Raw genomic sequence first — 229,249 nt, 5'->3', positions numbered from 1 at the left:
GCCGTCGTGAAACGTCAAACCGTCGCGCAGGGTGAAGGTATAGACGAGATTGTCGTCGGAGATGGTCCAGTCGGCCATCTGCGGCTGCGGCTCGAAGTTCTCGTCGACGGCCACCAGAACGTCGTAGATCATGTAGCCGTGGTTGCGGGTGATGTGCGCGGTGGTGATGATCGGATCGAGCACGCGCAGGCCCGAATGCATCACGGCGGTGACGGTTTTGCCCTCGGCCCCGGCCGGTGTCGTGGCCAGGCTACTGCCGGTCATGAGCGCAGCGCCCGCCAGAAGGCCAAGTGCCATCCCCCTGCCAAGACTCGTGCAGCGGAAAAGTCTCTCCTGAATACGCAACATTGTGTTCCCTCTTGTTGTTGGATGTGAATGCTCTGCGTTCGGTGGCATGATGTCTGGCGCGGTTCTCCTGCCGCGTTGGATGCGTTCAGGCCTCCTTCTTTTCGCGTCCGTCGACGCGGCGGAAGATCGGCCCCTTGGGCGAAAGGCGCATACCGTCGGCCAACCTGGTCCATGGCAGGTCGGCCGGATCGAGCGGCATCGGGCCGGGCGCCGCGCAGACCAGTACCGTCTCGGCGATAGGCTCGAAATCGGCGCGGAAATGGACCGAGCTCTTGTTGACGAGGATGGCCATCTCCGTGGGCTCGATGCCGACAAAGCGGTACATCGCAAGGTCCGCCATCTGCGCCTTGTGCGAGGCGACCACCACCTTCACTCCGTCGATGGAAAGGCACGCGGATGGGCCGACATTCATGCGCGTGCCGCCGTAATACGGCCCAGTGGCGTGCAGATCGCCGTTCGACAGTTTCTCGACGCGGAACGTCGCCTCCAACGGCGCATCGCCTGGAACGCCCGATCGCCCGCCGAGCGCAATGGATATCGTGGCCCCCTCCCCCGCCGCGTGCGCTGCGCGGGCTGCATCCGGATCCACCATCATGCCGAGCGCCGCTTTTCTTGCGCCATTTCTCAGCAGCGCGCGCAGCATTCCGGTCGTATCGGAATCGCCGCCGGCGCCGGGATTGTCCTGCGTGTCGGCGATCACCACGGGTCGGCCTGCGCCTGCGGCGATGCGCATGGCCTCGCGTACGCCTTCGTCCGGCTCGTAGGCCCGGCCGGCGAAGGCATGTTCGCTTGCCAGAATACGCTCATAGAGGTGATCGGCGGCGCGATCCGCCGCGTCCTGCGTCTCCCCGTGGGCAAGTACCGTCTGACCGCATTCTTCGATGTCGGCGGCGGGGAAACCCATCCAGTAGGAGACGCTGGCGACACCATCCCTCTCCAGCGCCGCCACCTCGGCATAGAGGCTCCTTGCCGGCTCTATAAGCGTGCACTGCCAAGGAATGGAGGTCAGATAGGGGAGCCGCCGGAATGCCTTGGCGAAAGGCCGGCCGCGCGCCATCAGTTTGTCGAGCCCTTCGGCGGCACGACGGCCGGTCTGCGCCATATCCACATGCGGATAGGTGCGGAACGCGACCAGGAGATCGGCCTCCTCGACCATCCGCCTCGTCGTGTTGCCGTGCAGATCGAGGCTGACGGCGATCGGCACGCCAGGCCCTACGACCCTGCGTATGCGGGCGATCAATTCGCCCTCCCCATCGTCCAGATGCTCGGCCACCATCGCGCCGTGCAGGTCAAGGCACACGCCATCGAGGCGCCCTGCCCTTGCAATGCCGTCGACAATCTCCGCGGCAATCCTTTCATAGGCATCGCGCGTCACATGGGCGGAGGGAATGGCCCCTGTCCACAATACCGGGACCAATTCCCAGCCTGCTTCTTCGGCATGCGCAACGGCACCGGAAATGCCCAGATTCACGCCGCGGCAGCGTTCGGGAATCTCCGCTCCCCGCGACATCGGCAGATAGCCGCCACCTTGCTCGAAATGCGCATAGGTCGCTCTGGACGGAGCGAAGGTGTTCGTCTCATGCAGGAAACCGGCCAGCGCCACCCGCTTGCTCATGATGCACCCCCAACCGGACGGACGCTGACAGACATGCGCTGTGGCACTCGAACCGCTTCCGCTTCTTTGCGAACACCTTTTCGGGTCGACGCCCCGAAAGCCGCGTGATAGGGACAGACATGAAGTATCGCTGTGCAATACTTTCGTATTATGTTTACGATAAATGTGCGGCGGACAGGAAGTCAAACGAATTTTGGGAGGTCATGCTTGCGCTATGTCCAAAGGGCCGAATACGGCGTGCGCCCCACCACCCGTGTCGAAAAGGATGATCCGCTTTTTGTCCAGGCGATCGCCCGCGCCTTGCAGGTGCTCTCGGTTTTCCATGAATCGGGAAAACCGCTGACGCTGAATGAGATCGGCGCCGCCGCCGGCGTGGGCAAGAGCGCGGCGCAACGTGTCGTCCATACGCTGAAGCAACTCGGCTATATAGAGCGCGATGCAGACGACCGAGGCTATGTGCCCGGCATACGCATCCTCGATCACGCACGCGATTACCTGCGCCTCAATCCGTTGGTTGCGCGGGCCTCGCCCGTGTTGCTGGAACTGAGGCGCAATGCCCGCGAGCGTGTGGATTTGAGCCTGCGCGACGATCTGCGCCTCGTTTATGCCGCCCGCCTGCAAAGCAAACGCGAGACCTTCTTCGCAACCCTGGTTGGGCAAAGCGTGCCGATTTACTGTACCTCCGGTGGCCGTGCCGTCATGGCGCATATGAGCGACGCCGAAGTGGACGACATCATCACGCGTTCCGATCGCCGCGAGATCACGCCGAGAACGATCACCGACCCCGATCAGATTCGCGCCAAAGTGCGCGAGGCGCGCGAAAACGGCTACGCGCTCGCGCTGGAAGAAATTCTGCAGGGAGAGATTGCCATCGCCACGGCAATCCTTTCGCCCGACGGCACGCCGCTTGGTGCAATCCACATCGCCGGCTCCCTCAGCGAATGGGATGAAGAGACCTTCTGCCGACGCTTCGCGCCGCTTGCGGGGGAAGCGGCCGGCGCCATCAATCGATTCTAGGCTGCCGGGATCGGTCGTCCTACGCAGCCTCGAACAGATGCGCCCGCGCGGGATCGAAGCCGAGCGCAATCTGCGAGCCGAGATCCAGCGGGCGATCCTCCGAGAGGGCGGCGACGATGCGGCCGCCGCGCGTCAGTTCGACATTGACCACGGTTTCCGTGCCGAGCCGCTCCACCAGCGCCACTGTGCCGTGCAGTGCGCCGGCGGTGCCGTTCTTCGAAACGGAGAGATATTGCGGCCGGATGCCAAGCTTCCCCTTCGCCATCGAGGCGTAATCCCGGCCGGCGGCGGGCAGGGTCACCGGGTCGAGGGCGGGAGCTTTCACCGTGATCCCCTCCGCCGAGCGCTCCACCACCTCGACATCCATGAAGTTCATCGAGGGCGAGCCGATGAAGCCGGCGACGAAGAGGTTCGCCGGGTTGTGGTAAAGCTCCATCGGCGCGCCGATCTGCTGCACCACGCCGTCACGAAGAACGACGATCTTGTCCGCCAGCGTCATCGCCTCGACCTGGTCATGGGTGACGTAGACCATCGTCGCGTCAAGCTGCTTGTGCAGCTTGCCGATCTCCATGCGCATGTCCATGCGCAACGCCGCGTCGAGGTTCGACAGCGGCTCGTCGAACAGGAAGACGGCGGGATCGCGCACGATGGCGCGGCCGATGGCGACGCGCTGGCGCTGGCCGCCCGAAAGCTGCGAGGGGCGCCGGTCGAGCAGGTGCTCCATCTGCAGGATGCGCGCCGCCTCCATCACCTTCTTCTCCTTCTCCTCCTTCGCGACGCCGGCGATGGTGAGCCCGAAACCGACGTTCTCGCGCACCGACATATGGGGGAAGATGGCGTAGCTCTGGAACACCATGGCGATGCCGCGGTCCTTCGGCTGCACCTCGTTGACGATGCGGCCGCCGATCTCGAGCGTGCCCGAGGTGATGTCCTCCAGCCCGGCGATCATGCGCAGGAGCGTGGACTTGCCGCAGCCGGACGGCCCGACGAAGACGACGAACTCGCCATCCTTAATGTCGAGGTCGACGCCCTTTATGACCTCGACCTTTCCGTAGCTCTTGCGCACCTCTTTCAGCGAGACATCCGCCATGGCTTCCTCCTCATACGGCCAGGGCCGTCTTGGTGACGACCTTCAGCGCGCCATTTTCATCGATGACGACGGGCTCCGGGTCCATGATATGGCCGGCGAAGCCGCGGCCGTCCGGTCGGTCTGCGAAACCCATGATCGCCATGCCCTCGCCGGTCTCGACAATGCGCGCGGCATAGCGCCGGCACGGCAGGGCACCGTCGAGAAAAGGTCCCGGCGCCACCTGCCACGGCCCGCGGGGATCGTCGGCGACCAGATAATGGGTACCGGTAACCGGCCCGCCGGGCACCGCCTCGGCCTGATCCCTGGAGAAGTGCTCGGCCGCGGTGCAGAAGAGGCAGTACCAGCGGCCGTTCTTCTCGAAGACCTGCGGCACCTCCAGCTGGCCGAAGCCGCCGACGAAAACGGGTTCCTGCAAGGTCCAGCGATGGAGGTCGGGGGATGTTGCGAAGCCGATGGCGCCGCCGCCGTTCGGCTCCGCGATGCCGGCCGCGCGGGCCGTGAAATACATCAGCCAGCCGTCGCCCGCAGGATCGCGCATGACCCACGGGTCGCGCATGGCGCGGTCGTGCCAGAAGCCGCGCGCGTGGTCCGCCTCGTAGGCCTTCGCCGCCTCTCCGACGAGATCGAGGCAAGGATCGGGCCCGACGCGCTTCCAGGAATGAAGATCGGTGGAAGTCGCATGGCCGATGCGCTGGATCAGCCCGTCCTCTGCATGGCTGGCGCCGGTGTAGAACAGGTGCCACAGGCCCTCGTCGTCGCGCACGACCGACCCGGTCCATGTCGTATAGTCGTCCCAGGCGGGGCCCGGCGCAGGCAAGAAACAGGTGCCAAGATGCATCCAGTTAACGAGATCGCGGCTCGTCGCGTGGCCCTGGCTGACGTTCCAGTGGCGCAGGTCCGGGTCCACCAGCGCCTTGTCGGCCTGCAGGAAGAATGCGTGCCAGAGGTCGCCGTCGCGGACGTACCAGCTGTCCCAGATCCATTTGTCGTCGAGCGCCAGAACCATATTTTTCAGCTTTTCCTTTTTCAGCCTTTCACGCCGGTCGATGCGATCGAGGCGATGAAGGCGCGTTGCAGGACGAGATAGAAGGCAAGGACGGGAAGGGTGATGACCGACAGGTAGGCCATCACCTCCCCCCAGGCAACGTTGAGCTGGAAGAAGTAGCCGAGCCCGACCATGATCGGCCGGTGGGCCTCGTCCTGCACGACGATCAGCGGCCACAGATATTGCTCGTTGTACATCTTCAGCGATTTCAAGATGGCGGCCGTCGCCAGCACCGGGCCGGACAGCGGCATCACCACCCTTCGATAGATCTGCCACCACGACGCGCCTTCCGCGCGCGCCGCCTCGATGAGCTCGCGGGGCAGGTCCTTGAAATACTGCACGAAAAGGAAAATCGTCAGCGCGTCGGCGATCCAGGGGATGATCTGCACCCGGTAGGTGTTGAGCCAGCCATACTCGATGCCGTCGAGGCCGAGCCACGGCAGCCGCGAGACGAACAGGAGGAGCGGTATGGCGATGGTCTCGAACGGGACGATGAGCGTGGCAAGCGCGATCGACAGAAGCAGGCCGTTGCCGCGCCATTTCAGATAGGTGAAGGAAAAGGCCGCGAGCGAGCAGAGGAAGAGGGAGGCGGTCACCGTGACGACGGTGACGAAGACGGAATTGAGCACGAAGCGCCCGATTGGCGCGCGCTGAAAGGCGGCCGTATAGTTGCTCAGGCTGATGTCGCCGACGGGAAGGAAGGCGCGCAGCGAAGATGTGTCGCTGAGGAGCTGTGCCGTCGGCTTCAGGGAGGAGACGATCATGAAGACGAGCGGGAAGGCGAACACCAGCGCGACGAGCACCAGCACCAGATAGCGCACGGCGAGCCGCAGGCCGCGATTATCTCGGGAGATCGTGGCCATCAGGTCCGCTCCCGCGTCAGGTAGCGCTGGATGAGGGAGATGGTCAGGACGAGCAGGAAGAGGATCACCGAGATCGTCGATCCGCCGGAAATGTCCTGCTTGCCGTAGCCGCGTTCGACGGCCTGGAATACCAGCGTCTGCGTGCTGTCGAGCGGCCCGCCGTTGGTCATCACGTCGATCTGCGCGAACAGCGCGAATGACTGCATGGTGATGACGATCAGCACCAGAACGGCGGTATTGCGCAGCCCGGGCCAGGTGACATACCGGAAGGTCTGCCACTTCGAGGCGCCCTCGATGGCCGCAGCCTCGTAGAGCGTCGGCGAGATCGTCTGCAGCCCGGCGAGCCAAATCACCATGTGAAAGCCGACGGCCTGCCAGATCGACATGGCGATGATCGACCCGAGTGCGGTATCGGTGTTGCCGAGCCAGTCCACCGGTTCGAAGAGGCCGAAGGTGAGGCCCGAGAGCAGGTTGTTCAACAGGCCGTCATTGCCGTCGTAGATGAAGCGCCACAGAAGCGAGACGACGACGATGGAGACGACGACGGGCATGAAGAAGACCGTGCGGAACACGTTGATGCCGCGCAGCCTCTGGTTGATCAGTAATGCCAAAACGAGCGCCAGCCCGCCCTGGACGGGGGCGACGACAATGACGAAGGTGAGCGTGTTGACGAGCGCCTTCATGAAGATGACGTCGCTTGCCACCACCACCCGCGCATTGTCGCCCGACTGCCAGCGGAACCATTCGCGCATGCCGGCATATTGGCTGTATTCGTCGCTGCGGGTGATGGAACGAACCCTCGGATATTGCAGGGCGCCGTCCTCGTCGCGGACGATCTCGCCGCTCTCGTCGCGTTCCGGCTCCAGCGTGACGACCGCAAGGCCGAGCAGGTTGCGGTAGTTCTCGAGACCGACATACTGGGTCGGGTTCGGCGAGATGAGCCTTTGATCGGTCAGCGAAAGGGCGAACGCGAAGAAGAAGGGCACGATGATGAAGAGCGCGATGAGGCCGAAACCCGGCAGCGCGAAGGCCCACCCCGCCCTGTTGGATTGCGTCAGTTTCGATCCCACGGTCCGCCTCCGCTAGTTCCGCGGCAGATGGCTCCCGGCACGCGCCGGGAGCCGCGCCTGGTTCAGCCTTCGTGGCCGTAGCCCTGGTTGCGCTTGATGTCGGCATCGATCTCGTCGACGGCGGCATCCAGCGTGTCGCCGACGTCGGCGCCGTTCGCAATATCGGCCAGAGCCTTGGTGAAGACCTTGGACTGGACGACATAGCCTGGCGTCACCGGGCGCAGCCGCGCCTGCTGCTCGGAAAGGGCGAAGAAGGCCTCGAGCGGACCGCCCTCGGCGTAGTTCTTGGTCATCGCCGCCGCGCCGGGCGTCGAGGGGATAAGTCCGATCGCATCGGAGAAGGCCGCGAGGTACTTGTCCTGCAGCGCGAACTCGATGAAAGCGGCAGCGCCTTCCGGATTGTCCGAGCTGGCCGATATCCCGAACTGCCAGGAGCCGCCGCCGATATAATTGCCCTCGCCGAAGTCGGGCGCGGGCAGGAAGACCACGTCGTCCACCTCCTCGAGCGTGGCCACGGCGCGCCAGTTGCCGTTCCACTGGAAGGCGAAGTCACCCTCGATGAAGCCGCGCTCCTGATCGGCGGGGGCCTCGCTGGTTCCCGGCGCATAGCCTTCCTCGAAGAGCGACTGCCACCACTCGCCAAATTCGATGGCCGCCTCGCCGTTCAGCACGCCCTCGGCGGTCTGGTAGGTATCGCGGTCGACGATGCCGCCGCCATGGGACCAGAGGAAAGGGGCAAAGGCATAGGGATACCACTCGCCCTGGTCGTTCATGCCGAGGTCCAGAGCGAATTTGTAATTGCCGCTGTCCTTGGCTGCCTTGAGAGCCGCCATGAATTCCTCGCCCGTCCATGGCTCCTCGAGCGTCGGGCGGCGCAGGCCAAGCTCCTCGAGCGTCGATTCGCGGGCATAGAGCGCAACGGCCGCGTCCCACAGGCCGACGGAGTAGACCTTGCCGTCCCAGCGGCCGATCGCGCCCGGCAGGAAGTTCTCGATGACGCTTTCCTCGATCGGCAGCGGCTGCATGTAGCCCGACCACGCCCAGTTGGGCATCACCGGTCCGTCTACGTCGATGATGTCGGGCAGGTTCCCGGCAAGCGCGGCTGCCACGACGGAATCGTTATAGGAGCTCTGCGGAAAGCTCTCGATCACCACCTTCCAGTCGGACTGGCTTTCGTTGAAGTCCGAGACGATCTTGTTGATCAGCTTCGATTCAACTTCGTTGCCGGCACCGTGGTACCACATGCTGAGTTCGGTCTGCGCATGCGCCGTATGTGGCAGCACGGCCGACGCCAGAAGGGCCGCGGCAAACAATGATGTCTTTCTCATAGGTATTTCCTCCTCCATGACAGGGATCTTTCATCCCGTTTGGGCGCTCGGGTTTCGCTCGGTGACCGATTGGCGCCAGACAACCGGACCGCTTATCAGTGGCAACGGCCCATTCTCTTTCTCTGCGGGCGCGTTCGCGCGCAGGCGCTCAAGCAGCATGTGCGCCGCCTTCTCGCCCATGGCCTGATAGGGAAGCACCGCCGTCGTCAGCGGCGGGTAGAGCGTTTCGGATATGAGCTTGTAATCGTCGAAGCCGGCGACGGAGATGTCTCCCGGCACCGCGACGCCGCGGCTGCGCAATATGCCGTAGACCTGCAGCGCCATCCGGTCGTTGCCGCAGCAAAGCACCGTCGGCGCCTCGTCGAGCGCCATCATGCGCGCGATGGCGTCGCCGATCAGCGTGACCTCGCGCGGACCGCTGTTGTGTAGGCCGGCTACGGCGACAAGGTCCGGATCGTATGCGAGACCCGCCTCCGCCAGCGCGTCGCGGTAGCCTTGAAGGCGCAGCCCCTGCGCAACGAGGTCCTCCGGCAGAGTGAGGAAGCCGATACGGCGATGCCCGGCCGCGATCAGCCGCGCCACCAGCGCATGCTGGCCGCGGCGGTCGTCCGGCAGCACGCAGGGCGTTCCCGCATCGTCGAAGCAGTTCACGAGGATCAGTGTCTCGGCCCGCGCGATCGCCGGCAGGTCGACCTTGCGGTGATAGTCGGCGACATAGATGAGCGCCTCGACGCGATGCTGGGCGAATGTGCGGGTCAGATCCGCGACCTTGGCCGGGTCGCCGCCCGTGTCGGAGATCAGGAGCGTGATGCCTGCTTCGGTAAGGACGTGCAGAATCCCCTGGACGATCAAAAGGTCCGGCAGGCCCGAGGATTCGGGCGAGGACGGCGTGGTGCTGATTGCACCTGTGATCAGGCCGACCAACCCCGTCTTGTTGGACCGCATGGTGCGCGCGGCGCGCGAGGGCACATAGGCAAGCTCACCCATTGCGCTCTCGACGGCCTTGCGGGTCTCGGTATTGACCGGCGCATCTCCGTTCATGACGCGAGAGACCGTTTTCGGCGAGACACCCGCCTTCCTGGCAACGTCGTAGATGGTCGCCAAACCGTCCTCCCGCATGCAATGCTATGACACCGATGTCATGACACCGGTGTCATAGCAGAAACCGCGGCCCATATGCAAGGCAGTCGGTGCGTCGGGTTGCTGCTCCAGAACTGCGGATCCTCCTGCGTTCCCGGCCGCCGGAGCGCTCGGTCCATGCGAAGCGGCGCGTTCCGCTCTCACGCGACTGTGAACCGGGCATCATTGGTTTTGCGCCCCGCGCTGTGCATCATGCCATTCTCGCTATGTGCGGAAATCACCGATGATCCAGCCTGCCGGCCAAAATCACCGGTGACCATGAAGGGAGGCGATCCGATGAATTTCGACAGGATTTCGGCCTTTGCGCCGCAGTGGTTAAGCATCGTGAGGATCATGTCGGCGCTCCTGTTCCTCGAGCACGGAACCCAGAAGCTTTTCAATTTTCCCCCCGCGGCCGAGCCGATGCAACTGTCGGGGCTTTTCATGGTTCAGGGCCTGATCGAGGTGATCGGCGGCATACTTTTGGCGATCGGGTTCTTCACCCGGCCCGTCGCGTTCATACTGTCCGGTGACATGGCGGTCGCCTATTTCATGGCGCACGCACCGCAAAATTTCTATCCGGTTCTCAACCAGGGCGATGCGGCGATCCTCTTCAGCTTCATCTTCCTCTACTTCTTCTTCGCGGGAGGTGGAGCGTGGAGCGTCGATGCGGCCCGCCGCGGAAGCGGCTTCGCGGCGCCCTGAACGCACCCGGCTGGCCGCTTGATCGCGGTCGTGGCTCGTCAGCCGATCGCCGCGAACTTTTCCACCAGCTTGGTTGGGCCCGACACGATCAGAAGGTCGCCACGCTCGATCACGGTTTCAGGTGTCGCATAGGTGAAATCCGTCCGCGGCCGTTTGACGCCCACGACGGTCACGCCATACTTGCTTCTGACGCCGGACTCTTCGAGCGTCTTGCCGACAGCCTCGCGCGGGGCCCGCGTCTTGACGATGGCGAAGCCGTCGTCGAACTCGATGAAATCGATCATCTTGCCGGTGACGAGATGCGCCACCCGCTCGCCCATGGCGGCTTCGGGGTAGACGACATGATGTGCGCCGGTGCGCTCCAGGATGCGGCCATGCCGCGGGTTCACCGCCTTCGCCCAGATGTCCGAAACGCCCAGTTCGGAGAGTGCCAGCACAGTCAGAACGCTCGCCTCGATATCGCTGCCTATGCCGACAACGGCGCGGGCATAATCCTGTACACCGAGACGGCGCAGGGCATCCGCGTTGCTGCTGTCGGCCTCCACCACATGGGTCAGGCGGTCGGCCCAGGTCTGCACCAGCTCCGTATCCTCGTCGATGGCAAGAACGTCATGGCCGAGGTGGACGAGGGATTGCGCGACGGCACTGCCGAACCGGCCGAGACCGATGACGACGACGCCATTGTCATTGTGCGGGGTGTTCTTAGCCAACGATTGGGCGCTCCTCTGGATAACGGAAGGGAACGTAGCGCTCCTGCAGCGCGAGCGCGCTGGCGAGCGTGATGGTGCCGACCCGTCCGACGAACATCAGGGCGATGATCGTCAACTGTCCTGCTGCAGGGAGATCCCCGGTGATGCCGGTAGACAGGCCGACCGTCGCAAAAGCCGAGACGACTTCAAAAACGACATCATGCAAAGGAAAGCTGGTCACGCTGAGAAGAATGAGCACGCCCGCGCCGATGATCCCCGCCGCCAAAAGCACGATCGTCAGTGCCTGCCGCTGAACATGTGTGCCAATGCGGCGGTTGAAAGCCGTCGTATCGTTCTGCCCGCGAATTTCCGCCCACACCACGAAACCGAGCAGGAAGAAGGTGGTGACCTTGATGCCGCCGGCCGTGCCGGCGCTGCCGCCGCCGATCAGCATCAGCGCATAGGTCACGGTCAGCGTCTCGATCCGCATGCCGCCTACATCGATGCTGTTGAAGCCGGCCGTCCGGGTCATGACGGAATGGCTCGCGGCGTTGAGCAGCTTCTCGGGCCAGTCGAAGGCGCCGAGCGTCGCCGGATTGCTCCACTCATAGGCGGCGGTTGCAGTGAGGCCCAGAAGCAGCAGGAAGGCCGTGCCGAGAAGCGTGATCTTGGTGTGGATCGACCAGCGCGCGGGCTTCAGCATTTCCTTGCGCAGCTCAAAGAGTACCGGGAAGCCGAGACCGCCGATCACCACGGCGGCCATGATCGGCGCCAGCACCGCCGGATCGGCCGCAAAGCCGGAAAGACTGTCGGAATAGGTGGAGAACCCCGCATTGTTGAACGCTGAAACAGCCTGGAACAGGCCGTTCCAAAGCGCCTCGTCCCAGGGATTGTCGTAGGAATAGCGCAACCGCAGCGCAAGAAGGGCGGTCGTCAGCAGTTCGACCACGACCGTCACCAACAGGATGAGGCGAAGGATTCCGGTCACGTCGCCAAGCGTCAGGCTCTTCGTTTCCGCCTGGGCGACAAGACGGCTGGTCAGCTTGAGCCTTCGCGTGACCAGAAGCCCGAGCAGCGTTGCCCCGGTCATGATCCCGAAACCGCCCACCTGAAACAGAACAAGGATCACGCCTTGGCCGAAACCGGACCAGTAGGTCGGTGTGTCCTGGACGACGAGGCCGGTGACGCAGATCGCTGAAGTGGCGGTAAACAGCGCCGTCAGGAACGGCGCTCCCTCCGGGCCGGACCGGGAAACCGGCAGCATCAGCAGTGCCGTGCCGACAAGAATGGCGATGAGGAACGCCAGCGGCACCAGCCGGGCGGGACGCTGAATCGGATGCCGCAATGTAACCCTTGTCCTTCCGGAAACCCCTTGTCCTTCCATAAAAATGCAAAGACCGGACACGCCCCTGTTCGCCCTACAATACAGACGTGTACCTAGTCCAGCCCAGGAGGCCCTGGGATTGTGGGAAGAGTAGGATTTGCTGAGAAAGCCGCCCTTGGTTCGCCACACCACGAGGCGATCTGGCACGACGTACGGCGTGCCCTCAGCATCTTGTAGAAGCCAGAATCAGGTAACTGCCAAAACAGGCTATGCTCTGAACAGGTCGCGTTCAACGCCCGCCGCCTCGAACAGATAGTCGCGGCTGGCCTCGAGTTCGCGGCGAAGCTTCGGCAGATCGGCATCCAGCAACGCGCCGCGCCATTTGCGGATCTTGCCCGCCACCATCACCGTATCGACGTTGCTGCGCTCCATCAGCGTCACCACGGCACCGGGTACATGGTTCAACGGCGTGACGTTTACCGCAGTCGCATCGAGCAGGATGACGTCGGCCTCCTTTCCGGGGGTGAGGCTTCCGGTCTTCCCGTCAAGCTTCAGTCCCTTGGCGCCTTCAAGAGTGGCGAAGCGGATGACATCGCGCGAGGTGAGCAGCGCCGGAAGGTCCTCATCGCCGGCCAGGGCCGCATCGTTCACCAAGGCGCGCTGGAGCGTCAGCGCGGAGCGCATCTGCGTGAAGGGGTCGGCGGTCATCGTGCATTCCACGTCGGAGGACAGCGACGGCTGCATCCCGAGGCCGAGCGCCTTCTGGATCGGCGGCATGCCGTGGCGCATCGTCATCTCGATCGGCACGGAGAGCGAGACATGCGCGCCGGCATCGGCCGCCGTCTTCCATGCCAAGTCTGTCATGCCGGTCATGTGGATGAAGATGTTGTCGGGGCCGAACTGGCCGGCCCGCGCCAATTCGTCGAAGGTCGGGGCCATGCCGAAGGTGCCGACCACGTGCAGCGCGATCGGAATGCCAAGCTCGCGGCCGGTCTTCCAGGCATTCTCGTAGCCGGGAAGATAGATCTCTCCGCCCATGACCATGGTCAGCAGCTGATCGTCCGACGCGAAATATTCGGATTTGAGCCGGCGCGCGTCGTCCGGATATCTGGCCGCCTCGCCCCAGCCCTCGAAATAGCCGAAGACCGAGCGCCGTCCCGCGTCCTTGAGCGCCTGGACCACCGCATCGGAATGCTCCGGCGAATGATGGATCTGCGAAACGTCCATCACCGTCGTCACGCCCGCGTCGAGCTGCGCGATCGAGCCGAACAGCTCGTTGATGTAAACGTCCTCAGGCCGGTAGACCATCGAGAACGTCTGCAGGATGTGTTCATAGTAGTTGACCGCGCCATGCGGCTTTCCGTCATTGACCAGGATGCCGTCGGCGAGGAAGCTGCGCAGCGCCGTCTCGAACTGATGGTGATGGGTGTCGATGAAGCCCGGCATGACGATCATGCCCGCCGCGTCGATCAGCTCGGCTCCGCCCGCGTCGAGATTCGGGCCGACCGCCTCGATGGTCGTGCCCGCGACCAGCACATCGGCTGAAGCGAAGTCGCCCACGGCCGGGTCCATGCTCAGCACATGGCCGCCCTTGATCAGCAGCCGGCGACCGGGCTCGCCGGAGCCCTTGGGGAGAACTCCCACCCGCGTGGCGCCCTTCGCGCCGGACGAGGCAGCCGCGCCCTCTGCCATGATCGACGCATGCAATCGGGCGGCGGGGTCACGACCCAAGCCGAAAGAAGCTGCTTCATCGCACAATCTGCACATCGAACCCTCCCCGGACGGCGGCATCCGCCACCAGCAGACCAAGACGCCCGCCTCGCGACTGCCAGGCATTTGTTTTTTCGTTATGCGAAAACTTTTTCGTATTAAGAATGTTAGAACCGGTACATGATGCATGTCAACCGAGACGCTCTTGCTTCGGAAAATGCGCAGGGCCCAACGACCGCGCTCGGTTATTCCCGGTTCTGCAGATGAGGTGTGATCCAGCGGCCTTTATGTTGATCGCCGGTGGGTGGCGCGCCGATGTTCGGGCCCGCTTCGCCGGAGCTTCAGCGAGGCGAGAATGGAATGATTTCAGCCGCGGACCATCGAAGGAGTGCCATAGGGCAAAACGCCCACAGAACACGTCAACCTCCGGGCGTTATCCGCTGGCCACCCGCATCACGTCATCGCGTTCCGATGATCGATTCCAGCACCGGATAGCGCGACAGGGTCTGTGCGATGCGCCCGGCGGATACCCTGAGTTCCCGCAGCCGGTTCTCGACCAGGTCCTCGGCCGTCACCAGCCCGGAATAGCCGGAAGAGTTGAGCGCCGCGATGGTGCGGCCCGACGCGCCCCTGATCGGCACGGCAAGCGCGGTGATCCCGTAGTCCAGCTGGTCCACGGTGGTGGCAAAGTTCTTTTCCCGGACCTCTTCGATAACCTTCTTCAGCGCCGCCTTGTCGACCACCGTCTTGGCCGTTAGCGGCACCGGCTCGACCTCGCGGAGGTAGCGGTCGAAGTCGGCGTCGGGCAATCCGGCAAGAAGCACGCGGCCGAGCGATGTCGCGTGCGCCGGGTATCTGGCGCCGACCACGGCGGTGGGCCGGCGTGCCCGCTGCTCCGAATAATGTGCGATGTAGAGGACGTCGTGGCCTTCGAGGGTGCCGACCGAGGAGGCGTCGCCGAAGGTGCCGACGAGCCGGCGCAGCTCCGGCTGCAGAACCTCGTCCACCCGCGCCGAGAAATAGAAGGCCGAGCCGAGGCTCATGACCTTCGGGCGCAGGTGAAAACGCTTGTTCGTCTGCCCGACATAGCCGAGGGCGTGGAGCGTGATGAGGCTGCGCCGCGCCGCCGCGGGGCTCAAGCCCACGCGCCGCGCGACATCGCTCAACGTCATTTCAGGATGTTCCGAATCGAAGCTCTCGAGGATCGACAGGCCCTTGGCGAGCGCTTCCACGAATTCGGCCGGCCGGGATTCCTCTTCGGCTGGCCGCGCCTCCCCCTCCTCATTGTCGTTGAGCATTGCGATTGCCTCTCACTCCCCCGGCGCCAGCACGAAATCGAATTCCAGCATCGCATCCGGCCTGCGCTCCAGCGCCAGGTTCCCCGCCTTCTCCGCCTTATACGGCTCCACCTTGGCGATCAACGACCTGCGAACGCCGAACACCGCGTCGTTGTCGACATATTCGGTGTTCTCGAAGAACACCTCGGTGACGATGCCGCGCATCCCCTCGGCGCGGATCATGTAGTGCAGGTGCGCCGCCCGCCAGGCATGTCTGTTTCCGGCGCGCAGCAATTCGCCGACGGGTCCGTCATAGGGAACCGTATAGGGCTTCGGTAGAACGGTCGTATAGTAGTAACGGCCGTTTTCGTCGGCCTCGAAGATGCCGCGCAGGTCGTATTTGTCCTGCCCCTCCTCCTGGATGGGATAGGTGCCCGAGCCGTCGGCCTGCCAGGTGTCCACGACCGCTCCGGGAAGGGGGTGCCCCAGTGTATCCCGCACCACCCCGTGGCAAAGCACGGAGACACCCTCGCGCGGTCCGGCCAGATCGGTGCCGAGCGGCTTCCTCGGCGCATTGTCGAGATAGAAGGGGCCGAGGTTGCTGCCTTCCGTGGCGCCTCCCCGCGTGTTGATCATGTCGACGAGAGCCGAGAAGCCGAGCACGTCCGACAGCAGGATGAATTCGTGGCGCTCCGGCGTCGAGATCTTCCCGCAGTCGTAAAGGAAATTCAGCGTCCGCATCCATTCCTCATGGGTGAGGTTGGTCTCGCGCGTATAGTCGTGCAGGTGCTCGAGAAGCTTTTCGAGCAGGAACTTGAGCCTCGACCCTTCCTCCGTCCGGAAGCTCTTCTTCACCTCTTCCGTGATCGTGAACTGGTTGATGTCGCGCATCGCCTTCTCCTCCCGTCTGTGAATAGCAAATCGATGCCCCCGAACGCCATGCCGGGGCCAACCGGCTTGACAGGAAAGTAAAACGCGCCGTACTTTCCGACAAGAGAAAAAAACTTCTCTGTGCGAAAAATTGGAGGCTGAATGCGCATCGGCAAACAGGATGGCGCCTTCACGGCGATTGCCACATCCGACGCGGACACCATCACCGTGCGCGGGCATGATCTTTGTGCCGAACTCATCGGGAAAATCGACTTCACCGACTATTTCTGGCTGCTGGTCACCGGAACGCGTCCGAACGACGCGCAGCGCGCCATTACCAATGCCTGCATGGTGGCGATTGCCGAGCACGGGCTGGTGCCGAGCGTGCAGGCCTCGCGCATGACCCTGGCCGCCGCACCCGAAGCGTGGCAGGGCGCGATGGCGGCCGGCCTGCTGGGCATGGGCTCGGTCGTTGCCGGCAGCTCGGAAGTGGCCGGACGCTACATCGCCGAGGTCCTGGAGGAAAGCCGCAAGCCGGGGGCCGACCTCCATTCGGCCGCCCACACAAGCCTGGAAGCATTGAAAGCGAGACGCGCCAAGGTGCCGGGCCTCGGCCATCCACAGCACAGCGCGGGCGATCCGCGCGCGAATACCCTTCTGGCCCTGGCCGATGAACTTGGCGTCTCCGGAGATCACATCGCCTGCCTCCGCGCCATTGCCGAACATGCCCCGGCCATCATGAATCGTCCGCTGCCGATCAACGTCTCAGGTGCGATCCCGGCCCTGATACTCGATGCCGGCTGGCCGCTCGAAGCCATGAAGGGCATACCGCTGCTCGCCCGGGCGGCCGGTCTCGTGGCTCACCTTTATGAGGAGTCGCAGCGCTCCATCGGCTTCATCATGTCCCACCACGCGGACCTTTCCATCGAATATGACGGACCGCCGGCGGCGTCCGGCGACAAGAACCATTCCGCCTGAGGGGAACCCGGATGACGAAGATACTCAGAGACATTCGGGTCGTGGAGATGGGGACCTACATCACCGGCCCGGCGGCGGGAATGCATCTGGCCGACCTCGGCGCGGACGTGATCAAGGTGGAACGCCCGGACGCCGGCGATCCCTTCCGCGCCTTCAAGGGCGGGCTCTATTCGCCGCATTTCCAGACCTATAACCGGAACAAGCGATCCATCGCGCTCGACACCCGCCAGGCGGAAGACCAAGCGGTCTTCCACGACCTGATCGGAACCGCCGACATCTTCATCCAGAACTTCCGCCCCGGCGTCGCGGAACGGCTGGGCGCGGGTGCGGAGGAATTGCAGCGGATCAACCCGCGCCTTGTCTATTGCGCCATCACCGGGTTCGGCCAGACCGGACCTTCGCGCGACCGGCCCGCTTACGACACGGTCGCGCAGGCCGCCAGCGCCTATCTGCGGCTTCTCACGCCCCCCGCCAATCCGAGAGTGATCGGACCGGCCATCGCCGATGCCGTGACCGGCCACTACGCCGCGCTCGGCATCGTCGCCGCTCTGCTGGAGCGCTTCAAGACCGGAAAGGGCCGGCGCCTCGACATCTCGATGCTCGAGGCGATGTGCCATTTCAACCTCGACAGCTTCACCCACTATTTCAGTGTCGGCGAAGTGATGGGGCCGCTGAGCCGCCCCAAGGTATCCCAGTCCTACACCTTCGCCTGTTCCGACGGGAAGTGGATCGCGATCCATCTCTCCTCGCCCCAGAAGTTCTGGGAGGGTCTCGTCGCCTCGGTCGGAAAACCCGAACTGCTTTCGGACGAGAGGTTTGCGGAACGGCTCAACCGCATCGAGCACCAGCAGGAACTGATCGATATCCTTACGCCGGTCTTCGCCACCCGAAACCGGGAGGAATGGGGCGAGATTCTGCTGAAGAACGAAGTTCCGCATTCGCCGGCCTACGATTCGAACGAGGCGCTGGAAGACCCGCAGGCCAGGCATCTGCATATCGCGGTGGAGGCACAGCACCCGGAAATGGGCGCCTTCAAGACCGTGCGCGCGCCCTACAGCTTCGACGGGGAGCCCGACCTGGACATCCTGCCGCCACCCACGCTCGACGAGCACGGCGAGGAAATCCGGGCCGAGATCGCGCAGCGGAAAGCCGGCTAAGGCATAGCAACTGGGAGGAACGACGATGGCGATACCCGTCAAGGACGTGATGCAGGCCAGCAGCGCGATGCTGCAGAAGCAGCTCTACGCGATCTTCACCACGCCGGTTGGCGGGATCGAGCCGATCCTGGCGAACCTAAAAGAGCACCTCGCCTTCCAGGCCTCGCTGGAGAAGGAGGGGATCCTCTATGCGGCCGGCCCCATGTGGTCCGACGACGAAAAGAGCTGGGAAGGCGACGGGCTCGTGGTCGTGCGTGCCGCCTCCCGTGAGGAAGCCATCGCCATCGCCGAACGCGACCCCATGCATGTGCGCGGTGCGCGCACGTTCACGGTGCGCCCGTGGATGATCAACGAAGGAACGATGACGATCCGGCTCGACAGTTCGAGCCAGACCTTCTCGATTCTTTAGCTCTACAGTTACGATATACCGCCGTGCCCCTTCGCGCCCCCCTCTGTCCTGCCGGACATCTCCCCCGCATGGGGGGAGATTATCCCTTCATCGACGTTTCGCCTCTTCTGCAGCGTTGGAGGATTGGCGAAGGCGACGATGACAGCAAATCTCCCCCCATGCGGGGGAGATGTCCGGCAGGACAGAGGGGGGCGCGAAGGGGTGCCGACTATCTCGATTCCCAATATACAACTGTAATGTTAGAGCACGATCCCGAAAAGTGGGTGCCGGTTTTCGGAAAAGATCATGCTAAAACAAATAGATAGATGACGATGCAACGAAGCGTCATCGCGATCCAGGTTCAAAGGGAGGAAGAAACAATGAAGAAGCTAACCGGACTACTGCTCGCGGGCGCGATCGCCTTACCGACCTCGGTCATGGCGCAAGAGACGATCGATCTCACCGTGGCGTCGAGCCACCCGCTCGTCATCCCGTGGGTGGGCATGATCAAGTCGGAGTTCATGACCGAAACGGACCGCATTCTGGCCGAAACCGGCAATTACAAGATCGAATGGCAGGAAGCCTTCGGCGGCACGCTCTATAAAGCGAATGCCACGCTGACCTCGGTCGAAGAGGGCGTGACCGACATCGGCTGGGTGTTCTCCTTCCTCGAAGGTGCAAAGCTGCCGCTCAGTCAGGCTTCGACCTACGCGCCTTTCGCCACCGCCAATCCGCCCGTGCAGCTCGATGTGATGTGGGAGCTTCTGGAAAACAACGAAGCGTTCCGCAACGAATGGGAACAGTACAATCTGAAGGTGCTCGGCCTCACCAGTACCGACAGCTATGACGTATACACGAAGGCGCCGATCACCGGCCTTGCCGATCTTAGCGGCATGAAGCTGTCGGCGCCGGGCGTGCTCGGCGCGTGGCTGCAGGGCACCGGTGCCAATGCCGTCGATGGATCGCTGACGACGTTCTACACCGACATCCAGACGGGCGTTTCCGACGGCGTGCTGTCGCTGGCGCTCGGCGTTTTGCCGGCAAAGCTCTTCGAGGTTGCACCTTATATCACGCGGGTCGATATCGGCGTCGCCTTCTCCGGCGCGCTGGCCATCAACCGCGATTCCTGGGATGGCCTGCCCGAAGAGGTGCAGAATGCCATGATCGCCGCGGGCAAGGTCTACACCGAGGCCCACGGCAAGGACGTGCTGGAGCGCCACGATGCCGCGCTGCAGAAGATGCTGGAGGTCGGCGCCAGCCAGAACCCGCCGGTCACCATGACAGAGATGTCGCAGGAGGATCGCGCGGCCTGGGTGGACGGCATGCCGAACATCGCCGCCGACTGGGCGGCCGACGTTGCAGCCCGCGGCCTGCCCGCGCGCGAGTTCCTCGCCGCCTACATGGACGGTCTTCGCGCCCGGGGCGAGGAGCCGGTCCGCGACTGGGACAAGGAATAAGGGCCGGCTGACGGGGCAGCAGGGATATGAGCCTTCGCTCGCAAGACAGCGGCACCGCCGAAGGGCGGCGCCGGCTGTTGAGCGCACAGCGCCTCTGGTCGCGTGCTGTCGACGGCTTGGCGGCGCTGGGCACGATCATGATCTTGCTCCTTATGGTGATGATTGGCAGCGACGTCTTCGCGCGCAACATCACGGGCGGATCGCTTCCGCTGATTTCCGAGCTCGGCGCGCTCACGCTGGTGATGATCGTCTATCTCCAGCTTGGAACGACGATCCGCAACAACCGCCTCGCGCGAACCGACTTCTTCCTCGATGCGCTTGAGGGGTGGAAGCCGCGCGCGGCCGCTCTTGTTTCGGGTCTCTGGGACCTGTTCGGCATCGCGGTGTGCGCGGGCATCGCCTGGTCCACATACGGAATTCTCCTGGGCGATATCGAACACCACGAATTCATAGGTGTGACCGCCGGAGTCACGCTGCCGACCTGGCCCTTTCGCGCGCTGATACTCGTCGGCAGCGCTGTCGCGGCGGCCCAGTTCGTCGTCCAGGCCGTTCGTTCCCTGATGAAGGCCGTCGGCGCCGGGAAGCACACGTCATGACCGGCATCGAAATCGGCGCCGCCTGCATCGCAATCCTGGTCATCCTCATCGCGCTCGGCATGCCGATCGGGGTCGGGATGGTTGTCGTATCGTTCGCGGGCGTTTTCTTCATTCGCAACGAGACCGTGGCAATGCGGATGATCGGTTCCGTCGCCAACGACAGCCTCGAGGAATATCTGTTCGCGGTGGTGCCGCTGTTCGTGCTGATGGGGCTGCTCGTCACCATCTCGGGTGTCGGCAAGGACACGTTCGACCTGTTCGAACGACTGCTCAGCCGTGTGCGGGCGGGGCTCGGTATCGCCACCGTGTTCGCCAACGCCGTCTTCGCCTCGATAACCGGCATCTCGATCGCTTCCGCCTCGGTGTTTTCGCGCGTGGCGGTTCCGGAGATGAGGCGCCACGGCTACAGCCGGCGGTTCTCGACGGGCGTCGTCGCCGGCAGTTCCGTGCTCGGCATGCTCATCCCCCCTTCCCTGCTGATGATCATCTACGCCGTGCTTGCCGAGGAATCGGTGGGGCGCATGTTCCTGGCCGGCGTCGGCCCCGGCATTCTGCTGGCGCTGCTCTTCTCGGCGACGATCCTCATCCTGGCGACCTGGCGGAAGTCGTCGGTGTTCGAGCGCGAGAGCGGCGATGTCGAGATGGAGCCCGAGGCGGTGCTCGCAACAGTGGCGAAGGCAATACCCATCGTCGCGCTTGTGACGCTGGTTCTCGGCGGGCTCTATGGCGGCTTTTTCAATCCGACGGAAGCCGGCGCTGTCGGGGCGCTCGGTGCCCTCGTGATCGCTCTTGTCAGGCGTTCGCTCAATCCTTCCAAGCTTTGGGGCCTTCTGGTCGAGACAGGCCAGGTGACGGTGTCGGTTTTGTTCCTGATCATGGCGGCGACCTTCTTCAGCCGCATGCTCGCCATGTCGGGTCTGCCGAATGCACTCGCCCAGGGGCTGCTTGCGGGAGGCATCGGTCCCTATGGCTTCCTGCTGATCTTCCTCGTCCTCGTCATCGTCATGGGCTTCCTGATCGATTCCATCTCGATCATGCTGATCCTGCTGCCGATCGCCTTGCCCGTCGCGCGCGAAGCCGGATTCGACCTCATCTGGTTCGGTGTCCTGACCGTGGTGGCGGTGGAGATCGGCCTGCTCACGCCGCCGTTCGGGCTGTCGGTCTACACGATCAAATCCGCTCTAAACGACAACACCCTGCGGGTGGGCGAGATCTTCCGAGGCGCCCTCCCCTTCGTTGCGGCGATGATTGTGGGACTGGCGATCCTGATCGCGTTCCCTGAAATCGCAGTTTGGCTAGCAAGGCTTTAGACAATGACGACACTTTTGTGCATTTCCGGCAGTCTCAGGGCCGCCTCCACCTCACGCGCCGTGGTCTCCACTCTCTGCGCGCGGCTGGAGGGCCAGGTTTCGACCATGCGCTTCGACATCGGCAGCCTGCCCCACTACAACGCGGATCTGCCCAGCCCCGAGACGGTGGACGCCTTCAAGGAGGCGATCGAGACGGCCGACGGACTGGTCATCGTGACGCCGGAGTACAACTACGGCATCCCCGGCGTCCTCAAGAACGCGATCGACTGGGCCTCCCGCCCGGCCTATGCCTCGGTGCTCAAGGACAAGCCCGTTTTCGTGGCTTCCGTCTCCGGCGGCGCGCTGGGCGGCGTACGCGCGCAAGCCCATCTCAAATACGTGCTGAACGGAACGCTGGCGCGTGTCTTCACGTGGCAGGAAGTGGTCGTTCCCCACGCGGCAGCGAAGGTGGAGAACGGGTTCCTGGTCGACGAGGCGACCGAGGCCTTCTTGCTTGAGGGCGCAAAGGCATTCATCCGCTCCCTTGAGCGGTGAGCCGGTGAACGAAGCCGTTCCTCAAGGCCCGGCTCACCTTACTGTCCTTGTATGCTTGAACCGTACATCGACACCGGCGCTGATCTCCCTGGCTGCCGATTTCAGGCTGGGCAGATGCTGGGCAACGAAAGCTTGTTCCGACATCGCGCTGCTCACCCAGGCAAGGTTGATCGCGCCCACGGGCCTGGCATCGAGGAACACCGGCACGGCGATGGCGCTGACGCGCGCTTCCCGCGGCTGGGTTATGAAATAGCCGGGCTCGCGGACGGCGTAGCCGCGGGCGCGCACGTCCGACACCAGCGCCGCGACCTTCTCCCGGTCCCGGGCCAGACGGTTGTGAAGGTCCCTCGATCTTAAAAGACGGGCGAGCACCTCCTCGCGCCTGTCCTCGTCGCTCCAGGCAAGGAAGGCGCGGCCCATCGCCGACTGCAGCACGTGAATCTCGTGGTCCAGCACATCGCGGTTGAGAAGGAACGGGGAAATGCGCCGCGAGGTCTCCTGCACGCGGATCGCGCCGTCCTCGTAGACGCCGACATCCGAAGGCCACAGGACCTTGTGGCATAGCTTGTCGAGCACGGGGCCCGCCACCTCGGCCAGAACCGCCTTCCACCCGGTCTCCGGCGGTCGCGTCGGCCGGAAATTGTGATGGTAGAGCTGGTCGGCGATGCCCCGCCGCACATATCCCTCCCGCTCCAGCGTCGCCAGGATGCGCAGGAGCGTCGCTTTCGCGAGCCCCGTGCGGGCCGCGAGATCATGCAGCGTCGCGCCGCCCGTCTCCAGGTGGCGCAGCACGTCGAGCCCGCGTGACAGCGCGCGGATGGTCTTGACGGTCGGCATCAATGCAATGCTAGCGAAGATTTCACCAGGTGAAAAGCATGCGCGCGCGGCGTTCCCGTTCGCGCCGGGTTGCTTCATTGTCTTCCCGTCGCGCGCCAAACGGGAGGAGATGGAGCGTGTCGGACCTCACCGCTGCCGGTCGAACGCTCGCGCGCCTGTCGGCGCCGCTTGCCATCGCCTTAAGCCTGCTCGGCCTCTACATCGCCGGCTTCGGCTTCCTGAACGAGACGATGCTGCGCGTCGGCACCTACGCGCTGGCCGCGCTCATCCTTGTCCTGCATACGATGGGCGAGGGAGAAGGCCGGCTCGGGCGGGCCCGCTTCCTGGTCGATCTCCTGCTGCTTGTGGGACTGGCGCTCTCCGTCTGGCGCTATCTGCAGATCGGCAAGGCCCTGGAGATCGGCCTTTATTCGTTCTCCGCGAGCGATGTTGCGATCGGCGTTACCGGCCTTGCCGTGCTCATCGAACTGACGCGCCGCAGCTTCGGCCTGCCGCTTGTGCTCGTCTGCCTCGCCGCGCTCGGCTACGGCGTCTTCGGCGACCGCCTGCCGTGGATATTCGAGCATGGCGGGTTCGTCCTCAGGCAGATCCTGCAGGTGGTCTGGTACTCCTTCGACGGCGTTTTCGGCCGGCCCCTTTCGGTCGTCGTCACGCTGATCCTCGCCTTCATCGTCTTCGGCGTCGTTCTCGAAGGGATCGGCGCCGGGCCGGTGCTGATCCGCTTCGCCTTCGCGCTCACCGGCCGCTCACGCGGCGGCCCGGCGCATGCGGCGGTCGCGGCGAGTTGCGTCTTCGGAACCATGTCTGGCTCCGTCGCCGGCAATGTCGTCGGCACGGGCGTGATGACGATCCCGATGATCAAGGAGCGCGGCTTTTCCGCGCGCTATGCCGGCGGCATCGAGGCGGCGGCGTCCTCGGGCGGCCAGTTCATGCCGCCGATCATGGGCGCCGTCGCCTTCATCATGTCCGATGTCACGGGGATCCCTTACCTGACGATCTGCATCGGTGCCCTGCTGCCCGCGCTCTTCTACTACGGATCGCTGTTCGCATCCGTGCAGATCGAGGCCGTCAAGCGCGGCATCGGCCCCATTCCTGCCGGCGAGCGTGTCGAACTGACGCGCCGGGACTGGGTCATGTCCCTCTGCTTCGCCATCCCGCTCGCCATCGTCATCGCGCTGTTGATCGGCGGCCGCTCGCCGGCCTTCGCCGGGTTCGTGGCGGTCATCGCGGCGGTCCTCTTGGGGTTCACGCTCAATCCCGAGCTGCGCCGGCAGCCCGGCCGCCTCCTCGACGCGCTGCATCAGGCGGGGCTGGCGGCGGCCCAGATCATCATCGCCGTTGGCGCCATCGGCATCGTCATCGGCATCATGAACATGACCGGCCTCGGCCTGCGCTTCGCCAACATCATCCTCGGCATCGCCGGCGATTCGCTGTTCCTCGCCCTTGTCATGATGATGCTCAGCTCGCTCGTGCTCGGCATGGGCATGCCGACCGTGCCCGCCTATCTCGTCGTCGTCATCGTCATGGGGCCGGCCATCGAAGCGATGGGCGTTCCGACCCTCATCGCGCATCTCTTCGTCGTCTATTTCGGCGTTCTCTCCGCCATCACGCCGCCCGTCGCCATCGCCGCCTTCGCGGCCGCCCCGATCGCCCGGGCCAACCCGATGGGCATCGGCGTCGACGCCTGCAGGGTCGCCCTGATCGGCTTCATCATCCCCTTCGTGCTCGTCTACAACCCGTCGCTCTCGCTGGTGATCGACTTCAGCTTCACCGGGCTTTTATGGATCTGCCTTCGCCTCGCCCTTGCTATCTGGCTCCTTGCGACCGGGCTCGCCGGCTATGCCAGCGGGCGGCTGACCTGGGTTTCAAGGGTGCTTCGATGCTGCGTGGGGCTGGCAGTGCTGCTGCCCGCGTTCTGGGTCGAACTCACCGGCTTCGCCGCCGCAACGCTCTTCGTCGTCAACGACGCCACACCGTATGGAGCCTCCATCGCCGGCTGGCTGCGCGGGAAGACCGGGCAACTGGAGCCGGGCGCGGAGGGCAAATGATCTGGCTAGAAACCCCAGGGAGGAGAAAGCGATGCGACTGAAAAGACATCTCATCGGCGCGATAGCCGGATTTGCGGGAATGGCCATGGCCATGTCGACGGGGGCGGCGGAGTTCTTCCGCCTGGCGACGCTCGGCCCCGGCTCCTCGCCCTATCTCGTGATGAGCACCTTTGCGCAGATCGTCGGCAAGGAACTGCCAGACGTGCAAATCCAGGTGAACGCCACCGGTGCCGCGACCCAGCACGCGCTCGAGGCCGGCAACGGCCAGCTCGACTTCTTCATGTGGTCTGCCAGCGTGCACGATTCCATGATGAAGGGCGCCAACATGTACACCAACATCGCCGAGGCGCCCGAGCTCGCGCAGAACCTGCGCGCCGTCTTCGCCTTCCCGCTCGGCCTCTATCACATCACCACCTACGCGGATTCGGGCATCGCCAGCCTCGACGACATCAAGGGCAAGAAGGTCTTCCTCGGCCCGCCCGGCGGCGGGGCGACGGTCATCATGCAAAGGGTGGTCGAAGGGGCGACCGGCTACAAGGCAGGAGAGGATTTCGAATCCGTCCAGCTTGGCTGGGATGCGGCGGCGCAGGCCTTCCAGGACGGCCGCATCGACGTCTACATCAACGCCACCAACGCGCCGAGCCCGGTCATCGAGCAGATAGCGCTGTCGCACGAGATCCGCTTCCTCGGCCTGACGCCAGAGCAGATGGAGAAACCGGCGGTGAAGGCCGTCCTGTCACGCCCGGGCGGTGTGCTCGGGAAGATCGAACCCGGTACCTACGGTGACCACCAGGTCAACACCGAACCGGTGCAGACCTTGGGTTCGATCGTCGGCGTCGGCGCCGGCAAGCACCTTGCGGAAGAGGATGTGTACCGGATCACCAAGGCCTTCTGGGAAGGCCTTGAGGGGTCAGCTCGGAACACGTCCTGGCTGAGGCGCATCTCGCGCGAGAATGCCTTCCAGGACCTGAACCTGCCGCTGCATCCGGGCGCCGCCCGCTACTATGAGGAGATCGGCATGGAGATCCCGCCGGAACTCCTCGCCGGCGAATAAAGCGCCCACCGGAACGGCGGGGAAGACTGCCTTTCCCGCCGCCCCCGCCCCACCGAGCACCGAGCCGAAATGTCCAAAGTAAAAAATATCCTGTTTGTCATGGCCGATCAGCTGAGGGCCGACTACCTGTCCTGCTACGGCCACCCGGCGCTGAAGACGCCGCACATCGACCGCCTGGCGGCGCGCGGGATGCGGTTCGACCGCGCCTACGTGCAGGCGCCGGTCTGCGGCCCCTCGCGCATGAGCACCTATACGGGCCGCTACGTGAGCTCGCACGGCTCCACCTATAATGGCGTGCCGCTGCGTGTGGGCGAGATGACGATGGGCGACCACCTGCGCCCGCTCGGCCTGCGCACGGCGCTCGTCGGCAAGACCCACATGGCGGCCGACCGGCTCGGCATGGCGCGGCTCGGCGTCACCCGCGAGACCATCGAGGGCGTGTTCGCCAGCGAGTGCGGCTTCGAGCCCTATGAGCGGGACGACGGGTTGTGGCCCGACGAGGCAAGTCCTGAGGACGTTCCCTACAACCGCTACCTGCGGGAGAAGGGCTACGACGTCGCCAACCCCTGGCACGAATTCGCCAATTCGGGGCGCGGCGAGAATGGCGAGGCGCTGTCGGGCTGGCTCCTGCGCAACGCGCGCCTGCCGGCGACAGTGAAGGAGGAGCATTCCGAGACCGCCTACATGACCGACCGGGCCATGGACTTCATCGCCGAGGCGGGCGAGGAGCCCTGGTGTCTGCACCTTTCCTACATCAAGCCGCACTGGCCCTATATCGCGCCCGCGCCCTACCACGCCATGTACGGGCCGGGCGACGTTCTTCCCGCCAACCGCAGCGAGGAGGAGCGGCGCGATCCGCACCCCGTCTTCGCCGCCTTCATGCGCCACGAGGAAGGCGAGAATTTTGCGCGGGAGGAGGTGCGGCAGGCGGTCATCCCCGCCTATATGGGCCTGATCAGCCAAGTGGACGACCATTTCGGCCGCCTGTGGGCCTTCCTCGAAGCGCGCGGCTTGACCGAAAACACCATGGTCGTCGTCACCAGCGACCACGGCGACTATCTCGGCGACCACTGGCTCGGCGAGAAGGAGCTGTTCCACGAGGAGAGCGTGCGCATCCCGCTGATCGTCTACGACCCGTCGGCCAAGGCCGATGCCACACGCGGCACGGCGAGCGATCTCCTGGTGGAGGCGATCGACCTCGCGCCCACCTTCGTCGAGGCGGCAGGCGGCGCGGTTCCCGGCCATGTGCTGGAAGGCCGTTCGCTGCTGCCCATCATCCGCGGAGAGGCGAACGGCGACTGGCGCGACGCCGTGTTCTCCGAGTGCGACTACGGCTTCCGCAAGGCGCGGCAGACGCTCGGCCGCGAACCCGGCGACGCGCGCGGCTACATGGTGCGCACGAAACGCTGGAAGTATGTCGAGTTCAACGGCTACCGGCCGCAGCTCTTCGATCTTCAAGCCGACCCGGGGGAACTGACCGATCTCGGCGCCGACCCCGCCCACACCGACATCCGCGGCGAACTGCACGAACGGCTCTTCACCTGGCTGCGCACCCGCCGCATGCGCGTCACCATCTCCGACAGCGAAGTCGAAAGGCGCACGGATACGCACAAGACACGGGGCATCTATTTCGGTGTCTGGTAGTGGTGCCTGAGCAGCAGTTGACAGCCGTCAACACCTCACCGCCCTCTCAGCCCCGCAATCGATGTCACAAGCTCCGGAAACGTGATCAGCAGCCCGATGATGACAATATCGGCCACGATGAACAGGGCGACGCCGCGGAAGATGTCGCCGAGGCTGGCATATTTGTGCGCCACGTTGCGGATGACGAAGACGTTCATGCCGAGCGGCGGGGTGATCATGCCCACCTCCAGGAGCTTCACCAGGAGAACGCCGAACCAGATCAGGTCGATGGACGCCGCGTTGAGGAGGGGCAGGAGCACCGGCAGGGTGATCAGCATGGCGCCGAAGGGCTCCATGAACATGCCGAGTATCAGATAGAGGATGACGATCAGCACCATCAATTCGACGTAGCCAAGCTCCCACGCCGTCAGCGTCGTCGAGATGAAGCCGGCGGTGCCGCTCAGCCCCAGGAAGCGGGTGAACATCACCGCGCCGACGCCGATGATGAAAAGCGAAACCGACGTTCCGACCGTCTCCAGAAGCGCGGTGCGGAAGCCCGCCCATGTGAGCCTGCCGGTGAGCGCGGCGATGACGATCGCGCCGGCAGCGCCGACGGCGCCGGCTTCCGTCGCCGTGAAGGCGCCGCCGAAAAGGCCGCCGAAGACGAGGACGACCAACACCATGATGGGCCAGACGTCCCGGAGAATGTTGCCATCGGCCGCACTTCGCGCCTCTTTCGGCAAGGGGGCGATGTCCGGGCGCAGCTTGGCGGTGAGGAAGATCAAGAGGCAATAGACGGCCGCTGTCATGATCCCCACCGAGATGCCGCCGAGGAAGACCTTCGTCACCGACTGTTCGGCGAAGACGCCGTAGATGATCATGAGAATGGAGGGCGGGATGAGCGCGCCGATGGTGCCGCCGGCGGCCAGGGTTCCCGTGGCGAAGCTCGGCCGGTAGCCGGCCTTGATCATCTCGGGAATGGCGATGCGCCCCATCGCCGCCGCGCAGGCCAGGCTCGAGCCGGAGACCGAGGCAAAGCCGGTGCAGGCGAGCACGGCGGCCATCCCCAGCCCGCCGGGCAGGCGATGCAGCACCCGGTCGGCGGCGGCGAAGAGCCGTGTCGTCAGCCCGGCATGGAAGGCGACGAACCCCATGAGCAGGAACATCGGCACCGCCGAAAGGGTCCAGCTGGCGACGAAATCGTACGGCGTCGTCGTCAGGATGCCGACGGCCGGCGCAAAACCCAGCATCAGCCAGATGCCGCCGAAGGAGACCAGGATCAGCGCCACCGCCACCGGCACGCGAAGCGCGAGCAGCAGGACAAGCACGCCGATGCCCGCAAGGCCGGTGGTAACGCTCACGACGATGCGCTCCCCTCGCCATGCTCGGAAAACGCCACGCCGTCGGCACTGTCCTCCGTGCCCGTGAGGCAGAGATAGAGCTTGAGAGCGGAAACGAGGCTCGCCAGCGCGAAGGCGAGCGGCAGGACGAAGTATCCCGGCCACACCGGCACCGCCACGCTGAGCGACAGGACGAAGCTTCCCGAACCGAATTCGCGCATCGCGGCGAACCAGGTCGTGTAGGCGAGGAAGGAGAAGGCGGCGAAGCTGAGAAGGTTCACCACCGCCATATTGATGCGCCCCCACCGGCCCTTGAACAGGCTGGCGAAGACGTCGACGGCGATCATCTCGCCGCGCCGCTCCGTCCACGCGAGCGGCAGGAAGGCGATGAGGACCATGTAGTAGCGCGACACGATCTCGACGGTCGCCGGCACCGGCCGGCCGAACACCTGCCGCCCGACGATATCGGCCGTGACGTGGAGAAGCATGGCAAGAACGCCGGCGGCCGCGATGAGGGCGAGCGCGTTGGTGAGGTGGCGGAGGAGGGTCAGGATGCGGGGGCGCATCGTGGCATCTCGCGGCAGCTTTTCCTTTGAGGCAGGGCTATTGCAATTGCATATGAGTCATTCTTGCCGGCTTCGCCGGAACCCCCACCCCTTACCCCTCCCCTCAAGGGGGAGGGGGATTCCGAGACGTCGACGCCCCCCTCCCCCTTGAGGGGAGGGGTAAGGGGTGGGGGTTCGACCAAGGACTCAAATTCCATATGCGATAGCCCTGCCCCTTGAGGGAGAGATGCCCGCCTTCGACAAAGCTCAGGACAGAGGGGCGCGAAGGGCGCCGTCATCTCCGAACCTTCTCCAACCTCCACACCACCCCTCACATCCCATAGCTCTCGTAATCGACCTTGTCCCACACCTCCGCCTGCACCGCCGCCGCGATCGCCTCCGGATCATGCCCGGCGTCCTCGACAATGCCGGTCCACTTCTCCACCAGCTCGCGGAATCGGGCGATCTTCGCCTCGGCGTCGGTGATGCCGTACTGGTTTTCCGCAATGCCGACGGCAGCCTTGAGATCGTCCTCGACGAAGGCTGCCGTCAATTCGACCAGCGCCGCATCCGGCTCGATGAACTCCAGCCCCGCCTCGCGCGCTGCCTCACGCGCCTCGCCGGGCCGCTCGAACCCCCAGTTCTGCGTGAAGGCGGTGTTGGCCTTGTTGGCGGCGCGCATGAAGCCCTTGCGTTCCTCGGCGCTGAGCAAGCGCCAGGTGTCTGTATTGACCGTGAAGTTGGACGTCGCGTGGTAGGTGCCGAGCGGCAGTTCCACCACGTAGCGCGCAAGGTCCACCAGCCGGTAGGACGTCAGGTCGGAGACCGAGCCCATCGTGCCGTCGATCACGCCCTGCGACATGGTCTCGAAGGTGTCGCTCACGGGCACGTTGGCCGGCACCGCGCCGACATATTCGGCCCAGCGGGCAAAGGGCGCGCCGCCGCTCCTCAGGCGCAGCGCCTGAAGGTCGGCCTTCGTGCGCACCGGCTTGGTCGTCAGAAGCACGTAGACATCCGACGAGCCGGCGCCGGCGAACACACCGCCCATCCTGGCGAACTCCGCCTGGCAGTCCTCGCAGGTGGCGACATACTCGGTCATGGCCGCCCCCATCACGTGCGGGTCGCGGCCGAGAAACGCCAGGTCCCCCACGAGTGCCGAGTTCGGCAGGTCGCCCGGATAGTAGAGCGGCAGCACGTTGCCGACCTCGGCCACCGACGATTGGAGCGCGCCCTTCATGCCGCCGATGTTGACCACTTCGGTGCCCAGGATGAGACCGGTGAGCGCGCCGTCCGTCTCCTTCGGCAGTTCCTCGGCGAGCGTGGAATAGAGCGGCGTGTGGGCGGGGTGGGTCGGCGGGCCGCCGGGCGCCAGCCGCAATTCGCGCGCCTCCACGGCGGTGATGGATGCGCAAAGGCTCGTCGCCAAAGCGACGGCAGTGACAAACGCTTTCATGGCTTCTCCTCCTCTTTTACGCGCTCTCCCCCGAGCGCGCTTGCAATCGATGCCGCCTCCTCGCAGCCGTCAGATGTTCAAGAGCCTGCGGGCATTCTCCTTGAGAATTCGCGGCCTCACCTCGGGCTTGATGTCGAGCTTCTCGAAATCGGCAAGCCAGCGGTCCGGCAGGATCGCCGGCCAGTCGGAGCCGAAAAGGACGCGGTCCTTCAGAAGCGAGTTGGCGTATTTCACCAGGATCGGCGGGAAGTATTTGGGCGACCAGCCGGAAAGGTCGATCCACACATTGGGCTTGTGGGTGGCGACGGCCAGTGCCTCCTCCTGCCAGGGGAAGGAGGGGTGCGCCATGACGATCTGCATCTCAGGGAAATCGGCTGCCACGTCGTCGAGATGGATGGGGTTCGAGTATTTCAGCCGCATGCCGTTGCCGCCCGCCATGCCCGCGCCAACCCCGGTCTGGCCGGTGTGGAACAGCGCCGGCACGCCGGCTTCCGCGATCGCCTCGTAGAGCACGTAGGCGCTGCGGTCGTTGGGGTAAAAACCCTGCATGGTGGGGTGGAACTTGAAGCCCTTGATGCCGTAGTGCTCCACCAGCCGCCGTGCCTCGCGCGCGCCCATCCTGCCCTTGGCGGGGTCGATCGAGGCGAAGGGGATGAGGATGTCGCTATGCGCGGCGGCAAGCTCGGCCATCTCCTCGTTGTTGTAGCGGCGAAAGCCCGTCTCGCGCTCCGAATCGACGGGAAAGATCACCGCCCCGATCTTGCGCTCACGGAAATAGGCGGCGGTCTCGGGCACGGTCGGCGGGTGCTTGAAGGGCGAGCGGAAATAGGCGGCCATGCCGGCCTGGAAGTCGTCATAGCCGTCGTCGGCATGGGTGCCGCACGGCTCCTCGGCGTGGGTGTGGATATCGATGGCGACAAGGGCGTCAGGATCGAACATCATGGCCTCCATTCAGCCAGGTTGTCGCACATGGACGGGGACCTTGTTCTGCTTCGCCTGGACCCCCACCCCTCACCCCTCCCCACAAGGGGGAGGGGGGCGCCAACGCCTCAGAATCCCCCTCCCCCCTGTGGGGAGGAGTGAGGGGTGGGGGTCCGATCAGGGGGCGCGGCATCACAGCGGTGGCCATCCCGATACCTTTCTGAGCAGCGCCAGGAAGTGGCCATGCTCCTCGTCCGACAGCATGGGAAGGGCGCGCCGGTCGGCCTCAAACATGAGCGGCGAGAAGGCTTCGAGCAGCTTGCGGCCCTCTTCGGTCAACCGCAGCTCGACCGAGCGGCGGTCCTGCGGCGGCACGAAACGCTGCACCAGCCCCCGCCCCTCCAGCGAGCGCACCAGCTTGGTCATGTTCGACCATTTTATCTTCAAGACATCGGCCATCGCGCCCTGGCGCACACCGGGGTTCTCCGCGATGGCAAGAAGGATGGTGAACTCGCCGATCTTGACGTCAGCGCCCTTCAGTTCCGCGAACATGCGCTCGAACGCCGTGAGCTGGGCAATGCGCAGGAGGAACCCCGCGGAGCGCTCGAACTTGCCGAAGGAGAGCCCGGCCTTGCCGTCCTCGATCCCGGCCGCCTCGGCCGGCAAGATCTCCGCGCCGGTCATGGTCAGGCCTCCGTTCCGGTCGGGATGGCGAGGCGCTCCGCCTTCTTGTCTAGGAAGGCGCGCAGCCGCTCATGGGCTTCCGGCGTCGCCTGGGTGAGCGAGGCGATCATGGATTCGAAGAACAGCCCCTCGTCGTAGCCGCTGTCGTGGATGCGCTGCAGGGCATTGACGATGGCGTAGTTGGAAAGCGGCGCGTTCTTCGCCGCAAGCTTTGCCAACTCCTTCGCCCTGGCGAGCGCCCCACCGGGCTCGGTCAGGTAGGTAACGATGCCGTAGCGCTCGGCCTCGTCGGCCGTCAGAACGCGGCCGGTCAGCATCATGTCCGTCATCCGCGCCACGCCCATCAGGCGGGCGACGTTCACCGAGCCGCCGCCGCCGACGAAGATGCCGCGCTGGCCCTCCGGCAGGGCGAAACGGGTGTTGGCGTCGGCAACCCGCACATGGCCGGCGGCCGCCAGCTCCAGCCCGCCGCCCACCACAGCACCGTGGAGCGCGATGAAATAGGGGATCGCGCCGCGCTGGATGCGGCTGAAGACGGCATGCCAGCCGCGCGAGCCGGCGATGCCTTCCATGACCGACTTTTCCACCTGCTCGGAAAGGTCGAGCCCGGCACAGAAGTGCTCTCCCTTCCCGGCGATCACGGCGGCCCTCGCTTCGCCCGCGGCGCGGTCGACCGCGGCGCCGAGATCGGCCAGCATGGCATCGCTCATGGCGTTGCGCTTTTGTGGCCGGGAGAGCGTCAGAACCGCAATGCCGTCGTCGATCTCGTAATTGACCAGCGCCATTGGCCGGGAGCCTCCGTTCTCAGGTCTCGGATCAGTGCTCTTGTTGAAATTGACACTGTTCACTTTTCAATTATTACTAATGACCGAATGCATTCGTTTGTGTCAAGTGAGGCGGGCCCTCTCCGGGCCTGCCTAGTGGTGCGATCCTGACAGATGGTACCCATCTGTCAGGACAAATCGCCCCACCAGACCAATAGCTTGTGGGCTGACTTTTCCAAACAGATGGGTACCATCTGTTTGGGTCAGACCACTAGGGAGGACGGTATGAACGAATCCGCGCCGAAGCCCTGGCTCGCGGCCCCGTTTCGTCCCGTGCGGTGCTGGGCGCCCGAGGTCGAGGTCCGGCACGGGCCGGGCGGCGTCCTCTACCTGGAGCAGAAAGCGCCCCTGCCGCCCTACCCCGAGCGCATCGCCGACATGCTGGTCCATTGGGCGGCCCGCGCGCCCGACCGGACGGTGCTGGCCGAGCGCGGCGCGGACGGGAACTGGCGCCGCTTGAGCTATGCCAAGGCCCTCGCCCATGCCCGGCGCCTCGGCCAGTATCTGCTCGACCGTGGCCTTTCCGCTTCCGCCCCGCTGGCCATCCTTTCCGGCAACGACATCGAGCACGCGCTGCTCGGCCTCGCCGCCGTCTATGCCGGCATCCCCTATGCCGCCATCTCGCCCGCCTATTCGCTGGTCTCCACCGATTACACGCGGCTGCGCGGGACCTTCGAGACGATCCGCCCCGCCCTCGTCTTCGCCGCCGATGCCGAACGCTTCGGCCCCGCCATCGAGGCGGTGGCGCCGGGGGTAAAGCGGCTCTTCACGAAGGGTGCGCGCGGCCTTGAAGAAGATTTTGCCGAGGCGCTGGCGACCGAACCCGGCCCGGCGGTCGACGAAGCCTTCCGCTCCGTCACCGGCGAGACCATCGCCAAGTTCCTCTTCACCTCAGGCTCCACGGGAACGCCGAAGGCGGTCGTCAACACAAACCGCATGATCTCGTCCAACCAGATCATGAGCCGCGAGACCTTCGCCTATTTCAAGGACGAGCCGCCGCTGCTGCTCGACTGGGCGCCCTGGCACCACACGGCCGGCGGCAACAAGCTCTTTTACATGCCGATCTTCAACGGCGGCACGCTTTATATCGACGACGGCCGCCCCACACAGGCCGACATCGGCAGGACGGTGCGCAACCTCAAGGAGGTTTCGCCGACCTGGTATTTCAACGTCCCCAAGGGTTTCGAGGCGCTGATCCCGCATCTTCAAGCCGATGGGGACCTGCGCGAGAGCTTCTTCAAGAATTTAAAGCTCATCTGGTACGCCGGCGCCGGCATGGCGCAGCACACCTGGGACGCGCTGGAGCGGCTTGCAGTCGAAACCACCGGCCGGCGCATCGTCATCGCCACCGGGCTCGGCGCCACCGAGACCGCGCCGGCGGCGCTCATGTGCACTTGGCCGCAGGAGAAGGCCGGCAATGTCGGCCTGCCCTGCCTTGGCGTGTCGCTCAAGCTGGTGCCGCTCGACGGCAAGCTCGACGCCCGCGTGAAGGGGCCGAACATCACACCGGGCTACTGGAACACGCCGGCGTTGACGGCGGAAGCCTTCGACGAGGAAGGCTACTACCGCTTCGGCGACGCGCTGCGCTTTGCCGATCCGGACGACATGCAGGCCGGCTTCTTCTTCGATGGCCGCACGGCGGAGAACTTCAAGCTCGACACCGGCACATGGGTCAGCACCGGCGCCTTGCGCACCCGCTTCATCGACCATTTCGGCGCGGCGGTCCACGATGTCGCCATCGCCGGCGCCGACCGCCCCTACCTCGCCGCCCTCGTCTTCCCCGACCTGGGCGCCCTCGCAAAACTCGCCGAGCCTGACACGCCCAAGGAGGCGCGAAGCCTCGCCGCGGATGAGACCGTGCGCGCTCATCTGCGCGAGAAACTGAAAGGCCTCGCCGCAACCAGCACCGGCTCCTCGACGCTGATCCGCAGGATGATCCTCGTCGATCCTCCCCCCTCCATGGATAAGGGAGAGATGACCGACAAGGGCTCGATCAACCAGCGCGCCGTGCTGCGCAGCCGAAGCGAATGGGTGGAGGAGGTTTATTCCGATTCCCCCCGCGTAATCGGGATCGGTGAATAGTGCAGGATGAGATTAGGCCGGGTCATCCCAACGCCGTCATCCCGGAAAGCCGAAGGCTTGTCCGGGACCCATTCCGGAACGTGGACTGGTCATGGAATGGATCCCGGACAGTCTCCGCTTCGCTCCGACTTCCGGAATGACGCGCAGAAAGACCCGGCCTGAATTCATCAAGTTCTGATGGGCGAACGCCGACTAGAGCCCCTACCCCCTCGCCGCCTCCCGCAACGCATCGACGAAGTCGCGCTGCAGCGCCGTCGGCTGCCAGTCGCTGCGCGCGGTCATGCCGATGGGCCGCTCCGACTGCGGCAGCGCGAAGGGGATCACCTTGAGAAGCCCCGCCTTCTCGTCGTACTCGATCTGCTGGCGCGAAAGGATCGTCAGGCGGTCCGTCTGCATGAGGATGCCGCGCACGGCGATCAGCGAGCCGGTCACGATCGCCCCGTTCCACCGCCACTGGGGCGGGAAGTTTTCGGCAAGCGCGTTGAAGATCGCCCGCGTCGGCGTTCCCTGGCGCGGCAGCACCCAGGGGTAGCCCGCCAGGTCCTCGTAGGTGATCGCCCGTTTCCTCACCAGCGGATGGTCGGCGCGGCCGATGATCGACACCCCGTCGCTGAACAGCCTCTCCTCCACCAGCCCCTTCCCGACGCCGCCACGCCGCAGCGCGCCGACGAGCAGATCGATCTTGCCGATCAGAAGCGCGCGGATCAAGCTGTCGTAGTCGCCGTCGAGGATCTCGACCGTCGCCCGCGGGCGCGAGGCGCACAGCCTGGCAATGGCGCTCGGGATGACCCTGGTGCGCACCAGCGGCAGCGTGCCGACGATGACGCGGCCATCGAAGGTGCCTTCGTATTCGCGCACTTCCTCCAGCGCGCTCTCGAACTCCCTGAGGATCAGATGCGCATGGCTGGCGAGCGTCAAACCGGCCGGCGTCAGCCGCAGCGCGCGATAGGCACCGTCGAAAAGGGGAACCCCGCCGATGCGCTCCATCTCGCGCGCCGCGCGCTGCACCGAAGGCTCCGCCTGGCCGAGAAGCCGCGCCGCGCCCTGGAACGTGCCGGCCTCGGCGAAGGCGGCGAGCGCGCGCAGCTGGGTGCTCGTCGCATGCACCTCCAGGAGATCGACCGCCAGTCCCCTGCCGATGCGCGACTGCCGCGCAAGGTTCACGCTCGCCGCGCGCAGAAGCTCCAGGCTCCGCCGGACGCGCCGGGCGAGGATGGCGCCGCGTTCGGTGGGAAAGACGCCGGCGCCCTGCCGGTCGAGCAGCGGCCCGCCGAACAGCTTCTCCAGCCGCGAGATCGCCTGCGAGGCGGCCGGCTGCGAGATATGCACCTTCTCCGCCGCCCTTGAAAGGGAGGAGAAGGCGATTGCGGCATCGAACAGCCGGACATGGCGCAGGTTGGGTTGCGACTGCATGCCGTACTCTACGACAGCAGGCGTCTGGCAGGAATGCGCTCCATCGTCCAACCGCACTGTCCTTATCTCCCGTCAAGCACATCCCCGCGTCAGCGCGGGGCTATCGCATATGGATTCTGAGTCTTCGATCGGACCCCCACCCCTTACCCCTCCCCTCAAGGGGGAGGGGTGCGTCGACGTCTCAGAATCCCCCTCCCCCTTGAGGGGAGGGGTGAGGGGTGGGGGTTCTGGCGAAGCCGGCAAAAAAAGACTCATATGCGATTGCCTTGCGTCAGGGGAAAACGACCCCATCCGCAAGCTTCCGCGCCGTCCTCAAGACGCCGGCCGATTGCACCTCCCCATCCTCGCCGAGATTGGCGATGACGGTGAATTCGCCCGTCGGATGTTCCACCGACATGGATTTCGTGCGCCCTTCCGGCACCTTCGCGTGCCGCGCCGCCGGCCCCTCGGCCAGCAGGCAGGCGGTGGCCACGCTGACGGCGCCGAGAACGCCGATGGCCGCATGGCAGCGATGCGGGATGAAGGTGCGGGTGGAGATCGCCCCGCCATGGCGCGGCGGACTCGTGAGCGTCATCTTCGGCACGGACTTTTCCTTCACGTCGCCGAGGTTCATCAGCGGCCCCGCCTCGAGGCGGATGGCCTCAACGCGCTCCCTAAGGGCCGCATTCGCCTCCAGCTCGGCCGGCGTCTCGTCCCCGCTGATGCCGAAGTCCGCCGCGTCGAGCACGACACAGGGCATGCCGTTGTCGATCAGCGTGACCTCCACCCCGCCGACCGTGTCGACTTCCCTGCCCGATGGCAGAAGCGCCCCGCAGGTGGAGCCGGCGGTATCCTCGAAGACGATGGGAATGGGCGCCGCCGCGCCGGGCACGCCGTCGATGCGTGCCTCGCCCGCATAGTTGACCCGGCCGCCGGGTGTCTCCACCGTGGCGATGGCGACCTGCCCGGTGTTCTCCATGAAGATGCGCACGTCGGTGCTTTCGGCCTGCGCCTTCACCAGCCCGCGCTCGATGGCGAAGGGCCCGACGCCGGCGAGGATGTTGCCGCAGTTCTGGCTGTCGGTGACGATCGCCTGGTCGACGAAGACCTGCAGGAACAGGTAGTCCACATCGACGCCTTCCCGCTCCGACGGCTGGACCACGGCGACCTTGGAGGTCAGCGGATCGGCCCCGCCGAGGCCGTCGATCTGGCGCGGGTCGGGCGAGCCCATGATGCGCAGGAGCGTGGCGTCGCGCGTCTTCGCATCCTGCGGCAGGTCGGCGGCGAGGAAGTAGCCGCCCTTCGACGTGCCGCCCCGCATCCACATGGCGCGAATGCCCTCAGACATATTTCAGACCCTTCTCCTTCAGCCGTTCGCGCATGCCGTAGAGATCGAGGCCGAGCTCGCCGGCGGCCAGCCGCTTGCGCTTGGCCTCCTCGTTCGCCAAGCGCGCCTCGGCGGCCTTCAGGACATCGCCGGCCGCCTCGCGCCGGACGACGCAAACGCCGTCGTCGTCGGCGACGATCACATCACCCGGATTGACGAGGGCGCCGGCGCAGACGACCGGCACGTTGACCGAGCCCAATGTCTCCTTGACGGTGCCCTGCGCGCAAACGTGGTGCGACCAGACGGGGAAGCCCATCTTCGTCAGATCGGCGACATCGCGCACGCCCGCGTCGATCACCAGCCCCTTGCAGCCGCGCGCCATCGCCGAGGTGGCGAGAAGGTCTCCGAAATAGCCGGCATCCGATGGCGAGGTGGGTGCGAGCACCAGCACGTCCCCATCCTTGAGCTGCTCGATGGCGACATGAACCATCCAGTTGTCGCCGGGCGGGGCGGAGATCGTCACCGCCGAGCCGGCGATGCGCGCGCCGGGATAGATCGGCCGCATATGGGAGGCAAGGAGCCCGGTGCGGCCTTGCGCCTCGTGCACGGTCGCCACGCCGCATTCGGCCAGCCCGGCGACGATTTCCGGGTCGGCCCGCTCGATGTTCTCAACGACGATGCCCATCACAACTGATCCACGGTTTTCGGGAAGATCGACTGGAACGCCTCGGCGTATCTGGCGGCGCGCCCGCCCGCCTGCCCGCCGGAGTTGCGGCGGAACTGGTTGGCCCGGTTCTCCGCGACGTTCGTGTAGTAGTCCCACAGGTGCTGCTGGCCCTCCATGCACTCGATGGCCGCGCGCTTCTTGTCCCATACCTCGGTGATGTCGAGGATGGTGTCGGGCTTCCAGCCGCACTGCTCCGTCTGGTGCGGCTCGAAGAGGTAGAGCTGCGGCGCTCCCAGCACCTTCTCCCCCGGCTTGTGCCCCCAGGCCTGCGCGATCATGCGGCATTCGAGCGCCATCCGCGTCGCGTGAGCGTGGTCGGTGTTGTACGGATCGTCGAGCGAGTGCGAGAGCATGAAGGCCGGCTGCACCCGGCGGATCACGTCCACCAGCCTCTCCTTCGCCTGGCGGTCCATCTCCAGCGGATAGTCGCCCAGGTCGAAGAATTCGATCTCGTGTGCGTCGAGTGCCTTCGCCGCGTTCTCCGCCTCCTTGCGCCGCGCGGCCTTCACGCCTTCCAGTGTCGCACCCTCGTTCTTCCAAAGCTTGGCGCTCTCCCCGCGCTCCCCATAGGAGAGGCAGACGACGGTGACATCGAAACCCCGCTCCTGATGCAGCGCGATGGCGCCGCCGCAGCGCCAGACGAAGTCGGCCGAATGGGCGCTGATCACCAAAGCTGTCTTTTCGCTCATGGTCTGCTCCTAGGCTTTGTCCGTACTTGCCTTCACCGGCGGCGTGCCGTGGGTGTGGAACGATTCGATCGTCTTCAGCCCCCAGGCCTGGCCCTTCCTGCGCTCGGCCTCGGTCCAGGTGACGGGCTGCCAGTCCGGCCGCAGGATCAGCCGCGCCCCGGCATTGGCAACCTCCACGCGGTTGCCCGCCGGCTCGTAGACATAGAGGAAGAAGGTGCCCTGGATGGCGTGCTTGTGCGGCCCGGTCTCGATGAAGACGCCGTTCTCCAGGAAGATGTCGGCCGCGCGCAGCACGTCCTCGCGGCTGTCGACCGCATAGGTGACGTGGTGGAAGCGTCCGGACATGCCGGAATGGTCTTCCGTATAGGCGATATCGTAGCTCTTGTTGTTGACCGTGAACCAGCAGCCGCCGAGCCGCCCGTTGTCGAGCTGGATCTGCTCGGTCACGCGGCTGCCCAGCGCCTTACACATGAAGTCGCGGATGACGGCTACGTCCCGGGCGAGAAGGTTGAGATGGTCGATCCGCCGCACGCACACGCCCCGCCCGTGATAGCGCTGCGCCAGGTTCTTGAGCGCCGGGCGCTCCTCCGGCGGCGCCTCGTAGGGCCTCGTGTCGTAGTAGAGTTCGAAGATGTGGCCATCGGGATCGGTGAAGCGGTAGGCCCGTCCGTGCCCCATATCGCCCTCCACCCAGCCGATCCCCCAGCCCATCGCCTCGATCACGGCGACCCGCCGCTGCAGCGCCTCGGGCGAGGAGGTGCGGTAGGCGACGTGGCCGACGCCGGTGTTGTCGGACCGGGTGAGCTTGAGCGTGTGGAACTCGTAGTCGTCCCAACCGCGCAGATAGGCCGACGCATCGTCGCGGCCGCTCTCGGTCAGGCCGTAGACGTTGACGAAGAAGTCGAGGCTCTCCTCGAACTTGTCCGTCAGCACCTCCACATGGCCGAGATGGGCGACGTCGAAACAGGGCTCGGTCATTTCATCATCTCCCTTTAACTTCGTTCGAAAAACACGCGTGCCGCCATATCGCTCCCCTATCCGATCATCGTATTCGGCAGGAACAGTGCGATCTGCGGGAACAGGACGAGCAGGATCACCGCTATCAGCATCACGAGCCAGAACGGCATGACGCCGGCGAAGATGTCGCGCAGCGGGATATTCGGCGCCACCGACTTGACGATGAAGACGTTGACGCCCACCGGCGGGCTGATCAGCCCCATCTCCAGCGTCAGCACCACCAGCACACCGAACCAGATGGGATCGAAGCCGAGCCCGACGACGATCGGGAAGAAGATCGGCATCGTCAAAACCAGCATGGCGAAGCCTTCGAGGAAGAGGCCGAGCACGAGATAGCACAAAAGGATGAGCGCCAGGATGCCGGTCGGGCCGATGTCGAGGCCGGTCAGAAGCGTCGCCACCTCGTGCGGGATCCGGCTCAAGGCGAGGAACGGGTTGAGCAGGTGCGCGGAGATCAGGATCAGCATGACCGTCGACGTAGTAGCGATGGAATCGCGCACCGCATGATAGAACGACTTCACCGTCAACTGGCGCGCCACGACGCTGAAGAGGGTCACCAGCCCGGCCCCCACCGCCGCCGCCTCCACCGGCGAGAAGAAGCCGACATAGATGCCGCCGATGGTCAGAAGGACGATACCGATGATCGGGATGGCGCCCGCAAGCGCCGTCGACTTCTCCCGCAAGCTCCTGTGCGGGCCGCTCGGCCCGTAGCTGGGCCGCAGGATGGACAGCACGGTGATGAGCAGGATGAACAGGAGCAACAGCATGATGCCCGGCAAAACGCCGGCGAGGAACAGGCGGCCGATCGATTGCTGCGTCAGGATGGCGTAGACCACGAAGCCGGTGGACGGCGGGATGAGGATGCCGAGCGTGCCGCCGGCCGCCACCGCACCCGTCGAAAGCCTGGGGTCGTAGTTGAACCGCTCCATCTCGGCGAGCGACACGCGGCCCATGGTGAGCGCGGAGGCGACCGAGGAGCCGCACAGCGCGGCAAATCCGCCGCAGCCGACGATGGTGGCCGAGGCAAGCCCGCCCCTGATCGAGCCGATGATCGCGTAGGCCGCGTCGTAAAGCCGCCGGCTCATGCCGCTGGCCGTCGCCACGTTGCCCATGAGGATGAAAAGCGGCACCACGATCAGCTCGGCACTGGAGGCCAGCGTGAAGGTCTCGCTGGCGAGGAGGTTGAACGCGTTGGCCGGGCTCGACAGGACCGACACGCCGGCAAGCCCGACGACGAACATGGCGAAGGCGACGGGAATGCGCAGCGCCAGAAGCGCGAACAGCGCGAGGATGCCGATCAGGCCGACCAGGCCCGGGCTCAAAGCACCTCCCTCCCCTGTTCTGCGCCGGCCTCAAGGCCCGTCAAGGCGATCTCGACGGCCCGCAGCGCCATCGTCAGCGCGGTGAGAATGGAAAAGCCGGCCAGCGCCCACTGGAACCACGCCTTGGGCAGGTTGATGATGTTGGTGGACAGGTTGAGCATCAGCGACAGCTGGGCCGACTGGACGATCTTCCAGGCGATGGCCGCGAAGATCGCGGCCCCGAGCAGCGCGACGGCGATGTCGATCGCACGGTTCAGCCGCGGCGGAAAGCTGTTCTCGAAGATGTCGACGGCGATGTGCCCCTTGATGCGGTCGCAATAGGCCATGCCGCCGAAGACGATGATCACCATCGACATCTGGCCGATGTCCTGCGCCCCGCGCAGCGGCGCCCCGAAATAGCGGCCGATCACGTCGACGAGCACGACACAGGTGACGAGCACCAGCGCCGCGCTGCCGGCGAGGCTGGACAGGCCGATCAGCCTGTCCACGTTTGTCCGCAAGAAAGCCAGCATCGAACCCGCTCGCTGTAGATTACTGGAACGACGCACCGTGCTTCCGAAAAGATCCCGATTTTCGAGGCCGATGCGCCAGCCGTCAATTGCCGGTCATGGCGGCCAGCACGTCCTCCGCCCCCATGTCTTCGATCAGCTTCTCGCGCAGGGGATCGGCGATCTCGGTGAAGGCGGCGACCTCCTCCTCCGTCAGGTCGATCACCGTGTTGTCCGGGTTGTCGCGCAGTGCCAGCAGCGTGCGCTCGGCCAGGGCGTTCCATCCCTCCTCGCCCTTCTGCGAAAGGCCGCGCCCGGTGTGCTTGTCGAGGATGGCGCGCTGCTCCTGGCTGAGGCCCTCATAGCGCGCCTCGTTCATGACCAGGTAGAACATGATGTGGCCGAGCGGCGCGCCGACCGAATAGGAATTCGCCACCTCGTCGAGCTTGAAGTCGTTGACGGCGCTGGCGCCCGTCACGATGCCGTCGATCAGCCCCGTCTGCAGCGCATTGTACATCTCGCCGGCGGGCATCTGCACGGGCGTCGCGCCGAACGCCTCCACAAGCGCGCCCGGCACCGAGCCGGAGACGCGGATGCGCAGGCCCTTCAGATCCTCCGGGCGAGCGTATCTCGCGGTCGCGCATGATGAAGATGCTGGGCTCGGAGACCCACAGCGCGAGCGGCCGCGTACCGGGAAACTCGTCGGCCAGATGCTCGTCGAAGGCGTTCCACAGCATGTCGTAGCCGGTCACGCCCTCGGGGATGGCCCCGGGCATCTCGACGATCATCGATTTGGGAAACTGCGAGGACGTGTAGCCCGACAGCCCCCAGGTGATGTCGGCAACGCCCTGGACGGCGCGCACATACTGCTCCATCGGGCCGGCGCCCAACTCGCCGCCAGGATGGACCTCGATCGTCAGGTCGCCGCCGCTGTCTGCCTCCACGCCCTTCGACAACGGCTCCACCACCGAGGCGGTGACCACATGCGCGGGCGCCACGAAATGCGCCAGCGACAGCGTCTCGGCGTGTGCCACCGCCGGCGCCGCGATCACACTTGAGGCCAGCATCAAGAAACCGGCGGACTTGTTGAAGAAAGCTTTCATCTCATTCTCCTCCCTCATGCCAAAAGGACCGCCGGCGCCGATACCGGCACGCGGCCCGATGACGACCGCAATGGTTAGGCCCGGCCCCGGCCGCAGGCCAATTCGAAGTCGGTTTCCGGCATAAGTTTTTGCTATAGGTGTGTTCGGTTATGAGAGGCTGGCGCCCCTTCACGCCGTCACCTCCATTGGCCGAACGCCCAAGGCGATATGCATGGCATGCTCTCCCCCGGATGCATGGCCTCTCACAGACCCGATTGCCTGAACGATTGCCGGAACATCGAAACACCACCAGCGATCGATGCCAAGCGCGAAAGCCCTGCCCCGCACCTCAACTCATCGGCCCGCCTTCCGCACGCCAGCCCTTGCCGACATACACCTTGCGCGCGGCTTCGGCATAGGGAACGGGGCTGACGATGGCGCGGATTTCCGTCTGTGTATGCGGCTCGACGGTAGGCTTCCTCGTACCGCCCCCTTCCTCGCCCCACACGAAGGTGACCTCCGTGCCCGGCTCGGCATATTCGGCGTCGAGAATGGCAAGCGTCAGCATCCTGCGCTCGTTCGAGCTGTAGCCGACCCAGGTGGAAAGGCCGATCGTCTTTCCGTCGGCGGACACCTTGTCGAAGGGGTGCATGGAATAGACGGCCGACGGGAACTCCATGAACTTGGCGCGGCCCTCGCCCTTCTCGAACTGCGAGGCGATGGCGCGCATCACGTCCTCGTTCTCCAGCGCCAGCGTCACCTTCTTGCGGTGCGGCCCCCCGGCCTTCTCCTCCAGCGCCTCGCGGCCGATGAAGTCGTGGTCGAACTTCACGACATGGCCGTAGCCGAGGTCCCACGGCGTCAGGTAATAGTCCTCGATATCGTCGGAGGCGAAGCTGCCGCCGATCGACGCCTTGGCCTCGTAGCCGTCGTCGGGCAGCCACTCCCGGTAGGCCTTCATCGCCTCGCCCGTATAGATCGCCGGCAGCGGCGAGGGGATCCAGCCCGATTCCAGCGTGTTGGACGAGTAGGCCCGCCCGCCCACCTCAAGAAGGCCGAACTCCTCCCCCGCCGAGACGATCGCCTCGCGCACCGCCTCCCCGTCCGCCCAGGGGCCGAAGAACTCGAAGCCGGGCTGGCCGGCCATGCCGTGGCGCAGCGCCCGCACCTTCCTGCCGGCGATCTCGACCGGCGCCATGTTGAAGAACTTGACGTCCGGCGCCGGCCCTCCCAGCACCTTCTCGATCACCTTCATCGCGTTCGGCCCCTGCACCTGGAAGCGGTAGGACTTGCGGTTGAAGGGATCGGGGCGCGCGGCCGAGCGCTCGTCGAGCGCGGTCTTCACGTCGTAGCCGCCGGTCTCGGCGTTAAAGCGCACCCAGTTGAGCGCCGGAATGCGGCCCACCAGGTTGAACGTGTTCTCGGCCAGGTAGAACAGGATGACATCGCCGATCACATAGCCGTCGGGGCTGCACGGGATGAACTGCTTGGCCTTGTCGACGGCGAAATTGGCGAAGCTGTTGATGCCGAGGTTGGAGAGCAGCCTAAGCGCGTCCGGCCCTTCCACGGCAAGGTCGGCCATGTGGTAGGACTGGTTGAAGAGCACGCAGGTGTTCTGCCACGCCGCCTGCTCGTCGCGCCAGTTGGTGAATTCGGGCGGCACGCCGGGATAGACGTTGGGTCCCGTTATCTGATTGCGCAGGAGCTCGACGGGATTGCGGCAATCCCGGAGCACATCTTCGAGGCTACGTTTCGACACCGGCTTTCCTCCCAAGCGCTTCATGGATATGAAGTACATATACATGAAAACAGACTGGCCGTCTCTTTGTCAAGCGGCGAGGAATGGGCGCCTATTCCTCGCCCCCACGAAGTGGGGGGAGAGGTGGATCGGGGCGAAAGCCCCGAGACGGTGAGGGGGAGCGGCGCGGCGATGACACATGCGGGGTGTTGCCCACGGCTGGTGCCCTGTCGGATCGAAGCGGATGCAGGTGGGAAAGGCGGCGCCGATACCCCCTCACCGACCCGCTTCGCGGGCCACCTCTCCCCCACATTCGTGGGGGCGAGGAACCGCCGGCCGCATGCTCCGAGCCAAACCTTGGACGACCAGCCTCTATTCCCCCTCCCGCCCCCACCCGTCCATCTCACCGACAATCCGGGCGATCTCGTCGGCGATCCTCCTCTCTGTGAGGTGGTCGAAGCGCGGAGAGGGGATCGCCACGCTGAGGCTGTACCGGCTGTCGAGCGCCACGCCGATGCCCATGACACCGATCGTATGCTCCTCGCGCGACAGGGCGTACCCGCGGTCCGCGGTGCGCTTCAGGTCCTCCCGCAGGCTTTCCTCGTCGACCAGCGTATAGGGCGTGAAGCGCGCGCGCGGCATGGCCGCCAGGCATTCGTCGAGCAAATCCTGAGGGAGTGCCGCCAGGAGCGCCTTGCCGGAGGCGAAGCTGTGCAGCGGCACGCGCATGCCCTTTTGCGGCGTGAAGCGAAGCGGGTGGGCGGAAAGCTCCACATCCACCACCTCCACGTCGTTGCCGCGCCGGATGAAGAGGGACGAGGTCTCGCCCGTCGAGCGGGTGACGGCGCGCAGGATCGCCGCCCGCCGCTCGGCAAGCGTCGGCGGGGCGCCGGAGGCCAGCCGCGCGAGCGCCGGGCCGATCACGTAGGCCCGATCAGTGCCGGGCAAAAGCCAGTGCCGGCTGACCAGCGTCGTCAAAAGGTAGGAAAGGCTGCTTTCGGGAATGCCGGTAGCGCGGCTGATCTCGCGCGCCGTCGCCGCGCCGCTGCGCGAGACCTGCTCGACGATGTCCATGGCGCGGGCGGCGGACTTGACAGAGGCTGGCTGTTTGTCTTTCATCATCATGTAGCTTCAAATATGTGAAATTTGGAATCCCGTCAATTTGCCCGTTTCCAAAGGCAGGGTTCCGAACGCGGGTTAACGGAGTGGGGGTCGAAGCACGAAACGGGAGCATGGGAGGAACGACGATGCCCGCACGAAGCCTCGAAGAGAAGATCAGGGAGACCGGCTCCCCGGTCACCATGATGCGCACGTCCCCGGTGGGCGCCTATGTCTACCCGGTGCCGGCGGAATTCTCCAACTGGCGCGACGAGCAGAAGGCCTGGCGGGAGACGGCGGTGCTGTTCGACCAGTCCGTGCACATGACCGACGTCTATTTCGAGGGGCCGGACGTGGTGCGCCTGTTGTCGGAGACCGGCGTCAACAGCTTTACGAACTTCACCCCCGGAAAGGCCAAGCAGTTCGTGCCCGTGAGCCATGACGGCCATGTCGTCGGCGATGCCATCCTGTTCCACCTTACGCAGAACCGGGTGAACGTCGTCGGCCGCCCGCCGGTGGCGAACTGGCTGGAGTTCCGGGCAAGGACGGGCGGCTACGACGTTACTGTCGAACGCGACGAGCGCTCGGTCGCCAACCCGCGGCCGCGCAGGACCTACCGCTACCAGCTCCAGGGGCCCAACGCGATCAGGATCCTGGAGAGGCTCAACGGCGGGCCGCTGCCGGACATCCGGTTCTTCAACATGGGCGAGATCGCTATTGCCGGCCGCAAGGTGCGGGCGCTCAAGCACGGCATGGCCGGCGAGCCCGGCCTCGAATTCTGGGGGCCGTCCGAGGAGGGCCCGGAGATCCGCGCGGCCGTGCTCGAGGCCGGCGCCGAGTTCGGGCTGCGCCCGTCAGGCTTCCGCGCCTATGCCACCAGCGTTCTGGAGGCGGGCTGGATCCCCTCGCCCATGCCGGCGATCTACTCCGGCGAGGCGATGAAGCCCTATCGGGAATGGCTCCCTGCCGACGGTTTCGAGGCAATGGCCTCGCTCGGCGGCAGCTTCTATTCTAAGAACGTGGAAGATTATTACCTCACGCCCTGGGACCTCGGCTACGGCCATGTCGTGAAGTTCGACCACGACTTCATCGGCCGCGAGGCCCTGGAGAAAATGGCCGGCGAGCCGCACCGCACCAAGGTCACTCTCGTGTGGAACAGCGAGGATGTGGTGCGCATCTTCGCCTCCCTGTTTGGAGAAGGTGAACCGGCAAAATACCTCGAGCTCCCCGCCGCGCACTACGCGACGCTCCCCTACGACAGGGTGTCCGTCGGCGGGAAGACCGCCGGCATCTCCACCTATTCCGGCTACAACGCCAACGAGCGCGCCTGGCTGTCGCTCGCCATGATCGACGAGCGCCACAGCAAGCCCGGAACGGAGGTGACGCTCACCTGGGGCGAGGAAGGCGGCGGCTCCCCGCGCCCGGTGGTCGAGAGGCATGTCCAGATGGAAGTCCGCGCGACGGTGGCGCCGTGCCCGTACTCGCCGGTGGCGCGGGAGGCTTATCGGGTTTAATGCACCTCGCGCTACCCCCGCGAAAGATACACACCCGCCAGATAAGCCGCCTTCGCCGGCACGGGCAGCACCCGTTCCACCAGCGCCTGCCGCTCGGGCGTATAATGATCCTCCCCGTGCAGCATGTTGACCGTCCCCACCAGCGCATCGCCCAGCACCACGGGCAGGTTGATGACCGAGCCGCAGCCGAGCGCGCCGATCAGCGCGTAGTCGGGGAACACCTTGGCGATATCGGCCAGCTTGTTGGCGACGAACATGCGCCGCGCGTCGTGCACCTCTTCGAACCAGCGGTCCTGGCGGACGGGCTTCGTGCCTGAGGAGGGATAGCTGTTCGGGTCGCTCGTATAGGCGCGGCGGACAAGCCCCTTCTCGATCTCCACCGTCGTGAAAGTGAAGAGCTTGGCGCCGACGAGCGCCTGGGTGAGCGCGAAAAGCGCTGCAAAGGGCGCCTCCGGCTCCTTGGCAAGGGAGAGCGCGTGGTCGAATGCGGCGAGCGCGCCGTCGATATCCGTCATCGTGAAAAGTCCCGATCTATGCAGGTTGGAGGGCACCGCCGCTGGCGGCATAGAGTTCGCGCGAATAGGGGTCGGCAAGCCTGCCCGTCTTCAGCGCCTCGACATGTGCCACCTCGACGATGCGGCCGTGCCGCATGACGGCCAGCCGGTCGCAAAGGAAGGAGACGACGGGCAGGTTGTGGGTGACGAGAAGATAGGTCAGCCCCTGCTCGCGCCGCAGCTTCTTCAACAGGTTGAGGATTTCCGCCTGCACCGAGACGTCGAGCGCCGAGGTCGGCTCGTCGAGAAGCAGGATGCGCGGCTCCAGCATCAGCGCGCGGGCGATGGCCACGCGCTGGCGCTGCCCGCCGGAAAGCTGGTGCGGATAGCGGAAGCGGAAACGCCTGTCGAGGCCGACCGCCGCAAGTGCGGCCTTCACCCTCTCGTCGCGCCCCTTGAGACCGTGCACGGCGAGCGGCTCGGCCAGGCAGTCGTCCACCGTCTTGCGCGGATGCAGCGAGCCGTATGGGTCCTGGAACACCATCTGGCAGGTCCTCGCAAAGTCGCGCTCGGGCCGGTGCGCGCGCGGATTGCCGAGCACGGAAATCGTCCCCGTCCAGTCCGGCGCCAGCCCGGCGATCGCCTTGAGGATCGTCGATTTGCCCGAGCCGCTCTCGCCCACGAGCGCGAAGCTCTCCCCCTCGGCAACGGCGAGCGACACGTCGTGCACGACCCTTGCGGGCCCGTAGGCGATATCGAGACGGGTAAGTTCGATGGCGTTCATGTGGCCGCCCATGCGCTTCTGTCGAGCACCGGCAGCTCGTCCCGGTCCTCGTCCATGCGCGGCATGGCGGCAAGCAGCCCGCGCGTATAGGGGTGTCTCGCCTTGTCGAGGTCGCGCGCCGCGCATTCCTCGACGATTTCACCGCCGTTCATCACCAGGATGCGGTCGCAATAGCGCGCCACGAGGCCCAAATCATGGCTGATGAGGATCAGCCCCATGCCGTTCCTCCTCACCAATTCATCGATGATGTCGAGCACCTGCGCCTGCACCGACACGTCGAGCGCCGAGGTCGGCTCGTCGGCGATCAAAAGGTCGGGCTCCGGGATCAGCATCATGGCGATCATCACCCGCTGCCCCATGCCGCCCGACACCTCGTGCGGATAAAGGTCCGCCACCCGCTCCGGCTCGTTGATGCGCACCGCTTCGAGCATCTCTAAGACCCGCGCGCGCAACTGGCGCCGCGGCATCGGCCGGTGCGTCTTAAGCGCTTCGCCGATCTGCTCGCCCACCGTCATCACCGGATTGAGCGAGAACTTCGGGTCCTGCATGACCATGGAGATGCGCGCCCCGCGCAGCGCCCGCATCCGCCGCTCGCGCAGCGATGCCAGGTCGATGCCGTCGAACACCATCTCGTCCGCCGTCACCCGCCCGGGCGGGCGGATCAGCTTGAGGATGGAGCGCCCGGTCATCGACTTGCCGGAGCCCGACTCCCCGACGATCCCCAGCCGCTCGCGCCCAAGTGAGAAGGAGATGCCGCGCACCACCTCCACCGGCCCCTTCGGCGTCGGGAAGGTGACGGTGAGGTTCTTGATGGAAAGAAGCGGCGCCGTCATCGCCCGTCCCTCTGCTTGGGGTCGAGCACATCGCGCAACCCGTCGCCCAGGAAGCAGAAGCCGAGGCTGACGGCGATGATGGCGAAGCCCGGCATGGTGGCGACCCACCACTGGTCGAGGATGAAGTTGCGCCCGCTGGAGATCATGGCGCCCCACTCGGGCAGCGGCGGCTGCGCGCCGAGGCCGAGGAAGCCCAGCCCCGCCGCCGTCAGGATGATGCCGGCCATGTCGAGCGTGACGCGGATGATGGTGGAGGAGGCGCACAGCGGCAGCACATGGCGCAGGATGACACGCGCCGAGGAGGCGCCCTGGAGTTGCACAGCGGCGATGAATTCGGAATCGCGGAACGTGATGGTCTCGGCCCGCGCGATGCGGGCATAGACGGGCCAGGCGGTAATCGCGATGGCGATGATGGCGTTCTCGATGCCGGGCCCCAGCGCCGCCACGAAGGCGAGCGCCAGGATGAGCTTGGGCATGGAGAGAAAGATATCCGTGAGGCCCATCAGCACACGGTCCGTCCAGCCGCCGAAATAGCCGGAGATCGCACCGACCAGAAGCCCGATGGGCGCGGAGATGACGGCCACCATGGTGACGATCATGAGCGTGATGCGCGAGCCAAAGACGACGCGCGAGAAGATGTCGCGGCCAAGCTCGTCCGTGCCCATCCAGTGAAGGGCCGATGGCGGCGCCAGCCGGTTGGCAAGGTCCTGCCCGATGGCCGAATAAGGCGCGATCCACGGCGCGAAGACGGCCATGACGATCAGCGCCAGGATGATGAGCGCGCCGGCCACCGCCAGCGGATTGCGCATGAGCGCGGAAAAGCTGCGCCAGGAGCGCCCGAGGCTCGCCTGCAGGCGCGAGGCAGGCGAATCGTCGAGAAGCCAGTCGCGCACCGCACTCATCGCCGCGCCCTCGGATCGAGTATGCGGTAGAGCACGTCGGAGGCCTTGTTGATGAGGATGAAGACCGAGCCGATCACCAGCGTTGCGCCCAGCACGGCGTTCATGTCGGCGTTCAGAAGCGCCACCGTCAGATACCGGCCGATGCCGGGCCAGGAAAAGACCGTCTCGATCATCACCGAGCCTTCAAGAAGGCTCGCATAGGAAAGCCCGATCACGGTGATGAGCTGGATGCGGATGGGATAGAAGGCATGGCGCCATATGACCCGCCGCTCCGGCACGCCCTTCACGCGCGCCGTCGTCACATATTCCTGGGAAAGCTGGTCGAGCATGAAGGAGCGCGTCATGCGGGCGATATAGGCGAGGCTGAAGAAGCCGAGGATCGAGGCCGGCAGCAGAAGGTGGCTCGCCGCGTTCCGGAAGACTTCCCATTCGCCGGCCATCAGGCTGTCGATCAGGTAGACGCCCGTGACCGGCTCCACCAGCCCCTCATAGAAGATGTCGATGCGCCCCGGCCCCGCCACCCAGCCGAGCCCGGCATAAAAGACCGCAAGCCCCACCAGCCCCAGCCAGAAAGCCGGCACGGAATAGCCGAGCAGGCCCAGGACGCGGATCACCTGATCGGCCCAGCTTCCCTGCCGCGTTGCCGCCGTCACGCCCATCGGCACGCCGAGCGCAACGCCGATCAGGATGCCCACCGTCGCCATCTCCAGCGTTGCCGGGAAAAAGCGGCCGAGATCGTCCACCACCGCCCTGCCGGTGGAGATGGACTGGCCGAGATTGCCCGTGAGCACGTCGCCGACATAGGAGAAGAACTGCACGAGGAGCGGCCGGTCGAGCCCCATCCGCTCGCGCGCCGCCTCGTAGACCGCCGCCGTCGCCCGGTCGCCGACCACGGCGAGCACCGGATCGATGGGCACCACACGGCCGATGAAGAAGGTGATGGCGAGAAGCCCGAGAAAGGTCGCCGCCACCACCAGGGCGAAGCGGGCGATGCCCGCCACCCCCCGCGCCGCCTGCCCGGCCACGACGCCGGCGCTCATACGCGTGGCGGTTTCGGCTGGTGATGGTTCGAATGCCACGAAGAGCCCCTTAATGGGATGGAGTCGGGTTGAGTAAAGCATATCTGTCTGGCATCGACTTCCCCTCACCCCTGCAACCCATATCTGCCACACTTGTCCTACACGCGCGTCATCCCGGCCAAGGGAGCGTCAGCTCCCGCCGAGCCGGGATCCATTCCGTGACTCGTCCATGTTCCGGAATGGGTCCCGGACAGCCTCCGCTGTCGCTCCGGCTTCCGGGATGACGAGCGTAAGGGACAGCGCCTGCGTGCCCCCGCCGCAGGAGTGGAGCCGCCGCAACGGATGGGGCAGGACAGGGCACCGACACGCAAACATTACACAATCAAAAAACCCCTTGGAGCATACAAAGAAGTCTGCTTACATCAAAAAAATTTTTCTGAGGGAAAAAGTTTTGAGCAGCCTCGAGAAAGCCGAGCGCGATGTTCAGGCAAGGCTCGGCGTCCTCATCCGCGCCCGCCGGCGCCAGCTCGGGCTCACGCTCCAGGAGCTCGGCAAGGCCGCCGGCCTCTCGGTCGGCTATCTGAGCCAGGTCGAGCGCGACAACGCCACGCCCACCCTCGGCACGCTGGCGCAGATCGCCCGCTCGCTCGACGTGCCGCTCGATTATTTCATCTCCGCCCCGCGCGCCGAAGACGCGCTGACGAGAGCCGGGGCGCGGCGGCGCTTTTCCATCGACGGCTCGTCCATCGTCTACGAGCGGCTCGGCACCGAGTTTCCCGGCAACGTGCTCTCCTCCTTCATCCTCACCGTGCCGCCCGGCTACGCCTCGGAAACGGTCAGCCACGAGGGCGAGGAGATCATCTATATCCTGGAAGGCTCCATCACCCAGGTCCTCGACGGCAAGGAGATGGTGATGGGCGTCGGCGACAGCCTGCATTTTCGCGGCAACGTGCCCCATGCCTGGGCCAATCCGGGCAAGGAGCCGGCGCGCATGCTGTGGACCGGCACGCTGGCGCTCTTCAACGCGGCAAACCGCGTCGCCCTCGGCACGCCGGACGTGATCGCCGGCGGCCAGACTACCAAAAGCGGAAAGACAACCAAAAGCGGCCAAACGGGCAAAGGCAGCAAGACAAAATCCAAAACCACCGGAAACAGGGAACGCAAATCATGAAACCTCTGAAATCTGCCCTCCTGGCGGCAGCCCTGTCGCTGCCAGTGACGGCAACGTTGGCAGCCACGGCCTTCGCCGTCACCCCGCCCAACCTCCTGGTCGTGGCGCAGAACATCGACGACATCGTCGCCATAGACCCGGCGCAGGCCTACGAGTTCTCCTCCGGCGAGCTCGTCACCAACGTCTACGACCGCCTCGTGCAATACGACGCGGAGGACCCGACGGTGCTCGCCCCCGGGCTTGCCGCCGAGTGGGAGGCGGACGCCGAGGCCAAGACCATCACCTTCACCCTGCGCGAGGACGCCACCTTCCATTCCGGCAATCCGGTGCGCGGCGAAGACGTCGTCTTCTCCTTCGCCCGCGTCATCAAGCTCAACCTGACGCCGGCCTTCATCCTCGCCCAGCTCGGCTGGACGCCGGAGAACGTGGAGGAGATGGTCACCGCAAAGGGCAACACGGTGACGGTGAAATACGAGGGCGCGTTCTCGCCCGCCTTCGTGCTCAACGTGCTGGCCGCCCGCCCCGCCTCCATCGTCGACGAGAAAACGGTGATGGAGCACGAGGAGGACGGCGACATGGGCAACAAGTGGCTCAACGCCAATTCCGCCGGCTCCGGCCCCTTCGAGCTTCAAACCTACCGGCCAGGCGAGCTGGTGCGCTTCAAGGCGAACCCGGACTACTTCAAGGGCGCGCCCAAGGTCGAGGGCGTCCTGATCCAGCACGTGGCCGAGGCCGCCACCCAGCAGCTCCTCCTGACCTCGGGCGACGTCGACATGGCGCGCAACCTGACGCCCGACCAGATCGCCGGGATCACCAGCGACGACATCAAGGTCGAGACCTTCCCCCAGGCCGCCGTCCACTTCCTCTCCTTCAATCAGAAGGTGGAGGCCCTGCAGCCGGAGGCCCTGTGGGAGGCCGCGCGCTACCTCGTCAACTACGAGGGCATGGCGGGCAGCTTCCTGAAGGGCCAGATGGAGATCCACCAGGCCTTCTGGCCCAAGGGCTTCCCCGGCTCCTATAACGAGACGCCCTACACCTACGACCTTGAGAAGGCCAAGCAGATCCTCGAGGAGGCCGGCGTTGAGACGCCCATCAACGTCACCCTCGACGTCATCAACTCCACCCCCTTCACCGACATGGCGCAGTCGCTGCAGGCAAGCTTCGCCGAGGCCGGCATCAACTTCGACATCATCCCCGGCACCGGCTCGCAGGTCATCACCAAGTACCGTGAGCGCAGCCACGAGGCGATGCTGCTCTACTGGGGGCCGGACTTCATGGACCCGCACTCCAACGCCAAGGCTTTCGCCTATAACAGCGACAACTCCGACGAAAACTACCAGGCCACCACCACCTGGCGGAACGCCTGGGCCGTGCCGGCGGAGATGAACGAACTGACCATGGCGGCTCTCGCCGAATCCGACCCGGAAAAGCGCAACGAGATGTATGTCGACCTGCAGGAACAGGTGCAGGCGGCCTCCCCCATCGTCATCATGTTCCAGGCCGCCTACCAGGTGGCCATGGACAAGGGCGTGGAAGGCTACGTCAACGGCGCCACGTCGGACTTCGTGTACTATCGGCTGGTGACGAAGGAGTAATCGTCCTTGCGCTGAGCCGCTCCGTTCAATCGGGGCGGCTTTCTCTACCTTTTCGGAGAATGGTGCGCATACGTGTAACGATGTCTGAAGCACGCGCGATCTCAGGCGGCGAACCATCTTCGTAGGTTGCCAGCAGATATTCGTCCAAAGCGTCTTCGGAAGTCAGATAACGTGCTGGATCGTATTTGCGGGTTTTCAAGGCCACGTTCAGCGTCCCTCCATCTCCCGCCAACCTTTTCCCGCGTTTTTAACTTTGCCGGCGTGATCGTTTGCAGTCAACTATCGGCGAAAAGAGCTTCTTCTTCCACTGCGCGCGCAACGCCTTTCTCCAACATTTCCGAGAAAATATGGGCAACGAGGCCATTCCAGCCCTCATTCCCTGCCAGCTCTTCCGGAAAAACCCCCGGCAGCGCCGTGAGTGCCCGGGCAATCCCCCGCGCATCCCCGCCCGCCCCCGCTAGCGCCGCGGCAATCGCCTCCTCCCTCGGGTCGCGCAGCGCATAGCGCGTGCCATCATCGGTGCGCCCAAGACAGTAGCGCGTCCAGGCTGCCGCCGCGAAGGCGAAAGGGCGCAAGTCCTGGCCGTGCTCAAGCGCGTAGAGCGCCGGTGCCGCGAGGCGCTGCGGCAGCTTCTCCGTTCCGTCCATGGCGATCTGATACGTCTCGTGAGCTATCGCAGGATTGGCGAAGCGCTGCGCCAGCGCCTCCGCATAATCGCCCGTATCGATGCCTTCGAGCGGCGCCAGCGTCGCGGCGGCCGCCTTCAGGTGGCGCCGCACGAGCCTTGCAAGTGCCCTATCGGCCATCACGTCGCGCACATATTTGCGGCCGGAGAGGAAGCCCGCATAGGCCATCATGGAATGGGTGCCGTTCAGCATCCTGAGCTTCATCGCCTCGTAGGGCGCGACGTCGTTGACGAAGATGGCCCCGCCCCGCTCCCATTCGGGCCGGCCGGCGGGGAAGCGGTCCTCGATCACCCATTGCGAGAAGGGCTCCGTCTCCACCGCCGCCAGATCGCGCACTCCCAGGTGCCGCTCCGCCTCGGCCAGCGTGTCCGCGGTGGGCGCAGGCGTAATGCGGTCGACCATGGTCGAGGGGAAGGAGACGGTCTCGATGATCCATCCGGCGAAGGCCGTGTCGAGCCTTGCGGCGAAGTCGAGAAGGCCGGTGCGCACGAGGTTGCCGTTGTCCGGCAGGTTGTCGCAGCAAAGGACCGTGAAGGGCGGAAGCCCCCTCTCCCTCCTCAGCCGCAACCCCTCGGCAAGGAGCCCGAGCACGCCCTGCGGCGCATGGCGATCGGCAAGATCGGCGGCGATCGCCGGATGCGCCTCGTCCACCCTTCCCCGTGCCCGGTCGATGCCGTAGGCCTTCTCGGTGACGGTGAGGCTGACGATGCGGGTCTGCGGCGCGGCAAGGGCGGCGAGCGGCGCTTCCCGGTCGCGCGCCGCGGCGATCACCTTGCGGATGCTGCCGATCACCCGCGCCGAGACGCCCTCCTCGCCGCGCTCGATCAGCGCAAAGAGCCCATCCTGCGGGTTCAGCGCATCGGCGATATCGGTGCTGCGCAGGCTGATGCCGTCGATGCGCCAGTCGCCGCCCACCTCGGCAAGGGCCGTGTCCGTGTAGACGGCCTGGTGCGCCCGGTGGAAGGCGCCGACGCCGATATGGACGATGCCGGCGCCAAGGGGGGCCGGGTCGTACGCGGGCCGCACCACGCCCGCCGGCAAGCCGGCGAGCGCCTTGATGCCGAGCCGCCCGCTCATGGCGCCAGCCCGTATTGCGGATGGGAGAGCGCGGTCATGATGCCGCGCAGCTCCGCCAGCCCTTTGAGGCGGCCGATGGCGGGGTAGCCCGGCTGCGCCTGGCGTTTCAAGTCGTCGAGGATGTCCTGCCCGTGGTCCGGCCGCATGGGGATCGAATGGTCGGCGCGGCCGCTCGCCTTGCGGCGCGCCTCTTCTTTCAGCACCTCGGCGACAAGCGCCACCATGTCGGTGCCACCGGCAAGGTGCTCGTCCTCGTAGAAGGAGCCGGCAACCGCCTTACCCTCGCGCCGCACATTGCGCAGGTGCAGGAAGTGGACGCGGCCGCCCAGCCGCCGCATCATGCCGGGCAGGTCGTTGTCGGGCCGGGCGCCGAGCGAGCCGGAGCACAGCGTGATGCCGTTGGCGGGCGTATCGACAGCCTTGATCATGGCCGCGTAGTCGGCCTCCGTGGACATGATGCGCGGCAGGCCGAGCAGGGGGAACGGCGGGTCGTCCGGGTGGCAGCAAAGCCGGATGCCGGCCTCCTCCGCCGTCGGCGCCACCTCTTCCAGAAAGGCGATGAAGTGGCTGCGCAGCTGATCGGGCGAGATGGCGCCATAGGCCTTGAGATGGGCCCGCAGCCCCTCCAGGGTCAAATGCTCGGCGGCACCTGGAAGACCGAAGGCGACATTGCGGGCAAGTTTCGCCTGCCGCTCCTCGTCCATCCCGGCAAAGCGGCGAGCCGCCTCTTCCACCACCTCGCCGGGGAAGTCGCCCACAGCCCCCGGCCGCTTCAGGATGTGGATGTCGAAAGCGGCGAAGTCCGCGAAGTCGAAGCGCATGCAGGTGCCGCCGTGGGGTAGCCGCCAGGCAAGGTCCGTGCGCGTCCAGTCGAGCACCGGCATGAAGTTGTAGCAGACCACCTTAATGCCCGCTGCCGCAAGGTTCTTCAGGCTCGTCCTGTAGTTGGCGATGTGCTCGCGCCAGGCGCCCGTCTGCCTCTTGATGTCCTCGGAGACGGGCAGGCTTTCCGCCACTTCCCAGGCGAGCCCCGAGGGCCGGCCGTCGGACATGCGGCCGATCTCGTCCTGCCTCCTGGCGATCTCCGCCGGCTCCCAGACCGCGCCGGCAGGCACGTGATGCAGCGCCGTGACCACACCCTCCACGCCCGCCTGCCGCATATCGTCCACCGAGACGAGATCCCTCGGCCCGAACCAGCGCCACGTCTGCCTCATCGTTGCTCCCTTCTTACCTCGCGCCTTTTCCTCAAGGGAATGCGCGGATCAATCTATCGCCGTCATCCCGGAAGCCGGAGCAAAGCGGAGGCTGTCCGGGACCCATTCCGTGACTCGTCCATGTTCCCGAATGGATCCCGGCCCTCGCTCCGCTCGACCGGGATGACGCGCGTGGGATTGACCCAAGCGCATCCCTCTTAAGCGCCGTTGACAGCTGCCAACCTACCCGCCGGCTCCATACCAGCTTCGCTGCGCCCATGGGTAGCAGGAACCGTTCCTGTTGACTAGTATGGAAGTATGGAGGTATAGAACGACCTTGGGAGGCAAGTGCCGATGAACGTCGAACCGCGCAGGGAATGGACGCTGGAACAGGGCGCGCCCATCGGGCCGCAGCTCTACCGCATCCTGCGCGAGCGCATCATCGGCGCCGACCTTACCCCCGGCAGCCGGATCTCCGAATCCGAGGTGGCCAAGACCTATTCGCTCAGCCGTCAGCCCGTGCGCGAGGCCTTCATCAAGCTCGCCGAGGATGGGCTGGTGGAAATCCGCCCGCAGCGCGGCACGCTGGTGCGCAAGATCTCGCCGGCGGCGGTGATGGACGCCCGCTTCGTGCGCGAGGCCATCGAGGCCGACATCGTCAAGCTGGTCGCCGAGGAAGCAGACGACGCCCTCGTCAAGGAGCTGAACGCGCAGCTCGCCCGCCAGCGCGAGCTGCCGGACAACGAGCCCGACCGCTTCATCGCCCTCGACGAGCGCTTTCACCGCACGCTCGCGGAAGCCGCGGGCAAGGCGCATGCCTGGAAGATGATCGAGGAGGTAAAGGCGCAGATGGACCGGGTGCGCTACCTGAGCGCCCTGCATTTTCCCAAGCGCGCACTCGTCGCCCAGCATGCCGAGATCGCCGAGGCCATCGCCCGGCGCGACGCGCAAGCGGCCGAACGGGCCATGCGCGGCCATCTGCGCAAGATCCTGACCGACCTTCCGGCAATTGCCGAGGCGCGCCCGGATTTCTTCGAAGCGACGGACTGAACAATCCCAATCAATAAGGAGGAAACACCATGAAACCAATTTCCACATTCACGGCTGCGCTCATGGCCGGCGTCATCTTCGCCGGTTCGGCGCTGGCGCAGGAGATGACGCTGAAGCTCGGCCACCTCGCCAACGAGGAGAACACCTGGCACAAGGCGTCGGTGAAATTCGGCGAGGAGCTTTCGGCGCTCACCGACGGGCGCATTGCCGTCGAGGTCTATCCCAACGAGTCGCTCGGCAAGGAGATGGACCTCATCAACGGCATGCAGCTCGGCACCGCCGACATGACGATCACCGGCGAGAGCCTGCAGAACTGGGCGCCCATGGCGGCCCTCCTCGCCGTGCCCTACGCCTACAAGAGCCTGGAAGACATGGACGAAGTGGCCGGCGGCGAGATCGGCGACCGGATCGAAGCGCAGATCGTCGAGAAGGCGCAGATCCGCCCCATCGCCTATTTCGCGCGCGGCCCGCGCAATCTCACCTCCAACCGGCCGATCACCTCGCCGGACGAGCTCGACCGCCTGAAGCTGCGCGTGCCGAACGTGCCGCTCTTCGTCGACGTGTGGGAGACGCTCGGCGCCCAGCCGACGCCGATGGCCTTCTCCGAGGTCTTCACCTCGCTGCAGAACGGCACCATCGACGCCCAGGAAAACCCGCTGGCGCTCATCCACTCGGCCAATTTCAACGAGGTGCAGAAGAACGTGAACCTCACCGAGCACGTGCGCTCCTGGATCTACCTCACCATCTCCGAGGTCACCTGGAACAAGCTTTCCGACGAGGACAAGGAAGCGGTGATGGAGGCGGCCACCCGCGCCCAGGCGTATGAGCGCGAGCTGTTCATGGCCGACGAGGAGAAGCTTGCCAACACGCTCCAGGAGAACGGCATGACCTTCGTCGAAGTCGATCAGGAGGCGTTTGCCGCGAAGGCGAAGGATGCGGTCCTGGCCAATGTGAACGAGGAGATCAAGCCGATCGTTGAAGAGCTGTTCGCGGATTGATTCTTACGCAGTTTGAAGCGGCGCGGGGTATCCTCCGCGCCGCGATACTTCCACCTAGAGATGAGATTCAAGGTCTAATGGTGGCGCCGGCCCCCTCTCTTGCAAATTCTAAGGACTTGGGCATTCGCCCAAGCCCAAGAATTTGCTTTCTCCCCCACCAGGGGGGAGATAGTGGCGGCGCCACCGTTACCGCAAATCACCAGCGTCGGTCATTGGCGGAAACGGCGATGCCGACGTTATCTCCCCCCTGGTGGGGGAGAAAGCGATTTCTTGGGCTTAGCGGGGCTAAGTCTTAGAAATCGCAAGAGAGGGGCTGCCACCTCGTCAAGTAGAACTTCTTTCAAAGAACGGACACCATGCCGAACCGCCTCCACACCGCCCTCATCACCCTCTCCCGCCTCGCGGCCGGCCTCTCCTTCGCGGTGCTCATCTTCGCTGTCCTGGTCCAGGTCCTCGGCCGCTCCGTCTTCTCCTCATCCCCCGTCTGGACGGAGGAGCTCACCCGCTTCGCCCTCCTCTACCTCGCCGCCTTCGGGGCCGGCCTTTCCTATCGCAGCGGCGACCTCGTGAATGTCGATATCGTCAGCGAGGCGCTGCCGGGCCGCCTGCCCGTCCTGCTGCGCTTCCTCTCGGCCGCCGCCACCGTCGTCCTCTGCGCCGCCCTCGTCCTGCCGGCATGGCGCTTCACCGTCATCGGCAACCTGCAGACCTCGCCGGCGCTCGGCTGGCGGATGAGCTTCATCCACGCCAGCGTTCTCGTCCTCATCGTCTCGCTCCTGGTCTTCGCCGTAATGCGCGCCGTCGCCATGCTGGCGGGCCGCGGCGACGGGCGCCCCGCCCCCAACCCGGACCTGCCGCAATGAACCTTGCCATCCTCATCGGCGTCTTTGTCGGCGGGCTCGCCGCCGGCATCCCCGTGGCCGTCACCCTCGGGCTCGCCTCCATGTGCTATCTGCTGGCCGCCGGCATCCCGCTCGTCGTCATGCCGCAGAAGATGTATGCCGGCATCGACGTCTTCGTGCTGCTCTCCATCCCCGGCTTCATCCTCGCCGGCAACCTGATGAACCATGGCGGCATCACCGAGCGCATCATCCGCTTCGCCAATGCGCTGGTCGGCTGGATGCGCGGGGGCCTCGGCCTTTCCAACGTGGCGGGCTCGATGCTGTTCGGCGGCATCTCCGGCACGGCGGTCGCCGATGCCGCCTCCATCGGCGGCGTCATGATTCCCGGCATGAAGAAGGCCGGCTATCCTGCCGATTTTTCCGCCGCCGTCACCGCCGCCTCCTCCACCGTCGGCCCCATCATCCCGCCCAGCGTGCCGATGATCATCGTCGGCTCGCTCTCGGGCATCTCCGTCGGCCGCATGTTCATCGCCGGCGCCGTGCCCGGCATCCTCCTCGGGCTCGCCATGATGGTGACGGTCTACATCATCGCCGTGCGCCGCAACTACCCGCATCAGCCCTGGCAGGGCGTTTTGGAGCTCGGCCGCGCCTTCATGGGCGCCTTCTGGGCGCTCGCCATGACCGCGCTCATCGTCGGCGGCTTGCTCTCCGGCATGATGACGCCGACGGAGACGGCGGTGGTCGCCAGCGTCTACGCCTTCATCGTCGGCGCCTTCATCTACCGCGACCTGAAGCTGAAGATGGTTCCCAAGGTGCTTATCGACAGCGCCGTCTCCTCCGCCGCCATCCTGGCGCTGGTGGGCTTTGCCAACGTCTTCGGCTGGATCCTCGTCTCCGAGCGCATCCCGCAGACCGTCGCCAGCGCCGTGCTCTCGGTGACGGAGAACAAGTTCCTCGTCATCCTGCTCATCAACCTGTTCCTGCTCTTCATCGGCATGTTCATGGAGACGATCGCCGCCCTCATCGTCCTCTTCGTGCCGCTCCTGACGCTGGCTGAGGGCGTCGGCGTCGAGCCGCTGCATTTCGCCACCTTCGCCGTTCTGAACCTGATGATCGGGCTCACCACGCCGCCCGTCGGCGTTTGCCTCTTCATCTGCGCCAATATCGCCCGGCTGCCGCTGGCGCCGGTGGTCAAGGCGATCGCGCCTTTCCTTCTGACCAATATTCTGGTCTTACTCGCCGTCTCCTACTATCCGCCGCTGGCGACCTGGCTGCCCGGCCTCCTGTTCGATTGAGGTGAAAAATGGAAACCCGCGTCTGCCGTCTCTACGGCCCCCACGACATCCGCATCGAGCGCCAGAAGGTAGCCGCGCCCGGCACCGGCGAAGTGCTGGTGCGCGTCGGCGCCGGCGGCATCTGCGGCTCGGACCTGCACTACTACCACGATGGCGGCTTCGGCCCCATCCGCGTGCGCGAGCCGATCATCCTCGGCCATGAGGTGGCGGGCACCGTCGAGGCCGTGGGCGAGGGCGTAGCCCACCTTTCCGCCGGCGACCGCGTGGCGCTCAACCCCAGCCGGCCGTGCGGCGAATGCCGCTATTGCCGCGAGGGGCTGCGCCAGCACTGCCTCTCCATGCGCTTCTACGGCTCGGCAATGCGCTTCCCCCACGAGCAGGGCGGCTTCCGCGACCTGATCGTTTCGCAGGCGTTCCAATGCGAACGGATCGGACCCGAAACGAGCCTTGCCGAGGCTGCCGTTGCAGAACCCCTGGCCGTGTGCCTTCACGCGGTGAGCCGCGCCGGCGCGCCGAAGGGCAAGCGCGTTCTGATAACGGGCGCCGGGCCGATCGGCGTTCTCACCGCCGCGGCATGCGCCCATGCCGGAGCGGCCGAGATCGTCGTCACCGATCTGCAGGATGCGCCGCTCAAGGTCGCGCGCGCCATGGGCGCCACGAAGACGGTGAACGTTGCGGCAGAGGCGCAAGCGCTCGATCCATACAGCGAGGATAAAGGCACCTTCGACCTTGCTTTCGAATGCTCCGCCGCCGCGCCTGCCCTGAAATCCGCCATCCAGGCCGTGCGCCCGCAGGGCACCATCGTCCAGGTGGGCGTGACGGGCGAACTTCCCATCCCCGTCAATCTCCTGGTCGGCAAGGAGATCCACCTCATCGGCTCGCACCGTTTCGATGCCGAATTCGCCAAGGCCGTCCGCCTCATCGACAGCCGCGCCATCGACGTACGCCCCATCATCTCCGGCAGCTTCCCGCTGGAAGACGCCGTGGCCGCCTTCGACCGCGCGGGGGACCGCAGCCGCGCGGTGAAGGTGCAGCTCACCTTCGCGGGCGGCTGACAGGTTGTTCGATCGGTCATCTCGGCGCCCAGAGGGGGGCGCCGGCGTTTCCGTTTGACCGTCACCCCTCCTCGCCATCCAGCGGCAGCCTCAGCCCCTCTCCGTCGAACAGATGGATATGATCGGCGGCAAACCCCAGCCTCACGCGACCTTCCAGCGCCACCATCTCGTCGGTGAAGATGCGGGCGGTGAAGCGGGCCGTGTCCTCGCGCTCCAACGTCACAAGCGCTTCCGGCCCCATGTTCTCGTTGGCGAACAGCTCACCCTCGATCGTGTTCTCCTCGCCGCCCGATGCGACCGCCAGATGCTCCGGCCGCACACCCAGCGTCAGGCTCCGGCCAGCTTCCAGCGCCTTCGCCGCCGCGCGCGTGACCTTCAAGGGCACCACCGCCAGCCCGCCCGCCCTAAGGTGCAGCGCGCCATCGGCGATCATCGCCTCGACGGGCAAGAGGTTCATCGGCGGGTTGCCGACGAAATTGGCAACGAAGGTGGTGGCCGGCCGGCGATAGACCTCGAGCGGCGGTGCATACTGCACCACGATGCCGGCATCCATCACCGCGATCCGCGTGGCAAGCGCCATCGCCTCGGCCTGGTCGTGGGTGACGTAGACCGCCGTCATGCCCATGTCGCGCTGCAGGTGGTTCAGGAAGCCCCGCGCCTCGAGCCGCAACTTGGCGTCGAGATTGGAGAGCGGCTCGTCGAAGAGATAAACGTCCGACGGGTAGACCAGCGCGCGGGCAAGCGAGGTGCGCTGCTGCTGTCCGCCGGAGATCTGCGAGGGCATGCGCTCCAATAGCTGGCCGATCTTCAGGACGTCCGCCACCTCGCGGGCGCGGGCGTGGCGCTTCTCTTGGCTCTCCCCGCGCACTTTCAGCGGGTAGGCGATGTTGTCGGCCAGGTTCATATGCGGATAGAGCGCGTAGTCCTGGAAGACCATGGAGATCTTCCGGTCCTTCGGGTGCATGAAGGTGACGTCCCTGTCGCCGATCCTCACGCGGCCCGAGGTCGGCGTCTCCAGCCCGGCGATCATCCTGAGCGTCGTCGTCTTGCCGCAGCCCGACGGCCCGAGCAGGCAGACGAACTCGCCGTCGCCGATCTCGATGCCCAGGTCCGAGACCGCGGTGAAATCACCGAACTTTTTGGTGACGCTGTCGAAACTGACTGATGCCATTGCCTATCAAGCCTTGATGCCGCCGAAGAACCGGAAGCCGAACTTCCAGCTCACGAACAGATAGAGGACGATCACGGGGAGCGAATAAAGAAGCGAATAGGCCGCCAGCAGCGTGACGATGGGCGTGCCCGCCTCCGAATAGAAGGAATAGATGGCGACGGAGGCCGGCATCTTCTCGCTGGAGCGCAGCAGGATGAAGGGGATGAGGAAGCTCCCCCAGATATTGACGAAGGCCCACACCACGACCACCACCACGCCCGGCCGGATGACCGGCAGCGCCACGTCGAAGAAGGCCTGCACCGGCGAGGCGCCGGCCACCATGGCGCTCTCCTCGTAACTCTTCGGAATGCCGTCGATGAAATCGCGCAGGATGAACATGGCCGTCGGCAACAGCCCGCCGGCGAAGACCAGGATCACCGCGATATGCGTGTCGATCAGCCCCATGCCGTTGACGATCAGGAAGATCGGCACCATCGCCGCCGAGCCCGAGACGACGGAAGAGAAGAGCAAGAGGATGTAGGTGATGACGTTCTTGCCGCGGATCGGCGAGCGCGACAGCGCATAGGAAGCGAGCGTCGCCCCGGCGCCGACCAGGATCACCCCGCCGACGCTCTGAATGAGGCTGTTCCACAGGCCCCTGAGCGCAAAGGCGTTCTGGAAGACCGTCTCGAAATTCGCCAGCGAGAACGGGTCCGGCACAGCAAGGCCGAGCTCGGCGCGCGGGTTGAACGGCGCGAAGATGAACCAGATGAGCGGCAGCGCGAAGACGGCGCCGAGAAGCGCGGTCGCCACGGAAAAGCCGATGCGCGTGAAATAGAGGCTCAAGTACCGCGTCATGCCGCCACCCTTGCCGCCCGCCGGCGCGTGACCCAGAGATAGAACAGCGCGAAGACGAGGTTGATCAGCATGATGATGACGCCCACCGCCGCGCCCTTGCCGAACTCGAAGTCGCGGAAGGCGACGCGGTAGGTGTAGATGGAGAGAATCTCCGTGCGAAAGGACGGCCCGCCCGCCGTCAACAGGAACGGCGTGAAGACATTGAAGGTCCACATGGTGATGAGGATCAGGTCCGTCACCACATGGCCGCGGATGAGCGGCAGGCCGATGTCGCGGAACTTCTGCCAGCTCGTCGCCCCCGCCACATCCGCCGCCTGGAAGTAGCTCGGCGGGATCGACGAGAAGGCCGAGTTGAACAGCATCATGGAAAAGGCCGTCCCGCGCCAGGTGTTGAAGACGACGATCACCCAGAAGGGAAAGCTCAAGAGCCAGTCGCCGCGCGGCAGGCCGAGCGCCTCCATGATCATGTTCAGCGTGCCGTCGTCATAGTCGAGGAAGGCGAACCAGGCGAAGGCGATCACCACCTCGGGCAGTATCCAGGCGGCGATCACCACCATCTCCGTCAGCCGCTTGAGCGACTTCGGCACCGACTGCAGCATCCAGGCGAGCAGCATGCCCAGCACCGCCTGCCCGGCGAGCGCGGAGAACAGCACGAACTGGACGGTGAGGATCAGCGAGAAGCCGAACTCGCCGCGCGTGAAGAAAGAGGCGGCGTCGAACAGGGAGAAATAGTTGCCGAGCCCCACGAACTCCGGATTGAGCGCCGTGCGCCCAAGCAGCGTCCGGTTGGTGAAGGAGACGTAGATGACCCAGAAGAACGGCGCGATGACGAAGGCGCCGATAAGCACCCCCGCCGGTGCCAGGAAGGCCGCGCCCGCGGTCCGCGACAGAAGGGAAAATTGTCTCACCTGTCCTCCGCCCTCCCGCTCTGACCGATGCCGGGCGTCAGGTCCGTCGTGTGGATGCCGGACCCGCGCCGGCACCGGTCAGGCGGGGAGGAGTGCGATGTTCGTTCGGCGGAGAATACGTCTTGGGGCGTTCTGTTTGTCGGTGAGCACCGCCAATAGGAAAGGTCAGCGCCCGTGCGTACCCCCCTCTGCCCTGCCGGACATCTCCCCCTCAAGGGGGGAGATTGCGCTGGCCGCTTGCTCCGGCTCCCTTTCTGGAACCTTACAGATTGGCGAAAGTCGTCGCGACGGCCAATCTCCCCCCTTGAGGGGGAGATGTCCGGCAGGACAGAGGGGGGTAAAGAGGCGCCGGCGTCACCAAACATGGCTCTGACAATCCTCCCTCAGAGCAAACTCACCGTATTCTCCTCACCCACGATCTTGACCACCGCATCCCGATACCGCGCCATCGCGTCCTGTGGCGACAACTCGCCCGACACCACGGCCTCCGTCATGCGCTGGATCTCGGCCGAGACGGCGTTGTACTCGGCGCTGTTGGGCCGCGCGGTGGTGAGCGGCAGGAGCGTCTGCGAGGTCTCCGTCAGGAAGGGCGCCTCGGGGATCGGCACGTCGTCGCGGATGCGGATGCGCGGCTGGAAGTCCTGGAACGCGGTGAGCTGCTCCTTGCTGTTCATGAAGGCCAGAAGCTCCCAGGCGAGTTCCGCCTCGTCCGTATTGGGATTGAGCACGAAGCCGGTGCCGCCGGAGATCGTCACGAAATCCTGGCCGCGCAGGCCGGCGCCCGGCTCCTTGGCCGGCATCTTGGCCCAGGTCATCACTTCGTCGCGGTTCTCGACCGCGAACTCGGAGTCGGGCGCGGTGACGGAGCGGTAGAACCAGTCGCCCTCCACCAGGAGCGCCGTCGTTCCGTCGCGGAAGTTGGCGAAGGTGCGGTTGCGCCCGTCGCCCAGGAGCTGGGCGCGCTGGTCGCCCAGCTTCTCGTCCACATAGATGGTCTTATAAAGGTTGAGCGTGTCGAGGATGCCCTGGCTCTCGACGATCCAGCGCCCCTCCTCGTCGGTCACCTCCTCGCCGGTGCCCAGAAGCGCCATCCAGTAGCCCTGCATGGTCGTCGCCTCGCCCATCGGCACGCCGGCGTTGAGCTGCAGGGGGAAGGAGTCCGGGTTCTTCTCCTTGAGCGTGCGCGCCGCATCGAGAAGCTCTTCCCACGAGGTGGGCTGCCAAGCCTCGGCGTCGATGCCGGCGTCCTCGAGGATATCGGCGCGCACGAAGATCATGCGCACGTCGGTGCCGAGCGCGATGCCGTAGGGTTGGTCCTGATAGGACATCAGCGCCGTCGCGCCCTCGGAGATGTGGTCCCAGCCCTCCCAGCTCGTCACGGCATCGCCCGCCAGTTCCTCGAGCGGCTTCAAAAGCCCGCCCTCGACGAAGCTCGGGATGAGAAAGCCGTCGAAGCCGGCAACGTCCGGCCCGGCGCCGGTGGAGAAGTCGAGCGCGAGCTGCTGGGTAAGCTGCTCGTCGGAGCCGGCGAACTCGGTGAAGGTGACATTCACCTCCTCGCCCGCCTCCGCCTTCATCTTCGTGAAGGCGGGGATGACGCTCTCCTTGATCCACATGGCCTGTTCGGAGTTCACCCCGTCTTCCACGCAGCGGCAGGTGATGGTGAGATCGGCGGCCATGGCCGGCGCGGCCAGTGCGGTCACCGCGGTAAGGCTGATCCAGTAGGCATGCTGACGAATATGCATCGCGATAACCCTCCCTTCGCGACATTACCGTTGAGCGGCTGCGGCAAATGCGGCCATGCCAGTGGTCTGACCCAAACAGATGGTCCCCATCTGTCTGGAGAAGTCAGCCCACAGGCTATTAATCCGGTGGGGCGATTTGTCCTGACAGATGGGGACCATCTGTCAGGATCGCACCACTGGTATCGCACCGAAAGCCCGGTGCCCAAACACTGGAAAAGTGAACACGTTTTCATTTAGGCGTCAATCCCGCCATGGGCACCACAAAATCAACGCGCGCCGAAAGCCTGGTTAACGCTGTGGATTGTCATCAAACATACGCATTTCCAAGCCCGCGCGGCATGGCTCCCTTGACAGAGACCGCCTTTGCGGAAAGATGAGAGAAGTGAACACGCTTTCAAAAATTGCGCGATAGGCCGGATATTTGACGGGAAAGCCTGAGGGAGCCCAGCAGCGGGCGACGGCGGAGATGGTGGCAAGGGCCGCAGAGGTCTCGCGCGCCGCCGTCTCGCGCGCCTTCAACCCCGAGGCGCCGCTGAAGCCGGAGAAGCGGGCGCGCATCCTGAAGATCGCCGAGGAACTGAGCTACACACCCGACCGCGCGGCCCGCGCGCTGGTGACCCGGCGCTCGCATCTCGTCGGCGTGATCGTGCCGGACGTCTGCAGCCCCTGGGAAAGCCAGGAAGTCGACGCGCTGACGACGGCGCTGCAGGCGGAGGGCTTTGCCACGCTGCTCTTCAAGACACGCGTCGATTCCAGCATGGACGAGCGGCTTCTCACCTATATGCGCGGCTTCAATCCCGATTCGGTGATCGTCTTTGCCGAGAACGTGCGCCCGCACATGCTGTCCCGCTTCCTCGACCGGGCCGTGCCGATCTACGTCACCTACCCCGTGGAGCGCCGCCCCGCGGAGCGCGAAGACGACGGCAGGTGGCCCGGCGAGCCCGACACCCTGTTCGACCGCATCGACGTCGACCAGTGGGAAGGGATGGAGCAGGCGGTGGCGCTGCTTGCCGGCTACGGCTGCCGGCGCATCGCCTATCTTTCCGGCAAGCCGGTATCGCTCGGCCAGCACGCACGGCGCAAGACCCTGGAAGCGCTGATGGCAAGGCGGGGTCTGCCCGCGCTTGTCGTCGTCCCGGGCGACTTCAGCTACGACAAGGGCTATGCCGGCACGCTCGACCTGTTCCGGCTGGAGGGCGGCGCCGATGCCGTCTTCGCCGCCAACGACGAAAGCGCCTTCGGCGCGCTCGACGCTCTGCGCTACGAACTGAAGCTCCGCGTGCCCGAGGACGTGAAGGTGATCGGCTTCGATGACATCGCCCAGTCCCACTGGCGAAGCTACAACCTCACCACCGTCAAGGTCGACCTCGAAGCCCGCGTGCGCGCCCTCGTGCGCCTGATCCAGCGCCGGCTGAAAACACCCGATGCGCCTGCCATCGCCGAGACCGTGCGCACGCGGCTGGTGGTGCGCGGGACGGTGGGGTGAGTGTTGGAACGGTTAGGCAATTCGGACATGACGCCACTCCATCGCGCACACCCCCGTCCTGCGATTTATCGAAGGGCCTGGCGTCTCCCGATCGAGGGCAGGGTTATTGCATATGGGGGGAGTCTTTGTCCGGCTTCGCCGGACCCCCACCCTCAATCCCTCCCCTCAAGGGGGAGGGAGGCTTTGGTGCCTGGCGCCAACGTTGAAGCCAATCGCGCAACGCTGACGTCCCCCTCCCCCTTGAGGGGAGGGATTGAGGGTGGGGGTATCATCAAGGACTCAGAACCCCCGCCCTTGTGGAGGAGATGCCCGGCAGGGCAGAAGGGGCGCCGGCCTTTCCAACTGGCTCGCCTGAACCCATTGCCCTCCAGATCGGAATAAGAATGCCCCCCCGCATCCACCTGGTCTTCAAGACCCATCTCGACATCGGCTTCACCGACCACGCGGAGAAGGTGCGCCGCCTCTATCATGAGCGCTTCATCCCGCAGGCGATCGCCACCGGCGAGCACTTCCATGCCGAAGACCCGGAGAACCCGAAGTTCATCTGGACAACGGGCGCCTGGCTCATCTGGGATCACCTCAATTCGCGCTCGAAGGAGGAAGTGGCGCGGCTGGAAAAGGCCATCGAGAAGGGCATCGTCCGCTGGCACGGCCTGCCGTTCACCACCCATTCGGAACTGATGAGCCCGGCGCTCTTCCGCGCCGGCCTCTCCTTCTGCGCCGAGCTCGACAAGCGCTTCGGCAAGAAGACGCGTGCCGCCAAGATGACCGACGTGCCGGGCCACACGCAGGGCATCGTGCCGCTGATGGCAGAGGCCGGGATCAGGTTCCTGCACATCGGCGTCAACAGCGCCTGCCCGCCGCCCGACGTGCCGGAGCTCTTCCGCTGGCGCGCGCCGTCGGGCGAGGAGGTCGTGGTGATGTACCAGCGCTCCTATGGCCAGACACACCTGCCCGAAGGGCTTTCCGACGGTTTGAGCTTCGCCCACACCAACGACAATTTGGGCCCGCAGCAGATCCACCAGGTGATCGAGGTCCTGCGCGCCCTTTCCCACCGGCATCCGGGCGCCGAGATCCGCGCTGCGACGCTGGAGGACTACGGCGCCATCCTGTGGGAAAACCGCGCGCGCTTTCCCGTGGTCGACCTGGAGCTGGGCGACAGCTGGATCCACGGCAGCGCCAGCGATCCGGTGAAGACCCAACGCTTCCTCGCCCTGCAGCGGCTCTACGACGCCTTCGAGGCGGAGGGCCTGACACCCGCCAGGCAGGCCTTCGGCCGCGGCTTGACCATGGTCGCCGAGCACACCTGCGGCGTCGATGTCAAAACCTTCCTGCGCGAGGAGACCGCCTGGGACCGGCCGGACTTCGAGGCTATGCGGGCCAAGGATTTCCGCTTCCGCTACGCGGAAGCCTCCTGGGCCGAGCAGCGCGCCTATCTCGATACGGCGGTAGACGTGCTGCCCGAGGAGGACCGCGCCCGCGCCGCAAAAGCCCTGGCGGAACTCAAGATCCCCTCCGCGCCGCCGATCCTGAGCCGCGCGAGAAAGAACGAGAGCATCGCCCTTGACGCCTGGCGCGTCGAGATCGACCCACAAAGCGGCGACATCCGCGCCCTGCAGCTGGCGAACGGCAAAAGGCTGTGGGGCCTTAACGGCCCGCTCCTGGCCTACCGCTACGAAAGCTACGACGCCGCCGACATGGCGCGCTACCGGGACAGCTACCTCACCGACCGCCCGGAATGGGCGATCCTCGACCACGACAAGCCGGGGCTGGAGCGGGCGCACACCGCGCGGTCGGCCGCCTGGACCCCGCGCCTCCTCGGCATCGCCCAGACCAGGGAGAGGCTCATCATCGCCACCGCCCTGCCCGAGGCCGCCTACGAGACGCTCGGCGCCCCCCGCCGCGTCGACTACGTTCTCTCCCCCCACCGCGGCGGGCTGGAGCTTGCCGTCGTCCTGCGCCAGAAGCCGGCAAACCGTATGCCGGAGGCGGGTTTTCTGGACTTCGCGCCGAAGGACACGCAGGGCTGGCACTTCCTCAAGACCGGCCTGTGGCAGGAGGCCGCCCGCACGGCACCGCGCGGCGGTGGCGCGTTGCAGGCGATATCCGTCGCGCGCTCCATGCTCGAAGGCGGAACCCCGCTCAGGATCGCCCCCCTCGACACGCCGCTCGTCGGGCCGCTCGGCCAGCCCTTCATGGTCTTCCCCAAGACGCCGCCATCCTATGACGCGGGCCTGCGTTTCAACCTTCACAACAACAAATGGTGCACCAACTTCCCCATGTGGTGGGAAGGCGAACTTGCCGCCCGCTTCCGCATCGCCGTCGGGGGATGATGTCGGCTTCCCCGCCTCCCATTCGTCCTTCGGCCGCAACCAGACGAAAAAGGAGGTTCCCATGGCTTATGTCGACGGCTTCATCCTCGCCGTGCCGAAAGACAACATCGAGGCCTACAAGAAGTTGGCCCGGCTCGGCGAAGAAGTATGGAAAGCGCATGGCGCCCTCGCCTATGTCGAGTGCATCGGCGACGACGTCCCCTACGGCGAAACCACCTCCTTCCCCCGCGCCGTGCAGGCGAAGGAGGACGAGGTCGTCATCTTTTCCTGGATCGTCTACGAATCGCGCGAGCATCGCGACACGGTCAACGCCAAGGCAATGGCCGACCCGCGCATGAATGTCGGCTGGGAGACCATGCCCTTCGACGGCAAGCGCATGATCTTCGGTGGTTTTCAGACCTTTCTGGGGCTGTAGGCCGCTGTCGTCCCTGCCTTGATGATCCTCCCTGGCGGGCAATGCCGCGCGAACGGGCCGGAACTCTCCGCACCCAGCGCCGTTCCGAACAGAAGAGGCCTCGGTTCCATCGGGAAGGAGGCAGCAAAACCCATCAAAGGAGGATCAGATGCATCAGATGCATATGCGCATCCTGACGGCCAGCGCGTTGGCTCTGCTCCTGGCAACGCCGGCTTTTGCCGACTGCCAGGAGGAAGTCTCGAGCCTGGATGAAGCGGTCATCGCCGCCGAGACGGGTGCCGAAACGGGCGAGACCGACATGCCCGCGACCGAGCATCAGGAAGAGGCGCTGAGCGAGGTTGAGACGGAAGATGAGACGGCGGACGGCAGCGCTGCTGCCGGCAGCGTCGAAGCCCTGTCGCAGCATCAGCGGGAGGCTCTGAGAGAGATCCCGGAAGACGACCGCACCGAGGCCAGCACCCTCTTGAGTGAAGCACGCGACATGGCGGCGGCAGGCGACGAGCAAGGCTGCATGGACAAGCTGGCGGAAGCCAAGACCCTGCTCGGTCTCGAAGAATAGTCAGCCTGGCGCTTGCCGCCTCAATACGTCGTCGTCACCCGCGCCCCGCCCTGCCGGTCGAGAACCTGCACGACGACCTCCCTGCCCACCTGCCGCAGCGCCACGTCGAGGCGGCCCTGCGGCAGGGTGATGCCACGCAGCCTCACCTCCTCCAGGAACACCGGCAGCATCGGCCGGTGGAAGACCAGGGTGGCCCCGGCGCTGTCGAAGCCCATGCCGAGGCAGGATTGCAGGATCGACAGCGGCGCCACCGCATCGAGGACGTCCGACAAAATAGTTTTCCATTCGGGAAACTATTTCTTGCGCCTCGGCTTCGGCGATGTTAGTTACCCACATGGATAACTTTTATCACAACCCCGAGAAACCCATGCCTCTCACCCCTCACGTCCACCTCTTACCCTATCGCGAGGCGATCCCCGCGCGCTTCCTGGAGGCGCGATGATGCTGCAGACCGCCGATCTCGACCGCGCCTTCCACGCGCTCGCCGACCCGACCCGCCGCGGCATGGTCGACCGGCTGACCGAAGGCCCCGCATCGGTGAAGGAGCTGGCCGCGCCGCTGCCGATGGCACTGCCCTCGGTGCTGAAGCATCTGCGGGTGCTCGAAGCCGGCGGCATCGTCATGTCGGAAAAGGCCGGCCGCGTGCGCACCTACCGCATCGAGCCCGCGGCGCTCGCCGGCATCGAGGAATGGGTCTCCCGGCGCAAGGCAGCCTGGAGCCGCCAGTTCGACCGCCTCGAGGAATACCTTTCCGGGCAGGACCAAACCCCACAGAAGGAGACCAGGAAATGACCGACCGCTCCACCCTCCACACCACCTTCACCATCGAGCGCCGCCTCACCGCGCCGCCGGAGCGTGTCTTCGCCGCCTGGTCCGACCCCGAGGCCAAGCGCCGCTGGTCCTCCTGCCATGAAGAGGCGTTCGAGGTGGAATACCGCCTAGACTTCCGCGTCGGCGGCACGGAGCTCAACCGCGCCACCGGCCCGGACGGCCCAGCCTTCGTCTACGAAGCGCGCTTCCTCGACATCGTGCCGAACCAGCGCATCATCTACGCCTTCGACATGCACTTCGGCGAAAAGCGCGTGACGGTCTCCCTCGCAACCGTCCTCTTCGAGCCGGCGCCGGCCGGCACGAAGATGACCTTCACCGAACAGATCGCCCTCCTCGACGGCTACGACGATCTCGAAGGCCGGAAACGGGGTACGGAGGAAGGGATGGATAGGCTGCAGCCTTTCCTCGAGGGGAGGCTTTAGGGGCAGTTCAAAAGTCGCCGCGCCGGCTTCGCCGGAACCCCCACCCTTACCCCTCCCCTCAAGGGGGAGGGGTATTCTGAGACGTCGACGCCCCCTCCCCCTTGAGGGGAGGGGTAAGGGGTGGGGGTCTGATCAAGGACTCAGAATCCATATGCAATCTCCCCTTGCCAAGGGGGAGATGCCCGGCAGGGCGGAGGGGCGCGAAGGGATGCCAGCCTCTCCCCGACCACCCCTAAGCCGCCACACTCCCCGCGATCGCCCGCTGGTTGGAGGCATAAGGGTTGTCCCGCTCGGGCACCGCTCCGCTCTCCAGGCAGTCGATCCATTCGGCGGTGGTCAGCACCGCCGCAAAGCCCGCCTGCAGCACCACGCTCACCACGCGGTGGATCTCCTCCGCCGAGGCCGAACCGGCGCTGTTTTCGTAGGGCAGCGTGCCCGTGGCGTCCGAGAGGAACTCGACCGAAAAGCCCATATGCGCGGCGTGAAGCGTCGTCGACAGGTCGCAGTGATGCGTCATGTAGCCGGCGATCGTCAGCGTATCGATCCCGTTGTTCCTCAGCCAAAGCTCCAGGTCGGTGCCGGCGAAGGCGCTCGGCAGGGTCTTTTCGATGAAGTGGTCGGACGGGCGCGCCTTGACCGCCTCGTGCAGCTCGGCGCCGTGGCTGCCCTCGGCGAAGACGGGTGCGCCCTGCGGCGCGCGGTGCCTGACGACCACCACCTTCACCCCCCTCTTGCGGCCCTCCTCCATGGCGCGCGCCACATTGGCGATGCTGCCCTTGAACGGCGGATATCGGATCGCAAGATTGCCGCCGTCATAGTCGTTCTGCACGTCGATAACGATCAGGGCGCGCCTGGGGCTGGGGTTCGTTGCGTTCTGCGGCATGGTTTTCTCCGTTTGCTGCAAGCCTTCCGCACGCATCGTAACGGTCCGTCTGCCGCACGAAATTGGCCTGATTGACAATGTTCGAAAGAATTGGGACATTCAGCGCTCGCAGCGGAGCAGCCTTGCCATGCCCGATCCCGTCATCGCCGCCGTCGCCTTCGACGGCATCAGCCCGTTCCACCTGTCGGTGCCCTGCCTCGTCTTCGGCGAGGATCATGAGGCGTTCGGCCTGCCGCGCTTCGATTTCCGCGTCTGCGCGCTGGAGGACGGGCGGCTCGGCACGGAAGCCGGCCTCGATTTCACCACGCCCTACCGGCTGGCCGACCTTGCCGATGCCGAGATCGTCATCGTGCCGAGTTGGCGCGACCTCGACCGCGCACCCCCCGGCGCCCTGACCGAGGCGCTTGTCGAGGCGCACCGGCGCGGAGCGCTGATCGTCGGCCTGTGCCTCGGCGCCTTCCCGATAGCGGCGGCCGGGCTCCTCGACGGGCGCGAAGCCACCACCCACTGGGCCTTCGCCGAGCGGTTCGGCGAACTCTATCCCGAGGTGACGCTGCGGCCGGAGGTTCTCTATGTCGACAATGGCGACGTCATAACGTCGGCCGGCGTGGCGGCCGGGCTCGACTGCTGCCTCCACATCATGCGCAAGCGCTATGGCGCGGAAGCCGCGCTGCGGCTGGCGCGCAACCTGGTTCTGGCCCCGCACCGCCAGGGCGGCCAGGCCCAGTTCATCGAGCCGCCGGTGCGCAGCGCGCCGACCGCGGACAAGCTCGCCCACGCCGTCGACAAGGTGCGCGCGAGGCTCGACCGGCCGCACAGTCTCGATACGGTGGCGGCGGAGGCGATGATGTCGCGCAGGACATTCACGCGCCGCTTCCAGAAGGCGTTCGGAACCAGCTTCGGCAACTGGCTGGCCGACCAGCGGGTGATGCTGGCGCAAAAGCTTCTGGAGACCACAGGTCGATCGATCGAGGAGATCGCCTTCGAAGCCGGCTTTGGCACCTCGGCCTCCCTCCGCCAGCATTTCGCCACCCGCCTCAAGACATCACCTGTGCAATACCGCCTGGCGTTTTCGAAGAAATGACGGGCGCCTATCAAGATGCAGGGCTACCGCATGCGGATGGAGTCCTTGTTCGGCTTTGGCGGACCCCCACCCTCAATCCCTCCCCTCAAGAGGAAGGGAGGCTTTGGTGGTGCCCGACGCCAACGTTGAAGCCAATCACACAAAGCTGACGTCCCCCTCCCCTTGAGGGGAGGGATTGAGGGTGGGGGTCTCAATGACATATGCCCGCATCTTACTGGACAGGCGTAGCGCCCATCGTCACGGCCGGCGCCATTACCCCCTCGCCGACCCCGCTTCGCGGGGCCACCTCTCCCCCTCGAAGGGGGAGAGGAGTAGGCGCCCGTCATCGCGGCCGGCACTCCTCGCCCCCACAAAGTGGGGGAGAGGTGGCCCCGCGAAGCGGGGTCGGTGAGGGGGTAACCGGCGCCGGCCTCCAAACGGGGATAAAATCTGCGGTCGGAAGCCGCCAACCCATTGATCCCAAACAACCTGCAAACTTTTTTCGCGGGAATCTATCCCCCCTCCCCAGCTCACCCTTAAAATCCTCCCCATCGCCCTCACGGGAACCTTGGTCCGGACCGGGGACACGGGGAGGGCGGCGGAGACCTCTCCCTGCGGGCTGCCGGTGCCCGCAGGCCTGAGGGCCCGCGACAGGCCGGCGGTGCCGGGAGCGCTGGGTGTAAGCCTGCGTTGCCGGCATTGCGGAGAAGCCGCCAGGGCTTTTGTTCGGCCCGGCTCACCCCCAATTGGGTGCGGCCGGGAAGGAGAAAGGCCCGGGTGACCGGCCGACCGTCGGGACAGCCTCCGGCGGGGCGCGTTGGACGCGCCTAATTTGAGGCGCCCCCAAAGCGCCTCGTGCGGTGCCGAAGACGCGCCCCGCTTCCCACCCTGAGCTGTGAGCTTGTCGCACAGTCGAAGGGTCAATGGCCAGACGGTGTAACAGCCGGGCGTGGCGAGGATGAAATGCGCCTCTACCGAAGAAGGCCGGAGAGGAACCCCGACAGGCCTTGCATCAAATCTCATATCTGAATACTTTCTTCACAAGGAAAACAAACCCCGCGGAGGAGACATGCCGAAGGCAAAGACGGGCGCGCCGGAGAACGGTGCCTTGACCGGGGGGCTTGCCCGATGAGCGAGGTCGCACTGCCGCTGGAGGGGCTCGTCGTCGTCGACATGAGCCAGTTCCTTTCCGGCCCCTACTGCTCGCTGCGCCTGATGGACCTCGGCGCCCGCATCATCAAGATCGAGCGGCCGGACGGGGGCGACCTGTCGCGCCGGCTTTACTTGAGCGACACGGAGATCGGCGGCGATTCCACAATCTTCCACGCCATCAACCGCGGCAAGGAAAGCTTCGCCGTCGACCTGAAGAACGCGGAGGACCTTGCCGCCCTCAGGAAGCTGCTCGCCAGGGCGGACGTCATGATCCAGAATTTCCGCCCCGGCGTGATCGAGCGGCTCGGCCTCGACTACGCGTCCGTGAGCGCGCTCAACCCGCGCATCGTCTACGCCTCCATCAGCGGCTATGGCGAGGAAGGGCCGTGGGTCGACAGGCCCGGCCAGGACCTGCTTGCCCAATCGCGCTCCGGCGCCATGTGGCTGAGCGGTGACGACGGCCAGGGGCCGGTGCCCTTCGGCCTGGCGGTCGCCGACATGCTGGCCGGTGCCGCCGCCGCGCAAGGCATCCTCGCCTTCCTGGTGCGCCGCGGCGTCAGCGGCAAGGGCGGGCATGTTGAGACGAGCCTGCTCGAGGCGCTGGTCGATTTCCAGTTCGAGGTGCTCACCACCTTCCTGAACGACGGGCGGCGGCAGCCGCGACGCTCGGCGGTGCGCAGCGCGCATGCCTATCTCGCCGCGCCCTACGGCGTCTATCCGGCAAGGGACGGCTTCCTCACCATCGCCATGACGCCGATCCCCAAGCTCGCCGACCTGATGGAGATCGAGGCACTGACGCCCTACCGCGACAAGCCGGAAAGCTGGTTTTCCGAACGCGACGCCATCAAGGCCATCATCGCCGAACGGACGGCCGAGAAGACGGTCGACGAATGGCTGGCGATCCTCGAGCCGGCCGACATCTGGTGTGCCAAGGTGCTCGACTGGAACGACCTCCTCGACCACGACGGCTTCAAGCACCTCGACATGCTGCAGACCGTCACCCGCGAGGACGACGTGTCGATCCTCACCACCCGCTCGCCCATCCGCGTCGACGGCCAGAGGCCGAAGGTGGCGCGCGCCGCCCCGCGCGTCGGCGAGCACAGCGCGGCGATCCGCCGGGAGTTCGGCCTGTGAGCGTGAAATTGAAGGGCATGACGTGGAGCCACCCGCGCGGCTACGACCCCATGGCCGCCTGCTCGCGGCTGTGGCGGGAGAAGACCGGCATGGAGATCGCCTGGGACAAGCGCTCGCTGCAGGACTTCGAGTCCTACCCCGTCGAGGAGCTCGCCCGCCGCTACGACCTGATCGTCATCGACCATCCCCATGTCGGCCAGATCACGGCCGAAGGCTGCCTCGCCCCCCTCGACGTGCCGGGCCGCGAGGCCGAGCGCGCGGCGCTGGCCAAGGGCAGCGTCGGCCTTTCCTACCCGAGCTATGAGTGGCAAGACCGGCAGTGGGCCTTCCCCATCGATGCCGCAGCGCAAGTGCAGGCCTTCCGCCCCGACCTCCTGGATCGCCCGCCGACAGCCTGGACGGAAGTCCTGGAGCTTGCGCGGGAAGGCCGTGTGCTCCTCCCCCTCCGGCCCCCGCATTCCCTCATGTGCTTCTTCACGCTCGCCGCCAACCTCGGCACACCCTGCGCCAGCGACAGGGCCGAGGCCCTGATCCCGCCCGAGGCGGGGGAGACCGTGTTCGATGTGCTGCGCGAGATCGCCGATGCAGCCGGCCGCCCGGCTTTCGACATGGACCCGATCGCCGTCTTCGAGGCCATGGCGGCCGAGGGATCGAAGATCGCCTGCGCCCCGCTGATCTACGGCTACGTCAACTATGCGGTTGCCGGCTTCCGCCCGCACCGCCTCGCCTTCGCCGATATCCCGGCGCTCGGCGCCGATGGCCCCGTCGGCTCCGCGCTCGGCGGCACGGGCATCGCCGTCTCCGCCTTCTCGAGTGCGAGGGAAGCCGCCACCGACTTCGCCTACTGGATCGCCGGCGGTAAGACCCAGCGCGGCCCCTACGCGGCGGCCGGCGGCCAGCCCGGCCACGCCGCCGCCTGGGAGGACGACACCGTCAACGCCGCCGCCGGCAATTTCTACCGCGCCACGCGGCGCACCCTCGAAGCCGCCTGGCTCCGCCCGCGCCATGATGGGTATATGGATTTCCAGGAAAAGGCATCCGAGCGGCTGAACGCGGGGCTCCTGGCGGGCGAGGACGGCGTGAAGGTGGTGGCCGATCTGAACCGGATGTTCGCGGAGGGGAACGGTGGGTAAGTGCGGATTACTTCGGCCAATCCTCCGGTGGCCAGTTCCTCGCCGTGTGGATCACCCGCAGGATCAGGACGGCCTCGACACCGGCTTTCCCGGCAATTGCATAGACAAGGATGATCGGCAGTCCGGATACCGACTTTTCATAGGTGCCGCTCACACGCCCGGGCCGCCCCGTGGCCATATCTCCGAGAGCCGCCCCGATAGCGCGTATCCGATCCGTCACCCGTCGCGCAGCACGCGGGTTCTCTGCGGCAATGTAGGAGATTTGCGCTTTCAGATCGTCCAAAGCGTCGCGGGACCAACGGACGCGCCGCTTCACTTCTTTCCGCTCTCGACAGCCTCGATCACGGCGTAAAGCTCCGCCATGGCTTCATCATGCTCCACGACCCGCCCTGCCTCCGCATCGGCAAGCCCGCGCTGGATACCCTCGATGATATCGAGTTCCCGGTCCACATATCCAGCGAGCGCTTCCGCCGCGAGAAAAGACTTGCTGCGCTTGGTGTCATGCGCCAGCCGCCCCAGCTTCTCCTTCACTTCGGGGCTGACGCGGATGGTCATGGTCGTGCTGGCCGGCATTGAAAATGCTCCGTGTTATAGTGTGTACAATATAACACAGACGACAGCACGGGCCAATGCCTCACCCCAACCCCCAAATCCGCCGCGCGTTCCGCGAAAAGAGCTTCGCCCGCTCCGCCGCGCTCGCCCCGGCAAACAGCGCCTGCGTTGCCGCCACCCATGTCGAGAGCCCGCCGCCCAGCGTGCAGACGGGCCAGTCGCTGCCCCACACCACGCGGTCCCAGCCGAAGCAGTCCACCGTGTGCTCGACCCAGGGGCGCAGGGTCTCGACGGTCCAGCTTTCGGGGTCGGCATAGGCGACGACGCCGGAGATCTTCGCCGTCACGTTCGGCCGCTTGGCGATCTCGGCCATGTGCGCGCGCCAGGGCTCGGATGCGCCTTCCTTGATGTCGGGCACGCCGCAATGGTCGAGGATGAACTGCACGTCCGGCGCCAGGTCGGCGAGCGCCATGGCCTTCGGCAGCTGCCGCGGCAGCACGCACAGATCGAAGGTGAAGCGTGTGCCGGAAAGCCGGGCGAGGTTCTCGCGGAAGAGCGGCCCGTCGGACAGTTCATCGGGCATGACATGCAGGACGCGGCGGAAACCCTTGACCAGCGGATTAGCCTGCTGGCGCTCCAGATAGGCGGCAAAACCTTCGTCCTCCGGCCGGCAGGCGGCAATAGCGCCGACGATGAGGCTGTTCGGGCGCTCCTTGAGAGAGCCGACATAGCCGGTCTCCGCCTCGATCCGGTCGTCGGCGACGTCGACCTCCATATGCAGCGTCGCCTCGATGCCGACGCGCCGCGCCTCGCGCGCGTATTCCTCGTAGGAGAAATCCCGGTTGAGCGGCGGCACCCCGGCAAGCCATGGATAGCTGAGTGCTGCCTGGTCGATGACGTGCAGATGAGTGTCGACGATCATGCGTAGCCTCCTCCCTCAGGCGAATGAAACCGCCCGTTTCAATAAAACATCATGCCGCCGGCGTCATGTCCGCGCCGGCCAGCCGCGAGAGCTGCTGCGTCGTCTTCAGCACGAGCTGCATCGTGCCGGTGATGTCCGGTGCGCCCTTGGCGTTGACCAGCGCGATATAGGGTACCGTCAGCGCGGCAATCGCCCGCCCGTCGGGGCCCAGCACGGGGGCCGAGAGGTTGAAGACGCCGGCGGTCTGGGCGCTCGGCATCATCTCGTAGCCACGGTCGCGGATCTGGTCGAGCCGCTCGAAGAACTCCGGCGAAAGCTCCGGCTTCTCGTTGCTCCTCAGGTTCTCGGCAATCATCATCTGCCGCTCCTCCTCGCTGCGGAAGGCAAGCAGGACATGGCCGGAGCCGGTGTCGAACAGGCCGATGCGCGAGCCGACGCGGATGGAGATGCCCCAATAACCGGGCGCCTCCTGCTGAGCGATGACGACGGCCGCCCCTCGGTCGAAGACGACAAGCTGGTTGGCCTGACGCGAGGCTTCGGCAAGCTCGCGCATCAAGGGCGTGGCGTAGGAGACGAGCCGGCGCACGGGCGCGTGGAGCTGGGCGAGGCCGAACAGCTTCAATGTCAGCGAGAAGCGGTCGCCGTCGATGCGCGTGACGTAGCCGCGCCGCACCAGCCGGTCGAGCATGCGGTAGAACTCGTTGGGGCTGCGGTCGAGGCGCTTGGCGATCTCGGCCTGGGTCAAGCCGCCGTCGACACCGGCGAGCAGCTCCAGGATGTCGAGACCCTTGTCGAGGGCTGGCGCGCGGTAGCGTTCGTTGTCTTCTTCTTCTTTCACGGCCCTCTCCGGTGAAGTTCGCTTTTCATATACGCAACCTACCGGGGTGCGCAACGCAGTTCACGCTTGACGGCGACCATAGCGGATGTTTGTATATGAATTAAGCTCTCACTAATGAGGGCTGCGATCCGCCCTGGCAGACGCCGAGGGCGAACTGCTTTCTGGGGAGGATACTCATGAACAGACTGCTTTTCAGTGCTTCCGCCGGTGCGCTCGCCATGGCGCTCGGCGCCGCCCCTGCCTTCGCGCAGGAACTGCCCGGCAGCTTCGACGGCGTCACCATCGATGCCAAGCTGATCGGCGGCCAGCAATACGAGGCGCTCTACGCGCGCATCGCCGAGTGGGAAGAGGCGACCGGCGCCAAGGTCAACGTCATCTCGAAGAAGAACCACTTCGAGCTCGACAAGGAGATCAAGTCCGACATCGCCACCGGCTCGATCGGCTGGTGCGTCGGCTCCAACCACTCCTCCTTCGCGCCGCAATATCCCGGCATCTACACCGATCTCGCGGCGCTTCTGCCGCAGGAGGAAATCGACGCCTTCGTGCCGGCCAACATCAAGGCCTCCACACTCGACGGCAGGCTCGTCATGCTGCCGCGCGCCCAGTTCGACGTCTCCGCGCTCTACTACCAGAAGAGCCTCTACGAGGACGAGGAGAAGAAGGCGGAATTCAAGGAGAAGTACGGCTACGACCTCGCCCCGCCGGACACCTGGCAGGAGGTCGCCGACCAGGCCAAGTTCTTCGCCAACCCGCCGGACTTCTACGGCACGCAGTACGCCGGCAAGGAAGAGGCCATCAACGGGCGCTTCTACGAGATGCTTGTGGCCGAGGGCGGCGAATATCTCGACGCGGACGGCCGTCCCGCCTTCAATTCCGAGGCAGGCGTACGGGCGCTGCAATGGTTTGTCGACCTCTACGAGGCGAAGGCCGTTCCCGCCGGCACCACCAACTATCTGTGGGACGATCTCGGCCAGGGCTTCGCGTCGGGCACCGTCGCCATCAATCTCGACTGGCCGGGCTGGGCGGGCTTCTTCAACGATCCAGAATCCTCCAAGGTCGCCGGCGACGTCGGGGTGAAGGTGCAGCCCAAGGGGTCATCCGGGGTGCGCACCGGTTGGTCCGGCCATCACGGCTTCTCCGTCACCGAAAGCTGCGCCGACAAGGAAGCCGCCGCTTCGCTCGTCTGGTTCCTCACCAACGAGGATAGCCAGAAGCTCGAAGCCGCCGCCGGCCCCCTGCCAACGCGCACCGCCGTGTGGGAATGGGTGGTGGCCGAAGCTGAGGGCGATGCCTACCGCCAGGAGGTGCTGACGGCATTCCAACAGGCGGCCGAGCACGCCTTCCCCGTGCCGCAGACGGCATCCTGGATCGAGATCTCCAACGCCGTCTATCCCGAGCTGCAAGCCGCCATCCTGGGCGACAAGAGCGCTGAGCAGGCGCTGGACGACGCCGCGGAGAAGGCGACGGAGATCCTCGAGGACGCGGGGGAGCTGTAGGGGGCGCGGCGTATGCGACTCCCCTCCCCCTTGAGGGGAGGGGTGAGGGGTGGGGGTCGTGGCGACGGGTGCCGGCGTATCCTTGGGAGGCGGGGACTGGATAATCGCCAACGACGGCACGCGAGCGCGTCCACCCCCACCCCTTACCCCTCCCCTCAAGGGGGAGGGGAGTCGTCGGCGCAAACACGAACCAAAAACATCAACAACCGAGGCGGACAGCATGAAGAGTTGGAGACTGCCGGCACCCTACCTCCTGCTTTTGCCGGCATTTATCGTCCTGGCGGCGGTGGTGGTCGTGCCGCTCCTGCTGTCGCTCTATTCCAGCTTCACGCCCTTCCGCCTGACGCGCCCCGATTCCATCTGGACCTTCATCGGCCTGCGCAACTACGAGCGGCTCTTCACCGACTGGGAGTTCTGGGTCGCCTTCGGGCGCACCGTGCTTCTCCTCACCGTCGCGCTCAATCTCGAAATGGTGCTGGGGCTCGGCCTTGCCGTTCTCGTGGAAAAGGCCACGCGCGGCCAGCGCCTGCTGCGCACCATCATGATGTTCCCCATGATGTTTTCGCCGGTGCTTGTCGGCTTCCAGTTCAAGTTCATGTTCAACGACAATATCGGCCTCATCAACAACGCGCTCCAAGGCCTCGGCCTGACGGACCAGGCCATCCCCTGGCTGATCGACGGCACGCTTGCCTTCATCGCCATCCTGACGGCCGAGATTTGGTCCTCCACCGCCGTTTTCGCCATCTTCATCCTGGCCGGTCTCATGGCGATGCCGAAGGAGCCGGTGGAGGCGGCGCGCGTCGACGGCTGCACGCCGTGGCAGACCTTCCGCTTTGTGACCTGGCCCTATCTCATGCCATTCGCCTTCATCGCCATGACCATCCGCTCCCTCGACATCGCGCGCGCCTACGACATCGTGAAGATCATGACCGACGGCGGGCCGGCCAAGCGCACCGAGATCCTGTGGACGCTGATCGCCCGCACCGGCTATTCCGACGCGCGCATGGGGCTTGCCAACGCCATGGCCTATATCGCCATTCTCCTGTCCATCGTCTTCACCGCCATGTTCTTCCGGCAGCTTGCCAAGGCGCGGGCGCAGATCGCGGCGGAGTGGTGAAGATGGACAGGAACGCCGCTCACCGCATGAAACGCGGCCTCTTCAAGGCCACGCATCTCATCCTCCTTTTCCTGGCCATGGCCATCATCTGCCTGCCGGGACTGTGGATCGTGCTCTCCTCGCTTCGGCCGACGGTCGAGATCATGGCGAAACCCCCTGTGTGGATCCCGCGCCAGATCTCCTTCGACGCCTATGTCGCCATGTTCTCCGGCGTCGGCCAGGGCGGCATTCCGGTGATCGACTATTTTACCAATTCGCTTATCATCTCCGTCACCTCGACAGTGATCGCGCTGGCCGTCGGCATGGCCGGCGGCTACGCCTTCGCGCGCTACCGTTTCGCCTTCAAATCCTCGATCTTCCTCGGCTTCATGCTGACGCGCACCGTGCCCGGCATCGCGCTCTCCCTGCCGCTCTTCTTCGTCTATGCGAAGCTCGGCATCATCGACACCCATTTCGGGCTGATCCTCGCCTATGTGGCGCTCAACGTGCCCTTCACCATCTGGCTGATCGACGGCTTCTTCCGCCAGGTGCCGAAGGACCTTGCCGAGGCAGCGCAGATCGACGGCTGCACGCGCTGGCAGGCCTTCTGGCAGGTGGAGTTTCCGCTCGCCCGCCCCGGCATCGCGTCGGCCGGTATTTTCGCCTTCCTGATCTCGTGGAACGAGTTCGCGCTGGCCTCCCAGCTCACGCGCTCGACCAGCTCCAAGACGCTGCCCGTCGGCCTCCTCGACTACACGGCCGAGTTCACCATCGATTGGCGCGGCATGTGCGCGCTCGCCGTCGTGATGATCATCCCGGCGCTCACCCTCACCTTCATCGTCCAGAAACACCTCGTCTCCGGGCTCACCTCCGGCGCGGTGAAAGGATAAGGCATGGCCACAGTCTCGCTTCACTCGCTCGTCAAACGTTACGGCAACGTGCCGGTGGTGCACGGCATCGACCTTGCGGTCGCCGACCGCGAGTTCATCGCCCTCGTCGGCCCGTCGGGCTGCGGCAAGTCGACCACGCTCAGGATGATCGCCGGGCTGGAGGATATTTCCGGCGGCGAGATCCGCATCGGCGGCAGGAAGGTCAACGACCTGCCGCCGCGCTCGCGCAACATCTCCATGGTCTTCCAGTCCTACGCCCTCTACCCGCACATGACGGTTGCCGAGAACATGGGCTTCTCGCTGAAGATCGCCGGCAAGCCGCAAGGCGAGATCGAGACGCGCGTCGCCGAGGCCGCGAAGACGCTGGGTCTGGAGGAGCTTTTGGAGCGGCGCCCCTCGCAGCTTTCGGGCGGCCAGCGCCAGCGTGTCGCCATGGGCCGCGCCATCGTGCGCAATCCGGAAGTCTTCCTCTTCGACGAGCCGCTGTCGAATCTCGATGCCAAGCTGAGAACCCAGATGCGCATCGAGATCAAGAAGCTGCACGCCAAGGTCAACTCCACCGTCATCTACGTCACCCACGACCAGGTGGAGGCGATGACGCTGGCCGACCGCATCGTCATCATGCGCGACGGCCATATCGAGCAGGTGGGAACGCCGGAGGACGTGTTCCGGCGCCCGGCCACGCGCTTCGTCGCCGGCTTCATCGGCTCGCCGCCGATGAACCTTGAGGAGGCGACGGTGGAAGACGGGAAGCTGGTCTTTGCCGGCGGCGAGGCGCTTCCCCTGCCCCGCCAGTTTCGCGATAAGGTGGAGGCGGGCAGGAAGGTCGTCTTCGGGCTGCGGCCGGACGATCTCTACCCCACGGGCCACGGCATCCACTCCGGCGAGGAGGCCGAGGTGCACGAGGTGGAACAGGCCGTCATGCTGACGGAGCCGCTCGGCAACGAGACGCTGGTCTTCACCGAGTTCGCCGGCCGCGAATGGGTCTCGCGCATGCTCAACCCGAAGCCCTTGAAGCCAGGCGAGAAGGTGCGGCTTTCCTTCGACCTGTCGCAGGCGCATCTTTTCGACGCTGAAACGGGAACGACACTGAGAACCTGATCATGGCACGCATCGAGAAAATCGAGCTGCGCATGGTGGACCTTGAGCCCAAGGTCAAGCGCACCGACGCCATCCAGAGCTTTGTCAGCCAGGAGACGCCGATCGTCACCATCACGGATGCGGACGGCGCTAGCGGAACCGGCTACAGCTACACGATCGGCACCGGCGGCTCCTCCGTCATGCGGCTTCTTGCCGACCATCTCGCCCCGCGCCTGATCGGCCGCGAAGCGGACCGGATCGAGGCCATCTGGCACGAGCTGGAGTTTTCCACCCACGCCACCACCATCGGCGCCATCACGGCGATCGCTCTTGCGGCGGTAGACACCGCGCTGTGGGACCTGCGCGCGAGGAAGCTCGGCCTGCCGCTGTGGAAGCTTGCCGGCGGAGCCAGGGACCGCTGTCCGCTCTACACCACCGAGGGCGGATGGCTGCATATCGAGGCAGAGGCGCTGGTGGAGGATGCGCTGGCGGCAAAGGCGCAAGGCTTCCGCGGCTCGAAGGTGAAGATCGGCAAGCCCACCGGCGCGGAGGACTTCCGCCGCCTCATCGCCGTGCGCGAGGCCGTCGGCGAGGCCTACGAGATCATGACCGACTGCAACCAGGGCTTCACCGTCGACGAGGCGATCCGCCGCGCCGAGCGCCTCAAGCCCCTTGATCTTGCCTGGCTCGAGGAGCCGCTGCCGGCCGACGACATCGACGGCCACGTGCGGCTGTCGCGCGCAACGCCGACACCGGTCGCCATCGGCGAATCCCTTTATTCGATCCGCCATTTCCGCGAGTATATGCAGCGCGGCGCCTGCTCGGTGGTGCAGGTGGATGCCGGCCGCATCGGCGGCATCACGCCGTGGCTGAAGGTGGCGCATATGGCGGAGGCCTTCGACATCCCGGTCTGCCCGCACTTCCTGATGGAATTGCATGTGAGCCTGGTGTGCGCGGTGCAGAGCGGAAAGTACGTCGAATATATCCCGCAGCTCGACGAACTGACGGCAAGCCGCATGACGGTGGAGGATGGAGAGGCGCTGGCGCCGAACGAACCGGGTATCGGCATCGACTGGGACTGGGACGCCGTGAAAGCGAAGAGCGTTCCCGAGTTCACCACCGAAATCGCCGCGTGAGGGAGGATGACATGCAACGCATGGGGATGGTGATCGGCCTGAAGCCGGAGAAGGTCGCCGAATACAAGCGCCTGCACGCCGCCGTCTGGCCCGAGGTGCTGGAGATGATCTCGGCCTGCAACATCAGGAATTATTCGATCTTCCTGAAGGAGCCGGAAAACCTCCTTTTCGGCTATTGGGAGTATCACGGCACCGATTTCGAGGCCGACGCCGCCAGGATGGCCGCCGACCCGAAGACGCAGGAATGGTGGTCCGTCTGCATGCCCTGCCAGGAGCCGCTGGAAACGCGGAAAGAAGGCGAGTGGTGGGCGATGATGGAGGAGGTGTTTCATCATGAGTAACTTCGACCCCACCGCCCTCGCCCAGTCCTGGCCGGCACCCGCGAACCCGCGCCCTATCGTCACCTTCGGCGCCGGCTCCATCGTCGGCGACGCGCATTTCCCCGCCTACCGCAAGGCGGGTTTCCCTGTAGCCGGTCTCTACGACCCGGACCGCGAGAAGGCGGAAAAGCTGGCCGCGGCGTGGGGCGTTAAGGCGTTTACCTCCGTCGAGGAGGCAGCGGCGGTCGAAGGCGCGGTCTTCGACCTTGCAACGCCCCCTGCCCGCCACGCCGATGTGCTGCGGGCGCTACCCGACGGCGCGGCCGCGCTCATCCAGAAACCGATGGGCAGCGACCTCGACGGCGCGACGGAAATCCTCACCATTTGCCGGCAAAAGAACCTAAAGGCCGCCGTCAACTTCCAGCTCCGCTTCGCGCCGATGATGCTGGCGCTGAAGGATGCTATTCACCAAGGTTATCTGGGCGAGGTGGTGGATTTCGACGCCTGGCTGGCGCTCGCAACGCCGTGGCAGCTCTGGCCCTTCCTCAAGGGTCTGCCACGCATCGAGATCGCCATGCATTCGATCCACTATCTCGACCTGATCCGCCAGCTTCTGGGTGACCCCGAGGGTGTGCACGCCAAGACCATGGGCCATCCGAACCACGACGTCGCGCAGACGCGCACCAGCGCCATCCTCGACTACGGCGACCGCGTGCGCTGCGCCCTGTCGATCAACCACGACCACGATTTCGGCCGCAAGTACCAGGCCTGCGAGTTCCGCATCTGCGGCACGAAGGGCGCCGCCTATCTGAAGCTCGGCGTCAACCTCGACTATCCGCGCGGCGAGCCGGATATTCTGGAGATCCATCCGGACGGCGGCGAGGGCTGGGTGAACGTGCCGCTTCAAGGCGCCTGGTTCCCCGACGCCTTCGCCGGGCGCATGGCCAACTTGCAGCGCTTCGCCTCCGGCGAGGACACGGAGCTCGTCAGCGCGGTGGAAGACGCCTGGAACACCATGGCGCTGGTGGAGGCGGCCTACCGGTCGAGCGCGGCCCCCGCCACGCCGCTCGCAAGGAGGCCGTGAGGAGCATGGAGTTGGAAGTTATGCGCGACGCCGTCATCCCGGAAAACCGCAGGTTTGTCCGGGATCCATTCCGTGACTCTTCCACGTCCGGAATGGGTCCCGGACAGCCTCCGCTCACGCTCCGGCTTCTGGGATGACGCGGCCGCGGGCGAGCGTGAATTCAAATTCGACAGGCGGAAGACCATGGAACAAGTAATGCATTTCGAGGACTACGAGATCGGCGCGACGCGCACCACGACGGGACGCACCATCACCGAGACCGATTTCGTCGTCCATGCCGGCCACACGGGCGATTTCTTCCCGCATCATATGGATGCGGAGTTCATGAAGTCGACGCCCTTCGGCCAGCGCATCGCCCACGGCACGATGGTCTTTTCCATCGGCGTCGGGCTGACGGCCAGCGTCATCAATCCCGTTGCCTTCTCCTACGGCTACGACCGCCTGCGCTTCGTGCGGCCGGTCTTCATCGGCGACACGATCCGCACGAGGACGACCATCGTCGAAAAACACGACGACCCGAAACGCACCGACGCCGGACGGGTGATCGAGCGCTGCGAGGTGATGAACCAACGCGACGAGGTGGTGCTGGCGGCCGATCACATCTATGTGGTGGAGAGGAAGAAGACGCGAATAGTGAGTAGTGAATAGAGAGTAGTGGATAGAAAGGCCAACACGGCGGCGAGAGCCAACCCCTGCTCACTACTCACTATTCCCCACTCACTATCCGTTACCCACCCGGAGACCCCAATGACCAACCTGCAAGACAAAACCGCTCTCATCACCGCCGCCGCCCAGGGCATCGGCCGCGCCAGCGCTTTGGCCTTCGCGCGCGCCGGGGCGAAGGTCTATGCCACCGATATCAACGAAAAGCTGCTGGCCGATCTCGAAGGTCAGAACGGCATCGCCACGCGCAAGCTCGACGTCCTCGATGGTGCCGCGGTCAAAGCACTGGTAGCCGAGATCGGCGCGGTCGACGTGCTCTTCAACTGCGCCGGCGTGGTGCATGGTGGCTCGATCCTCGAAATGAAGGATGAGGACCTCGACTTCGCCTTCGACCTCAACGTCAAGGCCATGGTGCGCACCATCCGCGCCGTCCTTCCCGGCATGATCGAGCGCGGCGGCGGTGCCATCGTCAACATGTCGTCCGTCGCCTCCAGCGTGAAGGGCGTGCCCAACCGCTTCGCCTACGGCACGACGAAGGCCGCCGTGATCGGCCTCACCAAGGCCGTGGCCGCCGACTATGTGGCGGAGGGCATACGCTGCAACGCCATCTGCCCCGGCACGGTGGAAAGCCCGTCGCTGCAGGAGCGGCTGAAGGCCACCGGCGACTACGAGGCCGCGCGCGAAGCCTTCATTGCCCGCCAGCCCATGGGCCGGCTCGGCACGCCGGAGGAGATCGCCGACCTCGCCGTCTATCTCGCCGGCGCTACCTACACCTCCGGCCAGGCCTACGCCATCGACGGCGGCTGGACGATCTGACGCCACTATTCGAAGAGACCTGACGTGCCCCGCATCACCGACCTCAGCACCCACGACCTGCGCTTTCCCACCTCGCAGTCGCTCGACGGCTCCGACGCCATGAACCCCGATCCGGACTACTCCGCCGCCTATGTGGTGCTGACGACGGACATACCGGGCCTCGAGGGCCATGGCCTCACCTTCACCATCGGCCGCGGCAACGACATCTGCTGCCGTGCCATCGAGGCGATGCGGCACTTGGTGGTGGGGCTGGAACTCGACTGGATCAGGGAAAGCCCCTCCCGCTTCTGGCGCCATATCACGGGCGACAGCCAGTTGCGCTGGATCGGCCCGGACAAGGGCGCGATGCACCTTGCCACGGGCGCCGTCGTCAACGCCGTCTGGGACCTGTGGGCGAAGGCCGAGGAGAAGCCGGTCTGGCAATTGGTGGCGGAGATGAGCCCGGAGGAGATCGTCGGCATCGTCGACTTCCGCTATCTGACCGACGCCATCACACCGCAGGAGGCGCTCGCCATCCTGAAGCGCGCGGAGAGCGGCAAGGCCGAGCGCATCGCCACGCTGAAGCGCGAGGGCTATGCCTGCTACACCACCTCGGCCGGCTGGCTCGGCTATCCCGACGACAAATTGCGCCGGCTCTGCCAGGAGGCGGTGGACGCCGGCTTCAATCACGTGAAGCTGAAGGTCGGCCGTGATCTCGACGACGACGTCAGGCGGCTAAGGATCGCCCGCGAGGTACTCGGCCCCGACCGCTATCTCATGATCGACGCCAACCAGGTGTGGGAAGTCGGGGAGGCCATCGACTGGGTGAAGCGCCTTTCCTTCGCAAAGCCCTATTTCATCGAGGAGCCGACCAGCCCCGACGACATCGCCGGCCACGCGAAGATCCGCAAGGCGGTGGCGCCGGTGAAGGTCGCTACCGGGGAGATGTGCCAGAACCGCATCGTCTTCAAGCAGATGATCGCCGGCGGCGCCATCGACGTGGTGCAGATCGACGCCTGCCGCATGGGCGGGCTCAACGAGGTGCTGGCTGTGCTCCTCATGGCCGCCAAGTACGACCTGCCCGTCTGGCCGCACGCCGGCGGCGTCGGCCTGTGCGAATATGTGCAGCACCTTTCCATGATCGACTATGTCGCCGTTTCCGGCACCAAGGAGGGCCGGGTGATCGAATATGTCGACCATCTGCATGAGCACTTCCTGGAGCCCTGCGTGATCGAGAACGCAGCCTACATACCTCCCCGCGTGCCGGGCTTCTCAATCCAGATGAAACCGGAGTCGATCAGGACCTACGAAGTGGGGCCGACCCCGCGCTGAAGCGCGGGGTTCAGAACTCGCGGCCGATCCGCGCGTCGACCGAGTGCCGGTTGCCGCCGCGGATGGCGAAAAAGAAGAAGATCGCCGCCCAGAGGATCGACTTCTCCGCGCCGGAATAGCCCTGCCCCATGGCAATCCAGTGGGCCCACACGGTAACGAGAAGAACGATCATCGCCGCAAACGCGGCCGGCCGCGTCAGAAAACCGATGGTGATCAGAATGCCGCCGAAGAACTCGGTGCAGGAAAGCAGGGGCGACCAAAAGGTGCCGGGATAGAAGCCAAAGCCCTCCAGCATGCCCGCCGCGCCGAACGGGGCCTGTATCTTGCCGAAGCCGTGGGTCACGAGCGCAATGCCCGCCACGACCCGCAAGATCGTTTCCGCGCTCTCATGCGCGGCATCGTATAGCCCCTTGACCGCAGGAACGAGAAGACGGCGCTCGGTGAAGTCGGTGGTGTCGCTCATGTTGGCCCTTTCCCTGAAGTTCGGGCCAAACGGTACAAGTTGAGTATTATAGTCAAGTAACAAAGAATTGAAACGCGTGCTGTACGCGTCCACGTTAACTCAGGCACCCTCCTCAGGCAGCCATTCGCGCGCGGCGTTCAAGAGCCGCACCACCTCCGCATCGCTTGTCTGGCTGAAATTCCGGTAATGCAGCCCGACGGCGCGGAAATTCAGCGGCGCCCCGAGGCACACAACCTCGTCGGCATCGGCCTTCAACGAATCGAGCGTATCGCGCGGGGCGACGGGCACCGCCAGAACCGTGCGTTTGACCTTTGCACGACGCAGCGCCTTCAGCGCCACGCGCACCGTGCCACCGGTGGCGATGCCGTCGTCGACGACGATCACCGTGCGGCCGGCGAGCGGGATCGGCTGCCGCCCGGCGAAATAGGTTTCGCGCCGCCTTTCGATCTCCGCCAGCTGCCGCTGCATCTCCGCCTCCACGTATTCGGGAGACGGCTTGACCACCTGCATGGCCTCTTCGTTCAGCACGAGCTGCGGGTCGGCGCCGTCGACCAGTGCGCCGATGCCATATTCGGGATGGCCCGGGGCACCGAGCTTACGCACCATCAGGAGGTCGATCTGCGCCTGAAGCGCCTTGGCCACCTCGAAAGCGACAGGCACGCCGCCGCGCGGCAGGGCAAGCACCAGCGGATTCTCCTCCTTGAGGTGCTCGAGCGCCTCTGCCAGGCGTTGCCCGGCTTCGTGGCGGTCGTTGAATTCCGTTTGCGTGGCGAACATGTTGATCATCCTGACGTCCCCACTCTATCCGTCAAGTGGGTCAGGAACCAATCCGTCGCGTGGCGGACGACCTCGTCGAGCTTGCCCGGTTCCTCGAAAAGATGGCTCGCACCTTCGATGATGATGAGACTCTTCTTTGAGGAGAGCGCGTCGTATGCCTGCCGGTTCATGTCGATCACCGGGCCGTCGAGGCTGCCGACGAGAAGCAGCGTCGGCGCCCGAACGTTTGGCAGGACGGATAGTGCCATATCCGGCCTGCCGCCGCGCGAGACGACCGCACCGATGGGCGATCCGGCATCCGCCGCCGCGGTCAGCGCCGCGGCGGCACCGGTGCTGGCGCCGAAATAGCCGATATTGAGATGGGCCGTGTCGGCCGCGCCGGCGGCCCACCGGGTTGCCCGCTTAAGGCGCGAGGCAAGCAGCGGGATATCGAAGACATTGCGCCGGTCCGCCTCCTCGGAAGGCGTCAGGAGATCGAGCAGGAAGGTGGCGAGACCCGCCTTCCTGAGCTGCGTTGCGACATAATTGTTGCGCGGGCTATGCCGGCCGCTGCCGCTGCCGTGAGCGAAGATGACGATGCCCTCAGCCCCCGGCGGCACGCCGAGGAAGCCGTCGAGCCCCTCGGGATCAACGCGGACTTCCCGTACGTCGCTTGCCATCCGTGCCACCTCTATGCTCCAGACGGATAGGTCTCGAAGACCCCTGCGGCCGCTCGGCTGCACCCGGTTCACCGCGCCGGTTCCGTCGCACCGGACGAAGGCGAGGCATGGGTCGTCCCGCCTCTGCCTTATCTCAGGTTCCCACCGTCTCCGGCCACAGCGCCTGAACCTCCTTCGGCAGAGCCTCGCGCACCTTGGCCGACTGTCCGAGGTCGACATGATGGGCGACGACGCGGAAGACCGTGCGCGTGGCGTCAGCCGGATTGACCGGCCTGGTGTCCTTCAGGCCCTCCTGGACATGCTCCAGAAACTCGTCGAGGGTACGGGTAATCCGCGGCTGCTGCGACGGCTGATACTGGTCGTAGTAAAGGCCGCGCACCAGAATGGGCAGCTCGGCGCCCAGATGGGCCGAGAGATCGGCGGGAAGCCTGTCCCGCAGCGCCTTGAGCACCGCACCCAGTATGTGCCACGCGACATGGCGGTCGTCGCCATGGTCGTCCATGATCTCGTTGAGCCAGATGTTCGTTGTCTGGACGGTCTTGTCGAAAACTTCTAGGCCTGTAGCGGTCATCGTTCAGCCCTTCCAACTGTCTTTGCTGACGAATGCGCGGGGCGCTGTCCGGTTCCCTTATTCTAAGCAACAGAACGGGCGAATGTTCGGCGCGGCGGCGTAAAAAATTGTCCGCGATTGAGCCTTTCGCCGGCGGTCGGCTATAAGGCGCTATCCCGGCGTGGGAAAACGCACAGTGGAGAGAAGCAGTTGGGGAGCGATATCAAGGTGAAGCCGGAGCGGGGAGGCCGGCAGAAGGTAAGCCGCGACCCGGAGCGCACGCAGGCGGCCATCCTCGAGGCGGCGACCGCGGAATTCGCGGAGAAGGGCATAGGCGGGGCGCGGGTCGACATGATCGCCGAGCGCGCCGGCACCAACAAGCGCATGCTCTACCACTATTTCGGCGACAAGATCGGCCTCTACGTCGCCGTCCTTGAAGCCGCCTACGGCGCGATCCGCTCGGCCGAGCGCGAGCTGGACCTTGCCCACAAGGCACCGGAGGAGGCGCTGTCGGAACTGTCGCGCTTCACCTGGCACTACTTCTTGAAGCACCCGGAATTCATCAGCCTGCTCAATACGGAAAACCTCCACAATGCGGAGCACCTGCGGGGCTCGCGCAAGCTGATGGAGATGCACTCGCACTTCGTCACCGAATTGGCGGAGGTGCTTCGGCGCGGCGCCGAAGACGGCCTCTTCCGGCCCGGCATCGATCCCATCAACGTCTACATCACCATCGCCGCGCTTGGCTATTTCTACCTTTCCAACCGCCACACCCTTTCGGCCATCTTCGACCGAGACCTTTCCGACCCCGCCCGCCTTGCCGAGTGGGAGGTACATGTGGTGAAGACGGTGCTGGCTTCGGTGAGGGCGGGGTAGGTCCAGGCGGCCATCCCTCGCTACGCCTTCACCCGCAGATGATCGAGCACCATCTCGACCGCATGCGCCTCACGCGCTGTGATGTGGGCGTTGCTTGAAAGGTCGGTATCGAAGATCACCGAAAGCGTGGCGTTGTTGGAAACGTAGAAATAACCGAGGGCGGCGATGGAGATGTAGAGCTGCACGGGATCGATGCCGGGGCGGAAGACGCCGCTCCGGCCGCCGCGGCGGATGAGCTTGCGCAGCTGGTCGACGAGGGGCGAATGCAGGCCGTGCGTCTCCGGCAGGGTGCGCAGATAGCGCGCCTTCATGAGGTTCTCGTTGGTGAGCAACGCGATGAACCACGGGCATTCGAGGAAATGGCGAAAGGTGAAGCGCACGAGCCGCTCGACCGCCTCCACCGGCTCGTACTGGTCGAGCTGCAGCGCCCGCTCGCCTGCGCGAATCTCGCGATAGGCCTCCTCCAGGACGGCGCAGTAGAGCGCGTCCTTGTTGCCGAAGTAGTGGTAGAGCATGCGCTTGTTGGTGGCTGCCCTGGCGGCGATGGCATCGATGCGCGCACCTTCGAGCCCGCGCTCGGAAAACTCCACACGCGCCGCCGCCAGGATCGCCGCCCTTGTGCGGACGGGATCGCGGGTGCGGGGCGCCTGCGCTTCAGCCGGCACGGCGCTGCGGGTCGAGGCGCTTGAAGAGGTCCGTGACACGTCGGCTCACCATGGGCAGGCTCATGAGGATCGTCACCGCGGTGATTGCGAAGAGCACGGCGCTGATCGGTCGCGTGAAGAAGGGTGTGACGTCGCCATCCGACAGAAGCAGGCCGCGGCGCAGATTGACGTCGAGCAGGTCGCCGAGAACGATGCCCAGAACCAGCGGCGCCATCGGATAGCGCATCTCGCGCAAGACGAAGCCGATCAGCCCGAAGGCGATCATCACATAGACGTCGAACATGCGCTGGGTGATGGCGAAGGAGCCGACCACGCACAGCACATAGACCACCGGCATCAGCTTCTCGCGCGGGACGAGCAGCACACGCACCAGGAGCTTGGTGAGCGACAGGCCGAAGATGGTGATGGCGATGGTCGTCAGAAGCAGAATCCCGACGATCTGATAAAGGAAAGCAGGATTCTCGGTCATCAGCAGCGGCCCCGGCCTGATGCCGTGGATGAACATCGCGGCAATCAGCACCGCGGCCGCCGCCGAGCCCGGCAGCGCCAGGGTAAGCGTGGGGATCATGGCGCCGGGGATGACCGCCGAATTGCCGGTCTCCGCGGCCACCAGCCCTTCGACGGAGCCCTTGCCGAACTGGTCGGCCTCCTTGCTCGCGCGCCGCGCGGCCGCATAGGAGGCCCAGGCGCCTATGTCCTCGCCAACGCCGGGGATGATGCCGGCGATCGTGCCGACGATGCCGGAGCGGATCGTGGTGCGCCAGTAGCGCGTGATATCGGCCAGCCGCGGCACCACCCTGTCGTCGCTGGTGACGAGCTCTGCCGTAAAACGCCGCTTCATGACCGCGAGGATCTCGGCGAAGCCGAAGGCGCCGACCATGGCCGGGATGAGGTCTATGCCGCCGCCGAGCGCACCGACACCGAAGGTGAAGCGCTGAAAGGCGTGCAGGCCCTCCATGCCGATCATCGCCGCGAGCAGCCCCAGAATGCCGGCGATATAACCTTTCAACGGATCCTCGATAGCGGTCAGCCTGCCCGAGATCAGGACGCCGAACAACGCCAGCCAGAAGAACTCGTAGGAGCCGAAGCGCAGTGCGAACTCGGCGAGCCAGGGCGCGATCAGCGCCAGGAAGAAGATGCCGACCAGCGTGCCGAGCGCCGAGGAGGTGGTGGCGATCCCCATGGCCATGCCGGCCTTGCCGGCGCGTGCCAGGGGATAGCCGTCGAGCGTGGTGGCAGCACTTGCCGGAGTACCGGGAATGGCGAGCAGGATGGCCGAGCGGCTGCCGCCATAGATGGCCCCCACGTAAAGCGCCATCAAGCACAGGATCGCCTGGTCCGGCGGCATCTTGTAGGTGAGCGTGACGAGCAGCGCCACGCCCATGGTCGCCGTCAGGCCCGGAAGCGCACCGATGACGATGCCTAGCAGGCTCGCCCAGGCGAGGTTGAACAGCGCCTCCCAGGTGAGGAAATGGGCGATGCCGTGTCCAAGAAGGGTAAGGCCTTCAGGCATGTATCGAGCTCTCGGGTTAGGGCAGGCGAACGAGGAAGCCGTATTGGAAGACGAGGGTGACAGCGACGCCGACGAGCACACCCTGGACCGCTGCCCAGAGGGCTGAGCGCAGAAGCGGCCGCGGCTGCGGCGACAGCCAGACCTCGAAGACGACGATGAAGGCGAAGACGAAGGCCGCGCTGGCGAGCCAGAAGGGCAAGAGCCCCACCAGAACGAGCGCATAGACGAGCGCCAACCCCGCCACAGCGCAGAATCGCCCCGCCTCGGCGCTGCGGAAGAGCGCCAGGAGATCGCTCCAGTCCCCCGCGCCGCGGCCATCGCGGTAGGCTTTGAGGCTAAGCACAACGCCGCAGAAGGCCAGGGCGAGCCCCAGAAGGCCGGGCACGAGGCCCGGCACGGTGGCGGGGTGGATGCCGCGCATTTCCAGCCGGGGCATGGTCCAGGACAGGTAGACGATCGCCAGCCCCAGCACCGCGAACACGCCGCCGGTGATGAGATCGACACGGTTCATGCGGCGTTCCGTCTGCGGATCGGCCGAAGGGTCGGTCATGAATGCCTCTGATCTGCCGGTATTGCCGGCACCCCGGAAGGGTGCCGGCTTTTCGCTCGACCGGTCCATCGTTTCGTTGGAATCGATGAATGGCCCAACGTCTTGTTTTGTCGCAATTCCGAACGGAAAACCGGCTCCGCTTTTCCTGGAACTGCTCTAGCGGGCTACATCTCGCTCTTCGTCTCGCAGTCAATGCCGATGGTCGAGGGGTCGTTCACCTCCAGGCCGCGCTCTTCCGCCGCGCAGGCCTCCTCGATCACCACAGGCATCGCCACTTCACGCGCTTCCTCGCCATAGGAGGGAGCGAAGACGGCGCCGTTGGTTTGGGCATAGTTCTTCAGCGCATCGGAGTTCATCACCTTCTCCTCCCAGATCCGGTTCACCGTCGCCACCACCTCCTCGGGCACACCCTGCGGAATGAAGATGCCGAAATAATCCGGTGCGATGGGGAATTCCGGCAGCCATTCGGTGATCGGCGGGATGGGATCCACGCCCTCGATGGTCAGCGGCTGGTCGCTCAAGACCGCGAGTGGGCGCAGGCGGCCGCCGCGGATCAGCTCGGCCTGCTCCACGGCAAGCTGCGTGGTGACCATGGCCTCGCCTGCGGCGGTGGCGATCGCGGCCGGCCCGCCGCCGTCATACGTCACCATGCGGTATTCGAATTCACCTTCCGTACCCAGGCCGGCAATCGCCATGCCGCCGGAGGAGGTCACGCCCGCCGTGCCGACGGTGATCTCGCTGCCCCGCTCCTTGAAGGCTTCGAGCAACTGTCCGAAATCCTCGAACTCGCTGTCGGGCGGCACCGAGACGACGGGAACGTTGGCGACAGACAGATAGATGTGCCAGTCGTCGATGCTGGTGTCCGGCACCAAACCGGTCACCGAATAGGTGGCGTTGTTGGCGATGGCGTTGGCCGTCCAGGTATAGCCGTCCTTCGGCGCGTTCAGCACTTCCTGCGTGCCGACGGCGCCCGAGGCGCCCGGCTGGTTGACCACCACCACAGCCTGGCCAAGCTCTTCGGCGAGGATCGGCGCGGTGACGCGGGTCACCTGATCGGTCGAGCCGCCGGCGCCCCAGGGCACGATGATGTTGATGGGACGATCGGGCTGCCACTCCTGGGCGAGCGCCGGGGCGGCGGCGGAAAGCGCGAATACGGATGCGGCCACGCCAAGCGCGGCTCTGGTCAAAAGACCCATGGTTTCCTCCCTTAATGTGCTCAACGCCGCAGCCCTATCCGGCCGCCGGCGTTGGGCCAGAACTGTGAAGTCAGTTCAGCGGCCTGTCAAGTAAGTAACTGGTTAGTTCCTTAACCTGCGTTTTCCCCGAGTCCGTCCAAAACCCCGCGCACATAGCCGACGGCGCGGGCCGCGCAGGCCGGGCCGTCCGGCACGTATTCGAACGGTTCCATCGCCAGCGCTCCCCGATAGCCGACGTCCTTGAGCGCCCGCAGAAGCGGCGCGATGGCGTCGGGGCCGTCGGCGCTTGTCCCCTCTCCCGGTCCACGCCGGTTCGCCGCGTTGAGCTGGATGTGCGCGAGCTTGCCCTCCCGGATATACCGGGTGGCAAGGACGGCGAGGCTTTCCTCTTCCTCCTGCGCGGCGTGGCACACATCCAGCATGAGCTTCAACGCCGGCGCGCCGATCTCGGCGATCATCGCTTCCGCCTCGGCAATCGTATTGAGGAAGTTGCATTCCTTGCGGTTGATGGCCTCCAGGCAATAGGCGATGCCGTGCTCGCCCGCCCGCCGTGCCGCCGCCTCGAAATGCGCCATGGCAACGGCACGCTGGCGCTCGGGCTCATCGCCGAGCCGCCGCTGCGCCGGCGAGCCGTGCACGATGACGCCGGCGCCCAGCCCCGCCGCGAGGTCCACCAGCCGTATGAGGGCCTCCCGCGTCCGCGCACCCACTTGCGCGTCGAGCGCGGTGAGATCGAGCCCAGCCGGGGCCATGGTCAGCCAATGCAGGCTGGAGACCACGAGACCGTGTTCCTCGACCGTCCGTCGAGCCTCGGCAATCTCTCCCATCGTCATGCGCGTCGGATTCTCGGCGAGCGTGAAGGGCGCTACTTCCAGCCCGTCGTAGCCCACATCGCGCGCGAAGGCGCATTGCTCGGTGAGGGTCATCGGCCTGAGGACTTCGTTGCACAGGGTGATCTGCATGCCTTCCCCTCGATTTCGGCTCCCCTATGTCGGTAGGAAGGGCCGGCGCCTGTCAAGGCTTGTGATATGCATCAGGCCCGGCTTGACACTCCCCTCTTGGCTCAGTAAGTAACTGGGTAGTTACAAATACGAAGATTTCCAGGGAGGTCCCATGGCCCAGCGGCGCATCGGCATCATCATGCACGGAATCACCGGGCGGATGGGCTACAACCAGCATCTCGTCAGGTCCATCCTGGCCATCCGCGACCAAGGCGGCATCGCCCTTGCCAATGGCGATACGCTTGTGGTGGACCCGATCCTGGTCGGCCGCAACATCGAGAAAGTGGGGGCGATCGCCAAGAAGCACAACGTCTCGCGCTTCACCGACGACCTCGACGCCGCGCTCGCCAATGAGGACGACGAAATCTTCTTCGATGCCGGCGCCACGAAAATCCGCGCCGGCCTGCTGGAGAAGGCGCTCGCTGCCGGCAAGCACGTCTACTGCGAGAAGCCGACCTCGGACGAGCTCGCCGTCGCCGTCGACATCGCCAGGAAGGCCCGCGCCTCCGGTTTGAAGCACGGCGTGGTGCAGGACAAGCTGTTCCTGCCCGGCCTCATGAAGCTCAAGATGCTGCGCGATAGCGGCTTCTTCGGCAAGATCCTCTCGGTGCGCGGCGAGTTCGGCTACTGGGTCTTCGAGGGCGACTGGCAGCCCGCGCAGCGCCCCTCCTGGAACTACCGCAAGGCCGATGGCGGCGGCATCATCATCGACATGCTGTGCCACTGGCGCTACGTGCTCGACAACACCTTCGCGCCGGTCAAGGCGGTGTCCTGCCTCGGCGCTACCCATATCCCCGAGCGTGTGGACGAGCAGGGCAAGCCTTATGAGGCGGATGCCGACGACGCGGCCTATGCCACCTTCGAGCTGGAAGGCGGCATCGTCGCCCATATCAATTCGAGCTGGGCGGTGCGCGTGCGCCGCGACGACCTCGTCACCTTCCAGGTCGACGGCACGCACGGCTCTGCCGTCGCCGGCCTCCACAAGTGCTGGACGCAGCACCGGGTGAATACGCCGAAGCCCGTATGGAACCCGGACCAGCCGCAGACCATGAACTTCTTCGACGATTGGGAGGAGGTGCCGGACAACTGGCCCGCCGACAACGGCTTCAAGGTGCAGTGGGAACAGTTCCTGCGGCACGTGGCCGAGGACGCACCGTGGGCCTACGGGCTTGAAGCCGGCGCCAAGGGCGTGCAGCTCGCCGAGCTGGGGTTGAAGTCGTGGGCCGAACGCCGGTGGCTGGATGTGCCGGAGTTGGAGTTTTAGCGTATGCAGCATTTAGGGAGGCGAAGTCGAATGGGAAGGCCGGCGCCCGTCATCTTCAATTGTTTGCCTTCACCTGAAACCAGAATGCTCTAGGAGCTACCGATGCTCTTTCTCCCCAACGCCGACCGGTCGGTCTCGGCCTACGAGATCAGGAACGCCCCTGTCGAGACCGCCAGGCGCGAGGCCTCCAGATTCAACCGCATCGCCTATGCCGCCGCCCACGTGGTGGCCGATCCGCTGGCCGATAGCGACCCCTGGCTCACCCCCGCCATCGACTGGGACAGGACGATGGCCTTCCGCCATCACCTGTGGGACCTCGGCTTCGGCGTGGCGGAAGCGATGGACACCGCCCAGCGCGGCATGGGGCTCGGCTGGCCCGAGGCCCGCGAGCTTATCGAGCGCGCCCTGAAGGAGGCGAAGACCCGCTCCGGCGCGCTGATCGCCTGCGGCGCCGGCACCGACCATCTCGTGCCCGGCCCCGATGTCACCATCGACCGCATCATCGCAGCTTACGAAGAGCAGATCGAGGCGATCGAGGCGCATGGCGGGCGCATCATCCTGATGGCGAGCCGGGCGCTCGCCGCCGCAGCAAAAGGCCCGGACGACTATGCCCGCGTCTACGACCGCATCCTCGGCCAGGTGAAGGAGCCGGTCATCATCCACTGGCTGGGCGAGATGTTCGATCCCGCGCTCGACGGTTACTGGGGCGCTCCGGACCACATGGCGGCGATGGAGGTGGCGCTCGGCGTGATCGCCGCCCATGCGGACAAGGTGGACGGTATCAAGATCTCGCTTCTGTCGAAGGAAAAGGAAATCGCCATGCGCCGCCGCCTGCCCGCAAGCGTGCGCATGTATACGGGCGACGACTTCAACTATGCCGAACTGATCGCCGGCGACGATGAGGGCCACTCGGACGCGCTTCTGGGCATCTTCGACGCCATCGCGCCGGCGGCCTCCGCCGCCCTTGCGGCGCTGGGGGCCGGCGAGGAGAAGAAGTTCTTCGACCTGCTCGACCCGACCGTTCCGCTCTCGCGCCACATCTTCAAGGCGCCGACGCGCTTTTATAAGACGGGCGTCGTCTTCCTCGCCTATCTCAACAGCCTGCAGGACCACTTCACCATGATCGGCGGTCAGGAATCGGCACGCTCGACGCTGCATCTGGCCGAGCTCTTCCGGCTTGCCGATCAGGCGCGCGTGCTGATCGATCCAGACCTTGCCACGGCCCGCATGCGCCAGGTGATGGCCGTTCACGGCATCGCGCAGCCATGACGGGCACGGCACCGCGCATACGCCTGATCGCGGCCGACGCATTCGAGCGGCCCGTGCCCTTCCGCTTTGCCTTCCGTTTCGGCGTGGCCGAGGTAACCTCGGCTGCGCAAGCCTTCCTGCGCGTGCGCATCGCCGACGAGGCGGGGCGTGAGGCGGTTGGCTGGTCGGCGGAAATGATGATGCCTAAATGGTTCGACAAGAGCCCCGAGCTTTCGCCGGCCGAGAACACGGACCAGCTCAGAACCTCCCTGCGGCTGGCCAAGGATGTCATGCTGACCGCCGGCTCCGACACGGCCTTCGGCCTGCACGCGGCGGTGGAGCCCGCCCATCACGCGGCCGCAGCGCGCGCCGGCCTTAACGGCCTCATCGCCTCCTTTGGCCTGGCGCTCGTCGACCGCGCCGTCATCGACGCGCTCGGCCGGCTCCAGGGAGTGCCTGTGCAAAAGCTGGTGAACCAGAACAGCCTCGGCATCGACGCCCGCACGGCGCCGGACCTTGCCGGCTTCGACCTCGACGCCTTCCTTGCCGGCCTGTCGGTGCCGGGAAGTATCGAGGTCCGCCATACGGTCGGCCTCGGCGACGCGCTCGTCGCCGACGACCTCGCCAAGCGCCTCAACGACGGCCTGCCGGAGACGCTCGAAGAGGTCATCGCGGCGTACGGCCACCGCTATTTCAAGCTGAAGATCTCCGGCGACGTGGCCGCCGATGTTGCCCGCCTCACCCGCATCGCCGCCGTCCTCGACCGCCTCCAGCCCGACTACCGGGCAACACTAGACGGCAACGAGCAGTATGAAGACGAGGCGCACGTGCTGGCGCTGCTGGACGCCATGGAGGCCGAGCCGGAGCTTATACGGCTGCGCGAGCGCATCCTGTTCCTCGAACAGCCCATCGCCCGCGCCAAGGCGCTCGCCTCCCCCGTCACCAAGCTTGCCGCCCGTATCGCCGTGGAGATCGACGAGTCGGACGCCGATATCGAATCTTTCGTGACCGCGAAGGGCCTCGGCTACACCGGCATATCGTCGAAGTCCTGCAAGGGCTTCTACCGCGCCCTGCTGAACCGCGCCCGCATGGCGAAATGGAATGCGGAAGCCGGCTCCGACACATATTTCATGTCGGCGGAGGACCTCACCACGCAAGCCGGCATCGGCATCCAGCAGGACCTTGCGCTCGCCGGCCTGATCGGCGCCGAACACATCGAGCGCAACGGCCATCACTTCGTCGACGGCATGGCGGGCGCGCCGGATGCCGAGGCCGCAGCCTACCTTGCCGCCCACGGCGATCTCTACCACAGCCAGAACGGCCGCACGCGGCTCAACATCCACGACGGCCAGTTGTCGCTCGGCACGATCGCCGGTGCGGATGGCCTCGGCTCGGCAGTGGAGCCGGACTGGTCGGCCATGCAGCCATTGGCTTAGTAATTTTAGGAGATGCTTTCGCCCCTCGCGCCCCCCTCTGTTCTACCGGGCATCTCCCCCACGAGAGGGGAGATTATGCCGGCCGTTCGCTCAGGCACCTTTTTCTGCAACGCCACCAGTTGGCGAAAGCTGATCTCCCACCGTGTGGGGGAGATGTCGGGCAGGACAGAGGGGGCCGCGAAGGGGCGAGAGCAGAAACCGCCGCAGGCAACATCAGGGAGGAACCCGCACCATGAGCCTTGAAGGCCGTCTGTCGATCAATCTCGCCACCACGCGCGGAAGCTGGGGCTTTGCGGAGGCCGTCGATGGCTGCCTCAAGCACGGCATCACGGCAATCGCCCCCTGGCGCGACCAGGTGGAGGCGATCGGGCTCAAGGAGGCTGCCCGCATCGTCGAGACGAACGGGCTTCGGGTGACAGGGCTTTGCCGCGGCGGCATGTTCCCCGCCGAGGACAAGGCGGGCCTTGAGGCGAATATCGACGACAACAAGCGCGCCATCGACGAGGCGGCCGCGCTCAAGGCCGACTGCCTCGTGCTCGTGGTCGGCGGCTTGCCTGGCACCTCGAAGAATATGCCGGAGGCGCGCAAAATGGTGGCCGACGGCATCGCCGCCATCCTGCCTTACGCGCGCGAAGTGGGCATGCCGCTCGCCATCGAGCCTCTGCATCCCATGTACGCGGCCGACCGCGCCTGCGTGAACACCCTCTCCCAGGCGCTGGACCTGTGCGTGGAGCTCGGCGAAGGTGTCGGTGTAGCCGTCGACGTCTACCATGTCTGGTGGGACCCGGAGCTTGCCACCCAGATCGCCCGCGCCGGCCAGATGGGCGCCATCCTTGCCCACCACATCTGCGATTGGCTGGTGCCCACCACCGACCTCCTGCTCGACCGCGGCATGATGGGCGACGGCGTCATCGACCTGCCGGCCATCCGCCGCATGGTCGAGGAGGCGGGCTTCAACGGCCCTCAGGAGGTGGAAATCTTCTCGCGCGACAACTGGTGGAAACGCCCCGGCGACGAAGTGCTCTCCACATGTATCGAGCGCTTCGAGACCGTGTGCTGAAAAACCGAGGGCGCGGCGGGAACGATGGCTGGACAAGCCATATTCCCGTGCTAGCCAAGCGCCCATGATTCGACTGATCGAAAACGCCGGCTTGAGACGGGCGGCATGCCTTCTGCTTGTCGCCTTAACGTGCGCTGCCTGCGCGGCGCGACCCGAACGCTCGCTGGAGCCGGTTGCCGACCTTGAAGGCCTGCGCCGGGCATCCCTTGCATTCGTCAACGAGGAGCGCGCCCGCCAAGACCTGCCGGGCCTTAAGCTGACGACGCCGATCAACGCCGCAGCCCAGGTTCATGCCGAGGACATGGCGCGGCGCGACTTTTACAGCCACCGCTCGCCCCAGGGCCAGGACGTGGCGGATCGCTACCGCGCCAATGGCGGTGGGCTGTGGGACATCATCGCCGAGAACATCGCCTCGTGCATCGCCTGCCGGGCGCCCACCGAACAGCTGCGGGAATTCCACGCCGGCTGGATGAGGAGCCCTGGCCACCGCCGCAATATCCTCGACCCGCGGGTGAAAAGTTTCGGCTTCGGGATCGCTTCCGCCGGCGGCAGGCTTTACGCGGTACAGGCCTTCGTGGGCGAGCGCGGCGAAACCGTTTCTCAGACGATCCCGCCGCCCGTGCCGATGATCGCCGGCCGCTCCGCCGCGGCCTTCGCCCGGTAGCCGCTGGCGCGATAAGCGGCCACCGGGTCGACCGCGCCGCCGGATTTCAGCCGCGCCATGGCGAGGATCGGCCCCACGTCCGTGCGGAAAGCGGCCTTCAGCGTCTCGCTCGCCATCAATGCATCGTTCTCCTCCTGGAAGGCCGCAAGCGCCTTGCGGTCCACCAGAAGCGCCTGGGCGAAGGCGCGGGTGACCTCGATCGCCGAGACCATCAGGCTTTCGATCGGATCCGTCACGTTATGGCTCTGGTCGAGCATGTGCGCGGGGTCGAAGCCTGGCGCGCCGCGCTTTTCCGCCTCGACCAGCTCGTTAAAGACGAGGAACAGCCGGTAGGGATCGATGGAGCCGGCGTCGAGGTCGTCGTCGCCGTATTTCGAATCGTTGAAGTGGAAGCCGCCCAGCTTGCCGAACTGGATGAGCCGCGAGACGATCATCTCGATATTCACGTTCGGCGCGTGGTGGCCGAGATCGACGAGGCAGAAAGCCTTCGGCCCCAGTTCCCGCGCGATCATGTAGTTGGTGCCCCAGTCCTGCACGACGGTCGAATAGAACGCCGGCTCGTACATCTTGTGCTCGGTGAAGAGGCGCCAGTCGTCCGGAAGGGCTGCGTAGACCTCCTTCATCGAAGAAAGGTAGCGCTCGAAGGCACGTGCGAAATCGCTCTGGCCGGGGAAGTTCGAGCCATCGCCGATCCACACGGTCAATGCCTTTGAGCCGACCGCCTTGCCGATCTCGATGCATTCCAGATTGTGCTCCACGGCCTGCGCGCGCGTCGCCGCGTCCGTGTGCGAGAGGGAACCGTACTTGTAGGAATGGGCCTGGCCGGGGTGGTCCTGGAAGGTATTGGAGTTCATGGCGTCGAAGCGGAGGCCGAAGCGGCTTGCCGCCTCCTTCAGGCGGGCAGGCTCCGCCTTGTCCCACGGGATGTGCAGCGAGATCGTCGGCGTGGCGCGGGTGAGCTGCTGGATGACGGCGCAGTCCTCGATCTTGTCGAAGATATCGCGCGGCTCGCCGGGACCGGGAAAGCGTGCGAACCGCGTACCGCCCGTACCCACGCCCCATGAGGGGACGGCGACGGAAAAGGCGGCGACACGGTCGCGGACGGCATCGATGGCGATGTCACGGCGGGCGAGCTTTTCGCCTAAGGCTTCGTAGTCGCGCTCAAGGGCGGCCTCGTACGCGGCGTTCTCGCGCTCGATGAGGTCTGTGGCGATCGGGTGTTCGGTCATTTTCTCCTCCCGGGACTGTCAGTTTAGACGCCGCGCACTGCCTCACCGCGTAAAGCTCTGCGCATTCCCCGCGTCGACATTGAGAATATTCCCCGTCGACTTCGCCGACATCTCCGACACGAAGAAGAACACCGCCTCCGCCACATCCTCCGGATAGACGCTGCGCTTCAGAAGCGAGCGTTTGCGGTAGTGTTCCTCCAGTTCGTCCGGGCTCATATTATAGGCGGCCGCGCGCTGCTCGCGCCACTCGCCGGACCAGATCTTGGAGCCGCGCAAGACCGCGTCCGGGTTCACCGTGTTGACGCGGATGCCGAATTCCGCCCCCTCCAGCGCCAGGCAGCGCGCGAGGTGGATTTCGGCGGCCTTGGCCGTGCAATAGGCGGCCGCGTTGGGCGAGGCCGCAAGGCCGTTCTTCGAGGCGATGAAGACGATCTCGCCACCGGTCTTCTGCCGCTTCATCAGCCGGAAGGCCTCGCGCGCGACAAGGAAATAGCCGGTGGAGAGGATTTCCATGTTGCGGTTCCACGTGGCAAGATCCGTTTCGTCAACGGGTGCGGCCGAGGAGATGCCGGCATTGGAGACGAGGATGTCGAGCCCACCGTATTCGCGCGCAGCGAAGGCAAAGGCATCGGCCGCGTCGGCCTCGCTTGTCACGTCCAGCTTTATCTGGCGCACGAGATCGGCAGAGTACCGGCCGGCAAGCTCCGTCTGTGCCGCCTCCAGCGCTCCCTTGTCGATGTCCGCCAGCGCCACGCAAGCGCCGTCGTCGAGCAGGCGCTCGGCGGTCGCCTTGCCGATACCCCCTGCCCCGCCGGTGATCAGCGCCACTTTGCCGGCAAGTGGCCGGGGCTTGGGCAGGCGCTGAAGCTTTGCCTCCTCCAGCACCCAGTATTCGATGTCGAACGCCTCCTGCTCGGGCAGACCGACATAGGCCGACACGCTGGAGGCCCCGCGCATGACGTTGATGGCGTTGACGTAGAACTCGGCCGAAACGCGCGCCGTCGCCTTGTCCTTGGCGAAGGTGATCATGCCGACGCCCGGCACCAGATAGACCACCGCGTTGGGATCGCGCATGGGCGGGCTGTCGGGCCTCTTGCAGCGCTCGTAATAGGCGGCGTGCCCCTTGCGGTAGTCCTCCACCGCGGCCAAAAGGCCAGCAAGCGTCTTGTCGAGATCGGGTTTCGCCGGATCAAAATCGATGACCAGCGGGCTGATCTTGGTGCGCAGGAAATGGTCGGGACAGCTCGTGCCCTGCGCGGCGAGGCCTTCCATGTCGCGCGAAGCGACGAACTCCAGCACGGCAGGCTGGTCGTCGAAATGCCCCACCTTGCGCTCCGCACCCGAGATCATGCCGCGGATGGCGGGCATCAGCCGCTCGGCGATCCCGCGCCGCTCCGCCTCGGGTAGGACCGGCCGCACTTCGCCGCCAAAAGCGGGCTTGCCCCCCGTCTCCGCCTCGAACCATTCGATGGCGCGGTTGATGATGCGGATCGTCGTCTCGTAGCACTCTCTGGCCGTGTCGCCCCAGGTGAAGAGCCCGTGCCCGCCCAGCACCACGCCCTTGGCATCCGGGTTCTCGCGGCAGAATTTCTCAAGCCACAAGCCGAGCTCGAAGCCCGGCCGCTTCCACGGCAGCCAGCCGATCTCTTCGCCGTAGATCTTCGCCGTCAGGTCCTTGCTGTTCTTGGCCGCGGCGATGGCGATCACCGCGTCGGGGTGCATGTGGTCGACATGCCGGTAGGGCACATAAGCGTGCAGCGGCGTGTCGATGGAGGCGGCGCGCGGGTTCAAGTTGAAGGTGCAGTGAGGCAAGTACCCCACCATCTCGTCTTCGTATTCGACGCCCCGATAGAGCTTTTTCAGGCCTTCGAGCTTCTCCATATAAAGCGTGGCAAAACCGTCGAGCTTGATCGTGCCGACGTCGCCGCCCGACCCCTTTACCCACAGAACCTCGGCCGCCTCGCCCGTCAGCGGGTCCTTCTCCGTCACCTTGGCCGAGGTGTTGCCGCCGCCGTAATTGGTGATGCGCTTGTCGGAACCCAAGAGGTTCGACCGGTAGAGCAGGCGCTCCGGCTCGCTCATGGTCGCCGCCTTCGCCTCGTCCCAAAGGTCGGCAAGCCGCGTTCCGCCGCGCGTCTCAAGCATGGAATCCTCCCTCACAGCGCCCTCGGCGAGCGCACGTTTCGCGTCGACAAGGTGGCAAATGGGCCCTACCATGTCAATCAATATCGATCATGTTCACTCATATTGCACTGCAATATGCGCACTTGTGACGGAATGTGATTGACACTGCGCGTTTCCAATGCGTTAATTCGGCACGGAGGGAGGAACCATGCACGAAAAAGAACGCCACCGCATCATCCTGTCGGCCATCCAGGAGAAGCCGGTCGTCACCGTGCAGGAAATGGTGGATCTCACCGGCGCATCCGAGGCGACGATACGGCGCGATATCGCGGCGCTTCACGTGCAGCAGAAGCTGCGGCGCGTGCGCGGCGGCGCCGAGGCCAACACCCCGCCGCAGGTGATCGGCCTTGCCGGCCGCCCCTTCAAGGTCAACGAGACGCTGAACGCCGACAAGAAGCGGGTGATCGCCCGCGAGGCGGTGGAATTGTGCCGGGACGGAGAGCCGATCATCATCAACGGCGGCACCACCACCTTTCAGATGGTGCATTTCCTGGCCGGCCGCCGGATGCCCATCCTCACAAATTCCTTCGTCATCGCCGAGCATCTTCTGAAACATTCGAAGAATACGGTGGTGCTGCCGGGCGGCACGATCTACCGCGAGCAGAACATCGTGCTGTCGCCCTTCGACAACGACGTGACGGCCAATTTCTACGCCCGCCGCATGTTCATGGGTGCCCAGGGGCTGGGCCCGCTCGGCCTCATGGAGGGCGACCCGCTGCTGATCCAGGCCGAGCAGAAGCTGATCAACCAGGCCGACGAACTGGTGGTGCTGGTCGATTCGTCCAAGTTCCGCCAGCGCTCGAGCCTCATCCTGTGCGGGCTGGAACGGATCGCCACGGTGATCACCGACGAAGGCGTGACCGACCGCGAGGCGAAGATGCTGGAGGCCTCGGGCGTCAGCCTGATCGTGGCACGCGGAACGGCACGAGGCCAGGAGGAGACTTCCCTGCCAGCATGAGCGGGCAGGGCCGATGAAGCAAGCGCTCAAGGGAGGAAACAATGAGCACTCTAAGGAAATTGCTGGTAACCGCGGCGGCCACCGCCGCATTGACCATCGGCGCGGTCCAGGCGCACGCACAGGACAATGTGCGCATTGCGCTGGTCGTCAAGGCGCTCGGCATCGGCTTCTTCGAAGCCGCCAACGAAGGCGCCCAGGAAGCAGCCGAAGAATTGGGCAATGTCGAGATCATCTACACCGGGCCGACCGATACCACGGCCGAAGGTCAGATCGAGGTCATCAACTCGCTGATCGCCCAGAACGTCGACGCCATCGCCGTTTCGGCCAACGACACCGATGCGCTGGTGCCGACTTTGAAACGCGCCATGGACCGCGGCATCACCGTGATCTCCTGGGACTCCGGCGTCGCCCCTGAAGGCCGGCAGATGAACCTCAACCCGTCGTCCAACCAGCTCATCGGCGAGATGTGCGTGAAGATGGCGGCCGAGCATCTGCCCGAGGGCGACGGCGAGGTGGCGATCCTTTCGGCCTCGGCCACCCACACCAACCAGAACAACTGGATCGCCGAGATGAAGAAGGTCCTGCCGGACTATCCCGGTGTGAACCTCGTCACCACGGTCTATGGCGACGACCTCGCCGACAAGTCCTACCGCGAGGCGCAGGGCCTCATCCAGAGCTACCCTGACCTGAAGGCCATCATCGCCCCAACCTCGGTCGGCATCGTTGCCGCGGCACAGGCCGTCACCGACGCCGGCAAGGCGGGCGAGATCAACGTCACCGGTCTGGGGCTGCCCTCGGAGATGGCCGGCCACGTGGAGTCCGGCGCCTCGAAGAGCTTCGCCATCTGGAACCCGATCGACCTCGGCTACGCCGCCACCATGATCGCCTACAACCTGGCGACCGATCAGGCGACGGCCGAGCCGGGCGCGGAGATCCCGATGGGCCGGGTCGGCACGGTGACGCTCGACGAGAACAACGAGGGCGCCATGGCCGAACCCTTCGTCTACGACGCCTCGAACATCGACAAGTTCAAGGATATCTTCTGAGAGGTTGCCGATCCCCCTCCCCCTTGTGGGGAGGGGTAAGGGGTGGGGGTCGACGCGACGGGTGCAACATTTGAAACCCGGCACACGGCCTTTACCACCTCCACCCGACCTCGCCGGCAAGCCGGCGGGCCCACCCTCCCCACAAGGGGGAGGGGAAGGGCGCCTCCACGGCCCAACGTGATAAAGTCGCACAATGCTCCAACAAGCCCGATCTGCTACGGTGAAGAAGGCCCCTAGCCCGGCCAACGAACCCGTCCTCGCGCTCTCCGGCATCTCCAAGAGCTTCCCCGGCGTGCGCGCGCTTTCCGGCGTGTCGCTGGAGCTCTATCCCGGCACGGTCACCGCCCTCGTCGGCGAGAACGGAGCCGGCAAGTCGACGCTGGTGAAGATCCTCACCGGCATCTACCAGCCGGACGAAGGTGCGATCCGGCTCAGCGGTGAGGAGGTCTCCTTCCCCACGGCGTATGACGCCACGCAGGCCGGTATCACGGCTATTCACCAGGAAACCGTTCTCTTCGACGAACTCTCCGTGGCCGAGAACATCTATCTCGGCCACGCCCCGCGAGGCTCTCTCGGCCTTATCGACCGGGCCCGCATGAACCGCGACGCCGCAGCCGTCCTCAAGCGCATCGGCGCGGCGATCGACCCCGATGCCCGCCTGCGCGACCTCGGCATTGCCAGCAAGCACCTCGTCGCCATCGCCCGCGCGCTGTCGGTCGAGGCGCGCATGGTCATCATGGACGAGCCGACGGCGGCTCTCTCTTACAAAGAGATTGAGGAACTTTACGCGTTAGTCGAGCGGCTGAAGGCGGAAGGCAAGGCCATCCTCTTCATCAGCCACAAATTCGACGAGATCTTCCGCATCGCCGACCGCTACACGGTCTTCCGCGACGGCGAATGCGTCGGCGCCGGCCTCATCTCGGAGACCGACCACGATGCGCTGGTGCGCCTGATGGTGGGCCGGCCGGTGGGGCAGATTTTCCCCAAGCGCGACGTCGAGATCGGCGAACCTGTGCTGACCGTCTCCGGCTACAGCCACCCGACCGAGTTCGCCGACATCGGCTTCGAACTGAAGCACGGCGAGATCCTCGGCTTCTACGGCCTCGTCGGCGCTGGCCGTAGCGAATTGATGCAGGCGCTGTTCGGCGTCACCAAGCCTTCGCGGGGGGCGGTCAGGATCGGCGGCGAGGTGGCCGTCATCCGCAGCCCCGCCGAGGCCATCCGCCGCGGCATCGTCTACGTGCCGGAGGAGCGTGGCCGCCAGGGGGCGATCGCCGGCCTGCCCATCTTCCAGAACGTCACCCTGCCGTCCCTTTCGCGCACCTCGCGCCGGGGCTTCCTGCGCCTTGCGGAAGAGTTCAAGCTGGCCCGCCAATACACCTCCCGCCTCGACCTGCGCGCGGCAAGCCTCGACCGCGACGTCGGCACGCTGTCGGGCGGCAACCAGCAGAAGGTGGTGATCGCCAAATGGCTGGCCACCCACCCGAAGGTCATCATCCTCGACGAGCCCACCAAGGGCATCGACATCGGCTCCAAAGCGGCCGTCCACGAATTCATGAGCGAATTGGTGGCGGAGGGCCTGAGCATCATCATGGTTTCCTCCGAAATCCCGGAGGTCCTCGGCATGTCGGACCGCGTGATCGTCATGCGCGAGGGCCGGATCGTGGGTGAATATGCGCGCAAGGGACTCACTGCGGAGATGCTGGTGAGGGCTGCGGCGGGGATTGGAGGGAACGATGCGAATCGGAAGTGAAGGGGCGGTAGTCCATCCGTCTCTACATCCCACAAGGCCCTAGCCCATGTCCAAACTCCTCAAATCCCGCGAACTGCTCCTGGCTGCGGTCATCGCCCTGCTCCTGGCCGTCATAGCCTGGCGCTTCCCCGGCTTTGTGCGGCCGCGCAACCTCGCCAATGTCTTCAACGACACCTCGATCCTCATCATCCTGGCGCTCGGCCAGATGATGGTCATCCTCACCCGCTGCATTGATCTTTCCATGGCGGCGAACCTGGCGCTCACCGGCATGACCGTGGCGATGCTGAACGCGGCGATGCCGGGCATCCCGGTCCCTCTCCTGATCGCGCTCGGCGTCCTCCTCGGTGCGGCCCTCGGCGCCTTCAACGGCATTCTTGTGTGGAAGGTCGAGATCCCGCCCATCGTCGTCACGCTCGGCACGCTCACCATCTTCCGCGGCATCATCTTCGTGATGTCGGGCGGCGCCTGGATCAATGCGCACCAGATGAGCGCAGCCTTCAAGGCGTTCCCGCGCACGCCTCTCCTCGCCCTGCCGGTCCTCTCGTGGGTCGCGCTCTTCGTGGTTGCCCTGATGGCTGTGGTCATCACGCGAACGCCGCTCGGCCGCGCCTTCTACGCCGTCGGCGGCAATCCGACGGCCGCCGTCTATACGGGCATCGACGTCGGCCGCACACGCTTTGCCGCCTTCACCTTCGCCGGCGCGCTGGCAGGGCTTTCAGGCTATCTCTGGGTGTCGCGCTACGCGGTGGCCTATGTCGACATCGCCGGCGGCTTCGAGCTTGACATCATCGCCGCCTGCGTCATCGGCGGCATCTCCATTGCCGGCGGCATCGGCTCGGTAGGCGGCGCGGTGCTCGGCGCGCTGTTCTTCGGCGTCGTCAAGAACGCGCTGCCCGTCATCAACATCTCGCCTTTCTGGCAGCTCGCCATCTCCGGCGGCGCCATCATCCTCGCGGTCGCCTTCAACGCCCGCGCGGAGCGCAGACAAGGCCGGCTCATCCTCAGGAACAGGGAGGCCGCGGCATGAACGCCCCTTCGACAGGCTCAGGGCCACGCGCCATCCCCGACCGGCTGGAAGGCCGGTGGACCTCGCTCTTCAAGAGCTGGGAGACGCTGCTCATCGCCGTCGCTATCGTCGTTTTCGTGGTCAACGCGCTTTCCTCGCCCTACTTCCTCAACGCCTGGAACCTCTCGGACGCCACCTTCAATTTCACCGAGAAGGCGATGATCGCCATGGCCATGGCGCTGCTGATCATCTCGGGCGAGATCGACCTTTCCGTCGCCGCCATCATCGCGCTCGCCTCCACGGCCATGGGCGTGGCGCTGCAATACGGCGCCGGCACGCCGGAGCTGGTGCTCACCGGCCTTCTCGTCGGGCTTCTATGCGGCGCCTTCAACGGCTGGCTCGTCACCGGGCTTGGCCTGCCGTCCATCGTGGTGACCATCGGCACCATGAGCCTCTTCCGTGGCATCGCCTACATCATCCTCGGCGACCAGGCCTTCACCGGCTATCCGCCCAGCTTCGCCTGGTTCGGCCAGGGATATGTGTGGTGGGTGATCTCCTTCGAGCTGGTGCTGTTTGCGGCAATCGCTCTTTTCTTTGGCATCCTGTTGCACTGGACGAGCTTCGGCCGCACGGTCTACGCCATCGGCAACAACCCTGTCGGGGCGCTCTTTTCCGGCGTGCGGGTGGGACGCACCAAGTTCATCCTCTTCCTCATGACCGGGCTGATGTCGGGCATCGCCGCCATCTGCCTCACCGCGCGTCTCGGCTCGACGCGGCCTTCCATCGCCTTCGGCTGGGAGCTCGAGGTGGTGACGATGGTGGTGCTCGGCGGCGTCAGCATCCTGGGCGGCTCGGGCGGTATTCCCGGTGTCGTCATCGCCGCGATCATCATGGGTCTCGTCACCTTCGGCTTCGGGCTTGCCAACGTACCGGGCATCGTCATGTCCATCTTTGTCGGCCTGCTTCTCATCACCGTCATCGGAGCGCCGATGCTGTGGCGGCGGCTCAAGAGGGAGCATTCGGCGTGACGGGTTCCATCCGCCATGTCGCCGTCATCGACATCGGCAAGACCAATGCCAAGCTGGCGCTGGTCGACCTCGAGCGCGGCGCGGAGACCGACCAGCGCCGCACGCCGAACGTGGTGCTGACGGACGGCCCCTACCCCCACTACGATATCGAAGGCCTGTGGTCCTTCATCCTCGAAAGCCTCTCCGCCTTGCGGCGGGAAAGCCCCATCGACGCCGTCTCCGTCACCACCCACGGGGCCACGGCCGCGCTGACCGACGGCCAGGGCGCGCTCGCCCTGCCGGTGCTCGACTACGAGCATGAGGGACCGGAGGAGACCGCCGCCGTATATGATGCCGTCCGTCCGCCCTTCGCCGAGACCGGCTCGCCGCGCCTGCCGGTCGGCCTCAATCTCGGCGCTCAGCTATTCTGGCAGAGACAAGCTTTTCCCGACGCCTTCGCCGACGCGCGGACGATCCTCCCCTACCCGCAATACTGGGCCTGCCGGCTGACCGGCGTGGCCGCAAGCGAGGTCACCTCCCTCGGCTGCCACACGGATCTCTGGTCGCCCTCCACTGGCGACTTCTCCAGCCTCGTCGAGCGCGTGGGCTGGCGGCCGCTCATGCCGCCCATGCGGCCGGCAAGCGCGAAGCTCGGTCCCGTCCTGCAGTCGGTGGCGGAAGCGACCGGCCTCGACCCTTCGACGCCGGTCCTGTGCGGCGTGCACGATTCCAACGCCTCGCTGCTGCCGCATCTCGTTGGCCGCCGCCCGCCCTTCTCCGTCGTCTCGACGGGCACCTGGGTGGTGACCATGGCCATCGGCGGCAAGGAGCCCGACCTCGATCCGCGACGCGACACGCTGGTCAATGTCAACGCCTTCGGCGACCCGGTGCCCTCGGCCCGCTTCATGGGCGGGCGGGAGTTCTCCCTGCTGACCGAAGGCCGGGAGAACTGGACGGAAGAGGACGCCGAGGCCGTCCTGAAGAAACGGCTCTTCCTCCTCCCGTCCGTGCAGCAGGGCTCCGGCCCCTTTCCCGACCGCAAATCCGAGTGGCGCGGCGAAGCCGCCGGCACCGGCGAAAAGCAGGCGGCCGCCTCATTCTACCTGGCACTGATGACGGCAACCTGCCTTGAGCTGGTCGGCGCGGCAGGCGAGACGATTGTCGAAGGCCCCTTCGCCGGCAACACCCTCTTCACGCGCATGCTGGCCGCTGCCACCGCCCGCCCCGTTATCGCCGACCTTACCGGCGCCACCGGCACCAGCATCGGCGCCGCGCTTCTGGCCGCGGAGGCCCATAGGGATCATGAGCCCCAGGCGCAAAAAAGCCGGCCCACCGCCAGTCCGGGTGCCGCGTGGGATGCCTACGCGCGGGCGTGGAAGGCCGAAACCGGCGCAGTATCCAAATAGCAAAAACTTCGATTGCGGACGGCGACGTTGGCAGCACGTACGTGCCGACAGCGCTCGCCTCCCCTTGACGTTGGGCTTGATTAATGTACTAATATATTAGTATAGAGGTTTCTGGATAACGGGGACCGCACCAGGGAGGAATAATATGAACATCGGTCGCATCTTTTGGCCGGCGGCGGTGGCTGCCGTCGTGGCGATGCCGCTCGGCGCTTCTGCCGCCGACTACACACTCAAGCTCGGCTCCGTCCTTGCGCCCACCGACCCGCTGCAGGTGGCGGCCGAGGGCATGAAGAAGGCGGTGGAAGAGCGCTCCGGCGGCAGGCTGGAGATCGAGCTTTATCCGAGCTCCCAGCTGGGCGACACGCAGGACATGATGGACCAGGCGGCGGCCGGCGCCAATGTCGGCACCTTTGTCGAGGCTTCGCGTGTCTCCGTCTTCGTGCCGCAGTTCGACGTCCTGGTGGCGCCTTACGCCTTCGACAGCGTTGAGGAGATCGCCCGTTTCGTGGAGACCGACACCTTCGCGAATTGGAACGACCAGCTGCGCGAAAAGAGCGGCCTGACGCTCCTGTCGTTCAACTGGTACCAGGGGGCGCGGCATCTTCTGACCAAGAAACCCGTCAGCACGCCGGCCGACCTCGACGGCGTGCGCGTACGCACCATCGGCCAGCCTCTATGGGTGGAGACCATCGGCGCGATGGGTGCGGTGCCGACGCCGCTCGCCTGGGCGGAGGTCTATCCCTCCATCCAGACCGGCGCTATCGACGGCGCCGAGGCGCAGCCATCGGCCATCTGGGGCTCCAAGCTGCACGAGGTGGTGAGCGATATCACGCTGACCGGCCACATCCATCTGATGAGCGGGCTCCTTGTCAGCGACGCCTGGCTGCAGTCGCTGCCCGAGGATCTGCGTGCGATCCTCACCGAGGAGGCGAAGACGTGGGGCGCCTCGGCACTGAAGGACAACGTGGAAAGCGCCGACAAGATCTTCGCCGACATCCGCGAGGCCGGGGTCAACGTGACGGAGATCGACACCACACCGTTCAAGGAAGCCGTCAAGCCCGTCTATGAAAAACTCAACCTGACGGAAATGGTGGACGAGGTCCGCGCCGCGCTTGGGGAATGACGCTCTTCCCTCTCCCCTTTGCGAGAGGGTTGTCGCGTGTGGAGTGGGGGTTCTGGCGAAGCCGAACTAAATACCTCATCCACATGCGACAGCCCCTCCCCTCACGGGGAGGGACCCAACCTTGACCGCCCCTCCCACCCACCGCAAAGTCTATCCGGCAGAATGACACAACCCGATCCTGTCCTGCTCCAGTCCGCCGACCGTGAAGGGAGGCTGCCGTTCGCGATGGCGCATCTTCTGACGGCCCTCAGAAAGGTCGAGCTCCTTCTGGCAATCTTCGTCCTTGGCGCCATCGTCGCGGTGGTGTTCGCCGGCACCATCGGCCGCTACGGCGGGCAACCGGTATTGTGGAGCGACGAGGTGGCGCAGGCGCTGTTTCCCTGGCTGGTCTTCCTGGCCGCTGATCTGACGCTGCAGCGCCGCGGTCACTTCCGCATCGATTTTGCCGTGAAGCCTTTGCCGGTCCCGCTGCAAGTCGTCCTGGAGCTGGCCATCAAGCTGGTGCTCCTCGCGCTTCTGGTGCTGCTCGTCCATTTCGGCATCAAACTGGTCGGCATATCGAAGTTCCGGCCGCTGCCGATGACCGGCGTTTCGACCGCCTGGGCGGCGGCGGCGCTGCCGGTCGGCTTCGCCCTGATGCTCATCACCATCGTCGAGCAGACGGTCGCCCTCCTTCGCGGCCAGTCGGGCTGTGACGACGCGGCGCGGGACGTCATGTGATGCTGACCGCCGTCGCGCTCCTCTTCTTCGTCTTCCTCTTCGTCAGCGTTCCGGTCGCCTTCGCGCTGGCGCTGGCGACGATCCCGGTCTTCATGCTTGGCGACTACATGCCGATGACCGTAGCGCTGCAGCGCATGTACGGCGCCACCCAGTCCTACCCGCTGCTCGCTGTCCCTTTCTTCATCCTGGCCGGCAACCTGATGAACAGCACCGGCATCACAGAGCGGCTCCTGCATTTCGCGCGGCTCCTCACCGGCTGGATGACCGGCGGCCTGGCGCAGGTGTCGATCGCCTTGAGCGCCTTGATGGGCGGCATCTCCGGCTCGGCGGTGGCCGACGCGGCAATGGAGGCGCGCCTGCTCGGCGACGCGATGGCGCAGCGCGGCTACCCAAGGGGCTTTTCCGCCTCCGTCATCGCCTTTTCCTCCATCATCACCGCGACCATCCCGCCCTCCATCGGCCTCATTCTGTTCGGCTTCGTGGCGGAGGTCTCGATCGGCCGGCTTTTGCTTGGCGGGGTTGTGCCGGGCCTCCTGATGACGCTCACGCTCCTTTTCACCACGGCGGTCATCGCCCGCAGGAACGGCTATGCGCCGGAGCTTGCCGAAAGGCCGCGCGCGGGCGAGGTCGGACGCGCTTTCCTGAGCTGCTTCTGGGCGCTCGCCTTTCCCGTCTTCCTGCTGGTCGGCTTCCGCTACGGCTTCTTCACGGCAACGGAAGCGGGTGCCATTGTCGTCGTCTACGCACTTATCGTCGGCGTCTTCATGCACCGCGAGCTCACTTTCGCGCGCTTCCTCAAGGCCATGGAGGATTCGGTGTGCGACATCGGCATGGTGATGCTCATCGTCGCCATGGGTGCCGTGCTCGGCCACGCGCTCACCATCGAGCAGGCGCCGCACGCCATCGCCGTTTTCCTCACCGACTTCGCCGGCGAACGTTACCTGACGCTGTTCGTCGTGCTGATCATCGTCTTCCTGGCAGGCACGATCATGGAGGCGACGGTGAACGTGCTCCTGATCACGCCGCTGGTGCTGCCGAGCCTGGTGCTCGCCGGCTTCGACCCGGTGCATGTCGGCGTCCTGATGATCATCCTCGTCACCATGGGCGGCAACACGCCGCCGGTCGGCGTCATCATGTACACGGTCTGCGGCATCCTCAAATGCAGCTTCACCGAGTTCATCCGCTGGTCCTGGCCGTTCTTGGCGGCCATGCTGGCGCTGGTGGCGGTGATGGCGCTCTTCCCGCAGGTGGTGCTGTTCCTCCCCGACGCGGTGATGGGGCCGGCGCGATGATCAGCGCTTCAGCCGAAGCTGTCGGGAAACCGCGCCGCCAGCTCGTCGAGTTTGCTCAGCGTTCCGGAGAGATGGCTGCGCATGGCCACACGCGCCCCTTCGACGTCGCCCGCCTCGACGGCGGCGAGGATGGCGCGGTGGTCGGCGATCACCTGCTGCATCTTTCCCTCGTCGGGCAGATGAAGGTGGAAGCGCCGCACCCGGTCGAGCTGGCCGCTGCGCTCGTCGATCAGGGCGTAGAGACCGAGCTTGTCGGCGGCGGCGAAAAGCTGCCGGTGGAACGCCTTGTCGAGCTTGACGAAATCCTGGAAATCGCCGTTCCGGTCACTGATGGCGACCTGCCGCGCGAAGGCGTCGCGGACGGGGGCGAGCCGGCTCTTGTCCGGGTCTGCGGCAATGAGGGCGATGATCTCCGTCTCCACGGCGGAGCGCAGGAATTGGTCTTCGCGCACACGCCCGGTGTCGATGCGCGTGACGACGGTGCGCGACTGCGGGAAGATCTCGACGAGCCCCTCCTTCTCCAGCCGCAGGATGGCGTCGCGCAGCGGCGTCTGGCTGACGCGATAGAAGTCGGAGAGCTCATTACGCGAGAGAGAGGTGCCCGGCGGCAGTTCCAGCGATATGATACGCTCGCGCAAATGGCCGTAAAGCTGGTCCGCCAGGGGAAGCTTGCGATCGAATGCCCAGTGCTTGGGCGCGGTTTCGGCCCGATTCTCGATGGCGGTATCCATGCTCTATCCCGTATTCCTGCCTCGAACGCCGCCGTAACCGGCCGTACACATTGCCTGTCCGATAGTGATATATTAATACATCACTTTCGGACAGGCGTCCAACACGAACACGCGGCGGGCGGAAATGGGTTGGGCGCCCGCGCCGCTCAAAGCCCTGCAAAGGCCGCTCGGCGGCAACTGGAGGACAGATGACGATCGCAAACAGGCGCTCCCCCGAAGATCTACGCAGCGCGCGCTGGATGGCGCCGGACGACTTCCGCTCCTTCGGTCACCGCTCGCGCACCATGCAGATGGGCTACGGTCCCGAGGACTGGGTGGGCAAGCCCGTCATCGCCGTCGTCAACACATGGTCCGATGCCCAGCCCTGCCACGCCCATTTCAAGCACCGCGTGGACGACATCAAGCGCGGCATCTTCCAGGCGGGCGGCTTCCCGATGGAGCTGCCGGCGCTTTCGCTCAGCGAGAATTTCGTCAAGCCCACCACCATGCTCTACCGCAACATGCTGGCCATGGAGACGGAAGAGCTGCTGCGCTCGCACCCGGTCGACGGCGCGGTGCTGATGGGCGGCTGCGACAAGACCACGCCGGGCCTTGTCATGGGCGCGCTCTCCATGGGACTGCCCTTTATCTACGTGCCGGCGGGGCCGATGCTGCGCGGCAACTACAAGGGCAAGGTGCTGGGCTCCGGCACCGACGGCTTCAAATACTGGGACGAGCGCCGCGCCGGCACCATCACCAAGGAGGAGTGGGTCGGCGTCGAGGCCGGGATCGCCCGCTCCTACGGCCACTGCATGACCATGGGCACCGCCTCCACCATGACGGCGATTGCCGAGGCCCTGGGCCTGACGCTGCCCGGCGCCAGCTCCATTCCCGCCGCCGATTCCAACCACCAGCGCATGTGCGCGGCCGCAGGCCGGCGCATCGTCGACATGGTGTGGGAAGACCTGACGCCCGAAAACATCCTCACCGAGGCCGCGGTGCGCAACGCCGCCACCGTGGCCATGTCCATGGGCTGCTCCACCAACGCCGTCATTCATCTGATCGCCATCGCCCGCCGGGCAGGCCTCGATCTGAGCCTGGAGGACCTGGATGCCATCGGCCACACCACCCCCGTCATCGCCAACGTACGCCCGGCTGGCGAGACCTACCTCATGGAGGATTTCTACTATGCCGGCGGCCTGCGCGCGTTGATGAACAATCTCGGCGACAAGCTCGACCGCGCCGCGCTCACTGTGACGGGCCGGCCGCTTGAGGAGGGACTGGAGGGCGCGGAGGTCTACAACGACGACGTCATCCGCACCATCGACAACCCCGTCTATCACGAGGGTTCGCTGGCCGTGCTCAAGGGCAACCTCGCCCCCGACGGCGCCGTCATCAAGCCCGCCGCCTGCGACCCGAAATTCTACAAGCATTCCGGCCCGGCACTCGTCGCCGACAGCTACGCGGACCTCAAGAAGATCATCGACGACGAAAACCTCGACATCTCACCCGACACCGTCCTGGTGCTGCGCAATGCCGGGCCGCAGGGCGGGCCGGGCATGCCCGAATGGGGCATGATCCCCATGCCCAAGGCGCTTCTGAAAAAAGGCCACCGCGACATGCTGCGCCTCTCCGATGCACGCATGTCCGGCACCTCCTACGGCGCCTGCGTGCTGCACGTGGCACCTGAAGCCTATGTCGGCGGCCCGCTGGCGCTCTTGAAGACCGGCGACATCGTCGAGATCGACGTCCCCAACCGCACGCTCGACATGCGCGTCAGCGATGAGGAACTCGCCGCCCGCCGCAAGGCCTGGACCCCGCCCGCCCCACGCTACGGCCGCGGCTACGGCTGGATGTTCTCCCGCCACATCCAGCAGGCCGACAAGGGTTGCGATTTCGACTTCCTTGGCACCGAGTTCGGCCCCAAGGTGGACGAGCCGGAAATCAATTGAGGGGTGCAAGCAGCATGACCAAGGAACCGCTTTCCGATGCCACCCGAGAGAAGCTGATGCAGGTCTCCGTCGCCACGCTGGCGACGGCCCTCTTCAAGCGCGGCCTGCGCAACCAGGTTATCCAGGACGTGCGCCCGGTGGCGCCCAAGGGGCGAAACATGGTCGGCCCCGCATTCACGCTCCGCTATATGCCCGCCCGCGAGGACCGCAACCGGCTTGAGGAGTTCCGCAACCCCGACCACCCCCAGCGCAAGGCCATCGAAATATGTCCGCCCGGCGCGGTCCTTGTGATGGACAGCCGCAAGGACGCCCGTGCCGCGTCGGCCGGCGACATCCTCATCACGCGGCTGATGGTGCGCGGCGGCGCCGGTGTCGTCACCGACGGCGGCTTTCGCGACGCAGCGGTGATCGGCGAACTCGACATCCCCGCCTACCATACCCGCCCCTCCTCCCCGACGAACCTGACGCTTCACGAAGCCATCGACATCGACGTGCCCATCGGCTGCGGCGATGTCGCCGTCTTCCCCGGCGATATCGTGGTGGGCGACGCGGACAGCGTCATCGTCATACCCGCGAATCTGGCCGACGAAGTGGCGGATGAGGCGGTCGAGATGACGGCTTATGAGGATTTCGTGGCCGAGCAGGTCAAGGCCGGCGCGACGATCATCGGCCTTTATCCGGCGACGAAGGATGAGAACCTCGAAAAGTTCGCCTTATGGCGGAAGGAGAAAGGTCGGTAGATCGCACTGCCCTATCAGTGCGCCTCTTTAGCTGTGGGTCCTCGGCGATCTTCCTCCACTAGATGTTTGCGACTGGATTTTCCGGATCGTTGCGGCAGATTCCAATCGAAGGGAACAGGAGGCTGCCGTGAAGGATGGTCTGGAGGCGAGGCGCGTGCGCATCACCGGCAGGGTGCAGGGCGTGAACTTCCGTGCATGGACCCGCGAGGAAGCCGAGCGGCTGGGGCTGACCGGTTGGGTGCGCAACGAGCCCGACGGCGCGGTGACGGCGCTGATCGTCGGGCGCGGGAGTGCGATCGAAACCATGCTGGAGCGGCTGGCGAAGGGCCCGCCGGCGGCTTCCGTTGCCGACGTCGCGACCGAGAGAGCCGACCCGGGAAAAGCGCCCAACCGGTTCGCGATCGTTTACTGAGCTACTTGTCCCCGCGCCAGTCCGGCAAGAGACCCGCCGCGCCCTTCAGAACGTCCCTTCGCTGTCTGCAGTAGCGGCAACACCGGTCTGAAGATCGTCCAGCGCATACGCGCGGATATAGTCAATCTGCATCTCGGCAGGCACGGCCAAGCCGTCATCGGGCTCGCCGGCGATACCGCCCACCGCGAGGTTGGCCAGCAGGTACATTTCCTTATGCATGTCGGCTGGTGTGGATGTGCGCGCAACCTCGACATCGTCGAAATACCAAACGAGGTCATCCTCGGTCCACAGCACGCCATAGGTATGAAAGCCCGAGGTGTCCGAGACGTTGACCGACGAGAGGATTTCGGTCTGGCTGCCCGTCTGTTTCGTGTGGGCGGTCAGGTCTAGCCTGTTCGGCTCCTGCCCGCGCATCTCCACGACATCGAGTTCGGGCGGCCACGACTGATCCTTCGGCAAAAGCCAGAAAGCCGGCCAGGTGCCATCGTTCTCCGGCATGTCGGCACGCATTTCGAAGTAGCCGTATTTCTGGGCAAAGGACTCGTAGGTCGTCAACAGGCCCGAGGTATACTCATAGTTCTCGATATAGGGGCGGATGTCCTCGGGCGCGCGCTCGGCAGTGATCGTGACAACGCCATTGTCCGTGCTGAACGGGTTGACCGGATTGGTGGGCTCGTAGTCGGGCTGGACGTACCACTGCAACTCTTCATTCTTGTAGAGTGTGCTCCCGTTCTCCCGGCCCCACCAGAAGTTCGTATCCCAGGTGCCGGACTCTCCGTTCCATAGATCCAGCGTGTTGAATTCATCCGAAAAGGTCAGCTGGAAATTCGACCTGTCGAGCTGAAGCTGGAATTGGCTTTCCTCGAACTGGCCGACGTTGGTGTCGGCGAAAACCAGGGTCTCGCCGCCGCCAAGGTCAAGGTGGACGTCATTGCCTGCTTGGGTCATTCCGGCCAGCACCTCCTCGAACGAGGTGATCCCGTAGCCGTTAAGGCGCACCGTGTCCTCGGCCGCAAAGTCGAGGATCAGGTCGCTCCCGTTGCCGGCTTCGATGTTGAATATATCGGCACCCCCGCCGCCTTTGAGAACGTCGTCGCCCTTGCCGCCATCCAGCGTTTGCGAGCGGTCTCCGCCCATGACGATGTTGTCGGCATCGTTGCCGAAGGCATAACGCCCGTTGCCGGTGACTTTCAGGTTCTCGAAATTGTCCGGCAAGGCGTAGCTCATCCAGGTGACGATCGTGTCGACGCCCTCGTCGGAGGCTTCGCTAACGCGGTTGGTCGCCGAATAGAGACGATATATGTCGTCGCCAGCGCCGCCATACATGGTGACGTCGACGCTCGCATCGCCCCACATCGTGTCGTTACCGGCGCTGCCGTAAAGCTCGGGGCCGGCATCCGACGCCGAGTAGTGGTTGACCGAGGCTCCGCTATAGAAAAGCGGGACGCCCTTGGCGTTGAGCACGCTGTTCTCCGGTGCGTCGTCGATCGTGAACTGGCTCTCATCGAGCTGGTCGATGGTGGTGTTCGCGAATACAAGTATCTCGCCCCCGCCGAGGTCGACCCGAACATCGGTGCCCGACTGGACCATCCTCGCCTTGAGGTCGGCGAATGAGGTTATCCCGTATCCTTCGATGCGGACCCTGTCCTCTGCCGTGAAATCGAGGATCAGGTCGCTTCCATTGCCGGCTTTGATAAAAAATTTGTCGGCTCCCGCGCCGCCCTTAAGCACATCGTCGCCCTTGCCGCCGTCGAGGGTCTGGGTCCCGTTCTTGCCCAGAATGATGTTATCGGCATCGTTGCCGGTGGCCTGGCGCCCGTCGCCGGTAACCCTCAGGTTCTCGAAATTGTCCGGCAACGTGTAATCCATCCAGGTGACGATCGTGTCGACGCCTTCGCCCGGCGCTTCGAATGCCCTGTTGGTCGACGAGTACAGGTAGTAGATATCGTCGCCGGCGCCGCCATACATGGTGACATCGACACTGCCGTCGCCCCAGAGGGAGTCATGGCTGTTCGTGCCATATAGCTGCGGCCCGGAGTTCGTTGCCGAAAAGTGGTTGACGGACTTGGTGCTGTAAGGGAGAGGGACACCTCGGGCGTTTAGAATAGTGCTCATCACGAGAATCCTGTACCTGAAATTCGGTGCCTGGCATCCAAGCTAGCATCCAATGTCGTACACGACGACCGGGCCGGCGCTAACGTTATGCGACATAACGTTACAAGCGAGCCGGGCGCTGAATTGGCGGTCCTTCCGTTGAGACCTATTCTTCCCGAAACGCCCGGCTGAAGCTGTCGATCACCGGTTTTGCCAGATACTCGAAAAATGTGCGCTCGCTGGTATTGATGTAGGTCTCGACGGGCATGCCTGGATATATCTGCTCCAGCGTTATCTCCGGGGGCAGCGCGTCAGTCATGCGCAGGCGCGCCGTATAGTAGGCCTGTTCATTGTCCGGGTTGACCAGCCGGTCGGCCGAGAGATAGATCACCGTCGCATCGACGGTCGGCGTCGTGCGGGCATTCAACGCGCTGAACCGCAACCGCGCCTCCTGCCCGATTTTGACGACATCCACGTCCTGGGGGGAGACACGCGCCTCGATCACAAGGTCGGTGGCGGTCGGCAGAAGCTCGAGCAATGGGTCACCTGGCCGGACGACGCTGCCGCGGCTGTTATAGGCCATCTTGACGATAATCCCGTCGCTCGGCGCACGGATCACGACCCGATCGAGGACGGCTTTCGCGGCACGCCGCTGCTCCTGCGCGTCGGCAATTTCAACACGGACATCGTTGAGTTCAGAGACAGCTGCCTCGACGCGCTGGGTCTTCAGCCGGGCGATTTGCTCCTCGGCCTCGGCGATTTGCGTGCGTGAAGTCAAAATGGAGGCCTTGGTCTGGCCAAGCTGGCCCAGCAGATCGGCCTCGCTTCGCAGCAAAGCCGTGTACTCCGACCGGTCCGTCAAGCCCTTGTCCAGCAGCCCCTTTTTCCGTTCCGCCTCGTCCCGGACAATTTCGAGTTGCCGTTCGACCGCAACCTGCTGGGCCGCCATCCCCTCGATTTGGTCCTTCAGCGCGCTTATGCGCTGGTTCAGGATAAACAGTTCCTGGCGATGACGCGCAAGACGCGTATCGAACTCCGTCTTCTGCTCGGCTAAAACACCGTCTTCACCTTCGGAACTCGCCATTTCCTCAAGGCTCTCCGGAAAGATCAAACTATCGGCACCGTCCCACTCGGCCGCCAGCCGCTCGGCACGGGCCATAAGGGCGACAAGCTGCTTCTGAAGGCGATTGTACTGGGCGCGGGCACTGGTCCCGTCGAGCTCGAAAAGGGGCTGGCCGGCATTGACGCGGTCGCCTTCGCGGACGAGGATCTTGTCGATTATCCCGCCTTCCAGATGCTGCACACGCTGGTTCTGCCCGCCCGCCGCAACGACCCCCGGCGCGATAGCCGCCCCTGAAAGCGGAGCAAGCGACGCCCAGGCGCCAAAGCCGAAGACGAAGAGAAGTGTCGAGGCGAGCCCGACGGTCGAGACCAGCCGCGTGCTGGTCTTGACGTTCCTTGCCCAATCAGCCCTGGCCCAATCAGCGTTGTCCTTCATATCCGTTGTCCGTTCGACCTTTGCCGATCAGCGCCTGATCTCGGGCGCGACGCTTGCGAAACGCCCCAGGACGACCGGCTGCGGCGCACTGCCGGCACTGCGTTGCTGCGCCTCGCGCGCGGCCTGCGCTTTTTCGACCTGACGCTGAAGCACCTCCTCGCGGGGCCCGTATTCTTCCAGATATCCATCTCGCAGAACCATAATGCGGTCCGCCTTCTCGACGACCGAGCGTCGCTGGGTCACGATCAAAACCGTGATTCCCTCCGCTTTTGCCGTAGCGAGCGCATGCTCCAGAGCCTTCTCTCCTTCGGCGTCGAGATTGGCGTTCGGCTCGTCGAGAACCAGGATCCTCGGCTCGCCGAAGAAGGCGCGGGCAAGCCCCACACGCTGGCGCTGCCCGCCCGAGAGCTGAAAGCCTCTAGGTTCTATCATCGTATCGTAGGCCTTCGGCAGTTTCAGAACGAGATCGTCCATCCCGGCCTTCTGGGCGGCGCGAATGATGGCTTCTCCGGACGCGTCGGCGTCGAAACGGGCGACATTCTGCGCGACCGTTCCCGGCAGAAGCTCAACGTCCTGCGCGAGATAGCCAATATATTGGCCGAGACGGTCGGGATCCCAATTGCGAATGTCCGCACCGTCGATCCGCACCGCGCCTGATCGCGGCTCGATCGCTCCGATCAGCGTGCGCATGAGGGTCGTTTTTCCCGCCCCGGAAGGTCCGATCACGGCCACGCACTCGCCAGCGGGGATCGTGGCACTGATGCGTTTCAGCAGCGGCTCGCCCGCCTGCGTTTTTCCACGCCCCGCGGCCTCTCCGTTCGGCGGAAAAACGACGACGGCTTCGAAAGTCACCTCGCCGCGCGGAGCGGGGAGATCGGTGCGCATCTCGGCTGGCCTTGCGGCGGCAAGCGCCTCGCTCAGACGCTTCCAGGCCTTGCGTGCTTCGATGAAGCCCTTCCAATTGCCGATGACCTGATCGATCGGCTGGAGACCACGCCCTGAGATAAGCGAGGCGGCAAAGATCATCCCCGCCGTCATTTCGCCCGCTAGCACAAGGTAACCGCCATAACCGAGAGTGGCGATCTGGAGACCGAGGCGCAGGATACGTGACAAGCCGGCGAAAAGCGCATTGACCCGGTTCATCCGATCCTGCGCGGCGAGAGAAAGAGCCTCCTCCGAGCCCCAGTGACGGACGATGTTGCGGTTCATGCCCATCGCCGTCAGGCTTTCTGCATTCCTGACAAAGGCTTGAGCGGTGAGGGTCGCGCTCATCTGGCGGGTGGTGGCATCGTCCGCCGCCTTGGCGCTCGTCCACTGGTTGGCGATGGCGATGGCGACGAGAACGACCGCTCCTACCAAGGTAAGCCAGAAGAGATTCGGATGGATCAGATAAAGAAGCCCGATAAAGAAGGGGGCGAAGGGCAGGTCTAGGAAGGCGAAGAGCCCCCGCCCGGAGGTGAAGCCACGGACGGCGTGGAGATCGCGGAGCGGCTGGACGTCACCGAGGCTCGCGCGGGGGGAAGCCATGGACGCCAGAAGCGCGTCCGCACCGACCGCCACTTCGAGACGTCCGGCGAGACGCCCGGCCATGATCGCTCGTACGCTGTCGATGATACCGAGCAGGAGAAGCGTGCCGGCGGCAATAACGGAAATGTAGATCAAGGTCTCGAAGGAGGCCGATGTCAGCACCCGGTCATAGATCTGGAGCATGTAAATCGGCTGAACGAGCAGCAGCAGATTTACCATGAATGTAAAGCCGACAAGCCCCGTGAGGCCCTGGCGAAAAGTGGCCGCCAATCGCTCTCCGCCTTGCATTCGTGAGTGATCCCCTCGCAATAGCCGGCTTGCCGGGCGCTGCCAGCCGCCGCCGGCAGCGCCCCTCTTTCCCTGCATCATATGCACGCAAAGAAGAAATAACAGGCCGACGAGGCGTCTTTTCACGCCGGCCTGGGCCTTGAAGCCTTCGCACGCGTGCCATCAGTACCGTATGATTACGGAATGTCTCACCGGCTAATCATCATTTGTTCATTGCCCGGCGGCATTCAAGATCAGGCCACAAGCACGTTGTCCCCGAGATTGAGGCCGATGAGCAGCGGGTCGTGGTCCGACGTCGCATAGACATCGTCGTTGTAGAAGGCCGGGTTGTTGAATTCGCTGGAATAGCTGAGCAGGTCCGGCTCCTGCGCGTTGATGTGCCATTCGGCAACGCCACTGACCTGCCCGGCGAGAGACTGCGAGGCCAGTCCCTGATCGAGCGTTCCCTGCTGCCCGTCGAAGATATAGCTGAAGGCGTCGTCCTGCCCGATGAAGCTGTCGATCAGATCGACATAGCCGGCGTCGCGAATGGCATCGACGGGGTCTTCCCGGGCGTAGGCGTTGAGATCGCCGATGATCAGGACGTCCGTGTCGCTGACGCCGTTCTGCGCGAAATAGCCGCCGGGATTGCTCGGATCGAGCCATTCGGCGAGTTGTTGTGCGGCCGCCGTTCGGGCCGCGTTGAAGGCGCCCTGACCGTCGCCCTGATCGGCGTCGGCGCCTGTGCCGGTTCCGCCCTTCGACTTGAAGTGACTAACCGCGACGGTGAACTCTTCGCCCGTCCCCACCTCTTCGAAGGTGGCCGCGATGGTGGGACGGTTCAATTGCTGGCCGCCATCGTCGTAGACGAGGAAATCGGAAGCTACGAGGGTGACTTCGTTTGCCCTGTAGATAAGGCCGGTTGTGATGGCATCGGTGCCGATGAAACCCTCGGAGCCGGCTTCGGTCGGATTGGCGTAGGCATAAGTGACACCGGGTTCGGCGGCTGCATTCAAGGCATCGACCAGCGTCGCGATCGCCGAGGCACTGTCGAAGCCGTTGTTCTCCAGCTCTTGCAAGCCGAAGACGCTGGCGTCGATCTCGAGCATCGCCTCGACGATCTTGTCGGTCTGGCGCGCGAGATCCTCTGCGGTCGCCGCGCCGCGCGGCTCTAGATTGTTCGGGCCGGAGCCAGCGCCCGAGCCATCGTCCAAGGTAGTAAAATAATTGAGGAGGTTGAAGCTCGACACCGTCAGCCGGCCACCGACATCCCCAGGCGCGTCGGGACGGGCAAGACCGTTGGTCGCCTCGTCGACCGGCAACACGCCGTCGACCAGCATCTTGTACTCGCCGAAATCGTACGTGAGGATACCTTCGACCGGTGCGTTGAGCTCGGCGCCGAGCCGGAGCGTCGGGCCGTCTTCCGCGAACGTATCGCCGGCGTCCAGATAGCCATTGCCGTTGTCGCCGACAGAGGCGGGGACGTAGCGGAATTCATCCGGATTCTGGGTCGAGGAGCCGTCGTCGATGGCCAGCCGGTTGTTGGCATTGGCTTGCTGAAGCGCCTGGATTTCGGCGAGCTGCGTGTCCGGGTCGTAGATCTGGGTCGGCTGGACCTGGGTGCCGGCGGACACCGTGATCTCCCCGAAACGGTCAAGATTGAAGTTCTCGATCACGGTCAGCGGGTCGTCCGTGCCGCTCGTCAGCGTGATGGCCATGCCTTCGTATTGTTCGAGATTGGCCGTGAAGTCCGGCGAAAGCGCGATTGTTGCGGATGTCGGCTGCGCGTTACCGCTCGAAATGGTCACAATGTCGGTAACATCGGTGATCTCGGTAAGGTCGAAAAATTCTTCCACCGTCCCGGCAACCTCGACCTCGTCGCCGACAGCCACATCCGGCGCACCGCCGGTAAAGACGAAAATGCCCTCCGAGGTCGTGTCGTCACCGTCGGCGTCGCTATCTTCTTCCTGAAGATAAAAGCCGTTCGCAACCGTATAGGTCACGATCGCCGAAACGAGCACATATTCGCCGACAAGGAAGCTGGCGGTGCCGCTGCCCTGGATCTCGGAGATGAGATAGGACGTCGGCTCGCCGCCACCGCCGGAATCGCCGTCATTGGCCGCGCCCGGCGTCTGGTCCTGCGGTCCAACCCAATCCATAGCGCCATCGCCGCTCCGTTGCAGCGAGAGCCCGGTGGCAGTGCTGCTGCCCTCGGCGACACCGATATCGGTCGACGTCATGCCGGCCGCGGTACCGTTGGCCGCCGTGACGGTGCCCTCATAGGACAGGAACTCGATCACGCTGCCATTCTCGGAGAGCGCAATGCCATCCGGCGCGCCGTTCTGGATACCGTTCGCCGGCAGGTCCCACACGTAATAGTCGTATTCACCGTCCGAAGTCATGGAAAGGCCGGAGACGGCCGCCGAATTGTAGGTGCCACCGCCATTGCCGTTATAGAGCTCGACCAAGAGCCCCGAGACGTCGGCGCCGGCCGCGACACGGACCTCGACGAACTCGCCCGTATCGGTGCCGGCATTGTCATAGTGGATCTCGTTGATGCGTGGCGCCACGGGTGCCGTGTCGTCCGCCCCGTTGATGGTGATCGTGACTTCCTCTTCGGTCCCATCCGAGCTTGCGACGATGAAGCTGTCGGTGAGGGTTTCGCCGGCGCCAAGCGCATCGACGGCCGCGTTGTCATTGTCGAGTGTGTAGGTCCAGTTCCCGTCCTCGTCGATGCTGTAACTGCCGTAGCCCATGGCGCTCGCCTGGTCGCTCGCCGGCCGAAACAGGTTGTCGTTGTCGACATCCTGGGCGGTGAGAGCGCCGGTCACGGTCGGTATTCCCGGCTCGGCACCGGCCTCGGTCACCGAGCCACCGATGTCGCCGGTAATCACGGCGACGTCGTTCGTGCCGGTGATCGTCACCGCAACGGTTGCGGCGGCGGTACCGCCCTTACCGTCGTCGACGGTGTAGGTGAAACTGTCGACGGCGGTTTCGCCCTCGTTCAGATATTGGAAAATATCACCCGGATCATAGGAAACGATACCGTCCGCCAGCGAAACCGATGCGCCAGCAGCACTTGTCCCCGTAGCGGCGACGACCGTCAGCGGGTCGCCGTCGAAATCCCGATCGTTCGCCGCAAGATCGTCCGCGTTGAACGTGAGTACGGTGTCCTCGTCGGCCGAGACCTCGTCGTCGGCCGCGAGCACCGCATTGTTGCGTCCGTCGAGGTAGAGCGTATAGCCGCTCGCCTCGAAGCGGATGGCCTCGATACCGTTGAGAATATCCCGATCGCCATCGGGATCGGTGACCGTGAAGAGGTTGTCGGAGTGGCTGGTGATCCGGGGAAAGCGATAGTCGGATATGCTTCCCGAATAGATCGCCGTGTCGAAACCCCGCCCACCGATGATCAGGTCACCGCCGTCGCCGCCCTCGATCTCGTCATTTCCTGCCCCGCCATGGACTATATCGCTGCCTGCGCCCGCATCGATGCGGTCATCCCCTCCTAGACCGAAGATCAGGTCGTTCCCGTCGCCGCCCTCGATATGGTCGGCACGACGGGTTCCGAAATAGAGCCGCGGAAAGGAAAAGAAGGAGGACATCCTGGCAACCTCTTGTTGGACGGACGATAGCCGGGTTGACGTAGCAGCCGACTGCGACAGTCGCTTGACACGCCGTCAACCGCCCCGGTCGAGGACCGGGGCGGCAACATAACAGCACTGCTGACATTTGCACGCGACAGTGCGCTCGATCACGGCGCGACGGTGGCGTCCTTCTTTGGCCTCAGGAAACGACCGACGAGGAGCGGTGCCACGAAGCCCAGGATCGCCAGCGTCCAGATGGTGATGGCGATCGGCGAGCCCCAAAGGATCGACATTTCCCCGTCGGAAATGGTGAGCGCCCGGCGCAGGTTCTTCTCCATCTCGTTGCCAAGCAGGATGCCGAGGATCACCGGCACGAGCGGCACGTCGAGCTTGCGCAGGAGATAGCCGCCCACCCCGAAGATAATCATCACCAGGAGGTCGAAGGTCGAGCCGGACAGGCCGTAGATGCCGACGAAGGAAACCATGGCGACGGCCGGCATCAGATATTTCGTCGGCACCTGCAGGACGCGCACGAACACCCCCACCATCGGCACGTTTAGCAGAAGCAGCATGATGTTGCCGATGAAGAGCGCAGCGATCAGGCCCCAAACAACCTCCGGCTGCTGGGTGAACAGCAGCGGCCCCGGGGTGACGTTGAGCGCCATCAGCATGGCGAGCATCACCGCCGTCGTGCCCGACCCCGGCACGCCGAGCGCCAGCATGGGCACGAGCGAGCCGCCAGCGGCCGCGTTGTTGCCGGCCTCGGGCGCCGCCACGCCGCGCGGGTCGCCTTTGCCGAAGGTGCCTTCCTTGTCCTTCAGCCGCTTTTCGAGCGTGTAGGAGACAAACGAACCGAGCGAGGCGCCGGCCCCCGGCAGGACACCGGCGAGGAAGCCGATCACCGTGCTGCGGGCCATGGTGCCCGCCGTCTTGGCCAGCATCGAGACGGGCGCGGTGATGCGGTTGAGCTTCGTCTTCTCGCTGCCGGGTGCCGAGCCGTTCGGATGTTCGAGGAACAGGAACACCTCGGAAATGGCGAACAGGCCGACGATGGCGATGAGGAAATGAATGCCCTCGTAGAGGTGGATTTCGCCGAAGGTGAGCCGTGGCACGCCTGTTTGGTGGTCGACGCCGACCATGGCGATGGCGAGCCCGAGGGCCGCGGCGATGACGGCCTTGGCCTGGTTGCGCGCCGCAATCCCGCCGAGCGTCGCGAAGGCCAGCGTGTAGAGCGCGAAATACTCCGCCGGGCCGAAGAGAAGCGCTATCTTGACGAGCTGCGGCGCCAGGAACACGAGCCCCCAGGTGGCGAAGAAGGCACCGACGAAAGAGGCGATGCCGGAAAGCGCCAGCGCCTCGCCCGCCTGCCCCTTCTGCGTCATCGGATAGCCGTCGAGCGTGGTCATCATCGCCGGCTCGTCGCCGGGTATGTTGAGCAGGATGGAGGAGATACGCCCGCCATACATGGCGCCGTAATAGACCGAGGTCAAAAGGATCAGCGCCGGCGTCGCCGGCAGGCCGAGCGTGAATGCGAGCGGGATGAGGATGGCCACGCCGTTGGCAGGGCCGAGACCCGGCAGCGCGCCGATGATGGTGCCGAGGAAGCAGCCGATCAGCGCCAGCCCCAGGTTCTGCCAGGTGAGCGCGACAGCAAAACCGTCGCCGAGACTTGCAAGAATGTCCATATCAGAATCCCCACGGTCCGAGGGCGAGCGACAGCCCCAGCACGAGTCTGAAGATGACGAAGATGCCGACCGCGATGGAGACGCCGGCAATCGCCGCGGCGATCGGCCCGGCGCCGAGGCGCCAACTCAGGAGGCCCGACGCTACTGCGGTGGATACGGTGAACCCGAATTCGGGCAGCGCGTAAGTGTAGGCTGCCATGACGACGACTGCGAAGGCGATCTCGCCGATCCGCCCCAGCCGCGGCCACACCGGCTCCGGGTCGGGCTTCAAGAAGGTGTAGAGCGCGGCGAGCGCCAGCACCACGCCGACGCCGATGGGAAACGCCTTCGGCCCCATCGGATCGGAGATGAAGCCGACCTGAGTCTGGGCGGCGAAATAGATGTACAGCATGGAAAGCAGCAGACAGGTGCCGCCCAGTATGCGGTCGCTCATCGTCGTTTCCTCCCGTTCTGGCGATAAAACCGGCTCCCTCGCGCGTCATCCCGGAAAGCCGCAGGCTTGTCCGGGATGACGGCGCGGAGGTTCGACCCGACCTAAACGCCCTTCAAAAGGTGTCTATTGCAGGATGCCGATCTCGCGGCTCAGCGCCTCGGTGTTGGCGATCTCGCCGCTGACGAAGGCGTTGAAGTCGGCGCCGAACTCGGCGAGCGGCATCAAGCCATTCGCCTCCATCACCGCCTTCCACTCGTCGCTCTCATAGGTCGACTTGATGGCGTCGACCCAGAAGTCGTAGGCATCGTCGCTCATGCCGCCGGGCGCATAGAAACCGCGCCAGTTGGCGCCCACCGCGTCGATCCCCTGCTCCTTGGCCGTCGGGAACTGCCCGAACTCACCCGGCAGCCGCTCGTCCGCGAGCACCGCAAGCACCTTCAGGTCGCCCGAATCGACAAATCCCTTGGTCTCGGAAATATCTCCGGAAAACGCCTGCACGTGGCCGCCCAGGAGCTGCGTCACGGCCTCGCCGCCGCCCTCGAAGGCGACGTATTTGATAGTGCGCGCATCGTCGATGCCCGCCGCCTTGGCCGCAATCAGCACTTTCAGGTGGTCCCAGCCGCCCACCGCCGAGCCGCCGGCAAACGACACCGCGGACGGGTTCTCCTTCACCGCCTCGAACAGGTCGGCAAGCGTTTCGACGGGCGAATCCTTGGACACGGCGATGACGCCGTAGTCTGCGCCGATCGTGCCCAGCCAGCGCACCTGATCCTTGCTAGCACCGGGAAAGGCGCCCTGGGCAAGCCGCGTCGTGGTGGCCGAGGACGCCGCGACGATGAGGCTGTCGTCGCCGTTGCGCTTGGCGACCACCTCGGCGAAGGCCACACCGCCGCCACCGCCCGCAAGGTTGGTGACCTGCACCGGGCTCGGCACGATCTTAAGATCGTAAAGCGCCTTGCCCACCTGGCGGCAGGTGAAGTCCCAGCCGCCGCCGGCATTGGCCGGCGCGATGCACTCGGTGTTGCCCGCCTCGAAGGCGAAAGAGGCGCCCACCGGAGCGAGGGTTGCAAAAAGGGTTGCGGCAGCAGCCGCGATAAGCTTCTTCATGAGGTAATCCTCCCTTGTTCCTGCCGCACGGGTTTCGTGCGAAGGTCCGGTGAGGATACGGCTATAAGCTGTCACCAAGCTGTCATTTCGCAGAGGAGACGAAGAGCGTGCGTGTTCTGGTGGTGGAGGACACCGAGGACGTCGCCGAGGCGATCCTGGCGCATTTCCAGCGCCACGGTCACGTTTGCGACCATGCGGCAAGCCGCGAAGACGCCGCGCATTTCCTCGGCCTTGCGGAGCCTTACGACCTCGCCATCCTCGACTTGAACCTGCCCGACGGCTCGGGCCTGGAGCTCCTGAAAGGGCTGCGCGCGGCGAAGAACCCCGTGCCGGTGCTGGTCCTGACGGCCCGCATGCACGTGGAGGACAAGATCGACGCGCTCGACTTCGGTGCCGACGACTATCTGGTCAAGCCCTTCGACCTGCGCGAACTGGAGGCCCGCGCCCGCGCCGTCAGCCGCCGCCGGCATGGCGCGGCGGAAGCGGTGGTGGAAGCCGGTAACCTGCGCTGCAACTTCGCCGCCCGCTCCGTCACTGTTGCCGGACGCGAGGTGGAGCTGACGCGACGCGAGTTCATCTTGCTCGAGGCCTTCATGGGCAATGTGGGCCGCGTTCTTGAAAAGGACGATCTCTATTCCCGCCTCTACGGCCTCACGGGCGAAGCCGGCCTCAACGCCGTCGAGGTCTATATCGCCCGCCTGCGCCGCAAGCTGGACGGCGCGGATCTCGAGATAAAGACCCTGCGCGGCCTCGGCTATCAGGCCGTACTGCGGGAAGGAGCAGGGCCGTGATGATGCCGATGGCGTTCACATATCGCTCCGCCTGCCAACGAAGGCTCCCCGCATGACCGCGCTCGCACCAGACACCGCGCGTGGCCAATCCATCGCTTTCCGGCTGGGTGTGGCCATGGTGCTCATCCTGGTGCTGGTGGTGCTGGCAAGCATCGTCGCGGCGACACGCTTCGGCCAGGCGGCAAGCGACGAGACCTTCGACCGCCTGTTGCGCGGCGCCGCCCTGCAGATCGCCGAGCGCGTCTCGGTGGCGGACGGGCGGGTCAGGCTCGACCTACCGGTTTCCGCCTTCGAACTTCTCTCGCTCGCCCGCTCCGACCGCGTCTTCTACCGCATCATCGGCCCCGACGGGCGCACCATGACCGGCTACGAGGATCTGCCCCTGCCGCGCGAGAACGCCGGTCCCGACGCCATCTACGACGCCCGTTACAAGGATACGGCCATCCGCGCCGTCAAGCTCACGCGCCTTCTCGCCGAACGCTCGATGAGCGGCCAGGTGGTCATCGTCGTAGCCCAGACGACGCGCGAGCGCGCCGGGCTGGCAGCCAGCATCGCCACCAACGCCGTGCTCATCATCGCCGCCGCCGGCGTGCTCCTCCTCTTTCTGGCGCTCCTCGTCCTGCGCGTGGCGCTGCGCCCGCTCGCCCGCGTCGAGCGCGCCATCCTCAAGCGCGAGGCGAACGACCTCTCGCCCATCGACGTGCCGGCGCCGGAGGAGGTCGCCGTGCTGGTGGCGGCGATCAACCGCTTCATGGGCCGGCTCGAAAGCCGCATCGAGGCCATGCAGAACTTCGTCGCCGACGCCGCCCACCAGATCCGCACACCGATCACCGCGCTCCGCGCACAGGCGCAACTCGCGCTGGAAGAAAAGGACCCGGAGCGGCTCAACCGGCTGCACCGGCGGCTCTACGCCCGCAGCGTCGGCCTCGGACGGCTGGCCGACCAGCTCCTGAGCCACGCGCTGATCGCCCACCGCGCCGATACGGCGGCGAGGGAGACGATCGACTTGAGACGCGTGGCAATGGAGGCCGAACGGGAGACGCGGGCCGTCTCCGATGAGGCGATCGGCGTCGACCTGCCCGACGAGGAAGTGTGGGTGGAAGGCGACCCGGTGAGCCTGCGCGAAGCGGTGAAGAACCTTTTGAACAACGCCGCGAAGCACGGCGCCGCGCCCGTCACCGTTGCCGTCGAGCGGCACGACGGATGGGCCTCCATCATGGTTCGCGACCGTGGCGCGGGCATTCCCGAGGCGCTCGCCGCGCGCATCGGCGAGCGCTTCACCTCGGACGGCATCAGCCCCGACAGCGCCGGCCTCGGGCTCTCCATCGTCGCCTCGGTGGCGGCCATGCACGGGGCACGGCTTACCCGCCGCACCTGTGAAGACGGCTTCGCCATCGGCCTGGAAATCCCGGTGGCGCGGCCATGAGGCGGCTCGTCCTTTCCCTCGCCATCCTCCTCGCCTGGCCCGCCGGCGCGGTGGAGACACGCATGCCGCCGCGTGGAGAAGAAACGCAGGCGCATCTGGTGATCGAGAGCACCACCGATTTCGTCATCTTCGAGCCCATCCTGCTGGCCTTCCAGCGCCAGAATCCCGGTGTCGCCATCACCTATCGCGAGCTCACCACTAACGAGGTCGCCGACGACGTTACGGCGGCCTGTGAAGAAGGCCGCTTCGTTGCCGACCTCATCATCTCCTCTTCCATCGACCAGCAGCTCAAGCTGGTCAACGACGGCTGCGCGCTGCCGCTGCGCACCGAAGCCCGCGCCGGGCTCCCCGACTGGGCCCGCTGGCGCGAGGAGCTTGTCGGGCTCACCTTCGAGCCCGCCGTCACGGTCTACAACCGCGCCTATTTCAAAGATCGGCGGCTCCCCGAAAGCCGTTTCGAGCTCATCGACCTTCTGCGCGAGAGCGAGAACTTCGTCGGCAAGGTGGGCACCTACGACATCGAAAGCTCCGGCGTCGGCTATCTCTTCGCCTTCCAGGACGCGCTGCAGGCCAGCACCTGGGGCCGTCTGGTGGAAAGCCTCGGGCGCAACCGCGCGCGCCTCTTCTGCTGCACGGCCGACATCCTCGACCGGGTGGCCGACGGACGCCTGCTCATCGGCTACAACGTCCTCGGCTCCTACGCGCTTCAGCGCATCGAAACCGACGACCGCTTCGGCATCGTGCTCCCCGACGACTACACGCTCGTGCTCGCCCGCGCCGCCTTCGTCGCGAAGGCTGCGCGGCAGCCGGAGCTGGCCGAGGATTTCGTCGCCTTCATACTGTCCGCGGAAGGCCGCGACATCCTTTCCTCCGAAATCCGCCTCCTGTCGCCCGTCGACGGCGCCCAGCGGCTCGCCGCCCTGGCGGCAGGCGCTGCCGCCGACCCGGAGACGCTGCGCCCCATCGCCATGACGCCGGCGCTCCTGGTGGGCCTCGACCGGGCCAAGCGGGAGATATTCCTTGAACAATGGCGCGCCGCCCTGCCGGCGGTGGCGGTAGGAGAGGAATGATACCACGGCCTTGGCGATTGCGGCGTATCGATGTGCGGCCTCGGGCTTGACCGGAGTACCCATGCCTGAACACTACCCCCGGTAAGAAACCGCAAAGCCACCCTCCCCGAAGCGCAGCCGCCACCAAGCCAAGGAACACGCCCATGCCCGATCTTCTCGTGCCCCTCTACAAGCTCCCGCAAGAGCGCGGAACGGGCCTTGAAAGCGGCGTCACGGTGCGCCGCGCGCTGGCGCCGGAAATGCACGCCGTGTGCGCTTTCGCCGAGGCGCATTTCAACAGGGGCTGGGCGAGCGAATGCGCCGTGGCGATGGCGGGCAGGCCGCCTGGCGCTTACCTCGCCGTCAAGGGAGAGAAGTTGCTCGGCTTCGCCTGCTACGACGCGACGGCGCGCGGCTTTTTCGGGCCGACCGGCGTCAGCAAGGCCGCGCGCGGAAAGGGCCTCGGCCGCCGGCTCCTGCTGGCAACACTTCACGCCATGCGCGAGGCCGGCTACGGCTACGCCGTCATCGGTGGCGCCGGGCCGGTGGATTTCTACCGGCGTCATTGCCCGGTGATCGAGATCCCGGGCTCGGAACCCGGCATCTACGAGGGGATGATCAGATAGCGGAGCGAATGCGCGGACGCTCCCTTCCCCTCAAGGGGAGGGAGATTGATGAGCGGCATGATGGATGCTAGCTGACATCCCATCACAATTTGTTTTTTCCAGAGGGAGAATGAAATGACCAAACGCCTTATCTCGATGGTTGGGGCCGTCGTGCTCTGCATTGCGGCTGGCGGCGCCACGCTGGCGCAGCAGCCGCAGTTTTTCCGCATCGGCACCGGCGGCACGGCCGGCACCTACTACCCTATCGGCGGTTTGATCGCCAACGCCATTTCCAACCCGCCCGGCTCGCGTCCCTGCGAAGAAGGCGGCTCCTGTGGCGTGCCGGGCCTGATCGCAACGGCGGTCTCAGCCAACGGCTCGGTGGCCAATGTCAATGCGATTGCCGGCGGATCGCTCGAATCGGGCTTCTCGCAGTCCGACGTCGCGACCTGGGCCCATTCCGGCACAGGCATCTGGGAGGACCGCGAGCCGGTGGAGAAATTGCGCGCCATAGCCAATCTCTACCCCGAGACGATCCACCTCGTCGCCAGCGCCGAAAGCGGCATCGACAGTGTCGACGACCTTGCCGGCAAGCAGGTCTCTCTCGACGAGCCGGGCTCCGGAACGCTGGTGGATGCACGCATCATCCTCGAGGCCTACGGTTTGAGTGAAGAGGACGTCGAGGCGCATTACCTCAAGCCCGACCAGGCAGCCGAGCGCATGCGCGACGGCGCGATGGACGCCTTCTTCTTCGTCGGTGGCTTCCCGGCCGGCGCCATCGCCGAACTGGCCAGCCAGCATGACATCACCCTGGTACCGATCTCGGGTGAAGAAGCTGCCGCGGTAAGGAACGAATATACCTTCTTTGCCGAGAACGTTGTTCCGGCCGGCACGTACGAGGGCGTGGAGGAAGAGGTAACAACGCTTTCCGTCGGCGCGCAATGGGTCACCAGCGCCGACCAGCCTGAGGATCTGATCTACGAGATCACCAAGGCGCTGTGGAACGACGGCACCCGCAAGCTTCTCGACGCGGGCCACCAGAAGGGCCGGCAGATCACACTTGAGACGGCGTTGGATGGCGTCGGCATTCCGCTCCACCCCGGCGCCGAGAAGTTCTACCGCGAAGCCGGTGCCCTGAGCGAATAGACCGGCAAACAGCCGACTGAACGGCGGCCCGGCCCCTCAGGAGCCGGGCCGTCTTCCGAATCGCGGGCGGGCAATGCCGCCCCCTTGTTTCCCGAAAGGTTGCGCAGGATGGCGGCTCCGTCTGAAGCTGAACGCGCAGAGGTGTTGACCGAGCAGCATATGAAGGATCTGGAGGAGCGCTTCGATCCGGAAGTGCGGTTCCGCCCCTTGCCGCCCCTGCTCGGTTGGATCGCCGCCGGCGCGCTCTTCATCCTCTCCTGCTATCATTACTACACGGCGGGTTTCGGCATCCCGCAGGCGACGACCCACCGCGGCCTGCACCTTGCCTTCACGCTGGCACTTGCCTTCGTGTTCTTCACGGCCTGGGGACAACCGCGCGAGCCGCGTTCCGGCCTGCTGAGGCCGCTGGGCCTGCCGCTTTACGACTGGCTTTTCGCCATCGCCGGTGCCGTGACCGCGCTTTATGTCCCGTGGATCTTCAACGACCTGGCCTTCCGCGTGGGCAACCCGCTGCCCATCGACGTTTTCATGGGCACGATCCTGATCGTCGTGATGCTGGAAGCCACCCGCCGGGCCATGGGGTGGCCGCTGCCGGTGATCGCGGTCCTGTTCATCGCCTATGCGTATTTCGGCCAGTCGATGCCGGGCGTCCTGGCGCATCCGGGGGCGAGTTGGGACAACATCGTCAACCACCTCTATCTCACCAGCCAGGGCATCTACGGAACAGCCCTCGGCGTCATCTCCACCTACGTGTTCCACTTCGTCCTGTTCGGCGTTTTGGCCACGCGCATCGGGCTCGGGCAGCTCTTCATCGATCTCGCCTCCGCGCTCGCGGGGCGTTATTCCGGCGGTCCGGCAAAGGTGTCGGTACTGTCCTCGGCGATGCTTGGCTCCATCTCCGGCTCGTCCATCGCCAACACGGTGACAACCGGCTCGCTCACCATTCCCGCCATGATCCGCATCGGCTATCCGCGCCACTTCGCTGCGGCGGTCGAGGCGGCAAGTTCCACCGGCGGGCAGATCACGCCGCCCGTCATGGGCGCGGTCGCCTTCCTGATGATCGAGTACCTCGGCGTGCCGCTGACGACGATCCTCACCGCCGCCCTGGTGCCGGCCTTCATGCATTTCTTCGGCGTCCTGGTGCAGGTCCATCTCGAGGCGCGTCGGCGCGGGCTGCGCGGGCTGACCAGAGACGAGCTTCCCGTTGCCTGGACCGTCTTCAAGGCAGGCTGGCTGACGACGCTGCCGCTGTTCGTACTGGTGGCCGTGCTCTTGTCCGGCAAGACGCCCTATCTCGCCGCCTTCTGGGGCATCACCTCATGCCTTCTCGTCCTGGTGATCCAGAACCTGGTCCGCCACGACATCCGCACCGCGCTGCGCGAAAGCGTCCGTGAGACCTGGGACGGTTTCGTGGTGGGCGCGAAATACTCGCTCTCCGTCACCGCGGCCGCAGCGCTCGTCGGCGTCATCATCGGCGTGGTGACGCTGACCGGCGTCGGCTTCAAGATCGCCTATATGGTCACATCCATCGCCGCCGGATGGGCTGAGAGCGTTTCGGCCAGCCTCGCGTTTCTGCCCTTCGAAGTGCTGAGCGTCACGGCGCTGACATTGCTGTTCACGCTTATCATGACAGCGGTGGTGTGCATCCTTATGGGCTGCGGCATTCCCACCACGGCAAACTACCTCATCATGATCGCCGTGGCGGCGCCGATTCTCGGCCTGCTCGGTGTTGAGCCGCTCGTCGCCCACTTCTTCGTCTTCTATTACGGCGTGCTGGCCGACATCACGCCGCCCGTGGCGCTGGCGGCCTATGCCGCCTCCGGCATTGCCGGAGCCAACGCCTTCAAGGCTGGCAACACCGCCTTCCGGCTCGGAATGGGCAAGGCGCTGGTGCCGTTCGTCTTCGTGTTTTCGCCGTCCCTGCTGCTTGTCGTCGAGGGCTTTAGCTGGACGGAGTTCCTCCTGGCCGGGACCGGCGCAATGGCGGGCATCTGGATGCTCTCGGCTGCCTTCGCCAACTGGCTTTTCGCGCCGCTGCGCACATACGAACGGGCACTTCTCGTGGTGGCGGCGATCCTGCTGGTGGCTCCGGACCTTTACGCCACCCTCGTGGGCGTCGTTCTCGTTGCGCCTGTTGCCCTGCGGCAGATGCCGTTCATCGGCAAGGAGGCTGCGGCAGGCAACGAGCGGTGAAGGCGGTATGGATAACCGCCAACGCACGCTCTTTGCCTGGCCGGTTCATTCGCCCGCGGCGACGGCGGGAACGGGAATCGTCGCCTCTCCGGTCTGCTTCAGCGGCCGGTTGCCGGTGAGACGACGCAGCATCACGTAGAAGACCGGTGTCAGGAAGATGCCGAATGCCGTCACGCCGATCATGCCGGCGAACACCGCGATTCCCATCGCCGCGCGCATCTCGGCGCCGGCCCCGGTGGAAAGCACCAGCGGCACCACGCCCATGATGAAGGCCATCGATGTCATCAGGATCGGGCGCAGCCGGAGCCTGCTGGCCTCGATTGCCGCTTCCTTCGGCGTCATGCCGGCGAATTCGAGCTCACGCGCGAACTCGACCATCAGGATGGCGTTCTTGGCCGACAATCCGACGAGAACGATGAGCCCGATCTGGGTGAAGATGTTGTTGTCGCCCTGGCTCAGCCACACGCCGGTAAGCGCCGCCAGTATGCCCATCGGCACGATCATGATGATCGCCAGCGGCAGCGTCAGGCTTTCATAGAGCGCGGCCAGCACCAGGAACACCAGAAGCAGCGCCAGCGGAAAGATCACGATGCCCGAATTCCCGGCGAGAATCTGCTGGTAGGTCAGTTCCGTCCACTCGAAGCTGATTCCCGGCGGCAAGGTTTCCGCGGCGATCCGCTCCGCTGCCGCCTGCGCCTCGCCCGACGAATAGCCAGGTGCCGGCCCGCCGCTTATATCCGCCGACAGGAAGCCGTTATAGCGCATCGCACGCTCCGGTCCGGCGCTGGGCTCCACCCTGAGCAGCGCCGACAGCGGGATCATCTCGCCCGACTGCGACCTCACCTCCAGCTTGCCGATATCGTCCGCCCGCCCGCGGTAAGGCGCATCCGCCTGAACGCGCACGGAGTAGGTCCTGCCGAACTGATTGAAGTCGTTGACGTAGAGCGATCCCAGATAGATCTGCAGCGTGTCGAAGACATCGGTCACGGCCACGCCGAGCTGGTGTGCCTTGGTGCGGTCGAGATCGGCATAGAGCTGCGGAACGTTGACTTGATAGCTGGAAAACAGCCCGGCCAGCTCCGGCGTGGCGTAGGCCGTGGCAAGGAACGCCTTGGTCGCCTCGTCGAGCGCTTGATAGCCGAGGCCGTTACGGTCCTCGATCTGCAGCTTGAAACCACCGATGGTGCCGAGCCCCTGGACCGGAGGCGGCGGGAACATGGCGATGAAGGCCTCTTGAATGCCGGCGTACTGGACGTTGAGCTGCTGGGCGATCGCCCCGCCGGAGAGCTCCGGCGTCTGCCGTTCCTCGAACGGCTTCAGGGTCAGGAAGACGATGCCGGCGTTGGAGCTGTTGGTGAAGCCGTTGATCGACAGGCCCGGAAAGGCCACGGCGCTCTCCACGCCCGGCTGCTTCAAGGCTATGTCGCCCATGCGCCGGATGACCTCGTCGGTGCGGTCGAGCGTCGCACCGTCCGGCAATTGCGCGAACCCGACAAGGTATTGCTTGTCCTGCGCGGGCACGAAGCCGCCGGGTACGGCATTGAACATGCCGAAGGTCGCCCCGACGAGCGCGAGATATAGCCCCATGATCACCGTCTTGCGTGACAGGATGCGTCCGACGCCACCGCTATAATACCGGGAGCCGCGGCTGAAGGCATAGTTGAAGCCGCGGAAGAACCAGCCGAAGACCGCATCGATGACCCGGGTGAGCCAGTCCTTCGGCGCGTCGTGGCCGCGCAGCAACAACGCCGCCAGCGCAGGCGACAGGGTGAGTGAATTGAATGCGGAAATCACCGTGGATATCGCGATCGTCACGGCGAACTGACGATAGAACTGCCCGCTGAGCCCGGAGATGAAGGCAAGCGGCACGAACACGGCGACCAGCACCATGGAGATGGCGACGATCGGCCCCGAGACCTCCCGCATCGCCCGGTACGTCGCCTCGCGGGGTGCGAGGCCCTCTTCTATGTTGCGCTCGACATTCTCCACCACGACGATGGCGTCGTCGACGACGATGCCGATGGCAAGCACAAGACCGAAGAGCGTGAGGGCGTTGATGGAGAAGCCCAGCATGTACAGCACCGCAAATGTGCCGATGATCGAAACCGGTACGGCGACCAGCGGGATAATCGAGGCGCGCCAGGTCTGCAGGAACACGATGACGACGAGCACGACGAGAGCGATCGCTTCGAGCAGCGTGTGCACCACCGCATCGATCGAGGCGCGGACAAACTGCGTCGTGTCGTAGACGATCCGGTATTCCACGCCCTCCGGCATGGTTTGTTGCAGTTCGTCCATCACCCCTTGAATGTTGTCGGAGATCTGGATGGCGTTGGAGGCGGGCGCCTGGAAGATGCCGATCGCCACCGCCGACTTGTTGTCGAGCAGCGAGCGCAGCGCGTATTCCGCGGCACCCAACTCGATCCGAGCGACATCGCGCAGGCGCGTGATCGCACCGTCGGCGCCGGTCTTGATGATGATGTTGCCGAACTCTTCGGCCGACTGCAGGCGCCCCTGCGCGTTGACGGAAAGCTGCAGATCGAGGCCGGGGACACTCGGCGAGGCGCCGACGACACCGGCGGCGGCCTGGATGTTCTGCTCGCGGATCGCCTGCACCACGTCGCTGGCCGACATGTCGCGCGCGGCAACCTTCTGCGGGTCGAGCCACACGCGCATGGAATAGTCGCCTGAGCCGAAGACCTGGACATCGCCGACGCCTTCGATACGGGCGAGCCGGTCCTTGACGTTGAGCACCGCATAGTTGCGCAGATAGGTGATGTCGTAGCGGTCGTTCGGCGAAAGAAGATGGACGACCATCGTCAGGTCGGGTGAACTTTTCACCGTGGTGATGCCGAGGCGCCGCACCTCTTCGGGCAGGCGCGGCTCGGCCTGGGCGACGCGGTTCTGCACGAGCTGCTGCGCCTTGTCCGGATCGGTGCCGAGCTTGAAGGTCACGGTCAACGTCATCAGACCGTCGGTCGTGCCCTGGCTCGACATGTAGAGCATGTCCTCGACACCGTTGATGGCTTCCTCGATCGGTGTCGCCACCGTCTCGGCGATGACCTTCGGATTGGCGCCTGGATACTGCGCGCGGACAACGATCGACGGCGGCACGACTTCGGGATATTCGGAGATCGGCAAGGCACGCAGACCGAGCAGGCCGGCTACCAGAATCAAGACCGACAGCACGCCCGCGAAGACCGGCCGGTCGACGAAAAATCTTGAAATATTCATGTCACGTCCGCCCCTTCCGGCAGTGCATTGGCATCGGTGTATGGTCCGCGATGAACGGCGTGCGTCCATCGCGAAAGGATTTCGGTCAATGTTCGGTGCCGGGAACGGGACCTCCGCTCCCGGCTGCGGCTATCGTTTGGAGCCGTCGGCTTCGGCCATCGTCTGCTCCGTCGTCTCGGCGGTCGCTACCTGGGGCTCCACGAGGGCGCCCGGCCGGACCCTTTGCAGTCCGTTGACGACGATGCGCTCTCCCGCCTCGAGGCCGCTTTCGACGATACGCATGCCTTCGGTCGAGGGCCCAAGCGTCACCTGGCGATAGGCAAGGGTGTTTGCCGCATCGACGACAAGGACGAACTTCTTGTCCTGATCGGTCCCGACTGCCCGCTCGCTGATCATGAGTTGCCGCTCTGGCCTTGGCTGACCCACGCGCACGCGCACGAACTGGCCCGGGATAAGGCGGCCGTCGGGATTGTCGATGACCGCCCGCGCACGCACCGTCCCGCTCGCGGTGTCTATCTCATTGTCGATGAGCTGGAGGCGCCCCTTGATCGGCGTAGCGTTTTCGTCGGCCGTGCTGATCTGCACGGGGATCTGTTCCACGGCTGGCGCACCCGTCTCCGTTGTCGGTAACTGCGACAGCGCACGTGTCACGAACCGCTCTTCGATGTTGAAGCCCGCATAGATCGGATCGACCGAAACCAGCCTTGCCAGAACCGGAGAGCCGGCTCCCGCCGCGACGAGGTTACCAGCCGTGATCTCGAGTTGGCCGACGCGGCCTGAGATCGGGGCGCGAATGTCCGTATAGCCGAGGTCAAGGCGGGCGGATTGCAGCGCCGCCTTGGCCGAACGAAGGCTGGCCTCTGCCTCGTGGTGAGCGCTCAGACGTTGGTCGAGATCGCTTTGCGAGACAGTGCGGGAGGCGGCGAGCCGGCGTCCCCGCTCGAGCTCGAGCTTGGTCAGTTCCACACGCGCCTCGGCGGCGCTGACGACGGCCTCGGCCTGTGCGACCGCCGCTTCAAAGGGCGCCGGATCGATTGCGACGAGCAGATCGCCCTTCTCCACGAGCGCCCCTTCGCGGAAATGCACCGACTGGATCGCGCCGGCGACGCGGGAGCGGAGCTCCACGCGATCGACCGCTTCCAGGCGGCCGGAAAATTCCTGCCAGACAGTGACGTCGCGTGGCTCGACCACGGCAACGGATACGGGTACGGCCTGGGCGGGCGCGGCGGCAGTGGTGTCGGCCTGGGCCCCGTCAAACCACTTCGGCATCAGGACGGTGCCCGCGATCGACGCGACAACGGCCAGGCCGGCTCCCCAAAGGAGCCAGCGGGTGATAGACATTTTCATGAATCTCTCCTTGCGGCGCTAAGGCCGGATCAGGTCAAACAGTCCGTGTCAGTGGGATAACGCTCCGGTTTCATGGAAGAACGCGGCGAAATGGCCGCAGACGGTCTCCCCCCATTCAGGTTGGACGCCCAGGCAGTTGCCGTAGGCGCCCGGCCATCCGGTCCGAACGGTCAAGACATGCTCACGTACGACGACGCCCGCCTCCCTCAGGCGCCTCGCATAATTCAGGCTTTCATCGTGCATCGGGTCGTCCTCGGCCGTCAGCACGAGCGCTGGAGCGACCCCGGCAAGCCGCATGCAATGGGCGGGTGCGGCGTAAGGGTGGCAGGCCTTGGCGGCAAATCCGAGATAGCGGTTCCAGCCGTCCGCCCATCTGCAACCGCTCGCACCAGCTTCCGCCTTGCGGAACGAGCCTGTCGCCATGCACGGGTCGAGCATCGGCGAGAGCAGGATCTGCCCCTGCAGCCCTCCCAAGTGCTGGTCGCGGGCCATCAATGCAACGCCGGCCGCAAGATTGCCGCCGGCCTCTTCCCCGGCCACGAAAAGAGAGGATTCCCTGTGCGCCAGCTTCGCGCGCCGCTTGCACAGCGACGACATGATGTCGAACGAGAGCTGGAGCGCCGCCGGGAAGGGATGTTCGTATGCACTGGAATAGTCGGCCGACACCACGACAGCGCCCGCCTTGGCGAGCAGCGTGGAAACCAGTTGCCCCGTTGCCAGCGAACCGTTGAGAAACGCGCCGCCATGCAGGTGCAAAACGAGAGGGGGCGATTTCGTCAGGGCGCTATCGCGGTAGATGCGCACGGGAACCGATCCCACCGCAGCGTCAAACCTCTCCTCTGTCCATTCCGTTCCCATGGGGCTTCCAGCGTCTTCCCGTATGAGCAACCGCACCGGTTGCGAGAAATATCGGTGGCATATCGCACAACCCTCCTGACAACACCTCGTCAGGAGACACACGATAACGTCTTCGCGTCCCTGCCGATCGGGTCGTCGGGTATCGATGTGAAGATGGTATTGTGTTGCTCTTGGAAAAAGTGTGTTATTTATGACTTCACTATTTCCATACGTGAACAATCGCCCTTCAAGTTTGACCGGGGAGACAGGGATGGACCAGCTTGCCGCCATGCGTGCCTACGTTCGCGTCGTGGAAGCGGGCAACTTCACGCGTGCCTCTGAGTCTCTCGATATGCCGAAGGCGACCGTAACCAAGCTGATACAGGGGCTGGAAGCACATCTTCGAACGAAGCTTCTGAACAGGACGACCCGCCGCGTGCTGGTGACCCCCGATGGCGCGCTCTACTACGAAAGGGCGCTCAGGCTCCTGGCGGACATTGAGGAGCTGGACTCAAGCATGGCCTCCTCGCAGTCCCTCCCTCAAGGCAGGCTGCGGATCGACATGTCGGGAGCGTTGGCGAGCCTGATCCTCATCCCGGCAATGTGCGATTTTCATGCCCGTTATCCGAACATCCTGATCGATCTTGGCGTTTCGGATCGGCAGATCGACATCCTTGCGGAGAATGTCGATTGCGCAATTCGGATCGGGGAGCTTTCCGAACCGTCGCTGATCGCCAGACGCATCTCGGAAATGAGCCTGGTGACCTGTGCCGCCCCGGCCTACCTGGCAAGGTATGGCGAGCCCCGGCATCCTCGCGATCTGGAGCAAGACCACCATGTGGTGAGCTATTTCCGTGCCGAGAACGGCCGCCAGTTGCCTTTTGTCTTCAACCGGGAGGATGAACGGCTCGAAGTGAACGGGCGCTATGTCGTATCGGTCAACGAAGCCATGACCTATGTGACGGCCGCAAGAGCTGGAATGGGCGTCGCACAGGCTCCTCGCTTCATGGTCGAAGAGGCATTCCGCGCCGGCGCTCTGCAGCCGGTCCTTACCGAGTGGAACCGGGACGCGATGCCGATCTACGTGGTCTTCCCGCCGAACAGGCATCTGAGCAACAAGCTGAGGGTCTTCGTGGACTGGATCGCCGCTCTTTTCGCAGAGTCGGGAATCGGTGGCCGGGGATCCGGCAGCAGGAGTAATGCCGCTCCCACCGCGGTTCCTTCTACGTGACTGCAGGCCACCGTCTGGGCTGCAGCGCGCCGTGGAACCACTGGACGAAGCTCCCTATCGAGAAGACCGGCAGGCCTGTCGCCTCGCGGATGTCGGCGGCATAGGGGATCATGTTCGTGCATTCGAGCACGATGGCGCCAAGATCCGGGTTGCTCGCGGCCAGTTGCAAGGCTGCCTCGACATTGTCCCGTCGCGCCGCCTCGACATCCAATTCGTTCTCGTCGCCGAGAATGACACGGGTGAATTCGCGCCCTCCTTCCGTGGTGCCGATCGGGGTGTCGGCGGGAGCACCGGCTTTCTCCAGATGAAGAGGCGTCAGCGTCGATCCTGAAATGGTCAGGATACCGGCGCGCTTGCCACGGGGCAGGAGCCGATTCACCAGCGCGACCTGCATCAGCGAGGAGGTTGCCACCGGCACGCCCACCGCCTCGGCGAGCTCGTCCTGGAAAAGCGACAGGAACCCGCAATTGGTGGTGATGCCGTCGGCGCCATCGGCCACCAGTTCCCGTGCCGCATCGACGAAGACGTCGAGCAGGCCCTCCGCGCTCCGCCGCACCACACGGTCGGGCGTGGCGCCGCGGACGATCTTGTAAAGAACGGGAAAGGGCCAGGTGAGCGCGTTGCCCATGTCGCCGGGAATGCGCGGAAAGCGCGCCTCGAGCATCAGGATGCCGACCGCGGCACCACAGACCGGCTTTCCGCCTTTTACACGCATGTTTCGCCCCTGAACGGCATGATCTGGAAGCCCCGTCTTGACGGCCTCTCCCATTCGCGCCTGTATACGGGCTTCAAGCCCGCACGTCCAAGCCTTCGAACGGTCATCCATGACTTCATCCGCACCGCAAAACACGCTCACCGGCGCCGAAGCCATGGTGAGGATGCTCGACGCCTACGGTGTGCAACACATATTCGGCCTGTGCGGAGACACCACGCTGCCGCTCTACGACGCGCTCTTCCGGCTAGACCACGGCATCACCCACTTGCTTACCCGCGACGAGCGCCACGCAGCCTATATGGCCGACGCCTATGCCCGCGTGACCGGGCGGCCCGGCGTCTGCGAGGGCCCCTCGGGCGGCGGGGCGACCTACATCCTGCCCGGCGTGGTCGAGGCGAACGAAAGTTCGGTGCCTGTGCTGGCGATCAACAGCGACGTGTCGACCGCCTCGCGCGGCCGCTATCCGCTGACCGAACTCGACCAGGTGGCGCTGTTCAGACCGCTTACCAAATGGAACGCCTCGCTGGACGACGCCGAGCGCCTGCCCGCCATGGTGCGCAGGGCTTTCCGGGAGATGACCACGGGGCGGCCGGGCGCGGTGCATCTGGCGCTGCCGTTCGACACGCAGAAGGCGGCGATGACGCCGGACGACATCTGGGCCGACAAACGCCATCAAACCTTCCCGGCGACGCCCGCCGCCCCGGACCCCGGCGCCGTCGAGGCGGCAGCCGAGGCGCTTATCTCCGCCAAGCGCGCGGTGATTGTCTGTGGCGGTGGTGTCGTGCTGGCGGAGGCGATTGAGCCGCTTGCAAGGCTCACCCGGATGCTCGACCTGCCGGTAGCGACCACCGTCTCCGGCCAGGGCTCCATCGCCGAGACCGATCCGCGCGCCGTCGGCGTGGTCGGCTCCAACGGCGGGGTCCCCGCCACGCGCGCCGTGGTGGGCGAGGCCGATCTCGTGCTCTTCATCGGTTGCCGTGCCGGCTCCGTCACCACGGAGCGGTGGCGCAGCCCGGCGCCCGGGGCGCGGATCGTGCATATCGATTCCGACCCGGCCGTCATCGGCGCGAACTACCCGACCGAAGCCGCCGTGGCCGCGGATGCGCGGCTGGCGCTCGAGGCGATCATCGCGACGCTTGAAAGGCGGGGCGCGAAGGGCTCGAACGGCGGCGAGGCACGCGCCGCCACAGCCTGGCAGGCAAAACTTGCCGCCTTCGAGCCATTGGCCGCCTCCAATGAGACGCCGATCCGGCCGGAGCGCATCGTTGCCACACTGCAGCGCCTTCTCGATGCCGACGCCATCGTCTGCGCCGATCCCGGCACGCCCTGCCCCTATTTCTCGGCGCATTACCGTTGGCCCTCGGCCGGCCGCCACTTCATCACCAACCGCGCCCACGGCGCGCTCGGCTACGCCATGGGCGCGGCGATTGGCGCTCATGTCGCGCGGCCGGAGGTCAAGACGGTCGCGGTGATGGGCGACGGCTCCTTCGGCATGAGCGCCGGCGAACTTGAGACGGTGGTGCGCTACCGCATGCCCATTACCTTCATTACCGTGTCGAACAGCGCCTATGGCTGGATCAAGGCCGGGCAGCGCTCGGGCTTCGGCGCCCGCTTCCACAATGTCGACTTCACACGCACCGACCACGCGGCCGTCGCCGCCGCCTACGGCTTGAAGAGCTGGAAGGTCGAGGACCCCGCGAAGCTCGAAACGGTGCTGCGGGAAGCGCTCGAAGCCGGCGGGCCGACACTCGTCGACATCGTCACTCAGCCGCTCGATGAGGCCGCAGCGCCAGTCTCCGAGTGGGTCGCCTGATGGCCACAAGCGGCGCGCAAGACCGCCTCCCCGTCGCCGTCATCGGGGCCGGGATCGTCGGCGTTTCGACCGCCATCTGGCTGCAGCGCGCGGGCCACGACGTCGTCCTCATCGACCGCGGCGAGCCGGGCGAAGGGACGAGCTACGGCAATGGCGGTGTGCTCGCCTCCTGCTCGATCGTTCCGGTCACCGTTCCCGGCCTCATGCGCAAGGCACCGCGGATGCTCCTCGATCCGCGCCAGCCGCTCTTCCTGAGATGGTCCTACCTGCCAAGGCTGGCGCCGTGGCTGCGGGCCTATCTGGGGCACTGCGCACCGGGAGAGGCCAGGCGCATCGCTGCCGCGCTGGCGCCGATCATCGGTGACAGCCATGCCGAGCATCAGGCACTGAGCGAAGGCACTGGTGCGGAAAAATGGCTCGTTCCGTCCGATTATGTCTTCGTCTATCGCGACCGCGCACATTTCGATGGAGATGCCTTCGGCTGGTCGATCCGCCGCGACCACGGCTTCCGCTGGGACGAATTGGAGGGGCAGGCCTTTCACGCATACGATCCGGCCTTTGCCGATCATCTGGGCTATGCCGCGCGGCTCCCCGACCACGGCCGCATTTCCGATCCGGGGCGCTATGTGAAGGATCTCGCCGCCCATGTCGCGGCATCCGGCGGCAGGATCGTCAAGGGCGAGGTCGGCGACCTCGTGCGCGAGAACGGATGCGTCACGGGCGTGCGGATCGGCGGGGAGACGCTCGCCTCTTCGGCGGCGGTGCTTGCCACCGGCGTCTGGTCGAAGCCGCTTTGCCGCAAGCTCGGCCTCGACGTACCGCTGGAAAGCGAGCGCGGCTATCATGTGGAGCTGTGGGAGCCGAGCCTCATGCCGCGCTCGCCAGTCATGGTCGCCGCGGACAAGTTCGTCATAACGCCGATGGAAGGGCGGCTGCGGCTTGCCGGCATCGTCGAGTTCGGCGGGCTCGAGGCGCCGGCTTCGCGCGCGCCTTTCACCCTCTTGACGAAGAACATCCAGGCCACCATGCCTGGCCTTACATGGAAAGGAACCAGCGAATGGATGGGTCATCGCCCCGCGCCCGTCGACTCCATCCCGCTGATCGGGGAGGTGCCGGGCGTAAAAGGCGCCTTTCTCGGCTTCGGTCACCATCACGTGGGCCTCACCGGCGGGCCGAAGACCGGCCGCATCCTGGCGCAACTCATTTCCGGTACAGCGCCGAATTTAGACCTTGCACCATACGCACCTTCGCGTTTCCAATAGGCGCTTGACTTCAGAACCGGGAACAACACCGAAAGATTCCAGAAAGTGGGAGCATTACGATGAAGGGTAGTTCAGTTCTTTTCGCCTCGGTGGCCGCCGCCGCGGCTTCAGTGGGCGCGGCCCAGGCCGAAACATGGGATATGCCGCTTGCCTATCCGGCGACCAATTTCCACTCGGAGAATGCCGAGGTATTCGCCGAATGCGTGCGCGAGGGCACGGACGGCGAGATCGACATCGTGACGCACCCGAACGGCTCGCTCTTCTCTGGCAACGACATCAAGCGCGCGGTCCAGACGGGCCAGGCGCCGATCGGCGAGCGCCTGATCTCCGCTCATGCCAACGAGAACCCGCTGTTCGGCGTTGATTCCATCCCGTTCCTGGCCACCTCCTACGAGGAATCGGAAAAGCTTTGGCAGGCCGCACGCGACAAGCTGGCAGCGGAACTGGAGAACCAGAATCTCGTCTATGTCTACGCCGTGCCGTGGCCGCCGCAGGGCTTCTACTTCAAGAAGGAGGTCAATTCGGTTGCCGACATGCAGGGCATCAAGTTCCGCGCTTACAACGCCGCGACCGCCCGCATCGCCGAGCTTGCCGGCATGGCGCCGGTGCAGATCGAGGCAGCCGAGCTCAGCCAGGCGCTGGCCACCGGCGTTGTCGAGAGCTTCATCTCTTCCGGTTCCACAGGCGTCGACTCCAAGGCCTGGGAAAGCCTGACCCACTTCTACGACGTGCAGGCCTGGCTGCCGCGCAATGTCGTGTTCGTCAACAAGGATGCCTGGGACGGGCTCGACGAGGCGGCGCAGCAGGCCATCGCCACATGCGGCGACAAGATCGCCGCCGAGGGCGCGAAGAAGTCCGAGGAGCTTTCAGCCGGCTATCTGAAGACCCTTGCCGAAAACGGCATGACCGTTTCCCAGCCGAGCGACCAGCTCCGGGAGGAGCTCGCCGCCTTCGGTGCGACGATGACCGACGAATGGCTTGAGAGCGCCGGCGAGGACGGCAAGGCCATCATCGACGCCTACCGCGCCCAGTAGTCCATTTGACAGCGCGGCCCGGACCCTCCGGGCCGCATCTTTTCTGGAGCCTGGAATGCCAACAGCCGCGCGCGCGATCCGCCGCAGCCTCGACGCCGTCTATGACGGGGCGGGCGCATTGGCCGCACTCTGCCTGCTCGCCATCCTCGTCGTGATCTCCACGCAGGTGGTGGCGCGCTGGGCGGGGATCCCCTTCCCCGGCTCCAGTGAGTATGCCGGCTATCTCATGGCCGCCGCATCCTTCCTCGCCTTCGCTCACACGCTCAATCGCGGCGCCCATATCAGGGTCAACCTGTTTCTCACCGCGCTCGGCGAGCGGCGCTTCTGGGGAGAATTGTGGTGTCTCGTCATCGCGTCGGCCGCCTCGGCCTATCTCGCCTGGTTCGCGGTCAGGGCCGTCTACTGGTCATGGAGGCTCGGCGACGTCAGCCAGGGCCAGGATGCCACCCCACTATGGATCGCCCAGACGCCGATGGCGGGCGGTGCCGTCGTCCTCGCCGTCTGCTTCATCGACAATCTGGTGACATTGCTTCTGGCCGGCCGCGACAACATCCGCCCTGACCTTAGCCAACAGAGCAGGGCGGAGTAACCATGGACCAGGTCTACGCCATCGGCCTCTTCCTCTTCGTCCTGTTCCTGCTGCTCGGCTCGGGCGTGTGGATCGGGCTGGCGCTTCTGGGCGTCGCCTATGTCGGCATGGAGATCTTCACCGCGCGGCCCATCGGTGACGCCATGATGACGGTGATGTGGCGCTCGGCCTCCTCATGGTCGCTGACGGCGTTGCCGATGTTCATATGGATGGGCGAGATTCTCTACCGCACGCGGCTTTCCGAGGACATGTTCAGGGGCCTTGCCCCCTGGATGGCGCGGCTCCCCGGCGGGCTGATGCACACCAACATCGCCGGTTGCACCGTCTTTGCCGCCGTCTCGGGCTCCTCCGCCGCCACACTCACCACCGTCGGCAAGATGACGATCCCGGAATTGCGCAAGCGGAACTATCCGGAGCGCATGGTGATCGGCACGCTCGCCGGCTCGGCCACGCTGGGGCTGATGATCCCGCCTTCCCTCACCCTCATCGTCTACGGCGTCAGCATCAACGAATCGATCACCAAGCTCTTCATCGCCGGCATCCTGCCGGGCCTCATCCTGGCGGCGATGTTCATGGTCTATGTCGTGGGTGCCTCGCAGCTCTCGAAAAGCTATCGGCCGACGCCAGAGCCGCCGATGACCTTTATGGAGAAGGTCCACCGGTCGCGGTTCCTGGTTCCCGTCTTCATTCTGATCCTGCTCGTCATCGGCTCCATGTATATGGGCGTGGCGACGGCGACAGAGGCCGCCGCCATCGGCGTCATCGGCTCGCTTCTCCTTGCCGCCTGGCAGCGCTCGCTTTCTCTCGGCACGTTCTGCGAGACCCTGATGGGGGCGGCGCGCACCTCGGCCATGATCGCCCTCATCCTGTCGGGCGCGGCCTTCCTGTCGCTCGCCATGGGGTTCACCGGCCTGCCGCGCGGCCTGGCGACGGCGATCGCGGCGATGGAGCTCTCCCGCTTCGAGCTTCTCATGGTGCTGATGGTCTTCTACATCGTGCTCGGCTGCTTCCTCGACGGCATCTCCATCGTGGTGCTGACCATCGCCATCGTCGAGCCGATGATCCGCCAGACCGGCATCGACATCATCTGGTTCGGCATCTTCGTCGTGCTGGTGGTGGAGATGGCGCAGATCACGCCGCCCATCGGCTTCAACCTCTTCGTGCTGCAGGGGATGACCGGCCACGAGATGAATTTCATCGCCCGTGCCGCGCTTCCAATGTTCGTGATCATGGTGCTGATGGTGTTCCTGCTGATCGCCTTCCCGGAGCTGGCGACGTGGCTTCCCGACAATATGCGGCCGGCAGCGGGCGGCTGAGAGAACCGGCGTGACCGCAGCCCTCAATCTCCTGGGCCTTGCCGCCCGTTACGGGCGCCTGGTCCTTATCCTCGGCCTTGTCGCCGGCATCGCGCTTCCCGGCATCGCCCTCGCCCTGCGGCCGTGGATCGGATCGCTTATCGCAGCGCTCCTGTTCCTCGCGGCACTTCGTGTCGGGCCGCGCCAGGCGGTCGGCGCGCTCAGCGACCTGCGCAACTCCATCGGCTTTGCGCTCGTCTTCCAGGTCGCCCTTCCCGTCGCCGCTCTTATCGCCTTTCAGGCTGTAGGATGGGCGGGAGCGCTCGCGATCGCGCTCGTCCTGATGATGGCGGCCTCGCCGATTTCCGGCAGCCCGAACCTCACCATGCTCACCGGCAACGACCCGGCTCCGGCCCTGCGCCAGCTCGTCGTCGGCACGGCGCTTCTGCCGCTGACGGTCATCCCCGTCTTCTGGCTGTCGCCCGCGCTCGGGGAGGTGGGGGAGGTGCTTGCCGCCGCCGGCAGACTGCTCGCCACCATCGCGCTTTCGGCGGCTGCCGCCTTCCTCATCCGCGGGCTTCTCCTCAAGACCCCCTCCCCCACCACGATGGCCGGCATTGACGGGCTTTCGGCGGTCGTCATGGCTATCGTCGTCGTGGGGTTGATGTCGGCCGTGGGCCCGGCGATCCGCAGCGCCCCGCAGGCACTCGGGATCGCCCTCCTCGCCGCCTTCGCCGGCAATTTCGGGCTGCAGATCCTGGTGGCCGCCGCGCTGCGCCGCGCAGGCAATCCGCACCTTGCCGCTCCCTTCGGCATCGTCGCCGGCAACCGCAACATTGCCCTCTTCCTGACCGCTCTGCCGGCGGCGGTAACCGACCCCCTGCTTCTGTTCATCGGCTGCTACCAGATCCCCATGTATCTGACACCCATCCTGATGGGGTGGCTATACGGAACCAGGCGATCCCGCTCTTCGCGAAGCGCCGGCTAGAGTAATTCCAGGAAAAGTGGAAACCGGTTTTCCGTCCGGAATTGCATGAAATCAAAAGGTTAGATCCTTTCATCGTTTCCGTGAAATGATGAAAGGGTCCAAGCGAAGAGGTCCGGCTGGCAAAGCAGCGCGCATGAGAAGACTATGAACGCGCTGCCTTCGAGGCTGTGGAAACAGTCACGGAAGTTTAACGCGACGGTCAAGCGCATTTCATGTGCCGCAGCGATGCTCCCTGTCTGGATGTGATGCATTCCTCAGGAGGGAGTTCCGGCAATGACGCGACTGTCCATATTTCTTCTCCTCGCTGCTTCCACGGCGCTCGCCGCACCAGCGGCAGCAAAGGATACGTCCTATATCGGTTCGGTTCACACGGTTTCCGGCACAACGGCCGACACGGCGCGCGGCAAGGTCTTTCTCGACTCCAACCGCAACGCCAGGCTGGACGAGGGTGAAGGTGGCGTGGAAGGAGTGCTGGTCTCCAACGGGCGTGAGGTGGTGAAGACAGACGCCACCGGCAATTACGAGCTGCCCGCCTATGACGACATGAACGTCTTCATCACCAAGCCAGCCGGCTATGCCGTGCCGGTCAGCCAGGACATGGTTCCGCAATTCCATTACGTTCACAAGGTCGCGGGCTCGCCCGACCTGCGTTTCGGCGGCATCGAGCCTACGGGCCCGCTGCCCGAGGCGATCAACTTCCCGCTGGTCGAGGACGACATCGGCAACCGTTTCTCGTGCCTGGTCTTCGGCGATCCGCAGCCCTACAACAACCGCGAAGTCGGCTATGTGCGCGAGACGGTCGGCGCCATGCTCGCCAACCGCGATAACACGAACACCGAATGCCTCATCTTCGAAGGCGACGTGATCGGCGACGACCTGTCGCTCTATCCCCGTTTCAAGAAGATCGTGGCGACCGGCCGGGTGCCGCAATATTTCGTGCCAGGCAATCATGATGTCGATTTCGACGCGGGAAGCGACGCGGATTCCTTCGACACCTTCCGCCGCGAATGGGGCCCGGAATACTACTCCTTCGACATCGGCAATGTGCATTTTGTGGTGCTCGACAATGTGCGCTACCCCTGCAACGGCGTCGACGACCATCCCTTCTGCGACCCTGCCGAAAGCCCTTCCTACAACGGCGTCATTCACGACCGCCAGATCGAGTGGCTGCGCAATGACCTCGCGCATGTGCCGCAGGACAAGCTGATCGTCCTCAACGCCCACATTCCTTTCGTCACCTTCACCGACAACACCGCGCAAAAGCACCAGACCGACAATCTCGACGTTCTCTACGAGATCATCGGCGACCGCCCCGCGCTTGGCCTGACCGGCCACACCCACACCACAGAGCAGATCATGCCGGGCGAGCATTTCGAGGGCTGGGCGGAAGCCACCAACACCGGCCCCGCCAAGTTCCATCAGATCGTCACCGGCGCCGTGTCGGGCTCCTGGTGGTCCGGTGACCTGGACGACCGAGGCGTTCCGCGCTCCACCCAGCGCCTGGGCAATCCGCGCGGCTACTTCGTCTTCGAGTTCGACGGATCGGATTATGTAGAGACCTTCGTCCGCTTCGGCGGTACCAAGGACGAGCAGATGCACGCCTCCTTCAACACGCCGCGTTTCCGCGAATGGGCGGCAGACCTGATGGCCTTCGCCGATCTTTACGAGACGCCAAACGGCGTCCTGCCGCCGGTCACCGTCAACGACCTCGGCGACATAAACATGATCACGCTTGACGACCTGAAAGATGGCACCTGGGTAGCGGCCAATGTGTGGAGCGGCGCCAAGGGCGACACAGTGTCGATCTCCATCGACGGCGGGGCGGCGATCCAGGCCGAGCGCACCCAACCGGGCAACGGCGAAGCAAAGCTCAAGGGGCCGGAATATGCCGATCCGCTGGCGCTGGTCACGCAGGCGACCGTCGGCCGAGTGGCATTCCGTTCCGCCCGGGGCGGCGAGGACACGGCCGGCTTCACCACCGGTCGCGGCAGCCGCGCCGCAGGTGTGCCTGGGCCGCTGTCGCGCGGACTTCTGACCGACAATTCCAGCCATCTGTGGCGCGCTGACCTGCCGGAAACCCTGGCCGAGGGCGTTCATGTGCTGGAGGTGAAGACGACCGACCGTTACGGCCGGACCTTCACACACAACCTTACCTTCGAGGTGGTGAACGAACTTCCCTATCCCGACTGGAACGAGGGTTTGTTCAACTAAGGTCTGTTGCGGTTCGCCCTTGCCCGGGCGTTGAAATCGCCCGGGCAAATCACCTGCGGAGCCAATGTGCGTATCATCGTCCACGTCGCCCTGATCCTGACCATGCTTCTTGCCCATGCAGGCATGGCGCACGCGCATTTTGCGCAGGGCACGAAACTGCGGACCATCCTGATCGCGCCGCACGGGGAAACATTGACCGCCTATGTGCGCGCGCCGCTGCCGCTCGTCTTTTCCGACGTGATCACGAGCGCACAGGCAAGCAGCCAGCCGCTGGGCACACCGTTCCTCTATTTCGAAGAGACCGGGGCGGGAGGTCGCTACAGGGTCTCGATGGGCGCTATAGCGGCCGACGAACCCGCGTTCCGGGAGCGGCTGGAACGTGCTCTGTCCTGGTCGCAGAACGGCCGGGAAATCGCCGCCCGCCTCATTGCCATGCGCGTTCACGCGCGCATGCCGGCGAGCCCTTTCGACGGCCGGGAAGCGGCGGAAGCCGCGATCGCAGGCGCAAGCAGCGGCCTCGATCCGGTTTTTGGTGAAGCCTATGTGGATTTCGCGGTCAGCCTGTCACCACCCGACGCCGCCGGCTCGGTGACCGTACGCTCGGCCTATCCGCCGCTGCCAGTCCCCGATGGTGTGACCATCGACAACCACATCATCGACGCGCGCGGCGAGGTGCCGGTTTCTTACACGCGACCGGGGCAATTGGAGCAGCCCGCCGCGATCGACGCCTCGCTCTGGCGCACCGTCGGCGAATTCGTCTGGCAGGGCGTACTGCACATCATCGAGGGGCTGGATCATGTCTTCCTGGTTGTCTGCCTGGCGCTTGGCATCGGCGCGCGCGGCCGGCTGTTGTGGATCGTGACGGCGTTCACGCTTGGCCATTCGGTGACGCTGATCGCCACCTTCCTCGGCGCGACGCCTTCCTGGCCCTGGTTCATCCCGGCGGTCGAAGCCGCCATCGCGGCAACGGTGCTTTACGCGGCGGTCGCCGCTCTAATGCGCAGGATGGATTCGATCGTGCTGATCGCCGGCGTCGGCCTGCTGCACGGGCTCGGCTTTTCCTTCGTTCTCGGCGATATTCTTGGCCGTGACGCGCCCAACCTCGTGCCCGCGCTGGCGGCTTTCAATGCCGGTATCGAAATCGGCCAGTTGACGATCATTGCCGCAACCTTGCTTGCGGTGGCCGTCGTAACGCGGCTTTCGGCTTCGCTCACGCCGGTCCTGCGCGCAGTAACGCTCGCCGGCATCGCTGTCGTGTCGGCCTGGTGGCTCGTGGAACGGTCCGCAACGCTCGTGGCGTAACCACCGCTTACGCATTTCCAACTGCTCGCCACCGCACGCTGGCGCGGGGCGTTGCTCTCGCGCCCTGCGTCCGCCATTGCCAGATCAGGAGCGTTGGGCGAAATTCCGGCTATGTGGCTCCTGAAACTGACGCTGGCGCTCGCCGGGTTGTACGCGGTCGTCGTCGCCGTCGCGTATGCCCTTCAGACCTGGATGATCTTTCCGGCCGGCCTTGCAGCTTTCGGGCCCGAACTGCCTGCCGGAGCACGCCGAGTCGAACTAGCGACGAAGGACGGGGAGCATGTCGTCCTGGTGCGCCTGCCGGCGGAGCGGCCGACGGCCGAACCACGGCCGCTCCTGCTGGGCTTTGGCGGCAACGCCTGGAACGCCGACGCGCTTGTCCTGATGTTGCGCCAGATATTCCCCGAATATGAGGTCGCCGCGTTGCACTACCGCGGATATGGGCCGAGCAGCGGGCGCCCATCGGCGGTCGCCCTGTTCGACGATGCCCAGCGCGCGTACGATCACCTCGCCGGTGAGGTCGAAACAGGCATCGTCGCGGTCGGCCTCAGCGTCGGTGCTGCGGTTGCGGTGGATCTGGCAGTTACCCGATCCCTGCAGGGTATCGTCGTCGTAACCCCGTTCGACTCGCTCGAAGAACTTGCCGCTCACCATTATCCCTGGCTTCCAGTGCGCCTCTTGCTGCGGCATCGCATGGAGACGGCGGAAACCTTGCGCGGCCTCGACGTGCCGACGGCCGTCATCACGGCGGAAAACGACGTCGTCGTTCCCGCGGCGCGCTCAGCGCCCGTTCGCAAGGCGGCTCGCGACCTGCGTAAAGACATCACGATCGCGTCTGGTCACAACGACCTTTATGGCCATCCTGACTTTGCCGACGCGCTTCGCAGCTCCGTCGCTGCGGTAAGCGTCGATTGAGGCGCAGCCTCGCTGCGGCCGAACTCCATCTGCTGGACAACGCGCCCAAAGACCTGGACGGCATGCCGGTAGACCCCTTGTGGGGAAAGCGTGCTACCCTGCCCCCTTCGCCACATCCGCCACCGCGGCCTCCGCGATGTCGAACATCTCGTCGATCTCCTTTTCGGAGATGACGAGCGGAGGACAGAAGGCAAGCGTGTCGCCGAGGTTGCGTGAGATCAGGCCGCGGTCCTGCATGGCCTGGTTGATGCGGCCGCCAAGGGCGCCAGGCTTGTCGGCGAGCGCCGGATGCGCGAACTCGACGGCGCCGATCAAGCCGATGCCGCGCGCCTCCACCGCCAACGCACGCCCGCCCAGCGCTTCGAGCCGCGCCAGGAAGCGCGGGGCGACCTCCCGCACATGGCCGAGCACGTCGCGCTCCTCCATGATCTTCAGGTTCTCCAGCGCCACGGCAGCGGCCACCGGATGCCCGCTGGCGGTAAAGCCGTGGCCCCAGGTGCCGATTGCGTGCGACTCGTCGGCCAGCGGCGCATAAACCTTCTCGTTGACGAGCAGCGCGGAGATCGGCAGGTAGGAAGAGGAAAGCTGCTTCGACAGCGTCATGATATCGGGCTCGAGGCCGTAGGTGGTCGAGCCGAACAGCTCACCCGTGCGCCCAAATCCGCAGATCACCTCGTCGGCCACGAAGAGGATACCGTATTTCTTCAGAACCGGCTGGATCGCCTCCCAATAGCCTTCCGGCGGCACGATGACACCGCCCGCCCCCATCACCGGCTCGGCGAAGAAGGCGGCGATGGTCTCCGGCCCCTCCTCGACGATCAGCGCCTCCAGGTCCCGGGTGCAGCGTTTTGCGAAGTCCCCTTCGCTCTCGCCCTCCTCCTTCATGGTGCGGTAGTGCGGGCAGGTGGTGTGCAGGATGCCGGCAAGCGGCAGGTCGAAGGAGCGGTGATTGTTGGGCAGGCCCGTGAGGCTCGCCGAGGCCAGGGTGACGCCGTGATAGCCCTTTACGCGCGAGATGATCTTCTTGCGCTGCGGCTCGCCCAAGGCGTTCGAGCGATACCAGATCATCTTGATGGCCGTGTCGTTGGCCTCGGAACCGGAATTGGTGAAATAGGCCTTGGACATGGGCACCGGCGCCATGGCCACCAGCTTTTCGGCGAGTTCCACCGATGGCCCGTGCGATTTATGCGCGAAGGTGTGGTAGTAGGGCAGCTTCTCCATCTGCCGCGCCGCGGCCTCGGCCAGGCGCTTCTCGCCGAACCCCAGAGCCACGCTCCAAAGCCCGGCCATACCCTCGATATAGCGCTTGCCGTTGTTGTCGTAGACATGGACGCCCTCGCCCCGCTCGATGACGAGCGGCCCCGTTTCCTCGTGCTTGCGCGCGTCGGTGTAGGAGTGGAGGTGGTAGGCGATGTCACGCGCTTCGAGGGAATTGGGCAGGCGGCTCATGTCGGGCCTCTCGGTTTGTTGGCGTCGACCGTGGCACGCCGCCACGGCTTCCTGTCATTCCTGACAAGCAACGCCATTCCTGACAAGCGAAAGGCCAGCGATCAATAGGCCAGCGAGGCGGTGGACTATAGGCCGCGCCCTCCGGCCCGCCCGGCTACCCCCGGCCGACCAACGGCATCTTGGTGGCCATGACCGTCAGGTTGAGCACGTTGGCCTCCAGTGGCAGGCCGGCCATGTAGACCACAGCCTCCGCCACCTGGCTGACCGGAATGGTCGGCTCGCTGGCGATCTCGCCGTTGGCCTGCAGCACGCCGGCGCTCATCCGCGACGTCATGTCGGTTGCCGCGTTGCCGATGTCGATCTGGCCGCAGGCGATGTCGAAGGGCCGGCCGTCGAGCGCCGTCGACTTGGTGAGGCCGGTGATCGCGTGCTTGGTGGCCGTATAGGGCGCGGAAAAGGGCCGCGGCGTCGTCGCCGAGATGGAGCCGTTGTTGATGATGCGCCCGCCGTGCGGGGTCTGCTTCTTCATCAGCCGCATGGCCTGCTGCGTGCACAGGAAGGCGCCGGTGAGGTTGGCCGCGACGATGTTGCTCCACTGGTCGAAGGTGATCTCCTCCATGGGCACGGCCGGCACATTGGTGCCGGCATTGTTCACCAGGAGGTCGAGGCGGCCGAAGCTCTTCTCGATCTCGGCGAAAAGAGCCGCCACCGACTGCGGATCGCCGACATCGGCGGAGATCGCCCGGAAGGTACCGCCCGTTGCCGCCGCCATCTCGCTCGCCGCCGCCTCCAGCACGTCGGCGCGCCGGCCCGAGACGACCACGGTATAGCCCTCCGCTCCCAGCGCCTCGGCGATGCCGCGCCCTACGCCGGTACCACCGCCCGTCACCAGGGCAATCCTGCCCGCTGCCGATTTTTTCTCTGCCATGTCAGATCGTCCCACCAAGTTCGTCCTCGATATGAATCCGGATGATATCGTCGAAGCTCTTCTCCGCCGTAAAGCCCAGCCCCTCAGCGCGCCTCTCGTCGAAATTCGTCGGCCAGCCGGCGACGATCCTGCGGATCGTCGGGTCCGGCTCGCGGCGGATCAGCCGCACCGCCTTCTCCCCGGCCGCGCGCTTCAGCGCCGCGATCTCCTCGCCCACCAGCGCCGAAAGCCCCGGCATGGTGAGGTTGCGCCGCGGCCCCACCTGCGAGAGGTCGAGCCTGGCCGCATGGATGAAGAAGCCGACCGCCGCGCGCGGGCTGGCAAACCAGTGGCGCACGTCCTCTTCCACCGGCAGCACAGCCTCCTGGCGGGCCAGCGGCTCGCGCAGGATGTTGGAGAAGAAGCCGGATGCCGCCTTGTTCGGCGTGCCGGGACGAATACAGATGGTGGGAAGCCTGAGACCGATGCCGTCGAAAAAGCCGCGCCGTGAATAGTCGGACAGAAGAAGCTCCGTAATCGCCTTCTGGGTACCGTAGCTCGTCAGCGGCGTTGCAAAAAACTCATCGTCGATCCTGTCCGGGAACGGAGCGCCGAAAACGGCGATGGAGGAGGCGAACACGAGGCGCGGCCGGTAGGGCTCCTTCAGTCCCTCCAGGCGGATCGCCTCGAACAGCGCCCGCGTCCCGTCGAGATTGACCCGGTATCCCTTCTCGAAATCCGCCTCGGCCTCGCCGGAGACGATGGCCGCGAGGTGGAAGATGACATCGGGGCGCTGGGCGGCGAGCTTTTCGGCGCTGCCGGGCGCCGAAAGGTCCATCGCCATGGGCGAGGCGATCCCGGCAAGTGCGGCCGGCACCGGCGGCGCGACGATATCGACCAGCGACAGGCGGTTTACCTCGGCGCCGAGCGCGCCCTCCTCCGCCGCCAGCCGCTCAACCAGCTTGCGGCCGACCATTCCGGCGGCACCGATCACCAGCACATGCATCTAAGGCAGTCCTCCCATGTTGCGCCGGTGGCAAGATCTGTCACCGAACGATCGGCGCCCTGATAGAGCAGCGGTATGCCACGATTCTTCGTGCAAGCGTAGGACAGACAGACGGCGAGGTCGAGTTGTACTGGCCGGATAGCCGGTCCCAACGATGCTAGGCTGCCGCGGCCCAGCCCTCACGGATATGGCGGTAGCCTTCGCGATAGACCGCCTCGGGGCTTTCGGCGAAGTCGCGCCAGACCTTGGTGGCCGCGGCCAGGTCCTTAAGCCCGCGGCCGAACGACTCGATGGTGAGCCACCCGTCGTAGCCGCTCTTGCGGATGGCGGTGAAGGTCTCCGCCCAGGGGATATTGCCGCGGCCAGGCACGCCGCGGTCGTTTTCGGAGATGTGAACGTGGACGATGTTCCCCGCGTTGCGCGTGAAGGCGCCGATGGGATCGGCCTCCTCGATATTGGCGTGGAAGGTGTCGTAAAGCGCCTTGATGTTGGGATGACCGATCTCGTCGATATGGGCCGAAAGCGCGTCCATGGTATTGAAAAGATAGCATTCGAAACGGTTGAGCGCCTCGAGCCCGATGGTCACGCCACGGCTTGCCGCGTGGTCGCCGATCAGCCGCTGCGCGTCGACGGAACGCCGGCGCTCGGCCGGTGTGGGACCTTTGCCGGAGAAATGGCCGAGGGTGGAGTGCAGCGGCCCCGAGAGCATGGTCGCACCGAGTGCGGCCGCGCAGTCGATGGCCTGCCGCATGTAGGCGATGCCGGCCTTTTGCGTGAGCGCATCGGGCGAAATGAGGTTCTTCCCCGGATCGCCGATAGCCGAGACCGCCGTGCGCTCCAGGCCGATCCGGTCGAGCATGGCGCCCAGCCGGCGGTATTTCACCGGGTTTCCGGCCATGACGGGGATTTCGACGCCGTCGAAACCGGTCGCCTTGATATCGCGCAGCAGCGCCTCGTGCCTTGCGGAGACGTTCGTCGTCCACAGATACATGCACATGCCGATCTTCATGCATTCCCTCCCGAGCCCGCCTCGCCGGCCGGCTTCTTCTGGTAATACCAAAACGACAAATGGGTCAAGGACACATCGGCTGCGCCGGCGCGCGGACTCAGAGTCGAAAAGGCGCGAAATCACACGGAAACATGGGAGAACGGCACTCCCCCGGCACTTCCTTCCCCGCCTCCTTGCTGCAAGGTGAAAAGTGCGCTAGAGCTTCCTTCCATGCACATTTGGTCGAACCAGTTAGCCGAAATGCTGGAGCGGCTTGAGGTAAAGGCGCGCCGGCTTTCAGCCCCGCGCAAGCGCTAGTATCGGATTTGGGGAGGAACACCATGCATCTTTCGACGCACAACTGGATGCGTGCGGAACCGCTGGAAACGACGCTGCGGCGGATCAAGAAATTCGGCTACGAGAGCATCGAGATTTCGGGTGAGCCCGACCAGTACGACCCGAGTGAGACCCGTGCAGCCCTCAAGGAGCACGGCATACGCTGCTGGGGCGCCGTCACCCTGACGCTCGGCGAGCGCAATCTGGCGGCCAGGGACGAAGGCCAGCGCGCCCGTTCGGTCGACTACGTGAAGAGCGTCATCACCATGGTCTCGGAACTCGATGGCGAAATCGTCACCCTGGTTCCGGCGACCGTCGGCAAGGTGGTGCCGGACGGTACCGAGGAGGAGGAGTGGAAATGGGTGGTGGACGCCACCAGGGAGTGCTTCGCCCATGCCCAGGCCAAGGGTGTGCGGGTGGCGATCGAGCCGCTCAACCGCTTCGAAACCTATCTCTTCAATCGCGCGGCGCAGGCCCTCGCCCTGGCGGACGCGGTGCATCCCGACTGCGGTGTCTGCCTCGACGCCTTCCACCTCAACATCGAGGAAGAGGACATGTACGAGGCGATCCGGCTTGCCGGAAAGCGCCTCTACGATTTCCACGTAGCCGACAACAATCGTTTCGCCTGTGGGCTGGGCCAGCTCGACTGGGAAAGGATCGTCGGCACGCTGAAGGAGATCGGCTATGACGGCGCGCTCACCAACGAGTTCGTAGCGCCCGTCGACCGCACGCCGGCGGCGAAATATCCGAACATGGTGGAGCGCAATCCGGTCGACATCCCGCCCGAGCAGCTCAAGTTCATCCAGGATCACGGCTCCAGCCTGCTGACGGAGGAGTTCTATTCCGACCAGATGCGGATCACGGCCGAGACCATCCTGCCGCTCATCAGGTAGCGGCACCAGGCGGCGGGTCGGGGAACGGGCATGCGGATCAGACAAGTAGAGGCGTGGTGGGTGCGCATACCCATCGAGGAAGGTCGCCAGCACCGCAGCGATTTCGGCCAGACGGCCACCTTCGACGCGGCGATCCTGCGGATTACGACCGATGACGGCCTCGTCGGCTGGGGGGAAGGCAAGAACGCCGCGGGAAGTGCCGGCACCTACGCCGCCCTCGTCTACCTTCTCAACCACGAGATCGGCCCGAGGCTGATCGGCCGCGACCCGGCCGATATAAGCGTTATCTGGGAGATGCTCTATAACGACGTGCGCCACGAGACGGCGGCATCCAGCGGTCACGCCATGCCGATACTCGCCCGGCGCGGACTGACGGTGGCGGCCATCAGCGCCGTCGACATCGCGTTGTGGGACATTTTGGGCAAATCCCTCGGCCAGCCGGTCTGGCGGCTTCTCGGCGGCCGCAAGGCCGAGCGCCTGCCGGCCTATGCCTCCGGCGGCTGGGCGGGGCCGGAAACGATCGGCGAACAATTGCTGGCCTATGTCGAGACCGGCGGCTTCAAGGCGGTCAAGATGCGCGTCGGCGCCCAGGACGGGCCGGTGCAGGTCTCGGCCGCGCGGGTGCGGGCGGCACGGGCAACCCTCGGTCCGGACATCGATCTGATGGCGGATGCGCACGGCACCTATACTGTGGCCGAGGCAAAGCGCTTCGCCCATCTCGTCGCCGACTGCGACCTTGCCTGGTTCGAGGAGCCGGTGATCGCCGACGACAAGAGGGGCATGGCCGAGGTGCGCGCCTCAAGCAGCGTTCCGGTTGCTGCCGGCGAGAGCGAGGCGACGCGGTTCGCTTTCCGCGAGCTTGCGCTTCTTAGGTCCGCGGACATCTTCCAGCCCGATCCCGGCTTCTGCGGCGGCATCACCGAGGCCATGCGTATCGGCGCGCTTGCCAGTGCCTTCAACCTGCGGCTGGCACCGCATTTGTGGGCCGGGGCGCCTTGTTTCTTCGCCGGCTTGCATGTATGCGCGGCCTCGCCGGCGAGTTTCATCGTCGAATATTCCCTCGGCGCCAATCCCATGATCCACGACCTGATCGAGGAAAAGGTGGAGGCGAGCGATGGTATGGTCCGGATCCCGGAGAAGCCGGGCCTCGGCTTCACGGTACGTGAAAAGTTCCTGGAGGCGCACGCGCAGAAGAGCCCATGAAGGAGAACAACCTCCTGCCGGACCTGGCAGCCTATCTCTATTCCCGCTCCAATGCAGCGAACGGGCGCACGCCGTCCGAGCGTGAGCTGGCCGAGCATTTTGCCGTTAGCCGTGGCCAGGTCCGCGAGGCCCTGGCGATCCTCGAGGCCATGCGCATCGTCGAGCGCCGTGCAAAATCCGGCATCTATCTTACGACCAAGCAAGCGAGCGTCGAGGCGATGGCGCTGTTCGCAAGGGCCGGCGTGCCGCTCGACCCGATCCAGATCTATGAGACGGTGGAATTGCGCAAGATCCACGAGATCAAGGCGGCCGAGCTTGCCTGCGAACGCGCGACGGAGGAAAATTTCGAGCGGCTGCGCGAAATCCTGAACGCCTCGGAGAAGCGGCTTGCCGCCGGCGAGGGCCTGTGGCGGGAGGACCGCGACTTCCATCTGGAGATCGTGCGCGCCACCCAGAACAGCGTCTTTCACAAGGTTTGCAGCGTCTACTATCTGATGGGCGAACAGCGCCTGCCGATCTATTTCAGCGATCCGGAGCGGGCGCGGCGCTCGCACGCCGAGCACATCCAGATCTACGAAGCGCTCCAGCGCCGCGACGGCAATCTGGCGCAAGCCCTGATGAGCGCGCATCTCAAGGGGGCGGAGAGCTATTGGAAGGGCCTGATCGGCGGCGTAGAGTCCGAGGCGGTCGAGCAAGCATAGGTACGGGTCCTTTGCCGATTATCCTTTCCACCAACGCGCTTCATCCGCGCGCGGAAGCGATGCTGGCCGGAGCCGGCGAGCTGCGCATTTCGAGCAACGCCGATCCCGAGACGCTGCTTGGGGAAGGCCGCGAGGCCGATATCGTCATCGTCCGCGCGCCGCTGCCGGCCTCGCTTTTTACCGCCGCACCCCGCCTGCGTGCCGCCATCCGCCACGGCGCCGGGCTCGACATGATCCCGGTCGAGGCGGCGACGGTGGCCGGCGTGCTGGTCGCCAATGTGCCGGGCGCCAACGCACGAACGGTGGCCGAGCACGTTTTCCTGGTCACGCTGGCGCTTCTCCGGCGCTTCCGCTCCATGGACCGCGACCTGAGGGCGACGGGATGGTTTGCCGGCCGCGCCCATGCCGACCATGGCGCCGAGCTCGGCGGCCGCACAATGGGCATCGTCGGCATGGGCAATGTGGGCCGCGCCGTCTTCCGCATCGCACGCGGTTTCGGTCTTGACCTCGTGGTCAACACGCGCACACCCGCCACCCTGCCCGAGGGCGCGCGACCGGCAAGCCTCGACCAGCTCATCGAGGAAAGCGACATCATCGTGCTGTGCTGCCCGCTGACGCCCGACACGCGGGGTCTCATCGGCCGGGAGCGCATCGCGCGCATGAAGCCTTCGGCCCTGCTCGTCAACGTCTCGCGTGGCCCCGTCGTCGACCAGGAGGCGCTCATCGCCGCCCTTGGTGAGGGCCGCATTGCGGGTGCCGCACTCGACGTTTTCGATTCCCACCCGCTGCCGGCCGATCATCCCTATTTCACCTTCGACAACGTCATCCTCACGCCGCACGCCGCCGGCATCACCGAGGAAAGCATGATGAGGATGGGAACGGGCGCGGCCGAAGAGGCGATCCGGGTGCTCGACGGGCAATTGCCCGAGAACCTGTGCAACCCGGAGGCGGTGGCGCTTTATCGGAAGCGATTTCAGGTGACGTGAGTTGGGCCAGGCCGGTCGGCTGCGGCAGCCCCCGGCCCTATTCCCGGCGTACAGACCGCCCTACCCTCCGTGCCGCAGGCTAAGCCCGCTGGCGCCATCGAAAAGAACCACCTTTTCAGGATTCCACGCAAACCGCACCGTCTCGTCCACCGCGACATGCGTCCGGGCGGAAACGGTGGCGTGCAGCATGGCATCGCCGGCACGCAGGGTGAGGATTTTTTCAACGCCGTGGTTCTCCACGTCGTGCACCGTCGCCTCGACGGGCGCGCCGGTTTCCACGGTGAGGTCTTCCGGGCGGATGCCGAAGACGAGCGGGCGCCCTTCCGAAACTGCGCCTGCCTGCCCGTTCAGCGGCAACTCGAAGCGCTTCGGGGCGACGACCGCCCGCCCTTCCACCAGCCGGCCGTCGAGGAGGTTCATCGGCGGCGAACCAACGGAACGGGCGACGAAGGTGTTGCGCGGGTTGTTGTAGATCTCGTAGGGCGTGCCCGTCTGCACCAGCCGGCCCCTGTCCAGTACGCCGATCTTGTCGCCCATCGACATGGCCTCGATCTGGTCATGCGTGACGAAGAGGAAGGTGGCGCCGAGCGTCATCTGCAGGTTTTTCAGCTCCGTGCGCAGCGCCTCACGCAGCTTGGCGTCGAGAGCGGACAGCGGCTCGTCCATCAGGAAGACGCGCGGCTTGCGCACGATGGCGCGGCCGATGGAGACACGCTGCATCTCGCCGCCCGACAGCCTGTCCGTCTTGCGGTCGAGCAGGTGCTCGATGCGCAGGATTTTCGCCGCGCGAGCCACCTGATTCGTTATCTCCTCCGGCTCGACATGCCGGATCTTCGCCTTCAGCGGAAATTCGAGGTTCTCGCGCACCGTATAGCGCGGATAGAGAGAGTATTGCTGCAGCACCAGCGCCACGTCGCGCTCGGCCGGTCCCCAGTCGCTGACATCCGCCCCATCGATGAGGATCTGCCCTTCGGTCGGCTTTTCCAGGCCGGCGATGAGCCGCAGCGTCGTCGTCTTGCCTGCCCCCGTCTCGCCGAGCAGGACGAAGAACTCGCCGTCTGCGATCTCCAGGTCCAGGTTGCGGAGAGCGGTCGTGGCGCCGAATCTTTTGGTGACGTGCTTGAGCTCGATATGGGCCATCACAACCTCACCCCGAAAGACCTGCCGCTTTCCGCATCGAAAAAATGCGCCTGGGCGGGGTCGATCCTGACCCACACTTTTTCGCCCGGGCGCGGCACGAAGCCGGCCTTCGTGCGTGCCCTCAGCATCTGCGTGCCGACCTTGAGGTCGATGATGTCGTGCGAGCCGAGCGGCTCGATGATGTGTGCCTCGACCGGCAGGTAGCCCTCCCGGCGCTCGCGCTCGACAAGAACGCCCTCAGGGCGGATGCCGAGCGCGAGACCGTCCCCCTTCGCTCCGCCAGCTTCCAGCCGGCCGAGAAGAGTTCGCGGGAAGACAAAACCCTCCGCCGCGCCCGGCATGACGACGCGGGCGTCCGACGCCGCCTCGGCCACGTGCGCTTCCGCAACGTTCATCACCGGACTGCCGACAAACTGCGCGACAAAGAGATTGGCGGGGTGGGTATAGACGTCGTCCGGCGTGCCCACCTGCTGCAGCACGCCCTCGTTCATAATGACGATGCGGTCGGCGAGCGCCATCGCCTCCACCTGGTCGTGGGTGACGTAGACGGTGGTGGAGCCCTGCTTCATGTGCAGGCGCTTGATTTCGGTGCGCATCTCCTCGCGCAGCTTGGCGTCGAGCGCGCCGATGGGCTCGTCCATCAAAAGCGCCTTGGGACTGCGCACCAGCGCACGGCCGATCGCCACGCGCTGCATGTCGCCGCCCGAAAGGGCCGACGGCCGGCGCGAAAGCAGCGGCGCGATCCGCAAAACATCCGCCACCCGGCGCACCGCCCGGTCGACCTCCGCCTTGCTTTGCCGCGTGGCGCGCAGCGGAAAGGCGATGTTCTCGTAGACGGTCATGTGCGGGTAGAGCGAGAAAGACTGGAACACGAAGGCGATGTCGCGGTCGGCGGCCTTCAGATGCTGCACCACCTTGCCGTCGATCAGGATGTCGCCCTCGTCGATCGTCTCGAGGCCGGCGACGGCGCGCAGCGTCGTCGTCTTGCCGCAGCCCGACGGCCCCAGCATGACGATGAACTCGTTGTCTTCGATGACAAGGTTCATGTCCTTGATGACCTGAACGTCGCCGAAGAATTTTTGCACGCCGCGAAGCTCGATATGCGTCATTCCGCCAGCCTCCCCTCGTGCGCATCCTCCTCCGGTGCTTCCGCCTCGGGCGGGATGTGGGAGGTAATGAGGAAGGCGACGAGCCCGATGAGGGTGATCGTCACGCCGTAGCGGTGCAGGAACAGGTTCCAGGGCTGGCAAAGCGCGACGATGCCGAGGATCATCACGGTCTGCGCGCCCGGCACGAGATATTTCCGGTTCAGCCTGCGGAAGCTCATTTGCGTATCGCTCCGAAGGACATGCCGCGCAGGAGATGGTTGCGAAGCAGGAATGTGAAGATGGCGACCGGCAGCAGGAACAGGAACGTGCCGGCGGCGATCGTCGTCCAGTCGGTCAAGCCGGAACCGACCTGCGCGGGAATGAAGGGCGGCGCGGTCTGCGCGTCCCGGTTGGTCAGCATCAGCGCGAAGGCATATTCGTTCCAGGCCGTGATGAAGCAGAAGACGGCCGTTGCGGCGATGCCGGTGGCCGCCTCCGGCAGCACGATCTTGAAGAAGGCCTGCATGCGCGTGTAGCCGTCGACCAGCGCGGCCTCCTCGTATTCCTTCGGGATCTCGTCGATGAAGCCTTTCATGAGCCACACCGAGAAGGAGAGATTGAAGGCGGTGTAGAGGATGATGAGGCCGATATGCGTGTCTGTCATGCCCACCACGCGATACATGAGGAACATCGGGATCGCCACGACGACCGGCGGCAGCATGCGCGTCGACAGGATGAAGAACAGCCAGTCCTGCTCGCCTGCCACCCTGAAGCGCGAGAACCCGTAAGCCGTCAGCGTGCCCATCGAGACGGCGAGGAGGGTGCTGGTGACGGCGATGATCAGGCTGTTCAGGAAACGATCGGGATAGCCGGAGAGCTGCACATCCTCGCCCACGCGCAGCACCCGCTCGCCGCCGTCATAGATGCGCTTTTCCCACCAGGGTGCGGCCTCGTAGGCCTCGGGCTCGACCGGCCGGTTGAGCTGGACGCGCCTGGTGAACAGCTTGACGAAGGGCGTGACCTCCGGCTGGAAGAGAACGGTCGGCGGCACGGTGGTGGCGAGCGCCCGCGGCTTGAAGGCCGTGGAGCCGATCCAATAGATCGGAGCCAGGAAGATGATGGCGATGACGATGACGGCTGCGATGGCCAGCTGGTTCGCCACCTTCTGGCGCGGCGTCTTGACGGCGGCCATCTCAGCGCTCCTTCACGCGGTTCAGATATTTGACGTAGATGTTGGTGATCGCGATCACGACGATCAGCATGATGTAGGCGAGCGCGCAGGAAAGCCCGGTCTGCCATTCCTGGAAGGCCATCTTGTAAAGGCGGATGGCGACCACCTCGGTGGTCGGCTGCCCGCTCATGATGAAGGGAAGGTCGAAACTCTTGAACGCCTCCATTGTGCGGAAGATGAGGGCGATGAGGAGAAGCGGCGATACCAGCGGCAGCGTGATATGGGTGAAGGTGTACCAGTTGCTGGCACGGTCGATCGCCGCCGCCTCGTAGAGATGCTTCGGCACCGCCGAGAGGCCCGCCAGCGACAGAAGCATCACGAAGGGCGACCACATCCAGATATCGGTGATGGCCACCGCATAGAGCGCCATGTCCGGGTTGGACAGCCAGTCGAACCGGCCAAGGCCAAGGGCGTAGTTGATGATGCCCCAGGACGGATCGTAGAGCAGCTTCCAGAAAAGGCCGACGACCGCCATCGACATCATCATCGGCAGAAGCAGCAGCGTCGTCACAAAGCCCTTGAAGGGGAAGCTGCGATTGAGCAGGAGCGCCACGCCGAAGCCGACGATCATCTGCCCGCCGACCGAGACGATCACGTATTTCGCCGTCACCGTGAAGTTGCGCCAGATGTTCGGGTCGGAAAGGAGCCGCTGATAGTTGTCGAGGCCGACGAAATTCGCCGGCGCGCTGACCGACGCGCGAAAGTCGGTGAAGGAATAGCCGAGCGAATAGAGCAGCGGGAAGATGTTGAAGACGATCAGGAAGACGATCGTCGGAATGATGAACATGTTGCGGATCGTAAGATCGCTCCAGCCGCGGGCGGCAGCACGCGAGCGGGGATCCAGCCTTTCAAGGGCGACCGTCGTCACGACCCGGTTCCTTTCCACGTCAGTCATCGGCAAGTTGCTTGAGAGGCGGAGGGAGCGTGCGCCCCCTCCGCCTTCCCCGCCCCTAGTTCAGACGGCCATACCTCGTGAACGTCTCTTCCCAATCCGCGGCGAGCCCGTCGAGAGCGTCTTTCGCGGTGCCGTCACCGCCGACCACATAGGGATAGACGCGGTTGTTCATCTGGGTGAGCAACTCCGCGTATTCCGGCACCGCCCAGAAGTCCTTCACGATCTGCATCGACTGGTAGAAGGCCTCGTTGAACGGCGTGGCGTTGCGGAATTCCTCCGATTCCAGAACCGCCGCATGGCAGGTGTAACCGCCGAGCTCGGCCCACTTCTTCTGCACATCCTCCTGGATGAACCACTCCAGGAACTTGAAGGCTTCTTCCTGGTTCTGCGAATAGCTGACGATCGACAGCCCCTGGCCACCGAGAGCGGCATGTTGCGCGCCCGTCGGTCCGGGCGGATTGACGAAATAGCCCGTCGCATCCGCGTTCGGGTTGGTCGCCGGATTGGCGAGCGCCGGGAAGAAGGCGAAATAGTTCATGCTCATCGCCGCCAGGCCCTCGGTGATGGCCTGGTTGTTCTCCAGGAAGAACACTTTGCCCCAGTTGGGCGGCGTGAACTGGTAGAGCTCGCGATACATCTCCAGCGCTTCGACGTTCTCGGGCGAATTGGTGATGTCCTGGACCTTGAAGCTCTCATAGTCGCCGAGCTCGCCGCCATAGGTGAAGATCGTCTGCTCCACACCCATGATCAGGCCGTCATAGGAGTTGTCCGTATAAAGGGCGATGCCGTAGCGGCCCTCGTCCGGGCGATGGAAGAACTCGGCGATGTCGCGGAGCTGCTGGTAGTCCTTCGGCACATCGAGGTCGTAGCCGTACTTCTCCTTGAAGGCGGCCATCTCTTCCGGATCCTCGAACCAGTCCTTGCGGTAGGCCCAGCCATTGGCATCGCCCTCCGTCGGAACCGCCCAGTACTTGCCGCTGGCTTTCGGATACTCGGCATAGGCGCTGACCGTCGCCGGCACGAAGGTCTCTGCGATCTTGTGCTCCTCGAAGAACTCGGTCAGGTCGACATAGTGGCCGCCTTCGGAGCCCGCGCCCAGCCACTGCGAATCGCCGACCACCATGTCATAGGCGTCGCCGTGCGCGTTGAACTCGGCGAAAGCCTTGGTCTGGAAGTCCGCCCAGGGCGTCGTCTCGACCCTGACCGTGACGCCGGTTTCGGCCGTGTATTCGTTGACCAGTTCCTGCAAATAGTTGGCCGGATCCCATTCGGCCCAGAAGATGGTGAGTTCCTGCGCGAAAACGGACGTTCCGCTGGACAAAGCAAGGCCTATTCCGGCAAGCATGCCGGTCAGTTTGATACGCATGACGAATTCCTCCCAATCATACCCACGCATTTCAGGATGCCGGCGGCGCCGGCTCCGGTACTCCTCCGCGTTGCCGCCTCCCTGAGCGAAGCCCTCCCCAGCTTCGCCCGTCCCGCCGCGAACCCGACGGGCCCGCAACCTCCTCCTCGATCTGGTATTACCAAATGTAAAGTTCCGTCAAGCTCTTTGTAGCGCGTTCCTCCCGCTGATCCTTCTCAAAACGTCCTTGTATTCCAGCATTTCTTGCCTATCCCGCTCGACGGGGATCGGGCTTGCGGCTTGCATAGGTTCAGCCGCATTATTTCAGACTTTTCGATAAAAACCCAATCTGGTCGAACCAGATTCCTTCCACTCTCCCTACTTCGCGGACCTTGCCTCCTCCACCGCCGCGCGCACGAGCGCGCCCGCCGCCCATTGCGCCACGGCCTGCGTCCGGCCGGCATCGAGGCCCCAGATGTCTTTCAGGACAATCAGCGTCTCGACGCCGAAGGTCAACGACAGGGCCTGCGCCAGCCGGTCGATCTGCCCCTTGGAAAGCTCGCCCTTAAGCGGTGCCAGCGCCTGCCGCAGAAGGTCGACGCGGTGGCCGCGCGTAAACTGCGGCTCGTTGCCCAAAGTGTCCGTCTGGCGCTGCGCCCACTGTTCCAACGACAGTTTCAGCGCCGCCTTGAAGGTTGCCTCGAACTCCTCGATGCGCGGCAGCGAGAACGCGAAAAGATCGGCCACGCGCTCACCGGCGCTGTCCGATGCCGATCGCCAGGTGAGGATCGGCCCCAGCGCCTCGTCGACCACGGCGTGCACGAGCGCGGCCTGGCTGGGGAAATAGCGGTAGGCGGTGGCGCGCGACACGCCGGCGGCCTCCGCCACCTCGCTGACCGACGGCGTGGCGCCGGCCTGCATCAGCCGCGTCGCCGTCTCCAGCATCAACCGCCGGGTTCGCGCCCGTGGGCCCCGCTCGGCCTCGTCCACCAATTCAGATTGTTGACGTGAGACGTCCATATCAATATGATACGCGTGTCTCAAAAATATGCAACGGCATTCTTTCGGGAGGAGCTGCGGTGGGGCAAGCGCGATGGCTGCGACGACGCAGCCATCGCGCAAGTGGTCTGACCCAAACAGATCGTACCACTAGGAGGGGGCCCGGGCCGCGCGGGAGGACCATGAAGCGCATCTATGCCGTCGCCACGGCCGATACCAAAGGCGAGGAACTGGCTTTTCTGGCCTCCGCCATCGCGGCGGCCGGCGGCGAGGTGCGGCGCGTCGATGTCGGCACGCGCGCGCCGACAGTGGAAGTCGACGTAAGTGCCGCCGAGGTCGCCGCGCACCATCCGGCGGGCGCCGAGGCCGTGCTCGGCGGCGACGACCGCGGCAAGGCGGTTGCGGCTATGGGCGAGGCCTTCGCCAATTTCATCGCCGCGCGCGAGGATATCGCCGCCGTGATCGGCATCGGCGGCGGGGGCGGCACGTCCATCGTCACCGCCGGCATGCGGCGGCTTGCCTACGGCGTGCCCAAGCTGATGGTCTCGACCCTCGCTTCCGGCGATACCGCCCCTTATGTCGACATTTCCGACATCATCATGATGCCTTCGGTGACCGACATGGCCGGCCTCAACGGCTTGAGCCGCACCATCCTGCACAACGCGGCGCAAGCCATCGCCGGCATGGCCATGCGCCCGGCACCGCGGGCGGAGGGAAAGCCGGCGCTCGGGCTCACCATGTTCGGCGTCACCACGCCCTGCGTGACGGCGATCACGCAGCGCCTGCGCGACAAATACGACTGCATGGTCTTCCACGCCACCGGCACCGGCGGGCGCACCATGGAAAAACTCGCCGACAGCGCCATGCTCGCCGGCCTCCTCGACATCACCACCACCGAGGTCTGCGATCTCTTATTCGGCGGCGTGCTGCCTGCAACGGAGGACCGCTTCGGCGCCGTGGCGCGCACCAGGCTGCCTTATGTCGGCGCGCCGGGTGCCTGCGACATTGTCAACTTCTGGGCGCCGGAGACGGTGCCCGAACGGTATCGCAACCGCAACCTCTACCGCCACAACCCCAACGTGACGCTGATGCGCACGAACGCCGAAGAGTGCCGCACCATCGGCGAATGGATCGGCACGCGGCTTGACGCCTGCGAAGGGCCGTTGCGCTTCCTGATACCGGAAAAGGGCGTCTCCGCCCTCGATATCGAGGGGGGCGCCTTCTTCGATCCCGAGGCCGACGCGGAGCTTTTCGCCGGCATCGAGAGCGCGCTGAAGCCCGCCGCCAACCGGCGCATCGAGCGCGTGCCATTCAATATCAACGATCCCGAATTCGCCGAGGCGGCGGTTGCCGCCTTCCTCGAAATGGCCAGAGAGTGAGACCCCCCGCATGCCCGCCATCCCCCGCAAGACAATTCTGGAGAAATTCCGTGCGATGATCGCCGAGGGTCGGCCCATCGTCGGCGGTGGCGCGGGCACCGGCCTTTCGGCCAAGGCGGAGGAGGCCGGCGGCATCGATCTCATCATTATCTACAATTCCGGCCGTTACCGCATGGCCGGCCGCGGCTCGGCCGCCGGCCTGCTCGCCTACGGGAACGCCAACGAGATCGTCAGGGAGATGGCCGTCGAGGTGCTGCCGGTGGTGAGGAACACACCGGTTCTGGCCGGCGTCAACGGCACCGACCCTTTCGTGCTGATGCCGCAGTTCCTGGCCGAATTGAAGGCGATGGGCTTTTCGGGTGTCCAGAACTTCCCCACCATCGGCCTGTTCGACGGCCGCATGCGGCAGAGTTTCGAGGAGACCGGCATGGGCTATGGGCTCGAGGTCGACATGATCGCCGCCGCCCACGAACTCGACCTTCTGACGACGCCCTATGTCTTCAACACGGACGAGGCCGTCGCCATGGCCGGGGCCGGTGCCGATATCGTCGTCGCCCATATGGGTGTGACCACCGGCGGCACCATCGGCGCCACCTCGGCCAAGTCTCTCGACGAATGCGTTGCCGAGATCGAGGCCATCGCCGCCGCCGGGCGCGCGGTGCGCGAGGATATCATCGTCTTGTGTCACGGCGGGCCGATCGCCATGCCGGAGGACGCGCGCTACGTCCTGGAGCGCGCCGAGGGCTGCCATGGCTTCTACGGCGCCAGCTCGATGGAGCGCCTGCCGGCCGAGGCGGCGATCCGCGATCAGATCGCCAGCTTCAAGGCACTGCCGTTGCGGGTGCCAGCTTCAGCGGGAGGATGAGATGAGCGGCATGGAAAGGATCTTCGTCTATCCGGAGGAGGTCGACACCTTCGCCTTCGATTGGGGCCGCCTGGCCCTGACGGTGGGGCCGGAAGTGAACGGCGCCGGGCGCTTTTCCGGCGGCGTGGTCGATCTCGAAAAAGGCCAGGGCCACGCCCGCCACAACCACCCCGGCGCGGAGGAGATCATCTTCGTGATCGCCGGCACCGGCGAGCAGATGGTCGAGGACGAGGAAGGCAACCCGGTCGTACACGAGGTGCACCCCGGCTGCACGGTCTACGTACCCGAAAGCCGCTACCACTCGACGCTCAACACGGGCGACGGCCCGATGCGGCTCTTCGTGGTCTATGCCCCGGCCGGCCCCGAGCAGGCGCTGCGCGCGCTACCCGACTTCCGGCTCGTCCCGGCAAAGGGATAGGGACGAAACTCCCGCGAGCGAAAGTAGCTCAAGACCGGGTGGGGAACGGGTAGGCGGCGCCTGCGCGGCCGCGCATGGAATGACGATGATTGTCATTTCCCGGGTTTCGGCCGACATTGGACTCCCGCACGCAAGCTCTGGGAGGAAGCAATGACGAGGACAACTGCGGCTTCGCTGGCCATGTTGATCGGCACGACGGCGCTGGCTTATGGACAGCAGCAATCGGAGAATCTCGAGCGGCTGAGCTCTTTCAAGACCACCGGCACCACCGAGTTCACCGAAATCGAGCAAGGTGGGGAGAAGGCCGAGGCGATCAGCCGTACACTTGAGAGGATCAAACTGCCTGACGGTTTCCAGATCAGCCTTTATGCAATCGTGCCCGATGCACGCCACATCGCAGTCGGGCCGCAAGGCGTCGTCACCTTCGTTGGCACCCGCAAGACAAAAGTCTGGGCCGTGACCGACCGCGACAAGGATCGCGTTGCCGATGAAGTCAAGGACTTCGCGCCGCCGTTGGCCATGACCGTGCCCAACGGACCGTGCTTCTCACCGGACGGCATGCTCTACATCGTCGAGCAGAACCGCGTGATAGTCTATCCGGCTGCCGAGTTCTTCTACGAGAGCCCCGACGTTGCCGCCAGCGAGGTGGTGAAACAGGGCGAGCTGATCCCGGTCGAGGAGGAAAGCTACAACCACACCGCTCGCGTCTGCCGTGTCGGCCCCGACGGCAAGCTCTACATTTCCCTTGGCCAGCCCTTCAACGTCCCGGCGCCGGAGAAATTGGAGCTCTACAGGCAGCATGGCATCGGCGGCATCATCCGGATGGATCAGGACGGCACCAGCCGCGAGGTCTATACCTATGGCATCCGCAACTCGGTCGGCCACGACTTCAATCCGGCCAATGGCGAACTCTGGTTCACCGACAATCAGGTGGATGGGATGGGCGACGACATCCCGCCCGGCGAGATCAACCGCCAGACGGAGGCCGGCCAGCACTTCGGCTTTCCCTGGTATGGCGGCGGCTCGGTGCGCACGGAGGAATATAAGGGCGAGGAACCGCCGGACGACGTCGTCATGCCGGCAGTGGAAATGGACGCCCATGCGGCCGATCTCGGCATGACCTTCTATACCGGGCGGCAGTTCCCCGCCAAATATCGTGGCGGCATCTTTTCCGCCCAGCACGGCTCGTGGAACCGCACCACACCCATTGGCGCGCGGGTGATGTTCACCGCCGTCAACGAGGACGGCACCGCGGGGGAGACCGAGGTCTTCGCGGAAGGCTGGCTGGACGAGAACGGCGAATATCTCGGCCGCCCGGTCGATGTGGCGCAGTTGCGCGACGGCTCCATCATCGTCTCCGACGATCTGGTGGGGGCGCTCTACCGCATCTCGTACGAATAGGAAGGGTGGGCACGAGCGGCCCCTCGTGAGGGAAACGCGAGGGGCCATCCATTCAAGCATCGCCTGCCGCCAAGCGGCGGGCGCCTTCTATTGGGCACTGAAATGGCATCGATCATCAAACTGCTTTCCACTGCATTGGGCCTCGCGGCACTAACGGGCATGGCCGCTGCCGGCGATATGCAGGCAGGCCGGCAGATCGCAAGCGCCCAATGCCGCACGTGCCACGGGCTCGACGGGATCGCACAAATCCCCGTCGCGCCTCATCTAGCGGGCGAAAGCGAGATCTATCTGCAGACGCAGTTGAAGGCTTTCCGCTCCGGCAAGCGGAGGAACGAGATGATGGACGTGGTGGCGAAGGATCTCACGGACGACGATATCTCGAACGTCGCAGCCTGGTATTCGTCAATCAAGATCACAGTCGAGACGCCGGAATAGAGCAATTTCAGGAAAAGCGGAAACCGGTTTTGCGTCCGGAATTGCGACAAGACAAGGAGTTGGACCAGTTCATCGTTCATGGATCGATGAGCTGGTCTAGAGCATCACCCCCCGCCCCTGTTCCACCCCCTGCCACGGTCGCCGAACATCTCATAGCCGTCGGCTGTCACCGCCACCGTGTCTTCGAGCTTGATGAAGCCGCGGGTGGGATGGAGCATGGTCGTCTCCACCGAGAGCACCATGCCCGCCTCCAGCGGGCGCGCGGCGTCGACGCCTTCGTAGGTGACGGGGTGGTTGGTCATCAGGAACGGCACCTCGTGCGTGATCAAGCCCATGCCGTGAGCAAAGAAATCCGTGAAGGCGGCGATGGGCGAGGACTTCAGGGTCTCCTGGGCGCGGGCGATCATGTCACCGCCCCGCGTACCGGCCCTCACCTTGGAGAAAGCCGCCTGCTGCACGGCTTCCACCTCCGCCAGCAGGTCCTGGAGCTCCGCGTCCGGCTCGCCGAGAACGCCCATACGGCAAAGGTCGCCGACATAGCCATGGTAGTTGCCGCCGGAATCGATCGACAGCACCTCGCCCGGCCTCCAGGCTTGCGGCGAGGCGGCGCGGTTGTGGCTGCCGCCCAGCGTCAGCAGGCAATATTCGAAGGTCAGGCCGCGCTCCGTCTCTTCCCGCCGCAGCCGCTCGATGATCTCGGCCTTGGTGGTGCCCTCGCGCGCCCAGCCGATCGTCGCCAGCATGGAATCCGTGATCCGCTCGGACGCCAGACGCAGCTTTTCCAGTTCGGCGGGCGTCTTGATCGCGCGCATGCGCTCCAGCGCGCCCGTGGCATCGACGAAAGAGGCGCCCTCCAGCCGCGCGGTCAACAGCCGGTAGGCATCCACCGGCAAAAAGGCCGGCTCGATGCCGATGCGCGCCCCCGCCCTGCCGATCTTTCCGAGATGCTCCACCGCCACTTCGGCGGCATCCAGGGTTCCCCACGCGGCGGGGTGAAAAGCCGGCGTCCAGAACGGCTTGTTCTGGTGTTCGCCGCCTTCCATGCGGTTGGCGATGTAGGCCGACCGCTCCGGCCGTCCCTTCTCGTAGATGACGATGGGGAGATAGCGGCTATGGCCGATGGCATCCATGGCGGCGAAGAAGATGAACTTGTAGCCGCCCAGCAAATACTGCGTGTTGTGCTTCGACGTCGCCAGGAGAACGTCGATGCCCGCCTCCTCCATCAGCCGGTCTAGCCGCTCCGTGTCGAACGGGACCTTAAGGGCCAAGCCGCTTTCCGCCTGCATATTGCTCCTCCTCTCAATCATGCACCTGCCGGGTGGTGCATCTGGTCCGACCAGTTTGTCACTTCGATCGAACGAGGTCCAGAGCACCCAACGGTTCTGGCTGCGGGAACTTCGGCCGTGCCGCAGCGAACCGAATGCCGCGTCCGCGCGTTGAGAAGGCAGATCACACAGGCAATCGGGCCGAAAGGGGTCCGCATATGCAGGATGGGGTAAAGGTGAAAGGCGCAGCAGGATCACGCCGGAGGCGAGGAAAGCTCCTGGTGCCGGGCCGCAATTGCCGCGCGGTGGCCACGGCGCGGCGTGCTACCCTTCTGGTCGACGCCGAGGCCTATTTCGCGGAGCTCGACAAAGCGCTGCGTATGGCCACGCGATCGATTTATATCATCGCCTGGGATTTCGATGCGCGTGTCCGCCTGCGCCCGCAGGACGGGCCGGACGCGCCGGCGCTTGGCGACCTTCTGCGCGCGCTGGTGGAGGAGCGCCCGGAACTGGAGGTCTGCGTGCTCGTCTGGAGCCTGGCGGCCGTGCATGCGCCAGGCGCAACGATGCCTCTGGTGCTGGGGGAGGAGTGGCAGAGCCACCCGCGCGTCCATCTGCACCTGGACGCCCATCACCCGCTCCACGCCGCGCATCACCAGAAAATCGTGCTGGTTGACGATTCCATCGCCTTCGTCGGCGGGATGGACCTGACCATCGAGCGTTGGGACACCGCCAGCCACGAGGCCGATCATCCGCTGCGCCGCAACCCCGACGGCACGCACTACGATCCGGTGCACGATCTGCAGATGGTGGCTGATGGCCCGGTTGCGCGTATCGTGGCGCAGGTCGTGCGCGAACGCTGGCGGGACGCAGTCGGCGAGGAAAAGCCCCTTGGGCCTCCGGTCGAGCGGTGGCCGGAGGGGCTTCAGGCCGATTTCACCGATGTGCCCATGGCCGTGGCCCGCACGGCGCCGCGCCTCGGCGGGCGCCGCCCGGTGGAAGAGTCCGCCCAACTGATCGAGGATATGCTGCGGGCGGCAAGGCACACCGTCTACATCGAAGCCCAATACTTCACCGCGAGGCGCCTGCGCGGCATCCTCGGGGAAAGCCTATCGCGGCCACGCGGACCTGAAATCGTGGTGATCTGCACGCGCACGGCCAATGGCCTGATCGAACGCTTCATCATGGGGGCAAACCGAGAGCGGCTGCTGCGCGCCCTCAAGCGCACCGACCGTCACAATCGCCTGCATGTTCACTATCCCGTCGTGCCCGGTCTTACCGGCGACCACCGCGTTCTGGTGCATGCCAAGTTGATGATCGTCGACGACAGGGTGATGCGTGTCGGCTCGTCCAACCTCAATAACCGTTCCGTCGGCCTCGACACCGAATGCGACGTGGCGATCGAGGCCGACCGGCCGGAGACCCGCGCCGCCATCGCCGGCTGCCGCGAGAGGCTGGTGGCCGAGCACCTCGGTGTCGATCCCGCGCTTGTGCGCGCGGCCGTCCGCCGGGAAGGCTGTCTCAGCCGGGCCATCGAGAGCCTCAACCACAATAGCCGCGGACTGCGGCCGCTGACGGTCTATCGTGGGCCGACCGGCTCCTTTCCAGGCACGCGCCTCCTCGATCCCGAGCGCCCCTTCCACGTGGTCGAAAGGCTGCGCGAGCTTCTCGGCCGCGGCCCGGCTCACGATGTCCCGGCCGGGCGCGACAGGACGAGCTCCGACGAGACCAGCAACACGCTGCCGAGCACGAGTGGCAGGAGGAAGTAGACAAAGCGGAACACGAGCACGGCGCCGATAAGCTTTGCGTGAGGCAGCAGGAAAAGGACCACGCTTTCCACCACGCCCAGCCCGCCGGGCGCATGGGTGACCAGCGTGGCCACATTGGCCGTCACATAGACCGAGGCCACCGCAAGATAGGGCACATCCTGAAGCGCGGCGATCGCCTGGTGCAGCGCGGCGGCCACGAAGGCGAAGTTCACAGACCCGATGATCGCCTGCCCGAGCGCCAGCCTGAGGCTCGGCAAGGCGAGACTGCGGCCGCGAAAGCGCAGCGGATGCTTGATGGTCGCCGTCAGAAACAGATAGAGCGCCGGCCATACGAGGCACGCCGCGCCCACGAAGTAGACCGATCCGCGCGGCACCCCCATCACCTGGACGGCGAGATCGGGATGGAAGAGAAGCGCCACCCCGCCCAGGATCGACAGGCCAAGCGCCACCGTCAGCGCGCAAAACAGGATGACCTTGGCGACATCCCCCGCGCCGAGCCCCCAGCGGGAATAGAAGCGGTAACGCAGGGCACCGCTGCTCAAAGCCGCAAGACCGATATTATGGCCGATGGAAAGGCTGGTGAAGGAAGCAAGTGCTGCCCGTCGATAGGAAAGCGGATGGCCGGCGTAGCGCAAGGCGAGAAAATCGAAGCCGGTGAGACTGAGATAGCTCGCCGCGGCAAAGCAGATGGCGATCAGCAGGCGGTCGAAGGAGACCGCAGCGACGGCAGAGACCAGCTCCGCCCAGTCATATCGCGACAGCGTCCGGTAGAGGAGGAAGCCGGCAAGGGCCACCGCCGCTACGGCAGCGGTGTAGCCGAGGTAGCGCCGCCATGGCCGGTGCCTGGCCGCTCGCGCGTCGGTCTCGCTGTGGGATATCAATGGCAGCCATCCTTCTCCCTCGCCCGACCGGGGACAACGCGCTGGAGCGCCAAGCGATCCGAATACGAAAAAGCTCTCATCCCCTCAACGATCCTGCTGCCTTGACGTTCACCTCATATGAAACCCGACACCTTTGATATGGCAGACGCAGAAAGGGCCGCGGGTGCCGGCCCGGCCACCGTGCGGGTGATGACCTGGAACATCCACGGCGGCCTCGGCTCCGACCGCCGCCACGACCTTAAGCGCGTGGTGGCGCTCGTGCGGCGGCATGCACCGGATATCGTCGCCCTGCAAGAGATCGACTCCCGCAAGCCGCTGACGGAAACGTCGGACGCCTTCGCCTTTCTTGCCGCGGCTCTGGGCGGCAATTCCAGCGAAAGCCGGCTGATCACCGCACCGGACGGCGACTACGGCCATGCCGTCATCAGCCGCTGGCCGATATCGGAGGCGCAGTGCCACGATGTCTCCTATCGCCGGCGCGAGCCGCGCGCCGTCATCGAGACGCTCGTTGATACACCCTACGGCCCGCTCCATCTCGCCGCAGTGCATCTGGGGCTGAGCTTTGCGGAACGGCGCCATCAGGCGCGACTCCTCGCCCGGATTTGCCAGAGCGGGCCCAACCGTACGGTCATGCTCGGAGACTTCAACGACTGGATATGGCGCGGCTCGGTGCAGACGACGCTCAACCGACTGTTCCCAGGGCATAGCCACATGAAGACCTACCCCGCGTTCTATCCCCTCCTCGCCCTCGACCGCGTCTATTGCCGGCCGACCGGGATGCTGCTCAAAAACTGGACCGACCCCGCCGCACGCAACGCATCGGACCACCTGCCGGTGGTGGCCGACCTTACGATGGGTGCGTAATGGAAGGATGCCAGACCGCCGGCGCGCCCAAGCCCCTCATTCAGCCGGCTTCGCTTTGGTCATGCCGGGCACGAGGCTGGCGAGCTCCATCGGGAAGGGGAAGACGATGGTGGAGTTCTTCTCGCCCGCCACAACGTTGAGCGACCCCAGATAGCGGAGCTGCATGGCCTCGGGCTGCCTGGACAGGATCTCCGCCGCCTCGAGCAGCTTCTGGGCCGCCTGCTGCTCGCCCTCGGCATTGATGATCTTGGCGCGCCGCTCGCGCTCGGCCTCGGCCTGGCGGGCGATGGCGCGGATCATGGATTCGTTGATGTCGACATGCTTGATCTCGACATTGGCGACCTTGATGCCCCAGGCGTCGGTCTGTTCGTCGAGGATTTCCTGGATGTCGTTGTTGAGCTTGTCGCGCTCGGCCAGCATCTCGTCCAGATCGTGCTTGCCGAGCACCGAGCGCAGCGTCGTCTGGGCAAGCTGGCTGGTCGCCATCATATAGTCCTCGACCTGGATCGTCGCTTTTTCGGGATCGACGACGCGGAAATAGATCACCGCGTTGACGCGCACCGAGACATTGTCGTGGGAGATGACGTCCTGGCTCGGCACGTCGAGCACGAGCGTGCGCAGGTCGACCCGCACCATCTGCTGCACGAAGGGGACGATCAGGATCAGCCCCGGCCCCTTCACCGCCGTGAAGCGGCCAAGGGTGAAGACCACGCCACGCATATATTCCCTGAGGATCTTGATCGCCGAGGCAAGGATGAACAGCAGGATGACGATCAGGACGGCATAGAAGGTAAAACCGCCGAACAGGTTCATGGTTCTTCTCCTCTCGCGCTCACGGGTGCCTGCCCGTCCATGGCGACGACTTTCAGGGTGAGCCCCTTTATGTCAGTGACGCGCACCACCGCGCCGACCTGAAGCGGCGTGGGGGAGACAGCCTTCCAGCGTTCGCCATGGACAAGCACATGGCCCTCTCTTCCGTTCCAGTTCCGCACCTGTCCGACGGCACCGATCATCCCCTGCTCGCCGGTAACCACGGCGCGCCTGCGCGAACTCCAGGCAAGCCGGACGATAAGAAGCGTCATGCCCAGGCTCGCCGCCGCCACGGCGCCCACCACCTCCCAGGAGAGCCCGAAGCCGGGCACCTCGGTGTCGAACAGAATGGTGGCGCCCAGCACCAGCGACACCGTGCCGCCGAGGCCGAGAATGCCGAAGGACGGCGCAAACGCCTCGGCCACGATCAGCCCCATCCCCAGCACCATCAGCGCGGCCCCGGCATAGCTGACCGGCAACACCGCCAGCGCATAAAGGCCGGTAAGCAGGCTGACGGCGCCGATGGTGCCCGGCAGCAACGCGCCGGGATTGAGGAACTCGAAGATGAGCCCGTAGATGCCGATCATCATGAGGATGAGCGCGACGTTGGGATCTGTGATGACGGAGAGCAGCCGCGTGCGCCAGTCGGGCTCCAGCTCCTCAATGGCAAGCCCGGCTGTCTTCAGCGTGGTATCTTCTTCACCGAGACGCACGGTGCGCCCGTCCGCCTTGGTGAGGAGCTCACCGATGTTTGCGGCCGTAAGATCGATGACACCCTCACGCAACGCCGCGGAAGAGGAGAGGCTCGCCGCCTCGCGCACGGCCTTCTCGGCCCACTCGACGTTGCGGCCACGCAGCTCCGCCAAGCCGCGGATATAGGCCACGGCATCGTTGACCGCCTTGGCCTCCGCCGCGTTGCGTGGGGCCGGCGCGTTCTCGCCGCCCTCCTCGTTCTCCTTCTGCTGATCCGTCTCCTCGTCGCCGCCGAAGGGAAAGCCGCCGCCGATGGAAATCGGCGTTGCCGCGCCCAGGTTGGTGCCCGGCGCCATGGCGGCCACGTGGCTGGCATAAAGGATATAGGTGCCGGCGCTCGCCGCCCGCGCGCCGCTCGGCGCCACGAAACTCGCCACCGGCACGGGCGAGGCCAGGATGGCGCGGATGATGTCGCGCATGGAGGTGTCGAGGCCGCCGGGCGTATCCATCTGCAGGATCGCCAGCGCTGCGTTGCGTTCCGCCGCCTCTTCGAGCCCGCGCTGCACAAAGTCCGCCGTTGCCGGGCTGACCGCGCCCTCCAGCCGCAGCACCAGCGCCGTCCCGCCCTCCTGCGAGGACAGCGGGAGCGCGAGGCCGAAAAGGCCGGCCAGAACGAGAAGCAGCCAGGCAAGCAGCCGCGCCGGGCGGCGCAAATCGCCTGCAAGCCGTGCAATCTGCCGTTGAACCGTCATGCGAAATGCATATAGGCCACAAACGACGGACGGACAGGAGAGGACGAAGCGGGCCGCCTGCCCTCAGTCGATCTCCCCTCCAAGCGCGAGCTGCATCGAGTTGCCGATGTGCTTGCGCATCGCCGCCGCGGCCTCCTCCCCCTTTTGACGGCGCAGCGCCTCGAGGATAGCGAGATGCTCGTTCATGACGCGGATGGCGTTCAGGGGCGTGACCAGAAGGCGCTTTTGCGCCGCCATGCGCACCTTGATGGCGTTGACGCGATAGACTTCGGCAATCAGGTCATTGCCCAGCGAGCGGATGAGCTGATCGTGCATCCCCCAGTCCAGGGCCTGCGCCTTCCTCGCCAGCTCTTCCGTAGCATCCTCTTGCAGGCGCTGCAGGATGTCCCGGTGCTCCCGCTCCCAATCCTCGATGGTGGTAGGCTGGATGTTGCGCGGCACATTGGCGATCGCCTCGAGCTCCAGAATGACGCGCAACTGGTAAGCGTTGCGTATGAAGGCCACGTCGACATTCGGAAACATGAGCCCGCGCTGGCGCAGCGTGACGATCAGGCCCTCCGCCTCGAGACGCGGAATGGCCTCGCGCACGGCGGCTAGCGAGGTGTTCGTGCGCTCGACAAGCTCGCGCTGGGTCACCACCTGGCCCGGATGCACCTCCTGCGTGTTGAGGAGATCGACAATGCGGCCGTAGGCCTCCGCGCGAAGCGTCTTCAGGCCGTTTTCAGACTTCAGCATTCCGCCACTCGTGAAATGTCGTTGACATGTTAGTCTGCGTTTGCATTCTAATAGCATCGTTCCCGGCAAATGGGAATCCGAACTTAACTGCAATCAGGGAGGAGTGAGAAATGCATTTGACCAGACGTCTTGCGCTGGCCGCCATGGGTGCGCTGGCCCTTTCCACGGCGATGCCGGCCCTTGCGGCGGCGGACGCCATCAAACTGAGGATATCCACACCGGCCGTGGAATCCGACTGGCACGCCAAGATGCTGACCGTGTTCAAGGATGAGCTTGAAAGCGCGGCGCCCGGCGAGTTCGACGTCGAGATCCACCTCAATGCCACGCTCTTCAAGCAGGGCACGGAGCCGGCCGCCATGCAGCGCGGCAATCTCGACATGGCGATGATCTCCGCCCAGGACATCGCCAAGCAGATTCCGGCCTGGTCGGTCTTCACCGCCGGCTACCTCATCCGCGACCCAGAGCATCAGAAGAAGGTGTTCCGCGGCGATGTCGGCGCCGAGTTCTACGGCATGGTCGAGGAAGAGATGGGCATCCATATCCTCGACGTCGGCTATCTCGGCACCCGCCAGCTAAACCTGCGCACCGAAGACGAGGTCCGTACACCCGAGGACCTGGCTGGCGTGAAGCTGCGCATGCCGGGATCGGACGCCTGGCAGTTCCTTGGAACGGCACTCGGCGCCTCGCCGGTGGCGATCGCCTTCGGTGAGGTCTACACGGCGCTGCAGACCGGCGTCGTCGACGGGCAGGACAACCCGCTGCCCACCAACAAGGCGGCGAAGTTCTACGAGGTCACCAAGCAGATCGTGCTGACCTCGCATCTGGTGGATGCGATCTTCCTGTCGATGTCGGGCGAGACCTGGGACGCGCTGTCCGACAGTCAGAAGGAGGCCGTCACCGCCGCCGCCGAGAAAGCCACCGCCTATAACGACGAGAACCGCATCGCCGACGAGGCGGAGCTGGTGTCCTTCTTCGAGGGTGAGGGCCTCAAGGTCTACGAGCCCGACCGCGAAGCCTTCCGCGAGCGGGTGCAGAAGATGTACCTGGAATCCGAGTTCGCCGCCGACTGGCCGGAAGGCATCGTCGACCGCGTCAACGCCGTCGAGTAGCGCAGGGGACACGTCCAGTCGATGATCGGCAAGTGGCGCAAATTCGCTGAGATCGTGGCCGTGGGCTTGCTCACGGCCATGTTCGCCTCGTTTCTGTTGCAGGTCTTCATGCGCTATGTCGTCAACCATCCGCTCGGCTGGACGTCGGAGGCCTGCGTCATCCTCTACATCTGGGCAGTGTTCTGGACCTGCGCCTTTCTTCTGGAGGAGCGCGAGCACATCACTTTCTCCATCCTGTCCGATGCGCTCGCCCCTCGCCCGCGCTGGGTCTTGAGCCTGATCGGCCATGCGGTGCTGGCGGTCGCCTTCGCCAGCGCATTGCCGGCCATCGTCGACTACATCGCCTTCATGAAGATCGACTCCACGCCGATCACCCGCATCCGCTTCGACTACGTCTTCTCGATCTTCGCGGTGTTTGCCCTCGCGGTCGTCATCCGGTCGGTCCTGGCGCTCTACCGCACTCTGCGGGACGGCATAGCAGTAAGCGAGCGCGCGGCGGAAAACCCATGAGCACACCGTTTCTCCTCGCCATCGCCGGCTTTTTCATCCTGTCCGGCGGCGGCCTGCCGATCGCCTTCGCCATGTTCGCGGCGGCCATCGCCTATCTGTTCATGAGCGGCCAGGATGTCGGCCTTATCGCCGAGCAAAGCCTGAACGGGCTGTTCGGCTCCTTTGTGCTTCTGGCCGTCCCGCTGTTCATCCTCGCCGCCAACTTCATGAACGCCGGTACGGTGACGGACCGGCTCCTGACGTTCTGCGTCGCCCTGGTGGGGCGCTTCCGCGGCGGGCTGGCGCAGGTCAACGTGGTGGCGAGCCTGATCTTCTCGGGCATGTCGGGCTCGGCCATCGCCGATGCCGCCGGCATCGGCCGGATCATCATCGACATGATGCGCAAGGATGGCCGTTATCCGGCCGGCTACGCCGCCGCACTCACTGCCGCCTCGGCGGTCATCGGCCCCATCATCCCGCCGTCGATCCCCATGGTGCTCTACGCGCTGATCTCGGGCAGCTCGATCGGCTACCTGTTCCTCGGCGGTATCGTTCCGGGGCTGATCATCGGCGCCACGCTGATGGTCTTCAACGCCTGGACGGCGCGGCGGCGCAACTTCCACACCGACGAGGTGGTGCCCCTCAAGGCGCTGCCCGCGATCACCTTCCGGGCCTTTCCAGCACTCATGCTGCCGGTCATCCTTTTGACGGGCATCTATGGCGGCGTGACGACCCCGACCGAGGCTGCCGCGGTGGCCGCCGCCTACGCGCTGGTGCTCGCCGCCCTCGTCTACCGCGCCATGAGCTGGCGGCAGTTCCACGAGCTGGTTCTGGGCAGCGCCCGCTCCACCGCCGCCATCGGCATGATCATCGCCGCCGCCCTGGTGTTCAACTATCTGGTGGCGAGCGAGAATATCCCGGGCATCGTCGCCGAGAGCCTTGCCGGCCTGGACGTCCCGCCGGTCCTTTTCCTCATCGCCGTCAATCTTCTGTTCCTGGCGCTCGGCTGCCTGTTCGACGCCACGACGCTTCTGCTCGTCGTCGTTCCCCTGTTCCTGCCCACCGTGACGACGCTGGGCATCGATCCGGTGCATTTCGGCGTCGTCATCGTCATCAATATCATGGTCGGGCTCATCACACCGCCCTACGGCGTGCTGCTGTTCGTCATCAACGCCGTGACGGACATTCCCCTCAAGGACATCATCCGTGAGATCTGGCCCTTCATGGGCGTCCTCCTCGCAGCCCTCCTGGTCATGATCCTGTTCCCGCAGACCGTTTTGTTCCTGCCCGAGCTTTTCGGATACCGCTGAACCTCAACCCCAAGGCCCCTCCCGCCTACCATGAGAAGTCCAACCATGATCGCCCCCATCGATGGAATCATCCCCGTCATGCTGACCCCGTTCGGCGATGAGGGGCGTATAGACTGGGCCGATCTCGAAGCCCTGATAGAGTGGTACATCGCCAACGGCTCGTCGGCGCTTTTCGCGGTCTGCCAGTCCAGCGAGATGGCAAACCTGAGCATCGAAGAGCGCGTCGCGCTGGCGCGCTTCACGGCCAAGGCGGCGGGCGGGCGGCTGCCGGTCGTCGCCTCCGGCCACGTGGCGGACGACCTGGAGGCGCAGAAGGCCGAGCTTGCCGCCATGGCCGACACCGGCATCGACGGGCTGGTGCTCGTCACCAACCGCCTCGACCCGGCGCAGACGGGCGCGGAGACCTTCCGTTCCAACCTCGAGGCCCTCTTCGCGGCACTCCCCGCCGACCTGCCGTTGGGGCTCTACGAGTGTCCCGCCCCCCATCGCCGCCTCCTGAGCGACGACGAGTTCAGGTTCTGCTGCGACAGCGGGCGCTTCGCCGTCCTCAAGGACGTCTCCTGCGATATCGATGTGCTCAAGCGCCGGCTGGCGCTGGCGAAGGGGTCGCCGCTCGCGGTGGTCAACGCCAACGCGGCCATCGCCTGGCCTGCACTCCAGGCCGGCGCACCGGGCTTCTGCGGCATCGCCAACAACTATCACCCCGACCTCTACCGCTGGCTCGCCGACCACGGCGCCAGGTGGCCGGAGTTTGCCGGCGAACTCGCCGCCCATCTCACCCTTGCCGCCCTTTCGGAGGCCTACGGCTACCCCGCCATCGCCAAGCTCTACCATCAGCGCCTCGGAACGATGAGAAGCATCCGCTGCCGCGTGATCGACTACGACGTCCGCCAGCGTTTCTGGGCGCTCGACGCGATTGTCGATGCGGTCATCGAGGGGACGGAGGGGTTCCGCGCGCGCATCCGGGCGCTAGAGCATGATCCCGAAAAGTGGATACCGGTTTTCGGATAAGATCATGCTAAAACAAAGAGATAGATCGTGATGCCGATTCCACGAAGAGGCATCACGATCTAGCGCGCGAAGGCGGAGAGCGCCTCACGGCATGACCAGGTCGACCAGCCAGTAGGTCGTGGCCGGCGCCATGACGACGAGGGCGATGCGCAGGAACTCCGCCAGGATGAAGGGCACGGCACCGCGAAAGACCTCATGTGTCTTTATCTCCGGCGCGAGGGCAGAGATGACGAAAAGGTTGAGCCCCACCGGCGGTGTGATCATGCCGAGTTCCACCACGATCAGTGTGATGATGCCGAACCACATGGCCTGGTGCAGTTCGGTCATCCCGAAATCGAGCCCCATGAAGGCAGGGAAGAGCACCGGGACGGTGAGCAGGATCATCGACAGACTGTCCATGATGCAGCCCATCACCAGATAGAAGCCGATCAGCACGATCAGCACCAGCATGGGCGAGATCTCCGCCGCCTGCAGCCAGCCGGCAGCAAGCGTGGGGATGCGTGTCAGCGCCAGCGCCACGTTGAAGAGGTCGGCGCCGAAGATGATGGCGAAGATCATGGCCGAGGTGGCCGCCGTCTCGATGATGCAGTCGAAAAGGTTCCTGGCCGTCAGGGTACACAGGACAAACCCCACCGCCGCCACCATGACGACCCCGACGGCCGCCCCTTGAGCAGGGGTGAAGAAGCCGGCATAGATGCCGCCGAGCACGCCGACGAAGACCAGTGCCACATGCCAGACATCGAGCAGCGAGCGGAAACGGGCGGTGTACGGCATCCGCTCGCTCGCCGCCGCCTCTCCAGGGAAGATGCGGACATAGACTGCGATCGCCAGCACGAACCCCACCACCGCCATCAACCCCGGCACGGTGGCGGCCAGGAACAGCTTGACGATGTTCTGCTCCGTCAGGAGCGCATAGATGATGAGCACGATCGACGGCGGGATGAGGATGCCGAGCGTGCCGCCGGCAGCCAGCGACCCCGCGCTGAGCGCGCCCGAATAGCCGTGACGGCGCATCTCCGGCAGCGCCACCTGCGCCATGGTGGAGGCGGTGGCGATGGACGAGCCGCAGATCGAGCCGAAGGCCGCGCAACCCGCCACCGAGGCCATGGCCAGCCCGCCGCGGTGGTGCCCCAGCCATGCATTGGAGGCGGAAAAGATCGCCCGGCTCATGCCCGTGCGCATGGCGATCTGCCCCATGAGGATGAAGAGCGGCACGACCGCAAGGTCGTAGGAGACGAACTTGTCGACCATCGCCGTCTTCAGATAGGCCGAAAGCGGCGGCCACCCCGCCTGCAGGATATAGCCCGCCGCCCCCACAAGCCCCATGGCGAGCGCGATAGGCGCACGCAGCACGATCAGCGCCAGCAGCACCACCACCATGGCGGTGAAGACCTCGATGGGGCTCATTGGCTCACCACCGCATGCCCGACCGCCTTGCCACGAAGGAGCGTGACGCCGTGGCGTACGGCAACGATGGCGGAAAGCACCGCACCGAACAGCGCCGGCACATACATCGCCCACAGCGGTATCTTCAAAAGCATGGAGCGGTCGTCATAATCGAGTGCGCCGGCCATGCCATCGGTGAAACGCCAGGCGATCACCAGCCAGGCGGCGGCGAAGACGATCTCCCACAGGCCTTCGAGCCCATATCGCCCGCGCTCCGGCAGCCAGTTCGAAAAGAGATCGACGATGATGTGGGCGCGCCGGAGCTGGGCGAGCGGCAGGAACAGGAAGGCGGAAACGCCGCAGCCGTATTCCACCAGCTCGAACTCGCCTCGAATGCCGCCGAAGCCCAGCGCGCTTCCTACCACCGACCACACCACGGCGAGCGAAACGCCCAGCACCACCGCGCCGGCAAGCGTCGCCGCGGCCCAGCAGAGAAAGTCGATAAGCCGGTTCAGCGCGGCAAGAACGCCGCGCCGTCTTGCCGGGCCGTCATCCTTGCCAGGCCGCTCCATGCGTGCGTCACGCGCTCTCTGCGTCGATCAGCGCGTTGAGGCGCTCGACCGCACGGGCGCCGTCGATGCCCTTGTCGTTGAGCATGGCGATCCAGTCGTCGACGACCGGCTGCACCATCTCGCGCCAGCTTTCCACCTCCTCGCCCGGCACCTCCACGAAGGTGTTTCCCTGCTCCTCGCAAAGCTTGCGGCCCACCTCTTCGAAAGTATCGAAATTGGCGCCGATGCGGCGTGCGAACTCGACACCCGAATGCTCGTCGACGACCGCCCTCAGATCGTCGGGCAGCCCTTCGTAGACCCGTTCGTTCATCAGCACGTTGAAGGTGTTCGTATAGAAGCCGCGGCCGACCGGGGCCGCCGCGCAGTGCACGCTCGTCAGCTCCTGAAGCTTGTAGACGGGCACCACTTCGTAGGGCAGGAGCGTGCCGTCGATGACGCCGTTGGCAAGCCCCACCGCCATTTCCGTGACGGGAAAGAAAACCGGCTCGGCCCCCAGAATCTCGAGCGCCTTGCCGAAGGTCTCGTTGGGCGCGCGGATCTTCAGGCCCTTCATGTCCGCAGCCTTTTCGATGGCTTTCTCGCGCATGTGGAATTTCCCCGGCGCATGGGCATGGAAGGCGAGCGGCTTGACGCCCTTGTACTCGTCCATGCCCATTTCCTCCATGAACTTGTGCAGCGCGACGGAGGTGTTCTCCGCGTTCGTGACCATGAAGGGCAGGCTGCCGGTCTCCGACAGGGGAAAGCGGCCGGGCGTGTAGACCACCAGCGTCCAGGCGATGTCGGCGATACCGTCGCGCACCTGGTCGGCAAGCTGCGGCGGCTTGCCGCCGAGCTGCATGGCCGGGAAGATCTGGACGTCGATGCGCCCCTCGCTCTTCTCGCCGATCTCTTTTGCCCACGGCTCCAGCACCTGCGCGTGCATCGGCGCGACCGGCGGCAGCATATGCGACAGGCGCAAGGTCACCTCGGCCGCGTGCAGGTCGCGGATATAGGCGGGGGCGGCGAGCGCGCCGCCGATAAGGCCGAGCGTGCGGCGGCGTGTGATGGATCGTCTCTTGTCAGTCATCGTTTCCTCCCTGGTTCGAGCCCGCGTACTGGGGTCTTCGCCTCCTCCACGCGGGGTCAGATGCAGTCCTATTCCCGTTTCCTCGCAGCAGCCTCCGTTCTGCTTCACCTTCCTAGCGGAAGCGCGGCGAGCGCTTTTCGAGAAACGCCGTCAGTCCCTCCCGCGCGTCCTCGCTGGAGACCGAAAGCGCCGCGGCGAGGCTTTCGGTAAACAGCCCGTCCGTCCGCGACATGTCATCGATGCGCGCCAGGCTCTGGATGATGAGGTGGTTGGAGAGCTGCGCGTTGCCGGCGATCCGGCGCGCCATCTCCTCGGCCTTGGCTAGCGCCTCCCCCTCGCCCACGCGATAGTGCGCCAGACCGAGGGAAAGCGCCTCGTCGGCCGTGTATTTGCGGCCCGTCAGCATCATCTCCGTCAGCCGGTCGGGGCCGAGGATGCGGCCGATGCGTACCGAGGCACCGCCGCCCACGAAGATGCCGCGCCGCCCCTCGGGCAACTGGAAGAACGCCGAAGGCTCTGCCACCCGCACATGCGTAGCCGCCGCCAATTCCAGCCCGCCGCCGATCACCCCGCCATGAAGCGCGGAGACCACCGGCAGCCCGCCGAACTGGATCAGGTCCATCACGCGGTGCCAGTTGCGCGAGTGATGCATGGTCTCGGCCGCGCTCCGCTCCACATGCTCGCCGAGATCGAGACCGGCCGAGAAGTGGTTTCCCGCGCCCGAAAGCACCGCCACGCGCACATCCTCGCCGGGCTTGGAAAAGAAGCGGTCGAGCGCATCGATCACCAAGTCGTTGAGCGCGTTCTGCTTTCCGGGGCGCGTCAGCGTAAGGTGGGCGATGCCCTCCTCCACGCGGACAGACAGCACGTCGTCAAAGGCGGAAATCTCGGTCATCGACGGCCTCATGCATTGGCTTGAATGATAGCGCAGAATTTTGTTATATTCAATAACAATGTATCGATGGCCTCGCCCCAGGAACGCCGGCATCGGAAGAGCGTTGCGGGACGGGAAAAGGTGTGGGCAGACAAGGGGCGGAGATGCATTATCCGCTTGGGAGGAGTGGTGGCATGAGTGCACAGGTTTCAAGCCCGTTCCGGGACGTCCCGTTCGGCAATCTCGACATCACGCTGCAGCGCCGCGACGACGGCGCCATCTTCGTGACGCCGGTGAACACGCTTCCCGACTATGCGCCCTCCATGTGCGATTGTCTTGAGAGATGGGCATTGGAAAGGCCGGACAAGGTTTTCATGGCCGAGCGTCAGGGCGAAGGCTGGCGCAGGATCACCTACCGCGAGGCACTCGAGGCGGTCCGCCGCCTGGGCACGGCTCTTCTGCCCTTCGGGCTTTCACAAGAGCGGCCGCTGGCGATCCTGTCGGGCAACGGCATCGACCATGCGCTCATCGCGCTCGCCGCCATGCATATCGGCGTACCGCACGCCCCCGTCTCGCCCGCCTATTCGCTGATCTCCACCGACCACGGCAAGCTGAAGCACATCTTCAAGCTCATCACCCCCGGCCTCGTGTTCGTGGCCGACGGCACGGCTTTCTCGAAGGCGCTCGATGCCGTCTGGCCGGCCGACGCGCCGACTGTGTTCACCCGCGGCGCCCCGGAAGGCCGCGAGGCGGTCCCGCTCTACACACTTTACAATGCCGGGCCCGACGCCGCTCTCGACCGCGCCCGCGCGAAAGTCGGCCCGGATACCATCGCCAAATTCCTCATGACCTCCGGCTCGACCGGAGGCCCCAAGGCCGTCATCACCACCCAACGCATGCTGACGGCCAACCAGGAAATGCTGCGCTACGCGCTCACCTTCCTGAAAGACGGCCCCACCATCATCGACTGGCTGCCCTGGAACCACACCTTCGGCGGCAACCACAATATCGGCCTCGTGCTTTATAATGGCGGCTCTCTCTATATCGACGACGGGCTGCCGACGCCCACCGGCATCGCCGCCACGGTGAAAAACCTGCGCGAGATCGCGCCGTCGATCTATTTCAACGTGCCCAAGGGGTATGAAGCGCTGGTGCCGTTCCTGAAGGAAGACAAGGCGCTACGTGACCACTTCTTCTCACGCGTCCAGGCGCTCTTCTTTGCCGGGGCCGGGCTCTCGCCGCATGTCTGGAACGCGCTCGACGCGCTTGCCGTCGCCTCGATCGGCGCCCGCGTTCCCATCCTCACCGGCCTCGGCGCCACCGAAACCGCGCCCTTCTCGCTCAGCTGCACGCCGCACACCGCCGCTTCCGGTCGCGTCGGCGTTCCCGTGCCCGGCAACCGGCTGAAGCTCTTCCCCGTCGACGGCAAGCTGGAGGCGCGGGTGAAGGGGCCGAACGTTACGCCCGGCTACTGGCGCGAGCCGGACAAGACGGCGAATGCTTTCGACGAGGAAGGTTTCTACCGCTTCGGCGATGCCCTGAAATTCGTTGACGAGCGCCGTCCGGAGGAAGGCTTTTTCTTCGACGGCCGCATCTCGGAGGATTTCAAGCTGGCAAGCGGCACCTGGGTCAGCGTCGGGCCCCTGCGCGCCCGCCTCATCGCCCACGCCGCCCCTCTTATCCGCGACGTCGTGCTTGCCGCCATCAACCGCGACTATCTGACGGCATTGGTCATCGTCGACCCGCAGGAATGCCGTCGGCTCGCCGGCGATCTTCCCGCCAACGCCACCCTGGCCGAGATCGTGCGCCATCCGGCCGTGCGCGGCGCCATCAAGGCCCATCTCGACAGCCTTGCCAAACTCCCCGGCGGCTCCTCCACCCGCGTCATGCGGGCGATCCTGCTCGAAACTCTACCTTCCATCGACGCCGGCGAGGTCACCGACAAGGGCTCGATCAACCAGCGCGCCGTGCTGGAGCACCGGGCGGCGGATGTGGAGGCGCTCTATGCCGAGCCGCCGGACGAGCGGGTGCTGGTGGTGAACACCTGATACCAACGGCCCTGGTGATTAGCCGTTGGCGACGGACTACCAGCGGTCAAACCCTCGGAACAATCCATCAGCCGCGTGAATCGCTCAAGCCCGACCGATTCAAATTAGTCGTTGGACCGGCTTGGAGGCGGCAGGGATGATGGCGGCATGCACACCGCCCGCCATCCCCTCCTCCTCAAACGCATCGATCCTGCCCGAAACATGGCGCGCTTCTATGCCCTGTCGGTGGAGCCGACGCTCTTCGGCGCCGTCGCCCTCAGGCGCAATTGGGGCCGCATCGGCACCTGGGGAAGAGAGCGGCTGGACCTTCACGCGGACGAAGAGGCTGCCGGAAAGGCTCTGGCCCGCGTGCTGGCGCAGAAATTGAAGAGAGGCTACCGCCCCGACTGAGCCGCCTCACTCCCCGTAAGGAACCCAGATGTTCTTCACCTGCGTCGCCCGGCGCAGAAACTCCCGTCCGCGCGCCTGGCGATCGTCCAGCCAGTCGCGCGCATTGCCGTCACTCACCCAGGTGGCCTTGAGGTTGCCGCAGGAGGCGCGTTCGACCATGGCGCTGCCTTCCTTGCCGCCGAAATACCACATGGCCGCCACCGCGTCGTGCTCGGCCAGCGTCTTCGCCAAAACGTCCTTCTCGCCGGAGACGATGTTCACCACACCGCCCGGCACGTCAGACGTATCGAAGACCTGGTAAAGATTGGCGGCGATCAGCGGATGCCGGGTCGAGGGAACGGCCACCACCCGGTTGCCCATGGCGATCGCCGGCAGCACGAGCGACACGAAGGCGGCGAGCGGCGCTTCTTCGGGCGCCACGATCCCCATCACGCCCCACGGCTCGTTCATGGCCAGCGTCACATGCCGCGACTTGGTGGCATGCACTGCGCCGTCATATTTGTCGGCCTGCGCGGCGTAGTAGAAGACGCGCTTGAGCGCCGCATCGAACTCGGCGGAAGCGGCCTTGGCGCTCTGGCCGGTGCTCTCCGACAGCAGCGCCTCGAACTCCCCGCGCCGCGCGTCGAGGTTCTCGCCCACATAGTAGAGCACCTGCGCCCGGTTGTGCGCCGTCACGCCGCCCCAGCCGCCGGCCTTCGCCGCCGCCTCGACCGCGTTGCGGATGTCCTTGCGGTTGCCGAGCGGCGCCTGGCCGATGACGGCGCCGCCCTTGCCGATGACGTCATAAGAGTAACCGCCGTCCGGCCGCGCCTGCTTCCCGCCCACATAGTTCTTCGCCGTGCGGTCGATACGGCCGAGGCCGGCGAAGCGGCGCTCCTCTTCCGGCGCGCCGCGTGGCGTGAAGACGGCCTGCTCCTTGGCCGGCTTCAGCGCCTTCTCGACGTCGCTCACCAGATATTCGTAAAGCCCCTCGCGCGCGCCCTCGCGGCCAAAACCGCTCTCGCGGTAGCCGCCGAAGCCGGAGCCCGCGTCGAGCATGTTGGTGCAGTTCACCCACACGACGCCGGCCTTCACCTTGGCCGCGGCATCAAGCGCCAGATTGATGTTCTCCGACCATATGGAGGCTGCAAGGCCGTAGCGCGTGTTGTTGGCGAGTTCCACCGCCTCCGCCGGGGTGCGGAACGTCATGGCGACGGCGACCGGGCCGAAGATCTCCACCCCGCACACCGTCGAGGCGGGGTCTACTTCGGTGAAGAAGGACGGCGAGAAGAAATAGCCCTTCTCCGGCAGCGCGCCCGGCGCCCGCCAGAGCGTACCGCCCTCTTCCTCGCCCTTTTTCACCAGCGTCGAGATGCGCTCAAGTTGCTCCGCCGAGACGACGGCGCCGACGTCGATCCCCTTGTCCAGCGGATCGCCGATGCGCAGCGTCTCCATGCGCCGGCGCAGCTTGTCGTAGAAGCGTTCGGCAACGCCCTCCTGCACGAGGATGCGCGAGCCCGCGCAGCACACCTCGCCCTGGTTGAACCAGATGGCATCCACCACGCCTTCCGCCGCGCCGTCGAGATCGGCGTCTTCGAAGACAATGAAGGGCGACTTGCCGCCGAGCTCCAGCGACAGCTTCTTGCCCGAACCGGCCAGCGCCTCGCGGATGATGCGCCCGACCTCCGTCGAGCCGGTGAAGGCGATCTTGTCGATATCCTCGTGCGCCGTGATCGCAGCCCCCGTGCGCCCGTCGCCATGAACGATGTTGACCACGCCCGCCGGCAGGCCGACCTCCTCGCAGATCTCGGCGAAGGCGGCCGCCGTCAGCGGCGTCTGCTCTGCCGGCTTCAGGACCACCGTGTTGCCCGCCGCAAGTGCCGGCGCGATCTTCCAGGCGAGCATCAGGAGGGGGAAGTTCCACGGGATGATCTGCCCGCAGACGCCGACCGGCGAGAAGCCCTCGAACTCGCTCTCCACCATCTCCGCCCAGCCGGCATGGTGGTAGAAGTGCCGTGCCACCAGCGGAATGTCGATGTCGCGCGTCTCGCGGATCGGCTTGCCGTTATCCATGCTTTCGAGCACGGCGAAGAAACGCTCGCGCTTCTGGATATGCCGGGCGATGGCGTAGAGGTAGCGCGCCCGCTCGTGCCCCGGCAGCTTCGACCATTTGGCGAAAGCCCCGCGCGCCGCCTTCACCGCCGCGTCCACCTCCGCCTCGCTGCCCTGCGCCACGCGGGCAAGCTCGGCCTCGGTGGCCGGGTTCACCGTCGCGAAGCGCTCCTTTCCCGGGGCGACGAACTTGCCGCCGATGAAATGGCCGATGCCGGCAGCGCGCGCCTTCAGCCACGCGGCAACCTCCTCGCCCGCCTCCGGGGCCGGCCCGTATTCCATGGTGCGCATGATATCCCTGATCTGTTCCATGAGTGGCCTCAGGCGAGTGCGTGACGGTGGGACGCGGAGTAGCGCCCGGTGGCGTAATGTTCGAGCTGGCGTTCGATGTCGCCCAGCATGGAGCTGGCGCCGAGGCGGAAGCGGTCGGGCATCGTCCAGGCCGTGCCGAGTTCCTCCTTCATGAGGATGAGCCAGGAGAGCGCATCCTTGGCCGTGCGCATGCCGCCCGCGGGCTTGAAGCCGACGATCTCTCCCGACAGCGCGCCATAGTCGCGGATCGCCCGCACCATGGTGAGCCCGACAGGCAGGACGGCGTTCACCGCCTCCTTGCCCGTGGAGGTCTTGATGAAGTCGGCGCCGGCCTGCATGGCCACCATCGAGGCGCGGTAGACGTTGCGCAGCGTGGCGATGTCGCCGGTGGCCAGGATCGTCTTCAGATGCGCGGGACCGCAGGCTTCGCGCATGGCGGAAACCTCGTCATAGAGCGCCTGCCAGTTCTGCGTCAGCACATATTCGCGGGTGATCACGATGTCGATCTCCGCCGCCCCCGCCTCCACCGCATAGCGGATTTCGGCAAGCCGCTGCGGCAGCGGCGTAAGGCCCGCGGGAAAGCCGGTGGCGACCGAAGCCACGGGAACGCCCGAGCCCTCCAGCGCCTTCACCGCGTGCGGCACCATGGTGGGATAAACGCAGACAGCGCCCGTGGTAATGCGCTCCTCCTCCAGCCCCAAGGCGGTCAGCAGCTCGTCGGAGAGCGGCTTCTTCGCCTTGGCGCACAGCCGGCGCACGCGGCCAGCCGTGTCGTCGCCGGCAAGCGTGGTAAGGTCGATGCAGGTGATGGCGCGAACCAGCCACGCCGCCTGCCACGCCTTCTTCACCGAGCGCCGGGTGGTGAGCGTCGCCGCCCGCCGCTCGGCGGCGGAAAGGTTCACCGCCACGTCCTCGAACCATTCGGGGGTCAGCGCCGTGCCGCGATTGCGAACCTCGTGCGGCCCGCTTCCCGCCTCGGGGACGGCTTTGATTGTCGGGTGCTTTTCCGGCAGGATCATCCGCGACCCCTCCTCATCTCGATGAAACGGTTGAGCAGAACGGCAGCGACTATGATAAAGCCGGTCACCGTCATTTGATAGAACGATCCGAGCCCCAAAAGGTTGAAAACGTTGCGCAGCACCTGCAAGAGCATGACGGCGAAGAACGTACCGAGAAGACTGCCGCGCCCGCCGAAGAGGCTGGTGCCGCCCAGCACCACCGCGGCGATGGCATCGAGCTCCAGCCCCTGCGCCGCCGTCGGCTGGCCGATGCGCAGACGCGAGGTGAGCAGAATGCCGGCGATGGCCGACGTCACGCCGGAGATGGCGAAAACGGCCGTCACCATCAGCCGCGTCGGCAGGCCCGACAGGCGGGCGGCCTCCGGGTTGCCGCCCGTGGCGTAGACATACTCGCCGAACACGGTGAACCGCAGCACCAGCCCGCCGGCGACGCACAGGCAAATGAAGATCAGCGCCATCGAGGTCAGGTTAAGCCCGGGCAGGATGGGAACGACCGAGGACGAGATGGCGGCGAAGGACGGCGGCAGCCCGCTCACCGGCACGCCGTCCGTCAGGAGGTAGGTGATGCCGCGGAAGGAGACGAGGCCGGCGAGCGTGACGATGAAGCTCGGCACCTGGCCATAGGCGCTCGTCGCCCCCATCGCGGCCCCGCAGGAAAGACCCACCAGAGCGGTTGCCACGACGGCCAGCGCCGGGTCCCATCCCGCCGCCATCAGTACAGCCACCACCATGCCGCAGAGCGCGGTCAGCGAGCCCACCGACAGGTCGATGTTGCCGGTGAGGATCACGAACGTCATGCCGATCGCCACCACGCCCACGACGGCCGCCTGCTGGAACAGGTTGGCGATGTTGACGAAGGTCAGGAAATTGTCGGAGAGCGCGGCGGCGATCACCACCACGACCACGAAGATGGCGATGAAGTTGTACTCGATCAGAAGGTTGGCAAGGCGCCGATGGGCCGGCGCGCGTTCGGCGATCGCGTTGTCAGTGGACATGCTGGTCTCCAAGAATGGTCGCCTTCAGTATCGTTTCGCGGCCGGTGACGGACGGATCGTAGCGGTCGAGGATCCGGCCTTCGTGGAACACCCAGATGGAATCGCAGGCCGCGTAGAGTTCATCGAGCTCGCTGCTCGCCACGATCACGGCGGCGCCGTCGGCCGCCAGCTTCTCCACCAGCGCGTAAAGATCGGCCTTCGCACCCACGTCGAGCCCGCGGCTCGGCTCGTCGAGCAGCAGGATCTTCGCCCCGTTCACCACCCACTTGGCGAGCACCACCTTCTGCTGGTTGCCGCCCGAAAGCTGCATGACGGCTTGGTCCAGGTCGGCATATCTGGTCGACAGCCGGTCGAGCACCGGCCGCGCCCTCTCCCGCTCGTGGTGGTGGCTCATGGTGAAGCGGCCGCCGAGCGAGGCGAGCGTGGCGTTCTTGTAGATCGGCGCATCGAGAACGAGGCCGTGGGTCTTGCGGCTCTCCGGCACCAGGCCGAGGCCGCGCCGGATCGCATGCGCGGGATGGGTGGGGCGGTAAGGCCGGCCGCCGACCTCCACCTTACCCTCGAACCTTAGATCGCCGAACAGCGAACGCAGGAACGTGGTGCGGCCGGAGCCGTTGAGGCCGGTGAGCCCCGTCACCTCGCCCCAGCGCACGGCGAAATCCTCCACCATAAGCCCATCCGCACCGCGCATCTTGTTGACCGACAACGCCACCTCGCCGGCGACCGGCGGCCGCGCCTTGCGCTCGACCAGCGTGCGCGCCTTGCCGATCACCGCCTCCACCAGCGCCGCGTCCGGCGTATCGGCGACGTCGTAGGTGGCGATGGTGCGCCCGCCGCGCAGAACGGTGACACGGTCGCCGATCTCGCGCAGCTCGGCCAGCCGGTGGCTGACATAGAGGATCGAGACCCCCTGGCGCACGAGGTCGCGGATCACCGCGAACACGGCTTCCAGCTCCGTCTCGTTGAGCGCGGCGGAGGGCTCGTCCATGATGATGATCTTGGCGTTCATGGTCAGCGAGCGGGCGATGGCGGTGAGCTGCTGGTTGGCCACCGAAAGCTGCTCCACCCGCGCCCTCGGCGAAAAGCGCGCGCCGATGCGCCGGAGCGCTTCGTGGGCACGCTCGCTGCGCGTGCGGCGGTCGATGATGCCGGCCTTGCCCGGCGCATGGCCGAGGAACAGGTTCTGCTCCACGGTGAGCTGGGGGACGAGGTCGAGCTCCTGATAGATCATGGAGATGCCGGCGCGCGCGGCATCGGCCGGCGAGTGCAGATCGAGCGCCTGGCCCTCGAGGCTAATGCGCCCGCCCGACGGCTTCAGCGCGCCGGCGACCATCTTCAACAACGTCGACTTTCCCGCGCCGTTGGCGCCCAAAAGGCAATGGATCTCGCCGCGGCGCACCGTCAGCGAGGCCTGCTCCAGCGCGACGATGTTCATGGGAAAACGCTTCGATACGTTCTCCACGACAAGCACGTCATCGGCCATCCGCACCCTCCAACGCGGCGCGCGCCGTGGTTTCGTCGGTGATGAGGACCGATAGGTAGCCGGCCTTGAGCGCGGCAAGCGTCACGGCGTGCTTCTCCGGCCCCGAGGCGATGCCGATGGAACGCTTCTTCTTCTTCAGGAGATCGAGGCGCAGGCCGATGGTGCGGCCGTCGAGTTCCTCGTCGACGACGGCCCCCGACGCATCGATGAAACGGCCCAGAATATCGCCGACGGCGCCCTCTTCTCCCAGCCTATCGATATGGTCCGCATCGATATAGCCGGAGGTCACCAGCACGGATTCATGCGAAAGACCGCCCATGCTGAAGCACACGACCTCCGCCTCGGCGGCAAGCTCCAGCACCTTCTCGATCACCGGATCCTGCTCCAGCACCTCGCGCGTGCTCTTCTTGCCGACGATGGCCGGCACCGGCAGCAGCGTCGCCATGCCGTTGGCGCTGCGCGCGAACTCTTCCGCCACGGCGATCACGCGATCCGACGTCGAGCGGAAATTCGTCGCGCCGTTGACGAGCACCACGTGCAGCCCCGGATTCCAGTTGGCCGGCAGGAAACGGGCGACCGCGGACATGGTGCGCCCCCACGAAACGCCCATGAGCGCGACCTGAGGCTTGAGCCCGGCGATATATTTGCTGGCCGCCTGCGCCACCGCCTCCAGAAGCACGTCGCCGTCGTGGCTTTCTCCATGGGGCACGACCACGGCATCGCTAAGCCCGAACGCCTGCTGCAACGCCACTTCAAGGTCGGTGGCGCGGCTGGAGCGCGGGGTGATCTCGATACGCACGACGCCCAATTCACGCGCCTCGGTGAGCAGCCGGCCGATCTGCCAGCGGGTGAGGCCCAATTCCTTCGCGATCTCGCCCTGCGTGCGCTGCAGGTCGTAATAGAGCTTTGCCGCGCGCACCATCAGATACTCGCGCTGCTCGTCGGAAGGCAGACGAACGGGGGTTCTGGCCTCGCTCATGGGGCGCCGTCCTCCGATGCCGAAAGCCGGTGCAAGGTGGGCGCGAGCGTGCTGGTGAGCTCGTCGTAGCGGGCCAGAGCGCCGTCGTACCAGGATGTCCGCTCCGGCTCCGGCATCATCGCCGATCCGCCGACGGCGAGCGCGTGCGAGGCGGAAGCAAGGTCCGGGTAGAGGCCGAGGCCGCAGGCCGCGCTGACAACGGCACCGAGCAGTGAGAGGTTCTCTTCGCGCACCAGCTGCACCGGCCGGCCGAGCGCGTCCACCGTCGCCTGCAGCCACAGCGGATTGTGGCAGATGCCGCCCCCCATGACGATCCGCTCGATCAAGACGCCTTCCTTCTCCAGCGCCCGCAGGACGTTGACCGTGCCGAGCGCCACCGCATCGACCGCCGAACGGTATATCTCCGCCCGGCCATGGCCGAGTGAGAGGCCCAGGATGGCGCCGCGCAGACCGGCATCGCGATAGGGCGTGCGGTTTCCCATCCAGTAGTCGAGCACCATCAGGCCCGTCTTCTCCGGGACAAGCCGGGACGCTTCGGCGATGAGCGCGTGATGGCCGGCCTCGTCCAGCCCGAAAATCTTCCCCGCCAGCCAGTTGAGAATGGAGCCGGCCGAGACCTGCCCACCCTCGACCAGCCAGCGCCCGTCCATCAGCGCATTGGGATAGGGTCCCCAGAAGCCGGGCAGCGGGCGCTGCGCATCGAGATGCGTGAGGTGAGCGACCGATGTGCCGCCGACGATGAGCATGCTGCCGGGATCGATCGTCCCCGCGCCCAGCATCCCCATCTCCGCGTCGATACCGCCCTGCGTCAAAAGCGGCGTGGAGGTGAGGCCGAGTTCGGCCGCGATCTCGCCGCGCACATGGCCCACCACACCGCCAACCGGCACGATGCGTGACGGCAGCTTGTCGATAAGCGCGGCAACGCCCAGGCTCTCGTATATCTCCGGCACGTAGCGCTCGGCAGCCGCGTCGTAGTTCCACTTGCAGGTGGCGTTCATGCGCGAGCCGGCCCATTCGCCACAGAGCCGGTAGTTGATGTAGTCGAGGGCCTCGCACATCACCTCGGCCCGGGCGAACACTTCCGGCTCGTGCCGCGCCAGCCACATCACCTTGGGCACCAGCCATTCGGCGGCGTCCTCGCCGCCGCTATAGGCCATGACGGGGTGGGCGAGCCTGCCGGTCTCATGCGCCTCGCGTGTGGCCCGGCAGTCCATCCACAGTATAGCCGGGTAGACCGGCGTGCTGTCGCGCCGGCAGGCGACGACGGTGGATGCCGTTGCGGCCACTGAGACGGCGGCGATATCGCGGCTGCCCGCCGCCTCCACCGCCCGCCTGCCGGCACTGACAAGGGCTTTCCACCACTCCTCCGGCTGCTGTTCCGCCCATCCCGGGCGCGGGTAGACGGTCTCGTAGCGCTCTTCCGCGCTGCCGCGCATCGTGCCGCCGTCAAGGTCGTAGACGCCGGCGCGGACGCTTCCCGTTCCCAGATCGAACCCCAGGACAAGTGTCATCTGTCTCTCCTCCCACCACGCACGCCCCGCCGGGCCGACGCACAATGCTACGGCCGGAACATGACCTTGGAATAGAACATGTCCGGCTCGTCGCGGAACCGCGCGAACATACCGGGCAATTCGGCAAGGTCCAGATCGTGGCTGATGAGAAACTCCCATTTCAGACGGCCGGTGCCAAGCGCTTCCAGCGTGGCGGCCCATTGCGGCCCCGGAAAGGGGGCGCCGAAGGAATTCCAGGAGCCGTGGAGCGAAACCTCCTGGCGCAGGAAATGCTGGAAGGCGGTGTTGGGCAGCGCCACCTCGCCAACGGGAATGCCGATGAAGACGACATGCCCGCCGGGGGCCGCAAGCCGCACGGCAGCGGCGATGGCGGCGGTGTTTCCCGCCGCCTCGATAATCACGTCGCACGGCAGGTCGCCGGTCGCCCCGTCGCCGGCCAGGATAGTGTGGGTGGCGCCCGCCTCCCTAGCCAACGCCAGCTTGTGCTCGGAAACATCGACCGCCACGACCTCGCTCACCCCCATGAGCCGCATCCACTGGATGGCGAAAAGGCCAATGGGCCCGCAGCCGATCACGCCGCCGCGCTGGCCGACGGCGATCCCGCCCGCCTTCCAGATGGCATGAAGGGCGATGGAGGCGGGATCGGCCATGGCGACCGCCCTGGGGTCGGCACCGGCCGGCACCTTCAGGAGGTTTGAGGCGGGGACCGAGACATATTCGGCATAGGCGCCGTCGCGGCGCGAGCCGAAATAGTCGTAGTCGCGGCAGCGCGAGAACTGCCCTTTCAGGCACTGGTCGCAGGCATGGCACGGCAGCATCGGCGGCACGACGACGAGATCGCCGACCGTGAACCCCTCCAACCCCTCGCCGACCTCCGCGACATGGCCGGAGAACTCGTGCCCGCAGATGAGCGGCATCCGGTGCGCGCCCTTGATCAGCATGCGCGGCAGGTCCGAACCGCAGACCCCGACCGAGGCCACGCGCACCAGGGCGTGGTTGTCATGAAGCCGGGGGGCGGGGACGTCCTCGACGCGGATATCGCCGGGACGATGGAGCACTGCTGCGCGCATTGTCTGTTCCTGTTTCAATCTTTTGAGAGACCCGTGGGCCGCGCGCACGGCGGAGCTAGCCCACCGTGCGTGCGGTCTTGGGAGCCTTACCTGGCCAGAACCTCGGGCCGGTATTCCGCGAACAGCGCATCGTGCGGGAACTCGCCCACATTCTCCGGTGTCACCAGGGTGGTGCCCGCATCGACGAAGCCGGGCACCTTCTTGCCGGCCGCCGCCTCGCGCGCCACCTGGATGGTCACGTCGCCCAGATATTGCGGGTCGTTGAGCGTGGTGGCGATGTAGTTGCCGCCCGCCTCCATCACACTGAGCGCCTCGGACAGCCCGTCGACGCCGGCGATCAGCACGTCGTCGCGGCCGCTTTCCTGCAGCACCTGCAGGGCGCCGAGCGCCATATCGTCATTGTGCGCATAGACCACTTTCACATCGGTGTGCGCCTGCAGAAGATCCTGCATGGCGACCACGGCATTGGCGCGGATATATTCGGCATACGGCCCTTCGAGGATCGTGTGGCCCGACCCTTCGAGCGAGGCATGGAAGCCGTCGCGGCGGTCCATCATGACGGCGCCCCCGGCGTCGCCCTGGATCTCGATGATCTTCGCCCCCTCGACACCGTCGGCCTTCAGGCGCTCGACCACGGCCTTGCCGACGAGCGCTCCCATGTTCTTGTTGTCGCGGCCGATATGGGCGGTGACGCCCTCGCCGTTGATGCTGCGGTCGACGGTAATGACGGGAATGCCCGCCGCTGTCGCCGCCTCCAGCGAAGGCACCACCGCATCCGGGTTGACCGGGTTGATGATGACCACATCCACGCCCTGGGTGATGAGATCCTGGATATCGTTGTTCTGCTTGCTGACGTCGCCATTGGCGTCGAGGAAGATCAGCGTGTCGTCGCCCGCCTCGGCCGCCGCCTCGGCACCGTTCTTGAGCTGCACGTAGAAAGGCGACTGCAGCGTGACCTGGCTGAAGCCGATCTTCAGCCCCTCCGCACCCGCCACTCCCGCGCCCACCACCGCGGCAAGCGGCAATGCGGCAAGCACCGAAACAATCCTTGAAAACCCGAACATGCGTGCTCCTCCCGTTGAGCGATGATAAAACAACAAATGAGCGAAATATGCTCATTTGTTGTTTGATGAAAAGCAGAAACCCCGCGCCCCGTCAAGAGCGCACACGGTGGCCGTCGTTCCCGGGGCCCAAAACCTGGAGCCAGGAGGAATGCCGCGGGTCTGGTGAAGGCTTGAGAGCCGGCTATAGTGTGCTATTGCGGCGCGGATGGTTTGGGAGGACCGCTTGTTTATGGACAATAGCGAAGACCGCGGCGCAACCGCAGCGCCCAACGGCGTCAGTCTCGGCCCTCTTCCGGGCTTTATCGGATACGCCCTGCGCCGCGCCCAACTCGTCATCTTCGACGACTTCATCCGCACACTGGAGACCGTCGACTTGAGGCCAGCCTATTTCTCGGCCCTCATCATCATCGACGAGAACCCCGGTCTCAACCAGTCCGAGGTAAGCGCGGCGCTGGGTGTCCAGCGTACCAATTTCGTGACGATGGTCGACCACCTGGAGAAGCGGAACCTGATCGAGCGCCGCCCCTCCAAGAAGGACCGCCGCTCCTACGCGCTGCATCTGACGAAGGAAGGCAGGGCACTGCTCGGCAAGGCACGGCAGCTTCAGGCCGCACACGAAGAGCATTTTGCGCGCAAGCTTGGGCCTGGCGGCCGGGAGCAGCTTCTGCCGCTTCTGTGGAAGCTGGTGGAGTAGTGGAATGAGGGAGGGATGCCGGTCGCCTTCCTCTGCGAAACTACCCGACCCGCCGTCCCGTTTCCGGGTCGAACAGGTGCACGTGCCGCGGCGCGATGGTGAGCCCCACGGTCTCACCCGGCCGCACCTCGGTGCGACCCGCATGGAAAACCGTCAGCTCCGGCTCGCCGGCCGACGAGAGATAGCTCGCCGCACCCGTGAACTCGACAACGCCGACGCCGACGCGGAACTGGCTCTTGTCCGGCTCGCCGAGGCTCAGATGCTCCGGCCTGAGGCCGGCGACCACCCGCCGTCCCGCCTCCAGCTTGCGGCCGAGCGGCAGCACCGCGCCGTCGTACCCCTCGAGTGCCACCGCGTCGCCCGCCTCCGTCACCGCCGCCTCGACGAAATTCATCGCCGGCGAGCCGATGAAGCCGGCGACGAAACGGTTGGCCGGATGGTCGTAGAGATCGAGCGGAGCGCCGGCCTGCTCGATCACGCCCTCGCGCATCACCACCACGTGGTCGGCCATGGTCATCGCCTCCACCTGGTCATGCGTGACGTAGACCGACGTCGCGCCCAGCCGGTCGTGCAGCGCGCGGATCTCCTTGCGCATGTGGACGCGAAGCGCGGCATCGAGGTTCGATAGCGGCTCGTCGAAGAGGAAGGCCTTCGGATGGCGGATGATGGCGCGGCCCATCGCAACGCGCTGGCGCTGGCCGCCCGAAAGCTCGCGCGGGTAGCGGTCGAGCAGGTTCCCAAGGCCGGTGATCTCCGCCACTTCCCTGGCCGCCTTCTCGCGCTCCTCCTTCGGCTTGCGCTTCAGCCGCATGGAATAGGTGAGGTTCTCCTTCACCGTCATATGCGGGTAGAGCGCGTAGGACTGGAACACCATGGCCACGTCGCGCCGACGCGGCGGCACGCCGTTCATCATTTCACCATCGATCTTCATCGTGCCGCCGGTGATCGATTCCAGCCCTGCCAGCGAGCGCAGGAGCGTCGACTTCCCGCAGCCCGACGGCCCGACCAGGGCGACGAACCGGCCCTTGCCGATCTCGAGATTGATGTCCTTGAGCGCGTGGAAATGCCCGTAATGCTTGTCCACATGCTCCAGTTCGATCTGCGGTGAGGTCATTTCAGGGCTCCCGCGGTCAGTCCGCTGACGATGCGCCGCTGCAGCAGCACGAAGATGAAAAGGATCGGCGTTACGTAGATGGCCGAATATGTCATGACGCCCGACCAGTCGCTGGTGTTGGGTCCCATGAAGGACTGCAGGCCGACGGTGGCCGGCTGCAGCGCCCGTTCGCCGATGAGCGAGCGCGAATAGACATATTCGCCGAAGGACAAGAGGAAGACGAGCACCGCCGTCACGAGGATGCCGTTGCGCGCCAGCGGGATGGCGATCTGCAGGAAGGCGCCGAGCCGGGAATTGCCGTCCACCAGCCCCGCCTCCTCCAGTTCCCGCGGCACCTGCATGAAGGCCGTGCGGCACAGGACGATATAAAGCGGCAGAAGCTTCGCCGCCTGCGCCAGCACAACCGCCAGGCGCGGATAATCGAGCAGCCCGACATGATTGAAGGATACGAAGATCGGCGTGATCATCAGCGAGGACGGCAGCACCTGCATCATCAGCGTCGTGAACATGGCCACATCCATCCAGATGGAGCGCACCCTGGCCAGCGCATAGGCACAGCCGGTGCCGACCGCCACGATGATGGTCGTGGTGCCCGCGGCGATGATCAGCGAATTCGTCAGGAAGCGGTCCATCCTGAGCCGCACCCAGACGTCGGCGACGTTGAAATGAAGCGTCTCGGGCCAGAAGGTCGGCGGGAAGCGGAAGATCTCGGAGCCGGCTTTCAATGCCGTCACATACATCCAGTAAAGCGGGAAAAGGTAGATGGCCACGAACAGGATGGCGAGCGCCAGCAGAACATATTTTCTCATGGCCCCGCTCCTCAATAGCTCTGCTCGTGCCGGGTAGAGCGGGTATAGACCGCCGCCACCGCCACTACGAAGACGATCATCAGCACCGACACCACCGAGCCGTAGGAGATCTGATAGGTCTGGAAGGAAAGCTGCCAGGACCAGTACTGAGCCACGTTGGAGGCGTTCGACGGCCCGCCCTGGGTCAGCGCGGCGAAGAGGTCGAACTGTTGCAGCGTGAAGATGATGCCGAGCGAGACGACGGCACCCAGCGGCGCGCGCATCAGGGGCAGTGTGATGGTGAAGAAGCGCTGCCAGGCGCCCGCCCCGTCTAACTCGGCCGCCTCGTAGACGTCCCGCGGGATCGCCGCGAGGCCGACCGACAGGAGGATCATGTTGAAGGGAATGCCGAGCCAGATATTGGCGATGATGACCGAATAGAGCGAAACGTTCGGATCGGAGAGCCAGAAGATGTTGCCGTCGGTGATGCCGAGCGAGCGTAAGAGGTAGTTGAGGACGCCGAAATCGCCGGCGAGAATCCAGCTCCAGACCGCCCCGACCACCAGCGCTGGCATGATCCAGCCGGCCAGGAACAGCCCGCGCAGATATGTGGCGCCGGGAAAGTCCTGCTGAAAGAACAGCGCCAGGCCGAAGCCGATCGCAAGCTGGAAGACGACCGACAGCACCACGAACTGTATCGTGTTCCACAGAACGGTGCCGGCGACCGGATCGCCCAGCACCTCGCGGTAGTTCTGCAGCCCGACGAAGGGCCGCTCGAAGGAGGCCAGCGAGAACAGGTCCACCGTCTGCAGCGAAATGACGACGTTGTAGACCAGCGGAAAAGCCGAGAAGACCCCGAGATAACCGAGCGCCAGCCACACCAGGACCGCATCCAGGCCGCGGGCGTCGCGCACGGAGCGTATGAAACGTGCCATCAACGATCCTCCTTGGCGGGTCGGGTCGGCGGTCGGGCGCCCCTTCCCTCCCTTTGCGGCAGGGCTATCCCATATGCCGGCTTCGCCGGGACCCCCACCCCTCACCCCTCCCCTCAAGGGGGAGGGGAGCGTCGACGTCCCAGAATCCCCCTCCCCCTTGAGGGGAGGGGTGAGGGGTGGGGGTCCGATCAAGGACTCAGAACCCATATGCGATAACCCCTTACGGGGAGGGAATGGGCGCCACGGCTACCGCCGCACCCTCAATCCCCCAGCACCCCGTCGATCTTCTGCTGTGCCGTTTCAAGCGCGGCTTCCGCCTCCGCCTGCCCGGTCAGCGTCGACTGGATGGCCTGCTGGATCGCCTGCGAGATGCGCGGCCATTCGGGATGCGGCCCACGGTTGCGCGCATATTTCATGCTCTCCTCGAAGACGGCATAGATCTCCGCATTGTTGGGGTCGGTGACCTCCACATCCGAGGCCGGCAGGTAGCCGAACTCGTTCCACACGCGCGGCATCTGCGCGTAAAGGAACTCGACGAACATGAAGGCCTCGTCCGGATTGTCCGTGCTCGCCAGGATCACGTTGTCGCCCTCGCCGAGCGCGGAGGCCCGTGTCGCCCCCTCCTCCGGCACCGGCAGGAGTGCGGCCCGGTACTCGAAGTCGGCCTCCTCGCTCATGCGCGGCAGTTCCCAGGGGCCGGAGATCGACATGGCGGCACTTCCGGCGTTGAAGGTGCCGGTGGAGTCCCACTGCCCGCGGATCAGCGTGTCGGGCGAGGCCAGCCGCTCGTCGAGCAGGCGCTTCCAGAAGTTGAGCGCGCGGGCACCGCCCTCGGTCGCGACGTTGTCGTAATCGCCGCCCGTCATCTGCAGCCAGGGCAGGAACTGGAATGTGCCCTCCTCCGTGGCAACGGCCGAGAAGGCGATGCCGTAGACATTCTCCTCCGGCTTGGTCAGCGCCTTCGCCGCCTCGTAAAGCTCATCCCAGGTCTTGGGCGGATTGTCCGGGTCGAGGCCCGCTTCGCGGTACATGTCGGCGTTGTAATAGAGCGCGATGGTGTTGGCCCCGCGCGGCAGGCCGTAGATGCCGCCCTCATAGGTTACCGAAGCGAGCGGGCCGGGATAGATGTCCTCGACATTCACGATCTCGGACTTGTCGATATAGGGCTTCAGATCCATCAGCAGCCCGCGCGAGGCGAACAGAGCCACTTCCGGGTTGTCGATGTAGGTGATGTCTGGGCCGGTCCCAGTCGCCACGGCGCGGGCGAGGTCGTTGACCATGTCCTCGAACTGCACCGTGCGCACGTTGATCTTGATGTCCGGGTGCTTCTCCATGAACTCTTCGGCGAGCACGTAGTGGTATTCGCCCGGATCATCGATCGTCCAAAGATCGAGGCTCACCTCTTGTGCCGACACGATGGCCGTCGAGGCCAGAAGTCCGGCAACGGCATGGATACATGTCTTCAGTTTCATCTTCTCCTCCACTTGGCGGACCCTTCGCCCGCATTGTGCCGCCTGCCGGCCATTCCCCCCGGCCGGCACGGCTCGTCATCCGGCTGCGACGAACGCGCCGCCCCGGCATCTCTTCAGATATTCCAGCGCACGTACCTGCCCCGTCATCTCCAGCGCGTCGCGGTAGACCGGGTCGTGCCAGCCCTCGATGTCGATGGAGCCGCTCCAGCCGGCGAGCCTGAGTTCGGAGATGATGTCCGTCCAGTTGCTGTCGCCGAAGCCCGGCGTGCGCATGAAGACGAACGGGTGCTTGCCGAAGATCCCGTGCTCGCGGATCACGTCCCGGCGGATGGTCGCGTCCTTGCCGTGGATGTGGAAGAACTTGTGCGCCCATTTGCGGATCTGCGGCAGCGGATCGATGAGATAGACCATCTGGTGGCACGGCTCCCATTCGAGACCGATATGCTCGTCCGGCGTCTCGTTGAAGATCAGCTCCCAGGCGTCGGGGTTGTGGGCGATGTTCCAGTCGCCTGTCTGCCAGTTGCCGTCCATCGCGCAGTTCTCGAAGGCGATCTTCACGCCCTTGTCGGCAGCGCGCCTTGCAAGCTCGGACCAGACCTCCCTGTAGCGCGGAAGGCTGTCCTCGATGGGCATGTTGCGGATGCGCCCGGTGAAGCCGGCAACGCACGTGGCGCCGAAATGATGGGCGTTGTCGATGCACTTTATCCACCCCTCCAGCGTCTCCCGGTCGAGCGGCCGCTCCTCCAGCGGGTTGCCGAACATGCCGATGGTGGAGATGGTGATGTCGCGGTCGCCGACCGCCTCGCGGCACCGCTTGCCCAGTTCCGCCAGATCCTGCCCTTCCGTCGTTTGCCAGAAGAAGGGCTGGAAACTCTCGAAGCCGTGGTCGGCGATGGCGGCGATGGTCTCGTCCGCGCGGGCGCGGTTGCCCTTGATCATGGTGCCGATGCGGATGGTCTTGGCTGGATCGCTCAACGTCTTTCCTTCCCTATTCCCTGATCTCGACCCGGGTATGGGTCGCCGCGCTCTCGATGGCCGCGAACACCATCGCCAGGCTCTTGATGTTGTCGGTTCCGTCGGTCTCTGGCCTGCGCCCTTCCTCGACCGCCGCCAGGAACTCGGCGATGACGCTGGCATGCCCATGCGTCTTCGCCGCCTCCGGGGCTTCCGGAACGTCGATCGGCGCAAGGTCGTTCAAGAATTTTCCCTCGCTCGCCACCACCCGTGCCTCGAAGCTTTCCGCCCCGTCCCAGAGGAGCGAGCCCTTCGTGCCGGTAAAGCGCCACGCCGCCTCCCAGCTCGTCGGCGCCCCCTCCGCGCACCACGAGCCGCGATAGGTGAAGGTCACATTGTCGGAAAACTCGAAGATGGCGCTCGCCGCCGCCCCTTGCGCATACCAGGAACCCGCCGGGTTGGTTTCGAGCGCGTAGACCGCCAGCGGCACCTTGCCCGCCATGAAACGCGCCGCGTCGAAGGTGTGGATCGCCATGTCGAGCAGCAGCGGATGGTCCATCTCCTCGCGGAAGCCGCCGAAATGGGGCCCGAGGAAGAAGTCGCAGTGGAGGCCGGTCAGGTCCCCCAGTGCCTGGCTTTCCAGAAAGGCGCGGATGCGCCGCACCCCGGAAATGAAGCGCCGGTTCTGGACGACGGCGTGGAGGCGTCCCGCCCGCTCCGCCGCCTGGATCAGCAGCCGCGCATCCTGAAGCGAGGTCGCCATCGGCTTCTCGCTCAGCACGTGGCACCCGTGCTCGAGCCCCGCCAGCACCACCGGCTTTCGCGCCGCCGGCGGCACGACGTCGAAGAGAAGGTCGGCGTCAGCCGCCTGAAGCATCGCGGGAAGGTCGGAGCCGGTGCGCGCCGGGAGCGCAAACTCGTCCACCAAGGCGCGGGCCGCGCCCTCGTCGACATCCACCAGCCCGGCAATCTCGATGCGGCCGGCAAGCGCGGGTATCTCCCGCACGGCCCGGAGCCAGCCCTTGGCCATGCCTCCGCAACCCACCAGAACGGCCTTGAATGTCACGCGGTCTCCTCCTCCCGAACGTCTTGCGGCCCGCCTTCAGCCCTCCCCGGCTGCGGCCGCTCTTGTCCGTAAACGTTTACGACGGTAGAATCGGCCGCGCATTCGTGTCAACAGGAAATCGGAAACGTTTACGAAGAAAATGCCCTCGGCGGGTCCGACCGAGGGGATCAGCCCCACCCACAATCGCCCCAACGAAAAGAGGCACGCAGCAGAAGACATGGTCGGCATCAAGCGTCTCGCCCAGCATCTGGACATTTCCATCGGCACTGTCTCGCGTGCCCTCAACGGCCGTCCCGACGTCAACGCCGAGACCCGCCGGCGCGTGCTGGAAGCCGCCCTCGAACTCGGCTACGCGCCCAACCAGGCCGGCCGATCGCTGCGCAAGGGCTCCACCGGCGTGGTCGGCTTCATGATGCAGAGCGGCTCGGAAATCACCGGCGACGGCGACACCTTCTTCATGAGCGTCTTCGACGGCGTGCAGGCAGTCTTCGCTCGCCACAATCTCGACCTCGTCGTCCTCCTGTGCTCCTCGCGCGAAGACCCCGACGCCTATCTCCGCCGCACGGTGGCGCGCGGCTTCGCCGACGCCCTCATCATCTCGGCGACGCGGAGAAACGACCCGCGCATCGATTTCCTGGCCGAGCGCCACATCCCCTTCATCGCGCTTGGGCGCAGCCAGTCGGATGCCGGCCACCCCTGGATCGACCTCGACTTCGAGGGCCTGGCCCGCATCGGCATCGACCGGCTTGTCGCCCAGGGCCACCGCGATATCGCCATTGCCGCACCGGCCGACGACGCCAATCTGGGCCATATCTTCGTCGAGACCGCGCAAAGCACGCTGGCCGGCCACGGGCTCCCGCTGCCGCCCGATCGCCTCCTGCGCTCGCCGCCCAACGAGGCCGGCGGCTACGCCATGGCGCAGAAGATCGTCGCCATGAGCGACCGCCCGACGGCGATCCTGCTCGTCAACGAGACGACGGCGGTCGGCTTCTACCGCGGCCTTTACGACGCCGGCCTCGCGCCGGGCCGCGACATCGCCATCATCGGCTTCCGCGAAAGCCCGCAGGCAAAGTTCCTCTCCCCGCCGCTCACCTGCTTCCGCCTCGACCTGCACGCCCTGGGTGAAGCGCTCGCCGAAGCCCTGCTTGCCACAATGCCGGCCTACAAGGAGCAATATCCGCTCGGCACCGCGCGCCGCATCTGGCCCATGGAACTGGTCGAAGGCCGGAGCGACCGGGCGCAATAGCGAAGCGCAAAGGGTTGCCGGCCCTGCCGATGGCCTTTACGCTTCAAGGCGCCTTGACAGGTCTGCAGGGATGGTTCACGCTTGTAACCATCTGGTTATTTACCAGCTCTGAAATGCGACGCGCATGGGTCCCCAAGGGCGCATGCGTTGTGTCAAGTGGGAGGAAAACCGATGACATTCAGGATCAACAGGCGCGGCGTGCTCGCCGGCGGCGCAGCAGCGCTGTCGGCGTCGGCCTTGGGGCTTCCGGGCACGGCCTTCGGGCAGGAAACCCGGCTGAGATTGATGTGGTGGGGCTCGCAACCGCGCGCCGAGCGCACGTTCGAGGTCTCCAACCTTTTCATGGAGGAAACTCCGGGCGTCACCATCGACGGCGAGACCGTCGGCTGGGACGACTACTGGCCCAGGCTCGCCACCCAGGTTGCCGGCCGCAACGCGCCTGACATCATCCAGATGGACTACCGCTACATCTTCGAATACGCCCGCCGCGGCGCCTTGGCGCAGTTGGAAAGCTACGTGCCGGACACGCTCAACGTCTCGGACTTCGACCAGGCCGCGCTTGACGGCGGCTCCGTCGACGGCTCGCTCTACGGCATCAGCCTCGGCGCCAACTCCTCGGCCATGATGATCAATATGGCGGCCTTCGAGGAAGCGGGCATCGAGATCCCCGACAATTCGCTCACCTTCGACGAGATGAAGCGCATCGGCGAGGAGATCACCAAGGCCGGCAAGCGCCAGAATTTCTACGGCCTGTCGGACGGCTCCCGCGTCGAACCTTTCTTCGAGAACTTCCTCCGTCAGCGCGGCAAGGCGCTCTATACAGAGGATGGCCAGCTTGCCTTCGACGCGGAGGATACCCGCGAGTGGTTCCAACTGTGGGCGGATATGCGCGAGTCCAAGGCCTGCGTTCCGCCGGATATGCAGGCGCTCGACAAGAACCAGATCGAGACCGGCATGGTCTCGCTCGGCCACGCCGCCGTCTCCTATGCCCATTCGAACCAGCTCGTCGGGTACCAGACAATCAACAAGGACCCGATCGTCATGCACGCCTATCCGCGAGTTGCGCCGGATGCAGGCGGCGGGCATTATCGTAAGCCGTCCATGTTCTTCTCGGTCTCCGCGCAGTGCGAGAACCCCGAGGCGGCGGCCGCCTACATCTCCTTCTTCGTCACCGACCCGGCGGCGGCGGAGATCCTCGATGTGGAGCGGGGCGTGCCCGAATCCTCCGCGGTGCGTGAATCCCTGGCGCCGAAGCTCGACGAAACGGGCCGCGCGGCGGTGGAGTTCATCGGTGGCCTTGGCGATCTCGCCGGCCCCCTGCCGCCCCCGCCGCCGCTCGGCGCGGGCGAGATCGACAAGATGCTGATCCGTGTCAGCGAGGAGGTGGCGTTCGGCCAGCACACGCCGCAATCGGGGGCGGAGGCGTTCGTCGCCGAAGCCGAGTCGATCCTGTCGCGCGGGTAGGCGCTGCAGATCGAGACTGAACCATATGTGCATACCTTCACCCTCGTCCCCGGACTGCCTGACAAACGCGCAGCTCGGGGATGAGGGTGAAGGCGAAGCTGCCTTACTGCACGCTTCAAGGAAGACGGATTGGCAATGGCCATACCTGCCGGGGCATTCGCCCTTCCCTCTCAAATGACAGATAGTAGAATCCGGGCAAGGCTCGGAATGCCCCTTCATCGCGTGCGAAGACACCTCAGATGACCACCATCGCCTCTCCCGCATCCCCTTATGTGCCCACCCGTGGCCGCCTCGCCCGCGTCCTGGCGCGCAACGGTGCCGGCTATCTCTTCCTGCTGCCCTGGTTCATCGGCTTCCTTGGGCTGACCGCCGGCCCGGCGCTCGCCTCGCTCTATCTCTCCTTCACCGATTTCGACCTCTTGACCTCGCCGCGCTGGATCGGTGCGGCCAATTATGTGCGCATCGCCACGGCCGATCCGCGCTTTATCGCCTCCATGCAGGTGACGTTCGTCTACGTGCTCCTGTCGGTGCCCCTGAAGCTCGCCTTCGCGCTCCTCGTCGCCATGGCCTTGAACCGCGGCATGAAGGGCCTGCCCTGGTACCGCGCCATCTTCTATCTGCCGTCGCTGCTCGGCACCTCGGTCGCCATCGCGGTTCTGTGGCGTCAGCTCTTCGCCGGCAATGGTCTCGTCAACTCGTTCCTCGCCAATTTCGGCATCGAGGGCCCGAGCTGGATCTCCAACCCGAACTATTCGCTCTACACCCTCGTCGTGCTTTCGGTCTGGCAGTTCGGCTCGCCGATGATCATCTTCCTGGCGGGTCTCAGGCAGATCCCGCAGGACATGTACGAGGCGGCGAGCCTCGACGGCGCCTCCAAGTGGCGCCAGTTCTGGAAGATCACCCTGCCGCTCCTCACCCCGGTCGTCTTCTTCAACGCGGTCGTGCAGACCATCGAGGCCTTCAAGGCCTTTACGCCGGCCTTCATCATCTCCGGCGGCACCGGCGGGCCGATCAACTCGACGCTCTTTTATACGCTCTACCTCTACCAGGAGGCCTTCGGCTTCTTCCGCATGGGCTATGCCTCGGCGCTCGCCTGGATTCTCTTGGTGATCGTCGCGCTGTTCACGGCTTTCTCCTTCCTCACCGCGCGCTACTGGGTGCACTACGATGACTGACATCGCCGTCACGGACGACGTCCGCCCAAACGAAACCGTGGGGCTCGAAAAGCGTCGGGCCTGGGTGTCGGTGCTCCTGCATGTGCTCCTCATCGGCGCGTCCATCCTCATGCTCTATCCGCTCCTGTGGATGCTCTCGGCCTCGTTCCGGCCCGAGGAGGAGATCTTCAGCGCCACCTCGCTCATCCCCTCCTCGGTATCGCTCGAGGCTTATCCGCGCGGCTGGTTCGGCCTGCGCGTCGATTTTGGCACGTTCTTCTGGAACTCCTTCGTCATCTCGATCCTGTCGGTGATCGGCAACGTGCTGGCCTGCTCGCTCGCCGCCTTCGCCTTCGCGCGGCTCAAGTTCTGGGGCCGCAATTTCTGGTTCGCGATCATGCTGGGCACGCTCATGCTGCCCTATCACGTCACGCTCATTCCCCAGTACGTCCTGTTCCTTAACCTCGGCTGGGTCGGCACGATGCTGCCGCTCGTCGTGCCGAAGTTCCTGGCGGCGGACGCCTTCTTCATCTTCCTCATGGTGCAGTTCTTCCGCGGCATTCCGCGCGAACTCGACGAGGCGGCGATGATGGACGGCTGCAGCGCGTGGCGCATCTACTGGCGCATCATGCTGCCCCTGTCGCTCCCGGTGCTTGCCACGGCGGCCATCTTCACCTTCATCTGGACCTGGGATGATTTCTTCGGCCCGCTGATTTACCTCACCGACATGCGCACCTATACCGTCCAGCTCGGCCTGCGCTCCTTCGTGGACTCGACCGGCCTGTCGGACTGGTCGGGGCTGTTCGCCATGTCCATGCTGTCGCTGGTTCCGGTGTTCTTCTTCTTCCTCTTCTTCCAGAGGCTGCTGATCGAAGGCATCGCCACCACGGGGATCAAGCGGTAGAGCGGGCGTTTTTGGATGAGAACAAGCATGTTTGCCACGGTTGGCACTCCTTCGCGTACCTTCCCCTCCGCGCGTCATCCCGGAAGCCGGAGCGCAGCGGAGGCTGTCCGGGACCCATTCCGGAACGTGGACGCGTCACGGAATGGATCCCGGCTCTGCGGGAGCTTGCGCTCCCTTGGCCGGGATGACGCGCGGAAGAGGCCTTCGGCGCAACGGTCTCCCTTCGTCTTTCCGCCAATACAGGACTCCGCCCGATGACCATCCGCTTTGCCGCTATCGGCCTCAACCACGGCCACATCTACGGCCAGGTCGACATGCTCCTGCGCGCCGGCGCCGAGCTTGTCTCCTTCCACGCTCCCGAAGACGATCTGGCCGCCGAGTTTGCCGAGCGCTACCCCGATGCCCGCCGCGTCGCCGACCGGGCGGCGATCCTGGAGGACACCTCCATCGCGCTCATCACCAGCGCCGCGATCCCCGACGAGCGCGCCGGCATCGCCATAGCGGCGATGGAGCACGGCAAGGACGTCCTCCTCGACAAGCCGGGCGTCACGAGCCTCGATCAGCTCGAGGCGGTGAAGCGCGTTCAGGCCGGCACCGGCCGCATCTTCTCCATCCTTTATTCCGAGCACTTCGAGAGCCCGGCCACCGTGAAGGCGGGTGAGCTGGTGGAGGCGGGCGCCATCGGCACGGTCATCCACACGGTTGGCCTCGGGCCGCACTCGCTGCGCAAGCCGCAGCGGCCCGGCTGGTTCTTCGAGCGCCCGCGCTATGGCGGCATCCTCACCGACATCGCCTCGCACCAGGCCGAGCAGTTCCTGTTCTTCACCGGGTCCGACAGCGCCGAGGTGCTGTCGGCCACCATCGCCAACCGGGCGAACAAGGACGCGCCGGGGCTGCAGGACTTCGGCGACATGCACTTGAGGAGCGAAAGCGCTACCGGCTATGTGCGCGTCGACTGGTTTTCGCCACCGAAGCTGCCGACCTGGGGCGACGGCCGCCTTACCATCCTCGGCACGGAAGGCTATATCGAGGTGCGCAAGAACATCGACGTCGCCGGCCGCGAGGGAAGCAACCACCTCTTCATCGTCAACGAGAACGGCGTGCGGCACATCGACTGCCGCGAGGTCGGCCTGCCCTTCGGCCGCGCTCTCCTGGAAGACATCCGAAACCGCACCGAGACCGCCATGCCGCAGGCGCGCTGCTACCTCGCCATGGAACTGGCGCTGAAGGCGCAGGCGCTCGCCGAGCGTACCGCAACCGAAGGATAGCAGATGCCCGAAACCCTGACTGTCGCCATCGTGGGATGCGGGATCGGCCGCGCCCACATCACCGAGGGCTATCTGGCCGACCCCGAGCGCTACCGGGTGATCGCCGTCTGCGACCTCGATAACGCGCGCCTCGACGCCTTCGCCGGGGAGTTCGGCATTCCCCGCAAGACGACCACCTTCGACGACCTCCTGGGTATGGACGATATCGACATCATCGATATCTGCACGCCGCCGTCCGTCCACTACGCCCAGATCCTGGCCGCCCTTGCCGCCGGCAAGCACGTCATCTGCGAGAAGCCTCTGGTCGGCTCGCTCAAAGAAGTCGATGAAGTCATCGCCGCCGAGCGCAACGCCAAGGGCAAGCTCATGCCCATCTTCCAGTACCGCTACGGCGATGGCGTGCAGAAGGCCAAGAAGATCATCGATTCCGGCGTCGCCGGCATGCCCTATGTGGGCACGGCCGAGACCTTCTGGCAGCGCCTGCCCGACTATTATGCCGTACCCTGGCGCGGCAAATGGGCGACCGAACTGGGCGGCGTCCTGATGACCCATGCCATCCACATCCACGACATGCTGATGTGGCTGATGGGCCGGCCGGCCGGCCTTTTCGGCCGGGTGGCAACGCGCGTGCACGCCATCGAGGTGGAAGACTGCGTCTCCGCCAGCCTGGAGTTGGAGAGCGGCGCGCTGGCCTCGATGACGGCGACGCTCGGCTCGCGCGAGGAACTTTCGCGCCTGCATCTCGCCTTCGAGAACGTGACTTTCGAATCGAGCCACTTTCCCTATGCCCTCGGCAACGACCCGTGGCGCATCGTGCCGCGCGATAACAAGGTGAAGGCCGAGATCGATGCGCTCCTTGCCGATTGGACGCCGGTGCCGCCCCGCTTTGCCGGCCAGATGCGCGATTTCCATCGGGCACTGACGCAAGGAACGCCGCTGCCGGTCACCACCGCGGACGCGCGCAGCGCGCTCGAGCTGGTGGCCGCCTTCTACCACTCCGCGCGCACCCGCCAGGACGTCCGCTTTCCGCTCGGCCCCGGCCATCCCCTCTACGAGGGCTGGATTCCCGGCCAGCCGCAGCCCCGTTCGGCCTGACAGGAGAAGAAATCCACATGTCCACCTCAGTCACGCTTTCCAAGGTCCGCAAGCACTTCGGCTCCGTCGAGGTCATCCACGGGATCGACCTTACCATCGAGCCGGGCGAATTCACCGTCTTCGTCGGCCCGTCCGGCTGCGGGAAATCGACGCTTTTGCGCATGATCGCCGGGCTGGAGCCGATCTCCGGCGGCGAACTCAGGATCGACGAGGAACTGATGAACGAGGTGCCGGCGGCCAAGCGCGGCATCGCCATGGTGTTCCAGTCCTACGCGCTTTACCCGCATATGAGCGTCTACAAGAACCTTGCCTTCGGGCTGGAGACGGCGGGGATGAAAAAGGCCGAGGTCGCGCCCCGCGTGCACCGCGCCGCCGAGATCCTGCAGATCGAGCCGCTGCTCGAGAGGAAGCCGAAGCAGCTTTCCGGCGGCCAGCGCCAGCGCGTGGCCATCGGCCGCGCCATCGTGCGCGAGCCGCGCATCTTCCTCTTCGACGAGCCGCTCTCCAATCTCGATGCCGAATTGCGCGTGCAGATGCGCGTCGAGATCGCCAAGCTGCATCGCGACCTCGGCAACACGATGATCTATGTCACCCACGATCAGGTGGAGGCGATGACCATGGCCGACAAGATCGTCGTCCTGCGTCTCGGCCATGTCGAGCAGGCCGGCGCTCCCCTCGACCTCTACAACAATCCCGCAAACCGCTTCGTCGCCGGCTTCATCGGCAGCCCGAAGATGAACTTCCTCGACGCCGGCATCGAAGGCGCCGATAGAAGCTCCGCCGCCATCCGCATCGGCGGCGAAAAGGTCGTCCTGCCACGCTCCGCCAAGGATGCGGACGGAAAGGTGGAGTTCGGCGTCCGCCCCGAGCACATCACCCTCGCCGGTGGCGAGAACCGCATCCCCTTCGCAAAGGTGAAGGTCGACCTGGTCGAGAATCTCGGCGGGCAGACCCTTCTCTATACGACGCTGGCCGACGGCCAGGCCCTCACCGTCTCGCTGGAAGGCCAGCGCGACATCCAGGTGGGCTCGTCCATCGACACCTTCGTCAACCCGGCCACCTGCCACCTGTTCGATGCCGGCGGCCAGGTGATCTGAGGGCCTGGGTCATCGCCTCTGCGGCAAGGTCTGTGCAAGGGGGGTCGCAAGCGCCGCGCCTTACCCGGCGAAGGGTATGCCTATCCGTTGCCGCGCTTCACCTGAAGCCGGGCTATGTCAAAGAGCCGGGAAGCGGGGCGCGTTGTCCGTGCCACTCAATTTTTTATTAGGCGCTTCCAACGCGCCCCGCCGGAGTCTGTCCCGACGGTTGGCCGGTCACTCGGCCTCCCGCTCTTCCCGGCTGCACCCAATTAGGGGGTGGTCTTTGCCGGACCGGACGGGAAGCCTGGCGGCTTCTCCGCAATGCCGGCGACGCAGGCTGTCACCCTGCGCCTCCGGCACCGCCGGCCTGTTGCGGGCCCTCTCGCCTCCAGGAACCGACCCTGGTGGAGGAGGTCTCCGCCGCTCTCCCTGATCCCCGGTCCGGACCCGGTTCCCGCAAGAGCGATGGGGACCATGATAAGGGGGCGGCGGGGAGCGTGAATAAAATTGGTGGGAAAAAATGAAAAAAAGTTGGTCGGAGTGAATGGAAACAATGGGTTGGCGGAGGAGACAGTTTTCAACGTACGCGAATTTATCCCCGCTCTGGACCGATCTATTGGACCAGTGGCGCCCTGCCACCTCCGCCCTCCTGAGCTTTTGTCGAGGGGCAGGCATCCCCCTCAAGGGCAGGGCTATCGCATATGGATGGAGTCTTTGTGCGGCTTCGCCCGAACCCCCACCCCTTACCCCTCCCCTCAAGGGGGAGGGGGGCGCCGACGCCTCACAATCCCCCTCCCCCTTGAGGGGAGAGGTGAGGGGTGGAGGTCCAATCAAGGACTCAAAATCCGTGTGTGATAGCCCTGCCCAATATGCAGATCGCGATCCCTACATCACCGCCCCGATCTGCCAGGGCACGAACTCGTTGTCGCCGTAGCCGAGCTTTTCGGACTTGCTGCGCTTGCCGGATGCCACCGCCAGCACTTCCTCGAAGATCTGGCGTCCCTTCTCCTCCAGGCTCACGCCGTCGAGGATGTCGCCGCAGTTGATGTCCATGTCCTCCTCCATGCGCTCGTACATGGCGGAATTGGTGGCAAGCTTGATGGAGGGGGACGGCTTGCAGCCATAGGCCGAGCCGCGGCCGGTGGTGAAGCACACGACATTGCAGCCGCCCGCCACCTGCCCCGTCACGGAGACCGGGTCATAGCCCGGCGTATCCATGAAGACGAAGCCCCTCTCCCTCACCTGCTCGGCATATTCGTAGACGGCGTTGAGCGGCGTCGAGCCGCCCTTGGCCGCCGCCCCCAGCGACTTTTCCAGGATGGTGGTGAGGCCGCCGGCCTTGTTTCCCGGCGAGGGATTGTTGTTCATCTCGCCCTTGTTGCGGGCGGTGTATTCCTCCCACCAGTGGATGCGCTCGATGAGCTTCTCGCCCACCTCGCGATTGATGGCGCGGCGGGTGAGGAGATGTTCGGCGCCGTAGATCTCCGGCGTTTCGCCGAGGACCGCGGTGCCGCCGTTCTTGACCAGGATATCGGCCGCCACGCCGAGCGCGGGATTGGCGGTGATGCCGGAATAGCCATCCGAACCGCCGCACTGCAGCGCGAGCGTGATCTCGGAGGCCGGCACCGTCTCACGCCGATGGGCGCCGACGGCCGGCAGCATCTCCTTGACGCGCGCCAGCCCGGCCTCGATGGTGCGCCGCGTGCCGCCCGATTCCTGAATGGTCATCGAGCGGAAGGTGTCGCTTTCCTCAAGGCCGTAAAGCTCCTTCAGGCGGGCGATCTGGAACACCTCGCAGCCGAGCCCAACCATCAGCACGCCGCCGAGATTGGGATGGGCGGCGTAGCCCCACTGCGTGCGCTTCAGAAGATCGAAGCCCTCGCCGGACGAGGCCAGCCCGCAACCCGTGCCGTGGGTGAAGGAGACGACGCCGTCGATTTCGGGGAAATCGTCGAGGAGACCATTGCGCATGGCGGCCTCGGCGATGAACCGGGCGACCGAGGCGGAGCAGTTCACGCTGGTCAGAATGCCGATATAGTTGCGCGTGCCGACGCGGCCATCGGCGCGGCGATAGCCTTCGAAGGTCGCCTGCTCCTCGGGCGGCAGCACGTTGATCGGCCGCGCTTCCTCGCAGAAGCGGTAGTCGCGCTCGAAGTCGCCCATCTCCACATTGTGCTCGTGCACCCAATCGCCGGCGGCGATGGGCACCTTGGCAAAACCGATGATCTGGCCGAACTTGCGCACCGCCGCACCGCGCGCCACCGGCGCCAACGCCACCTTGTGGCCGAAGGGGATGCGGCTTGCCGCGCGCGCACCGCCGATGAGAGGAGCGCCTTCCTCGATTTTCCGCGCGGCCACCGCGATGTTGTCCGTTTCGGCAAGCCGCAGAAAGGACGGCCGCCCGTCTTGATCGTTCATGATATGCCTCCGGCGGACCCGCCGCCCTTTGGTGTTTAACGGTAGACGCTGGTGTCCGCGGAATTGCCGGCAGCGCTGCTGCCGCGGCGCTCTCCGGCGGGGACCTCACTCCCCGCCGCTCGCCAAGGCTACCCGCCACGGAGGCGACAGACCAATTCCACGTTTTCAAACACGGGAAATCCTACTAACATGCTAGCATGACATCAAGCGCCAAAATTTCCCATATGGGCTCAGTCCGAACGGGGGCGGAGAGAAGGGGCGGTGCAAGCGAGCGTGTCGCCAACGCGCTGCGCCAGGCGATCGTCACGCTGGAGCTCAGGCCCGGCCAGCCGCTCGACAAGGCGGCGCTGACCGCCCGCTTCGACGTCTCGCGTTTTCCCATTTCGGAGGCGCTCCACCGGCTGCAGCGCGAAGGCCTCGTAGACATCCGCCCGCAAAGCGGCTCGAGCGTTTCGCTGATCCGGCTCAAGGACGTGGAAGAGAACCTCTTCATGCGCCGCGCGCTGGAAGCGGAAGTTGCCGAAACGCTGGCGCGCCGCCGCGACCCGGCGCTGCTCGCCGAACTGCGGCGCAACCTGCGCTACCAGAAGGCGGCCGTGGACGCCGCCGACCGCGAGGGCTTCCACACGCTCGACCTTTCCTTCCACGACCTGATGGTGAGCGCCCTTTCCTACCCGCGGCTGCGCGCCACCGTCGAGAGCGTGCGCCTCCCCCTGGACCGCGCCCGCCGCCTCATCGCCTCCCCCCGCCGCCACGCCGTCACCTATGCCGAGCACGTGGCCATCCTCGAAGCGCTGGAGGCGGGAGACACCGCACAAGCCCGCGCCGCGATGGCGGGGCATATCGATGCGGTGATTGCGGAATTGGAGGCGTTTTCGGAGAGGCATCCGGAGGTTTTTGGGGATGTTGGGTGACACGTGCAACGGTGGTTATGCCGATATCGGCATAACGGTCATAATGCCGCCATTGGGATTATGCCGCATCTGCACTGTGGAGCTGGAAGCGATGGCCTCCGGCTCACAGGTATCGGCATGATCAGAAGGATTCGAGGAAGGTTACAGATCGCCCCTTTGCGGGCCCCGCCAGCAAGAAGCATGTACAGCCGCTCCTGGCTTCTGCTAAGAAACAGTAGATTTCGATGGGGGGTTCGAAAGAACGCAGGAGAGATTTGTGAGTACTTCGCTGTCGCCGGAGATGTTCGATCACTACGGCGAGATCGACGAAGCCGGGCGCCTTTCCCGCGGTGTGGGAGAATTGGAGCGCATCCGGACGCAAGACCTCATCGGGCGGCGATTGCCGCAATCTCCATCAATTGTTCTCGATGTAGGAGGTGCAGCGGGTGTCCACGCCTTATGGTTGGCGCGGCAAGGCCATGAAGTCCATCTCATCGATCCTGTCCCACACCATGTCGAGCAGGCACGCCAAGCCTCGGCAGCCCAAGTGACACACCCATTGGCGAGTTGCACAGTGGGCGACGCCCGCAATCTTGACTACGCCGATGCCTGCGCAGATGCCGTCCTCCTGCTCGGCCCGCTCTACCACCTGACGGAACGGGCAGATCGGCTAAAGGCTTTGAGCGAGGCGTACCGCGTATTGCGGCCGGGTGGGCTCATGTTCGTCGCCGCGATTTCCCGTTTCGCATCTTTCCTGAGTGGCATGACGCATGGCCTGCTCTCGGATCCTGTCTTTGTCGAGATTATCCGGCAGGACCTGAAAGATGGCCAGCATCGTAACCCAACCAATAATCCTCAATATTTCACGACGACATTCTTTCACCACCCTGACGAATTGCGAACCGAGGTGGAAGAGACCGGTTTCTCGATCGAAAAGCTCGCCGCCATCGAGGGCCCCGTTATGTGGATGAAGAATTTCGATGCGGACTGGGAGGACGTGCGAAGGCGGGCACTTCTGCTCGAATTTCTGGACGCCACAGAAGAAGAACCAGCGTTCATCGGTACCAGCTCACACTTCCTTGCAATAGGTTGCAAGTAAAGGACCCGGCTGCGACGCCTTGAACAATATCAGGTTCGTAGGAGCGCGTCGGGGGCGGCCGCGTTCTGCGCGCGGATGTAGTTCTGGATGGCGCGGATGTTGTCGCCGAGCTCGCGCAGGTTGGTGACGTTGAGCTCGCCCGAGAGCCTGGTGTGCCGGTCGCGCGTGATCTCCTGCCAGGTGCCGGCGT

Annotated in this window: 208 protein-coding genes and 2 pseudogenes (1 of these 210 cut by a window edge); 101 read left to right on the top strand and 109 right to left on the bottom strand. The window is 65.4% G+C overall.

The annotated features are described in order from the left end of the window. On the bottom strand, positions 1-297 hold the start of the coding sequence (locus tag GPJ75_RS01045) for an ABC transporter substrate-binding protein (protein ID WP_246248859.1). It extends 1,281 nt beyond the left edge of the window; only the first 297 of its 1,578 coding nucleotides appear in the window; it begins with the start codon at positions 295-297; the stop codon falls past the left edge of the window. Positions 298-433: 136 nt separating this feature from the next. Continuing rightward, positions 434-1,963 (bottom strand): M81 family metallopeptidase, encoded by a 1,530-nt coding sequence (locus GPJ75_RS01040; RefSeq protein ID WP_163264203.1) that lies wholly within the window; start codon positions 1,961-1,963, stop codon positions 434-436. A 207-nt stretch (positions 1,964-2,170) separates the two neighbouring features. Here GPJ75_RS01040 and GPJ75_RS01035 point away from each other — a divergent pair, with 207 nt between their 5' ends. Further along, the gene (locus GPJ75_RS01035; protein ID WP_205602435.1) at positions 2,171-2,980 is read left to right on the top strand and encodes an IclR family transcriptional regulator; all 810 of its coding nucleotides are present in this window, start codon (positions 2,171-2,173) and stop codon (positions 2,978-2,980) included. A 19-nt stretch (positions 2,981-2,999) separates the two neighbouring features. Here the strand turns inward: GPJ75_RS01035 and GPJ75_RS01030 are convergent, their stop codons facing one another. The 7 genes from GPJ75_RS01030 to GPJ75_RS01000 all read right to left on the bottom strand — a co-directional run bounded on the left by GPJ75_RS01030 (position 3,000) and on the right by GPJ75_RS01000 (position 9,851). Then, on the bottom strand, positions 3,000-4,070 hold the full coding sequence (locus GPJ75_RS01030; RefSeq protein WP_163264199.1) for an ABC transporter ATP-binding protein: 1,071 nt from the start codon (positions 4,068-4,070) through the stop codon (positions 3,000-3,002). Positions 4,071-4,080: 10 nt separating this feature from the next. After that, the gene (locus GPJ75_RS01025; protein ID WP_163264197.1) at positions 4,081-5,076 is read right to left on the bottom strand and encodes a glycoside hydrolase family protein; all 996 of its coding nucleotides are present in this window, start codon (positions 5,074-5,076) and stop codon (positions 4,081-4,083) included. A 20-nt stretch (positions 5,077-5,096) separates the two neighbouring features. Beyond that, positions 5,097-5,978: a carbohydrate ABC transporter permease gene (locus GPJ75_RS01020; RefSeq protein ID WP_159585299.1), complete on the bottom strand. Its 882-nt coding sequence runs from the start codon at positions 5,976-5,978 to the stop codon at positions 5,097-5,099. Then, positions 5,978-7,048, bottom strand: a complete 1,071-nt coding sequence (locus GPJ75_RS01015; RefSeq protein WP_163264195.1) for a carbohydrate ABC transporter permease — start codon at positions 7,046-7,048, stop codon at positions 5,978-5,980. Before GPJ75_RS01015 ends, GPJ75_RS01020 begins: the two co-directional genes overlap by 1 nt. Before the next feature lie 62 nt (positions 7,049-7,110). Further along, positions 7,111-8,376 carry an ABC transporter substrate-binding protein gene (locus tag GPJ75_RS01010; RefSeq protein WP_163264193.1) on the bottom strand — a complete coding sequence of 422 codons (1,266 nt, stop codon included), beginning with the start codon at positions 8,374-8,376 and terminating at the stop codon, positions 7,111-7,113. Between the two features lie 30 nt (positions 8,377-8,406). After that, the gene (locus GPJ75_RS01005) at positions 8,407-9,480 is read right to left on the bottom strand and encodes a LacI family DNA-binding transcriptional regulator (RefSeq protein WP_163264191.1); all 1,074 of its coding nucleotides are present in this window, start codon (positions 9,478-9,480) and stop codon (positions 8,407-8,409) included. A 176-nt stretch (positions 9,481-9,656) separates the two neighbouring features. Next, positions 9,657-9,851 carry a hypothetical protein gene (locus tag GPJ75_RS01000; RefSeq protein ID WP_163263811.1) on the bottom strand — a complete coding sequence of 65 codons (195 nt, stop codon included), beginning with the start codon at positions 9,849-9,851 and terminating at the stop codon, positions 9,657-9,659. Between GPJ75_RS01000 and GPJ75_RS00995 the strand changes: the two genes are divergently transcribed. Continuing rightward, a complete protein-coding gene (locus GPJ75_RS00995) occupies positions 9,850-10,200 on the top strand; it encodes a DoxX family protein (protein WP_246248858.1) in 351 nt (116 codons plus the stop codon). The two genes, GPJ75_RS01000 and GPJ75_RS00995, sit on opposite strands and share 2 nt — an antisense overlap. Positions 10,201-10,238: 38 nt before the next feature. Here GPJ75_RS00995 and GPJ75_RS00990 read toward each other — a convergent pair whose 3' ends face one another. The 5 genes from GPJ75_RS00990 to GPJ75_RS00970 form a co-directional block, all read right to left on the bottom strand. Continuing rightward, positions 10,239-10,910, bottom strand: coding sequence for a potassium channel family protein (locus tag GPJ75_RS00990; protein ID WP_163264187.1), 672 nt, complete (start codon positions 10,908-10,910; stop codon positions 10,239-10,241). Next, positions 10,903-12,234, bottom strand: a complete 1,332-nt coding sequence (locus GPJ75_RS00985; protein ID WP_205602434.1) for a TrkH family potassium uptake protein — start codon at positions 12,232-12,234, stop codon at positions 10,903-10,905. The genes GPJ75_RS00990 and GPJ75_RS00985 overlap by 8 nt, the downstream gene beginning before the upstream one ends. 246 nt (positions 12,235-12,480) lie before the next feature. Beyond that, a complete protein-coding gene (locus GPJ75_RS00980) occupies positions 12,481-13,905 on the bottom strand; it encodes an amidohydrolase family protein (protein ID WP_163264183.1) in 1,425 nt (474 codons plus the stop codon). Between the two features lie 476 nt (positions 13,906-14,381). Next, entirely contained in the window at positions 14,382-15,221 is an 840-nt protein-coding gene (locus GPJ75_RS00975) for an IclR family transcriptional regulator domain-containing protein (protein ID WP_163264181.1), read from the bottom strand. A gap of 12 nt (positions 15,222-15,233) precedes the next feature. Continuing rightward, positions 15,234-16,091: a dioxygenase family protein gene (locus tag GPJ75_RS00970; protein WP_163264179.1), complete on the bottom strand. Its 858-nt coding sequence runs from the start codon at positions 16,089-16,091 to the stop codon at positions 15,234-15,236. 141 nt (positions 16,092-16,232) lie between these two features. On the opposite strand from GPJ75_RS00970, the gene GPJ75_RS00965 reads away from it, so the two are divergent. From GPJ75_RS00965 to GPJ75_RS00935, 7 genes are all read left to right on the top strand, one after another. Further along, entirely contained in the window at positions 16,233-17,048 is an 816-nt protein-coding gene (locus tag GPJ75_RS00965; RefSeq protein WP_163264177.1) for a citryl-CoA lyase, read from the top strand. An 11-nt stretch (positions 17,049-17,059) separates the two neighbouring features. After that, complete coding sequence (locus GPJ75_RS00960) at positions 17,060-18,205, top strand: CaiB/BaiF CoA transferase family protein (protein WP_163264175.1); 1,146 nt, start codon at positions 17,060-17,062, stop codon at positions 18,203-18,205. A gap of 25 nt (positions 18,206-18,230) precedes the next feature. Beyond that, positions 18,231-18,614, top strand: coding sequence for a YciI family protein (locus GPJ75_RS00955; protein ID WP_246248857.1), 384 nt, complete (start codon positions 18,231-18,233; stop codon positions 18,612-18,614). Positions 18,615-18,973: 359 nt separating this feature from the next. After that, positions 18,974-20,050: a C4-dicarboxylate TRAP transporter substrate-binding protein gene (locus GPJ75_RS00950; RefSeq protein WP_163264173.1), complete on the top strand. Its 1,077-nt coding sequence runs from the start codon at positions 18,974-18,976 to the stop codon at positions 20,048-20,050. Positions 20,051-20,076: 26 nt separating this feature from the next. Continuing rightward, entirely contained in the window at positions 20,077-20,646 is a 570-nt protein-coding gene (locus tag GPJ75_RS00945; RefSeq protein WP_163264171.1) for a TRAP transporter small permease subunit, read from the top strand. Then, positions 20,643-21,956, top strand: coding sequence for a TRAP transporter large permease (locus GPJ75_RS00940; protein WP_163264169.1), 1,314 nt, complete (start codon positions 20,643-20,645; stop codon positions 21,954-21,956). Before GPJ75_RS00945 ends, GPJ75_RS00940 begins: the two co-directional genes overlap by 4 nt. A 3-nt stretch (positions 21,957-21,959) precedes the next feature. Next, positions 21,960-22,490, top strand: a complete 531-nt coding sequence (locus tag GPJ75_RS00935; protein ID WP_163264167.1) for an NADPH-dependent FMN reductase — start codon at positions 21,960-21,962, stop codon at positions 22,488-22,490. A 33-nt stretch (positions 22,491-22,523) separates the two neighbouring features. On the opposite strand, the gene GPJ75_RS00930 is transcribed toward GPJ75_RS00935, so the two are convergent. Beyond that, entirely contained in the window at positions 22,524-23,327 is an 804-nt protein-coding gene (locus GPJ75_RS00930; RefSeq protein WP_163264165.1) for a helix-turn-helix domain-containing protein, read from the bottom strand. Between the two features lie 116 nt (positions 23,328-23,443). Here GPJ75_RS00930 and GPJ75_RS00925 point away from each other — a divergent pair, with 116 nt between their 5' ends. The 3 genes from GPJ75_RS00925 (at position 23,444) to GPJ75_RS00915 (ending at position 28,073) form a co-directional block, all read left to right on the top strand. After that, a complete protein-coding gene (locus GPJ75_RS00925) occupies positions 23,444-25,375 on the top strand; it encodes a TRAP transporter permease (protein WP_205602433.1) in 1,932 nt (643 codons plus the stop codon). A gap of 31 nt (positions 25,376-25,406) precedes the next feature. Beyond that, entirely contained in the window at positions 25,407-26,429 is a 1,023-nt protein-coding gene (locus tag GPJ75_RS00920; RefSeq protein ID WP_163264161.1) for a TAXI family TRAP transporter solute-binding subunit, read from the top strand. 69 nt (positions 26,430-26,498) lie between these two features. Then, the gene (locus GPJ75_RS00915; RefSeq protein WP_163264159.1) at positions 26,499-28,073 is read left to right on the top strand and encodes an alkaline phosphatase family protein; all 1,575 of its coding nucleotides are present in this window, start codon (positions 26,499-26,501) and stop codon (positions 28,071-28,073) included. A 35-nt stretch (positions 28,074-28,108) separates the two neighbouring features. On the opposite strand, the gene GPJ75_RS00910 is transcribed toward GPJ75_RS00915, so the two are convergent. The 6 genes from GPJ75_RS00910 to GPJ75_RS00885 all read right to left on the bottom strand — a co-directional run bounded on the left by GPJ75_RS00910 (position 28,109) and on the right by GPJ75_RS00885 (position 33,780). Beyond that, positions 28,109-29,413 (bottom strand): TRAP transporter large permease, encoded by a 1,305-nt coding sequence (locus GPJ75_RS00910; protein ID WP_163264157.1) that lies wholly within the window; start codon positions 29,411-29,413, stop codon positions 28,109-28,111. Continuing rightward, positions 29,410-29,958 (bottom strand): TRAP transporter small permease, encoded by a 549-nt coding sequence (locus GPJ75_RS00905; protein WP_163264155.1) that lies wholly within the window; start codon positions 29,956-29,958, stop codon positions 29,410-29,412. The genes GPJ75_RS00910 and GPJ75_RS00905 overlap by 4 nt, the downstream gene beginning before the upstream one ends. 310 nt (positions 29,959-30,268) lie before the next feature. Continuing rightward, positions 30,269-31,390: a C4-dicarboxylate TRAP transporter substrate-binding protein gene (locus GPJ75_RS00900; protein WP_163264153.1), complete on the bottom strand. Its 1,122-nt coding sequence runs from the start codon at positions 31,388-31,390 to the stop codon at positions 30,269-30,271. 69 nt (positions 31,391-31,459) lie between these two features. Next, positions 31,460-32,329: an amidohydrolase family protein gene (locus GPJ75_RS00895; protein WP_163264151.1), complete on the bottom strand. Its 870-nt coding sequence runs from the start codon at positions 32,327-32,329 to the stop codon at positions 31,460-31,462. A gap of 174 nt (positions 32,330-32,503) precedes the next feature. Further along, entirely contained in the window at positions 32,504-32,995 is a 492-nt protein-coding gene (locus tag GPJ75_RS00890) for a MarR family winged helix-turn-helix transcriptional regulator (protein ID WP_163264149.1), read from the bottom strand. A gap of 2 nt (positions 32,996-32,997) precedes the next feature. After that, positions 32,998-33,780, bottom strand: a complete 783-nt coding sequence (locus GPJ75_RS00885; protein ID WP_163264147.1) for a crotonase/enoyl-CoA hydratase family protein — start codon at positions 33,778-33,780, stop codon at positions 32,998-33,000. A 264-nt stretch (positions 33,781-34,044) separates the two neighbouring features. Here GPJ75_RS00885 and GPJ75_RS00880 point away from each other — a divergent pair, with 264 nt between their 5' ends. Beyond that, positions 34,045-35,901, top strand: coding sequence for a feruloyl-CoA synthase (locus GPJ75_RS00880; RefSeq protein WP_163264145.1), 1,857 nt, complete (start codon positions 34,045-34,047; stop codon positions 35,899-35,901). 201 nt (positions 35,902-36,102) lie between these two features. Here GPJ75_RS00880 and GPJ75_RS00875 read toward each other — a convergent pair whose 3' ends face one another. The 11 genes and pseudogenes from GPJ75_RS00875 to GPJ75_RS00830 all read right to left on the bottom strand — a co-directional run bounded on the left by GPJ75_RS00875 (position 36,103) and on the right by GPJ75_RS00830 (position 46,808). Then, a complete protein-coding gene (locus GPJ75_RS00875; RefSeq protein WP_163264143.1) occupies positions 36,103-37,314 on the bottom strand; it encodes a LysR family transcriptional regulator in 1,212 nt (403 codons plus the stop codon). 271 nt (positions 37,315-37,585) lie between these two features. After that, complete coding sequence (locus GPJ75_RS00870; RefSeq protein WP_163264141.1) at positions 37,586-38,641, bottom strand: 4-oxalomesaconate tautomerase; 1,056 nt, start codon at positions 38,639-38,641, stop codon at positions 37,586-37,588. Beyond that, positions 38,634-39,305, bottom strand: a complete 672-nt coding sequence (locus tag GPJ75_RS00865) for a 4-carboxy-4-hydroxy-2-oxoadipate aldolase/oxaloacetate decarboxylase (protein WP_163264139.1) — start codon at positions 39,303-39,305, stop codon at positions 38,634-38,636. Before GPJ75_RS00865 ends, GPJ75_RS00870 begins: the two co-directional genes overlap by 8 nt. Next, positions 39,305-40,036, bottom strand: a complete 732-nt coding sequence (locus GPJ75_RS00860) for a PIG-L deacetylase family protein (RefSeq protein WP_163264137.1) — start codon at positions 40,034-40,036, stop codon at positions 39,305-39,307. The genes GPJ75_RS00865 and GPJ75_RS00860 overlap by 1 nt, the downstream gene beginning before the upstream one ends. A 9-nt stretch (positions 40,037-40,045) precedes the next feature. Further along, complete coding sequence (locus GPJ75_RS00855) at positions 40,046-41,014, bottom strand: catechol 2,3-dioxygenase (protein WP_163264135.1); 969 nt, start codon at positions 41,012-41,014, stop codon at positions 40,046-40,048. A gap of 56 nt (positions 41,015-41,070) precedes the next feature. Then, a complete protein-coding gene (locus GPJ75_RS00850; protein WP_163264133.1) occupies positions 41,071-42,375 on the bottom strand; it encodes a TRAP transporter large permease in 1,305 nt (434 codons plus the stop codon). Further along, a complete protein-coding gene (locus GPJ75_RS00845; protein ID WP_163264131.1) occupies positions 42,372-42,887 on the bottom strand; it encodes a TRAP transporter small permease in 516 nt (171 codons plus the stop codon). Before GPJ75_RS00845 ends, GPJ75_RS00850 begins: the two co-directional genes overlap by 4 nt. 82 nt (positions 42,888-42,969) lie before the next feature. After that, complete coding sequence (gene dctP / locus GPJ75_RS27540; RefSeq protein ID WP_281354747.1) at positions 42,970-43,458, bottom strand: TRAP transporter substrate-binding protein DctP; 489 nt, start codon at positions 43,456-43,458, stop codon at positions 42,970-42,972. 52 nt (positions 43,459-43,510) lie between these two features. Then, positions 43,511-43,930: pseudogene (locus GPJ75_RS27535) on the bottom strand (type 2 periplasmic-binding domain-containing protein); the annotation flags it as partial. A gap of 364 nt (positions 43,931-44,294) precedes the next feature. After that, the gene (gene desA, locus GPJ75_RS00835; protein WP_163264129.1) at positions 44,295-45,704 is read right to left on the bottom strand and encodes a syringate O-demethylase; all 1,410 of its coding nucleotides are present in this window, start codon (positions 45,702-45,704) and stop codon (positions 44,295-44,297) included. A gap of 351 nt (positions 45,705-46,055) precedes the next feature. Then, positions 46,056-46,808 carry an IclR family transcriptional regulator gene (locus GPJ75_RS00830; RefSeq protein WP_205602430.1) on the bottom strand — a complete coding sequence of 251 codons (753 nt, stop codon included), beginning with the start codon at positions 46,806-46,808 and terminating at the stop codon, positions 46,056-46,058. 122 nt (positions 46,809-46,930) lie between these two features. Here GPJ75_RS00830 and ligM point away from each other — a divergent pair, with 122 nt between their 5' ends. Continuing rightward, positions 46,931-48,295 (top strand): vanillate/3-O-methylgallate O-demethylase, encoded by a 1,365-nt coding sequence (gene ligM, locus GPJ75_RS00825; RefSeq protein ID WP_163264125.1) that lies wholly within the window; start codon positions 46,931-46,933, stop codon positions 48,293-48,295. Between the two features lie 11 nt (positions 48,296-48,306). Here the strand turns inward: ligM and GPJ75_RS00820 are convergent, their stop codons facing one another. Genes GPJ75_RS00820 through GPJ75_RS00800 form a run of 5 tightly spaced genes read right to left on the bottom strand, consistent with a single transcriptional unit; the run spans position 48,307 to position 52,348 of the window. Then, entirely contained in the window at positions 48,307-48,810 is a 504-nt protein-coding gene (locus GPJ75_RS00820; RefSeq protein WP_163264123.1) for a GAF domain-containing protein, read from the bottom strand. Positions 48,811-48,826: 16 nt separating this feature from the next. After that, the gene (locus tag GPJ75_RS00815; protein ID WP_163264121.1) at positions 48,827-49,573 is read right to left on the bottom strand and encodes an ABC transporter ATP-binding protein; all 747 of its coding nucleotides are present in this window, start codon (positions 49,571-49,573) and stop codon (positions 48,827-48,829) included. After that, positions 49,570-50,406 carry an ABC transporter ATP-binding protein gene (locus tag GPJ75_RS00810; RefSeq protein WP_163264119.1) on the bottom strand — a complete coding sequence of 279 codons (837 nt, stop codon included), beginning with the start codon at positions 50,404-50,406 and terminating at the stop codon, positions 49,570-49,572. The genes GPJ75_RS00815 and GPJ75_RS00810 overlap by 4 nt, the downstream gene beginning before the upstream one ends. After that, the gene (locus GPJ75_RS00805) at positions 50,403-51,308 is read right to left on the bottom strand and encodes an ABC transporter permease (RefSeq protein ID WP_163264117.1); all 906 of its coding nucleotides are present in this window, start codon (positions 51,306-51,308) and stop codon (positions 50,403-50,405) included. Before GPJ75_RS00805 ends, GPJ75_RS00810 begins: the two co-directional genes overlap by 4 nt. Next, complete coding sequence (locus GPJ75_RS00800) at positions 51,305-52,348, bottom strand: ABC transporter permease (protein ID WP_205602451.1); 1,044 nt, start codon at positions 52,346-52,348, stop codon at positions 51,305-51,307. Before GPJ75_RS00800 ends, GPJ75_RS00805 begins: the two co-directional genes overlap by 4 nt. Positions 52,349-52,778: 430 nt before the next feature. On the opposite strand from GPJ75_RS00800, the gene GPJ75_RS00795 reads away from it, so the two are divergent. Together GPJ75_RS00795 and GPJ75_RS00790 are read left to right on the top strand one after the other, a co-directional pair. Continuing rightward, positions 52,779-53,498 carry a helix-turn-helix domain-containing protein gene (locus GPJ75_RS00795; protein ID WP_246248856.1) on the top strand — a complete coding sequence of 240 codons (720 nt, stop codon included), beginning with the start codon at positions 52,779-52,781 and terminating at the stop codon, positions 53,496-53,498. Then, positions 53,495-55,093 (top strand): ABC transporter substrate-binding protein, encoded by a 1,599-nt coding sequence (locus tag GPJ75_RS00790; RefSeq protein ID WP_163264111.1) that lies wholly within the window; start codon positions 53,495-53,497, stop codon positions 55,091-55,093. The genes GPJ75_RS00795 and GPJ75_RS00790 overlap by 4 nt, the downstream gene beginning before the upstream one ends. A gap of 25 nt (positions 55,094-55,118) precedes the next feature. Here the strand turns inward: GPJ75_RS00790 and GPJ75_RS00785 are convergent, their stop codons facing one another. From GPJ75_RS00785 to uxuA, 3 genes are all read right to left on the bottom strand, one after another. After that, positions 55,119-55,298, bottom strand: a complete 180-nt coding sequence (locus GPJ75_RS00785; RefSeq protein WP_163264109.1) for a helix-turn-helix domain-containing protein — start codon at positions 55,296-55,298, stop codon at positions 55,119-55,121. A 70-nt stretch (positions 55,299-55,368) separates the two neighbouring features. Beyond that, the gene (locus tag GPJ75_RS00780; protein WP_163264107.1) at positions 55,369-56,856 is read right to left on the bottom strand and encodes a mannitol dehydrogenase family protein; all 1,488 of its coding nucleotides are present in this window, start codon (positions 56,854-56,856) and stop codon (positions 55,369-55,371) included. Continuing rightward, the gene (gene uxuA / locus GPJ75_RS00775; RefSeq protein ID WP_163264105.1) at positions 56,853-58,070 is read right to left on the bottom strand and encodes a mannonate dehydratase; all 1,218 of its coding nucleotides are present in this window, start codon (positions 58,068-58,070) and stop codon (positions 56,853-56,855) included. Before uxuA ends, GPJ75_RS00780 begins: the two co-directional genes overlap by 4 nt. A gap of 333 nt (positions 58,071-58,403) precedes the next feature. On the opposite strand from uxuA, the gene GPJ75_RS00770 reads away from it, so the two are divergent. The 5 genes from GPJ75_RS00770 (at position 58,404) to GPJ75_RS00750 (ending at position 63,289) form a co-directional block, all read left to right on the top strand. Continuing rightward, the gene (locus tag GPJ75_RS00770) at positions 58,404-59,099 is read left to right on the top strand and encodes a GntR family transcriptional regulator (protein WP_163264103.1); all 696 of its coding nucleotides are present in this window, start codon (positions 58,404-58,406) and stop codon (positions 59,097-59,099) included. Positions 59,100-59,128: 29 nt separating this feature from the next. Next, positions 59,129-60,097, top strand: coding sequence for a TRAP transporter substrate-binding protein (locus GPJ75_RS00765; protein ID WP_163264101.1), 969 nt, complete (start codon positions 59,129-59,131; stop codon positions 60,095-60,097). A gap of 356 nt (positions 60,098-60,453) precedes the next feature. Beyond that, positions 60,454-60,960 (top strand): TRAP transporter small permease, encoded by a 507-nt coding sequence (locus tag GPJ75_RS00760; RefSeq protein ID WP_163264098.1) that lies wholly within the window; start codon positions 60,454-60,456, stop codon positions 60,958-60,960. After that, complete coding sequence (locus GPJ75_RS00755) at positions 60,957-62,234, top strand: TRAP transporter large permease (protein WP_163264096.1); 1,278 nt, start codon at positions 60,957-60,959, stop codon at positions 62,232-62,234. Before GPJ75_RS00760 ends, GPJ75_RS00755 begins: the two co-directional genes overlap by 4 nt. A gap of 8 nt (positions 62,235-62,242) precedes the next feature. Continuing rightward, the gene (locus GPJ75_RS00750) at positions 62,243-63,289 is read left to right on the top strand and encodes an L-idonate 5-dehydrogenase (protein WP_163264094.1); all 1,047 of its coding nucleotides are present in this window, start codon (positions 62,243-62,245) and stop codon (positions 63,287-63,289) included. A gap of 61 nt (positions 63,290-63,350) precedes the next feature. On the opposite strand, the gene GPJ75_RS00745 is transcribed toward GPJ75_RS00750, so the two are convergent. The 4 genes from GPJ75_RS00745 to GPJ75_RS00730 all read right to left on the bottom strand — a co-directional run bounded on the left by GPJ75_RS00745 (position 63,351) and on the right by GPJ75_RS00730 (position 67,950). Further along, on the bottom strand, positions 63,351-64,460 hold the full coding sequence (locus GPJ75_RS00745; protein WP_163264092.1) for an ABC transporter ATP-binding protein: 1,110 nt from the start codon (positions 64,458-64,460) through the stop codon (positions 63,351-63,353). 6 nt (positions 64,461-64,466) lie between these two features. Next, entirely contained in the window at positions 64,467-65,297 is an 831-nt protein-coding gene (locus GPJ75_RS00740) for a carbohydrate ABC transporter permease (RefSeq protein WP_163264090.1), read from the bottom strand. Further along, entirely contained in the window at positions 65,294-66,205 is a 912-nt protein-coding gene (locus tag GPJ75_RS00735) for a carbohydrate ABC transporter permease (protein WP_163264088.1), read from the bottom strand. Before GPJ75_RS00735 ends, GPJ75_RS00740 begins: the two co-directional genes overlap by 4 nt. A gap of 383 nt (positions 66,206-66,588) precedes the next feature. Continuing rightward, complete coding sequence (locus GPJ75_RS00730) at positions 66,589-67,950, bottom strand: extracellular solute-binding protein (protein ID WP_246248855.1); 1,362 nt, start codon at positions 67,948-67,950, stop codon at positions 66,589-66,591. A 466-nt stretch (positions 67,951-68,416) separates the two neighbouring features. On the opposite strand from GPJ75_RS00730, the gene GPJ75_RS00725 reads away from it, so the two are divergent. From GPJ75_RS00725 to GPJ75_RS00710, 4 genes are all read left to right on the top strand, one after another. Then, positions 68,417-69,436 carry a LacI family DNA-binding transcriptional regulator gene (locus tag GPJ75_RS00725; protein WP_163264847.1) on the top strand — a complete coding sequence of 340 codons (1,020 nt, stop codon included), beginning with the start codon at positions 68,417-68,419 and terminating at the stop codon, positions 69,434-69,436. Positions 69,437-69,819: 383 nt separating this feature from the next. Beyond that, positions 69,820-71,769 carry a DUF5054 domain-containing protein gene (locus GPJ75_RS00720; RefSeq protein WP_163264086.1) on the top strand — a complete coding sequence of 650 codons (1,950 nt, stop codon included), beginning with the start codon at positions 69,820-69,822 and terminating at the stop codon, positions 71,767-71,769. Between the two features lie 61 nt (positions 71,770-71,830). Then, positions 71,831-72,184 (top strand): DUF1428 domain-containing protein, encoded by a 354-nt coding sequence (locus GPJ75_RS00715; RefSeq protein WP_163264084.1) that lies wholly within the window; start codon positions 71,831-71,833, stop codon positions 72,182-72,184. A gap of 148 nt (positions 72,185-72,332) precedes the next feature. Next, positions 72,333-72,743, top strand: coding sequence for a hypothetical protein (locus tag GPJ75_RS00710; protein WP_163264082.1), 411 nt, complete (start codon positions 72,333-72,335; stop codon positions 72,741-72,743). A gap of 20 nt (positions 72,744-72,763) precedes the next feature. On the opposite strand, the gene GPJ75_RS00705 is transcribed toward GPJ75_RS00710, so the two are convergent. Continuing rightward, positions 72,764-73,015 carry a hypothetical protein gene (locus tag GPJ75_RS00705; RefSeq protein ID WP_205602429.1) on the bottom strand — a complete coding sequence of 84 codons (252 nt, stop codon included), beginning with the start codon at positions 73,013-73,015 and terminating at the stop codon, positions 72,764-72,766. Positions 73,016-73,181: 166 nt separating this feature from the next. Between GPJ75_RS00705 and GPJ75_RS00700 the strand changes: the two genes are divergently transcribed. Continuing rightward, positions 73,182-73,535, top strand: a complete 354-nt coding sequence (locus GPJ75_RS00700) for an ArsR/SmtB family transcription factor (RefSeq protein WP_163264080.1) — start codon at positions 73,182-73,184, stop codon at positions 73,533-73,535. Further along, entirely contained in the window at positions 73,532-73,996 is a 465-nt protein-coding gene (locus tag GPJ75_RS00695) for an SRPBCC family protein (RefSeq protein ID WP_163264078.1), read from the top strand. Before GPJ75_RS00700 ends, GPJ75_RS00695 begins: the two co-directional genes overlap by 4 nt. Before the next feature lie 232 nt (positions 73,997-74,228). Here GPJ75_RS00695 and GPJ75_RS00690 read toward each other — a convergent pair whose 3' ends face one another. After that, entirely contained in the window at positions 74,229-74,879 is a 651-nt protein-coding gene (locus GPJ75_RS00690) for a cysteine hydrolase family protein (RefSeq protein ID WP_163264076.1), read from the bottom strand. 127 nt (positions 74,880-75,006) lie between these two features. Here GPJ75_RS00690 and GPJ75_RS00685 point away from each other — a divergent pair, with 127 nt between their 5' ends. The 3 genes from GPJ75_RS00685 (at position 75,007) to GPJ75_RS00675 (ending at position 79,361) form a co-directional block, all read left to right on the top strand. Continuing rightward, positions 75,007-75,963: a GlxA family transcriptional regulator gene (locus GPJ75_RS00685; protein ID WP_163264074.1), complete on the top strand. Its 957-nt coding sequence runs from the start codon at positions 75,007-75,009 to the stop codon at positions 75,961-75,963. 1,107 nt (positions 75,964-77,070) lie between these two features. Further along, a complete protein-coding gene (locus GPJ75_RS00680; RefSeq protein WP_163264072.1) occupies positions 77,071-78,228 on the top strand; it encodes a CaiB/BaiF CoA transferase family protein in 1,158 nt (385 codons plus the stop codon). Between the two features lie 17 nt (positions 78,229-78,245). After that, positions 78,246-79,361: an extracellular solute-binding protein gene (locus tag GPJ75_RS00675; RefSeq protein WP_163264845.1), complete on the top strand. Its 1,116-nt coding sequence runs from the start codon at positions 78,246-78,248 to the stop codon at positions 79,359-79,361. A gap of 7 nt (positions 79,362-79,368) precedes the next feature. On the opposite strand, the gene GPJ75_RS00670 is transcribed toward GPJ75_RS00675, so the two are convergent. The 4 genes from GPJ75_RS00670 to GPJ75_RS00655 form a co-directional block, all read right to left on the bottom strand. Further along, positions 79,369-79,677: a type II toxin-antitoxin system RelE/ParE family toxin gene (locus GPJ75_RS00670; RefSeq protein ID WP_163264070.1), complete on the bottom strand. Its 309-nt coding sequence runs from the start codon at positions 79,675-79,677 to the stop codon at positions 79,369-79,371. Continuing rightward, positions 79,674-79,934 (bottom strand): CopG family ribbon-helix-helix protein, encoded by a 261-nt coding sequence (locus tag GPJ75_RS00665; protein ID WP_163264068.1) that lies wholly within the window; start codon positions 79,932-79,934, stop codon positions 79,674-79,676. The genes GPJ75_RS00670 and GPJ75_RS00665 overlap by 4 nt, the downstream gene beginning before the upstream one ends. 61 nt (positions 79,935-79,995) lie before the next feature. Then, a complete protein-coding gene (locus GPJ75_RS00660; RefSeq protein ID WP_163264066.1) occupies positions 79,996-80,835 on the bottom strand; it encodes an amidohydrolase family protein in 840 nt (279 codons plus the stop codon). 49 nt (positions 80,836-80,884) lie between these two features. Further along, a complete protein-coding gene (locus tag GPJ75_RS00655; RefSeq protein ID WP_163264064.1) occupies positions 80,885-81,673 on the bottom strand; it encodes an IclR family transcriptional regulator in 789 nt (262 codons plus the stop codon). Positions 81,674-81,849: 176 nt separating this feature from the next. Between GPJ75_RS00655 and GPJ75_RS00650 the strand changes: the two genes are divergently transcribed. From GPJ75_RS00650 to GPJ75_RS00605, 10 genes are all read left to right on the top strand, one after another. Continuing rightward, a complete protein-coding gene (locus GPJ75_RS00650) occupies positions 81,850-83,169 on the top strand; it encodes an ABC transporter substrate-binding protein (protein ID WP_163264062.1) in 1,320 nt (439 codons plus the stop codon). A gap of 220 nt (positions 83,170-83,389) precedes the next feature. After that, complete coding sequence (locus tag GPJ75_RS00645) at positions 83,390-84,286, top strand: carbohydrate ABC transporter permease (RefSeq protein ID WP_163264060.1); 897 nt, start codon at positions 83,390-83,392, stop codon at positions 84,284-84,286. 2 nt (positions 84,287-84,288) lie between these two features. After that, on the top strand, positions 84,289-85,155 hold the full coding sequence (locus GPJ75_RS00640; protein ID WP_163264058.1) for a carbohydrate ABC transporter permease: 867 nt from the start codon (positions 84,289-84,291) through the stop codon (positions 85,153-85,155). Between the two features lie 3 nt (positions 85,156-85,158). Beyond that, positions 85,159-86,256 carry an ABC transporter ATP-binding protein gene (locus tag GPJ75_RS00635; RefSeq protein WP_163264056.1) on the top strand — a complete coding sequence of 366 codons (1,098 nt, stop codon included), beginning with the start codon at positions 85,159-85,161 and terminating at the stop codon, positions 86,254-86,256. Positions 86,257-86,258: 2 nt separating this feature from the next. Continuing rightward, complete coding sequence (locus tag GPJ75_RS00630; protein WP_163264054.1) at positions 86,259-87,371, top strand: mandelate racemase/muconate lactonizing enzyme family protein; 1,113 nt, start codon at positions 86,259-86,261, stop codon at positions 87,369-87,371. An 11-nt stretch (positions 87,372-87,382) separates the two neighbouring features. Then, positions 87,383-87,712 (top strand): L-rhamnose mutarotase, encoded by a 330-nt coding sequence (locus tag GPJ75_RS00625; RefSeq protein WP_163264052.1) that lies wholly within the window; start codon positions 87,383-87,385, stop codon positions 87,710-87,712. Continuing rightward, entirely contained in the window at positions 87,702-88,775 is a 1,074-nt protein-coding gene (locus tag GPJ75_RS00620; RefSeq protein ID WP_205602450.1) for a Gfo/Idh/MocA family protein, read from the top strand. Before GPJ75_RS00625 ends, GPJ75_RS00620 begins: the two co-directional genes overlap by 11 nt. Positions 88,776-88,958: 183 nt before the next feature. After that, complete coding sequence (locus GPJ75_RS00615; protein WP_163264048.1) at positions 88,959-89,423, top strand: MaoC/PaaZ C-terminal domain-containing protein; 465 nt, start codon at positions 88,959-88,961, stop codon at positions 89,421-89,423. A 99-nt stretch (positions 89,424-89,522) separates the two neighbouring features. Then, positions 89,523-90,254: an SDR family oxidoreductase gene (locus GPJ75_RS00610; RefSeq protein WP_163264046.1), complete on the top strand. Its 732-nt coding sequence runs from the start codon at positions 89,523-89,525 to the stop codon at positions 90,252-90,254. A 24-nt stretch (positions 90,255-90,278) separates the two neighbouring features. Then, positions 90,279-91,565: an L-fuconate dehydratase gene (locus GPJ75_RS00605; RefSeq protein ID WP_163264044.1), complete on the top strand. Its 1,287-nt coding sequence runs from the start codon at positions 90,279-90,281 to the stop codon at positions 91,563-91,565. 10 nt (positions 91,566-91,575) lie between these two features. On the opposite strand, the gene GPJ75_RS00600 is transcribed toward GPJ75_RS00605, so the two are convergent. From GPJ75_RS00600 to GPJ75_RS00585, 4 genes are all read right to left on the bottom strand, one after another. Then, positions 91,576-92,028 (bottom strand): DoxX family protein, encoded by a 453-nt coding sequence (locus GPJ75_RS00600; RefSeq protein WP_163264042.1) that lies wholly within the window; start codon positions 92,026-92,028, stop codon positions 91,576-91,578. 99 nt (positions 92,029-92,127) lie between these two features. After that, positions 92,128-92,805 (bottom strand): phosphoribosyltransferase, encoded by a 678-nt coding sequence (locus GPJ75_RS00595; protein WP_163264040.1) that lies wholly within the window; start codon positions 92,803-92,805, stop codon positions 92,128-92,130. Positions 92,806-92,810: 5 nt separating this feature from the next. Beyond that, complete coding sequence (locus GPJ75_RS00590) at positions 92,811-93,464, bottom strand: dienelactone hydrolase family protein (RefSeq protein ID WP_163264038.1); 654 nt, start codon at positions 93,462-93,464, stop codon at positions 92,811-92,813. Positions 93,465-93,597: 133 nt separating this feature from the next. Continuing rightward, positions 93,598-94,035, bottom strand: coding sequence for a DUF2267 domain-containing protein (locus GPJ75_RS00585; RefSeq protein WP_163264036.1), 438 nt, complete (start codon positions 94,033-94,035; stop codon positions 93,598-93,600). A gap of 189 nt (positions 94,036-94,224) precedes the next feature. On the opposite strand from GPJ75_RS00585, the gene GPJ75_RS00580 reads away from it, so the two are divergent. After that, on the top strand, positions 94,225-94,890 hold the full coding sequence (locus tag GPJ75_RS00580; protein WP_163264034.1) for a TetR/AcrR family transcriptional regulator: 666 nt from the start codon (positions 94,225-94,227) through the stop codon (positions 94,888-94,890). 20 nt (positions 94,891-94,910) lie between these two features. On the opposite strand, the gene GPJ75_RS00575 is transcribed toward GPJ75_RS00580, so the two are convergent. The 5 genes from GPJ75_RS00575 to GPJ75_RS00555 form a co-directional block, all read right to left on the bottom strand. Next, positions 94,911-95,594 carry a TetR/AcrR family transcriptional regulator gene (locus tag GPJ75_RS00575; protein WP_246248852.1) on the bottom strand — a complete coding sequence of 228 codons (684 nt, stop codon included), beginning with the start codon at positions 95,592-95,594 and terminating at the stop codon, positions 94,911-94,913. After that, a complete protein-coding gene (locus GPJ75_RS00570) occupies positions 95,545-97,068 on the bottom strand; it encodes a tripartite tricarboxylate transporter permease (RefSeq protein WP_163264032.1) in 1,524 nt (507 codons plus the stop codon). The genes GPJ75_RS00575 and GPJ75_RS00570 overlap by 50 nt, the downstream gene beginning before the upstream one ends. A 16-nt stretch (positions 97,069-97,084) precedes the next feature. After that, complete coding sequence (locus GPJ75_RS00565) at positions 97,085-97,618, bottom strand: tripartite tricarboxylate transporter TctB family protein (RefSeq protein WP_163264029.1); 534 nt, start codon at positions 97,616-97,618, stop codon at positions 97,085-97,087. Between the two features lie 164 nt (positions 97,619-97,782). Continuing rightward, positions 97,783-98,814, bottom strand: a complete 1,032-nt coding sequence (locus tag GPJ75_RS00560) for a Bug family tripartite tricarboxylate transporter substrate binding protein (protein ID WP_163264027.1) — start codon at positions 98,812-98,814, stop codon at positions 97,783-97,785. Positions 98,815-98,924: 110 nt separating this feature from the next. Continuing rightward, positions 98,925-99,776, bottom strand: a complete 852-nt coding sequence (locus tag GPJ75_RS00555) for a sugar phosphate isomerase/epimerase family protein (RefSeq protein ID WP_163264026.1) — start codon at positions 99,774-99,776, stop codon at positions 98,925-98,927. A 151-nt stretch (positions 99,777-99,927) separates the two neighbouring features. Here GPJ75_RS00555 and GPJ75_RS00550 point away from each other — a divergent pair, with 151 nt between their 5' ends. From GPJ75_RS00550 to GPJ75_RS00530, 5 genes are all read left to right on the top strand, one after another. Continuing rightward, the gene (locus GPJ75_RS00550; RefSeq protein WP_163264024.1) at positions 99,928-101,079 is read left to right on the top strand and encodes a Gfo/Idh/MocA family protein; all 1,152 of its coding nucleotides are present in this window, start codon (positions 99,928-99,930) and stop codon (positions 101,077-101,079) included. A gap of 102 nt (positions 101,080-101,181) precedes the next feature. Next, entirely contained in the window at positions 101,182-102,348 is a 1,167-nt protein-coding gene (locus tag GPJ75_RS00545; RefSeq protein WP_163264022.1) for a dihydrodipicolinate synthase family protein, read from the top strand. Beyond that, a complete protein-coding gene (locus GPJ75_RS00540; RefSeq protein ID WP_163264020.1) occupies positions 102,345-103,763 on the top strand; it encodes an enolase C-terminal domain-like protein in 1,419 nt (472 codons plus the stop codon). The genes GPJ75_RS00545 and GPJ75_RS00540 overlap by 4 nt, the downstream gene beginning before the upstream one ends. A gap of 232 nt (positions 103,764-103,995) precedes the next feature. After that, the gene (locus GPJ75_RS00535) at positions 103,996-104,823 is read left to right on the top strand and encodes a sugar phosphate isomerase/epimerase family protein (protein ID WP_163264018.1); all 828 of its coding nucleotides are present in this window, start codon (positions 103,996-103,998) and stop codon (positions 104,821-104,823) included. A 64-nt stretch (positions 104,824-104,887) separates the two neighbouring features. After that, entirely contained in the window at positions 104,888-105,487 is a 600-nt protein-coding gene (locus GPJ75_RS00530; RefSeq protein WP_163264016.1) for a CAP domain-containing protein, read from the top strand. On the opposite strand, the gene rhaI is transcribed toward GPJ75_RS00530, so the two are convergent. Further along, positions 105,424-106,716 carry an L-rhamnose catabolism isomerase gene (gene rhaI, locus GPJ75_RS00525; RefSeq protein WP_163264014.1) on the bottom strand — a complete coding sequence of 431 codons (1,293 nt, stop codon included), beginning with the start codon at positions 106,714-106,716 and terminating at the stop codon, positions 105,424-105,426. The genes GPJ75_RS00530 and rhaI overlap by 64 nt on opposite strands. 42 nt (positions 106,717-106,758) lie before the next feature. Continuing rightward, positions 106,759-108,861: a bifunctional rhamnulose-1-phosphate aldolase/short-chain dehydrogenase gene (locus tag GPJ75_RS00520; protein WP_163264012.1), complete on the bottom strand. Its 2,103-nt coding sequence runs from the start codon at positions 108,859-108,861 to the stop codon at positions 106,759-106,761. A 187-nt stretch (positions 108,862-109,048) separates the two neighbouring features. Here GPJ75_RS00520 and GPJ75_RS00515 point away from each other — a divergent pair, with 187 nt between their 5' ends. The 9 genes from GPJ75_RS00515 to GPJ75_RS00475 all read left to right on the top strand — a co-directional run bounded on the left by GPJ75_RS00515 (position 109,049) and on the right by GPJ75_RS00475 (position 119,211). Next, positions 109,049-109,858 carry a DeoR/GlpR family DNA-binding transcription regulator gene (locus tag GPJ75_RS00515; protein ID WP_163264010.1) on the top strand — a complete coding sequence of 270 codons (810 nt, stop codon included), beginning with the start codon at positions 109,049-109,051 and terminating at the stop codon, positions 109,856-109,858. A 41-nt stretch (positions 109,859-109,899) separates the two neighbouring features. Then, positions 109,900-110,904 carry a rhamnose ABC transporter substrate-binding protein gene (gene rhaS / locus GPJ75_RS00510; protein WP_163264008.1) on the top strand — a complete coding sequence of 335 codons (1,005 nt, stop codon included), beginning with the start codon at positions 109,900-109,902 and terminating at the stop codon, positions 110,902-110,904. A gap of 193 nt (positions 110,905-111,097) precedes the next feature. Then, positions 111,098-112,657, top strand: a complete 1,560-nt coding sequence (locus GPJ75_RS00505; RefSeq protein ID WP_163264006.1) for a sugar ABC transporter ATP-binding protein — start codon at positions 111,098-111,100, stop codon at positions 112,655-112,657. 46 nt (positions 112,658-112,703) lie between these two features. Continuing rightward, on the top strand, positions 112,704-113,684 hold the full coding sequence (locus tag GPJ75_RS00500) for an ABC transporter permease (protein ID WP_163264004.1): 981 nt from the start codon (positions 112,704-112,706) through the stop codon (positions 113,682-113,684). Beyond that, complete coding sequence (locus GPJ75_RS00495; RefSeq protein ID WP_163264002.1) at positions 113,681-114,691, top strand: ABC transporter permease; 1,011 nt, start codon at positions 113,681-113,683, stop codon at positions 114,689-114,691. The genes GPJ75_RS00500 and GPJ75_RS00495 overlap by 4 nt, the downstream gene beginning before the upstream one ends. After that, positions 114,688-116,076, top strand: a complete 1,389-nt coding sequence (locus tag GPJ75_RS00490; protein WP_246248851.1) for an FGGY-family carbohydrate kinase — start codon at positions 114,688-114,690, stop codon at positions 116,074-116,076. Before GPJ75_RS00495 ends, GPJ75_RS00490 begins: the two co-directional genes overlap by 4 nt. A gap of 145 nt (positions 116,077-116,221) precedes the next feature. Continuing rightward, positions 116,222-117,199, top strand: a complete 978-nt coding sequence (locus GPJ75_RS00485) for a C4-dicarboxylate TRAP transporter substrate-binding protein (protein ID WP_163264000.1) — start codon at positions 116,222-116,224, stop codon at positions 117,197-117,199. 225 nt (positions 117,200-117,424) lie between these two features. Next, on the top strand, positions 117,425-117,919 hold the full coding sequence (locus GPJ75_RS00480) for a TRAP transporter small permease (RefSeq protein ID WP_163263998.1): 495 nt from the start codon (positions 117,425-117,427) through the stop codon (positions 117,917-117,919). Continuing rightward, positions 117,919-119,211 (top strand): TRAP transporter large permease, encoded by a 1,293-nt coding sequence (locus tag GPJ75_RS00475; protein WP_163263995.1) that lies wholly within the window; start codon positions 117,919-117,921, stop codon positions 119,209-119,211. The genes GPJ75_RS00480 and GPJ75_RS00475 overlap by 1 nt, the downstream gene beginning before the upstream one ends. An 8-nt stretch (positions 119,212-119,219) precedes the next feature. Here the strand turns inward: GPJ75_RS00475 and GPJ75_RS00470 are convergent, their stop codons facing one another. Further along, the gene (locus tag GPJ75_RS00470; protein ID WP_163263993.1) at positions 119,220-119,942 is read right to left on the bottom strand and encodes a GntR family transcriptional regulator; all 723 of its coding nucleotides are present in this window, start codon (positions 119,940-119,942) and stop codon (positions 119,220-119,222) included. A 188-nt stretch (positions 119,943-120,130) separates the two neighbouring features. On the opposite strand from GPJ75_RS00470, the gene araD reads away from it, so the two are divergent. From araD to GPJ75_RS00455, 3 genes are all read left to right on the top strand, one after another. After that, positions 120,131-121,873, top strand: a complete 1,743-nt coding sequence (araD, locus tag GPJ75_RS00465; RefSeq protein ID WP_425483098.1) for an L-arabinonate dehydratase — start codon at positions 120,131-120,133, stop codon at positions 121,871-121,873. A 14-nt stretch (positions 121,874-121,887) separates the two neighbouring features. Beyond that, complete coding sequence (locus GPJ75_RS00460; RefSeq protein WP_163263991.1) at positions 121,888-122,613, top strand: ribonuclease activity regulator RraA; 726 nt, start codon at positions 121,888-121,890, stop codon at positions 122,611-122,613. Between the two features lie 127 nt (positions 122,614-122,740). After that, complete coding sequence (locus GPJ75_RS00455) at positions 122,741-123,025, top strand: acylphosphatase (RefSeq protein WP_163263989.1); 285 nt, start codon at positions 122,741-122,743, stop codon at positions 123,023-123,025. A gap of 45 nt (positions 123,026-123,070) precedes the next feature. Here the strand turns inward: GPJ75_RS00455 and eglC are convergent, their stop codons facing one another. The 8 genes and pseudogenes from eglC to GPJ75_RS00420 form a co-directional block, all read right to left on the bottom strand. Beyond that, on the bottom strand, positions 123,071-124,513 hold the full coding sequence (gene eglC, locus GPJ75_RS00450) for an endo-1,3-1,4-beta-glycanase EglC (protein ID WP_246248882.1): 1,443 nt from the start codon (positions 124,511-124,513) through the stop codon (positions 123,071-123,073). Continuing rightward, a pseudogene (locus GPJ75_RS27270) lies at positions 124,511-125,143 on the bottom strand (1,3-1,4-beta-glycanase); the annotation flags it as partial. The gene eglC and the pseudogene GPJ75_RS27270, both read right to left, overlap by 3 nt. 142 nt (positions 125,144-125,285) lie before the next feature. Then, positions 125,286-126,617, bottom strand: coding sequence for an HlyD family type I secretion periplasmic adaptor subunit (locus GPJ75_RS00445; RefSeq protein ID WP_163263987.1), 1,332 nt, complete (start codon positions 126,615-126,617; stop codon positions 125,286-125,288). Positions 126,618-126,644: 27 nt separating this feature from the next. Continuing rightward, entirely contained in the window at positions 126,645-128,414 is a 1,770-nt protein-coding gene (locus GPJ75_RS00440; protein ID WP_163263985.1) for a type I secretion system permease/ATPase, read from the bottom strand. A 251-nt stretch (positions 128,415-128,665) separates the two neighbouring features. Beyond that, entirely contained in the window at positions 128,666-132,013 is a 3,348-nt protein-coding gene (locus GPJ75_RS00435) for an ExeM/NucH family extracellular endonuclease (protein ID WP_163263983.1), read from the bottom strand. Between the two features lie 149 nt (positions 132,014-132,162). Beyond that, entirely contained in the window at positions 132,163-133,680 is a 1,518-nt protein-coding gene (locus GPJ75_RS00430; RefSeq protein ID WP_163263981.1) for a tripartite tricarboxylate transporter permease, read from the bottom strand. A 1-nt stretch (position 133,681) separates the two neighbouring features. Continuing rightward, a complete protein-coding gene (locus GPJ75_RS00425; RefSeq protein WP_163263979.1) occupies positions 133,682-134,113 on the bottom strand; it encodes a tripartite tricarboxylate transporter TctB family protein in 432 nt (143 codons plus the stop codon). A gap of 123 nt (positions 134,114-134,236) precedes the next feature. Continuing rightward, positions 134,237-135,220, bottom strand: a complete 984-nt coding sequence (locus GPJ75_RS00420) for a Bug family tripartite tricarboxylate transporter substrate binding protein (RefSeq protein ID WP_163263977.1) — start codon at positions 135,218-135,220, stop codon at positions 134,237-134,239. A gap of 107 nt (positions 135,221-135,327) precedes the next feature. Between GPJ75_RS00420 and GPJ75_RS00415 the strand changes: the two genes are divergently transcribed. From GPJ75_RS00415 to GPJ75_RS00390, 6 genes are all read left to right on the top strand, one after another. Then, complete coding sequence (locus tag GPJ75_RS00415) at positions 135,328-136,011, top strand: response regulator transcription factor (RefSeq protein WP_163263975.1); 684 nt, start codon at positions 135,328-135,330, stop codon at positions 136,009-136,011. A 52-nt stretch (positions 136,012-136,063) separates the two neighbouring features. Then, entirely contained in the window at positions 136,064-137,437 is a 1,374-nt protein-coding gene (locus GPJ75_RS00410; RefSeq protein ID WP_163263973.1) for a sensor histidine kinase, read from the top strand. Then, on the top strand, positions 137,434-138,507 hold the full coding sequence (locus tag GPJ75_RS00405; RefSeq protein ID WP_163263971.1) for an ABC transporter substrate-binding protein: 1,074 nt from the start codon (positions 137,434-137,436) through the stop codon (positions 138,505-138,507). The genes GPJ75_RS00410 and GPJ75_RS00405 overlap by 4 nt, the downstream gene beginning before the upstream one ends. Positions 138,508-138,650: 143 nt before the next feature. Further along, a complete protein-coding gene (locus tag GPJ75_RS00400; RefSeq protein ID WP_163263969.1) occupies positions 138,651-139,112 on the top strand; it encodes a GNAT family N-acetyltransferase in 462 nt (153 codons plus the stop codon). A 114-nt stretch (positions 139,113-139,226) separates the two neighbouring features. Further along, positions 139,227-140,237 (top strand): TAXI family TRAP transporter solute-binding subunit, encoded by a 1,011-nt coding sequence (locus GPJ75_RS00395; RefSeq protein WP_163263967.1) that lies wholly within the window; start codon positions 139,227-139,229, stop codon positions 140,235-140,237. Positions 140,238-140,345: 108 nt separating this feature from the next. After that, complete coding sequence (locus GPJ75_RS00390; RefSeq protein WP_163263965.1) at positions 140,346-142,430, top strand: TRAP transporter permease; 2,085 nt, start codon at positions 140,346-140,348, stop codon at positions 142,428-142,430. Between the two features lie 45 nt (positions 142,431-142,475). On the opposite strand, the gene GPJ75_RS00385 is transcribed toward GPJ75_RS00390, so the two are convergent. The 3 genes from GPJ75_RS00385 to GPJ75_RS00375 form a co-directional block, all read right to left on the bottom strand. After that, on the bottom strand, positions 142,476-145,664 hold the full coding sequence (locus tag GPJ75_RS00385; RefSeq protein WP_163263962.1) for an efflux RND transporter permease subunit: 3,189 nt from the start codon (positions 145,662-145,664) through the stop codon (positions 142,476-142,478). 129 nt (positions 145,665-145,793) lie between these two features. Continuing rightward, a complete protein-coding gene (locus GPJ75_RS00380; protein ID WP_163263960.1) occupies positions 145,794-147,011 on the bottom strand; it encodes an efflux RND transporter periplasmic adaptor subunit in 1,218 nt (405 codons plus the stop codon). 48 nt (positions 147,012-147,059) lie between these two features. Beyond that, positions 147,060-147,869: an alpha/beta hydrolase gene (locus GPJ75_RS00375; protein WP_163263958.1), complete on the bottom strand. Its 810-nt coding sequence runs from the start codon at positions 147,867-147,869 to the stop codon at positions 147,060-147,062. Between the two features lie 250 nt (positions 147,870-148,119). Here GPJ75_RS00375 and GPJ75_RS00370 point away from each other — a divergent pair, with 250 nt between their 5' ends. Continuing rightward, a complete protein-coding gene (locus GPJ75_RS00370) occupies positions 148,120-149,079 on the top strand; it encodes a LysR family transcriptional regulator (protein ID WP_163263956.1) in 960 nt (319 codons plus the stop codon). Here GPJ75_RS00370 and GPJ75_RS00365 read toward each other — a convergent pair. After that, the gene (locus tag GPJ75_RS00365) at positions 149,072-149,794 is read right to left on the bottom strand and encodes an aspartate/glutamate racemase family protein (RefSeq protein ID WP_163263954.1); all 723 of its coding nucleotides are present in this window, start codon (positions 149,792-149,794) and stop codon (positions 149,072-149,074) included. The genes GPJ75_RS00370 and GPJ75_RS00365 overlap by 8 nt on opposite strands. Before the next feature lie 109 nt (positions 149,795-149,903). On the opposite strand from GPJ75_RS00365, the gene GPJ75_RS00360 reads away from it, so the two are divergent. From GPJ75_RS00360 to GPJ75_RS00320, 9 genes are all read left to right on the top strand, one after another. After that, entirely contained in the window at positions 149,904-151,607 is a 1,704-nt protein-coding gene (locus GPJ75_RS00360; protein ID WP_163263952.1) for a thiamine pyrophosphate-binding protein, read from the top strand. Next, the gene (locus GPJ75_RS00355; RefSeq protein WP_163263950.1) at positions 151,607-152,869 is read left to right on the top strand and encodes an FAD-dependent oxidoreductase; all 1,263 of its coding nucleotides are present in this window, start codon (positions 151,607-151,609) and stop codon (positions 152,867-152,869) included. The genes GPJ75_RS00360 and GPJ75_RS00355 overlap by 1 nt, the downstream gene beginning before the upstream one ends. A 59-nt stretch (positions 152,870-152,928) precedes the next feature. After that, positions 152,929-153,903, top strand: coding sequence for a TRAP transporter substrate-binding protein (locus tag GPJ75_RS00350; RefSeq protein ID WP_163263948.1), 975 nt, complete (start codon positions 152,929-152,931; stop codon positions 153,901-153,903). A 55-nt stretch (positions 153,904-153,958) separates the two neighbouring features. Then, positions 153,959-154,492 (top strand): TRAP transporter small permease, encoded by a 534-nt coding sequence (locus GPJ75_RS00345; RefSeq protein WP_163263946.1) that lies wholly within the window; start codon positions 153,959-153,961, stop codon positions 154,490-154,492. A 2-nt stretch (positions 154,493-154,494) separates the two neighbouring features. After that, on the top strand, positions 154,495-155,808 hold the full coding sequence (locus GPJ75_RS00340) for a TRAP transporter large permease (RefSeq protein WP_163263944.1): 1,314 nt from the start codon (positions 154,495-154,497) through the stop codon (positions 155,806-155,808). A gap of 10 nt (positions 155,809-155,818) precedes the next feature. Continuing rightward, entirely contained in the window at positions 155,819-156,775 is a 957-nt protein-coding gene (locus tag GPJ75_RS00335; protein ID WP_163263942.1) for a hypothetical protein, read from the top strand. 273 nt (positions 156,776-157,048) lie between these two features. Next, positions 157,049-158,986, top strand: coding sequence for a calcineurin-like phosphoesterase C-terminal domain-containing protein (locus GPJ75_RS00330; protein WP_163263940.1), 1,938 nt, complete (start codon positions 157,049-157,051; stop codon positions 158,984-158,986). A 66-nt stretch (positions 158,987-159,052) separates the two neighbouring features. Next, positions 159,053-160,288, top strand: coding sequence for a HupE/UreJ family protein (locus tag GPJ75_RS00325; protein WP_163263938.1), 1,236 nt, complete (start codon positions 159,053-159,055; stop codon positions 160,286-160,288). Positions 160,289-160,399: 111 nt separating this feature from the next. Continuing rightward, complete coding sequence (locus GPJ75_RS00320) at positions 160,400-161,203, top strand: alpha/beta hydrolase (RefSeq protein ID WP_163263936.1); 804 nt, start codon at positions 160,400-160,402, stop codon at positions 161,201-161,203. A 93-nt stretch (positions 161,204-161,296) separates the two neighbouring features. Here GPJ75_RS00320 and GPJ75_RS00315 read toward each other — a convergent pair whose 3' ends face one another. From GPJ75_RS00315 to GPJ75_RS00300, 4 genes are all read right to left on the bottom strand, one after another. Then, a complete protein-coding gene (locus GPJ75_RS00315; protein ID WP_163263934.1) occupies positions 161,297-162,652 on the bottom strand; it encodes an aspartate aminotransferase family protein in 1,356 nt (451 codons plus the stop codon). Positions 162,653-162,806: 154 nt separating this feature from the next. Further along, on the bottom strand, positions 162,807-163,580 hold the full coding sequence (locus GPJ75_RS00310) for an SDR family oxidoreductase (RefSeq protein ID WP_163263932.1): 774 nt from the start codon (positions 163,578-163,580) through the stop codon (positions 162,807-162,809). Position 163,581: 1 nt separating this feature from the next. Next, entirely contained in the window at positions 163,582-164,565 is a 984-nt protein-coding gene (gene denD / locus GPJ75_RS00305) for a D-erythronate dehydrogenase (RefSeq protein WP_163263930.1), read from the bottom strand. Between the two features lie 157 nt (positions 164,566-164,722). Beyond that, the gene (locus GPJ75_RS00300; protein ID WP_163263927.1) at positions 164,723-165,574 is read right to left on the bottom strand and encodes a sugar phosphate isomerase/epimerase family protein; all 852 of its coding nucleotides are present in this window, start codon (positions 165,572-165,574) and stop codon (positions 164,723-164,725) included. A gap of 320 nt (positions 165,575-165,894) precedes the next feature. On the opposite strand from GPJ75_RS00300, the gene GPJ75_RS00295 reads away from it, so the two are divergent. From GPJ75_RS00295 to GPJ75_RS00280, 4 genes are read left to right on the top strand one after another with little or no spacing between them, the layout of a single operon-like run. Then, on the top strand, positions 165,895-166,782 hold the full coding sequence (locus GPJ75_RS00295; RefSeq protein ID WP_163263925.1) for a sugar phosphate isomerase/epimerase family protein: 888 nt from the start codon (positions 165,895-165,897) through the stop codon (positions 166,780-166,782). Between the two features lie 30 nt (positions 166,783-166,812). Beyond that, entirely contained in the window at positions 166,813-167,985 is a 1,173-nt protein-coding gene (locus GPJ75_RS00290) for a mandelate racemase/muconate lactonizing enzyme family protein (protein WP_163263923.1), read from the top strand. Beyond that, positions 167,982-168,686: a FadR/GntR family transcriptional regulator gene (locus tag GPJ75_RS00285; RefSeq protein ID WP_163263921.1), complete on the top strand. Its 705-nt coding sequence runs from the start codon at positions 167,982-167,984 to the stop codon at positions 168,684-168,686. The genes GPJ75_RS00290 and GPJ75_RS00285 overlap by 4 nt, the downstream gene beginning before the upstream one ends. 11 nt (positions 168,687-168,697) lie before the next feature. After that, positions 168,698-169,672: a hydroxyacid dehydrogenase gene (locus GPJ75_RS00280; protein WP_163263919.1), complete on the top strand. Its 975-nt coding sequence runs from the start codon at positions 168,698-168,700 to the stop codon at positions 169,670-169,672. 60 nt (positions 169,673-169,732) lie between these two features. Here GPJ75_RS00280 and GPJ75_RS00275 read toward each other — a convergent pair whose 3' ends face one another. From GPJ75_RS00275 to GPJ75_RS00245, 7 genes are all read right to left on the bottom strand, one after another. Further along, positions 169,733-170,812, bottom strand: a complete 1,080-nt coding sequence (locus GPJ75_RS00275) for an ABC transporter ATP-binding protein (RefSeq protein ID WP_163263917.1) — start codon at positions 170,810-170,812, stop codon at positions 169,733-169,735. Further along, on the bottom strand, positions 170,812-171,921 hold the full coding sequence (locus GPJ75_RS00270; protein ID WP_163263915.1) for an ABC transporter ATP-binding protein: 1,110 nt from the start codon (positions 171,919-171,921) through the stop codon (positions 170,812-170,814). The genes GPJ75_RS00275 and GPJ75_RS00270 overlap by 1 nt, the downstream gene beginning before the upstream one ends. Further along, the gene (locus GPJ75_RS00265; RefSeq protein ID WP_163263913.1) at positions 171,918-172,139 is read right to left on the bottom strand and encodes a hypothetical protein; all 222 of its coding nucleotides are present in this window, start codon (positions 172,137-172,139) and stop codon (positions 171,918-171,920) included. The genes GPJ75_RS00270 and GPJ75_RS00265 overlap by 4 nt, the downstream gene beginning before the upstream one ends. Continuing rightward, entirely contained in the window at positions 172,136-173,092 is a 957-nt protein-coding gene (locus GPJ75_RS00260; RefSeq protein WP_163263911.1) for a carbohydrate ABC transporter permease, read from the bottom strand. Before GPJ75_RS00260 ends, GPJ75_RS00265 begins: the two co-directional genes overlap by 4 nt. A gap of 1 nt (position 173,093) precedes the next feature. After that, entirely contained in the window at positions 173,094-174,026 is a 933-nt protein-coding gene (locus GPJ75_RS00255) for a carbohydrate ABC transporter permease (RefSeq protein WP_163263909.1), read from the bottom strand. Between the two features lie 55 nt (positions 174,027-174,081). Then, a complete protein-coding gene (locus tag GPJ75_RS00250; protein WP_163263907.1) occupies positions 174,082-175,392 on the bottom strand; it encodes an ABC transporter substrate-binding protein in 1,311 nt (436 codons plus the stop codon). A gap of 357 nt (positions 175,393-175,749) precedes the next feature. Continuing rightward, entirely contained in the window at positions 175,750-176,391 is a 642-nt protein-coding gene (locus tag GPJ75_RS00245) for a TetR/AcrR family transcriptional regulator (RefSeq protein WP_163263905.1), read from the bottom strand. A 161-nt stretch (positions 176,392-176,552) separates the two neighbouring features. Here GPJ75_RS00245 and GPJ75_RS00240 point away from each other — a divergent pair, with 161 nt between their 5' ends. The 5 genes from GPJ75_RS00240 (at position 176,553) to GPJ75_RS00220 (ending at position 180,868) form a co-directional block, all read left to right on the top strand. Further along, positions 176,553-177,749 carry a Tm-1-like ATP-binding domain-containing protein gene (locus tag GPJ75_RS00240; RefSeq protein WP_163263903.1) on the top strand — a complete coding sequence of 399 codons (1,197 nt, stop codon included), beginning with the start codon at positions 176,553-176,555 and terminating at the stop codon, positions 177,747-177,749. 10 nt (positions 177,750-177,759) lie between these two features. Further along, positions 177,760-178,614: a phosphoenolpyruvate hydrolase family protein gene (locus GPJ75_RS00235; protein ID WP_163263901.1), complete on the top strand. Its 855-nt coding sequence runs from the start codon at positions 177,760-177,762 to the stop codon at positions 178,612-178,614. Position 178,615: 1 nt separating this feature from the next. Continuing rightward, a complete protein-coding gene (locus GPJ75_RS00230) occupies positions 178,616-179,032 on the top strand; it encodes a cupin domain-containing protein (protein ID WP_163263899.1) in 417 nt (138 codons plus the stop codon). A gap of 150 nt (positions 179,033-179,182) precedes the next feature. Next, complete coding sequence (locus tag GPJ75_RS00225) at positions 179,183-180,433, top strand: PQQ-dependent sugar dehydrogenase (RefSeq protein WP_163263897.1); 1,251 nt, start codon at positions 179,183-179,185, stop codon at positions 180,431-180,433. 102 nt (positions 180,434-180,535) lie between these two features. Continuing rightward, complete coding sequence (locus GPJ75_RS00220; protein ID WP_163263895.1) at positions 180,536-180,868, top strand: c-type cytochrome; 333 nt, start codon at positions 180,536-180,538, stop codon at positions 180,866-180,868. A 104-nt stretch (positions 180,869-180,972) separates the two neighbouring features. On the opposite strand, the gene GPJ75_RS00215 is transcribed toward GPJ75_RS00220, so the two are convergent. Then, positions 180,973-182,154 carry a M24 family metallopeptidase gene (locus tag GPJ75_RS00215; protein ID WP_163263893.1) on the bottom strand — a complete coding sequence of 394 codons (1,182 nt, stop codon included), beginning with the start codon at positions 182,152-182,154 and terminating at the stop codon, positions 180,973-180,975. Positions 182,155-182,414: 260 nt separating this feature from the next. Between GPJ75_RS00215 and GPJ75_RS00210 the strand changes: the two genes are divergently transcribed. Next, positions 182,415-183,902, top strand: coding sequence for a phospholipase D-like domain-containing protein (locus GPJ75_RS00210; RefSeq protein WP_246248850.1), 1,488 nt, complete (start codon positions 182,415-182,417; stop codon positions 183,900-183,902). Here GPJ75_RS00210 and GPJ75_RS00205 read toward each other — a convergent pair. After that, positions 183,818-184,783: a lysylphosphatidylglycerol synthase domain-containing protein gene (locus GPJ75_RS00205; RefSeq protein ID WP_246248849.1), complete on the bottom strand. Its 966-nt coding sequence runs from the start codon at positions 184,781-184,783 to the stop codon at positions 183,818-183,820. The genes GPJ75_RS00210 and GPJ75_RS00205 overlap by 85 nt on opposite strands. A 138-nt stretch (positions 184,784-184,921) precedes the next feature. Between GPJ75_RS00205 and GPJ75_RS00200 the strand changes: the two genes are divergently transcribed. Continuing rightward, complete coding sequence (locus GPJ75_RS00200; protein WP_163263889.1) at positions 184,922-185,647, top strand: endonuclease/exonuclease/phosphatase family protein; 726 nt, start codon at positions 184,922-184,924, stop codon at positions 185,645-185,647. A gap of 36 nt (positions 185,648-185,683) precedes the next feature. Here the strand turns inward: GPJ75_RS00200 and GPJ75_RS00195 are convergent, their stop codons facing one another. The 3 genes from GPJ75_RS00195 to GPJ75_RS00185 all read right to left on the bottom strand — a co-directional run bounded on the left by GPJ75_RS00195 (position 185,684) and on the right by GPJ75_RS00185 (position 188,637). Further along, positions 185,684-186,460 (bottom strand): slipin family protein, encoded by a 777-nt coding sequence (locus GPJ75_RS00195; RefSeq protein ID WP_163263887.1) that lies wholly within the window; start codon positions 186,458-186,460, stop codon positions 185,684-185,686. Further along, the gene (locus GPJ75_RS00190; RefSeq protein WP_163263885.1) at positions 186,457-187,902 is read right to left on the bottom strand and encodes an NfeD family protein; all 1,446 of its coding nucleotides are present in this window, start codon (positions 187,900-187,902) and stop codon (positions 186,457-186,459) included. Before GPJ75_RS00190 ends, GPJ75_RS00195 begins: the two co-directional genes overlap by 4 nt. Positions 187,903-187,965: 63 nt before the next feature. Further along, entirely contained in the window at positions 187,966-188,637 is a 672-nt protein-coding gene (locus GPJ75_RS00185) for a GntR family transcriptional regulator (protein ID WP_163263883.1), read from the bottom strand. A gap of 110 nt (positions 188,638-188,747) precedes the next feature. On the opposite strand from GPJ75_RS00185, the gene GPJ75_RS00180 reads away from it, so the two are divergent. Genes GPJ75_RS00180 through GPJ75_RS00165 form a run of 4 tightly spaced genes read left to right on the top strand, consistent with a single transcriptional unit; the run spans position 188,748 to position 192,556 of the window. Further along, positions 188,748-189,746 (top strand): sialic acid TRAP transporter substrate-binding protein SiaP, encoded by a 999-nt coding sequence (locus GPJ75_RS00180; RefSeq protein WP_163263881.1) that lies wholly within the window; start codon positions 188,748-188,750, stop codon positions 189,744-189,746. Positions 189,747-189,767: 21 nt separating this feature from the next. Continuing rightward, a complete protein-coding gene (locus GPJ75_RS00175) occupies positions 189,768-190,256 on the top strand; it encodes a TRAP transporter small permease (protein WP_163263880.1) in 489 nt (162 codons plus the stop codon). Further along, complete coding sequence (locus tag GPJ75_RS00170; RefSeq protein ID WP_163263878.1) at positions 190,253-191,545, top strand: TRAP transporter large permease; 1,293 nt, start codon at positions 190,253-190,255, stop codon at positions 191,543-191,545. Before GPJ75_RS00175 ends, GPJ75_RS00170 begins: the two co-directional genes overlap by 4 nt. Before the next feature lie 45 nt (positions 191,546-191,590). Further along, positions 191,591-192,556, top strand: coding sequence for a dihydrodipicolinate synthase family protein (locus GPJ75_RS00165; RefSeq protein ID WP_163263876.1), 966 nt, complete (start codon positions 191,591-191,593; stop codon positions 192,554-192,556). Positions 192,557-192,640: 84 nt separating this feature from the next. Here the strand turns inward: GPJ75_RS00165 and GPJ75_RS00160 are convergent, their stop codons facing one another. The 4 genes from GPJ75_RS00160 to GPJ75_RS00145 form a co-directional block, all read right to left on the bottom strand. Beyond that, a complete protein-coding gene (locus tag GPJ75_RS00160; RefSeq protein ID WP_163263874.1) occupies positions 192,641-193,963 on the bottom strand; it encodes a TRAP transporter large permease in 1,323 nt (440 codons plus the stop codon). Further along, complete coding sequence (locus GPJ75_RS00155) at positions 193,960-194,514, bottom strand: TRAP transporter small permease (protein WP_163263872.1); 555 nt, start codon at positions 194,512-194,514, stop codon at positions 193,960-193,962. Before GPJ75_RS00155 ends, GPJ75_RS00160 begins: the two co-directional genes overlap by 4 nt. Positions 194,515-194,521: 7 nt before the next feature. Beyond that, on the bottom strand, positions 194,522-195,580 hold the full coding sequence (locus tag GPJ75_RS00150; protein ID WP_163263870.1) for a TRAP transporter substrate-binding protein: 1,059 nt from the start codon (positions 195,578-195,580) through the stop codon (positions 194,522-194,524). Between the two features lie 112 nt (positions 195,581-195,692). Next, entirely contained in the window at positions 195,693-196,475 is a 783-nt protein-coding gene (locus tag GPJ75_RS00145; protein ID WP_163263868.1) for a crotonase/enoyl-CoA hydratase family protein, read from the bottom strand. A gap of 173 nt (positions 196,476-196,648) precedes the next feature. Here GPJ75_RS00145 and GPJ75_RS00140 point away from each other — a divergent pair, with 173 nt between their 5' ends. Beyond that, positions 196,649-198,502, top strand: coding sequence for a feruloyl-CoA synthase (locus tag GPJ75_RS00140; RefSeq protein ID WP_246248848.1), 1,854 nt, complete (start codon positions 196,649-196,651; stop codon positions 198,500-198,502). Between the two features lie 147 nt (positions 198,503-198,649). After that, positions 198,650-198,892, top strand: coding sequence for a WGR domain-containing protein (locus GPJ75_RS00135; RefSeq protein ID WP_163263864.1), 243 nt, complete (start codon positions 198,650-198,652; stop codon positions 198,890-198,892). Positions 198,893-198,898: 6 nt separating this feature from the next. On the opposite strand, the gene GPJ75_RS00130 is transcribed toward GPJ75_RS00135, so the two are convergent. The 8 genes from GPJ75_RS00130 to GPJ75_RS00095 form a co-directional block, all read right to left on the bottom strand. Next, positions 198,899-201,295, bottom strand: a complete 2,397-nt coding sequence (locus tag GPJ75_RS00130) for an aldehyde dehydrogenase family protein (protein WP_163263862.1) — start codon at positions 201,293-201,295, stop codon at positions 198,899-198,901. Between the two features lie 8 nt (positions 201,296-201,303). After that, entirely contained in the window at positions 201,304-202,314 is a 1,011-nt protein-coding gene (gene deoC, locus GPJ75_RS00125) for a deoxyribose-phosphate aldolase (protein WP_246248847.1), read from the bottom strand. Continuing rightward, positions 202,311-203,309, bottom strand: a complete 999-nt coding sequence (locus GPJ75_RS00120) for an ABC transporter permease (protein ID WP_163263860.1) — start codon at positions 203,307-203,309, stop codon at positions 202,311-202,313. Before GPJ75_RS00120 ends, deoC begins: the two co-directional genes overlap by 4 nt. Further along, positions 203,299-204,792, bottom strand: coding sequence for a sugar ABC transporter ATP-binding protein (locus tag GPJ75_RS00115; RefSeq protein WP_163263858.1), 1,494 nt, complete (start codon positions 204,790-204,792; stop codon positions 203,299-203,301). The genes GPJ75_RS00120 and GPJ75_RS00115 overlap by 11 nt, the downstream gene beginning before the upstream one ends. After that, on the bottom strand, positions 204,782-205,771 hold the full coding sequence (locus GPJ75_RS00110) for a sugar-binding transcriptional regulator (protein WP_163263856.1): 990 nt from the start codon (positions 205,769-205,771) through the stop codon (positions 204,782-204,784). The genes GPJ75_RS00115 and GPJ75_RS00110 overlap by 11 nt, the downstream gene beginning before the upstream one ends. Further along, a complete protein-coding gene (locus tag GPJ75_RS00105; RefSeq protein ID WP_163263854.1) occupies positions 205,768-207,282 on the bottom strand; it encodes an FGGY-family carbohydrate kinase in 1,515 nt (504 codons plus the stop codon). Before GPJ75_RS00105 ends, GPJ75_RS00110 begins: the two co-directional genes overlap by 4 nt. A gap of 47 nt (positions 207,283-207,329) precedes the next feature. Beyond that, positions 207,330-208,352, bottom strand: a complete 1,023-nt coding sequence (locus GPJ75_RS00100) for a galactitol-1-phosphate 5-dehydrogenase (RefSeq protein ID WP_163263852.1) — start codon at positions 208,350-208,352, stop codon at positions 207,330-207,332. An 86-nt stretch (positions 208,353-208,438) separates the two neighbouring features. Continuing rightward, entirely contained in the window at positions 208,439-209,416 is a 978-nt protein-coding gene (locus GPJ75_RS00095; RefSeq protein ID WP_163263850.1) for a substrate-binding domain-containing protein, read from the bottom strand. A 229-nt stretch (positions 209,417-209,645) separates the two neighbouring features. On the opposite strand from GPJ75_RS00095, the gene GPJ75_RS00090 reads away from it, so the two are divergent. Further along, positions 209,646-210,110, top strand: a complete 465-nt coding sequence (locus tag GPJ75_RS00090; protein ID WP_163263848.1) for a MarR family winged helix-turn-helix transcriptional regulator — start codon at positions 209,646-209,648, stop codon at positions 210,108-210,110. Between the two features lie 40 nt (positions 210,111-210,150). Here the strand turns inward: GPJ75_RS00090 and GPJ75_RS00085 are convergent, their stop codons facing one another. The 6 genes from GPJ75_RS00085 to GPJ75_RS00060 all read right to left on the bottom strand — a co-directional run bounded on the left by GPJ75_RS00085 (position 210,151) and on the right by GPJ75_RS00060 (position 216,439). Further along, positions 210,151-211,224 (bottom strand): ABC transporter ATP-binding protein, encoded by a 1,074-nt coding sequence (locus tag GPJ75_RS00085; protein ID WP_163263846.1) that lies wholly within the window; start codon positions 211,222-211,224, stop codon positions 210,151-210,153. Then, the gene (locus GPJ75_RS00080) at positions 211,221-212,033 is read right to left on the bottom strand and encodes a carbohydrate ABC transporter permease (protein ID WP_163263844.1); all 813 of its coding nucleotides are present in this window, start codon (positions 212,031-212,033) and stop codon (positions 211,221-211,223) included. Before GPJ75_RS00080 ends, GPJ75_RS00085 begins: the two co-directional genes overlap by 4 nt. Positions 212,034-212,044: 11 nt before the next feature. Beyond that, a complete protein-coding gene (locus GPJ75_RS00075) occupies positions 212,045-212,947 on the bottom strand; it encodes a carbohydrate ABC transporter permease (protein ID WP_163263842.1) in 903 nt (300 codons plus the stop codon). Between the two features lie 260 nt (positions 212,948-213,207). Then, on the bottom strand, positions 213,208-214,419 hold the full coding sequence (locus GPJ75_RS00070) for an ABC transporter substrate-binding protein (protein WP_163263840.1): 1,212 nt from the start codon (positions 214,417-214,419) through the stop codon (positions 213,208-213,210). A 75-nt stretch (positions 214,420-214,494) separates the two neighbouring features. Continuing rightward, complete coding sequence (locus tag GPJ75_RS00065) at positions 214,495-215,394, bottom strand: sugar phosphate isomerase/epimerase family protein (protein ID WP_163263838.1); 900 nt, start codon at positions 215,392-215,394, stop codon at positions 214,495-214,497. 13 nt (positions 215,395-215,407) lie between these two features. After that, positions 215,408-216,439, bottom strand: coding sequence for a Gfo/Idh/MocA family protein (locus GPJ75_RS00060; protein WP_163263836.1), 1,032 nt, complete (start codon positions 216,437-216,439; stop codon positions 215,408-215,410). Between the two features lie 217 nt (positions 216,440-216,656). Here GPJ75_RS00060 and GPJ75_RS00055 point away from each other — a divergent pair, with 217 nt between their 5' ends. The 7 genes from GPJ75_RS00055 to GPJ75_RS00025 all read left to right on the top strand — a co-directional run bounded on the left by GPJ75_RS00055 (position 216,657) and on the right by GPJ75_RS00025 (position 224,667). Beyond that, positions 216,657-217,685, top strand: a complete 1,029-nt coding sequence (locus GPJ75_RS00055) for a LacI family DNA-binding transcriptional regulator (protein WP_163263834.1) — start codon at positions 216,657-216,659, stop codon at positions 217,683-217,685. A 171-nt stretch (positions 217,686-217,856) separates the two neighbouring features. Continuing rightward, positions 217,857-219,149, top strand: a complete 1,293-nt coding sequence (locus GPJ75_RS00050; RefSeq protein WP_163263832.1) for an ABC transporter substrate-binding protein — start codon at positions 217,857-217,859, stop codon at positions 219,147-219,149. Between the two features lie 239 nt (positions 219,150-219,388). Next, positions 219,389-220,324 carry a carbohydrate ABC transporter permease gene (locus GPJ75_RS00045; protein ID WP_163263830.1) on the top strand — a complete coding sequence of 312 codons (936 nt, stop codon included), beginning with the start codon at positions 219,389-219,391 and terminating at the stop codon, positions 220,322-220,324. Then, a complete protein-coding gene (locus tag GPJ75_RS00040; protein WP_163263828.1) occupies positions 220,317-221,207 on the top strand; it encodes a carbohydrate ABC transporter permease in 891 nt (296 codons plus the stop codon). Before GPJ75_RS00045 ends, GPJ75_RS00040 begins: the two co-directional genes overlap by 8 nt. Positions 221,208-221,461: 254 nt before the next feature. Continuing rightward, positions 221,462-222,475, top strand: a complete 1,014-nt coding sequence (locus GPJ75_RS00035) for a Gfo/Idh/MocA family protein (protein ID WP_163263826.1) — start codon at positions 221,462-221,464, stop codon at positions 222,473-222,475. 3 nt (positions 222,476-222,478) lie between these two features. After that, positions 222,479-223,570 carry a Gfo/Idh/MocA family protein gene (locus GPJ75_RS00030; RefSeq protein ID WP_163263824.1) on the top strand — a complete coding sequence of 364 codons (1,092 nt, stop codon included), beginning with the start codon at positions 222,479-222,481 and terminating at the stop codon, positions 223,568-223,570. A gap of 17 nt (positions 223,571-223,587) precedes the next feature. Beyond that, complete coding sequence (locus GPJ75_RS00025; RefSeq protein ID WP_163263822.1) at positions 223,588-224,667, top strand: ABC transporter ATP-binding protein; 1,080 nt, start codon at positions 223,588-223,590, stop codon at positions 224,665-224,667. Between the two features lie 867 nt (positions 224,668-225,534). Here GPJ75_RS00025 and GPJ75_RS00020 read toward each other — a convergent pair. Then, entirely contained in the window at positions 225,535-227,067 is a 1,533-nt protein-coding gene (locus GPJ75_RS00020) for a UxaA family hydrolase (protein ID WP_163263819.1), read from the bottom strand. Positions 227,068-227,291: 224 nt separating this feature from the next. Between GPJ75_RS00020 and GPJ75_RS00015 the strand changes: the two genes are divergently transcribed. Further along, a complete protein-coding gene (locus tag GPJ75_RS00015) occupies positions 227,292-227,981 on the top strand; it encodes a GntR family transcriptional regulator (RefSeq protein ID WP_246248846.1) in 690 nt (229 codons plus the stop codon). Between the two features lie 256 nt (positions 227,982-228,237). Continuing rightward, the gene (locus tag GPJ75_RS00010) at positions 228,238-229,059 is read left to right on the top strand and encodes a class I SAM-dependent methyltransferase (RefSeq protein ID WP_163263815.1); all 822 of its coding nucleotides are present in this window, start codon (positions 228,238-228,240) and stop codon (positions 229,057-229,059) included. The last annotated feature ends 190 nt before the right edge of the window (positions 229,060-229,249 follow it).

The sequence above is a fragment of the Chelativorans alearensis genome (assembly GCF_010993735.1).
Classification (GTDB): domain Bacteria; phylum Pseudomonadota; class Alphaproteobacteria; order Rhizobiales; family Rhizobiaceae; genus Chelativorans; species Chelativorans alearense.
Note: the sequence above shows the minus strand (reverse complement) of the source record. Positions and strands in the feature narration are given on the sequence as shown.

Coding starts and splice junctions, on each gene's coding strand:
- GPJ75_RS00560 (WP_163264027.1), bottom strand. CDS start 98,814: ATGGGTCTTTTGACCAGAGCCGCGCTTGGCGTGGCCGCATCCGTATTC.
- GPJ75_RS00025 (WP_163263822.1), top strand. CDS start 223,588: ATGTCCACCTCAGTCACGCTTTCCAAGGTCCGCAAGCACTTCGGCTCC.
- GPJ75_RS00135 (WP_163263864.1), top strand. CDS start 198,650: ATGCACACCGCCCGCCATCCCCTCCTCCTCAAACGCATCGATCCTGCC.
- GPJ75_RS00600 (WP_163264042.1), bottom strand. CDS start 92,028: ATGAGCGACACCACCGACTTCACCGAGCGCCGTCTTCTCGTTCCTGCG.
- GPJ75_RS00410 (WP_163263973.1), top strand. CDS start 136,064: ATGACCGCGCTCGCACCAGACACCGCGCGTGGCCAATCCATCGCTTTC.
- GPJ75_RS00915 (WP_163264159.1), top strand. CDS start 26,499: ATGTCCAAAGTAAAAAATATCCTGTTTGTCATGGCCGATCAGCTGAGG.
- GPJ75_RS00360 (WP_163263952.1), top strand. CDS start 149,904: ATGACTTCATCCGCACCGCAAAACACGCTCACCGGCGCCGAAGCCATG.
- GPJ75_RS00865 (WP_163264139.1), bottom strand. CDS start 39,305: ATGGGCATCGTCGTTGAGAACATCGAGCGGGCCGACCCGGAAATCGTC.
- denD (WP_163263930.1), bottom strand. CDS start 164,565: ATGCATGTGCTGGTGATCGGTGCCGCCGGAATGGTCGGCCGCAAGCTG.
- GPJ75_RS00635 (WP_163264056.1), top strand. CDS start 85,159: ATGGCCACAGTCTCGCTTCACTCGCTCGTCAAACGTTACGGCAACGTG.
- GPJ75_RS00340 (WP_163263944.1), top strand. CDS start 154,495: ATGGACCAGGTCTACGCCATCGGCCTCTTCCTCTTCGTCCTGTTCCTG.
- GPJ75_RS00315 (WP_163263934.1), bottom strand. CDS start 162,652: ATGAGCCGCCTGCCCAATTCCCTCGAAGCGCGTGACATCGCCTACCAC.
- GPJ75_RS00965 (WP_163264177.1), top strand. CDS start 16,233: ATGCGCATCGGCAAACAGGATGGCGCCTTCACGGCGATTGCCACATCC.
- GPJ75_RS00445 (WP_163263987.1), bottom strand. CDS start 126,617: ATGAAGGACAACGCTGATTGGGCCAGGGCTGATTGGGCAAGGAACGTC.
- GPJ75_RS00430 (WP_163263981.1), bottom strand. CDS start 133,680: ATGGACATTCTTGCAAGTCTCGGCGACGGTTTTGCTGTCGCGCTCACC.
- GPJ75_RS00175 (WP_163263880.1), top strand. CDS start 189,768: ATGATCGGCAAGTGGCGCAAATTCGCTGAGATCGTGGCCGTGGGCTTG.
- GPJ75_RS00235 (WP_163263901.1), top strand. CDS start 177,760: ATGCCCGCCATCCCCCGCAAGACAATTCTGGAGAAATTCCGTGCGATG.
- GPJ75_RS00170 (WP_163263878.1), top strand. CDS start 190,253: ATGAGCACACCGTTTCTCCTCGCCATCGCCGGCTTTTTCATCCTGTCC.
- araD (WP_425483098.1), top strand. CDS start 120,131: ATGACGATCGCAAACAGGCGCTCCCCCGAAGATCTACGCAGCGCGCGC.
- uxuA (WP_163264105.1), bottom strand. CDS start 58,070: ATGAGGCAGACGTGGCGCTGGTTCGGGCCGAGGGATCTCGTCTCGGTG.
- GPJ75_RS00040 (WP_163263828.1), top strand. CDS start 220,317: ATGACTGACATCGCCGTCACGGACGACGTCCGCCCAAACGAAACCGTG.
- GPJ75_RS00200 (WP_163263889.1), top strand. CDS start 184,922: ATGGCAGACGCAGAAAGGGCCGCGGGTGCCGGCCCGGCCACCGTGCGG.
- GPJ75_RS00660 (WP_163264066.1), bottom strand. CDS start 80,835: ATGATCGTCGACACTCATCTGCACGTCATCGACCAGGCAGCACTCAGC.
- GPJ75_RS00270 (WP_163263915.1), bottom strand. CDS start 171,921: ATGACGCATATCGAGCTTCGCGGCGTGCAAAAATTCTTCGGCGACGTT.
- GPJ75_RS00680 (WP_163264072.1), top strand. CDS start 77,071: ATGAGCGAGGTCGCACTGCCGCTGGAGGGGCTCGTCGTCGTCGACATG.
- GPJ75_RS00755 (WP_163264096.1), top strand. CDS start 60,957: ATGAACCTTGCCATCCTCATCGGCGTCTTTGTCGGCGGGCTCGCCGCC.
- GPJ75_RS01030 (WP_163264199.1), bottom strand. CDS start 4,070: ATGGCGGATGTCTCGCTGAAAGAGGTGCGCAAGAGCTACGGAAAGGTC.
- GPJ75_RS00220 (WP_163263895.1), top strand. CDS start 180,536: ATGGCATCGATCATCAAACTGCTTTCCACTGCATTGGGCCTCGCGGCA.
- GPJ75_RS00165 (WP_163263876.1), top strand. CDS start 191,591: ATGATCGCCCCCATCGATGGAATCATCCCCGTCATGCTGACCCCGTTC.
- GPJ75_RS00565 (WP_163264029.1), bottom strand. CDS start 97,618: ATGACCGACCCTTCGGCCGATCCGCAGACGGAACGCCGCATGAACCGT.
- GPJ75_RS00240 (WP_163263903.1), top strand. CDS start 176,553: ATGAAGCGCATCTATGCCGTCGCCACGGCCGATACCAAAGGCGAGGAA.
- GPJ75_RS00675 (WP_163264845.1), top strand. CDS start 78,246: ATGACGTGGAGCCACCCGCGCGGCTACGACCCCATGGCCGCCTGCTCG.
- GPJ75_RS00215 (WP_163263893.1), bottom strand. CDS start 182,154: ATGCAGGCGGAAAGCGGCTTGGCCCTTAAGGTCCCGTTCGACACGGAG.
- GPJ75_RS00515 (WP_163264010.1), top strand. CDS start 109,049: ATGCACGAAAAAGAACGCCACCGCATCATCCTGTCGGCCATCCAGGAG.
- GPJ75_RS00760 (WP_163264098.1), top strand. CDS start 60,454: ATGCCGAACCGCCTCCACACCGCCCTCATCACCCTCTCCCGCCTCGCG.
- GPJ75_RS00940 (WP_163264169.1), top strand. CDS start 20,643: ATGACCGGCATCGAAATCGGCGCCGCCTGCATCGCAATCCTGGTCATC.
- GPJ75_RS00400 (WP_163263969.1), top strand. CDS start 138,651: ATGCCCGATCTTCTCGTGCCCCTCTACAAGCTCCCGCAAGAGCGCGGA.
- GPJ75_RS01010 (WP_163264193.1), bottom strand. CDS start 8,376: ATGAGAAAGACATCATTGTTTGCCGCGGCCCTTCTGGCGTCGGCCGTG.
- GPJ75_RS01020 (WP_159585299.1), bottom strand. CDS start 5,978: ATGGCCACGATCTCCCGAGATAATCGCGGCCTGCGGCTCGCCGTGCGC.
- GPJ75_RS00195 (WP_163263887.1), bottom strand. CDS start 186,460: ATGAACCTGTTCGGCGGTTTTACCTTCTATGCCGTCCTGATCGTCATC.
- GPJ75_RS00080 (WP_163263844.1), bottom strand. CDS start 212,033: ATGAGAAAATATGTTCTGCTGGCGCTCGCCATCCTGTTCGTGGCCATC.
- GPJ75_RS00355 (WP_163263950.1), top strand. CDS start 151,607: ATGGCCACAAGCGGCGCGCAAGACCGCCTCCCCGTCGCCGTCATCGGG.
- GPJ75_RS00505 (WP_163264006.1), top strand. CDS start 111,098: ATGCTCCAACAAGCCCGATCTGCTACGGTGAAGAAGGCCCCTAGCCCG.
- GPJ75_RS00460 (WP_163263991.1), top strand. CDS start 121,888: ATGACCAAGGAACCGCTTTCCGATGCCACCCGAGAGAAGCTGATGCAG.
- GPJ75_RS00285 (WP_163263921.1), top strand. CDS start 167,982: ATGAAGGAGAACAACCTCCTGCCGGACCTGGCAGCCTATCTCTATTCC.
- GPJ75_RS00710 (WP_163264082.1), top strand. CDS start 72,333: ATGCATCAGATGCATATGCGCATCCTGACGGCCAGCGCGTTGGCTCTG.
- GPJ75_RS00275 (WP_163263917.1), bottom strand. CDS start 170,812: ATGGCCCATATCGAGCTCAAGCACGTCACCAAAAGATTCGGCGCCACG.
- GPJ75_RS00380 (WP_163263960.1), bottom strand. CDS start 147,011: ATGAAAATGTCTATCACCCGCTGGCTCCTTTGGGGAGCCGGCCTGGCC.
- GPJ75_RS00920 (WP_163264161.1), top strand. CDS start 25,407: ATGCGACTGAAAAGACATCTCATCGGCGCGATAGCCGGATTTGCGGGA.
- GPJ75_RS00690 (WP_163264076.1), bottom strand. CDS start 74,879: ATGCCGCAGAACGCAACGAACCCCAGCCCCAGGCGCGCCCTGATCGTT.
- GPJ75_RS00290 (WP_163263923.1), top strand. CDS start 166,813: ATGCGGATCAGACAAGTAGAGGCGTGGTGGGTGCGCATACCCATCGAG.
- GPJ75_RS00895 (WP_163264151.1), bottom strand. CDS start 32,329: ATGTTCGATCCTGACGCCCTTGTCGCCATCGATATCCACACCCACGCC.
- GPJ75_RS00265 (WP_163263913.1), bottom strand. CDS start 172,139: ATGAGCTTCCGCAGGCTGAACCGGAAATATCTCGTGCCGGGCGCGCAG.
- GPJ75_RS00070 (WP_163263840.1), bottom strand. CDS start 214,419: ATGAAACTGAAGACATGTATCCATGCCGTTGCCGGACTTCTGGCCTCG.
- GPJ75_RS00435 (WP_163263983.1), bottom strand. CDS start 132,013: ATGTCCTCCTTCTTTTCCTTTCCGCGGCTCTATTTCGGAACCCGTCGT.
- GPJ75_RS00980 (WP_163264183.1), bottom strand. CDS start 13,905: ATGGCAGAGGGCGCGGCTGCCTCGTCCGGCGCGAAGGGCGCCACGCGG.
- GPJ75_RS00130 (WP_163263862.1), bottom strand. CDS start 201,295: ATGGAACAGATCAGGGATATCATGCGCACCATGGAATACGGGCCGGCC.
- ligM (WP_163264125.1), top strand. CDS start 46,931: ATGCCCGCACGAAGCCTCGAAGAGAAGATCAGGGAGACCGGCTCCCCG.
- GPJ75_RS00950 (WP_163264173.1), top strand. CDS start 18,974: ATGAAGAAGCTAACCGGACTACTGCTCGCGGGCGCGATCGCCTTACCG.
- GPJ75_RS00370 (WP_163263956.1), top strand. CDS start 148,120: ATGGACCAGCTTGCCGCCATGCGTGCCTACGTTCGCGTCGTGGAAGCG.
- GPJ75_RS00155 (WP_163263872.1), bottom strand. CDS start 194,514: ATGGAGCGGCCTGGCAAGGATGACGGCCCGGCAAGACGGCGCGGCGTT.
- GPJ75_RS00570 (WP_163264032.1), bottom strand. CDS start 97,068: ATGCCTGAAGGCCTTACCCTTCTTGGACACGGCATCGCCCATTTCCTC.
- GPJ75_RS00160 (WP_163263874.1), bottom strand. CDS start 193,963: ATGAGCCCCATCGAGGTCTTCACCGCCATGGTGGTGGTGCTGCTGGCG.
- GPJ75_RS00930 (WP_163264165.1), bottom strand. CDS start 23,327: ATGCCGACCGTCAAGACCATCCGCGCGCTGTCACGCGGGCTCGACGTG.
- GPJ75_RS00480 (WP_163263998.1), top strand. CDS start 117,425: ATGGCGCATCTTCTGACGGCCCTCAGAAAGGTCGAGCTCCTTCTGGCA.
- GPJ75_RS00230 (WP_163263899.1), top strand. CDS start 178,616: ATGAGCGGCATGGAAAGGATCTTCGTCTATCCGGAGGAGGTCGACACC.
- GPJ75_RS00725 (WP_163264847.1), top strand. CDS start 68,417: ATGGTGGCAAGGGCCGCAGAGGTCTCGCGCGCCGCCGTCTCGCGCGCC.
- GPJ75_RS00250 (WP_163263907.1), bottom strand. CDS start 175,392: ATGCGTATCAAACTGACCGGCATGCTTGCCGGAATAGGCCTTGCTTTG.
- GPJ75_RS00740 (WP_163264090.1), bottom strand. CDS start 65,297: ATGACGCGGTACTTGAGCCTCTATTTCACGCGCATCGGCTTTTCCGTG.
- GPJ75_RS00345 (WP_163263946.1), top strand. CDS start 153,959: ATGCCAACAGCCGCGCGCGCGATCCGCCGCAGCCTCGACGCCGTCTAT.
- GPJ75_RS00420 (WP_163263977.1), bottom strand. CDS start 135,220: ATGAAGAAGCTTATCGCGGCTGCTGCCGCAACCCTTTTTGCAACCCTC.
- GPJ75_RS00695 (WP_163264078.1), top strand. CDS start 73,532: ATGACCGACCGCTCCACCCTCCACACCACCTTCACCATCGAGCGCCGC.
- GPJ75_RS00790 (WP_163264111.1), top strand. CDS start 53,495: ATGAAACCTCTGAAATCTGCCCTCCTGGCGGCAGCCCTGTCGCTGCCA.
- GPJ75_RS00550 (WP_163264024.1), top strand. CDS start 99,928: ATGGCCCAGCGGCGCATCGGCATCATCATGCACGGAATCACCGGGCGG.
- GPJ75_RS00855 (WP_163264135.1), bottom strand. CDS start 41,014: ATGACCGAGCCCTGTTTCGACGTCGCCCATCTCGGCCATGTGGAGGTG.
- GPJ75_RS00375 (WP_163263958.1), bottom strand. CDS start 147,869: ATGGGAACGGAATGGACAGAGGAGAGGTTTGACGCTGCGGTGGGATCG.
- GPJ75_RS00140 (WP_246248848.1), top strand. CDS start 196,649: ATGAGTGCACAGGTTTCAAGCCCGTTCCGGGACGTCCCGTTCGGCAAT.
- GPJ75_RS00625 (WP_163264052.1), top strand. CDS start 87,383: ATGCAACGCATGGGGATGGTGATCGGCCTGAAGCCGGAGAAGGTCGCC.
- GPJ75_RS00390 (WP_163263965.1), top strand. CDS start 140,346: ATGGCGGCTCCGTCTGAAGCTGAACGCGCAGAGGTGTTGACCGAGCAG.
- GPJ75_RS00105 (WP_163263854.1), bottom strand. CDS start 207,282: ATGACACTTGTCCTGGGGTTCGATCTGGGAACGGGAAGCGTCCGCGCC.
- GPJ75_RS00700 (WP_163264080.1), top strand. CDS start 73,182: ATGATGCTGCAGACCGCCGATCTCGACCGCGCCTTCCACGCGCTCGCC.
- GPJ75_RS00880 (WP_163264145.1), top strand. CDS start 34,045: ATGAACGAATCCGCGCCGAAGCCCTGGCTCGCGGCCCCGTTTCGTCCC.
- GPJ75_RS00765 (WP_163264101.1), top strand. CDS start 59,129: ATGAAACCAATTTCCACATTCACGGCTGCGCTCATGGCCGGCGTCATC.
- GPJ75_RS00770 (WP_163264103.1), top strand. CDS start 58,404: ATGAACGTCGAACCGCGCAGGGAATGGACGCTGGAACAGGGCGCGCCC.
- GPJ75_RS00530 (WP_163264016.1), top strand. CDS start 104,888: ATGATTCGACTGATCGAAAACGCCGGCTTGAGACGGGCGGCATGCCTT.
- GPJ75_RS00975 (WP_163264181.1), bottom strand. CDS start 15,221: ATGCTCAACGACAATGAGGAGGGGGAGGCGCGGCCAGCCGAAGAGGAA.
- GPJ75_RS00385 (WP_163263962.1), bottom strand. CDS start 145,664: ATGAATATTTCAAGATTTTTCGTCGACCGGCCGGTCTTCGCGGGCGTG.
- GPJ75_RS00120 (WP_163263860.1), bottom strand. CDS start 203,309: ATGTCCACTGACAACGCGATCGCCGAACGCGCGCCGGCCCATCGGCGC.
- GPJ75_RS00995 (WP_246248858.1), top strand. CDS start 9,850: ATGTCGGCGCTCCTGTTCCTCGAGCACGGAACCCAGAAGCTTTTCAAT.
- GPJ75_RS00610 (WP_163264046.1), top strand. CDS start 89,523: ATGACCAACCTGCAAGACAAAACCGCTCTCATCACCGCCGCCGCCCAG.
- GPJ75_RS00860 (WP_163264137.1), bottom strand. CDS start 40,036: ATGAGCGAAAAGACAGCTTTGGTGATCAGCGCCCATTCGGCCGACTTC.
- GPJ75_RS00185 (WP_163263883.1), bottom strand. CDS start 188,637: ATGCTGAAGTCTGAAAACGGCCTGAAGACGCTTCGCGCGGAGGCCTAC.
- deoC (WP_246248847.1), bottom strand. CDS start 202,314: ATGATCCTGCCGGAAAAGCACCCGACAATCAAAGCCGTCCCCGAGGCG.
- GPJ75_RS00640 (WP_163264058.1), top strand. CDS start 84,289: ATGGACAGGAACGCCGCTCACCGCATGAAACGCGGCCTCTTCAAGGCC.
- GPJ75_RS00310 (WP_163263932.1), bottom strand. CDS start 163,580: ATGGCAGAGAAAAAATCGGCAGCGGGCAGGATTGCCCTGGTGACGGGC.
- GPJ75_RS00810 (WP_163264119.1), bottom strand. CDS start 50,406: ATGACGGCGCCGCTTCTTTCCATCAAGAACCTCACCGTCACCTTCCCG.
- GPJ75_RS00475 (WP_163263995.1), top strand. CDS start 117,919: ATGCTGACCGCCGTCGCGCTCCTCTTCTTCGTCTTCCTCTTCGTCAGC.
- GPJ75_RS00180 (WP_163263881.1), top strand. CDS start 188,748: ATGCATTTGACCAGACGTCTTGCGCTGGCCGCCATGGGTGCGCTGGCC.
- GPJ75_RS00935 (WP_163264167.1), top strand. CDS start 21,960: ATGACGACACTTTTGTGCATTTCCGGCAGTCTCAGGGCCGCCTCCACC.
- GPJ75_RS00745 (WP_163264092.1), bottom strand. CDS start 64,460: ATGGCATCAGTCAGTTTCGACAGCGTCACCAAAAAGTTCGGTGATTTC.
- GPJ75_RS00030 (WP_163263824.1), top strand. CDS start 222,479: ATGCCCGAAACCCTGACTGTCGCCATCGTGGGATGCGGGATCGGCCGC.
- GPJ75_RS00595 (WP_163264040.1), bottom strand. CDS start 92,805: ATGTTCGCCACGCAAACGGAATTCAACGACCGCCACGAAGCCGGGCAA.
- GPJ75_RS00945 (WP_163264171.1), top strand. CDS start 20,077: ATGAGCCTTCGCTCGCAAGACAGCGGCACCGCCGAAGGGCGGCGCCGG.
- GPJ75_RS00365 (WP_163263954.1), bottom strand. CDS start 149,794: ATGCGTGTAAAAGGCGGAAAGCCGGTCTGTGGTGCCGCGGTCGGCATC.
- GPJ75_RS00715 (WP_163264084.1), top strand. CDS start 71,831: ATGGCTTATGTCGACGGCTTCATCCTCGCCGTGCCGAAAGACAACATC.
- GPJ75_RS00875 (WP_163264143.1), bottom strand. CDS start 37,314: ATGCAGTCGCAACCCAACCTGCGCCATGTCCGGCTGTTCGATGCCGCA.
- GPJ75_RS00540 (WP_163264020.1), top strand. CDS start 102,345: ATGACGGGCACGGCACCGCGCATACGCCTGATCGCGGCCGACGCATTC.
- GPJ75_RS00020 (WP_163263819.1), bottom strand. CDS start 227,067: ATGAACGATCAAGACGGGCGGCCGTCCTTTCTGCGGCTTGCCGAAACG.
- GPJ75_RS00115 (WP_163263858.1), bottom strand. CDS start 204,792: ATGGCCGATGACGTGCTTGTCGTGGAGAACGTATCGAAGCGTTTTCCC.
- GPJ75_RS00255 (WP_163263909.1), bottom strand. CDS start 174,026: ATGACTGACGTGGAAAGGAACCGGGTCGTGACGACGGTCGCCCTTGAA.
- GPJ75_RS01000 (WP_163263811.1), bottom strand. CDS start 9,851: ATGATCCTCACGATGCTTAACCACTGCGGCGCAAAGGCCGAAATCCTG.
- GPJ75_RS00645 (WP_163264060.1), top strand. CDS start 83,390: ATGAAGAGTTGGAGACTGCCGGCACCCTACCTCCTGCTTTTGCCGGCA.
- GPJ75_RS00190 (WP_163263885.1), bottom strand. CDS start 187,902: ATGACGGTTCAACGGCAGATTGCACGGCTTGCAGGCGATTTGCGCCGC.
- rhaI (WP_163264014.1), bottom strand. CDS start 106,716: ATGACCGAACACCCGATCGCCACAGACCTCATCGAGCGCGAGAACGCC.
- GPJ75_RS00780 (WP_163264107.1), bottom strand. CDS start 56,856: ATGAGCGGGCGGCTCGGCATCAAGGCGCTCGCCGGCTTGCCGGCGGGC.
- GPJ75_RS00685 (WP_163264074.1), top strand. CDS start 75,007: ATGCCCGATCCCGTCATCGCCGCCGTCGCCTTCGACGGCATCAGCCCG.
- rhaS (WP_163264008.1), top strand. CDS start 109,900: ATGAGCACTCTAAGGAAATTGCTGGTAACCGCGGCGGCCACCGCCGCA.
- GPJ75_RS00015 (WP_246248846.1), top strand. CDS start 227,292: ATGGGCTCAGTCCGAACGGGGGCGGAGAGAAGGGGCGGTGCAAGCGAG.
- GPJ75_RS00330 (WP_163263940.1), top strand. CDS start 157,049: ATGACGCGACTGTCCATATTTCTTCTCCTCGCTGCTTCCACGGCGCTC.
- GPJ75_RS00075 (WP_163263842.1), bottom strand. CDS start 212,947: ATGGCACGTTTCATACGCTCCGTGCGCGACGCCCGCGGCCTGGATGCG.
- GPJ75_RS00055 (WP_163263834.1), top strand. CDS start 216,657: ATGGTCGGCATCAAGCGTCTCGCCCAGCATCTGGACATTTCCATCGGC.
- GPJ75_RS00425 (WP_163263979.1), bottom strand. CDS start 134,113: ATGAGCGACCGCATACTGGGCGGCACCTGTCTGCTGCTTTCCATGCTG.
- GPJ75_RS00960 (WP_163264175.1), top strand. CDS start 17,060: ATGACGAAGATACTCAGAGACATTCGGGTCGTGGAGATGGGGACCTAC.
- GPJ75_RS00555 (WP_163264026.1), bottom strand. CDS start 99,776: ATGCAGATCACCCTGTGCAACGAAGTCCTCAGGCCGATGACCCTCACC.
- GPJ75_RS00955 (WP_246248857.1), top strand. CDS start 18,231: ATGGCGATACCCGTCAAGGACGTGATGCAGGCCAGCAGCGCGATGCTG.
- GPJ75_RS00720 (WP_163264086.1), top strand. CDS start 69,820: ATGCCCCCCCGCATCCACCTGGTCTTCAAGACCCATCTCGACATCGGC.
- GPJ75_RS00800 (WP_205602451.1), bottom strand. CDS start 52,348: ATGAGCGCCGGCGTCGTGGCCGGGCAGGCGGCGCGGGGGGTGGCGGGC.
- GPJ75_RS00730 (WP_246248855.1), bottom strand. CDS start 67,950: ATGCATATTCGTCAGCATGCCTACTGGATCAGCCTTACCGCGGTGACC.
- GPJ75_RS00535 (WP_163264018.1), top strand. CDS start 103,996: ATGAGCCTTGAAGGCCGTCTGTCGATCAATCTCGCCACCACGCGCGGA.
- GPJ75_RS00085 (WP_163263846.1), bottom strand. CDS start 211,224: ATGACCTCACCGCAGATCGAACTGGAGCATGTGGACAAGCATTACGGG.
- GPJ75_RS00300 (WP_163263927.1), bottom strand. CDS start 165,574: ATGAAGATCGGCATGTGCATGTATCTGTGGACGACGAACGTCTCCGCA.
- GPJ75_RS00225 (WP_163263897.1), top strand. CDS start 179,183: ATGACGAGGACAACTGCGGCTTCGCTGGCCATGTTGATCGGCACGACG.
- GPJ75_RS00650 (WP_163264062.1), top strand. CDS start 81,850: ATGAACAGACTGCTTTTCAGTGCTTCCGCCGGTGCGCTCGCCATGGCG.
- GPJ75_RS00395 (WP_163263967.1), top strand. CDS start 139,227: ATGACCAAACGCCTTATCTCGATGGTTGGGGCCGTCGTGCTCTGCATT.
- GPJ75_RS00665 (WP_163264068.1), bottom strand. CDS start 79,934: ATGCCGGCCAGCACGACCATGACCATCCGCGTCAGCCCCGAAGTGAAG.
- GPJ75_RS00900 (WP_163264153.1), bottom strand. CDS start 31,390: ATGAAAGCGTTTGTCACTGCCGTCGCTTTGGCGACGAGCCTTTGCGCA.
- GPJ75_RS00150 (WP_163263870.1), bottom strand. CDS start 195,580: ATGACTGACAAGAGACGATCCATCACACGCCGCCGCACGCTCGGCCTT.
- GPJ75_RS00100 (WP_163263852.1), bottom strand. CDS start 208,352: ATGCGCGCAGCAGTGCTCCATCGTCCCGGCGATATCCGCGTCGAGGAC.
- GPJ75_RS00885 (WP_163264147.1), bottom strand. CDS start 33,780: ATGGCGCTGGTCAATTACGAGATCGACGACGGCATTGCGGTTCTGACG.
- GPJ75_RS00630 (WP_163264054.1), top strand. CDS start 86,259: ATGGCACGCATCGAGAAAATCGAGCTGCGCATGGTGGACCTTGAGCCC.
- GPJ75_RS00830 (WP_205602430.1), bottom strand. CDS start 46,808: ATGATGATGAAAGACAAACAGCCAGCCTCTGTCAAGTCCGCCGCCCGC.
- GPJ75_RS00805 (WP_163264117.1), bottom strand. CDS start 51,308: ATGAGTGCGGTGCGCGACTGGCTTCTCGACGATTCGCCTGCCTCGCGC.
- GPJ75_RS00615 (WP_163264048.1), top strand. CDS start 88,959: ATGGAACAAGTAATGCATTTCGAGGACTACGAGATCGGCGCGACGCGC.
- GPJ75_RS00095 (WP_163263850.1), bottom strand. CDS start 209,416: ATGTTCGGGTTTTCAAGGATTGTTTCGGTGCTTGCCGCATTGCCGCTT.
- GPJ75_RS00905 (WP_163264155.1), bottom strand. CDS start 29,958: ATGCGCCCCCGCATCCTGACCCTCCTCCGCCACCTCACCAACGCGCTC.
- GPJ75_RS00260 (WP_163263911.1), bottom strand. CDS start 173,092: ATGGCCGCCGTCAAGACGCCGCGCCAGAAGGTGGCGAACCAGCTGGCC.
- GPJ75_RS00145 (WP_163263868.1), bottom strand. CDS start 196,475: ATGACCGAGATTTCCGCCTTTGACGACGTGCTGTCTGTCCGCGTGGAG.
- GPJ75_RS00090 (WP_163263848.1), top strand. CDS start 209,646: ATGGACAATAGCGAAGACCGCGGCGCAACCGCAGCGCCCAACGGCGTC.
- GPJ75_RS00350 (WP_163263948.1), top strand. CDS start 152,929: ATGAAGGGTAGTTCAGTTCTTTTCGCCTCGGTGGCCGCCGCCGCGGCT.
- GPJ75_RS00820 (WP_163264123.1), bottom strand. CDS start 48,810: ATGACGGATATCGACGGCGCGCTCGCCGCATTCGACCACGCGCTCTCC.
- GPJ75_RS00585 (WP_163264036.1), bottom strand. CDS start 94,035: ATGACCGCTACAGGCCTAGAAGTTTTCGACAAGACCGTCCAGACAACG.
- GPJ75_RS00815 (WP_163264121.1), bottom strand. CDS start 49,573: ATGAACGCCATCGAACTTACCCGTCTCGATATCGCCTACGGGCCCGCA.
- GPJ75_RS00890 (WP_163264149.1), bottom strand. CDS start 32,995: ATGACCGGCGCGGAGATCTTGCCGGCCGAGGCGGCCGGGATCGAGGAC.
- GPJ75_RS00590 (WP_163264038.1), bottom strand. CDS start 93,464: ATGGCAAGCGACGTACGGGAAGTCCGCGTTGATCCCGAGGGGCTCGAC.
- GPJ75_RS00845 (WP_163264131.1), bottom strand. CDS start 42,887: ATGCTGGCTTTCTTGCGGACAAACGTGGACAGGCTGATCGGCCTGTCC.
- GPJ75_RS01040 (WP_163264203.1), bottom strand. CDS start 1,963: ATGAGCAAGCGGGTGGCGCTGGCCGGTTTCCTGCATGAGACGAACACC.
- GPJ75_RS00520 (WP_163264012.1), bottom strand. CDS start 108,861: ATGCTTGAGACGCGCGGCGGAACGCGGCTTGCCGACCTTTGGGACGAG.
- GPJ75_RS00035 (WP_163263826.1), top strand. CDS start 221,462: ATGACCATCCGCTTTGCCGCTATCGGCCTCAACCACGGCCACATCTAC.
- GPJ75_RS00295 (WP_163263925.1), top strand. CDS start 165,895: ATGCATCTTTCGACGCACAACTGGATGCGTGCGGAACCGCTGGAAACG.
- GPJ75_RS00545 (WP_163264022.1), top strand. CDS start 101,182: ATGCTCTTTCTCCCCAACGCCGACCGGTCGGTCTCGGCCTACGAGATC.
- GPJ75_RS00245 (WP_163263905.1), bottom strand. CDS start 176,391: ATGGACGTCTCACGTCAACAATCTGAATTGGTGGACGAGGCCGAGCGG.
- GPJ75_RS00485 (WP_163264000.1), top strand. CDS start 116,222: ATGAACATCGGTCGCATCTTTTGGCCGGCGGCGGTGGCTGCCGTCGTG.
- GPJ75_RS00870 (WP_163264141.1), bottom strand. CDS start 38,641: ATGTCTGAGGGCATTCGCGCCATGTGGATGCGGGGCGGCACGTCGAAG.
- GPJ75_RS00500 (WP_163264004.1), top strand. CDS start 112,704: ATGTCCAAACTCCTCAAATCCCGCGAACTGCTCCTGGCTGCGGTCATC.
- GPJ75_RS00750 (WP_163264094.1), top strand. CDS start 62,243: ATGGAAACCCGCGTCTGCCGTCTCTACGGCCCCCACGACATCCGCATC.
- GPJ75_RS00970 (WP_163264179.1), bottom strand. CDS start 16,091: ATGCGCGACATCAACCAGTTCACGATCACGGAAGAGGTGAAGAAGAGC.
- GPJ75_RS01025 (WP_163264197.1), bottom strand. CDS start 5,076: ATGGTTCTGGCGCTCGACGACAAATGGATCTGGGACAGCTGGTACGTC.
- GPJ75_RS00320 (WP_163263936.1), top strand. CDS start 160,400: ATGTGGCTCCTGAAACTGACGCTGGCGCTCGCCGGGTTGTACGCGGTC.
- GPJ75_RS00110 (WP_163263856.1), bottom strand. CDS start 205,771: ATGAGCGAGGCCAGAACCCCCGTTCGTCTGCCTTCCGACGAGCAGCGC.
- GPJ75_RS00050 (WP_163263832.1), top strand. CDS start 217,857: ATGACATTCAGGATCAACAGGCGCGGCGTGCTCGCCGGCGGCGCAGCA.
- GPJ75_RS00405 (WP_163263971.1), top strand. CDS start 137,434: ATGAGGCGGCTCGTCCTTTCCCTCGCCATCCTCCTCGCCTGGCCCGCC.
- GPJ75_RS00470 (WP_163263993.1), bottom strand. CDS start 119,942: ATGGATACCGCCATCGAGAATCGGGCCGAAACCGCGCCCAAGCACTGG.
- GPJ75_RS00495 (WP_163264002.1), top strand. CDS start 113,681: ATGAACGCCCCTTCGACAGGCTCAGGGCCACGCGCCATCCCCGACCGG.
- GPJ75_RS00045 (WP_163263830.1), top strand. CDS start 219,389: ATGACCACCATCGCCTCTCCCGCATCCCCTTATGTGCCCACCCGTGGC.